The sequence below is a fragment of the Algoriphagus hitonicola genome, assembly GCF_900113375.1.
In the GTDB taxonomy this organism is placed as follows: Bacteria; Bacteroidota; Bacteroidia; order Cytophagales; family Cyclobacteriaceae; genus Algoriphagus; species Algoriphagus hitonicola.
The window spans coordinates 115343-346028 of record NZ_FOPC01000003.1; the positions used below are offsets into that span (position 1 = coordinate 115343).

211 protein-coding genes, 3 tRNA genes and 1 riboswitch (2 of these 215 cut by a window edge) are annotated in these 230686 nt (G+C 42.2%); of the genes, 106 read left to right on the plus strand and 108 right to left on the minus strand.

Annotated features, from left to right (window positions below; all coding sequences use genetic code 11):
• The 4 genes from BM043_RS05335 to BM043_RS05350 all read right to left on the minus strand — a co-directional run.
• Positions 1-644: the 5' portion of a C40 family peptidase gene (locus BM043_RS05335; RefSeq protein WP_092789568.1), read on the minus strand. Its footprint begins 532 nt before the window's first position; only the first 644 of its 1176 coding nucleotides appear in the window; the start codon lies at positions 642-644; its stop codon lies off the left edge, out of view.
• An 86-nt stretch (positions 645-730) separates the two neighbouring features.
• Positions 731-2032 carry an amidohydrolase family protein gene (locus BM043_RS05340; protein WP_092789570.1) on the minus strand — a complete coding sequence of 434 codons (1302 nt, stop codon included), beginning with the start codon at positions 2030-2032 and terminating at the stop codon, positions 731-733.
• Between the two features lie 21 nt (positions 2033-2053).
• Positions 2054-3436, minus strand: coding sequence for an amidohydrolase family protein (locus BM043_RS05345; RefSeq protein ID WP_092789572.1), 1383 nt, complete (start codon positions 3434-3436; stop codon positions 2054-2056).
• 4 nt (positions 3437-3440) lie between these two features.
• Positions 3441-5129 (minus strand): amidohydrolase family protein, encoded by a 1689-nt coding sequence (locus tag BM043_RS05350; protein ID WP_245752952.1) that lies wholly within the window; start codon positions 5127-5129, stop codon positions 3441-3443.
• A gap of 374 nt (positions 5130-5503) precedes the next feature.
• Between BM043_RS05350 and BM043_RS05355 the strand changes: the two genes are divergently transcribed.
• Genes BM043_RS05355 through BM043_RS05375 form a run of 5 tightly spaced genes read left to right on the plus strand, consistent with a single transcriptional unit; the run spans position 5504 to position 11280 of the window.
• Positions 5504-5863, plus strand: coding sequence for a response regulator transcription factor (locus tag BM043_RS05355; protein ID WP_092789574.1), 360 nt, complete (start codon positions 5504-5506; stop codon positions 5861-5863).
• Complete coding sequence (locus BM043_RS05360; RefSeq protein ID WP_092789576.1) at positions 5860-7425, plus strand: HEAT repeat domain-containing protein; 1566 nt, start codon at positions 5860-5862, stop codon at positions 7423-7425. The genes BM043_RS05355 and BM043_RS05360 overlap by 4 nt, the downstream gene beginning before the upstream one ends.
• Complete coding sequence (locus BM043_RS05365; RefSeq protein ID WP_092789578.1) at positions 7418-8878, plus strand: glycosyltransferase family 2 protein; 1461 nt, start codon at positions 7418-7420, stop codon at positions 8876-8878. The genes BM043_RS05360 and BM043_RS05365 overlap by 8 nt, the downstream gene beginning before the upstream one ends.
• Positions 8875-10110, plus strand: coding sequence for a YaiO family outer membrane beta-barrel protein (locus BM043_RS05370; protein ID WP_092789580.1), 1236 nt, complete (start codon positions 8875-8877; stop codon positions 10108-10110). Before BM043_RS05365 ends, BM043_RS05370 begins: the two co-directional genes overlap by 4 nt.
• 3 nt (positions 10111-10113) lie before the next feature.
• On the plus strand, positions 10114-11280 hold the full coding sequence (locus BM043_RS05375) for a hypothetical protein (protein ID WP_092789582.1): 1167 nt from the start codon (positions 10114-10116) through the stop codon (positions 11278-11280).
• Positions 11281-11328: 48 nt separating this feature from the next.
• Here the strand turns inward: BM043_RS05375 and BM043_RS05380 are convergent, their stop codons facing one another.
• Positions 11329-13338, minus strand: a complete 2010-nt coding sequence (locus BM043_RS05380; RefSeq protein WP_092789584.1) for an LTA synthase family protein — start codon at positions 13336-13338, stop codon at positions 11329-11331.
• Between the two features lie 78 nt (positions 13339-13416).
• On the opposite strand from BM043_RS05380, the gene BM043_RS05385 reads away from it, so the two are divergent.
• The 5 genes from BM043_RS05385 (at position 13417) to BM043_RS05405 (ending at position 17001) form a co-directional block, all read left to right on the plus strand.
• The gene (locus tag BM043_RS05385) at positions 13417-13959 is read left to right on the plus strand and encodes a class I SAM-dependent methyltransferase (protein WP_092789586.1); all 543 of its coding nucleotides are present in this window, start codon (positions 13417-13419) and stop codon (positions 13957-13959) included.
• Positions 13960-13970: 11 nt separating this feature from the next.
• Positions 13971-14210, plus strand: a complete 240-nt coding sequence (locus BM043_RS05390; RefSeq protein ID WP_092789587.1) for a DUF3253 domain-containing protein — start codon at positions 13971-13973, stop codon at positions 14208-14210.
• Positions 14211-14243: 33 nt separating this feature from the next.
• Positions 14244-14825, plus strand: a complete 582-nt coding sequence (gene msrA / locus BM043_RS05395; RefSeq protein ID WP_092789589.1) for a peptide-methionine (S)-S-oxide reductase MsrA — start codon at positions 14244-14246, stop codon at positions 14823-14825.
• Between the two features lie 101 nt (positions 14826-14926).
• On the plus strand, positions 14927-16594 hold the full coding sequence (locus BM043_RS05400) for a DUF6909 family protein (RefSeq protein ID WP_092789590.1): 1668 nt from the start codon (positions 14927-14929) through the stop codon (positions 16592-16594).
• A 62-nt stretch (positions 16595-16656) separates the two neighbouring features.
• On the plus strand, positions 16657-17001 hold the full coding sequence (locus BM043_RS05405) for a hypothetical protein (RefSeq protein ID WP_143189479.1): 345 nt from the start codon (positions 16657-16659) through the stop codon (positions 16999-17001).
• Here the strand turns inward: BM043_RS05405 and BM043_RS05410 are convergent, their stop codons facing one another.
• From BM043_RS05410 to BM043_RS05425, 4 genes are all read right to left on the minus strand, one after another.
• Positions 17002-17463 carry a DUF4440 domain-containing protein gene (locus BM043_RS05410; protein WP_092789593.1) on the minus strand — a complete coding sequence of 154 codons (462 nt, stop codon included), beginning with the start codon at positions 17461-17463 and terminating at the stop codon, positions 17002-17004.
• Between the two features lie 63 nt (positions 17464-17526).
• The gene (locus BM043_RS05415) at positions 17527-18978 is read right to left on the minus strand and encodes an amidohydrolase (RefSeq protein ID WP_092789596.1); all 1452 of its coding nucleotides are present in this window, start codon (positions 18976-18978) and stop codon (positions 17527-17529) included.
• A gap of 42 nt (positions 18979-19020) precedes the next feature.
• Positions 19021-20889: a gamma-glutamyltransferase family protein gene (locus tag BM043_RS05420; RefSeq protein WP_092789598.1), complete on the minus strand. Its 1869-nt coding sequence runs from the start codon at positions 20887-20889 to the stop codon at positions 19021-19023.
• 27 nt (positions 20890-20916) lie between these two features.
• Entirely contained in the window at positions 20917-21981 is a 1065-nt protein-coding gene (locus tag BM043_RS05425) for a carboxypeptidase-like regulatory domain-containing protein (protein WP_092789600.1), read from the minus strand.
• Positions 21982-22167: 186 nt separating this feature from the next.
• Here BM043_RS05425 and BM043_RS05430 point away from each other — a divergent pair, with 186 nt between their 5' ends.
• From BM043_RS05430 to BM043_RS05440, 3 genes are all read left to right on the plus strand, one after another.
• Positions 22168-23520, plus strand: coding sequence for a DEAD/DEAH box helicase (locus tag BM043_RS05430; RefSeq protein ID WP_092789928.1), 1353 nt, complete (start codon positions 22168-22170; stop codon positions 23518-23520).
• 76 nt (positions 23521-23596) lie between these two features.
• Positions 23597-24418 (plus strand): N-acetylmuramidase domain-containing protein, encoded by an 822-nt coding sequence (locus BM043_RS05435; protein ID WP_092789601.1) that lies wholly within the window; start codon positions 23597-23599, stop codon positions 24416-24418.
• A 14-nt stretch (positions 24419-24432) separates the two neighbouring features.
• Complete coding sequence (locus BM043_RS05440) at positions 24433-24879, plus strand: DinB family protein (protein ID WP_092789930.1); 447 nt, start codon at positions 24433-24435, stop codon at positions 24877-24879.
• A gap of 58 nt (positions 24880-24937) precedes the next feature.
• On the opposite strand, the gene serA is transcribed toward BM043_RS05440, so the two are convergent.
• Positions 24938-26830: a phosphoglycerate dehydrogenase gene (serA, locus tag BM043_RS05445; protein WP_092789602.1), complete on the minus strand. Its 1893-nt coding sequence runs from the start codon at positions 26828-26830 to the stop codon at positions 24938-24940.
• A gap of 219 nt (positions 26831-27049) precedes the next feature.
• Here serA and BM043_RS05450 point away from each other — a divergent pair, with 219 nt between their 5' ends.
• The 11 genes from BM043_RS05450 to BM043_RS05505 all read left to right on the plus strand — a co-directional run bounded on the left by BM043_RS05450 (position 27050) and on the right by BM043_RS05505 (position 36890).
• The gene (locus BM043_RS05450) at positions 27050-27586 is read left to right on the plus strand and encodes a DUF4920 domain-containing protein (protein ID WP_092789604.1); all 537 of its coding nucleotides are present in this window, start codon (positions 27050-27052) and stop codon (positions 27584-27586) included.
• Between the two features lie 3 nt (positions 27587-27589).
• Positions 27590-27793 (plus strand): hypothetical protein, encoded by a 204-nt coding sequence (locus tag BM043_RS05455; RefSeq protein WP_092789605.1) that lies wholly within the window; start codon positions 27590-27592, stop codon positions 27791-27793.
• Positions 27794-27889: 96 nt separating this feature from the next.
• Complete coding sequence (locus BM043_RS05460; RefSeq protein ID WP_092789607.1) at positions 27890-28261, plus strand: DUF983 domain-containing protein; 372 nt, start codon at positions 27890-27892, stop codon at positions 28259-28261.
• 628 nt (positions 28262-28889) lie between these two features.
• Positions 28890-29549, plus strand: a complete 660-nt coding sequence (locus BM043_RS05470; RefSeq protein ID WP_245752954.1) for a TetR/AcrR family transcriptional regulator — start codon at positions 28890-28892, stop codon at positions 29547-29549.
• Positions 29539-31245 (plus strand): peptidase domain-containing ABC transporter, encoded by a 1707-nt coding sequence (locus BM043_RS05475; RefSeq protein ID WP_092789611.1) that lies wholly within the window; start codon positions 29539-29541, stop codon positions 31243-31245. The genes BM043_RS05470 and BM043_RS05475 overlap by 11 nt, the downstream gene beginning before the upstream one ends.
• Positions 31246-31248: 3 nt before the next feature.
• Positions 31249-32610: an HlyD family secretion protein gene (locus BM043_RS05480; RefSeq protein ID WP_092789612.1), complete on the plus strand. Its 1362-nt coding sequence runs from the start codon at positions 31249-31251 to the stop codon at positions 32608-32610.
• Positions 32607-33995, plus strand: a complete 1389-nt coding sequence (locus BM043_RS05485) for a TolC family protein (protein ID WP_092789614.1) — start codon at positions 32607-32609, stop codon at positions 33993-33995. The genes BM043_RS05480 and BM043_RS05485 overlap by 4 nt, the downstream gene beginning before the upstream one ends.
• Before the next feature lie 40 nt (positions 33996-34035).
• On the plus strand, positions 34036-34320 hold the full coding sequence (locus tag BM043_RS05490) for a DUF1330 domain-containing protein (RefSeq protein ID WP_092789616.1): 285 nt from the start codon (positions 34036-34038) through the stop codon (positions 34318-34320).
• A 126-nt stretch (positions 34321-34446) separates the two neighbouring features.
• Positions 34447-35094 (plus strand): hypothetical protein, encoded by a 648-nt coding sequence (locus tag BM043_RS05495; RefSeq protein ID WP_092789617.1) that lies wholly within the window; start codon positions 34447-34449, stop codon positions 35092-35094.
• A 141-nt stretch (positions 35095-35235) separates the two neighbouring features.
• Entirely contained in the window at positions 35236-36225 is a 990-nt protein-coding gene (locus BM043_RS05500; RefSeq protein WP_092789619.1) for a sugar kinase, read from the plus strand.
• 2 nt (positions 36226-36227) lie between these two features.
• The gene (locus BM043_RS05505; protein WP_092789621.1) at positions 36228-36890 is read left to right on the plus strand and encodes a beta/alpha barrel domain-containing protein; all 663 of its coding nucleotides are present in this window, start codon (positions 36228-36230) and stop codon (positions 36888-36890) included.
• Positions 36891-36916: 26 nt separating this feature from the next.
• On the opposite strand, the gene BM043_RS05510 is transcribed toward BM043_RS05505, so the two are convergent.
• A complete protein-coding gene (locus BM043_RS05510) occupies positions 36917-37552 on the minus strand; it encodes a peroxiredoxin (RefSeq protein WP_092789623.1) in 636 nt (211 codons plus the stop codon).
• A 147-nt stretch (positions 37553-37699) separates the two neighbouring features.
• Here BM043_RS05510 and BM043_RS05515 point away from each other — a divergent pair, with 147 nt between their 5' ends.
• From BM043_RS05515 to BM043_RS05545, 7 genes are read left to right on the plus strand one after another with little or no spacing between them, the layout of a single operon-like run.
• Positions 37700-38032, plus strand: coding sequence for an arsenosugar biosynthesis-associated peroxidase-like protein (locus tag BM043_RS05515; protein ID WP_092789626.1), 333 nt, complete (start codon positions 37700-37702; stop codon positions 38030-38032).
• 5 nt (positions 38033-38037) lie between these two features.
• Complete coding sequence (gene arsS, locus BM043_RS05520) at positions 38038-39081, plus strand: arsenosugar biosynthesis radical SAM (seleno)protein ArsS (protein WP_092789628.1); 1044 nt, start codon at positions 38038-38040, stop codon at positions 39079-39081.
• On the plus strand, positions 39078-39686 hold the full coding sequence (locus BM043_RS05525) for a TIGR04282 family arsenosugar biosynthesis glycosyltransferase (protein WP_245752956.1): 609 nt from the start codon (positions 39078-39080) through the stop codon (positions 39684-39686). Before arsS ends, BM043_RS05525 begins: the two co-directional genes overlap by 4 nt.
• Entirely contained in the window at positions 39679-40650 is a 972-nt protein-coding gene (arsM, locus tag BM043_RS05530) for an arsenosugar biosynthesis arsenite methyltransferase ArsM (protein ID WP_092789630.1), read from the plus strand. The genes BM043_RS05525 and arsM overlap by 8 nt, the downstream gene beginning before the upstream one ends.
• Positions 40631-41260, plus strand: a complete 630-nt coding sequence (locus BM043_RS05535) for a DUF6134 family protein (protein WP_092789632.1) — start codon at positions 40631-40633, stop codon at positions 41258-41260. The genes arsM and BM043_RS05535 overlap by 20 nt, the downstream gene beginning before the upstream one ends.
• Before the next feature lie 7 nt (positions 41261-41267).
• On the plus strand, positions 41268-41960 hold the full coding sequence (locus BM043_RS05540) for a TIGR04283 family arsenosugar biosynthesis glycosyltransferase (protein ID WP_092789634.1): 693 nt from the start codon (positions 41268-41270) through the stop codon (positions 41958-41960).
• Positions 41961-41966: 6 nt separating this feature from the next.
• Positions 41967-43022, plus strand: a complete 1056-nt coding sequence (locus BM043_RS05545) for a VOC family protein (protein ID WP_092789636.1) — start codon at positions 41967-41969, stop codon at positions 43020-43022.
• A gap of 317 nt (positions 43023-43339) precedes the next feature.
• On the opposite strand, the gene gap is transcribed toward BM043_RS05545, so the two are convergent.
• Positions 43340-44362, minus strand: coding sequence for a type I glyceraldehyde-3-phosphate dehydrogenase (gap, locus tag BM043_RS05550; RefSeq protein ID WP_092789638.1), 1023 nt, complete (start codon positions 44360-44362; stop codon positions 43340-43342).
• A gap of 193 nt (positions 44363-44555) precedes the next feature.
• Here gap and BM043_RS05555 point away from each other — a divergent pair.
• Both BM043_RS05555 and BM043_RS05560 read left to right on the plus strand, forming a co-directional pair.
• Positions 44556-44627: transfer RNA gene (locus tag BM043_RS05555), tRNA-Glu, on the plus strand.
• Positions 44628-44831: 204 nt separating this feature from the next.
• Positions 44832-48224 (plus strand): HEAT repeat domain-containing protein, encoded by a 3393-nt coding sequence (locus BM043_RS05560; RefSeq protein WP_092789934.1) that lies wholly within the window; start codon positions 44832-44834, stop codon positions 48222-48224.
• 79 nt (positions 48225-48303) lie between these two features.
• Here the strand turns inward: BM043_RS05560 and BM043_RS05565 are convergent, their stop codons facing one another.
• The 10 genes from BM043_RS05565 to pdeM all read right to left on the minus strand — a co-directional run bounded on the left by BM043_RS05565 (position 48304) and on the right by pdeM (position 58203).
• Complete coding sequence (locus BM043_RS05565; RefSeq protein ID WP_092789640.1) at positions 48304-49770, minus strand: hypothetical protein; 1467 nt, start codon at positions 49768-49770, stop codon at positions 48304-48306.
• 12 nt (positions 49771-49782) lie between these two features.
• The gene (locus BM043_RS05570) at positions 49783-52671 is read right to left on the minus strand and encodes a TonB-dependent receptor (protein WP_092789642.1); all 2889 of its coding nucleotides are present in this window, start codon (positions 52669-52671) and stop codon (positions 49783-49785) included.
• A 317-nt stretch (positions 52672-52988) separates the two neighbouring features.
• Positions 52989-53327, minus strand: a complete 339-nt coding sequence (gldC, locus tag BM043_RS05575) for a gliding motility protein GldC (protein WP_092789644.1) — start codon at positions 53325-53327, stop codon at positions 52989-52991.
• Between the two features lie 58 nt (positions 53328-53385).
• Complete coding sequence (locus BM043_RS05580) at positions 53386-54042, minus strand: 3-oxoacid CoA-transferase subunit B (protein WP_092789646.1); 657 nt, start codon at positions 54040-54042, stop codon at positions 53386-53388.
• Between the two features lie 24 nt (positions 54043-54066).
• Positions 54067-54762 (minus strand): CoA transferase subunit A, encoded by a 696-nt coding sequence (locus BM043_RS05585; protein WP_092789648.1) that lies wholly within the window; start codon positions 54760-54762, stop codon positions 54067-54069.
• 10 nt (positions 54763-54772) lie between these two features.
• Positions 54773-55696, minus strand: coding sequence for a bifunctional riboflavin kinase/FAD synthetase (locus BM043_RS05590; protein WP_092789650.1), 924 nt, complete (start codon positions 55694-55696; stop codon positions 54773-54775).
• Positions 55683-56369 carry a tRNA pseudouridine(55) synthase TruB gene (gene truB / locus BM043_RS05595; protein WP_092789652.1) on the minus strand — a complete coding sequence of 229 codons (687 nt, stop codon included), beginning with the start codon at positions 56367-56369 and terminating at the stop codon, positions 55683-55685. The genes BM043_RS05590 and truB overlap by 14 nt, the downstream gene beginning before the upstream one ends.
• Positions 56370-56386: 17 nt before the next feature.
• Complete coding sequence (locus BM043_RS19465; RefSeq protein WP_177188426.1) at positions 56387-56554, minus strand: hypothetical protein; 168 nt, start codon at positions 56552-56554, stop codon at positions 56387-56389.
• Positions 56555-56601: 47 nt separating this feature from the next.
• A complete protein-coding gene (locus BM043_RS05605) occupies positions 56602-57492 on the minus strand; it encodes a cell division protein FtsX (protein ID WP_092789655.1) in 891 nt (296 codons plus the stop codon).
• Positions 57493-57543: 51 nt separating this feature from the next.
• Positions 57544-58203 (minus strand): ligase-associated DNA damage response endonuclease PdeM, encoded by a 660-nt coding sequence (pdeM, locus tag BM043_RS05610; RefSeq protein WP_092789657.1) that lies wholly within the window; start codon positions 58201-58203, stop codon positions 57544-57546.
• A 70-nt stretch (positions 58204-58273) separates the two neighbouring features.
• On the opposite strand from pdeM, the gene BM043_RS05615 reads away from it, so the two are divergent.
• Complete coding sequence (locus BM043_RS05615) at positions 58274-58717, plus strand: DUF2147 domain-containing protein (protein ID WP_092789659.1); 444 nt, start codon at positions 58274-58276, stop codon at positions 58715-58717.
• On the opposite strand, the gene BM043_RS05620 is transcribed toward BM043_RS05615, so the two are convergent.
• From BM043_RS05620 to BM043_RS19470, 14 genes are all read right to left on the minus strand, one after another.
• Complete coding sequence (locus BM043_RS05620) at positions 58714-59766, minus strand: homoserine O-acetyltransferase family protein (RefSeq protein ID WP_092789661.1); 1053 nt, start codon at positions 59764-59766, stop codon at positions 58714-58716. The genes BM043_RS05615 and BM043_RS05620 overlap by 4 nt on opposite strands.
• 9 nt (positions 59767-59775) lie before the next feature.
• A complete protein-coding gene (locus BM043_RS05625; RefSeq protein WP_092789663.1) occupies positions 59776-61083 on the minus strand; it encodes an O-acetylhomoserine aminocarboxypropyltransferase/cysteine synthase family protein in 1308 nt (435 codons plus the stop codon).
• A gap of 160 nt (positions 61084-61243) precedes the next feature.
• Positions 61244-61352, minus strand: a riboswitch (SAM riboswitch).
• An 84-nt stretch (positions 61353-61436) separates the two neighbouring features.
• Complete coding sequence (can, locus tag BM043_RS05630; RefSeq protein ID WP_092789665.1) at positions 61437-62090, minus strand: carbonate dehydratase; 654 nt, start codon at positions 62088-62090, stop codon at positions 61437-61439.
• Positions 62087-63631: a SulP family inorganic anion transporter gene (locus tag BM043_RS05635; protein WP_092789666.1), complete on the minus strand. Its 1545-nt coding sequence runs from the start codon at positions 63629-63631 to the stop codon at positions 62087-62089. The genes can and BM043_RS05635 overlap by 4 nt, the downstream gene beginning before the upstream one ends.
• 99 nt (positions 63632-63730) lie before the next feature.
• Positions 63731-65065 (minus strand): argininosuccinate lyase, encoded by a 1335-nt coding sequence (gene argH / locus BM043_RS05640; RefSeq protein WP_092789667.1) that lies wholly within the window; start codon positions 65063-65065, stop codon positions 63731-63733.
• Positions 65062-66150, minus strand: coding sequence for a M20/M25/M40 family metallo-hydrolase (locus BM043_RS05645; protein ID WP_092789669.1), 1089 nt, complete (start codon positions 66148-66150; stop codon positions 65062-65064). Before BM043_RS05645 ends, argH begins: the two co-directional genes overlap by 4 nt.
• Complete coding sequence (gene argB, locus BM043_RS05650) at positions 66150-66950, minus strand: acetylglutamate kinase (RefSeq protein WP_092789670.1); 801 nt, start codon at positions 66948-66950, stop codon at positions 66150-66152. The genes BM043_RS05645 and argB overlap by 1 nt, the downstream gene beginning before the upstream one ends.
• 17 nt (positions 66951-66967) lie before the next feature.
• On the minus strand, positions 66968-67915 hold the full coding sequence (locus BM043_RS05655) for a Rossmann-fold NAD(P)-binding domain-containing protein (RefSeq protein WP_092789671.1): 948 nt from the start codon (positions 67913-67915) through the stop codon (positions 66968-66970).
• Between the two features lie 19 nt (positions 67916-67934).
• On the minus strand, positions 67935-69068 hold the full coding sequence (locus tag BM043_RS05660; RefSeq protein ID WP_092789673.1) for an aspartate aminotransferase family protein: 1134 nt from the start codon (positions 69066-69068) through the stop codon (positions 67935-67937).
• 13 nt (positions 69069-69081) lie between these two features.
• Entirely contained in the window at positions 69082-70050 is a 969-nt protein-coding gene (gene argC, locus BM043_RS05665; RefSeq protein ID WP_092789674.1) for an N-acetyl-gamma-glutamyl-phosphate reductase, read from the minus strand.
• A complete protein-coding gene (locus tag BM043_RS05670; protein ID WP_092789676.1) occupies positions 70043-71239 on the minus strand; it encodes an argininosuccinate synthase in 1197 nt (398 codons plus the stop codon). The genes argC and BM043_RS05670 overlap by 8 nt, the downstream gene beginning before the upstream one ends.
• Before the next feature lie 19 nt (positions 71240-71258).
• The gene (locus BM043_RS05675; protein ID WP_092789677.1) at positions 71259-71942 is read right to left on the minus strand and encodes a GNAT family N-acetyltransferase; all 684 of its coding nucleotides are present in this window, start codon (positions 71940-71942) and stop codon (positions 71259-71261) included.
• A gap of 382 nt (positions 71943-72324) precedes the next feature.
• Positions 72325-73578, minus strand: a complete 1254-nt coding sequence (locus BM043_RS05680; RefSeq protein WP_092789678.1) for an aminotransferase class V-fold PLP-dependent enzyme — start codon at positions 73576-73578, stop codon at positions 72325-72327.
• A gap of 12 nt (positions 73579-73590) precedes the next feature.
• Entirely contained in the window at positions 73591-73746 is a 156-nt protein-coding gene (locus BM043_RS19470) for a hypothetical protein (RefSeq protein WP_177188427.1), read from the minus strand.
• A gap of 58 nt (positions 73747-73804) precedes the next feature.
• Here BM043_RS19470 and BM043_RS05690 point away from each other — a divergent pair, with 58 nt between their 5' ends.
• Complete coding sequence (locus tag BM043_RS05690; protein WP_092789683.1) at positions 73805-74512, plus strand: DsbA family oxidoreductase; 708 nt, start codon at positions 73805-73807, stop codon at positions 74510-74512.
• Positions 74513-74579: 67 nt separating this feature from the next.
• Here the strand turns inward: BM043_RS05690 and BM043_RS05695 are convergent, their stop codons facing one another.
• Both BM043_RS05695 and BM043_RS05700 read right to left on the minus strand, forming a co-directional pair.
• Positions 74580-75494 carry an SMP-30/gluconolactonase/LRE family protein gene (locus BM043_RS05695; protein WP_092789685.1) on the minus strand — a complete coding sequence of 305 codons (915 nt, stop codon included), beginning with the start codon at positions 75492-75494 and terminating at the stop codon, positions 74580-74582.
• Positions 75495-75502: 8 nt separating this feature from the next.
• Positions 75503-76399, minus strand: a complete 897-nt coding sequence (locus tag BM043_RS05700; protein ID WP_092789687.1) for a TolB family protein — start codon at positions 76397-76399, stop codon at positions 75503-75505.
• 92 nt (positions 76400-76491) lie between these two features.
• Here BM043_RS05700 and BM043_RS05705 point away from each other — a divergent pair, with 92 nt between their 5' ends.
• From BM043_RS05705 to BM043_RS05715, 3 genes are all read left to right on the plus strand, one after another.
• On the plus strand, positions 76492-77532 hold the full coding sequence (locus tag BM043_RS05705; RefSeq protein ID WP_177188428.1) for an oxygenase MpaB family protein: 1041 nt from the start codon (positions 76492-76494) through the stop codon (positions 77530-77532).
• 109 nt (positions 77533-77641) lie between these two features.
• Positions 77642-77947, plus strand: coding sequence for a DUF2752 domain-containing protein (locus BM043_RS05710; RefSeq protein ID WP_092789689.1), 306 nt, complete (start codon positions 77642-77644; stop codon positions 77945-77947).
• Positions 77940-78323, plus strand: coding sequence for a TM2 domain-containing protein (locus BM043_RS05715; protein WP_092789691.1), 384 nt, complete (start codon positions 77940-77942; stop codon positions 78321-78323). Before BM043_RS05710 ends, BM043_RS05715 begins: the two co-directional genes overlap by 8 nt.
• 48 nt (positions 78324-78371) lie before the next feature.
• Here the strand turns inward: BM043_RS05715 and BM043_RS05720 are convergent, their stop codons facing one another.
• A complete protein-coding gene (locus BM043_RS05720; RefSeq protein WP_092789693.1) occupies positions 78372-79082 on the minus strand; it encodes a hypothetical protein in 711 nt (236 codons plus the stop codon).
• A 49-nt stretch (positions 79083-79131) separates the two neighbouring features.
• Here BM043_RS05720 and BM043_RS05725 point away from each other — a divergent pair, with 49 nt between their 5' ends.
• The gene (locus BM043_RS05725) at positions 79132-79656 is read left to right on the plus strand and encodes a hypothetical protein (protein WP_092789936.1); all 525 of its coding nucleotides are present in this window, start codon (positions 79132-79134) and stop codon (positions 79654-79656) included.
• Positions 79657-79792: 136 nt separating this feature from the next.
• A complete protein-coding gene (locus BM043_RS05730) occupies positions 79793-80317 on the plus strand; it encodes a hypothetical protein (RefSeq protein ID WP_143189481.1) in 525 nt (174 codons plus the stop codon).
• On the opposite strand, the gene hrpB is transcribed toward BM043_RS05730, so the two are convergent.
• From hrpB to BM043_RS05745, 4 genes are all read right to left on the minus strand, one after another.
• Complete coding sequence (gene hrpB / locus BM043_RS05735; protein ID WP_092789696.1) at positions 80311-82800, minus strand: ATP-dependent helicase HrpB; 2490 nt, start codon at positions 82798-82800, stop codon at positions 80311-80313. The genes BM043_RS05730 and hrpB overlap by 7 nt on opposite strands.
• A gap of 115 nt (positions 82801-82915) precedes the next feature.
• Positions 82916-83137: a DUF2911 domain-containing protein gene (locus BM043_RS19815; RefSeq protein WP_317042368.1), complete on the minus strand. Its 222-nt coding sequence runs from the start codon at positions 83135-83137 to the stop codon at positions 82916-82918.
• 7 nt (positions 83138-83144) lie between these two features.
• Complete coding sequence (locus BM043_RS19820; RefSeq protein ID WP_317042369.1) at positions 83145-83420, minus strand: DUF2911 domain-containing protein; 276 nt, start codon at positions 83418-83420, stop codon at positions 83145-83147.
• A gap of 85 nt (positions 83421-83505) precedes the next feature.
• Entirely contained in the window at positions 83506-84651 is a 1146-nt protein-coding gene (locus BM043_RS05745; protein WP_092789698.1) for a Gfo/Idh/MocA family protein, read from the minus strand.
• A 200-nt stretch (positions 84652-84851) separates the two neighbouring features.
• On the opposite strand from BM043_RS05745, the gene BM043_RS05750 reads away from it, so the two are divergent.
• Positions 84852-85310, plus strand: coding sequence for a (2Fe-2S)-binding protein (locus tag BM043_RS05750; RefSeq protein ID WP_092789699.1), 459 nt, complete (start codon positions 84852-84854; stop codon positions 85308-85310).
• 2 nt (positions 85311-85312) lie between these two features.
• Complete coding sequence (locus tag BM043_RS05755; RefSeq protein ID WP_092789700.1) at positions 85313-87475, plus strand: xanthine dehydrogenase family protein molybdopterin-binding subunit; 2163 nt, start codon at positions 85313-85315, stop codon at positions 87473-87475.
• 79 nt (positions 87476-87554) lie between these two features.
• On the opposite strand, the gene BM043_RS05760 is transcribed toward BM043_RS05755, so the two are convergent.
• Positions 87555-89585 carry a glutamine--tRNA ligase/YqeY domain fusion protein gene (locus BM043_RS05760; RefSeq protein ID WP_092789702.1) on the minus strand — a complete coding sequence of 677 codons (2031 nt, stop codon included), beginning with the start codon at positions 89583-89585 and terminating at the stop codon, positions 87555-87557.
• 696 nt (positions 89586-90281) lie between these two features.
• Positions 90282-90629 carry a hypothetical protein gene (locus tag BM043_RS05770; RefSeq protein ID WP_092789705.1) on the minus strand — a complete coding sequence of 116 codons (348 nt, stop codon included), beginning with the start codon at positions 90627-90629 and terminating at the stop codon, positions 90282-90284.
• 86 nt (positions 90630-90715) lie between these two features.
• Here BM043_RS05770 and BM043_RS05775 point away from each other — a divergent pair, with 86 nt between their 5' ends.
• Both BM043_RS05775 and BM043_RS05780 read left to right on the plus strand, forming a co-directional pair.
• Entirely contained in the window at positions 90716-91864 is a 1149-nt protein-coding gene (locus BM043_RS05775; RefSeq protein WP_092789707.1) for a cysteine desulfurase family protein, read from the plus strand.
• A 73-nt stretch (positions 91865-91937) separates the two neighbouring features.
• Complete coding sequence (locus tag BM043_RS05780; RefSeq protein WP_092789708.1) at positions 91938-92546, plus strand: Uma2 family endonuclease; 609 nt, start codon at positions 91938-91940, stop codon at positions 92544-92546.
• Between the two features lie 8 nt (positions 92547-92554).
• Here the strand turns inward: BM043_RS05780 and BM043_RS05785 are convergent, their stop codons facing one another.
• From BM043_RS05785 to BM043_RS05795, 3 genes are read right to left on the minus strand one after another with little or no spacing between them, the layout of a single operon-like run.
• Positions 92555-93145, minus strand: coding sequence for a nucleotidyltransferase family protein (locus BM043_RS05785; protein WP_092789710.1), 591 nt, complete (start codon positions 93143-93145; stop codon positions 92555-92557).
• Positions 93145-94263: an XdhC family protein gene (locus tag BM043_RS05790; protein ID WP_092789711.1), complete on the minus strand. Its 1119-nt coding sequence runs from the start codon at positions 94261-94263 to the stop codon at positions 93145-93147. Before BM043_RS05790 ends, BM043_RS05785 begins: the two co-directional genes overlap by 1 nt.
• A gap of 14 nt (positions 94264-94277) precedes the next feature.
• Complete coding sequence (locus BM043_RS05795; RefSeq protein ID WP_245752957.1) at positions 94278-95555, minus strand: sterol desaturase family protein; 1278 nt, start codon at positions 95553-95555, stop codon at positions 94278-94280.
• Positions 95556-95717: 162 nt separating this feature from the next.
• Here BM043_RS05795 and BM043_RS05800 point away from each other — a divergent pair, with 162 nt between their 5' ends.
• Positions 95718-96191, plus strand: coding sequence for a hypothetical protein (locus BM043_RS05800; RefSeq protein WP_092789713.1), 474 nt, complete (start codon positions 95718-95720; stop codon positions 96189-96191).
• A gap of 78 nt (positions 96192-96269) precedes the next feature.
• On the opposite strand, the gene BM043_RS05805 is transcribed toward BM043_RS05800, so the two are convergent.
• Complete coding sequence (locus BM043_RS05805) at positions 96270-97853, minus strand: CHRD domain-containing protein (RefSeq protein ID WP_092789714.1); 1584 nt, start codon at positions 97851-97853, stop codon at positions 96270-96272.
• Positions 97854-98058: 205 nt separating this feature from the next.
• Between BM043_RS05805 and BM043_RS05810 the strand changes: the two genes are divergently transcribed.
• Positions 98059-98517 carry a hypothetical protein gene (locus BM043_RS05810; protein WP_092789716.1) on the plus strand — a complete coding sequence of 153 codons (459 nt, stop codon included), beginning with the start codon at positions 98059-98061 and terminating at the stop codon, positions 98515-98517.
• The gene (locus BM043_RS05815; protein ID WP_092789717.1) at positions 98514-100349 is read left to right on the plus strand and encodes an adenylate/guanylate cyclase domain-containing protein; all 1836 of its coding nucleotides are present in this window, start codon (positions 98514-98516) and stop codon (positions 100347-100349) included. Before BM043_RS05810 ends, BM043_RS05815 begins: the two co-directional genes overlap by 4 nt.
• Positions 100350-100517: 168 nt before the next feature.
• Here BM043_RS05815 and BM043_RS05820 read toward each other — a convergent pair whose 3' ends face one another.
• From BM043_RS05820 to BM043_RS05860, 9 genes are all read right to left on the minus strand, one after another.
• Positions 100518-101402, minus strand: a complete 885-nt coding sequence (locus BM043_RS05820; protein ID WP_092789718.1) for a glycoside hydrolase family 17 protein — start codon at positions 101400-101402, stop codon at positions 100518-100520.
• A gap of 5 nt (positions 101403-101407) precedes the next feature.
• A complete protein-coding gene (locus tag BM043_RS05825) occupies positions 101408-103753 on the minus strand; it encodes an MFS transporter (RefSeq protein ID WP_245752959.1) in 2346 nt (781 codons plus the stop codon).
• A gap of 62 nt (positions 103754-103815) precedes the next feature.
• Complete coding sequence (locus BM043_RS05830) at positions 103816-105078, minus strand: glycosyl hydrolase family 17 protein (RefSeq protein ID WP_092789720.1); 1263 nt, start codon at positions 105076-105078, stop codon at positions 103816-103818.
• 36 nt (positions 105079-105114) lie between these two features.
• Positions 105115-106860: a glycoside hydrolase family 3 protein gene (locus BM043_RS05835; RefSeq protein WP_092789721.1), complete on the minus strand. Its 1746-nt coding sequence runs from the start codon at positions 106858-106860 to the stop codon at positions 105115-105117.
• A 20-nt stretch (positions 106861-106880) separates the two neighbouring features.
• On the minus strand, positions 106881-110315 hold the full coding sequence (locus tag BM043_RS05840; protein WP_092789723.1) for a hypothetical protein: 3435 nt from the start codon (positions 110313-110315) through the stop codon (positions 106881-106883).
• Between the two features lie 99 nt (positions 110316-110414).
• Positions 110415-112955 carry a carbohydrate binding domain-containing protein gene (locus BM043_RS05845; protein ID WP_092789725.1) on the minus strand — a complete coding sequence of 847 codons (2541 nt, stop codon included), beginning with the start codon at positions 112953-112955 and terminating at the stop codon, positions 110415-110417.
• Between the two features lie 24 nt (positions 112956-112979).
• The gene (locus tag BM043_RS05850; protein WP_092789726.1) at positions 112980-113807 is read right to left on the minus strand and encodes a glycoside hydrolase family 16 protein; all 828 of its coding nucleotides are present in this window, start codon (positions 113805-113807) and stop codon (positions 112980-112982) included.
• A 34-nt stretch (positions 113808-113841) separates the two neighbouring features.
• A complete protein-coding gene (locus tag BM043_RS05855; RefSeq protein ID WP_143189482.1) occupies positions 113842-115248 on the minus strand; it encodes an Ig-like domain-containing protein in 1407 nt (468 codons plus the stop codon).
• Positions 115249-115277: 29 nt separating this feature from the next.
• On the minus strand, positions 115278-118418 hold the full coding sequence (locus BM043_RS05860; protein WP_092789729.1) for a glycoside hydrolase family 2 TIM barrel-domain containing protein: 3141 nt from the start codon (positions 118416-118418) through the stop codon (positions 115278-115280).
• 391 nt (positions 118419-118809) lie between these two features.
• On the opposite strand from BM043_RS05860, the gene BM043_RS05865 reads away from it, so the two are divergent.
• The 3 genes from BM043_RS05865 to BM043_RS05875 all read left to right on the plus strand — a co-directional run bounded on the left by BM043_RS05865 (position 118810) and on the right by BM043_RS05875 (position 122595).
• Positions 118810-120276 carry an SLC13 family permease gene (locus BM043_RS05865; protein ID WP_092789731.1) on the plus strand — a complete coding sequence of 489 codons (1467 nt, stop codon included), beginning with the start codon at positions 118810-118812 and terminating at the stop codon, positions 120274-120276.
• 225 nt (positions 120277-120501) lie between these two features.
• Positions 120502-121923 (plus strand): sensor histidine kinase, encoded by a 1422-nt coding sequence (locus BM043_RS05870; protein WP_092789733.1) that lies wholly within the window; start codon positions 120502-120504, stop codon positions 121921-121923.
• On the plus strand, positions 121924-122595 hold the full coding sequence (locus BM043_RS05875; protein WP_092789734.1) for a LytR/AlgR family response regulator transcription factor: 672 nt from the start codon (positions 121924-121926) through the stop codon (positions 122593-122595).
• On the opposite strand, the gene BM043_RS05880 is transcribed toward BM043_RS05875, so the two are convergent.
• Complete coding sequence (locus tag BM043_RS05880; protein ID WP_092789735.1) at positions 122592-123470, minus strand: AraC family transcriptional regulator; 879 nt, start codon at positions 123468-123470, stop codon at positions 122592-122594. The genes BM043_RS05875 and BM043_RS05880 overlap by 4 nt on opposite strands.
• Positions 123471-123603: 133 nt before the next feature.
• Here BM043_RS05880 and BM043_RS05885 point away from each other — a divergent pair, with 133 nt between their 5' ends.
• The 3 genes from BM043_RS05885 (at position 123604) to BM043_RS05895 (ending at position 129205) form a co-directional block, all read left to right on the plus strand.
• A complete protein-coding gene (locus BM043_RS05885) occupies positions 123604-127107 on the plus strand; it encodes a PVC-type heme-binding CxxCH protein (protein WP_092789737.1) in 3504 nt (1167 codons plus the stop codon).
• Positions 127108-127109: 2 nt separating this feature from the next.
• On the plus strand, positions 127110-127970 hold the full coding sequence (locus BM043_RS05890; protein ID WP_092789739.1) for a sugar phosphate isomerase/epimerase family protein: 861 nt from the start codon (positions 127110-127112) through the stop codon (positions 127968-127970).
• A gap of 116 nt (positions 127971-128086) precedes the next feature.
• On the plus strand, positions 128087-129205 hold the full coding sequence (locus BM043_RS05895) for a Gfo/Idh/MocA family protein (RefSeq protein WP_092789740.1): 1119 nt from the start codon (positions 128087-128089) through the stop codon (positions 129203-129205).
• Between the two features lie 1074 nt (positions 129206-130279).
• Here the strand turns inward: BM043_RS05895 and BM043_RS05900 are convergent.
• From BM043_RS05900 to BM043_RS05910, 3 genes are all read right to left on the minus strand, one after another.
• Positions 130280-130352: transfer RNA gene (locus tag BM043_RS05900), tRNA-Thr, on the minus strand.
• Positions 130353-130461: 109 nt separating this feature from the next.
• Complete coding sequence (locus BM043_RS05905; protein WP_092789742.1) at positions 130462-132456, minus strand: DUF349 domain-containing protein; 1995 nt, start codon at positions 132454-132456, stop codon at positions 130462-130464.
• Between the two features lie 47 nt (positions 132457-132503).
• The gene (locus BM043_RS05910; RefSeq protein WP_092789744.1) at positions 132504-133073 is read right to left on the minus strand and encodes a YqgE/AlgH family protein; all 570 of its coding nucleotides are present in this window, start codon (positions 133071-133073) and stop codon (positions 132504-132506) included.
• 239 nt (positions 133074-133312) lie between these two features.
• On the opposite strand from BM043_RS05910, the gene pdxH reads away from it, so the two are divergent.
• Positions 133313-133948 carry a pyridoxamine 5'-phosphate oxidase gene (pdxH, locus tag BM043_RS05915; RefSeq protein WP_092789746.1) on the plus strand — a complete coding sequence of 212 codons (636 nt, stop codon included), beginning with the start codon at positions 133313-133315 and terminating at the stop codon, positions 133946-133948.
• Positions 133949-133951: 3 nt separating this feature from the next.
• Here the strand turns inward: pdxH and bshB1 are convergent, their stop codons facing one another.
• From bshB1 to BM043_RS05955, 8 genes are all read right to left on the minus strand, one after another.
• Complete coding sequence (gene bshB1, locus BM043_RS05920; RefSeq protein WP_092789748.1) at positions 133952-134671, minus strand: bacillithiol biosynthesis deacetylase BshB1; 720 nt, start codon at positions 134669-134671, stop codon at positions 133952-133954.
• A gap of 4 nt (positions 134672-134675) precedes the next feature.
• Positions 134676-135716, minus strand: a complete 1041-nt coding sequence (locus BM043_RS05925; RefSeq protein WP_092789750.1) for a peptidoglycan DD-metalloendopeptidase family protein — start codon at positions 135714-135716, stop codon at positions 134676-134678.
• Positions 135717-135725: 9 nt separating this feature from the next.
• Entirely contained in the window at positions 135726-136670 is a 945-nt protein-coding gene (trxB, locus tag BM043_RS05930) for a thioredoxin-disulfide reductase (RefSeq protein WP_092789751.1), read from the minus strand.
• 158 nt (positions 136671-136828) lie between these two features.
• Positions 136829-137692 carry a sigma-70 family RNA polymerase sigma factor gene (locus BM043_RS05935; RefSeq protein ID WP_087938112.1) on the minus strand — a complete coding sequence of 288 codons (864 nt, stop codon included), beginning with the start codon at positions 137690-137692 and terminating at the stop codon, positions 136829-136831.
• A 62-nt stretch (positions 137693-137754) separates the two neighbouring features.
• On the minus strand, positions 137755-139896 hold the full coding sequence (gene pnp / locus BM043_RS05940; protein WP_092789753.1) for a polyribonucleotide nucleotidyltransferase: 2142 nt from the start codon (positions 139894-139896) through the stop codon (positions 137755-137757).
• A 99-nt stretch (positions 139897-139995) separates the two neighbouring features.
• The gene (gene rpsO, locus BM043_RS05945) at positions 139996-140271 is read right to left on the minus strand and encodes a 30S ribosomal protein S15 (RefSeq protein WP_092789755.1); all 276 of its coding nucleotides are present in this window, start codon (positions 140269-140271) and stop codon (positions 139996-139998) included.
• 61 nt (positions 140272-140332) lie between these two features.
• A complete protein-coding gene (locus BM043_RS05950) occupies positions 140333-142111 on the minus strand; it encodes an LptF/LptG family permease (RefSeq protein WP_092789757.1) in 1779 nt (592 codons plus the stop codon).
• A gap of 72 nt (positions 142112-142183) precedes the next feature.
• Positions 142184-142579: an START-like domain-containing protein gene (locus BM043_RS05955; protein ID WP_092789759.1), complete on the minus strand. Its 396-nt coding sequence runs from the start codon at positions 142577-142579 to the stop codon at positions 142184-142186.
• Between the two features lie 483 nt (positions 142580-143062).
• Between BM043_RS05955 and BM043_RS05960 the strand changes: the two genes are divergently transcribed.
• Both BM043_RS05960 and BM043_RS05965 read left to right on the plus strand, forming a co-directional pair.
• Positions 143063-143136: transfer RNA gene (locus BM043_RS05960), tRNA-Met, on the plus strand.
• Between the two features lie 43 nt (positions 143137-143179).
• On the plus strand, positions 143180-143440 hold the full coding sequence (locus tag BM043_RS05965; protein ID WP_092789761.1) for a GIY-YIG nuclease family protein: 261 nt from the start codon (positions 143180-143182) through the stop codon (positions 143438-143440).
• A 201-nt stretch (positions 143441-143641) separates the two neighbouring features.
• Here BM043_RS05965 and rplT read toward each other — a convergent pair whose 3' ends face one another.
• The 8 genes from rplT to BM043_RS06010 form a co-directional block, all read right to left on the minus strand.
• Positions 143642-143986, minus strand: a complete 345-nt coding sequence (gene rplT, locus BM043_RS05970) for a 50S ribosomal protein L20 (protein WP_092789763.1) — start codon at positions 143984-143986, stop codon at positions 143642-143644.
• 103 nt (positions 143987-144089) lie between these two features.
• Positions 144090-144284: a 50S ribosomal protein L35 gene (gene rpmI / locus BM043_RS05975; protein WP_087941465.1), complete on the minus strand. Its 195-nt coding sequence runs from the start codon at positions 144282-144284 to the stop codon at positions 144090-144092.
• Positions 144285-144308: 24 nt separating this feature from the next.
• The gene (gene infC, locus BM043_RS05980) at positions 144309-144860 is read right to left on the minus strand and encodes a translation initiation factor IF-3 (RefSeq protein WP_092789765.1); all 552 of its coding nucleotides are present in this window, start codon (positions 144858-144860) and stop codon (positions 144309-144311) included.
• Positions 144861-144944: 84 nt separating this feature from the next.
• The gene (thrS, locus tag BM043_RS05985; protein ID WP_092789767.1) at positions 144945-146894 is read right to left on the minus strand and encodes a threonine--tRNA ligase; all 1950 of its coding nucleotides are present in this window, start codon (positions 146892-146894) and stop codon (positions 144945-144947) included.
• 159 nt (positions 146895-147053) lie between these two features.
• On the minus strand, positions 147054-147377 hold the full coding sequence (locus tag BM043_RS05990) for a type II toxin-antitoxin system RelE/ParE family toxin (protein ID WP_092789769.1): 324 nt from the start codon (positions 147375-147377) through the stop codon (positions 147054-147056).
• A complete protein-coding gene (locus BM043_RS05995; RefSeq protein ID WP_092789771.1) occupies positions 147359-147601 on the minus strand; it encodes a hypothetical protein in 243 nt (80 codons plus the stop codon). Before BM043_RS05995 ends, BM043_RS05990 begins: the two co-directional genes overlap by 19 nt.
• Before the next feature lie 449 nt (positions 147602-148050).
• Complete coding sequence (locus BM043_RS06005) at positions 148051-148287, minus strand: hypothetical protein (protein ID WP_092789775.1); 237 nt, start codon at positions 148285-148287, stop codon at positions 148051-148053.
• A gap of 96 nt (positions 148288-148383) precedes the next feature.
• The gene (locus BM043_RS06010; protein WP_092789777.1) at positions 148384-150861 is read right to left on the minus strand and encodes a DUF5686 and carboxypeptidase-like regulatory domain-containing protein; all 2478 of its coding nucleotides are present in this window, start codon (positions 150859-150861) and stop codon (positions 148384-148386) included.
• 166 nt (positions 150862-151027) lie between these two features.
• Between BM043_RS06010 and lhgO the strand changes: the two genes are divergently transcribed.
• Complete coding sequence (lhgO, locus tag BM043_RS06015) at positions 151028-152230, plus strand: L-2-hydroxyglutarate oxidase (RefSeq protein ID WP_092789779.1); 1203 nt, start codon at positions 151028-151030, stop codon at positions 152228-152230.
• A 31-nt stretch (positions 152231-152261) separates the two neighbouring features.
• Here lhgO and BM043_RS06020 read toward each other — a convergent pair whose 3' ends face one another.
• The 6 genes from BM043_RS06020 to BM043_RS06045 form a co-directional block, all read right to left on the minus strand.
• Positions 152262-153779 carry an FMN-binding glutamate synthase family protein gene (locus BM043_RS06020; RefSeq protein ID WP_092789781.1) on the minus strand — a complete coding sequence of 506 codons (1518 nt, stop codon included), beginning with the start codon at positions 153777-153779 and terminating at the stop codon, positions 152262-152264.
• Positions 153780-153825: 46 nt separating this feature from the next.
• The gene (locus BM043_RS06025; RefSeq protein WP_092789782.1) at positions 153826-154785 is read right to left on the minus strand and encodes a YheT family hydrolase; all 960 of its coding nucleotides are present in this window, start codon (positions 154783-154785) and stop codon (positions 153826-153828) included.
• A 131-nt stretch (positions 154786-154916) separates the two neighbouring features.
• The gene (locus BM043_RS06030) at positions 154917-155261 is read right to left on the minus strand and encodes a hypothetical protein (RefSeq protein ID WP_092789784.1); all 345 of its coding nucleotides are present in this window, start codon (positions 155259-155261) and stop codon (positions 154917-154919) included.
• Positions 155258-156472 (minus strand): BaiN/RdsA family NAD(P)/FAD-dependent oxidoreductase, encoded by a 1215-nt coding sequence (locus BM043_RS06035; protein WP_092789942.1) that lies wholly within the window; start codon positions 156470-156472, stop codon positions 155258-155260. The genes BM043_RS06030 and BM043_RS06035 overlap by 4 nt, the downstream gene beginning before the upstream one ends.
• Before the next feature lie 22 nt (positions 156473-156494).
• A complete protein-coding gene (locus tag BM043_RS06040) occupies positions 156495-158030 on the minus strand; it encodes a helicase HerA-like domain-containing protein (RefSeq protein ID WP_092789786.1) in 1536 nt (511 codons plus the stop codon).
• A gap of 92 nt (positions 158031-158122) precedes the next feature.
• Entirely contained in the window at positions 158123-158530 is a 408-nt protein-coding gene (locus BM043_RS06045; protein ID WP_092789789.1) for a DUF4332 domain-containing protein, read from the minus strand.
• A 197-nt stretch (positions 158531-158727) separates the two neighbouring features.
• On the opposite strand from BM043_RS06045, the gene BM043_RS06050 reads away from it, so the two are divergent.
• Positions 158728-159426, plus strand: coding sequence for an outer membrane protein assembly factor BamD (locus tag BM043_RS06050; RefSeq protein WP_245752961.1), 699 nt, complete (start codon positions 158728-158730; stop codon positions 159424-159426).
• 76 nt (positions 159427-159502) lie between these two features.
• Here BM043_RS06050 and BM043_RS06055 read toward each other — a convergent pair whose 3' ends face one another.
• Together BM043_RS06055 and BM043_RS06060 are read right to left on the minus strand one after the other, a co-directional pair.
• Positions 159503-160105: a tetratricopeptide repeat protein gene (locus tag BM043_RS06055; RefSeq protein ID WP_092789791.1), complete on the minus strand. Its 603-nt coding sequence runs from the start codon at positions 160103-160105 to the stop codon at positions 159503-159505.
• 10 nt (positions 160106-160115) lie between these two features.
• Positions 160116-160931: a 2,3,4,5-tetrahydropyridine-2,6-dicarboxylate N-succinyltransferase gene (locus BM043_RS06060; RefSeq protein ID WP_092789793.1), complete on the minus strand. Its 816-nt coding sequence runs from the start codon at positions 160929-160931 to the stop codon at positions 160116-160118.
• A gap of 20 nt (positions 160932-160951) precedes the next feature.
• Here BM043_RS06060 and BM043_RS06065 point away from each other — a divergent pair, with 20 nt between their 5' ends.
• From BM043_RS06065 to BM043_RS06105, 9 genes are all read left to right on the plus strand, one after another.
• A complete protein-coding gene (locus BM043_RS06065) occupies positions 160952-162076 on the plus strand; it encodes a glycosyltransferase family protein (protein WP_092789795.1) in 1125 nt (374 codons plus the stop codon).
• Positions 162077-162396: 320 nt separating this feature from the next.
• Positions 162397-163062 carry a metal-dependent transcriptional regulator gene (locus tag BM043_RS06070; protein WP_092789797.1) on the plus strand — a complete coding sequence of 222 codons (666 nt, stop codon included), beginning with the start codon at positions 162397-162399 and terminating at the stop codon, positions 163060-163062.
• Positions 163059-163970: a metal ABC transporter solute-binding protein, Zn/Mn family gene (locus BM043_RS06075; RefSeq protein WP_092789798.1), complete on the plus strand. Its 912-nt coding sequence runs from the start codon at positions 163059-163061 to the stop codon at positions 163968-163970. The genes BM043_RS06070 and BM043_RS06075 overlap by 4 nt, the downstream gene beginning before the upstream one ends.
• A complete protein-coding gene (locus tag BM043_RS06080; RefSeq protein WP_092789800.1) occupies positions 163967-164755 on the plus strand; it encodes a metal ABC transporter ATP-binding protein in 789 nt (262 codons plus the stop codon). Before BM043_RS06075 ends, BM043_RS06080 begins: the two co-directional genes overlap by 4 nt.
• A 3-nt stretch (positions 164756-164758) precedes the next feature.
• Positions 164759-166045: a metal ABC transporter permease gene (locus tag BM043_RS06085; protein ID WP_092789802.1), complete on the plus strand. Its 1287-nt coding sequence runs from the start codon at positions 164759-164761 to the stop codon at positions 166043-166045.
• Positions 166038-166937 carry a metal ABC transporter permease gene (locus BM043_RS06090; RefSeq protein ID WP_245752963.1) on the plus strand — a complete coding sequence of 300 codons (900 nt, stop codon included), beginning with the start codon at positions 166038-166040 and terminating at the stop codon, positions 166935-166937. The genes BM043_RS06085 and BM043_RS06090 overlap by 8 nt, the downstream gene beginning before the upstream one ends.
• A gap of 11 nt (positions 166938-166948) precedes the next feature.
• The gene (locus tag BM043_RS06095; protein ID WP_092789947.1) at positions 166949-167404 is read left to right on the plus strand and encodes a thioredoxin family protein; all 456 of its coding nucleotides are present in this window, start codon (positions 166949-166951) and stop codon (positions 167402-167404) included.
• Entirely contained in the window at positions 167401-168783 is a 1383-nt protein-coding gene (gene mnmE, locus BM043_RS06100) for a tRNA uridine-5-carboxymethylaminomethyl(34) synthesis GTPase MnmE (protein ID WP_092789804.1), read from the plus strand. Before BM043_RS06095 ends, mnmE begins: the two co-directional genes overlap by 4 nt.
• A 145-nt stretch (positions 168784-168928) precedes the next feature.
• Entirely contained in the window at positions 168929-169705 is a 777-nt protein-coding gene (locus tag BM043_RS06105; RefSeq protein ID WP_092789805.1) for an SDR family oxidoreductase, read from the plus strand.
• Between the two features lie 23 nt (positions 169706-169728).
• Here the strand turns inward: BM043_RS06105 and BM043_RS06110 are convergent, their stop codons facing one another.
• Entirely contained in the window at positions 169729-170454 is a 726-nt protein-coding gene (locus tag BM043_RS06110) for a hypothetical protein (protein WP_092789807.1), read from the minus strand.
• A 374-nt stretch (positions 170455-170828) separates the two neighbouring features.
• Here BM043_RS06110 and BM043_RS06115 point away from each other — a divergent pair, with 374 nt between their 5' ends.
• A complete protein-coding gene (locus BM043_RS06115) occupies positions 170829-171446 on the plus strand; it encodes an NADPH-dependent F420 reductase (RefSeq protein WP_092789949.1) in 618 nt (205 codons plus the stop codon).
• A gap of 137 nt (positions 171447-171583) precedes the next feature.
• Complete coding sequence (locus BM043_RS06120) at positions 171584-172258, plus strand: ROK family protein (RefSeq protein WP_092789809.1); 675 nt, start codon at positions 171584-171586, stop codon at positions 172256-172258.
• 61 nt (positions 172259-172319) lie between these two features.
• On the opposite strand, the gene rfbA is transcribed toward BM043_RS06120, so the two are convergent.
• Positions 172320-173180 (minus strand): glucose-1-phosphate thymidylyltransferase RfbA, encoded by an 861-nt coding sequence (gene rfbA, locus BM043_RS06125; RefSeq protein WP_092789811.1) that lies wholly within the window; start codon positions 173178-173180, stop codon positions 172320-172322.
• Positions 173181-173420: 240 nt separating this feature from the next.
• Between rfbA and BM043_RS06130 the strand changes: the two genes are divergently transcribed.
• The 13 genes from BM043_RS06130 (at position 173421) to BM043_RS06190 (ending at position 186651) form a co-directional block, all read left to right on the plus strand.
• Positions 173421-174902, plus strand: a complete 1482-nt coding sequence (locus BM043_RS06130) for a glycoside hydrolase family 32 protein (RefSeq protein ID WP_092789813.1) — start codon at positions 173421-173423, stop codon at positions 174900-174902.
• A gap of 59 nt (positions 174903-174961) precedes the next feature.
• Positions 174962-175309 carry a hypothetical protein gene (locus tag BM043_RS06135; RefSeq protein WP_092789814.1) on the plus strand — a complete coding sequence of 116 codons (348 nt, stop codon included), beginning with the start codon at positions 174962-174964 and terminating at the stop codon, positions 175307-175309.
• A gap of 70 nt (positions 175310-175379) precedes the next feature.
• On the plus strand, positions 175380-175871 hold the full coding sequence (locus BM043_RS06140; protein ID WP_092789816.1) for a hypothetical protein: 492 nt from the start codon (positions 175380-175382) through the stop codon (positions 175869-175871).
• Positions 175872-176019: 148 nt separating this feature from the next.
• Positions 176020-176457, plus strand: coding sequence for a (4Fe-4S)-binding protein (locus BM043_RS06145; protein ID WP_218144127.1), 438 nt, complete (start codon positions 176020-176022; stop codon positions 176455-176457).
• Between the two features lie 14 nt (positions 176458-176471).
• Positions 176472-177035, plus strand: coding sequence for an NAD(P)H-dependent oxidoreductase (locus BM043_RS06150; RefSeq protein ID WP_092789818.1), 564 nt, complete (start codon positions 176472-176474; stop codon positions 177033-177035).
• Complete coding sequence (locus BM043_RS06155; protein ID WP_092789820.1) at positions 177032-178906, plus strand: monovalent cation:proton antiporter-2 (CPA2) family protein; 1875 nt, start codon at positions 177032-177034, stop codon at positions 178904-178906. Before BM043_RS06150 ends, BM043_RS06155 begins: the two co-directional genes overlap by 4 nt.
• 119 nt (positions 178907-179025) lie before the next feature.
• On the plus strand, positions 179026-180558 hold the full coding sequence (locus BM043_RS06160; RefSeq protein ID WP_143189483.1) for a tetratricopeptide repeat protein: 1533 nt from the start codon (positions 179026-179028) through the stop codon (positions 180556-180558).
• Positions 180558-182141: a glycosyltransferase family 2 protein gene (locus BM043_RS06165; protein WP_092789824.1), complete on the plus strand. Its 1584-nt coding sequence runs from the start codon at positions 180558-180560 to the stop codon at positions 182139-182141. The genes BM043_RS06160 and BM043_RS06165 overlap by 1 nt, the downstream gene beginning before the upstream one ends.
• 10 nt (positions 182142-182151) lie before the next feature.
• On the plus strand, positions 182152-183297 hold the full coding sequence (locus BM043_RS06170) for a glycoside hydrolase family 26 protein (RefSeq protein ID WP_092789826.1): 1146 nt from the start codon (positions 182152-182154) through the stop codon (positions 183295-183297).
• Positions 183298-183607: 310 nt separating this feature from the next.
• The gene (locus tag BM043_RS06175) at positions 183608-183856 is read left to right on the plus strand and encodes an acyl carrier protein (protein WP_092789827.1); all 249 of its coding nucleotides are present in this window, start codon (positions 183608-183610) and stop codon (positions 183854-183856) included.
• 65 nt (positions 183857-183921) lie between these two features.
• On the plus strand, positions 183922-184602 hold the full coding sequence (locus tag BM043_RS06180; protein ID WP_092789828.1) for a CAP domain-containing protein: 681 nt from the start codon (positions 183922-183924) through the stop codon (positions 184600-184602).
• Between the two features lie 76 nt (positions 184603-184678).
• Positions 184679-185434 (plus strand): hypothetical protein, encoded by a 756-nt coding sequence (locus tag BM043_RS06185; RefSeq protein ID WP_092789830.1) that lies wholly within the window; start codon positions 184679-184681, stop codon positions 185432-185434.
• 113 nt (positions 185435-185547) lie between these two features.
• Positions 185548-186651, plus strand: a complete 1104-nt coding sequence (locus BM043_RS06190; protein ID WP_245752965.1) for an MBL fold metallo-hydrolase — start codon at positions 185548-185550, stop codon at positions 186649-186651.
• A gap of 1 nt (position 186652) precedes the next feature.
• Here the strand turns inward: BM043_RS06190 and BM043_RS06195 are convergent, their stop codons facing one another.
• Positions 186653-188032 (minus strand): MATE family efflux transporter, encoded by a 1380-nt coding sequence (locus BM043_RS06195; RefSeq protein ID WP_092789832.1) that lies wholly within the window; start codon positions 188030-188032, stop codon positions 186653-186655.
• A gap of 195 nt (positions 188033-188227) precedes the next feature.
• Here BM043_RS06195 and mnmA point away from each other — a divergent pair, with 195 nt between their 5' ends.
• The 3 genes from mnmA to BM043_RS06210 are packed head-to-tail and all read left to right on the plus strand — an operon-like array spanning position 188228 to position 191690.
• A complete protein-coding gene (gene mnmA, locus BM043_RS06200) occupies positions 188228-189439 on the plus strand; it encodes a tRNA 2-thiouridine(34) synthase MnmA (RefSeq protein ID WP_092789833.1) in 1212 nt (403 codons plus the stop codon).
• Between the two features lie 14 nt (positions 189440-189453).
• On the plus strand, positions 189454-190161 hold the full coding sequence (locus tag BM043_RS06205; RefSeq protein ID WP_092789835.1) for a pseudouridine synthase: 708 nt from the start codon (positions 189454-189456) through the stop codon (positions 190159-190161).
• A gap of 53 nt (positions 190162-190214) precedes the next feature.
• Positions 190215-191690 carry a M28 family peptidase gene (locus BM043_RS06210; protein ID WP_092789956.1) on the plus strand — a complete coding sequence of 492 codons (1476 nt, stop codon included), beginning with the start codon at positions 190215-190217 and terminating at the stop codon, positions 191688-191690.
• Positions 191691-191766: 76 nt separating this feature from the next.
• On the opposite strand, the gene BM043_RS06215 is transcribed toward BM043_RS06210, so the two are convergent.
• From BM043_RS06215 to BM043_RS06230, 4 genes are all read right to left on the minus strand, one after another.
• Entirely contained in the window at positions 191767-193050 is a 1284-nt protein-coding gene (locus BM043_RS06215) for a NupC/NupG family nucleoside CNT transporter (protein WP_092789836.1), read from the minus strand.
• An 86-nt stretch (positions 193051-193136) separates the two neighbouring features.
• Positions 193137-193733, minus strand: a complete 597-nt coding sequence (locus BM043_RS06220; RefSeq protein ID WP_092789837.1) for a bifunctional nuclease family protein — start codon at positions 193731-193733, stop codon at positions 193137-193139.
• Positions 193734-193739: 6 nt separating this feature from the next.
• Entirely contained in the window at positions 193740-194708 is a 969-nt protein-coding gene (locus BM043_RS06225) for an electron transfer flavoprotein subunit alpha/FixB family protein (RefSeq protein WP_092789839.1), read from the minus strand.
• A 35-nt stretch (positions 194709-194743) separates the two neighbouring features.
• A complete protein-coding gene (locus BM043_RS06230; RefSeq protein WP_092789841.1) occupies positions 194744-195481 on the minus strand; it encodes an electron transfer flavoprotein subunit beta/FixA family protein in 738 nt (245 codons plus the stop codon).
• Between the two features lie 74 nt (positions 195482-195555).
• On the opposite strand from BM043_RS06230, the gene BM043_RS06235 reads away from it, so the two are divergent.
• Both BM043_RS06235 and BM043_RS06240 read left to right on the plus strand, forming a co-directional pair.
• Positions 195556-195894 carry an enzyme of heme biosynthesis gene (locus tag BM043_RS06235; protein WP_092789842.1) on the plus strand — a complete coding sequence of 113 codons (339 nt, stop codon included), beginning with the start codon at positions 195556-195558 and terminating at the stop codon, positions 195892-195894.
• A gap of 129 nt (positions 195895-196023) precedes the next feature.
• Complete coding sequence (locus tag BM043_RS06240) at positions 196024-196512, plus strand: hypothetical protein (RefSeq protein ID WP_092789844.1); 489 nt, start codon at positions 196024-196026, stop codon at positions 196510-196512.
• On the opposite strand, the gene BM043_RS06245 is transcribed toward BM043_RS06240, so the two are convergent.
• From BM043_RS06245 to BM043_RS06255, 3 genes are all read right to left on the minus strand, one after another.
• Positions 196509-197507 (minus strand): quinone oxidoreductase family protein, encoded by a 999-nt coding sequence (locus BM043_RS06245; RefSeq protein ID WP_092789846.1) that lies wholly within the window; start codon positions 197505-197507, stop codon positions 196509-196511. The genes BM043_RS06240 and BM043_RS06245 overlap by 4 nt on opposite strands.
• 2 nt (positions 197508-197509) lie before the next feature.
• Positions 197510-199087, minus strand: a complete 1578-nt coding sequence (gene dnaB / locus BM043_RS06250) for a replicative DNA helicase (RefSeq protein ID WP_092789848.1) — start codon at positions 199085-199087, stop codon at positions 197510-197512.
• A gap of 65 nt (positions 199088-199152) precedes the next feature.
• Entirely contained in the window at positions 199153-199860 is a 708-nt protein-coding gene (locus BM043_RS06255) for a lycopene cyclase domain-containing protein (RefSeq protein WP_092789849.1), read from the minus strand.
• Positions 199861-200074: 214 nt separating this feature from the next.
• Between BM043_RS06255 and BM043_RS06260 the strand changes: the two genes are divergently transcribed.
• Both BM043_RS06260 and BM043_RS06265 read left to right on the plus strand, forming a co-directional pair.
• The gene (locus BM043_RS06260; protein ID WP_092789851.1) at positions 200075-201436 is read left to right on the plus strand and encodes a UDP-N-acetylmuramate--L-alanine ligase; all 1362 of its coding nucleotides are present in this window, start codon (positions 200075-200077) and stop codon (positions 201434-201436) included.
• On the plus strand, positions 201433-202239 hold the full coding sequence (locus BM043_RS06265) for a 3'-5' exonuclease (protein WP_092789852.1): 807 nt from the start codon (positions 201433-201435) through the stop codon (positions 202237-202239). Before BM043_RS06260 ends, BM043_RS06265 begins: the two co-directional genes overlap by 4 nt.
• 44 nt (positions 202240-202283) lie before the next feature.
• Here BM043_RS06265 and BM043_RS06270 read toward each other — a convergent pair whose 3' ends face one another.
• On the minus strand, positions 202284-203078 hold the full coding sequence (locus BM043_RS06270) for a M48 family metallopeptidase (RefSeq protein WP_092789854.1): 795 nt from the start codon (positions 203076-203078) through the stop codon (positions 202284-202286).
• Between the two features lie 145 nt (positions 203079-203223).
• On the opposite strand from BM043_RS06270, the gene BM043_RS06275 reads away from it, so the two are divergent.
• Complete coding sequence (locus BM043_RS06275) at positions 203224-203709, plus strand: DUF4442 domain-containing protein (RefSeq protein ID WP_092789855.1); 486 nt, start codon at positions 203224-203226, stop codon at positions 203707-203709.
• Here the strand turns inward: BM043_RS06275 and BM043_RS06280 are convergent.
• Together BM043_RS06280 and BM043_RS06285 are read right to left on the minus strand one after the other, a co-directional pair.
• On the minus strand, positions 203706-204449 hold the full coding sequence (locus BM043_RS06280) for a carboxypeptidase-like regulatory domain-containing protein (protein WP_092789857.1): 744 nt from the start codon (positions 204447-204449) through the stop codon (positions 203706-203708). The two genes, BM043_RS06275 and BM043_RS06280, sit on opposite strands and share 4 nt — an antisense overlap.
• A gap of 55 nt (positions 204450-204504) precedes the next feature.
• Entirely contained in the window at positions 204505-205179 is a 675-nt protein-coding gene (locus BM043_RS06285; RefSeq protein ID WP_092789859.1) for a DUF6503 family protein, read from the minus strand.
• A 32-nt stretch (positions 205180-205211) separates the two neighbouring features.
• Between BM043_RS06285 and BM043_RS06290 the strand changes: the two genes are divergently transcribed.
• The gene (locus tag BM043_RS06290) at positions 205212-206090 is read left to right on the plus strand and encodes a glutamate--tRNA ligase family protein (RefSeq protein WP_092789861.1); all 879 of its coding nucleotides are present in this window, start codon (positions 205212-205214) and stop codon (positions 206088-206090) included.
• A 39-nt stretch (positions 206091-206129) separates the two neighbouring features.
• Here the strand turns inward: BM043_RS06290 and BM043_RS06295 are convergent, their stop codons facing one another.
• The 4 genes from BM043_RS06295 to BM043_RS06310 all read right to left on the minus strand — a co-directional run bounded on the left by BM043_RS06295 (position 206130) and on the right by BM043_RS06310 (position 209848).
• A complete protein-coding gene (locus tag BM043_RS06295) occupies positions 206130-207611 on the minus strand; it encodes a S10 family peptidase (protein WP_092789862.1) in 1482 nt (493 codons plus the stop codon).
• A 68-nt stretch (positions 207612-207679) separates the two neighbouring features.
• Complete coding sequence (locus BM043_RS06300; protein ID WP_092789864.1) at positions 207680-208378, minus strand: potassium channel family protein; 699 nt, start codon at positions 208376-208378, stop codon at positions 207680-207682.
• A gap of 159 nt (positions 208379-208537) precedes the next feature.
• Positions 208538-209329, minus strand: coding sequence for a PhzF family phenazine biosynthesis protein (locus BM043_RS06305; RefSeq protein WP_092789866.1), 792 nt, complete (start codon positions 209327-209329; stop codon positions 208538-208540).
• Positions 209330-209848: a DinB family protein gene (locus tag BM043_RS06310; protein ID WP_092789868.1), complete on the minus strand. Its 519-nt coding sequence runs from the start codon at positions 209846-209848 to the stop codon at positions 209330-209332. It lies immediately after the preceding gene.
• 263 nt (positions 209849-210111) lie between these two features.
• Between BM043_RS06310 and BM043_RS06315 the strand changes: the two genes are divergently transcribed.
• The 4 genes from BM043_RS06315 (at position 210112) to BM043_RS06330 (ending at position 214273) form a co-directional block, all read left to right on the plus strand.
• Positions 210112-210660 carry a ferritin gene (locus BM043_RS06315; RefSeq protein WP_092789870.1) on the plus strand — a complete coding sequence of 183 codons (549 nt, stop codon included), beginning with the start codon at positions 210112-210114 and terminating at the stop codon, positions 210658-210660.
• A gap of 344 nt (positions 210661-211004) precedes the next feature.
• Complete coding sequence (locus BM043_RS06320; RefSeq protein WP_092789872.1) at positions 211005-211928, plus strand: sterol desaturase family protein; 924 nt, start codon at positions 211005-211007, stop codon at positions 211926-211928.
• A gap of 185 nt (positions 211929-212113) precedes the next feature.
• Positions 212114-213127, plus strand: coding sequence for a hypothetical protein (locus BM043_RS06325; protein WP_092789873.1), 1014 nt, complete (start codon positions 212114-212116; stop codon positions 213125-213127).
• Positions 213128-213169: 42 nt separating this feature from the next.
• The gene (locus tag BM043_RS06330) at positions 213170-214273 is read left to right on the plus strand and encodes a formylglycine-generating enzyme family protein (RefSeq protein WP_092789875.1); all 1104 of its coding nucleotides are present in this window, start codon (positions 213170-213172) and stop codon (positions 214271-214273) included.
• A gap of 50 nt (positions 214274-214323) precedes the next feature.
• Here the strand turns inward: BM043_RS06330 and BM043_RS06335 are convergent, their stop codons facing one another.
• Complete coding sequence (locus BM043_RS06335) at positions 214324-214914, minus strand: riboflavin synthase (RefSeq protein WP_092789877.1); 591 nt, start codon at positions 214912-214914, stop codon at positions 214324-214326.
• Between the two features lie 106 nt (positions 214915-215020).
• Here BM043_RS06335 and BM043_RS06340 point away from each other — a divergent pair, with 106 nt between their 5' ends.
• From BM043_RS06340 to BM043_RS06370, 7 genes are all read left to right on the plus strand, one after another.
• A complete protein-coding gene (locus BM043_RS06340) occupies positions 215021-215683 on the plus strand; it encodes a protein-L-isoaspartate(D-aspartate) O-methyltransferase (RefSeq protein WP_092789879.1) in 663 nt (220 codons plus the stop codon).
• 89 nt (positions 215684-215772) lie between these two features.
• A complete protein-coding gene (locus tag BM043_RS06345; RefSeq protein ID WP_092789881.1) occupies positions 215773-216300 on the plus strand; it encodes an acyl-CoA thioesterase in 528 nt (175 codons plus the stop codon).
• 68 nt (positions 216301-216368) lie between these two features.
• On the plus strand, positions 216369-216941 hold the full coding sequence (locus BM043_RS06350) for a hypothetical protein (RefSeq protein ID WP_092789883.1): 573 nt from the start codon (positions 216369-216371) through the stop codon (positions 216939-216941).
• Positions 216942-216949: 8 nt separating this feature from the next.
• Positions 216950-217267 carry a DUF3817 domain-containing protein gene (locus tag BM043_RS06355; protein ID WP_092789885.1) on the plus strand — a complete coding sequence of 106 codons (318 nt, stop codon included), beginning with the start codon at positions 216950-216952 and terminating at the stop codon, positions 217265-217267.
• Complete coding sequence (locus BM043_RS06360) at positions 217268-218287, plus strand: hypothetical protein (protein ID WP_092789888.1); 1020 nt, start codon at positions 217268-217270, stop codon at positions 218285-218287.
• A 4-nt stretch (positions 218288-218291) separates the two neighbouring features.
• Entirely contained in the window at positions 218292-219086 is a 795-nt protein-coding gene (locus BM043_RS06365) for a cation efflux transmembrane domain-containing protein (protein WP_092789891.1), read from the plus strand.
• A 173-nt stretch (positions 219087-219259) separates the two neighbouring features.
• Complete coding sequence (locus BM043_RS06370; protein ID WP_092789893.1) at positions 219260-219685, plus strand: response regulator; 426 nt, start codon at positions 219260-219262, stop codon at positions 219683-219685.
• 5 nt (positions 219686-219690) lie between these two features.
• Here BM043_RS06370 and BM043_RS06375 read toward each other — a convergent pair whose 3' ends face one another.
• The 3 genes from BM043_RS06375 to accC are packed head-to-tail and all read right to left on the minus strand — an operon-like array spanning position 219691 to position 223059.
• Positions 219691-220296 carry a Maf family nucleotide pyrophosphatase gene (locus BM043_RS06375; protein WP_245752966.1) on the minus strand — a complete coding sequence of 202 codons (606 nt, stop codon included), beginning with the start codon at positions 220294-220296 and terminating at the stop codon, positions 219691-219693.
• On the minus strand, positions 220253-221557 hold the full coding sequence (locus tag BM043_RS06380; RefSeq protein ID WP_092789895.1) for a DUF1015 domain-containing protein: 1305 nt from the start codon (positions 221555-221557) through the stop codon (positions 220253-220255). Before BM043_RS06380 ends, BM043_RS06375 begins: the two co-directional genes overlap by 44 nt.
• Positions 221558-221559: 2 nt before the next feature.
• Positions 221560-223059, minus strand: a complete 1500-nt coding sequence (accC, locus tag BM043_RS06385) for an acetyl-CoA carboxylase biotin carboxylase subunit (protein ID WP_092789897.1) — start codon at positions 223057-223059, stop codon at positions 221560-221562.
• Positions 223060-223237: 178 nt separating this feature from the next.
• Between accC and BM043_RS06390 the strand changes: the two genes are divergently transcribed.
• Positions 223238-224488 (plus strand): aminotransferase class I/II-fold pyridoxal phosphate-dependent enzyme, encoded by a 1251-nt coding sequence (locus BM043_RS06390; RefSeq protein WP_092789899.1) that lies wholly within the window; start codon positions 223238-223240, stop codon positions 224486-224488.
• Positions 224489-224590: 102 nt separating this feature from the next.
• Positions 224591-224767 (plus strand): histone H1, encoded by a 177-nt coding sequence (locus tag BM043_RS06395; protein ID WP_092789901.1) that lies wholly within the window; start codon positions 224591-224593, stop codon positions 224765-224767.
• Positions 224768-224839: 72 nt separating this feature from the next.
• On the opposite strand, the gene BM043_RS06400 is transcribed toward BM043_RS06395, so the two are convergent.
• Positions 224840-226684 (minus strand): M1 family metallopeptidase, encoded by a 1845-nt coding sequence (locus BM043_RS06400; protein ID WP_092789903.1) that lies wholly within the window; start codon positions 226682-226684, stop codon positions 224840-224842.
• A 172-nt stretch (positions 226685-226856) separates the two neighbouring features.
• Here BM043_RS06400 and BM043_RS06405 point away from each other — a divergent pair, with 172 nt between their 5' ends.
• Both BM043_RS06405 and BM043_RS06410 read left to right on the plus strand, forming a co-directional pair.
• Positions 226857-229982, plus strand: coding sequence for a VPS10 domain-containing protein (locus tag BM043_RS06405; protein WP_092789960.1), 3126 nt, complete (start codon positions 226857-226859; stop codon positions 229980-229982).
• 51 nt (positions 229983-230033) lie between these two features.
• Positions 230034-230686 carry the 5' portion of an APC family permease gene (locus BM043_RS06410; RefSeq protein WP_218144128.1) on the plus strand. 646 nt of this gene lie beyond the right edge of the window, so the window shows 653 of its 1299 coding nt (coding positions 1-653); its start codon is at positions 230034-230036; its stop codon lies off the right edge, out of view.

The window sequence follows — 230686 nt, forward strand, 5'->3', positions numbered from 1 at the left end:
GGAAGCTGCACTTGTTTCCAATTTCCTTCCGTTCCCAAGCCCGTCAAAATATCTCCAGCCACCAGATCAGAAACCATTTCCTCTTCTTGGGGATTAGTCCAGACATGACCGGTCAGCGGTGTAAAAACGACCTTGTTCTGCGTATGCCAGTTTTCCAATTCCTCCTCAGTCATCAACTGAATTCCAGCTTGATCCACCCAGGAAATATACTGATCGGGAGTCTGTACCAGATACCAACTGCCATTCCCTTTTAGCACAGTAAGCGGGGTTCCCATCAGGGCTTGAGTAGCCAATTCGGCTGAATGTTTGGGCTGACTTCGAATATTGGCTACGGAGATCGTCACCACTGCTTTGGTCTTGCCCTCCAAAGCCTTATCGGGAAGGCGGGTGACCGCATCGGTGTACTTAATCCCGTTTTGATCAAGTTGACCTGTCAACTCTTCCAAAGCAGCTAAGCGATCAGTTTCCCCTTTGAGGGAATCATTTTCAAACGTCAAATTCCAGACAGCCACGCGCTTATCTGGAGCCACTTCGGCTTGAAATTCCATGATCATTTGATTGACTTTTGAACTGGGATCCGGCGCAGAACAAGAAATGGCTCCAAGAACCAAAAGGCTATAAACTGCAAAAAGGTTTTTCTTCATGGGACTAAATATAAAGCAAAAGAAAACCACAAGAAACCCTTTGATTCAGGGAATTCTTGTGGTTTAAATTTAAAGGAGATTTAAAATCAGTTTGCCTTCAGGTCCGGAGAACGCTCCAAAAACTCCTGATACAATCTGATATGTCTGTTAGATAGCGGAATACGATATCCATTGATAAACACGTGCATGATTTGAGCGCGCGTTTCAAAGGGATCCTCGGTTGCCACGATCAAGTTGGCCATTTTTCCTTCTTCGATTGAGCCGAGTTGATCGGATACGCCTAGAATTTCTGCTGCATTAATGGTGACAGCTTTCCAAGCCTCTTCTTTACCCAATCCGTAGGCAGCTGCATACGCTGCGTGAAAAGGAAGGTTTCTGACATTTTCAGAATCATTCGTTCGGATAGCGACCTTCACACCAGCTTTGGCCATTTTCCCGGCATTGGCATAAGGTGTGTCATAGCGATCAGACTGTCGGGTAGGTAAAGCCTGAATTGGACCGGTGATTACAGAGATTCCTGCTTCAGCAATCTCTTCAGCCACTCTCCAGCCTTCGCTGACACCGCTAAAGAATACCTTCACATCCTTGTCTTCAATCCACTTAATGGCATTTTGGATATCCTTGGCTGCATTAACCTCAATCATCAATGGAAGTTCGCCTGAAATCACTTTGGCTAGCTGCTCCATTTCTGGGTAATACTCCAATTCTGCTCCTTTTTCACTGAGTTCGTGAAAGGTTTTTGCTTTCTGCCAAAGCTCATTGGCATCTTTAAGCGCTTTTTCAGTCTCCTTTTTGATCTCATCATCGGAACGACGATCCCATCGACCCCTTCTTCCTGAGTTTGGAAAATTCATCACCACCGCTTTTGCGCCAGCATACATTTGATCTGGCGTGTAGCCTACAAGATTGATCAAAGCGGCAGTTCCAGGAAATAAGCCGCCCTGAGGCACGGACATTACTGTAGTCACTCCGGAAACACGGGTTACCGGAATAGCTTCAGCGTTTGGATTTACCGTAGTCAGTGCCTGCATATTGGGAGTGATGTTGCCAATTTCGGCGTAGTCCACGGTCTCGGCTACTGAGCCGACTTCTACCATGCCCAACGTAGTTCCACCATCGATCATTCCTGGATAGATTACCATTCCGTTGCAATCGATCACCTCAGCTCCGTCTGCAGAGATTGATGTTCCCACTTGGAGAATTTTCCCGCCTTCGATTAAAACCGAGGCATTTTCTAATACACCATTGGTGATGGTATGTACAGTAGCATTTTGTAGTAAAAACTTCCCGCTACGAGGCTTTACAAATTCCCCGTCGATCTGAGCCATTGCAAAAATCGGCATCATGGCCATCAGGAAGATGAGAAAGGTTTGATTTAATCTTTTCATGTCTTCGTTGTTTCGGGGTGATTATTTTTCAGTATTGAATAGGGCATTGGCCGTCTCAAAGAGATGCTCGGTATCCTGCATGCAGCGATGATCCTCATGGCCCAAATAAATTGGTTCAACCGTTTCAGTGGCACTGATTCGCTGACGCTGATCATCGGGATCTTCTTTGATGTCGAAATACTTCACACCATCGACAAAAGTCATCTGAGGTACAGCATAAGTGGACAAAGGATGTCCTTCGAAAATCGCGATATCCGCATGCTTGCCTTCCTCTAGTGAACCCACTTTGTCATCAATCCCGAGTTGCTTCGCAGGATTGATTGTGATCATTGCCAGAGCTTCATCATCCGTCAAACCACCATAGCGCTGAGTCTTGCCAGCCTCATGGTACAAGTGACGGATCAGTTCCGCCGAATCAGAGTTGATTGAGGTCAAGGCTCCGTTTTTCTGTAGAATGGCCGCATTGAAAGCCGTGGAATAATAGACCTCAAATTTATAAGCCCACCAGTCCGCAAAAACTGAGGCACCCATAGTGTATTCGGCAATCTCCGGTGCTACTTTGAATCCTTCATTGGTATGCTGGAAAACCAGTTTTGTGATCCCAAAATCCCGGGCAACATTGATCAGCATGTAGATTTCATCTGCGCGATAAGAATGGCAGTGGATGATGATCTTTCCATCCAAAATATCCACCAAGGTCTGAAGACGCTCATTGTACTTTGGTGCTACTGCGGTGCTTCCTCTTTCGTCTTTGGAAGATTCGTAGGTTTCCCAAGCTTTTTTATACTGCAAAGCTTCGCTAAATCCATTTCTCAAAATTGCCTCAACACCCATTCTACTACGGGGCTGAATGCCATTGCCACGACCGTGAACCCGAGTAGGATTTTCGCCTAAGGCAAATTTGATCGTCCGTGGAGCATCTTGCATAATGATGTCTGCAGGATCTGTAGATCCCCATCGATGTTTTAGCGTGGCATTTTGTCCGCCGATCACATTGGCAGAGCCATGCATGGCGTGAGAGATCGTCACTCCACCAGCCAAAGCTCTGTAAATTCCAATTTCATAAGGATTGACCACATCTTTCATGCGGACCTCTGCCACAATCGGATTGGTAGCCTCATTGACCACATCCAATGCAACATGAGAGTGTGCGTCGATAATACCTGGCATGACATATTTACCCGTAGCGTCGATCGTTTCTACGCCATTTGGTGCAGAAATATCCTGTGCGATTCTTTTGATCACGCCGTCCTCAACGAGCACGTCCGTATTTTCTAATGTTCCATTTGTTACCGTAAGTACGGTAGCATTTTTGATTAAGACACTGCCCTTCGGAGTTTGAGCAAAGGCAAACTGCATGCTTAGCCCCAAAAGCGCGGTCAGAAAGTAATTTAATTTATTCATAGCTTTACTTTTTTGCGATTAGGGAAGGGGTTCGGTTTGCGGTAATCGAATAGGAACCAAAATCGGTAATGGTCATATTTCCGCTCATTGTATCACCATTGATTTCCCCGGAAACCTTGACATCTAGGGACATTCCGCCGGCATTGACTCCAAAGCTAAAGCTTAAGTTGCTTCCAGAAACTTCGATTTCCTTTAATGGAGAGGAGGTTTCACCGCCACCTTGCGGATCATCGTAGGTGATTTCTCCGGATAAATCGCTGTCGCTTTTTTCGATGGTGAAATTACCACCTGAACTTCCCGCTGGTGTTTCTGAGGTATAGGTCCAATTTCCCGAAGGATCAACAGCTTTTCCGTCATCTTTCCCGTTTTTCTTTTTGGAAATCTCATAGTCGAAAATCTTCCCATCGACCACCACGTGTTTGATTTGTGAATCTTCTTCGAAAATAGGCCCTGTAGTGATGACCATATTGGCCATTTTGCCATTGTCCAAAGTTCCTGCGATTCGTTCGATTCCGAGAATCGATGCAGCATTGCTGGTCAAGGCAGCGATGGCTCCTTCTTTGGAAAGACCAGCTTCCATCATTTTGGTGATGGCCTTTGAAATATCTGATGCCTGGGCTCCGACGGTGGTAAAAGCGAATGGTACGCCTGCCTTTTCTAGTTTGCCCGCCTGCGAGATAGCTAGATCATAGGCTTCTTTTACCTTTTCATATTGTGCTTTGACATCCTCATTGACATCTTCTTTTTGTGCTTTGATCGCTTTGTCGTCTGGAATTTCAAGTTTGATCAGCACTTTGGTCCCTGATGATTTGATCAAATCAATCACAGCGTCGTATTCCTCCAAACCAGTGAGTACAAGATTAAATCCAAGCTCCTCCTGTAAAGAAATTGCTCTTCGAACTTCCAGATCATTGCCTACTGTAAATACTACCGGAACCTGTCCATCGACTACATCAGACATGCCCATGTAAGTAGGCGTCATTTCAGGTCGGCTGATCCCTGTGGAGCTAGTGAATTTTGCGATTCGCTCTTGGGTCAATTCGGTGTTTTTATAGACATCACGAAATTTGGCCATAACACCCACTGCAGTTCCTGGATACATGCCTCTTGAGCCTTGTAAGCTGGCCGCCAAACCACTATTTTCTTTCACCAGATTGGTGGAGCTTTCATCTCCCAAAACCACAATAGCGGATTTTCCGGCAATCATCCCGCCGTCAGGCAAGATTTGCGCAAGGGTAAACCCTGCTTTTCGGAGATCATCTACCTGACTGGATTTGATCGAAAACTGGTCCAGGGCATTACGCCATGGGGTGATTCCTGCGATCTCATCCGGTGGGTTTGAGGATACAAAATTATCCGGGCGCTTAGGGTCTTCGGGGCGGGTGATTCCCGCACGGCTGGCCCCATCGATAAATCCCGGATAGATAAACAAAGAGTCACCTTTGATTTCTTGAGCTTCGGCAGGCAATGAGATATTGCTGCCTATCGCTTTGATGACTCCATCTTTGATCAGTACAGTTGCCTTGCTTCCCGAACTGGAGGCATTCGCAAATACGGTTGCATTGGTAATGGCGTAGGTGGAAGTAACTTGCTTCTTTCCGGTTGGGTCACTTTGGCCGTAGGCCTGATCCCATCCCAAAACTCCAGCTAACATCATCCCCAAGACACTTGCTTTTAAAAGTGTTCTTTTCATGTGTTGATAATTGTTTTAATGGTCCTCTCGAATCAAATCGAGAAAATCTAACCTAATCAATTGCCACCTTGCATCAGGAGGCATTTATAGAGTAGATTTCATTTAATTTGATGGTTTTTCATTTTGAAGCAAGCTAATAAAAGCTGTTACAGAATCCAGTAAGTTTTATTTGGTTCAATTTTATTTTTGATCAATGGCAGATTAGCCAAGTCGAAACCATTTTTTTTCGATTTAAAAGCCTTTTCTTGAAAATGTCCCTACGTTGAATGGTTTTCTACTTTGCAGAAAATTAGTATTGCAATTATATTTAGTATAAAAATACTGCATGGTAATCATTTCAAAAATGTTATTATTGTGTTCAATCACCCCCTAAGATGAAAAAAATCCTAATTATTGAGGATGACTTGTTGATATCTAGTCTAGTCCAATTCCGTCTAAAAAAGGACGGCTATGAGACTTTGATTTTAAAAGATGGAAATGAAGGGATCAAAGCGATCGATGAGGAGAATCCCGATCTGATCATTACGGATGTGATGATGCCTTTCAGAAGTGGAATAGAAATCATTCATCATGCACGAAAGGAAAAACCTGACGTTCCGATCATCGTTTTGAGTTCACTTGGCGAAGAAGAAGAAGTGGTCTTGGAAGCATTTAATCTCGGGGTGTCGGATTTTATACCCAAGCCGTTTAATCCAAATGAATTGGCAATCCGTGTAAAACGTGCCTTACGATGAATGGGATGAAAAAAACCAAAGTGCTTTTCCCTTTGCTTTTTTTATTTTTTACTGCTCAAGGGCAGGAAATAGATAGCTTATTTAGCGATTCTCTTCAGCTTCAACAGGAGCTAATCCGACAAGAAAACATTTCCAATCTTTCCTATCAATTTAGACTTATGGAGGAGCCTTCCTCGGAATTGGACTCCCTTTTTGATTTTGAGGAAACAGATTCCGGCTGGGTAAGTCCTAAGGAAACGGACTGGGCAAAACTGGATAGTCTTCATGGAGTGTTTGTGGGATATAATCCAAGCTTGGAATATGTGATTTATGAAGATATTGCCGATCAAGGCGGGCTTGAGAATTACCTCCAAACCCTCATTCGAACGGGCGATTTTGTACCCGGTTTTGATCCTAATTCCAATAAAATAGATTTGGTCCTGGAGGCTTCCAAGGATGTTTTTCGACCCCTTCACGAATATAAGCTCAGGATATTGGCGGATTATAAATTGTTTTGGGTGACGATAATTGTGCTTTTTTTCTTGATCACCGCAGCCTTGATGATTACCTCCATGTTGATTTTCAAATCTCAACGAAATAAGCGGGAAAATCTTAAAAAAGAATACGATGAACTGATCATCGGACCGTTGACTTCCTTGCTTTTTGAAAAAGATCTGGAGGAAATCAAACAGATCTCGAAGTTGGATTTGGTGGAGATTTTTCCTGAGAAGCTATTTGACAAACCACTTTTCAAACAAGTCATGATCGAGCGGATCATCGGACTTAATAAGAAAATGAAGGGGGAGTTTAAAGACAAACTCAAAGCCTTTTATAAAGCTACAGGTCTGATGGATATCACCCGCAGAAATCTCAAAAGCAAACGGTGGGATATTATTACGACGGGTTTGGTTCAGGTGAATGAAATGGACCTTTCAGAGCTTCTGCAAGAGGTTAAAAAACACACCAACTCATCCAATTTCCACGTTCGCTCCCAATCTGGGGCTACCTTGTTGAATGTATCATCTACGGTAAATTTGGATTTTTTGAGGGACCAGAAATATCCCTTGTCCGAATGGCAGCAGATGAATTATCTGAGAATCATCAAGTTTGTCCACAATACAAAATCTTTGGAACTGGATAAGCTGTTTCGGTCCGAAAATCCAAGCGTGAGACTATTTGGAATCAAACTGGTCAGAATGCTCGGACGTTTGGATCTGTTGACTGGCCTAAAAGAGCTGTCTACAAAAGCCTCCGACGAAGAAAAAATCGAGCTCCTAAAGACCTATGAAACGATCGGTGCGCATATGGAGGTGGATTTTATCAATTCTTGCATTCAGTCTGAAAATCAGGAGTTGCAATTGGAAGCGGTGAAAGTGGCGGGCCAGTTAGGAGACGAAAAATCCCTTCAATTGATTATTGGGCTATTTGCGCATAATCCTGATTTTGAACTCAAAAAATCCCTTATGCGAAGTATGTATTTACTGAATCCAGAAACCTTTGAGCGATATACCAAAGATCAGTTTTCAGAGGAAATTGTTCGGATCCGAGCCCATATCCTAGATCCCCTGCTGACACATGTATAACTTTCTGTTTTATTTTCTAATCGAAGTATTCGGGGTCTTATTTATGATTCTGAGCTTTGGTACGGTGCTGATTTATTTTATCATCATGATCCTAAGTGCCTTGGAGATGAGGGATTTCAGGAGAAAAAATCGATTTGCAGATTATCAGGATATCATTACTTCTCCCATAGCACCAGGAGTGAGCATCATAGCGCCGGCATTTAATGAAGCAGCTAATATTGTCCAAAACGCCCAAAGTTTATTGAGTTTACACTATGGGAAGTTTGAAGTCATTATTGTCAATGACGGTTCCAAAGATGATACGTTACAGAAATTGGTCGATTCCTTCGCTTTGGTTAAGACAGCATTTGCCTATAATCCCGACATTGAAACTCAGGCTGTCCGAGGAGTGTATCGATCTACCAATAAGTCCTTTCGGAGATTGATCGTGGTGGACAAAGAAAATGGCGGTAAAGCCGATGCGCTCAATGCCGGTATCAATGTGGCCTCGATGGAATTGTTGGCTTGTATCGATGTGGATTGTATTCTGGCAAATGATTCGATCACTCGCATGGTCCGTCCATTTATGGAAGAGACCAACCGAAAAGTCATAGCAGTAGGTGGAGTGATTGGGATTGCAAATAATTGCGATGTCCAAGATGGTACCGTGACCAAATACCGAATACCTGAATCTACCTTAGGCCGCTTTCAGGTAATTGAATACTTCCGTGCATTTTTGATGGGAAGAATGGCTTGGTCGCGGGTCAATGGCTTGATGTTGATTTCAGGGGCATTTGGCTTTTTCAAAAAGGACTTAGTCAAAGCAGTTGGCGGATATTTTCCGAAAACAGTAGGAGAGGATATTGAGCTAGTCGTCCGAATGAGACGGTATATGGAAGAAAAAAACCAAAAGTATCGGGTAGCCTTTGTTCCTGATCCGCTGTGCTGGACCGAAGTCCCTGAGGATGAATCCGTTCTCAGTAGACAGCGAAACCGATGGATGAGGGGTACAATAGAAACACTTCAGCTGCATAGGAAAATCGGACTCAATCCCCGGTATGGATTTTTTGGAATGGTCTCTTTTTCCTTCTGGACAATTTATGAAAAATTGGCCCCGATTCTAGAGCTTATGGGTGTCCTTTATACTTTGGTTTTGATTTTAATCGGGGATTTTTCAGCAGTATATTTCTTTGCGCTGTTGACCATGATCTATCTGTTGTCTTTGCTTATTTCGGTATTCAGCATATTGTATGAGCAGATTACCTACAATAATTACAAGGATAAAAAAGATTTGAGACGATTAATTTGGATTATTTTGATTGAACCATTTGTGCTTCATCCAAAAGTAGTCCTATGGGGACTTCGAGGTCATTTTGACTTTATCATGGGTAAAGGAGGCTGGGGCAAAATGATCCGGACCGGTTTTAAAACTGCAGAGGATAAAAAAAATATTCAAACCCAAACTGGCGTATGAAAAAGCTGATTTTCTTTTTTGTCCTTTTAGGATTGGCTACCTCAAATCAGCCTTTGTTGGCACAGGATTCTTTTGATCCGGATGTGCTGTATCAAGAAGCCCGAACGCTTATTTTGGATGGAAAATATCCTGAGGGAAGAAAAATCCTTTTTCGTGCCTTAGAAAAATATCCGACCTATGCTGACCTGTTGATTTTACTGGGAAGGAGCTATGCTTGGGATGGGAAAAATGACTCAGCAGCCATTTATTTGGATCGAGCAATCGAAGCATCACCCACCTATACGGATGCTTATGCTGCTAATTTGGACAACCTCTTTTGGGCTGATCGATTGGATCGTGCGGAGGAAGTTTTGGCGATAGCCAAGGAAAAATTTGATCAAAAACTCCCCAATGAAATAGCTTATCGGCAATCTAGACTGTTTTACTACCGGGAGGACTATAATGAAGCCTATTCCCAAGTCATGGACCTCTTCGAGAAGGGATATAAAAATGAAGGAGTCCTTCGATACATTCAAAATCTCCAGCGACTCCGAAGGAACAATGCCATAGGTGGTACATATGATTATGATACATTCCGAGGCGAATTGACTCCCTGGCATACTTGGTCGGTATATGGTAGGACACGAACGGATTTGACAGGTTCATTGATCGCCCGGGTGACACAGAGTTCCCGTTTTGATGGGTTTGGAACACTTTATGAATTGGATGCTTACCCATCCTTGGGCGAAAACTCCTACGCTTACCTCAATATCGGCGGCTCTAGTGCTTCATTTTTCCCTCAGTTTCGAATCGGTGGATCCATTTATTTCAATCTTAAAAATGCCTGGGAAATTGATGGCGGATATCGCTATTTGAATTTTGGTTCAGATACCCATATTTACACTGGATCGCTGGGAAAATACATCGGCAGTTGGTGGCTTAATTTCCGATTAAATGTCATCCCTACTGGAACAGGTGGAGTAAGTACCTCTGGTAATTTTCAGGCGAGATATTATTTTAAGTCAGCGGAGGATTTCTTTTCCATTCAGCTCAGCACGGGAGTTTCCCCTGATGAGGAAAACCGGGATTTAAGTCAGCTGCTAAATTCCTATCGCTTCCGATTGGGTTATCAGCAACTCGTCACCGACAGATTTATGCTTTTCGGCTATTCGGGATACAGCTGGGATGAGTTATCGGCAGATCGAATCAGAAACAACTTCAATATTTCAGTCGGGGCAGAATATCGGTTTTAATCCATGTCAGAAGAATTAAAAGTATTTCTCAAAAATCTGTGGCCACTTTATGTCATTGTCTTGGTGATACCAGGCCTCAGCTATGGAGCTTGGCACATTTGGCCAGAAAAGCAGCTGGAAATCGTCGTCATCGACAAGACCGTACCCAATACCGAATATCGCGAGCATCAGGGTTTATTTTTTACCCTCAATTATTACAAGTACACCCAAAACGACGGATCACCTTATGAGAAGTCATCTGATTATTTTGGTTTTGTTCCCAATGGTCAGGATGATTTCGGGACAGTTCGGGAAATGCCCGGCGAGGCATCGGAAGAAATACAAAACTGGGTTGCTTCCAAAGATTTGATTTATCTAGCTGACACGTATGGGGTGTATACGCGCAATTTCATGGATTTCAAAAGCGGGGATCTTAGTCAAAAGGTCTATGGGGGACTCGATGCGAAGGATTTGGAGGTTTTAACCGAAGCAAAAAGTCAGGAGAAAACCATCATCGCCGAATATAATAGCATGGCTTCACCCACTCCAAGATTCTATCGATCTTCCTTCGAAAATCTGATGGGCTTGAAATGGACCGGCTGGATTGCACGATATTTTGAGGAATTGGATACTTTGGTCAATGACGAATTGCCGGATTGGTTGATTCAGAATTACACCGAACAGCATGGTCCCTGGAATTTGAAAGGAGATGGGATGATTTTCGTGAATGAAAGCGGAGAAATACAGGTGTTTAATGCGGGCTTGGATTATTTGAATAAAACTCCGCTGATTCGTACTCCACGACTCAACAAAGGAGGATTTAATCTTCCCGATGTGGTACCCTATCCGGACTGGTTTGATATTGTATTGATTGAGCGCGACTATGAGGTGATTTCCTATTTTGACCTGAATCCCACCGATGAAGGGCTGAGTAAATTACGTGAAATGGGTTTGCCGAGGTTTTTTCCTGCTGCGGTATCGAAGAAAAATGGAGCAGGCTATATGTATTATTTCTCAGGAGACTTCTCCGATTTTGATGGGGAAGTCGGTTCACCAAAATTTAAAGGAATATCCTATCTCTGGAGAGGTTTTTACGTTGTGGCAGATTATCGGGACCGACAGGGATTTTTCTGGAATTATTACATGCCTCTCATCTCGCAGGTCTTGGAAAGAGAAGAAAGCAGCAATTGATTTTTCTGAGTTTTAGGTATCTTTTTCCTACCAAAAAATTCCCACCACTTAATTCTCATCGGGTGGAAGAAGTTTTCTGGTCTGTACCATATAAGTGTTTTTGTTTTTGAAGTCCTCAAATTCTCCCGTCAACTTGGTGAGCATATCGGGGGATTGGATAGGTTCGATATCTAGCCCTTCGTTGATGATAAAAAGCTCACCTGCCGAAAGAAAAAACTCCCCATGAATGTATTCAATTAATTGGTTTTTATTCCGCATCAGCGGCATGGCTATTTTAGATTGAAAATTTTGGGCAGTATCTAAGACCTGTCCTTGCCAAGTCACGATTTCCGGCAATTTGACAAAATTCTGATTTTCTAAAAAAGCTAAAATACTCGGTGTGATTTCATAGTGACTTGTCAGGCCTTTGAAATATTCAGTACGCTTCAAAAGAGGAGAATAAATCATCAGTGGTACATGAAATCTATCCAATCGGGTGGACATAGGTACCTCGGGAAGGCGATGATCTCCCGTGATGATAAAGATGGTATTTTCAAATTCTGGACGTTTTTTATATTCTTCTATGAAAAACTTCACTGCATCATCCGCATAGAGGATGGTCATATAAATGTCCTGATAGGCGCGGTAATCCGGCTTCTTGCCTTCGTCAAGATTGAGATAGCTGTCGAGGTGACGCTCAAATTTTTCGCCGTAAAACTCCCGCTCCGGCACTAGGTAGGGATCGTGTGAGGTCTGCGTCTGGAAAGTGATCAATTGTGGAGCAGAATAGCTCTGAGGAAGTTTTTCCAGCCCATTTATAAAAAGCTCCATATCTGCATATCCCCATGAAAATTCACTGGAAGAAGGGCCTTTTTTAAACCGTGGATCAAAACCTCTTTCGTCAATTAATTGGTCGGGGTTCTGATATTCGATGAAGGAACCCACATTGTCAAAATTCTTATCAGCTCCGATAAAATACCGGATTTCGTATCCATTATCTCCCAAAATACTAAGCAAAGTTTCATGATAAGGATACTCATCTGAAAGATCCAAAAATCCTTTGCTCCCAAATGGTAATCCTCCAAAAACTCCGGGCTGCAGTCCAAATGTCCGGCCTGTCGAAGAAATAGCATTTAACCAAACCAAGCTGTGCTGCTCCAAGGAATCCAAAAATGGCGTAAAACTCCCCAAATACGCATCTTTTCCGGAATAAGCTCTTCCGAAGCTTTCCAAAAAAATAAATACAATATCCGGTGCCTGCTCCAAGCTGTCAAAAAATGGGCTCAATACATCCGGATATTTTGCGCTATGGGCAAAGGGATATTCGTCTCCAATATATTCCTTGGTGATCATTAAATCATCGGAAGTGGACCGAAGGTAAAAGTCAAAATAGTATTCCCCACCATAAACCCATTCATCAAAGGCCTGTTCGGTCAGGAAGCGGGATTTATTCAGGGAAATATTGACTTTGTTTTCATTGGCACCAATGATTTGATTTTGTGGAAAAATGGTGAAAACTAGAATAAATCCCAGAAAAGTAATGGTCAATATAACATAGCCTTTCAAGGATAGTCTGATGAGTTTACTGCCAAAATTCAATAGGGCAAAAATGGCCCCCAACGCTAGAAATCCTGACGAAACAGTCCAAAAATTGAGTTGCCCGGAGCTGTTGATCGTCAATATCAGATCATCAATACTGTAGGCAAAAAGATCTTTTCCCAAAGGAACCAAGGTTTTCATAAAATAGAAAATCAGTCCCACTTGAATAATGGTCAAGACGGTGAGAACAATCAAAATTATCCCTTTGCCAAGCTTGGCTGACAATAGGCTGACCGGTAAGTAGATCATCAGCAAAAGACCTGTCAAATAAAATAGCCATCCGGTGTCTTGGAGAAAACTATGAACGAGGATTTCTGAAAGGGAAAAGTCGAGGACGTGATTCTCAAAAACTAAAAATAATTCCAAGCTTCTAAGCAAAATCATCAATGCAATGAAAACCAGGATAACTCCCCAGAAATTTTTGAAAATTATTCGTAGTCTAAAGGGTAATGTAGAACGGATAGCTGCCTTTTGGGCCATAAAATTTTCTGAGTTTTTAAACTTTTGATGGAAAATATAGGCTAAAATCGGGTATCTTCAAGCCCTATTTAGAAATTTATGAGCAAATCTAATCTTCTGATTGAATTATACAGCAATCTAAGCACGACCGGAGCAGTAACTTTTAGTTCGAAGTCCTTAGTAAATAAAATGATTTCCCATTCAGACCTGTCTCATGCCCAATTAATTATAGAAATGGGTGGGGGAGATGGGAGCATTACTCAGGGAATAATCGAACAAATGAATCCCAACGCAAGACTGTTGGTTTTTGAAATCAATGCTCCGTTCTGTGAGGCGATGAAAAAACAGTTTCCACAAAAAAATGTAGAAATTATCAATGATTCGGCTGGAAATCTTGACAAATACCTCAATGGTGAAAAGGTTGACTATATATTTTCATCTTTGCCTTTTTCGTTGATTTCAAAAGAAGCGACCGACGAGATACTACGCAAATCCAATTTGGCCCTTTCCCAGAGTGGGGCTTTTATTCAAATCTGCTATTCGTATTTGTTGAAAAAACTTTTTAAGAAATACTTTAAAGAAGTAGAAGCTAGTTTTACCTTAAAAAATTTACCTCCGGCCTTTGTGATGGTCTGCAAGTAAACGGATTTGGCATGGATGTTTTAAAAACAGCCATATTGGAGATGTGCAGAAAAAGGGGAGAAGCTTCATTTTGCCCTTCGGAAGTAGTCAGGCAACTTTATCCCGAAGACTGGAGGAATTTTATGGATGAGGTCCGAGCCGAAGCTATGACTCTATACCGTTTAGGTGAAATCCTAGTAACACAGGCTGGTATTGCTGTTGATCCCCAAAAGGAACCCAATGGTCCGATTCGGATTTCCAAACCAAAATAGCGCTGAAGCTGTTTCAAAAAGAAAAATCAAGCTATGTCTCAAGAACTTCCCCAAACTTCGCTTTCCATTCCAGAAAATCTTGAACTTTTGACCTTAGGAGGAGGCTGTTTTTGGTGTACAGAAGCGGTTTTCCAGCGAATCAACGGCGTGAAAAAAGTAGTTTCGGGCTATGCTGGAGGTTTTGTAGAAATTCCCACCTACCGTCAAATCTGTTCGGGTACCACCGGACATGCAGAAGTGATTCAGGTTTTTTACGATCCCGATACAATTTCGACAGAAAAGCTATTGGAAATTTTCTGGGCTACACATGACCCCACAACCTTGAATCGTCAGGGTGCCGATGTTGGTCCACAGTATCGCTCTGCCATATTTTATCATAATGATAAAATCAGAGAAATAGCCGAAAACCTAAAATCAAGTATCAATAATGCAGAAGTATTTGATCATCCAGTCGTCACGGAGATCACAGCCTTTACTAATTTTTATCCCGCGGAAGATTATCATCAAGATTACTTCAATCTCAACGGGCATCAGCCTTATTGTCAGTTTGTAGTCAAACCCAAGGTAGATAAGCTGAAAAATTTCTTTGAAGAGTACCTATCGGAAGGGGCTTGAGTTTAATCTAAAAATAACGAGAAGGTAACCCAAAACTGGCTTTTCAGCCCTATTTTTATACTTTTTAGCTATCTTTGCTGAATTTAACCAAACAGTACCGCATGAAAAGGACAAGAGCACACGAATCAAGAGCAGCCATCGAAAGATTATATATTACGATGAGACATCTTTTTACCCGGGGTAGTTACAAACCTATGGGTGTCTCCGGGGAAAGCCTCGTTCAAGCCTTGATGGTGCTCAGTCCGGAGATTTACGGAAGCATCACCGATCGGGAGAAAATCGAATTGGATGGATTGCTGTATGTGATGGAGCGATTGCCAAGAGGCATCGAGGAGTGTCGCTTTGTTCGCTTGATCAGTAGAGAGGGATACGAGACTTCTCATTTATCACCGATTATTCCTCCCAAGCGAAAGCGAAATTGCTATAGACTGGATGAACAAGTGATGTATGTGGAAATGACTCGGGGGCGATCTGATATTTACGACATCCTGACGCACTTGACTTTTTTATATATCGAGTCCAATAAAATTTACCATAACAGCATCGATCCAAAAGGTAGAATCACGACCAATTGGACGATGCTGGAAGAATTTGTTAAAAAAGAGGAGCAAGGAGAGGAGTTTGAAAAAGAAGCCGCCTCAGCTTATTTGAGTCACTTGATCGGTCGAACCTATGAGGAGACGGTTCATGCAGTGGAAAAATTTGCCAAAAGTGCCAATTCCAATAGCCTTTTCTCCATTGTATATCACTTAGGCAGATTGGCGATGGAGGAAATTCAGAAGGATAAGGATCGGGAAATTTCCTTTTCGGCGACATTACGGGAGCGGATAGGACATCACGTGTACGGAGAGCTTTGGGCAAGAAAAATCCAATCTACATTGGATGAAAAAGGACTTTTAAAACGACCGATCCATATTATTTCTGCGAATCTCCATTCGGTTTTAAATACCATTTATTCGCATCAGAAATTTGGGGTCAAAAGCTACGATGAGATCGAAAAAGTAGCCTTGGATATTTCTATCAAAGCAAAAGGAAATCAAGGAAAAGCGATTTATGATTATGCACTAAAGCATGGATTTGTGGATATTCCTGATGATTCGGGGACCAATATCGGGGCTCAGATTATCGACACGGCATTGCTGGAAAAAGACGAGATTATTCCGGGTATCAAATTGCCCAAGGAACCTGAAAAGCGCCCTGTTTTTGTAGTGATGGACTACGCCTTTGGTGAGCAAGCTTATGAATGCTTTGACGAATTGCTAAAGCCTTACAAAAAGGATGATGATGAAATTACCTTAAATGTGGTTTCCACATCGATCATGGGTAAGGCCGGGATTCTTTATGGTGGAAAAGGGGACCTGATGATCCCCGATTCCCATGTTTTTGAAGGAACGGCGGATAATTATCCTTTCAAAAATGAACTGAAAAAGTCGGATTTTGAAGGTTATGGATTAGGGGTTTATACCGGTTCTATGGTCACCGTGTTGGGCACCTCGCTTCAGAATAAAGACATTTTACAGTATTTTATGGAATCGTCCTGGAATGCCATCGGGCTGGAAATGGAAGGTGCCCACTACCAAAAAGCCATTCAATCCGCCTCGAAAATCCGTAAAAGTATCCGCTCCAATGTCAAGGTGCTCTATGCCTACTATGCTTCGGATAATCCGCTGGAAACTGGAAGCACTTTAGCCTCAGGTGCCTTGGGAATGGAAGGTGTCCGTCCTACTTATCTAATTACGTATAAAATTCTGGAGAAACTCTTTAAATAATAGAAGGCCGGTCAGTAGCGATCGGCCTTTTTTATCCGTTTTAGGAGAAATTACCAAGATCTATGAAAACGGTTAAAGTTATTCTCTTTCTATTTTTAATATCAGGGATGTTTAGTGCCTGCCTAAATGAGGAAAACAATAAGCTTTTTGAGTTTTATTGGGACCAAACCTATTGTGCTGATCCTTGGGGTAATTCGACAGAAGGAAATACAGGTCTTGGACTTGCCGTGGAAGAATACCTGATCGATCAAGGTATTTTAGGGGCAAAAGTTTCTTTTTCCACTGAAGAGGAGCGAAGACAAGATTGCTTTGCTTGCCATTGTACCTCTGGAAATCGAATTTATGTACAAGTCCCCTTTCAATTTCGAAATCGGATACTGGAATTGGGATTTAAAGAAGCCGAATGATTATTCTTGCGTTCTTACCCGGGTCGAATGCAACATGTCCAACCGCCATCCTTTTTTCGTTTTTATAGCCGTGGCACTTTCCAACCAATATAGCTGTTGTGTTTCCTCTCCATTTTGGCTGAAGGTAGCATAATTATGATAGGCAATCCAAGCTGTATTTCCCGTGACTTTTGTTTCAATAAAATCAAATCGGTTGGTTCTGATGCTCGGGCTTGGATTCTGCTTTGTCCGATCAAAATAAGCTAGGATCATTTTATTGTCCCACACTTCCCCTTGCTCCAAAAGCAGAAAATCCTCCGTGTAATAATCCAAAATTTTTTCGGACTTAAACCCGGAAAAAAGATCGTCAAAGGAGTCTTGAATCAGGTTTTGGATGAGTTTTTCCTCAGGATGGGTTTGAGAAAAAGTTGGATGCGACATAAATCCAAGAATAGCTAGGGAAAGGAGAATAGAAGCTTTCATGAGTACTAGTTTTTGATTTGAGAAAAAGAAAGCGTGCGAATTGTTCTTTCGCACGCTAGACACTTATTGTAATTTTGAATTGATCGGAGGCGGGCCATCGGGTACAAATCCTTTGTATTCGTAGTCACCTTTTTTGGATTTAAACTCCTCCTTGATTTGCTGGACAAGCTCAGGATTTTGGAATAAATCCACCATGGTCATGGATAAAGCCTTGGCTGCATATGCCATTCCTTTGTGGCCGATGGACATTCCTCCGGCAGCTACGACCGCCCAAGAATGCCAAGGTGTACCATTGGGGGCGGTAGTCGCTGAGAGTCGGATTGTCGGAGCCACCCAACTCACGTCTCCTACATCTGTACTGCCTCCCATACTGTGCTCTGCAGTTTCCTCCATGGGTTCGATTTTAGAAACCAAGCCAATTTGGGGTTTACCCGTTGCCTCTTGGATTTTTTTAGCAAATTCCTGCTCTTCTTCGGTGTAGGAAATGGATCCCAGGTTTTCCAGATTTTTTTGTAGTGCTGCCGAACCAGTCCGGTTAACCAAAACCTCATGAACACCTGAAATCAAGTTGACCTCATGCTCGACATTTGCCAGGATGGCAGCACCCTCCGCCATTTTCTCGACTTGCTTCCAAACCGGAACCAAGCCCTCCCGACTACTATCTCTGACTCGAACCCAAATCCGGCTATAATCCGGAACCACATTAACCACCTGTCCGGCGTCCTGAATGTGATAATGCATGCGAACGGTGGGTTTTACATGTTCTCTGTAATAGTTGATCCCAGTGGTATAAAGTTCAAGTGCATCTGATGCACTTCGCCCGTTCCAAGGGTCGGAGGAAGCATGAGCTGCTTGTCCTTTGAATTCGACCAAAAAATCCACCAAAGCCAAGCCTTTTTGAACAGCCGCTTTGGTCTCCGCACCGGGATGCCAATCCATCACCACATCTACATCATCAAATAATCCCGCCCGGATCATCCATAATTTTCCGAAAAATTTTTCTTCAGCAGGAGTTCCGTAGAATCGAACCGTGCCTTTAATTTCTCCCGATTCAATCAGATCCTTGATCGCTGAAGCAGCACCCAAAGAAGCCACTCCAAACAAATTATGTCCACAACCATGGCCGGGAGCTCCCTCGTTTAGTGGGCTTTTATAGGGAATCTTGTTTTGAGAAAGTCCAGGCAAAGCATCAAACTCTCCCAAAATCCCGATAACGGGTGAGCCTGAGCCATATTCTGCAACAAATGCAGTTGGGATTTCGGCAACCCCTCGGGTAACTTTAAATCCAAGCTCTTCTGCATAATCTGATAGGGCGGCTGAGGACTGAGTCTCCTGAAAAGCGATTTCTTCAAAAGACCAAATCCGGTCACTCAGATCAGTTAACTCGGCAAAGCGATTGTCAATGCTACTTTTTACTTCTTCTTTTAGTGCAGTAGAATTTTGCTGCGCCTGAAGGGGTAGGATTGCCGACAAACCCAACAGGGCTGGAAGGAAGCCTTTAAATTTACTAATCATGTATTTGTAATTTAGGTTGATGGTTTCAAATGAAAATTAATTTTACCAGGCAATTCCATAATCGTCTCCATAATCACTTGAACCGCCCCAGAAGCTCCCATGCTTCCAGTCAAACCAAATGGCATTGATCGGGCCTGAAGTTTTATTCCAGAGTTCGATTGAATAGCCTCTTTTAGATAAATTCTTGGTCACCCAGTCCGGTGTGTCCTTTCTCAGGACGATGGCTCCCGGTCTGATTTCGTGGTCTCCAAAAGAGCTCTGCATTTGATAAGAATTGAAATTAGCGGCTTCACTCGCTTCTTGCACATCCATTCCAAACTCGACTACATTCAAGAAATACTGAAGAAGGTTTTGATCCTGGGAATCACCCCCCTGCACGGCAAAAGAAAGAAAGGGTTTTCCGTCTTTCAGGGCCAAACTTGGCGTGAGTGTGACTCGTGGCCTTTTTCCAGGCTCTGGTAAATTGTAAGGATTGAGTTTTTCATCAATGACAAAGCTTTGCATCCGTTGAGAAAGCCCAACGCCGGTATTTCCTGCCACTACTGCGGGAATCCATCCACCACTAGGCGTCACCGAAACTACCCAACCCTCAGCATCCGCCGCTTCCACGGTGGTTGTCCCACTAAGGAAATCAGTGATAAATTGATCATCGAGGGATTGATTGATATCCTCTGGAGACAAGGCAGCCATCGCTTCCTGATTGCTTTTCAGGATATCTAAATAGGGGTTAGTTCCTTCCTGAAATGGATAAGGATCCCCAGGTCCAATCTTCGGATCGTTTACATCACCGATAAGTTTCGCCCGTTCCTTGGCATATTCTTTTGAAAGTAGACCCTCCATCGGCGAATCCACAAAAGCCGGATCACCATAGTAAAAGTCCCGATCTGCGAAGGCTAAACTCATCGCTTGGTAAACCGTATTGATGTAGTTGGCAGAGTTGTACCCCATGGACTTCAGGTCAAAATTCTCCAAAATGTTTAAGGATTGGAGCAAAGCTGGACCTTGGGTCCATTCCTGAAGTTTGTACACATCGATCCCTTTGTAATTGACGTGTGAAGGTTCTTCGATTTTCACTTTCCAATTTGCTAAATCTTCCTCCGTAAAAAGCCCTCCTTGTTCTCGCGTTCCTCTGACGATTTCTTTGGCAATATCACCTTTATAAAATCGATCATAAGCAGCGTAAATCGCCTCCTCCCGAGTTTTTCCTTCAGCCAATGCCTCTCGTTCGGCTTCGATTAATTTAGAAAGGGTCTGGTACAAATCCTCCTGGACGAATATTTCCCCGGCCACCGGAGCTTCCCGCTCTTCGCCGAGGTGCGGTAAGAATATCTTTTTGGAATAGGGCCACTGCTTGATTCGCTCTTTTTGCGCTTCCATCGCATTGGCAGTTTGGGCTTCTAGAGGATAGCCTTTGGCAAGCTCCATGGAGGGAGCTAATATTTGCTCCAAACTCATCGTACCATACTCGGCCAACATGGTCATGATGCCCCCCGGTGTCCCCGGAGTCGTAGCAGCAAGCGGACCATATTGCGGGGGATAATCCATTCCTTGTGATTTGAAAAAATCAACGGTAGCTCCCGTCGGAGCATAACCTAAGGCATTGATTGCAATGACTTTTTTCTCAATAGGATGATAAATCAGCGCTTGGGTTTCTCCTCCCCAAGACAACACATCCCACATAGTAGAAGTAGCCGCAATCATGGCACAGGCTGCATCTACGGCATTTCCTCCTTGTTGGAAAATAGCTGCTCCTGCGGTGGCGCCCAAGGGCTTTCCTGTAATCGCAACCCAATTTTTTCCATGAAGGATGGGCTTATTGTTGGGAGTGGATCCTGATCCGAGTCCAGGAAGGCCCTGTCCATACAAGTTCCAGGAAATTAAACAGGTGAATAGTAAGAGTACTTTTTTCATTTGGGTGAAGGTTGATTGGTTGACGGTTTAGTCACTTGAATCGATCAGTTGATTCATTATTGGTCTAAAGCCGGGAAATTTGGAATTATAATGGGTAAATAGTTGAAAAACAGCATTCGGGTCCTTGATATTCAAATTGTTGCTTGAGGCAAACTCCTCCATTTCTTCGGCTTTGTCGCCAAAAATCGGGAAGAATTTTTTACGTTTTTTGGGAATTTCAAGGATGTTTTTCTCGACCAAGTAATAGTATTTGTCCCGTTTTAGAATCTTATCGTTTCGCTCACCTACCATCAAGGCCGTGTTGTAGGTGGATTCCTTGAATACGGCGAGGGTTCTTCTCATCAAGGGTAATTCCCCTTCGACCAAAACTTCAAAAAATCCGGAGATTGGGCTGCCCTCATCCAAGAAATCCATACCGTTAACAAAGTAGCGTGGAACGCGGTAGGTAGAGTCAACCCAAACAATATTCTGCACTCTCAAACCGGGCAAAATGGAAACCAGATTGTTTTCCGGCTCCATCAATTCAAACATGTTGGAAGTAATATTGTAACGGACCCGAAATCCTTCGAGCATCTGCTGATCTCGATAAAGGAGAATGGAGGCTGAATTCCATTTTTTATCCAAATAATTGTCACCCTCGACTTTTTTAGGATCAGGAGGAATTCCATAGACCATGTTCCCTCCAATGAAATTTGGTCGCTCATTGATTAAACGAATCACATTATCAGATCGGATGGTTTTCTGCAAAGCGGAAACTGTACCTTCAGCTCCCATTCGGATCATGTAAATGTCACCCAAATCCAAATCGCTCTTGAGATTAACCTGCTGCTCGTATCGGTTATATCCTTCAAGGTTTAGGGAAAGCACATATTTATCCTCAGGGAGATCATTGAATTTAAAATTTCCTCCAGCCACACTGGTTTTGCCAAAGGCAGTACCGCGAAGGGTGACATTAACTCCATCGATATAATTACCACTTTCTGAATCAATTACACGTCCAGTCAAAGAATAATTCTGGGCCTGAATTACCCCTGAGACCAAGAAGCAAAGAAAGAGCAGAAAATAAATTTTTCCAGGTAGATTTTGATTCATAGAGATAGTCAATTCTTGTAATATTGAAATATAAGTCAAATGTCCTAGCTATGCAATTGAAGTCTTTTTCGAAAATAAATTGAATAGATTGCTGATCCCGAGTGGTATTTTGGCTTTCCAAAGGATTTCAAGTTATATTTGAAGGAGGCATTTGCCATTATTTCACCTAACCAATATTCATTCATTTTGGATTTCTCTTCGTTTAATTTCGAATCCTCGCTTCAAGAAGGCTTGGATGCCATGGGGTTTGAGCAGCCCACACCAATTCAGGAAAAAGCCATCCCAGTCATGCTGGAGGGAAAAGATTTGATTGCCTGTGCCCAAACGGGTACCGGTAAAACTGCGGCTTTTATTCTGCCCATATTGAATAAAATCTCTAAATCTGGCAACAATAAACTCAATACGCTGATTTTGGCACCCACCCGGGAACTAGCCATTCAAATAGACCAACAAATTCAGGGTTTTGCTTACTTTCTTGGTATCAGTTCCATTCCCATTTATGGAGGAGGAGATGGTATCGTCTGGGAGCAGCAGAAAAAGGCCCTCGAAACAGGAGCAGAAATCGTCGTCGCTACACCTGGTCGATTGATTGCCTTATTGGCAGGAGGAAAAATGGATTTGAGCTCCTTGGAGCATTTGATTCTGGATGAAGCCGATAGAATGATGGATATGGGTTTTTCGGATGATATTCTGAAAATCGTAAACTATCTCCCAAAAGACCGGCAAACGGTTCTGTTTTCGGCTACTATGCCACCAAAAATCCGACAGTTTAGCATGAAAATTCTTCGTAATCCCGAGGAAATTTCGATTGCTATAGGTAAAACAGCCGCCGGGGTAACACAGGCCATGTATGCGGTGTATGACACCCAAAAAGAAGAACTGGTCAAGTATATTCTTTCACAGAAAAATTACGAAGCGGTCATCATTTTTGCTTCCACCAAAGACAAAGTTAAGGCCTTGTTCAAGACCTTGAAAAAGCATTTTGATGTGGAAGCTTTCCATTCGGACCTCGAGCAGGTAGAGCGGGAAAAAATCATGTCTGCGTTTAAAAATAAAGCCGTTAAGATCCTGGTTGGGACTGATATTATTTCCCGTGGGATTGACGTGGTCGGGATTGAGCTCGTGATCAATTATGATACTCCGGGTGATCCTGAAGATTATGTGCATCGGGTGGGTAGAACCGCCCGCGCCGATATGGAAGGAGAGGCCATCACTTTTGTCAATCCAAAAGATGCCTATAAATTTCAACGGATCGAAGAGTTGATCGGAATGGAAATTTCTAGACTTTCCCTTCCCGAAGGTTTTGAAAGTGGACCAGAATTAAAGTCTTCAAAAACAGGATCTTCCTCTCCTTCCCATAAAAAGTCTTCCAAAGGCAAATTCTCTAAAAACAAGAGTGGAAATAAGCACCCAAAAGAAGAACCTAAGCCTAGACCTAAAATCGATACACCTGAAGTAAAAACTCCTCCAACAAGTCCTCCATCCACTTCTGCCATTCCCTCTAAATATGGGAAGAGAAGAAATGTAATTGACGATTAGCGATAAATAAAATTGGTTTTTTGCATAGCTTGAGGTAAATTTTAATCAAGTACTGTTTCACATAATTTTTAAGAGCATGCAACAAATTAAATACAGAAGCAGGGGCGGAGCTGTTCGGTTTTTACAGGAGCTCCTGTCTCAGCTGGGATATGATATTCCTGCTACGGGTTATTTTGGAAAAATGACCGAAACTGCCGTCTTGGATTTTCAGTCAAAAAATCATCTGGTCATAGATGGAGTGGTAGGAATTAAAACTTGGACCATACTATTGGACCGGACAAAGCCGGCTGATGCCTTTGGGGATAAATTTCTGGACGAAACTGACCTGATTGATTTTGCGAATAAACATCAACTGGAATTGGCAGCGGTAAAGGCTGTGAATGAAATTGAAAGTAGTGGAAAAGGATTTCTGATTGATGGTCGGCCCAAAATCTTATTTGAAGGGCATATTTTTTGGAAAGAATTAAAATCACGAGGGATCAATCCTGAGTCCTTGGCAAATTTTTCAAATGCGGATGTACTCTATCCAAAATGGACCAGACAGCACTATTTGGGCGGAGTAAGGGAATACCTTAGGCTCGAAAAAGCAAAAACACTTCAACCCAATCCTTTAATCAAAGAGGCCGCCTTATCTTCCTGCTCTTGGGGGAGCTATCAAGTCATGGGATTCCATGCTGAAAAATTAGGATATAGTTCCGTTTTTCAGTTTGTAGCTGAAATGGAAAAACACGAGCGTAATCATCTGGAGGCATTTGGAAGATATTTGGAAAAATTTGGCTGTATGCGCCATTTGAGAAGTAAAGACTGGACCAAATTTGCTGTTTGCTATAATGGTCCTGCACAGGCACAGCATCACTATGACGAACGCATGCGCAAGGCATACGAGCGGTTTTCATGAAAAATAATTTTAAAATGACAGCATATTTTAAGGAGCTTTTCGATCGGGATCTGGACCGATTGGAAAATGAAATCAAAACCTTTAATCAAGAATCGAATCTGTGGATCTACCCGCCCGGCATTCTCAATTCTGCCGGTAATTTGGCAGTTCACTTATGCGGGAATCTGCGCCATTTCGTGTGCCATGAAATGGGCGGATTTGAATATGTTAGAGATCGGGAACGTGAATTTTCCGTCAAAGATCTTCCTCGCACCACAATTTTGGATGAGATTCAAGTTTGCCGAAATCAAGTCAAGATGAGCTTCGAGGGAATGGAAGATCGCATATTGGAAGAAAATTATCCGATCCAGCATTTTGGAAAACCCATGACCTACGGATTTTTTCTGACTCATCTCTATGGTCATCTCAATTACCATCTCGGTCAAATTAATTATCTCAGAAGGATGATTGATTCCAAATAAAAATCCCAGCGGAATGAATCGACTGGGATTTTATGACAGGGAGGGTTGTATTTCTAAATCAATATAGAATTCTGAATCGAATGGTACCGGTGATATTTTTTAGTGCATCGATGGCTTCCTTGGTGTAGGCCTTGTCGATATCGGTAATCACATAACCTATTTTCTCATTGGTCTTTAGATATTGACCTACAATATTTATTTCATAACCAGCCAAAACCTGATTGATTTTAGCCAAAACTCCGGGCTCATTTTGGTGAATGTGAATCAGCCGATGGGCATTTTTAAGGAAAGGCAACTGGATATTTGGAAAGTTAACCGAGTTAAAGGTGTTTCCAGTGTTGATGTATTCCATGATTTTTCCGGGAACAAATCGTGCGATATTTTCCTGTGCTTCCAACGTGCTGCCCCCGATATGCGGTGTCAAAATCGTATTGGGAAGTCCAATTAATTCAGACTGGAAAGGTTCGGCGTTGTTTTTTGGCTCCTCGGGAAATACATCCACCGCACATCCTGCCAAGTGCCCGGACTCGATCGCATCTTTGAGGGCAGGGATTTCCACCACATGGCCACGACTCAGATTGACCAATATGGCTCCTTTCTTCATCATGTTGATCTTCGAGGAATCGATCAGGCATTTATTGTCTTTTCGTCCATCGACGTGTAGGGAAATGATATCACAATTTTCCAAAAGCTCCTCCAGCGTGTCCACTTTGGTCGCATTACCCAAGGCGAGTTTTTCGATAACATCGTAGTAAAACACATTCATTCCCATGTTTTCTGCCAAGACAGAAAGCTGCGCGCCGATATTTCCGTAGCCGACGATTCCGAGTTTCTTTCCTCGGATTTCAAAACTTCCACTGGCTGATTTGTCCCAGCGTCCTTGATGCATTCCGACGGATTTGTCAAAGAAGTTTCGCATCAAAAAAATGATTTCGGCGATAGCCATCTCCACTACCGAACGGGTATTGCTGAAAGGCGCATTGAATACCGCAATTCCTTTTTCCTGACAGGTTTCCAAGTCAATCTGATTGGTTCCAATACAGAAGGCCCCGATAGCAATTAGCCGGTTGGCATTTTCCAGAACTTTTTTGGTGACATTGGTTTTGGAACGGATACCCAGGATGGAAACACTTTTGATCTTTTCGCAAAGTTCATCTTCGGTCATAGCCGAACTGACCACTTCCACCTGATATCCTTCTTCTTTGAGTAATTCGATCCCTATCGGATGGACATTTTCCAATAGCAAAACCTTAATCCGGCTTTTTGGGTATGAGAATTTCGTGTTCAATTTATTGATGTATAAGATTTCGTCGAAACTAGGTGCAATATGATCAGCTTTGGAAGTCACCTTGGGACGGTGGACGTTTTCTGTGAATGCGTAGAATTTATTAGCAAGTCCCGATGCCTTGATTTCATAATCGGTGTATCCGTCGCCGATCACATAAATATCTCCTTCAAGCTTCAAATGTTTGATGGTTTCAGCTTTTCCGTTGTTTTTTGACAACGGATTTTCCCGATTGAAATCTACGATTTTTCCTTTTTCATCGTAGACAAATTCATTGGCAAAGACGTTTTTTTCTTTGATTCCATAATCCGCCACGATCGGGATAATAAAATCCTTGAATCCATTTGAGATGATAAAAATATCGTCGGCATTTTCCTGCAGAAATTCCTTGTTTCGCTCAAAGGATTTTGAAACCCGCTTCTTTAAAGCCTCGATCAGATCGGTAATTTGGGATTTACGGGCCTGAAGGATTTCAAGTCGCTTTTCCAGGCTTTCCCGAAAGGTCAGCGAACCCTCCATTCCCTGATCAGTGATGTCTTTGATTGCTTGAAGTTTGGAGCCAGCGGCAGCATCCCCGTCGAGGGATATTTCCCCTAAAATATCAAGTGCTTCCACTTGGGTAAAGGTACTGTCAAAATCAATGATGAATTTTTTGGTTTGAGGCATGCGGAGGGTCTTTTGTATTGAATTTGATGTAAAATTAACGGATTGTTAAAAATTCAGAAGTTTTATTGATAAAATTCTTCAAAATCATTTATTCATTGGAATTTTCGCAATCGATTGTGTTGATTTATTAGTACTCTGTATGCTAAAATAAAATATGACTTTTTGCAGGTTTCTTTGTAGTCAAGCTAATCAGGGTTATTTTTGGAAAAAGGATTTGTTATGAAAAAGATCGAATTAAAGTGGATATACGGATTGACCCTCATGTTTGCCTTCGCTTGCGGGCCGGATAAAAGGGAACCATTTGACGAACTGGATTCGCATGAAATGGGAGAGGTCATCGGCGAGGCTGAAACTGTTCCGGGCAAATATGGAGAAGAATTTGATGGGAAATTAACCCCGATTCCAATATCTGATTTTGTCGATGAAGTCGAAAAAGAGGGCTGGGCTGAGGCTGTTATTCAAGGTGAGATCGAGGATGTCTGTACAAGTAAAGGTTGTTGGTTGACCATGGACCTTCCAACTGGTGAAAGTATGCGGGTTACCTTTAAAAATTATGGATTTTTTGTACCGACCAACAGTCAGGGATACCCTGTTATATTGAAAGGGGTGGGTACTATGGTCGAGACCGATGTGGAAACCTTGAGACATTATGCCGAGGATGAAGGCAAGTCTCAGGAAGAAATCGATGCCATCACAGAACCTAAAAAAGAAATCACTTTTGAGGCCGAAGGAGTCATTATCCCAGAGAAATCCTAATTTATGGCCATAGCTTTGGATAATTTAAGGGTAGGTCGTAGGTATTTATTGATCAATCAAGGAGAATCCCGAAGATTGGAAATAGTTTTGCGACTGCACGGAGATAATTTTAAAGTCAAAGATCTCGATACCTTGGAATACTACACGATTGAGGAGTTGCTTCAGTGGGGTAGAGGCAAAGATTACGACCTGGATGAAATCAGATAAACATTAGGAAAAAAACTTGGTTAAATCAGTCAATTCTATGTGCATTTTGTCACTTTTTTGAATTGAGGATCCCACTACTTTCGCAAAAAAATTGTAATGTCAAAAAGTTTAAGTCAAGCGATCATTTCCGCAAAATGTCCGAGATGCCGAGAGGGTAAATTGTTTCCAGTTTCGGTATTTAGTTTCCGAAAATTGACCGATATCAATCACCATTGTGAGATTTGCGGGGTTAATTTAGAGCCTGAACCCCGATTTTTTGATGGAGCGATGTACATCAGCTATGCATTTTCGGTTGCCTTGGTGATCACCGTTTTTGTCGGGCTCAATATCTTATTGGAAAGACCTGAACTATGGATGTATCTATCCACCATCGCGGTGGTTAATATTGTATTGCTTCCCGTTATGCTTCGGTACTCAAAAGTATTGTATCTTTATGCAATGGGGAAAATTCAGTTCAAAGGAGATTAAGGATAAATCTGCACTTTTATCAGCAGGCTTGGTTTTTTGACTGATTTGCTTAATTTTTTACAGGGACCGGATATTTTAAACATTTCTGGTTTTCAGGACTTTTAACTTAAACTTCAGCAAATGATATTTCGGAAAAAAATATACATCGCAGGGTTTTATCTGCTTTCCTTCTTTTATATAGCTGCCGGCATTAATCATTTTGTTAGTCCCGAATTTTATTTGCCTTTGATTCCCGATTATTTACCTATGCCAAGGACTTTAAATGCCTGGGCCGGTGTTTTCGAAATTTTACTGGGAATCGGATTACTTTATCCCAGTTATCGGGAAAGGGCGATTCGGGGAATCGTCATCCTGTTATTGATTTTTATTCCATCACACATCTATTTCATTCAAATTGGCTCCTGCGTCGACGGGGGTTTATGCCTGTCACCTTGGATGGCTTGGGTAAGATTGGTCGTTATACATCCATTATTGATTGCGTGGGCATTGATTTATCGAAATCAAAAAAGCTTTTCTATACAAACAGTAATTAATACTAACAAAAAATAAAGCTTTACTAAACCTTTTCCTTCCTACCTCCGTTACAGCCTTAAAATTAGGAAAAAATATGGAGGCCATTTTGAACAAAATGAAGGTTGAAGTTAACTCCAACCTGTACCAAAAGGAACCTTTTAGTTCGGATCTGGGAACAGCCATTGTGCAAGAGGGAGCCAAAATGATCCGGGACCTTGGATTAGAAAACTTCACTTTTAAAAAATTAGGGAGCCAAATTGGCAGCACCGAAGCAGCGATCTATCGCTATTTTGAAAACAAGCATAAATTATTACTGTATCTTACAGCTTGGTACTGGGGCTGGATGGAGCATAATTTGGTGTTTGGTACCGCTAATCTAATCGATCCTGCTGAGCGACTGAGACTCTCGATCAAACTCCTGGCTGAAGGGCCTATTTTTATGAAAAATGAAAACCTGGATCCCAAAACTCTCCGCGAGATTGTCGTCAATGAATCCATCAAAGGATATCTGACCAAGGATGTAGATCAGGAGCATGAGGTAGGGATTTTTGCTCAGGTTTATAAATTCGGTGAGCGAATTGCCAATATTGTATCGGAAATCAACCCAAGCTATACGTATCCCAAAACATTGGTGTATACGGTTTTGGAATCGAGTTTGCTCCAATCCTTTAATTCCCAACATCTACCCGGGATGACCGAAAATAGCTTGAATGCCAGCACCCGTTTTCAGTTCTTTTATCAATTGGTGATAAATACCATTCAAAATGATAACTAATAAGGAAATTACTCCGATCAAGCGCTTTTTTGGTTTGCTCAAGGAGGAAAAAAACCAGGTTTATTCGATTTATTTCTATGCGGTTCTGAATGGCTTGATTACCCTTTCCTTGCCCTTGGGGATTCAGGCTATTTTGAATTTTATATTGGGTGGCCGAATTTCTACCTCTTGGATTATCTTGGTAGCGATAGTGGCTGGCGGGGTGATGTTTAGTGGATTTTTACAAATCTCCCAACTCCAGATTATGGAGAAGTTGCAGCAGCGAATTTTTTCCAAATCAGGTCTTTCTATCGCCTATCGATTGCCTCGGGTCAAAGCAGAAATCCTCCATGGGAAATACGCTCCTGAATTGGTCAATCGTTTTTTTGATACGGTTAATCTCCAAAAGGGTCTTTCCAAGATTTTAATTGACTTTTCTACCGCCTTGCTTCAAGTGATTTTCGGATTGTTGCTCTTGTCTGTTTACCACCCGTTCTTCATTTTGTTTGGGCTTTCATTGGTGCTTATTTTATTCCTGATCTTCTACTTCTCTGGTCCCAAGGGAATGGATACTGCGCTCAAGGAATCTACTTACAAATACCAAACCGCTTACTGGTTGGAGGAAGTGGGTCGGACTATGAACAGTTTCAAATTGGCAGGAAACACCCGATTGCCTGTATTGCGGGCAGATAAATTGCTGCAGAAATACGTCGATTTTCGATCCAAACACTTCTCAGTCTTGATTTTCCAGTACAAAATCATGATTGCTTTTAAAGTTTTGATCGTGACGTCTTTATTGGTAGCCGGAAGTTTATTGCTAATTAATGATCAGATCAGTATTGGTCAGTTTGTAGCAGCGGAGGTGATTATCATTTTGGTGGTCAATTCTGTCGAAAAACTCATTTTGTCATTGGAAACTGTGTACGATACCTTGGTCGCTGTAGAAAAACTGGGCAACCTCATGGATCTCAGTCTTGAGGATAGCACCGGTAGCGAAAAAGTCATTACGCCTAAAAAGGAAGGGTTAAAATTTGCCATGCAGAACGTAAGTTTCCAACCCAAAGATGCTGATATTCCACTACTTCGAAATATCAATTTGACCATAGAGGCTGGTGAAAAAGTGGTAATTACCGGAAAAAGCGGAAGTGGAAAAAGTGCATTGATGTCTTTATTTTCAGGTTTATATGAGGATTTTGACGGGGATGTTTTGGTCAATGACCTGTCCATAAAAATGATCCACTTGGAAAAATACCGAACGATGGTTGGGGATTGCCTGGAAGTGGAACAGATTTTTCACGGTACCATCCATGAAAATATTCTTATGGGTAGAGAGTACGACGAGAGTCAACTCAATGAAATTTTGAATCTAACTGGCCTTCAAGATTACATTTATCAGAAGCCGTTAGGGTTGGAAACGGTACTGCTTCCAGAGGGAAAAGGACTTTCCCGAAGGTTGGTACAGAGTATCCTGATCTGTCGATCCTTGGTCGGCAAACCCAAGGCGATGATCATGGAAAATGCCCTCCTGCATCAAACCCAAGAAGTCAAATTGAAGTTGCTCGATTACTTGATGGCAGGAGATTGGACCTTGCTACTGGTGACCCAGGATCAAGAGGTGATTCAGCGGGCCAGTCAAATTATCATGTTGGATCAAGGTACCTTGTTATTTCAGGGGAATTATACTGAATACTTGGAATACTTAAAAACGAATCAATAAGCCATGCTGAATATTTCGAAAATACGAATCACGGAATCTATTCCATTCAGTGGCGCCAAAAGCTTGGTGATGACCCTGCCACTGAGAGAATACAACAAGCGGGTTAAAGTTTTGACTGCTTTGTTGTTGATGTTCTTTCTGATGCTGTTTCTGCCCTGGACCCAAAATGTCCGGTCAAAAGGATACGTGACCGCCCTCAGGCCGGATCAACGTCCTCAAACCATCCATTCGGTAATTGCAGGCAGGATCGAAAAATGGTATGTGGCAGAAGGCTCATACGTCGCCAAAGGAGATACGATTGTTCGGATTTCTGAAATCAAAGATGAATATTTTGATTCCTTGCTTTTGCCCAGAACGCAGTTGCAGCTCGATGCAAAAAATCAATCTGCTGCCTCTTACGGCAATAAAGTAACCGCCCTTCAGGCTCAAATTGCTGCTTTGACCCGAAATAATAAACTTCGATTAGAGCAGGCTGAAAATAAACTCCGAATGGCAGAACTGCAGGTAGAATCTGACAGTATTGAGTTTCAACAAGCCAAAGTGAATTTTAAAATCGGAAAACAGCAGCTGGAGCGATGGGAAAGTCTCTATGAAGAAGGGCTACGATCCTTGACGGATTTAGAAACCAGAAGATTAAAGTTTCAGGATGTTCAAGCAAAGTTGATCGCTGCAGAAAATGATTATCTGAGTAGTCAGAATATGTTAATTACAGCTCAATTGGACCTAGGCGCCATTGACAATGACTTTCAAGATAAATTAGCCAAGGCAGAATCCGAGATGTTTACGGCCATGTCCTCCCAATTTGATACAGAAGCGACTGCCACCAAACTCGAAAATCAATATTCCAATTATGAGGCAAGGACCAATTTCAGATACATTTTGGCTCCTCAAAATGGCTATTTGGCTAAAGCAATCAAAGTTGGTATTGGCGAAACCATCAAGGAAGGGGATCCGATCTTGAATATCGTACCTGCGGAAGCTGAATTGGCCGTGGAGATGTACGTGCAGCCGGTAGATTTCCCATTAATCAAAGTAGGAAATCGGGTTCGCTTTATTTTTGATGGCTGGCCGGCGATCGTATTTTCTGGATGGCCTCAGATATCAAATGGTACTTTTGGAGGAGTGGTAGTCGCTATTGATCAATTTGCCGGAAATAATAATCAGTATCGTGTTTTGGTCATCGAAGATCCTGAAGAAGAAGCTTGGCCAGAAGCACTACGGATTGGATCGGGTGCTGATGGTATAGCCCTTCTCAATGATGTCCCCGTCTGGTATGAAATATGGCGACAGCTCAATGGTTTCCCTGCTGATTACTACACCCAAGAACAGAAAAATGCTATCTCAAATGAGGTCAAGGTAAAATGAGAAAATTAATCATATTTCTTCTTTTTGCCCTGCATGTCATTCCTGCACAGGCATTTCAGGCGGATACTTTAAGCGTGGAGACTTTCCTGGAATGGCTTCAGCGCTATCATCCGGTTGCATCCCAAGCGGATATTACCTTGGAGATGGGTGCTATGGAATTGCGTACAGCCAGAGGTGGGTTTGATCCGATGCTCTTTGGAAATTTGGATAACAAAGAATTCAAAGAAAGTACCTATTATGATAAGCGCGAAGCCGGGCTGAGTATTCCGACCTGGGCAGGTGTTGAATTAAATGGGACTTTTGAGCAAAATTCCGGTCAGTTTTTAAGTGATGAAAGCAGGGTGCCCAGTGGGGGGCTTTTTGCAGCTGGAGCATCAGTTAATTTGGGGCAGGGACTGATCTTGGATGAACGAAGAGCAGCACTGAGACAAGCTCAAATTTATCAGCAGTCCACCGAAGTCGAACGAATCAGATTATTAAATGAACTGTATTTAAATGGCTTTGAATCCTATTGGAATTGGTCCTTGGCTTATCAAAACCTACAAGTTTTGGAAGAAGGAGTAAAGCTCGCGGAAGTTCGGTTTAATGCCATTAAGAGAAGTTTTGAACAGGGTGACTTTGCCGCTATTGATACCGTGGAAGCTTATTCTCAGTTGCTCAATCGTCAATACCGACTTCAAACCGCCCAAAATGACTATTTCTCAGCGACACAGTTGCTCAATACTTTTCTCTGGAATGAGGAGGAAGTTCCAATGGCATTGAATCCGGAGGTCATTCCCCAGGAATTGGACGGGGAAGCCATTGGCTTGATCAATGAAGAAGAACTCAGAACTTTGGTAACCAATCATCCTGAACTTCGATTGACTGATTTCGAATTGGCGGGCTTGGAAGTGGATCGAAAATTAAAGGCCCAATCCATATTGCCTGTGGTCAAAGTCAAGTATAATTTTCTGGTAGAGCAATTGAATCAGTTTGAAACAGCCCCGTTCTTTGAAAATAATTACAAATGGGGAGTTTCGGTCTATACCCCATTACTTTGGCGAAAAGCCAGGGGATCGGTGGGATTGGCAAAAGCCAAAATCGATTTCAAACAAAATACCCGGGAATTGAAAGAAATTCAACTCCGAACCAAACTTGAGACAGAAATCAATAATTTTCGGATTCTGGATCAGCAAGTCGCCACCTTTGGCCAAAACGTAGTCAATTTGGAGCGATTGCTATCCGCTGAGTTAAGACGATTCGAAATGGGTGAGAGCAGTTTGTTTTTGATCAATGCACGAGAAATCACTGTTTTCGACTCCAGGCTTACGTTGAATCAATTGCTCGCCAAGCAGAAAGTAGCTCTGGCCAAAGTGAGATATGCAGCAGGTTTAGGATTTGAGTAGGTTTTTAAGCCGATAAAGTCTTATTTTTCGAAAAAAACGTATGGCTGCATTTGTGATTGTAGAGGCGGATATTTTTGATTCTGCCGTGTATGATGAATACAAAAAACTAACCCCGGCTACAGTGGCTGCTCACGGGGGTAAATTTGTTCTTCGTGGAAATCCCGTCGAAGCTTTGGAGGGCGAATGGAAACACGACCGATTGGTCATGCTCGAATTTCCAGATAAAAAAAGTGCAAGGGATTGGTATTATTCTAAGGAATATCAAACAGCAAAGGAAATTCGGTCGAAAGGTTCCACTGCAAAATTTCTTTTGATAGAGCAATAATTATTTTTGGCATTTTTATTGGTATGAAATACAATATTGTGAATATGCAGAAGTTTATTTGCTTCCTTCACTCTAAAATTTTACTTCAAACAACCTTAAAGTTCAATTACCCTTAAAAATGTTCAAATGAAAAAACATCTATCTATCACCCAAAAAATGCTTGCCCCCGCAGTGGTTCTGTTTGGTGCAGTAGCTTGTATTTCGGAGACCGAGACACCCCTGATCCACCAGTCTCAAGTAGAAATTGCCACCACGGAAGAAGGTGGTGAGAATCTCAAGAAAGGCGGATTTATGCCTTATGAAGAATCCTTTGTGAATCAAATTTTTCCTCAAACGATTAATGAGGGAGAATTTGCAGGCTTTTATTTACCTGGGACAGGAACTGGAAAGGCAAGAGGGGCAGGCAAAGTATTCTCCTTTATCAATCAGCGTCCGATTTCTGATACAGAGTCTATGCCAGCACCCGTTACTTTGTTCTTTGAGGAGCAATTGGAAGGTTTTGGAATCGTGGATATTCCTCAGAACGTAAATTCGGTAACAGTAAGTGAAAGTGGTAATGCTATTTTCTTTGAAAGTGGAATCAATCGAGTCATTGGATTAACTCCAGAGGGTTTGGTTAAATTTGAAGCAGAAATTACCATTGTCGGAGGAACCAAAAAATTTAAAAATGCCACGGGCGAAGGAAAGCTGACTGGGTCTTACGATGCCGATCCAAACAGTCTCAATGCAGGTCAAGGGACTTCTAAAATTGAGGCCTTGATTAAATTGAACTAATCAACAGAAACTACCAAAAAGGATGGTCTCGCGATCATCCTTTTTTTTGTGCATCAGAAAGCGATTCCGTAGATTTTTAAGGCAATAAATCATGTATTTTTAGATGGAATCGGTAATTTGACAGCTGTGATTCACACTACCATGAAAAAAGTAATTACCCTAGGTGAAGTGATGCTTCGACTTTCTCCACCGGCTCACCAGCGATTTTTACAAGCCCAAAGTTTTGAAATTGAGTTTGGAGGATCGGAGGCTAATGTGGGAGCTAATCTCGCCGCGTGGGGAATTTCCGTTCAGCATCTCAGCGCTTTTCCCCCTCATGAATTGGGTCAAGCAGCAATAGCCAAACTCAGACAATTGGGGATTGATACTCGCTTTTGTTATCTCAGAGATGGTCGTTTGGGAACCTATTTTCTCGAAAAAGGAGCGCTTGACCGAGGTTCAAAAATTATATATGATCGGGAGCATTCCAGTTTTTCAAAGCTTGATCCTGATATTGTGGATTGGGAGGAACTTTTTGAAAATGCTGATTGGCTTCATTGGTCCGGAATTTCACCGGCGATTTCCGAATCCACCGCTCGGCTTACCTTGCGGGCTGTAACGGAAGCCCAAAAGAAAGGAGTAAAGGTAAGTGGTGATTTAAACTATCGAAGTAATCTCTGGAGCTATGGCAAAGCAGCTCATGAAATCATGCCTGAATTATTGAAAGCTACTCAAGTTATGATTGCGGGAAAGCGTGATTTTGAGCAATGCCTGAATCTGGGTTTTAAGGATTTTGAGGATGCAGCTAGCTATGCCTTTGAGAAATTTGATCAGCTGGAGTGGATTAGTCAGACTCATCGGGTTACCCATTCAGCTTCGCACAATACCATATCTGCGGAACTCCATTCGCGGGATAATTCCTTTCAATCAAAGTCCTATGATTTGACTCCAATAGTGGATCGGGTAGGGACGGGTGATGCCTTTGCTGCGGGATTGATTTATGGTCTTTTACACACTACACCTCAAGAAAGCATTGAAATGGCAATGGCTGCCGGAGCCTTAAAGCACAGCGTTCCCGGAGATCAGCTACATGCTAGTCTTGAAGAAATCCGTGAAGTCATGGCCGGAGTATCAGGCCGAATCAAACGTTAACTATGAGAAATCCAACGAGTCCTTTTATCCAAAAAATGCATCAGGCTGGAGTGATGCCTATCTTTTATCATTCTGATGAAACCGTATGCCTCAAACTTTTAGAAACCGCCTACGAAGGAGGCATTAGAGTGATCGAATTGGTCAATCGGGGAGAGGCGGCGCCAAAGGTTTTTCCAGCTTTGAAAAAATTGGCGGAAACACTCCCCGGGCTTTCTTTGGGAATAGGAACTATTTATCATCCATGGCAAGCTGAAGAATTCATTTACATGGGTGCTGAATTTATCGTGGCCCCTGTGATGAATGAGAAGTTGGGGGAATATTGTCAAAAAATTGACATGACCTGGGTACCTGGCTGTGCAACATTGACTGAGATTTTTAAGGCCACGGAACTCGGGGCCGAGTTGGTGAAAATTTATCCTGCGAATATTCTTACTCCTGATTTTGTACCTGCAGTTCACGCCGTTTTGCCAAAAGTAGAAGTTATCCCAACGGGAGGAGTGGAGCCCAACCTCGAAAGTATCAAGCCCTGGTTTGATGCAGGCGTACTTTGTGTGGGAATGGGTTCTCAACTCATGCGAAAAGACTGGATTGAGGCAGGAGAATTTTCCAAGATTTCGGATTCTATCAAATCTGTAGTTCAGTGGATTGATCAGATCAAAAAATAAAAGGGAGCCAAATGACTCCCTTTTTATTACAAATTGGGTTGCGGAGTAGTCCGCAAATAAGGTTTGATCACTTTATGACCTTTGGGAAATTTACCAGGAATATCCTCGTCTTTGATCGCTGGAGCGATTACGACATCTTCGCCGTGTTTCCAGTTTGCTGGAGTAGCTACAGAATAATTCGCCGTCAATTGAAGCGAATCAATCACCCGAAGCAATTCTTCAAAATTACGACCGGTAGAAGCCGGGTAAGTAATGATCAGTTTGATTTTTTTGTCATTGCCAATGATAAAAACTGATCTTACGGTAAAATTCTCATTGGAATTTGGGTGAATCATGTCATAGAGCTCAGAAACTTTTTTGTCCTCATCTGCAATAATGGGGAAATTCACCTCGGTGTTTTGAGTTTCATTGATATCAGAAATCCAACCTTTGTGGCTTTCCAATCCATCCACACTTAAAGCCAACACTTTGGTGTTTCGTTTTTCAAATTCATCTTTGAGCTTGGCTACTGTGCCAAGTTCGGTCGTACATACAGGCGTATAATCTGCTGGATGAGAGAAAAGTACACCCCAGCCATCACCCAAATACTCATAAAAGTCAATCTTACCTTGACTTGTCTCAGCTTGAAAATTTGGAGCTAAATCTCCTAATCGTAATGTCATAATGGTTTTGTTTTTAAAGTCTATAGGGATAATAGGATAAAGGTGCAAAATGTTCCCAAAAAGACAAATAATAACATTCCGGCTTTTCTTGTGTTTTTTTTCCTATAACTTCAATCCATTAATAATTGTCAATTCGTATATCTGAACATGAAAACGTACTACAACCCAGAGGATTTAAAAAAATTTGGTAAAATCGGCGATCTGCAAAAGCCCCTTGCTGATAAATTTTTCGATTACTACGGTGAAGTTTTTGCCGAAGGGGCTCTTACTGCAAGAGAAAAATCATTAATAGCGTTAGCGGTAGCCCACGCCATACAATGCCCCTATTGTATCGATGCCTATACCACAGACACGCTCGAAAAAGGCTGTGACGAAGAACAAATGATGGAAGCCGTGCATGTCGCTGCAGCAATCAGAGGTGGAGCATCTTTGGTTCACGCCACCCAAATGATGAATAAAATCAATGAAATCTCGATGTAATCCGAATGAAGTCTCTCAAAGCACTAGAAAATCCAATAGCAGAACCCGCATTTGAACTTGAAATTTTAGAGCAAAGTGGCATTGAGCCTTTTGAAAACAAACTGGATTCAATCGGTCTTTTTCCGCTAAAACCCACCCAAATTGAGATTTTGCAAATCAATATGGGGAAAATGTGTAATCAAGTCTGTAAGCATTGCCATGTAGATGCCGGACCGGATCGTAAGGAAATTATGACTCGTGAGACGATGGGGGATTGTTTGGAGGTGATCAGAAATAACCAGATAAATACTATTGATTTAACGGGAGGAGCTCCTGAAATGAACCCAGATTTCAGATGGTTTATCGAAGAAATCCGAAAAATAAATACTGAGTGCACCATCATTGTCCGATGTAATCTCACCATTATTTTGGCTAATCCCAAGTACCATGATTTGCCTGATTTTTATAAAAAACATCAGATCGAAGTCGTCTCCTCTTTGCCTTATTTTACGGCCATGAAAACGGATTCGCAGCGGGGAAATGGGGTTTTTGACAGAAGCATCAGGGCGCTTCAGATGCTCAATGAAGTCGGATATGGCATGCCTGATTCCGGTTTGATTTTAAATTTGGTCTATAACCCATCCGGGGCCTTTTTACCTCCGGCACAGGAAGCCTTGCAAGCTGAATTTAAGAAAAAACTCAAAGATAAATTTGATATCCATTTCAATTCGCTATTTACCATCACCAATATCCCGATAAGTCGGTTTTTGGAATACTTGATCCGAAGTGAGAACTACGAAGATTATATGGAAAAACTCCTTCAAAGCTTTAATCCCGTCGCTGCCCAAAATGTAATGTGCCGGAACACGATTTCGGTTGGTTGGGACGGATTTCTCTTTGATTGTGACTTTAACCAAATGCTGGATTTAAAGGTAGATACTGTAGATAGTCAGCATATTTCGGACTGGAATACCCGGTCACTCAGCAATCGTTCTATTATTGTAAACAAACACTGTTTTGGGTGTACTGCAGGAGCCGGTTCAAGCTGCGGAGGAGCAACGGCGGAATGAAAAAAAGCGCGATCATCATTTTTCAAAAGAATGCCGAATTGGGTAAAGTAAAAACCCGCCTGGCCAAAGACGTCGGGGATGAAATTGCGTTACAGATTTACCATCAATTGTGTGCCTTTACCCACGAGGTTTGCAGGCAAGTATCGGTAGATAAATATCTTTATTTTTCCAGATTTATATCTGAAATCCATTTCTCGGATTCTTCTTATTTTTTCCGTGTTCAACGAGGAGGAGATTTAGGAGAGCGGATGTCCAATGCCTTTGAGGATTTGTTTAAAAATGACTATGAAAAGATCCTGATCATCGGTACAGATTGTCCGGAAATCAGTTCGCATTTACTTGAAGAAGCTTTCTCGCTTTTGGATAAATCAGAGGTGGTCATTGGTCCTGCCGAAGATGGAGGATATTATCTATTGGGAATGAGGCGATTTTTTCCGCAGTTATTCCAAAATATCAGCTGGAGTACCTCCGAAGTGGTAAAACAAACTAAAAATAGATTAGAATCAGGCAAAATATCCTATCAATTATTGCCTGTTCATACCGATATTGATACGTTGGAAGACTGGAAAAAAATGAAAGACTTAATCGACCTTACTTATGAATAATTACCTCGACACGACCATAGACGTGTATGCCAAAGCGGCTCAAACACCAGACGTCGGGTTATGCTGCACTACTTCACCCATCTGGCAATTTCCGGGATTAAAAATTCCCAAGATTATGCAGGAGATGAATTATGGCTGCGGCAGCACGGTTCATCCCCGAGACTTGGTCAACAACCCTCGAATTCTTTATGTGGGTGTAGGTGGAGGAATGGAAGTCCTTCAGTTCTCTTACTTTTCTAGACAAGTATCCGGAGTGATTGGAGTTGACATTGTCGAGGATATGCTCGTAGCCTGTGACAAGAATCTACATCAAGCCGAAAAGGAAAACGATTGGTTTGAGCGGGATTTTGTTACGCTCCGAAAAGGAACGGCCTTGAATCTTCCGGTTAGTGATAATTCCATCGACGTCGCGGCTCAAAACTGCCTCTTCAATATTTTTACCCATGAAGATCTCAAGCAAGCCTTAGCTGAAATGTACCGCGTGCTTAAACCGCACGGCAGACTTGTGCTCAGCGATCCCATAACAGAGGATCCCATGCCTCAGAAACTGAAAAATGATCCACGGCTAAGAGCGCTTTGCTTAAGTGGTTCACTTCCGCTGAATGAATATATCAAAATGACCACTGAAGCAGGCTTTGGTACAGTGGAGATTCGGGCCAAGCGACCTTACCGCGTATTGGCTCCTGGACAATACGAAACAGAAAAATTGATCGTATTGGAGTCGGTAGAAGTCTGTGCTATCAAGGATCCCATGCCTGAGGATGGTCCCTGCGTATTTACAGGGAAATCAGCGGTATATTTTGGTGACCAGGAATATTTTGATGACCAAAAGGGACATGTACTCATGCATAATCAGCCACTCGCTATTTGTGATAAAACTGCAGCTGCTATTCAATCATTGGGTAGAGAGGATATTTTGATCACTGATTCCACTTACTTTTATGATGGGGGAGGCTGTTGTTAAATTGCGGCTTTTGGGCCCCATTTTAGGTTTATTCCTAGCTCTGGCCTGGGGGATTAATTTTGATGCCCAATCTCAAATTAAAACAGGCAAGTATGAAATTCGGGTAGCTGGATTTAAAATAGGCGACATGGAAGCAAAGCTCACCCAGTCTGGATTACAGCAATCGCTGCTAATTCAAAGTGATGTGAGTTTTTGGTTTTTTGGAAAAATCTACCTCAATCATGAAATAAATTGTCAATATCGTGACGATCAGCTGATTTTGTCTCAGGTTACTTCTGAGTCCAACAAAGGAGATTTTTTCAGTAAAATCGAATGGAATGAAAATCACTATAAGGTTGATGCAAAAACCTATGAGTACGAAAATAACAAGTCCATCGCCCAGATCATTGAGGGTAGTACCGCAAAGTTTTACTTCGAAAAACCCAATGACGGTGATTTTATTGTTTCAGAAACATTTGGATTGCTGAGCAAAGTAGAAGAAATAGAAAATGATGTATTTGAAATCGAAATCAACGGAAACCGAAATCGATTTTATTATACAGGACAAGAACTGACCAAGGTGGTGGTTCAAAACCCAATAAAAAACTATGTGATTCAAAAGGTAAATTAATTTTTTAATGAAAATTTCAGTTATAATTCCCACACTTAATGAAAAGTTAAACCTTCAGGAATTGATTCCTCTACTCAAGAGGGAGTTGCAACATCTTCCCCATGAGATCATCGTCGTAGACGGAGGCAGCAATGACGGCAGTGAGGAATATTGCAAAGAGTCGGCTATCCATTTCGAACGAACCGAAAAATCATGTCGGGCTATTCAGATGAATTATGGGGCTAAGTTGGCAAGTGGGGAGATACTTTATTTTGTTCATGCCGATACCCGGCCCTTACCGGGTTTTTACCAGGATATTCTCAATGCCATGTTAAATGGTCATCAGGCTGGCTGCTATCGATATCGATTTGATCAAGGAAATTTTCTTCTTCGAATTAACGGCTGGTTCACCCGATTCAACGGGCTTTTTTCTGGAGGGGGTGATCAGACTCTCTTTATCCATCATTCTATTTTCAAGGAGATTGGAGGTTTTGATGAGGAATATTGTATCATGGAGGACTTTGAGCTCGTGCGAAGAATCAAAAAATATTTTCGATTCCATATTATTCCGAGATCGATTTTGGTTTCTGCCCGAAAATACGAGCAAAATAGTTGGATTAAAGTTCAATGGGCTAACTTGGTTGCTTTCCTATATTTTATGAAAAATCGAGATCCAAGAGAAATCCGTGATCGATATCATAAAATGCTCACCCACAGATAAATCCTAATGACTTATACTATAAATGGTATTCAGCAGATTGGCATAGGAGTCAAAGACGCGGAAAATTCCTGGTCTTGGTACAAAAAAGCTTTTGGTATGGATGTGCCGATTTTCAAAGACCGGGCAGAAGCCACCTTGATGACAGCCTACACCGGAAACTCGATTCAGCAGCGCTACGCGATTCTAGCTATGAATTTACAGGGAGGAGGAGGTTTTGAAGTGTGGCAATATACTTCAAGGGTACCTCAACCGGCAGCTTTTCAGATTCAAATGAATGATTTGGGAATTTTGGGAATTAAGATCCGATGTAAAAATATCCTTCAAACAAAATCCCATTTGGAGCAATTGGGAGCGACTATTTTATCCGAACCATCAATCAGCCCATCTGGCGCGCTTCATTTTTATGTTCAGGATCCATTTTCCAATTTATTTGAGTTGATTGAAAATGACTCCTGGTTTGCTCTGGATAATGGAATCACAGGTGGGGTATGTGGGGTTTTGATCGGCTGTTCATCCATCGAAAAAAGCCTTCCACTTTATCGGGATTTGCTTTTTCATCATCAAATCAAAGCTGATAAAACTGATCATTTTGAGGATTTGCAGAATTTGCCAGGCGGAAAAGGAAAATTCAGAAGGATAATATTGGCTAAAACATCCGCACCCAGTGGTGCATTTGGCCGATTGCTTTGTCATACCGAAATCGAATTGATCTCCTCACTGGATTCTTCCGGAAGGAAAATTTTTGAAAACCGATATTGGGGAGATTTGGGCTTTATTCATGTTTGCTTTGATGTCAATCAGATGGATAAATTAAAAGAAAAAGCCGAATCCATGGGCTTTGATTTTAAGGTAGACAGCAAGGATAATTTTGACATGGGAAAAGCTGCCGGAAGATTCGCCTATATCGAAGATCCGGATCAGACATTGGTTGAGTTGGTGGAGACGTATAAGGTCCCGATTTTTGCGCCGTTGGGAATTTTCTTGAATCTCAAATCCCGAAAAAAATCTTCCCCATTACCCAATTTGTTTATCAAGGCTTTAGGCCTAAACCGGGAGAAATAAGGAAATATGATTGTCCACTATGATGTCAGTAGCCTAATTTTCTTTACTAAAAAAGACGGATCCGCCTCTGCGGACAGGTGTCAGATGTCCGATGACCGATGCCTGCATAAATCTATCATTTTCGCAGAATTTTAGCTGTTCAGTTTTGCTCCTGGTAAGAAAGCTGATATACATATAAGGTAATTTTTATGCTCTTTCTCCAGATCCATCCCATATCCCTACCTTTCTCTTTGAGGAATTAGGAGCCTGGGTCGTATCCTTTTATAATACCTATAAAACATTGATATTTAATCCAGTAATAATAAAAGTATTATCTTCTACTTCAACTTACTTTTAAAGGAAATGACTCCAATCAAATCCACCAAGCGATTGGCATATCCGGCTTCATTGTCATACCATCCGACGACTTTCACTAGGTTTCCTTTGGAGGAGGTAAGCGCAGCGTCGATAATACATGAATGAGTATTACCCAAAATATCCATGGAAACGATCGGGTCCTCTTCAACTTGAACTATGCCTCGGAGGTAGCCATTGGAAGCTTTAAGAAAGGCATCGTTGATGGCATCTGCGCTTGCCTGATGCTTGAGCTCGATAATCAGATCGGTCAGTGAACCATCCGGAACAGGAACTCGCATGGCAGAAGCTTCTATTTTGCCCTCCAAATTAGGCAGAATCCGGTCTAATGCTTTCCCTGCATTGGTAGTGGTTGGAATAATAGAATAAGCCGCCGCCCGTGCTCTTCGCAAGTCTCGGTGAGGGGCATCGTGTAGGTTTTGATCATTGGTATAGGAATGAACCGTGGAGGCATATCCTTTGATGACACCAAATTGGTCATCGAGGACGTGAACCATGGGAGCGAGGCAATTAGTGGTACAGGATGCATTGGAAACAATTTTTTCATCACCGGTAAGGATGGAGTCATTGACTCCCAAAACCACCATTTTGATACTTTCATCCGGAGAAGGGGCAGAGATGATGACTTTTTTTGCCCCGGCATTCAGGTGTTTCTCGGCACCTTGTCGGGTGGTAAACCTTCCCGTACACTCTATGACCAAATCCACATTCATCGCCTTCCAGGGAAGCTTTTCTGGGTCTGACTGGGACAATAAATTCACGGACTGTCCTCCGACCAAGAGTTTCCCGCCTTCCAAAGATATCGACATACTCATCCGTCCATGGATAGAATCATATTTTAGCAAATGTGCAATGGCATGATTATCTGCTAGATCATTGATGGCGACCAATTCGAGCTCGGGATGCTCTAAAATCAATTTGGTCGTATATCGGCCGATTCTTCCGAATCCGTTGATAGCAATGCGTAATTTTGGATTGGTATGCATGAAATAAGGGTGCTTTTCAAAGTTTAAAAATAGCTAAAAGCAAGGGATTGTTATGAATCAAAATTTTAATTGCTTTAGATCAGGTTTTTAGATGCTATTCAAAATAAATTTCTGTACCCACTTTGCTATTCTAAAAGCAAGCCTCTATATTTGCACAACCTTTTGAAAAAGGACGTTTTTCAAGGTTTTTCATGGTCCGTTCGTCTAGGGGTTAGGACGCATCCCTTTCACGGATGAAACACGGGTTCGATTCCCGTACGGACTACTTAAATATCAGCTTAATAGGCTGATTAGCAGTATTTTTGTTTTATGGTTGTTAGTGGTTAAAGTGAACAAAATCCCGACTTCTGGTCGGGATTTTTGTTTTTAAGGCAGCTGGTTTTTTCGATTTTTATGAATGGGTTTAGTACTTTTTCAAAAATGATTATTTTGCCAATTAATCATTAGCTCAAAATAACCTATGCACCTCATGAAAAAACAGTACAGCATTCTTGCCGCATCGGCATTTTTGCTATTTGCCTGTCAAAAAGAGCCTACGGATTTGCGGATCAAAACCTTTGAAAAGTCCGCTCTTGAAAGTCAGGCCGAAAATGCCCGTTCGGAAATCAATCCTGTTTTAAAACCCGGATTGAAGTTGTCCGCTTGGGGAGTAGATTCCTTGGTTTTTGATCCGATATCTATTCATATTACAGATCAAGGCGATCTTTTTTATTCCCGCACCAATCGGCAAAAGAATTCCGAATTTGATATCCGTGGTCATCAAGATTGGGAAATCCGCTCCATCAGCCTTCAGAATATTGAAGATAAGCGGGAATTTCTACGAACTGAACTTTCTCCTGAAAGGAGTGAGCAAAATACTTGGCTTGAAGATCTAAACGGCGATGGGTCGCATGACTGGCGTGATATGACAGTCGAAAAAGAGCAGATTTTCAAGCTGCGGGATACAGATGGAGATGGACTGGCAGATTTCTCGCAAATGGTCGTTGAGGACTTCAATGATGAAGTCACGGATGTGGCAGGCGCCGTGATGATGGGAGAGGAGGCACTTTACGTAGGAGTCGGTCCGGACATGTGGAGACTGGAAGACGAGAATGGAGATGGCCTAATGGATAAAAAGGAATCCATTTCCCATGGCTATGGCATTCATATCGGTTTCGGTGCACATGGCATGTCAGGACTGGAAATGGGTCCTGATGGCAGAATATACTGGGGAATCGGAGATATCGGTTTCAACGGAAAAGGTCCGGATGGAAAAGAGTGGAAATACCCCAACCGTGGGGTAATAGCCCGTGCAAATCCTGACGGATCGGATTTTGAGATTTATGCGATGGGCGTGCGAAACACCCATGAGTTTGTATTTGATGCTTACAACAACCTGATTTCCGTGGATAATGATGGAGATCATGCCGGCGAAAAGGAGCGATTGGTTTATTTGACTAATGGATCGGATTCGGGTTGGAGAATCAACTGGCAATTTGGGAAATACCGCGACCCTGATAACAATACCTACAAGGTATGGATGGATGAAAAACTCTTCACTCCACGATGGGAGGAACAGGCCGCATTTATCACACCACCGATTGCAAACTACGTTTCTGGTCCTACAGGGATGGTATTTAACCCTGGAGCTGGATTGGGACCAAAGTGGAAAGACCATTTCTTCATCGTTGAATTTGTCGGTAATGCCGCCAACTCGGGGATTCATGCCTTTACCCTTGAGCCTAAAGGCGCAAGTTTTGAACTCAAGTCAACTGAGCGTATCATATCAGGAGTATTGCCTACTGGAATGGATTTTGGCCCAGATGGAAAGTTGTATTTTGCTGACTGGGTCGATGGCTGGGGAACCAAAAACTACGGTCGAATCTGGAAGTTGGAAGATGAAGAAGCTGAAGGTTGGGAATTACAAACCGATTCCGAACAGGAATTAAAAGCTGATTATGCCAGTTTATCCCCAGAAGAGCTGAAAACCAAGCTTTACCATGAGGATCTTCGAGTTCGTAGAAAAGGACAATTCGAGCTTGCCAAAAGAACTGAAGAGGGTCTTGAAATTTTTGAGGAAGTTTTGGCTGACGATCAAAACCAATATGCCCGGATTCATGCCATTGTAGGCATTAGCCAAATCGCAAGAATGGGGGACATCAATCAGGCGGAGGCTTTGGTTCCTTATTTAAAGGATAATGATCCCGAAATCCGTGCACAGGCTGCAAAGTGGCTGGGAGACATTCGATACGACAAAGCGGCAGAACCTTTGATCGAAAACCTGTCGGATGAAAATGCCAGAGTTCAGTTTTTTGCGGCCGAAGCTCTGGGAAGGACAAGTGAAAGTAAGGCTACAGAATCTTTGATAGAATTACTTGCCGCGAATAATGATGAGGATGCTTACCTCCGTCATGCGGCGAGTTTGGCTCTTGCCCGTATCGGAGATGAATCTACGCTAGGAAATCTCGCTAGCCATGAATCCGATGCGGTCCGAATGGGAGCAGTGATTAGTTTGAGAAGATTGGAAAGCCCTGAACTGGCAAAATTCCTCAATGATGAAAATGAGCTAATCGTCACAGAAGCAGCGAGAGCGATTCACGATGACTTTTCGGTTGAGGGCGCCATGCCTCAGTTAGCCGCTTTGCTGAATACCACTCCTTTCGATAATGAACCTTTAATGAGAAGAATTCTGAGTGCCAATCAACGGCTTGGAGGTGAGCAGCAGCTCAATGATGTGTTGACTTTTATCTCAAAAAACCAAGTTCCTGAAGCCATGAAACTGGAGGCTTTGGCCATCATAGGCACATGGACCAAACCATCAGTCGTAGACCGGGTAGATGGACGCTATCGTGGTCCGGTAGAGCGTGATGGAAGTCTCGTTCGGGAGAAAAGTTTAGCAGCTTTAACAGCTACTCTTTCCAGCGGAGAAGCTGAAATCCGAAAAGCATCTGCTCAAGCGCTCGGTAAGCTTAAATCCACTGATGCAGCAGATTTGCTTTTGGCAAAAGTGAAATCCGATCCAAATGAAGAAGTGAAAGTTAAGGCATTGGAAGCTTTGAATGCCATGGAAGCCGAAAATTTACCAGAAGCGATTACTGTTGCGATGAATGATTCAAGGCAGGAAGTCAGAGTTGGCGGATTGGCTTTACTTTCAGAGACTACCTTGCCAAAAGACCAAAAAGTTGCCCTTTTGATGGATATTATTCAAAAACGAACCAATCCAGAAAAACAACGTGCGCTGTTGACCCTTGGTGACCTGGAAGATTCTGATCAATTAACCGAATGGGAAACCATTTTTAGCGCTTTCTCAAGCGGAAATCTACCTTCTGCCACTTGGGTGGAACTAGAAGAAGCTTTGGAAAAAACCGGATCGGAAACTCTGCAGAATAAATTTGAGGAGCTTTTGGCTGAAAAAGCAGGGGATCAAGAATGGAAAAAGTATGAGGGCGCTTTGGCAGAAGGAAGTGTACGAGCTGGTAGAAGTATTTTCTTTCAAAATCAAACTGCACAATGCATCCGATGTCATGCCTATGACGATATGGGAGGAAATGCCGGACCTAGATTAAATGGGGTAGCCAAAAAACTAAGTAAGGAAGAATTATTGATTGCTTTGGTCGATCCCAGTGCCAGACTGGCTCCAGGATATGGTTTTGTAAGTCTTAAGTTGGAAAATGGTGAAGAAGTCAATGGAACGTTGATGGAGGAAACCGAAAATTCTGTGACTGTAAAAGTCGGCTCCGATCCAGAAAAGACATTTAAAACTTCTGAGATCAGTGACAAGAAAATTGCCGCATCCAGTATGCCCACCTTGGCGGGTAGGCTAAGCAAACGGGAAATCCGTGACTTGGTTAGCTTCCTGAGTACACTGGAAGGAGAACATTAATCCAGGCCAATATTTGAAAAAGAAAAAGCCGCTCGATTGAGCGGCTTTTTCGATTTAGGTTGGTGGTTGTTTTTTTTAATTATTGAATAGGAAGATCATTTCCTACCACGGCATTGGGATTGAGAAGGGGAATAGTAGATCCCCATTTAGCATTGATGGAGTTGATAAATTCGTTCGCAACAAATGCATGCGCACGGCCATTGGGGTGAATTCCATCAACTGAGAAACCTCCGTTTGGAGGAATGATGCTCGCTGTCAGAGACTGTCCTCCAGAATTCACCTGGCCTGCAAGAACTCGGTCAAGTAGGTCATTGACATCGACTAAAACCAATCTCTCTGAATTTGCCTGAACCGCACCTTCAATGATTGAATTAAATAAATTAATTGAATTCTGAATTTCCAATTGCTCGGAAGATGTCAACACAAAAGAATCTTCAACTGGAAAACTCACCCCACGGATCAATTGTGGATTGTCATTTACCGATTGCCCCAACGCTTGGGAGAGGGGAAGTGTTGCTTTATCCGAGCTGTTGCTTTGACGAATGGAAGGCAATCCAAATTGCGTGAGATCAGTCAGTGCTTCATCACTCATCAAAAAGCCATTTTGCCCAGCCTGAAACTCAACTGTTCTCAAGGCTCTTTCCTCAGCGGTGATAGCGCCCATAGCCTCCAACTGCTGGAGTCCACCGTTGTATTCCGCAAAATTACTATTGACAAAAGCAGCTGTCTGCGCATCTAATGGCAAAGCATTCCAAGGAACGAGATTGAAATAGGGTAATACATTTAAATTCGGAATATTGGCCACCGCTCCTTTGGCTTCTGGCGATGCTTGAAGCAAAGCTCCGAGCACTGCAGAATACCGTCCTGTAAAATCTCCTTCTGAGGTTAGAATCGAGGGATTGGATGCGCCACCTACGGCATAACCCAACACGTCACTGCTTCCCAGCCAAAGGGTGAAAAAGGTGCCACCATTGGCCAAAGCAGCCGCAGCATCACCAACAGGGGTAGAAGTCCCTAGATTGGAAGCAAATCGTGCATAAAATGGATTATATGCCGGATTTTGTGGAACATCCGGTCCTCCAGTCTGGGGAATCAACGCCAAACCCAAGGTCATATTGGGTACTGAGAAATTGTTCAAAGCAGCCTTATCTCCAGAATAAGGACCGGGTAATTCGCCCTGACCGATTGGAGCAGGGGCAGTCGAGCCATTTGATGTACGCAAGATTAATCTTCCCAAGGGAATATTGTTAGGACCGAAACCAAAGAAGCCATTTCCCGAATTAATATCTGGCACATTGAATTCTCCTCCGTTGATTGCTTTCATTTGCTCTGCTAGTTGCACAGCAAAGGAATTGCGCTGCCCTCTATTGTACAAAGCTCCATCCATAAAGCCGGCCGCGATTCCGTCACCTAACACAACCATTTTACTAAAATCGGCACCTCCCGATGTGGGATCCACCGTGGGCGTTTCGGGAAATTCATAATTACAAGCCGCCAAAGAAATGGACATGGCAACAAGTGGTATATATTTTTTGAGATTTTTCATAGTTGGGAAATTTTATCTAAACAACTCATCAAAAGTGATCGATAAGTAATAAATAGAGCCAATAGTAGGACCTCCAAAATTCAGGAAGTATCGATTATTGAGAATATTTGATCCGCCCAATTTAAAGATGGACTTCATCGAAGAAACTCGATAGCTAATCTGTGCATCTACCGTAGTCACTGCAGGGACATCTCCTCTAGCAAAGGATGATTCCCACCGGAATGCCGATTGAGATCGTAGCGCAACGTTAAAGCCCAAATTATCCGTAACCTTTCGATTGCCAAAGGTGATGTTTCCTTTGTGTTCAGGAGTGTTGAAATCATTCAAGAATCCTTCGGCAGGCGCAGTCAAGAGTTTGTTGAAATTGTAATTTCCTGAAAGGACAAAGTTTCTTGGGAGATTAAACGTCAGTCCTAAGGCTGCTCCGTGAGCTTTCACATCCGATCCCGTGAAATTAGTATAGGTCTGAAAGGTATTTTCACTTCCCGGTGTCGTAATTGGAGTAAGTAGGGAAGGTGCATTGACTGCGTTGATAGCTAATTGATCACCGTTGGCAGGAACTGGAAAAATAGGTCCCGGAGCTTTTCTTACCGCATTTTGAGTGATGAAATCGCTGTAGATATTGTAGTAGTAAGCGAAGTCTATCAGGATATTGTTGTTGTTTAACAAACTCTTGTAACCTACCTCAATGGATCGAACCTGCTCGGGTCTCAATGCCGGAAAATCCTCCTCATTGGCTGGCTGCAGAGCCGAAGTAGCTGCCGGATCTACTGGACTCAACCCTGAACCAACTCTAGCTACATATTCCTCAACAGAGGCCAGGGTGTAGGCATTGGTAAAGATGTCATACTTTTCCCGGTAGAAAGGCAAGCCACCTATCAGACGGGCAGAAACCACATTTAAATCAATGTGCTGACCTTGGGTAGTGGGCATTCTAAATCCAGTTTGATAAGACAGTCTGAAATTGTGATTGTTTTGAGTCAGCACCCCTGAAATTCTTGGGCTAAACTGTCCTTCAAAATTTTCATTTTTATCGTAACGAAGCGAGCCCGTCAATTTTAACTTGTCATTGAGCACTTTTTTTCCAGCTTGGGCAAAAGCTCCATACTCCGAGATTGTGATATCATTTCCCTCTACATCTGCGAAGATGGTTCCGTTGGACCGCAATTCATATACGCGATAAGATCCACCGACTTGAAGGTCCATAAAATCGATTTCATTTTTGAAATCATACTGACCCTCTGTCATGTACATTCTAGATTGATCATTGAAAAGCGATCCCTCAGGAATGAACCCTGCCCGTACTTCTCTAGAAGCCTGTTCAAACTCAGGTGTACCAGGCATAATCCGCCCAGTATCAGCAGCTCCTCTGGCGAAGCCGTGCGCATTGGCTTGCTGCTCTGGAGATCCAAATGCTCCTGGAGCCACCCCTTGTTGGGCAAGTGCCGCCATGTATGCGATGGTATACTCACCAAACCAATTGGTATTGCTTTTCCACATATCATTGATATTCACTCCTGTCAAATCGGCAATGTAGGATTCACCTGAATTTTCGCGGGTAGTATAAGCTCTCAAAAAGTAATTATCTCCACGCAACTCAAGTTTATGCTGGCTAATTTCAAAATTTCTCAAAGAATACCGCTGAGCTCCGGTATAGACAGAGGTTCCCGCACCATAATTAAGCGTATAGGACAATTCTGATCGGTCATTAATTCGGTAGTGAAGTCCAGTATTGAATTTGTAGTTTTTTGCTCCGTAGTCCACCAAATGACGTTCGTCATAGCCAGTTCTTGACACAATCTGATCAGGAATACTACTGATGTATCCTCCCAATCCCAATTGATTGGCGGCTGCTTGAATTGCTCCTACATTTCTCAACAATCCAATATTATTGGCCACTTCGTCACCAAAAACGTGAACACGGTTAGCACCTGGATTGAAAGGGAGATCCCCTTGCAAACTTGGGTTTAGATCGGTCTGATCCGTGCCATACCAGTCTGTCGCTTCCATAAAAGAAGCGTTCAGTTTAAAGGCAAATTTATTATTGAAGGCTTTTGCATATCGGATAGAGCCTTCATACATAGGCTGCGGACTGGTTGGTTCTCCATTTTGTCCTCCAAAGTGATTGAAACCCTGCTTGTAAAAAGCACTGAATCCCTGATACTCAAATGGACTTTTGCTATTGACTAGTAAGATTCCATTAAATGCATTTGGTCCATAAAGAGCCGAAGCAGAACCTGGGATAAACTCCACACTTTCTACATCGAGCTCCGATGGTCCATTTAGGTTACCTATCGGAAAATTCAAAGCAGGCGCTTGGGTATCCATTCCGTCTGTCAATTGAACGAATCGAGTATTTCCTGTAGAATTAAATCCTCTTGCATTGATGATTTGGAAATTAATCGATGAGCTTGTGACGTCAACACCTTTAAGATTGGCGATGGCTTTGTAGTATGTATCAGATGGAGTTTCTCGAATCGCCAACACATCCATCTTCTCGATGGAAACAGGTGACTGTAGAATGTTTTCTTCAACCCGTGAGGCAGAGATCACCACTTCCTGACCCAGCATGGTTTGCTCACTGAGTTCAATATTGAGGCCCGTGGTTTTTGAGTCGGTGATTTCCACTTCGATAGCAGCATATCCTACCATGGAAAAAACCAAGGTGAACGGAGGTGCTTGATTGACTTTTAGTGAAAAATTGCCGTCCAAGTCAGTAATTGTACCGATTACTTTTCCTTTTACGATAATATTTACACCGACCAAAGTTTCCTTGTTGTCGGCGTCGGTTACAGTTCCTGTGATGGAGGTAGTTTGGGCAAAAACTGCTCCCCATCCCAAGGAAACCAGCAGAGTCAGTGTGGCCACTGTACTCTTGATTTTTTGAGTAAATGTGCTCATAGGCTATTTCAGGGTTAGATTAATATCTGATACAGAAACTAGGGTGATCCTGTATATTAGTCGAAATTTATGCGAAAAACTGAATAAACAAGGTTTTTAATCCGCATTTCATTAGTAGAAAATATGGAGACTGAGGGATGGATTAGGGAAACTCCACAGATATTCTGAAAACAATTAAAAAATCAGTATTATTTATTAATAAAAATTGATTGTTAAATTGGATTTATTGATAAATCTTAAAAAAAATAGGTAACGATTGGTCATAAAAAAAGGATATGAAATTTATCATACCCTTATTCTTTTTGTTTTAAATCAACTTATGACTTTGCGTTTTCTTCATTAATATGCTTTACCAATCGATCACAGAGGTCTTTCATTTCTTCAGACATGTATTCATCACCCGTACTTGTAAGTATAGTTTGAGCCATTCCGCCGATCACATCTATATAAAATCGCTTCATTTCAGCTACGGACATTTCATCGGTCCAGAGGTCAATTCGCAGCGTGCTTTGATTGAGGTTATCCCACACGTTTAAACTGATGCTTTTGGTACTTTCAAGACCTTCGCCTTCTTTATCGGTGGCATTCCAAGTAATAGTTTTGGGAAGGTTGCTTTCGTCAACCTGGACTTTAAATTGAATTTCAGATTCTTTCATTTTCGAAAATTTTCAGTGTAACCCGAGGAACTTCAACCCAGTTCCCCAAATCAAATTCTTAGAAGGTCATTTCAGGAATTTCTCCTTCAATAATTAATTTACCGGCTGTTTTGTCCCGGATTTCTTCCACGCTGACTCCCGGAGCTCGCTCCTTAAGTATAAACCCTCCAGATGGGTCAATTTCCAATACTGCCAAATCTGTCACTATTTTTTTCACACAGCGAATACCGGTAATCGGCAGCGTACATTCAGGCAAAAGTTTAGAAGAACCATCACGAGAAACATGCTGCATGGCTACGATGATATTTTCGGCAGATGCCACTAAATCCATCGCACCGCCCATGCCTTTGACCATTTTACCGGGTATTTTCCAATTGGCGATATCTCCGTTTTCGGAAACCTCCATGGCCCCGAGGATCGTCAAGTGTACATGCCCACCACGAATCATGGCAAAAGATTCAGCAGAGCTAAACAAAGCCGAACCCTTGACCATGGTGATGGTTTGTTTTCCGGCATTAATCAGATCAGGATCGATATTTTCTTCCTTCGGAAAAGGACCGATCCCCAAAAGACCGTTTTCGGATTGTAGGACAATCTCCAAATCATCGGGAATATAATTGGCTACCAAAGTCGGAATACCAATCCCTAGATTGATGTATTGACCGTTTTTGACTTCTTTGGCTATTCGTTGGGCTATTTGTTCTTTACTGAGCATTTGAGTTTTGTTTAAGTGAAAAAATCATTTGGAGATAGTTCGTTGCTCGATTCGCTTTTCGTAATCTTTTCCCTGAAAGATCCGCTGCACGTAGATTCCCGGCGTATGAATTTGGTTGGGGTCAAGCTCCCCAGCGGGAACCAGTTCTTCTACTTCAGCGATACAAATCTTGCCAGCCGGAGCCATCATCGGGTTGAAATTGCGCGCAGTACCCTTGAAAATCAAATTTCCCGCAGTATCACCTTTCCAGGCTTTGACCAAAGAAAAATCTGCTCTAAGCCAAGATTCCAACAGGTACTTTTTACCATCAAATTCGCGAACCTCTTTGCCTTCGGCCACTTCAGTTCCTACACCTGCTGGAGTGAAAAATGCTGGGATTCCAGCACCTCCTGCACGAACCCGTTCAGCAAGCGTACCTTGAGGAATCAGATCAACCTCCAACTCACCGCTGAGCAATTGTCGTTCGAACTCCGCATTTTCTCCCACATAGCTGGAGATCATTTTTTTGACCATTTTCTTCCTGAGCAATAGGCCAATCCCAAAGTCATCCACTCCGGCATTGTTTGAGACGATGGTGAGCTCATTAATCGGTTTTTCGAGTAGGGCAGTAATGCAGTTTTCGGGAATACCCGAAAGTCCAAATCCCCCCATCATCAAAAAAGCCCCGCTAGGTATATCCGATACCGCTTCCCGGGCGTCATTTACAGTTTTATTGATCATAATTTTGGGTTTATAGTCGTGATTTTGCTTCTTCTTGATCGATCAGCAACTGTGCTTTCAGTCCAGCTAAGTTCTCAAATTTTCGCTCTTCTCTCAAATAGAATTCTAAGTAAATCGTAATCTGCTGGTCATAGAGGTCTCCTGAGAAATCAAAAAGATGTGCCTCCACTGTCTTTTTGCTGCCATCTACGGTGGGACGATTTCCGATATTGAGCATGGCATTATAAACCTGTCCCGATACCATCGCCCTAACAGCGTACACCCCATCCTTGGGGATCAACTTATAATCGTTGGGAATATGAATATTAGCCGTTGGAAAACCGATGGATCGACCGATTTGCTGGCCTTTGATCACCAAACCATTCAATTCATAGGGACGACCTAAGTATTGGTTGGCCGTATGGACGTCCCCAGTCTCCAAAGCTCGACGGATTTTGGTACTCGACACCCCAATGGCATCCACATCCTGACGACTGATTTCTTCCAGTTCAAAGCCAAACTCTGAGCTATTTTCCTGAAGGTAATCAAAACTCCCTTCCCGATTTTTGCCAAAGCGATGATCATAACCGATAACCAGCTTTTTGGTGCCAATTTTTTTGACAATTACTTCTTTAATAAACTCCCGGGAACTCAATTGCGAAAACTCTTTAGTAAAAGGTATCGAAATCAAATGATTTATTCCAAAATCCCTGAGCAGTTTGGCCTTTTCTTCAAAAGTCGATAATAGTCTCAAGTTGTGCTCGGTAGGATAAAGCACCAATCGGGGATGTGGCCAAAAAGTAAGTAAAACCGTTTCTCCACCGATAGCTTTGGCTATTTCTTTCAGCCGAAGCAAGATTTTTTGATGTCCTAAATGAACTCCGTCGAAAGTCCCACTAGTCACTACTGGATTGGTAACAGTACCAAAATCCTGAAGTCCTTCATATATTTTCATGGGTATTTCTGGCTTTTAGTTCTTCGATTAACTCTGGAAGTTCCTTTGCATCCGAAAGCAAATAAGATCCAATCCTTGTTCTGCAGAGACTACTCATATAGGCACCCACTCCGAGTATTTCTCCCAGATCCCTTGCCAGACTTCGAATGTAGGTTCCTTTAGAGCAGGAAATCCTAAAGCTGATTTCATGGTCCTTGAATTGAACCAGTTCAAACTCACGGACAAAAACCGTTCGAGGTTCCATTTTTACGGATTTAGCGGCTCTTGCGGATTCATAGACGCGTTTGCCGTCCACCTTGATGGCAGAGTGCATCGGAGGGATTTGCTGAATTTCGCCAGTCAGATTTTTTATGGCTTTTTCAACTTGTTCTTGGGTGATATGGCTGGGATCAGCGACGAATTGAACCGGTTTTTCCAAATCAAAAGATTCGGTGGTCTCTCCGATTTTAAAAGTACCCGTATATTCTTTTTCCAGTCCCATGAACTTGTCGATTTGCTTGGTCATCCGACCTGCACAAACAATCAAGAGACCCGTCGCCAAGGGGTCCAGGGTTCCCGCATGGCCCACTTTTTTTATCTTTAAAGCATTACGAATTTTTTTGACAGCGTCAAAAGATGTCCATTCAAGAGGTTTATTGACCAAAAAGAATTCACCGTAAGGTTCTTCCTGCATAATAGTGAAAATGAGCTTTAGGCGTTATCTTCTGTTTTTGCAAAAATCGCATAAAACTCAAAAATAAATCCGGATAGGGTCACCAAAGGACCAATCGTAAGCCCCAAAACTCCACGACCATGTGGCTCAGGATCCAACCAAATCAGCGTAAAACCCAATAAGATTAAGCCTATGCCAATGAACATTAGTTTATAATTTTTTCTTGAAAAGGGAAAAGAAGCTTTGCTCATGATTAGTAAAGTTCGTCAAGTGACATGTTTAAATATTTGTTGACAGCCCGCAAGGTACTCAGTAGCGAAAGAAAACCGCCTACGACTATCAATGAACCGAATAAAAGGATCAGAAGTTCTTGATTTTGCAGCAAGGCAAATCCCTCAATTGCGGATTGGGTATAAGTGATCAGAATAAATAAAATACCAGAAGCAATCAAACCAGCAAGCATTCCAAAAATCCAGGAACGCAGAAGAAAGGGTTTTCGAATAAAACCCCGAGTAGCTCCGACCAGCTGCATGGAGCGAATCAGAAAACGCTGGGAAAACAGGGCCAGCCGGATAGTATTATTGATCAGCATGATGACGGTAATGATCAGAATCAAAATAAAACCGCCCATGACCAAACTAACCTTGAGCAGGTTTTTATTGATAGAATCCACCAAATCTGTCATGTACGAGACTTCAAATACTCCGGGAATTGCCTCCAGTTCGACGGCAATTTCTTCGAGTTGTTCTGCTGTCTGGAATTCTTCTGAAATGGTGATTACAAAACTATCCCGAAGTGGATTGTCCTCTAGAAACTTGGTAAAATCCTCTCCAGTGCTTTCGATGAAAGTCTCCGCAGCCTCGGCATTACTGATAAACCGAAGATTCAAGGTATCAGCTTTGCGAAGAATAAACGACCTACTGGATAGGTTACTCTCGATTTGACTGATTTGATCATCGCTGAGGTTTTTGTCCAGAAAAAGCTGTACTTCGACATTTTCACGAATCATGGAAGTCAGCGTTTTGGCCTGAATCAATATGACTCCAAAAAGCCCCACTATAAAAAGGGATAGGGTGGTACTGAAGAGTACGCTTCCAAATTTAAAATGCCCCAATCGTTTTTTCTTCCGAGGGTAGTTTGCCATAGTTTTTCAAAATTCTTATCAAAGCTAACCATCCCCAAGGATTTTGCCAATCTAAAATTCGGAAAGGATTGGGATGACTTTTTTTTCGGTAACCCCAAATATTTTCGAAGTGGGTGTTTTATTCATTATCGCTAAACCCGTAAAGTTTCCGAAGGCGGGTAAAATCAATTGATTCTGATCCCAATAAAAGCAGGGAATCCGAAGGGACTGCCGGGCCAAGCCTCGTAGTCTGACTCCGGGGTGAATATGCCCACAAATATTCAATTGATTGGGCAAAATCTCCTCAAGTGGCTCATGGGACAAAGTAAAATCCCCAAGATGGATAGGCTGTTGGTGTACTTTTATGGGGGAAGAGGCATATACCGATTTTGGCAAGATGTCATGATTTCCCTGAATCAAATGAAAATGAATGACTGAAAATTGCTGAAAAAAATCCATTAAAATTCCCCATTGATCATTCCAATCACTATGAAACAAATCCCCCAAAAAATAAATATCTGAAGGTTGGTATTTACGGATCAAGAAATCCAGTTTTTCTAAATCTTGGGAATGGATGGGTTCAGGGATAGGAATTCCGGATTTTCTAAAATGAGCTGCTTTTCCAAAATGTAAATCTGCGATAAATAAACTGCTCAGAGCGGAAATCCAAAGCCCTTTTTCTTTTAAAAGTGTTAATTCTGTCTTTTGATGGGTTATTTGAACTTGGTTCAATGAATTGAATGGTTTTAATTGAAAACAATTTCAAATCTAATCAGAATTACACAATCAAAATCAACACCCTATGAAACTACGACAATTTGCTTCAATCCTAAGACTTTTAATTTTTCTGATCATTGGTCATGCAAAGGCCCAATCTGCGGATGATATAACAGGAATCTGGTTTAATACTGAGAAAACTGCCAAAATAAAAATCACCAAAGCAGGGGATACTTATGAGGGTGAAATCGTATGGCTCAAAGATCCCAATCCGGATGGCAAACCTGCACTCGATGTCGAAAACGACGATGAGGATTTGCAAAAGAGGCCATTGATGGGATTGAAAATCATCGAAGGACTCAAGTTTTCTGGGGATCGATGGAAAGACGGCGAAATCTACGACCCGAAATCAGGCAATATGTATTCAAGCGAAGTCCAAATGAAAAATAAAGATACGCTGGAAGTCAAAGGATATGTGGGTTTTTCATTTATCGGGAGAACCGTAGAATGGACCCGAACGACTCGTTAGGATTGCTCTAGATAAAAGGATTGGATGAAATAACTCAGCTGCTCAAATTCTATCAAAAAGGCATCATGACCTGCAGTGGAGACGATTTCTTTGTAGGTTCCCCTAGGAACTTTGGCACTGATTAATTGGGATTCTTCAGGCAAAAATAACAAATCTGTATTTACCCCTACCGCCAAAACTTTTGCCTGAATTTTTCCCAATGCACTATCCAATCCTCCTCTGCCACGTCCTAAGTCATGGCTATCCATTGCTTTGGAAAGCGTCCAATAAGAGAGCGCATTGAATCTTTTCCCGAGCTTTTGCCCTTGATACCGGAGATAGGAGGACGCCTTGAATCCGTCTAATTTTTCTCCTGTTTCCGCTTGTTTTCGTTTCAAATCATGAGGATGACGATAGCTCAGCATGGCAATAGCCCGAGCAGCCTCAAGCCCTTTCAATCCAGCATCTTTAGACTTTTCACCCCAAGTACAATCCGACTCGATAGCCATCCGCTGTGTTTCGTTAAATCCGATAGTCCAGGGAGATGTTTTTGCCGTTGAAGCTAAGATAATGGCATTTTTAAGTTTTTCTCCAAGCGCATAACTCCACTCCAAAGCCACCTGTCCACCGAGAGAACCTCCGATAAGCGTATGGATTTTTTCCAGTTTCAAATGCTTTCGCAAAAGCTCCAAGCTAGCCGCCAAATCCCTGGGTGTCAATTGCGGAAAATCGTAGTAATAGGGTTCTCCCGTTCCAGTATTTTCCGAAAGTGGACAAGTAGATCCGTAACAAGAACCCGGCAGATTAGCACATATGATAAAATAATCCGCCGGGTCATAAAATTTATCCTCTCCAATCAAACCGCCCCACCAGTCTGTGGCATTCGCATCCCCAGTTAAGGCATGAATGACCCAAATCACATTACTTTGATCTGGATTCAAATTTCCAATCGTGGTGTAAGCCAGTTCGAGTTGGGGAAAAGATTCTCCTGATTCCAAAAATAGAGGATCAAGAGACAGGAAAACTTGTTCAGACATGGAAATCGTAGCAAATTGACTTTGGAGATTCATTAATGGTAATTAGGAAATATGTTGGAAAGCTTGTACAAAATCCCCTTTGATATCCTCGATATGCTCTATTCCAAGTGATACACGAAGAAGGGTAGGAGTGACTCCGGCTGCTGCCTGCTCTTTTTCACTGAGTTGCTGATGAGTAGTAGCCGCAGGTTGAATAATTAGGGTTTTGGCATCACCCACATTTGCCAGGTGAGAAACTAATTTTAGGCTATTGATAAACGCAGAAGTTTTTTCTTTGTCTCCTTTCAGTTCAAAACTGAGTACACCACCAAATCCTCTTTTCAGATACTTCTTAGCTAGTTCATTGTAGGGAGAACTAACTAGACCAGGATAATTTACTTTTTGGACTTGAGGATGATTTTCCAGCCATTTGGCCAGTTCTAGGGCATTGTCTACTGTTCGCTGAACTCGAAGGGAAAGCGTTTCGACCCCCTGAAGCAGCAAAAATGAATTAAAAGGACTGATGGCTGGGCCGAAATCCCGTAATCCCTCTACTCGGGCTCGGATCGCAAAAGCTATATTAGGAAGTCCAAGTGGGTTGCCTTCTCCAAATACCTCCCAGAATTTTAATCCATGATATCCTTCGGAAGGTTCGGTGAATTGCGGGTATTTTCCATTGCCCCAGTTGAAGTTGCCACTATCCACGATTATTCCTCCTACGGAAGTTCCGTGTCCCCCAATCCACTTGGTAGCGGAGGAAGTCACAATGGCAGCGCCGTGCTCAATCGGTCTAAATAAATATCCACCTGCGCCAAAGGTATTGTCCACCACCAAAGGAAGATCATGCTTTTTAGCTAAAGCTGCCAAGGCATCAAAATCGGGAATATTGAATTCAGGATTTCCAATCGTCTCCAAATAAATCGCTTTGGTATTTTCATCTATCAATTTCTCGAATTCCTCAGGATTGTTTCCTTTGGCAAAACGAGCTTCAATCCCAATCCGCTTAAACGCCACCTTAAATTGATTGTAGGTCCCACCATAGAGATAGGGAGTACTAACAAAGTTTTCACCTGCCTGAATAATATTATTTAAAGCCAAAAACTGTGCAGATTGACCGGATGCAGTCGCCAAAGCAGCAACTCCGCCTTCTAGAGCCGCTATCCGCTTTTCAAATACATCCGTAGTCGGGTTCATGATCCGGGTATAGATGTTTCCAAATTCTTTTAGCGCAAAAAGATTGGCACCATGCTCTGCAGAATTGAAGGTATAAGAGGTCGTCTGATATATCGGAACTGCTCGGGAATTGGTAGCCGAATCGGGTTCCTGTCCTGCATGGAGTTGCAGAGTTTCGAATCTTAAGTTTGTAGACATGAGATTAGGGGTTAAAGGGTTTGAGAAATTGATTATAAACAAGAGTAATAGCTATCCTGATCCAAAAACTGGACAGCATATGGATATCATTCCTAAAAGGAATCATTGAGGAGAAACAAATTGGAGTAGTAAGGGAAGGGTTAATTCTCATTTCGCGAAGCATTTATAGTTCCAAATAAGAATAGCTCATTTGGCAGGAATTGGCACCTTGGATTTTCCAGGTTGCCAGAGGGTCATCGAGCCTGTCTCTAACCTCTTCTTTATAAACCTCGCACTAAAAAGTGTAAGGATGATGCAAATGACGGAAAGGTGCGTGAATTTTCAAAGACAATTCACACACCTTCTGTTTTAAATTAAGTCAATTTTTTCAGTTGTTCCTCATTATATCTGAATATAGGGTTGATGTTTTCAATATCCGGCTCAATGGTCAGGAGTTCTTTTACCAAACCATTATCCAATCCATACACCCACCCATGGATTTGAGGAGATTTTCTTTCTAACCAGGCTTTTTGGACAATCGAGGTTTTGATCAAATCAGCACATTGCTCTTTGATATTTAATTCTACCAGGCGGTTTACTTTCGTCTTATGATCTTCGATTTGATTCAATTCATCCTCATAAGTCAGATAGACTTCTTTGATATTTCGGAGCCATTTATTGATCAAGCCCAGGTTATTATGAGAAATCGCCGCTTCGACACCGCCGCAGCCGTAATGTCCACAAACAATAATATGCTCTACCTGCAGTACTTCTACTGCATACTGCAATACTGAAAGCATGTTGAGGTCAGTATGTACGACCATATTGGCAATATTCCGATGCACAAAGATCTCTCCGGGGTCAGTGCCTGTGATTTCATTGGCGGGAACCCGACTATCTGAGCAACCGATCCAAAGAAATTTGGGTTTTTGCTGATGCGCTAGTCTGGTGAAAAAATCCTTGTCCAATTCAGACATTTCCTCCGACCAACTTTTATTCTGTAATAAGAGTTTTTCGTACTGGTTCATAGTGTTTCTTTTATGTTATAATTAAAACCTTCCACTTCGACCTTAATGTCTCGATCCGAAGAAGTGGCGATGAAGTCATTGAGTAATTCATTGATATCGTGATCAATAAATTTGGCTTTTGTTCCATTTAAAATGACGGTGCTGCCATTAGGAATTTCGCTCAAATGACGCATCAAGGGAGCCTTATTTAGAAAAGATACGTCTTTTTGCAACTTGACCAAATATTGACCATTCAACTCAGTGACCAAAACCGATTTCTGATAATTGGTCTTGATGACGAAGAAAATACCAACCACAATCCCAATCCCTATTCCCGTCAGCAAATCCGTGAATAAAATCGCGACCACTGTCACAACAAAGGGAACAAATTGGTTTTTTCCTTTTTGAAATTCATTGATAAAAATACTCGGCTTGGCAAGCTTATATCCCACCACAAAAAGGACAGCTGCCAAACAACTCAATGGGATTAGATTCAAAATATTGGCGATACCGACTACCAACACCAATAGCAAAACCCCATGCAAGATCGCTGATAATTTGGTCTTGGCACCAGATCCCACGTTTGCGGTGGTTCTCACTATCACAGCAGTGAGAGGAAGTCCACCGATTAAACCTGATATGGTATTTCCAGTACCTTGAGCTACTAATTCTCTAGATGGGGGAGAAATCCGCTTGTAAGGATCCATTTTATCTCCTGCTTCCAAACTCAATAAGGTTTCAATACTAGCAATGATTGCTATAGTCACAGCTATAACCCAAAAATCTGGTGTGGTCACCAAACCAAAATCAGGAAAGGTAATCAGACTGCCTAATCCAGCTATAGATTCAACTTCGGGAATCATTACTAAATGCTCTGCTTCCAGTTTCCATTCAGGCATGAATATCCCGTATAATTGATTGATCAAAATACCGGAAATTACAGCCCATAATGCGCCTGGAACCAAACCAAGTATGCGGTGATTTTTGATTTTGGGACGTTCAAAAAAGATAATTAATCCCAATGCTATCAATGCTATGGGAATTGCTCCTGGACTGAAATATTGGATTGCATACCAAATCTCCGAAAAGGTATTTTGATTATCCATTTGATTAAAGTCCATGTCACCCATTTGGTCTTTGTCCCAACCCAAAGCGTGTGGAATCTGCTTGAGTATGAGTATCAAACCAATGGCAGTCAACATTCCTTTGATGACAGAATTTGGGAAATAATAGCCTAAAACACCGGCTTTTAAGAAACCTAAAATAAGTTGGATTATACCAGCGGCTACCACAGCTGCAAGAAACAGCTCAAAAGTACCTAAAGTAGAAATTGCATCAAGTACAATTACAGTCAAGCCCGCCGCTGGTCCACTGACACTTACATTCGAACCGGAAAGAGATCCTACGACTATTCCACCGATTATGCCTGCAATCAAGCCTGACATAGGAGGCGCACCACTGGCCACTGCTATGCCCAGACATAGTGGCAAGGCAACTAAAAAAACTACTAAACTGGATTTAAGGTCATATTTTAGATTATCTCCGAGAAGGTTGGTCTTCATAGAATAGCTTTGGGTTTGAGCAAGTATAATAAATCACTTTCTCAAAAATAAGGTATTCTTATGAAAGGAACGCAATTATCCCATGAATGGAAAAAATATCTAGTGAAGAAGACGATTAAACGCTTCATCCATTTTTTCAAAATTAAATTGATGGATTACCACATCAAATTTTATCTGTATTTCTTCGAGACAAAGATTCCCGATACTTCCCTCATGCGTATGATTTATGCTATTTTGATCAGGATTGAAATCCCCCTTTTCAATAGCAAAGCCCACTTTTTTGTACGCATCTCTAAAAGGTAAACCGCTTATTACCAAATTATTAACCTCTTCTACTGAAAATAAATGTTTATAAAATTTATCAGCTAAAATTTCCTTTTTCACTCGTACAGACTTCAGCATAAAAGCACTCATGCTGATACAATTTCCCAAACTTTCTACCGCAGGAAAAATTTCCTCCTTCAGAAGTTGCAAATCCCGATGATAACCCGTGCCGGTATTGGTCAGCAGCATGGTGATGGCATTGGGTACCGCTTGAATCTGATTTGTTTTTGCACGAATCAACTCAAAAACATCGGGGTTTTTCTTATGAGGCATAATACTCGACCCCGTGGTCAGTTCATCCGGAAAACTGATAAACCCAAAATGCTGATTCATAAATTGGATGCAATCATTTGAAAGACGGTTCAAAGTAGCCGCCAATCCTGCTAAGGCAAATGCTATGGTTCGTTCTGTTTTCCCACGGCTGTTTTGAGCATTGATCACATTATGATGCAAATCCCCAAAACCCAAAAGCTCGGTAGTATAGGTCCGATCCAAGGGAAAACTAGATCCATATCCTGCCGCAGAGCCTAATGGGTTTTTATTTGAAAGGTCAAAAGCCACCTTGAGCAAAGCTAAATCCTCAGCTAATCCCTCTGCAATCGATCCAAACCATAAACCAAAACTCGAAGGCATAGCCAGCTGAGTGTGGGTATATCCCGGCATCAGATCAGTTTTGTGCTTTTGGGAAAGTTCAATCATTAAATCAAAAAGTTCCTGTGTTTCAATCACAAGTTCCCGAATAGCCGCCCGATAATAAAGCTTCAAATCGACAAGCACCTGATCATTTCTACTTCGTCCAGAATGTAATTTCTTTCCTACCTCTCCAAAACGCTGAGTCAACAGAAACTCGACTTGCGAATGAACATCCTCTACACCAGGTTGAATCTGGAATTGGCCCTTTTCGATTTCCAAATAGATTTCCTTCAGGCCTTTTTGAAGTAGTTCATTTTCCTCATTGGTCAAAAGCCCGATTTTACACAGCATTTTAGCGTGGGCCATGGATCCCAATACGTCAAACGGCGCCAAAATCTGATCAAACTCAGGATCTCTTCCTATGGTAAATTTTTCTACTTCTTGACTGCTGTCGGTTTCTTTTTGCCAGATTTTCATGAGTTGTCAGATGAGGTAAAATATTTGGAGTAGGCTTCCAAAATTGAGATATAACCGCTGATCCCACCTTTGATTTCTTCTAGGTGAATAAATTCATCCGCAGAATGAGACCTGGCTGAGTCGCCGGGTCCGATTTTCACAGAAGGATATGGGATCAAAGCCTGATCCGAAAGGGTAGGACTCCCAAATGTTTCAAGTTTCAATTCCTTAGCCACAGACAAAATGCGATGATCATGAGGTAAGCTCGAAGATTGCAAGCGCATCGATCGGGGTCTAAGTTCTGCCGAAAGATGAGAAGAAAGTTCTCGATAAGCTTCCTCAAGAGTGTAGGCATCGGTTACTCTCACATCGAGGGTGATTTCACATAAATCCGGAACTACATTATGCTGAGTCCCCGCGTGGATGACCGTAGCGCTCACTTTACTTTCGCCCAGGAAATTCGACTTTTTCTTGAACTTGAAATTTTTAAGGATTGCCAAATCCTGAAGTGACTGGTAGATGGCATTAACCCCCTCATCCCGAGCTGCATGTCCAGCCTTTCCTTTGACTATGGCATCAATGACCATCAGTCCTTTTTCAGCCACCGCCATGCGCATTTGAGTAGGTTCACCGACGATCGCCAAATCGGCCTCAGGAAGTATGTCTATCAAAGAACCTATCCCTTGTTTCCCTGAGATTTCTTCCTCAGCGGACGCGATCATCAGTAAATTGAAGGGTAAGTCTTGATTTTTAAAATGAAGAAAAGCTGCTATTAAACTAACCAAACAGCCTCCGGCATCATTTGAACCCAAGCCAAACAGTTTTCCATATTCGACAATTGGGGAAAAGGGATCTTTGGTATAGCCGGAGTTTGGTTTTACGGTATCGTGATGAGAATTGAGCCAAACTGTGGGTTTATTGGAATCAAAAGGCTGGGCAAAAGCCCAAAAGTTATTTTGTTTCCGCTGGAATTCGATGTCATTTTCTACAAAAAAACGAGCAAGTAAAGTTGCCGTATCATCCTCTTGTTTGGAAAAAGAGGGAATGGCAATCAGATCCTTTAATAGGCCAACTGAGGTTTGGAAAAGTGAATCGATCGTAGTCATCAATATAGGTCGTATCGGTGTCTTTCGATGATGGTGCCGGACAGTTTTCCCTTCGTCGAGAGCAAGAGATTTTCTGCTTTGCCAATCCATACGTGATTGACCCCTTTTTGCAGCGCTTCAAATGCATTGTCTAGCTTTGGAATCATGCCGGAGTGGATAACATTTTCTTGCTTGAGCTCCTCATAAATATCTTCATTGATCAGCGGAATAATTGAATTTTCGTTTTTCTCATCCAATAATACTCCGCTTTTATTAAAGCAATAATACAGATTGACTTCATGCTCCTTCGCTAAATTGGTGGCTAGGGCAGAGGCAATACTGTCGGCATTGGTATTGAGTAGCTGTCCCTGCTGATCATGGGTGATCGCACTCAAAACAGGAATCAGATCAAAACTCAATAAATGCTTGATTAACTTAGTATCAACATCTTCAATATCACCAACATATCCATAATCAATTCCTTTTACTGGACGCTTGATTGAGCGAATAACATTGCCATCTGCTCCTGTCATCCCAATCGCATTAACACGTAGTGCTTGAAGTTTTGCCACGATATTTTTATTGATCAGCCCAGCATAAACCATGGTCACCACATCCAGTGTATCTTTGTCCGTGATCCGTCGGCCATCGATCATTTCAGGCATGACACCGAGTGATTCTCCAAAACGGGAAGCCATGATTCCACCCCCGTGAACCAAGATTTTTTTACCTGGAAATTTTGAAAATTGATCCAAAAACTCCTCCAGTTTATCCGGAAAGTCAATGACGTTTCCTCCGATTTTGATGATACTGATCTTCATAGGTATGAGCGTTAAAATCAAGAATCAAGCAACATGCTTATTACTGATTGAGCGGCATAGATTCGGTTTTCGGCTTGTTTTTGAATGAGTGATCGGTTTCCATCCAGAATTTCATCAGAAAGCTCCAAGTTCCTTCTTACTGGAAGGCAGTGCATCACGTTCGCGTTTGGGGCTTTTGAGAGGCTTTTTTCGGTCAGCATCCAAGAGGGATCTGTCGAGAGGATTTTTCCATAATCATTAAAGGACGACCAATTTTTAACATAGACAAAATCCGCATCCTCCAACGCCTTATTCTGATCGGTTTCGATGGTGGCACCCTTGGTAAATCGCACGTCCAATTCATAACCCTCCGGATGGGTAATCGTCAATGAATGTCCCATTCCCAGCGTCCATTCGGCAAAGCTATTTGCCACAGCATGTGGAATCGCCTTGATATGTGGCGCCCAGGTCAATACCACTTTTGGTTGCCTTTTTTCTTTGATATTCTCGTGAATGGTGATCTGATCCGCCAGACTTTGCAATGGGTGTCGAATGGCTGATTCGAGACTGATCACTGGTTTTCCGGAATATTTGACAAATTGACTGAAAATAAAATCATTGATATCTTCCTCACGGTTGGTCAAGGAAGGAAAAGCCCGAATCGCAAGCATGTCGAAATACGAACCCAAAACGGCTGCAGCATCTTTGATGTGTTCGACCGTCCCTTTGTTCATAATTTCTCCATCTCTCATCTCCAATGCCCAGCCTTCCTTGTCCATATTGAGTACAATAGGTTCTACGCCCAAGTTGGATGCGGCAAGCTGAGTACTGACTCGAGTTCGCAGAGAAGGATTCAAAAAAACACAACCAATCCGTTTTCCCTGACCTTTTTGCTGATCTTTTCTTGGGTCTTTTTTATAGTCCAATGCAAGATCTATCAGCGTTTGCCCGAGTTCTTTATTATCAAATTTAGTGAAGTGATTCATACTAAAATTTAGGATGGTTTTATGCGTTCAAAATCTCTTTCAAAGCCGATATAAACGAATTTAATTGATTCCAGTCAACTGACAAGGGAGGCAATAGACGAATCGTTTGCTTTTTGGCAGCCGATCCAGTAAATATTCTGTATTTTTTCACCAGTTCTGACCGTACCGCTCCAGCATCTCTATCCAAATCGATTCCGATCATCAGGCCTTTCCCACGTATTTCCGTGATATGAGAAATTTTTGACAACTCAGCAATCAGTTGTTCACCCAATTTTTCAGCTCTTTGCTGGAGTTTTTCTTCTTCTAAAACTTCCAACACCGCCAAGCCTGCGGCACATGCTAGGTGGTTTCCCCCAAAAGTCGTTCCGAGTAAGCCGTGGCTCCCTTCAAAATCAGGAGCGATTAAAATTCCTCCAATGGGAAATCCATTGCCCATCCCTTTGGCCATAGAAATAATATCGGGCCGAAGTCCATCGATCCATTGATAGGCAAAAAATCTTCCTGTCCGTCCAAATCCGGATTGCACTTCATCCAGAATCAATTTGGCATGATAGGTTCTGGCCAACTTCTCCAAACCTAAAAGAAACTCTGCATTCGGAACTTGAATTCCCCCAACACCCTGAATCCCTTCGATGATAATTCCTCCGATTTCATTGGATTTTAAAACTGCTTCGACAGCCTCCAAATCCCCAAACGGAAGAATATGGAAATCATCACGCGCATTACAAGGAGCCACGATTTTGGGATTGTCAGTCAAAGCAACCGCAGCCGAGGTCCGTCCATGAAAAGCACCTGAAAAAGCAATCATTCCCGATTTTTCCGTCGCAAAAGAAGCGAGCTTAATGGCGTTTTCGTTAGCCTCAGCGCCGGAATTGCAGAGAAATAATTGATAATCATGAAGACAGGAAAGTTCGCCTAGTTTTGAGGCAAACTGCTGCTGTATGGGGATTCGGACTGAATTGGAGTAAAAAGCGATTTGATCCAATTGTTCCTTAATACGCTTGACATAATGCGGATGCGTATGTCCAATCGAAATCACCGCATGACCTCCATAAAGATCCAAATATTCCTCTCCCTGATCATCCCAAAGTTTACAGCCCTCTGCTCGGGTAATCGTCACAGGAATGAGTGGATATACGTCAAATAATTTCATGGCTTGATTGGAATTAAAATGCAATAGATTTTAGGTTCAAACCTGTCTTTTCATCCAGTCCAAAGGCCAAGTTGAAATTTTGGACAGCTTGTCCCGAAGCTCCTTTCAATAGATTGTCAATCGCGGAATAAATGACCAGTTGACCAACTTCTTTTTGAAGATAAATCACACATTTGTTGGTATTGACCACCTGCTTCAAATCAATATCCTGAGTGGATACAAAAGTGAAGGGAGATTTTTGATAAAATTCTTGGTAAACGTTCACCGCCTCATCCAATTCCCCATCGAATGGGAAATAGCTGGTGATCCAGATTCCCCGAGGGAAATTTCCCCGATAAGGGACGAACAAAATTTGCTGATCAAAGTCCGGATTAAGTTGGACCATGGTCTGTTTGATCTCCTTAAGATGTTGATGGGTAAATAGCTTATAAACAGAAATATTATTGTTTCGGTAGCTAAAATGCGAGGTTTCCGCCAGTTTTTTACCGGCACCCGTACTTCCGGTAATTCCGGTGACGTGAATATTTTCTCTGGCCCATCCTTTGGCAATGGATGGCGCTAATCCCAATTGAATAGCAGTGGCGAAACAACCGGGATTGGCGATACGCTTGGCAGTTTTGATTTTTTCGGAATTGACCTCAGGAAGACCATATACAAATCCATTGGACTCGTCCCGAAAATCAGTAGACAAATCAATGATTACCGTTTTTTCAGGAAAAGGATGCAATTCCAAAAACCGCTGGGTTTCTCCATGCGGCAATCCCAAAAATACTGCGTCAATTCCTTCTGTTTGTACCTCATCTGTAAATTCAAGCTCTGAATCTCCAAGCAAATCAGGATGTACTTCCCAGATTTTTTTTCCTTTTTGGCTATTGGAATGAATAGAGACTAAATCGACATCAGGGTGAAAAACCAACAGTCTTGCCAATTCACCTCCGGTGTAGCCCGCTCCTCCGATGATCGCTGTACGGATTTTACGCATCGTCACTGTGATTTACTTGGTGGAAGATAGCCGTTTGATTTCCAAGGATTCGAGTAAAGCCTTTGACATCCTCTCCAGTGTAGCCTTTGTTCATTTCCCCATAACTCCCGAATTTATTGGACATCAAATCATGCGCAGAGCGAATTCCCAACAGCGTAAATCGATAGGGATGAAGCATCACCCGAACCTCACCGGAAACAAATTCCTGCGTACTTAGCATAAAGGCTTCTAAATTACGCATGACCGGATCCAAATAATGGCCTTCATGCAGGTGATTTCCGTAGAATTCTGCTTGCTGATTTTTCCAGAAGAGCTGCCATTTGGTCAAGGTATGCTTTTCCAAAAGCTGATGCGCTTTGATAATAATCAGGGGAGCTGCTGCCTCAAATCCAACCCGGCCTTTGATCCCGATGATGGTGTCCCCGACGTGAATATCCCGTCCGATTCCATAGGGAGCGGCTAATTTCTGAACCTCCAAAATGGCATCCACCGGATTTGAAAATTCTTGCCCGTTTACCCCTTTCAATTCACCTTGAACAAAAGTCAAAACCAATTCTTTTGGCTGGGATTCAGAAACTTGAGTTGGCCAAGCTTCTTCTGGTAGGTACTCGGATGAGGTAAGCGTTTCTTTTCCTCCCACGGAGGTTCCCCAGATTCCTTTGTTGATGGAATAGGCGGCTTTTTCAAAATTCATGGAAACCCCATGCTTTTTCAAATAGTCGATTTCTTCCTGGCGGGAAAGCTTCAGGTCTCGGATCGGAGTAATAATCTCGATATCAGGAACGATCGTCTGAAAAATCATATCAAAGCGAACCTGATCATTTCCTGCGCCTGTCGAACCATGCGCAACGGCTTTTGCTCCAATGGATTTGGCATACTCCGCAAGTGATTTGGCCTGTAGAATCCGCTCCGCAGAAACGGAAAGGGGATAGGTCTGATTTTTCAGCACATTCCCAAAAACCAGATATTTGATGACTTCCTGATAGTAGGTATCCACCACTTCCAAAATCTTAAAAGAAGCTATTCCCAGACTCATCGCCCGGTTCTCTACATCCTTCAATTCTTGCTGTGAAAATCCACCAGTATTTACCAAAACCGCATGCACCTCATATCCCAAGTCCTTAGAAAGGTGCAGGGCACAAAATGTGGTATCCAATCCACCGCTATAGGCTAAAACAACTTTTTTCATCTTTACTGTTTTTTATCTGTTAAAAGAAAATGCTGGAAATCGAATCCTTTGATTTGTTCAATTTAAGCATTACATATTTTTTGAGTCTGACCCAGCGGTCAAACAGTTTGAGTTCTTTTTTGAAATCCTCTCGCAAGGCTAGGTCCTCGATTTGCTTCTTTTTGGCATGTGGATCATAGAGCATCGCTGTACAGAGACAATTCTGTCGGTTTTTTGACATCAAAATCTCATAATTGACACAGCTCTGGCAGCCTTTCCAGAATTCATTATCATCGGTGAGATCTGAATAGGAAACCGGGATATAACCGAGCTCAGAGTTAATTTTCATTACCGCTGCTCCCGTGGTGAGTCCGAAGATTTTGGAATCAGGATATTTGAGTCGGCTAAGTTTGAATATTTCGCGCTTGATTTTTCTGGCAAGACCGTATTTTCTAAACTGAGGTGCGACAATCAGACCTGAGTTAGCCACATATTTGCCGTGTCCCCAAGCTTCGATGTAGCAAAAACCTGCCCATTCACCAGATTCGGTGAGGGCAATCACTGCTTTGCCTTCTTCCATTTTGGTCTCGACATAGGCGGGTGACCGCTTGGCTATGCCTGTACCTCTGGCTTTGGCAGAATTGGCCATTTCCTCAGTGATAATCTCAGCATAAGACTTATGAGCGGCGTTGGCAACAAGAATTTTAAAGGAAATATCTTCCATCTAAGGTGAAAGTATTTATACCCTTAAAAGGGTAGGATTAGAAACTGATTGAAGAGGAAGGTTAATTCGAAACAGTCTTCCACGTGGGAAAACAAAATAAAATATAGGGTCAAACCCTAAAAGAAAACGTCTGCCTCCTCAATGGAGAAAAAAGTGGCATAGCAATAAATCCCACGAGAAACGCATTCGAGTGGTTGAAGTCTTGAGCTATGTTTGCTTTGGTTTTCATTTTGCAGGCACAAAGTTGAATCCTTTGAAATGGAATTGCAAGAAAATTTTTCAAAAATTTAAAAATTCTTGAATTTCCTTATAGTTAACTCAATAATTCAACCTTAAATTCCCATAAATACATTTAAACCAAAGAAAATTTGGCAAAAATCAATCAACTTTTATTGGCTGAAAGAGTTTTTAGCGCATGGACAAATTGATCGAGTTCCTCAGTATTGGTGTACACATTGGGTGTGATCCGACAGCCTCTGACCCCCGCACCATCGATGGCTACGGTGAATATTTGATGTTCATCCATTAGTTTTTTAGCCAAATCTGCAGGTGCCATATTTTCAATTCCTACATTGGCAATGGCACAAGATCGGAGGGGATCTTGGGGAGTATTTAAGACAATACCAGGAAGGTCTCTAACTTGATCGGACCAGTATTTTTGGATAAACCGCAGTCGATCTTCCTTTCTTTTTCCACCGATTTTATTATAAAAATCAATTGCATGAATCACCGCCAAATCCGTCGAAACGGGATGCGTGCCGGTATGATTAAGATTGTAAATTCCTTTTTTATCCAGTTCATAGGGAGCCAATAACGGTTTGATTTTCTCGGCTTTTCCCTCCTTCACATACAATAATCCAGCACCAAGAGGGACACTCAACCATTTATGCAAACTTGAGCCATAATAATCACAGTTGAGATCAGTCATCGAAAATTGAAAATGTCCCACCGCATGTGCACCGTCAACCATCACTTCCACTCCGTGGCGATGCGCCATGTTGCAGATTTTGCGAACTGGAAGGATATGCCCCGTAATATTTACCATGTGGGGAACCATCATCAGTTTGGTTTTTTCAGTGATGGCGTTTTCATAAACCGCAACGATTTCCTCATCATTTTTAGGATGTAGTGGAATGTCAATCCGATCTTGCCGCACTCCATGGCGCCTACTGATCAGCTCAAACATATTGAGCATGCTTCCATAATCTTGATTGGACATGATGGCCTCGTCACCTTTTTGCCAAGGGTAGCCCGAAATGATCAAATCCAACGACTCTGTGGTGTTTCTCGTGATGGCAATTTCTTCCGGTTTAGCTCCCACTAATTCGGCAAGAGCATGAGCACTTTTTTCCTTGTTTTCCCACTGTACTGTGCGCATGTAGTGGGAACCCTGAAAATTGACCTTTCGGATATCTTCCAAGTATTTTTCTAAGGTTTCCTCTGGAAGAAAACAGTAATAGCCATTTTCCAAATTAATGTAGTCCGACTTGAGCTTATATGCAGCACGAATTTGATCCCAGATATCATCGGAATCAAAATCCAGCTCGAAAATGCTTTTTGCCGCGGATTTCCCGATAATAGAACCCGAAGAAAATCCCAAAAATGTCAGGGCCTTAAGAAATGTGCGCTTATTCATCGTGATAGCGTTTTACAGCGTGTAAGAAATTAGCCAAACGATCAGCAGAAAAATGGCTACATAGGTAATCCACGGTGACCGTTTTGGGAATTCAAACTGACAAATGGGGCAGATTTCCGCCTTTTCGTCGATCTCCATGGCGCAGGAAGGACATTCTTTAGTTTTCAATTTTGGCTGAACTCTTTTGGTGAAAAACCGATTTCTCACATAAGTAAATGAAAAGTATATGAAAATCGAAATTTGGTCGGACGTAGTTTGTCCTTTTTGTTATATCGGGAAGCGAAAATTAGAAAAAGCCCTCGAGAAATTTCCTCAACGGGATCAGGTAGAAATCGAATGGAAGAGCTTTCAGCTTAATCCCGATCAACAAACAAATCCCAATATCAGCACGATTGAGCATTTGGCTCAGTCCAAAGGTTGGTCCCTGCAGCAAACAAGGCAAATCTCGGCGCAGGTTAGTGAAATGGCCAAAGAACAAGGTTTACATTTTGATTATGAAAATGCCGTAGTCGCCAATACCAAAAATGCGCATCGTCTCATTCATCTTGCCAAATCCGTAGGAAAAGGAGGGGAGATGAAAGAGCGACTGCTAAAAGCCTATTTTACAGAAGGTAAAAATGTAGATGATTCTGATACCTTAGTCCAATTGGCGGAAGAGGTAGGTTTAGCTGGGGAAAAAGTGAAAGCTTTGCTTCAAAGCAACCAATATGAAGATGCTGTAGATCAGGATATTTATGAATCCAGATTGATCGGAGTGAAAGGCGTTCCATTTTTTGTGTTGGATCGAAAATTCGGAATTTCGGGAGCGCAACCAGATGAGGTTTTTGAGCAAACTTTAGCAAACGCTTGGACTGAGTTTGAAAAAAATATCCCCGCTTTGGACATTGCATCCAGCGAAAATGGGGAAAGCTGTGAAGTGGACGGGAATTGTTAATCAGTTGGATGACAGGAGACCGAAGACTGAAGTAAGGAAAAACTTCTTGTCTTCGGTCTTTTGCTTTTTACCAAACTCCTCTGGTTTTCATTTTAAGGGTGTAGACGGCATCCATCGCCGTGATAAAGAGTGTTTTGCGATCCAAAGCTCCGAATGTCACATTTGCAGTCCAATCCGCAGGCACCGGAATATGCGCAATTTTATCACCCCGGGAATTGAACACTGTGACTCCATCTCCAGTCAAATAGACATTTCCACGGTTATCAATGGTCATCCCATCTGAGCCCATTTCACAGAAAAGTTCTTTATTGATCAGATAGCCATCTTCACGGATTTCGTATTTGTAGGTTTTTCCAGCACCGATATCTGCTACATAGAGGTATTTGCCGTCTGGTGTACCAATGATTCCATTGGGCTTTTCAAGGTCTTCTGCTACACGAAAAAGCTCCGCGCCATCTTCTGAGAGAAAATAGACGTGTTCGCCATCTTGCTCCAATTCATCACTTCGAATTCCTTCCCAATAGGGTCGGGGATACAAAGGATCGGTGAAATACATACCGCCTTTTGGGCGAACCCATACATCATTTGGACCATTTAGTTTTTTTCTTCTAAAAGCTGACACCAACACTTCCTCTTTGCCATCCTGATCGATCGCCCAAAGCTGATTCTGCTCATCCGCACAGGAAATCAAGGTTCCATCAAGTGTGAAAAACATACCGTTTGAGCGCCCGGCATCTTCCTTGAACACGGTTACCTCATTGTTGATCGCATTCCATTTATGAATCCGGTTATTGGGCTGGTCGGTAAAATAAACATCCCCAACCCGGCTGACTGCGGGGCCTTCGGTAAATTTAAATCCATCCTGGACCAAGGTTAATTCTGCTCCTTTTTCAACTATTTTCTTTTTGTCTTCGATCTGTGCCATAAGTAAATAAGAAGGAGTGGCCGCAAAAAGCAGCACGAGTGACCATTTGAGTTTCATATAGGTTATTATTTTCTTTCCATTGCAAAAACCAGCACCTGCTGGTCCGGACTGTAAGCTATGCGACTAATATTTTGATGTGTATCCGCAGAAATACTCCCCAGTAACTTCCAGTTTTTTTCATTCCACTTCCGAAGATAAAAAGAATTTCCCCGAGCCATCAGCAGTGTATTCTTATCGAGCCAAATGAAATCCTGTGATCCGGGCAAACCCAGCCCGAAAGTGAGCGTCTGGTCTTTGACAAAATCAAAGGATTTCAATTCGTACGCTTCACCATCCGGAAACTCCAGAGCTGTATCCTGATCAAAATAAGTGATTTGTTCCGTCTTTGGGCGTTTGTGGATAGATCTTCCTACATTTTGATCGATTGTCAAGAGGTCATTTCTACCTCTGGCGTAGATTAAAGAATTGGGGTCGCCCAGCACAAACATCGCCGCTTTATTGTCATACCAATCGTAGTAACCAACCGGCTCGATATCATCGTAAAGAAGTTCAGGTTCTTCAAAATTGGTCGGATAAAGCCACAGTCGCTGCTTTCCATCAGGTTCGACCACTACCGCTGAAATATATTGACCACAATCGGTTATCGTCGGGGAAAACTCACTTCTGTCTGCGGTCTTACTTAAGTTGGTAAATTTTCCATTTTCAAAATTGTAAACGATAATATCATGGTTTCCTTTTTTATCCGCAGCAGAAAACACCACCTGACTTTCATTGATGAAGGACGGTTGATTGTCATATTCCTCACGGTCTGTCAGGGCTTTTTCCGTTCCAGGAATCAATTGGATCCGAGCACCTTTCCCCTGAACCTGAACGGTCCACAAATCAAACGAAGTCTGTGCAAGGAGAAAAGAATGGCTGATAAAATAGGTAAGAATTAAGAGGGTGATTTTATTCTTTTGCATACAATTCTTGGGCTTCGGCAACCAAATTACAAAATGCCAGTTAGAATGCTGTGGATAAATTAAAGCTTTATACAAATTCGACATTTGATCGGTTGAGAAATCAAGTTGATCCCTTGGCTGATGATGCCGTATTGGCACTGGTAAGCCGTTCCCAGTGGGCCGCAACCATTAATTTGTGGGAAAGCATTCCAGAAAATTTCCCTGTTGAATTTCCGCCTGCTATCAAAGATTTTTTTCAATTCTACCTTGACCTCTATGATAAGGGGCCTGAAAAAACACTAAAAACTGGGCAGGACTTCTTTTCCCGGGAAGGGGACATTTACCTTGGTTTGTTAGGATTTTATTCACTCCCATATTGCTATGCATTTGGAGATGGGGCAGAGGTTTTGGTTCGATCAGAGCGAATCGTCAATCAAATCGGACAGCGGCTTTCGGAAACCGGTACTTTTGTTCTGGACATTTTCAAGCCTGGTGCTTTTGTGACTGACAAATCCCCTTTTTTGACCTGTGCCAAAGTCCGCCTTATTCATGCATTTAGTCGCTACTTTATCAATCAATTTGCCAAAGATTGGAATCCGGATTTTGGCAAACCCATCAATCAGGAAGATTTGATTGGGACTAATTTGGCTTTCAGTTTTATTGTTCTTCGGGGTTTGATCAAACTTGGAAAACCGATCAATTCGGATCAGATAGAACAACTGCTTGCGTATTGGAAATGGATAGGGAAATTGATGGGAGTGGAAACGGACTATTGGCCAAATACCGCAAAAGAAGCTTTCGAATTGGATAAATTGATTCGGAAAAGACACTTACGAAAGTCAGAAGCTGGAATCCGGCTTATTTCTGCTTTGAGAGGATACTATCGGAGCACCATTCCTGAACCGCTTCTCAGCCGCCAAGTAGATGACATTTTTTACTTCTTTATGGGAAAAGAAGTTTCGGCTGCACTGAATATCCCTCTCAATAGAGAAATCCCTAGGGAGATCTTGAATTTGATTTTTAAATTTTCCGGGTGGAAAACCTATGGAAACTCCAAAAGCCATCAATCCATCCAAAGAATGATGGAAAGTCAGCAACTCGAACAATTTGGATCTTTAATGAAAATCAGTTTGCCTGTAATAAAGCGTTCGTAATCGGACATAATTTTGTACGCTAACTAAACAAGTCTAAAAGTCATATCTGCATTTAAAGCTGAATTAAGCACTATTTGTCTGCTGGCATCCTTTTCGTACTTTTCCTGGCATGAAAGCAATCAAACGCTGGATCAGTAAATTACCCTTGGAACTGCTCTTTTGGATAGGAAGCATCATCGGGATTCTAATGATTGATCCGGCTCAGGGTTCACATTTCAGTCTTTGTCCTTTAGATCAACTGGGTATCGACTGGTGCCCCGGATGTGGTTTGGGAAGGTCAATGAATTTGCTGGCCCGAGGAGAGTTTCAAGCCTCATGGGAAATGCATCCACTGGCTTCCTTTGCCTATCTGGTGATTCTTTCACGAATATGGAATTTAATCAGCAACCTAAAAACAACACACAATTATGGCTAATGTATTGAGACATCTTCCGGAACTGGAAGGAATGGAACTGGGCTACATCCAGGGATTAATGAAAAACATGGATGAGGATCAGGCTTCCTTATTTGCGCAGGTTTATCGAGCTAGAAGAAAAGACGCACAAATGATTCTAATCTTGACCTTGATCGGTTTCTTTGGATTTGCAGGTTTGCATCGATTTATTCTCGGACAGATCGGTTTGGGTATCCTTTATATTTTGACTGTCGGTCTTTGTTTTATCGGTACCATCGTGGATTTGGTCAATTACAAAAGCCTTGCCTACGAATACAATATCAAAATGGCTCATGAAACCTTGGCCATGCTGAGCAATAATATGCCTACGACTAATGGTCAAGGCACTGAAGTCTAATCTTAACAAACCACCAATTAAAGCCTCGGAAATCCGGGGCTTTTTTATTTACCAATTGTCCTCTTGATCATTTTTGGGGATTTCTTTGAATTCTAAATTTTCAACTAATTTCTCGCCTATTTCCGAAACCAATAAATGTGAACTGAAAAGAACCTTGGACAAGTCCTGAAGCTCTTCATAGGAAGCCTGATTGAAGTGTACAGGGAGCGGTAGCAGAGATTTTGACTGCTGTTCAAAAGGAGGAGGAGTGTCTGATTGGAAAAAGTATGGCCAGAGTGTTTTAGAACAGGCAATGCCCCATCGATGAATAGGAAAGGCGGTCTGATAATAATTTAGACGTTCGTTTATTTCTTCAAAAAAACGCTCCGTTTCTTCCAGCCTGATTCGTGAACCTGCCCGTGACTTTCCTTTGGTTTTTAGATGTTTGATCTGGGATTTTCCTTGTTTTTTCCGAACCATATAGGCTCGGATTACTTTATGGTCGAGTAGATTCTCTCCGTGAAAATACCCACAGACCGCATGACCCGACCGAATGGCAACTACCCCCAAATGAAAGTCCTCAATGGGCTCAAGCTTTTGATCAGTTGTCCACTCATAATGCCAGGGTAAAAAAAGCTTAGCGATTTGAATTCCATCCATTTCAGCTACCAATTGATGCTTTTCTGAATTATAGGACCATTCCCATCTGGAGCTTTTGGCAGAGTTAATGAACTGAAAGGTTTGGGATAAATCAAGCGATCGTGTATTGGGTATTTTCATGCAAAGCCGATTTTATTGGCCTATATTTGTGCAAAATAACCAAAAAATCATGGATCAGGATCTTGAGCGTCTTTTCGAAAAAATGTGTGACCCCAATGAATCAGATGCCTATGTGTTTGCGGATAAAATAGGATTAAAAGCAGACGAAGTGGCCAAAAACCGTTTGATTGAATTGGTCAATGGAGAGGATTGGGAAATCGCCTATTTATCCTGTCGGGCACTTTCCAAAACCCATTGGCAGGAAGAAGCTTTGGATGTGATTTTTAAAGTAATTTTTGATCGGAAAAACAAAAAACGTCAAGGTGCTTTTGTACAGATTTTGGAAGAATTTGATCTGAGTCAGCGATTTGTGGATGTTTTCAAAGTGTATTTATTCGGAAATTTCAAAGCGAGTACCTTGGCAAAAGATTACTTGGATCAGGTAGAATTTGACATTACACCCAGAACTATCCGAAAGGCGGAAAAACACTGGAACCATTACCTTCACAATCCGGAAGAGCCAGATAGTTTAGCTATCAAAAAAGCTGAAGTGGAGCCTATGTTATTGGAAATGAAAGAATTATTTTCTGAATAGCATGCAACATTTGACTCCTTTTTGGAGTTTTTAGGGTGTGGAGAAAGAATTGATTATAGCGCGTCACTTTGATTTTTTTCAGGATTTTGGATTTCTGTTTCACAACTCGCATGGTCTTTTTTACAAAAATTTTCCTTTGGGAAAACAAGCCATTTTTATCCACTACACCGAATACGGTGAAGAAGCCTACTTAGAATACAATCTTGGTGTGAGAATTGATCGTGTAGAAGAATTAATTCATCAGTATTTACCTACGCTGAAAGACTATGCAGACCGATCACTGACACTAATTCAGTCGGCTCATTCCATTGATCAAAGCCTCCCCAATCGATTTTTATTAGATCAATCCATGCTGCTCTCAGAAGCACAGCTAGTAGCCGAGGAATTTTTTGTCAAAAATGGATTTGCTTGGTTAGACAGAATGATCGACCCAAAAAATCTTCAGCAAGAATTTTACGCCAAAAAAACAGAAGGATTTAAAAGTCAGAATTATGCCTATCATGTATTTCGTGCAACGGCTTTGGCAAAACTCTATGCTCCAGAGAATTATCAAGAACTTCGAACATTTTTTCTATCACATTTAGAACATCGGGGAATAACCCCATTTACCATCGCATCGTATTTACAGTTTTTGAATCAGTTGGATAAAATGGATCATTGATTTTTCCGTTTTACTCCCCGGACGGCTTCAGCGCTGATGGGGTCATCAGGCCATTCATGCTTGGGATACCTGCGTTTCAGTTCCTTTCTCACCTCAAAATAGCCGTTTGACCAGAAACTCTTTAAATCTTGTGTCAGTTGAACCGGCTTGAATCCGGGGGAAAGCATTTCGATCAAAACGGGTACCTGACCATTATTTACACGAGGGGTTTCCAACAATCCAAACAATTCCTGCAACCGAACCGAGAGCCTAGGGATTTGTCCATCAGATTGATATTCAATTTTTATCTGACTACCAGATGGGACGAGCAGTCGGGTAGGAGCAAGAATTTCGAGTGCACTTTGCAGGTCAAAATCTAAGGAATGCAAGAGAATTTGACTTAGGTTTAATTTTTTGAGGTCTTCATTCTTTGAAACGGAATCAAGATAGGGATCAAGCCAATGTTGTGCATCCTCGCAAAGCCGAACCACCGTCCAATTGGGCCAAGATTGATTAGGGTTCCATTTTCTCAACGATTGAACCTGAAAAATAAGCTGCATCACCTCTTCATTCCAATCCAATAGATACTCGCCTTCTTCTTTGATGGCTTCCAATATGGCTTCTGTAGCGAGTCTTTTGCTAAATGACTGTAGAGGTCGTGTTCCCAAAATAATGGCACCGATCCGAATTTCAGCCTGGGCGATCAATCCTCCTTTTTTCCGATCCCATTCTAAAACTTCACGGCTTTTAAGCATTGGTGCCAGGTCTTTTGGATTTAGGGGAGAAGCGAGCCAGATTTTGCCCATACCATCCCGTGCATCGACATGGGCGACGGCTAGCCAGGATTCATGCGCCAAGTCATCCCGATGTCCGATTTGAGCGATTTTTCCATTGGAAAGCTGAAACTGTGCATTATTTCCAGGTCTCGCTGCGGCAATTCGTTCGGGATAGGCGTAAGCCAAAAGCAACCCAGTAGCCCATGGATCAACGGGGGTATTTTCAGGCTCAATGCCAAAAAGCCGTCGGTACTGCTGAGCAACTTTTTCGATTTTTTTAATACGTGCCATACTCACTCCTCTATCACGATATCTTCGTAAAGCGTCAATTCGAAGATTAATATCGACTCCTGCATCTGCGGAAAGCGGATCCCGCTCTTCTAAAATGGCCGCGACATCAGTGGCTAAGGACAATTGATCCATCCTCTTCGAATAAATCAACATATGTGCGATTCGGGGATGAACTGGGAGCTGGTGGATTTCTTTGCCATGCTCGGTCAGTTTTCCATTTTCAATCGCATCGATTGATTCGAGCACTTTTTCAGAAAGTGCTAAAGTCCCCGATGGAGGTGGAGTGAGCCAGGTCATCGATCGGATATCCTCTTTTCCCCAAGCTTTCATATCCAGTACTAAACCTGTCAAATCTGCCTCTAAAAGTTCAGGAGTCCGATAATCGGCAAGTTGAGCTTGAGTTGCTTTGGACCAAAGTCGGTAAGAGTGACCCGAAGTCAAACGACCTGCCCGTCCACTTCGTTGATCCGCAGAATCTTTACTAATCCGGTGTAAAACCAACCTCGAAAGTCCTGAACGCGGGTCAAAACGATTGGATTTGGCAAATCCTGAATCCACCACGACACGGATGCCTTCGATTGTCAGCGAAGTTTCGGCAATATCAGTAGACAGAACAATCTTCCGTTTTCCCGCCGGATGAGGCATAATGGCTTTTTGCTGCGCCATGGGCGAAAGCTGACCATAAAGAGGAATTATTGCATCATTGGGCAAGGCACGTTTTAAAACTTCCTCTGCCTTTTTGATTTCTCCCTGACCGGGCAAAAAGACCAGAAAATCTCCGGAATGAGTTTGGGCTAGCGGGATAATTTGCCGTGCCGTGTCTTGACCAATGGCAAATTCATCCACCTCATTGAGATAGTGGGTTTCCACCGGATATTGTCGTCCTTGACTTTGGATAATCTGACATCCTAAAAGTGAAGCAAGTTGAGGCGCATCGATTGTAGCCGACATCAATAAAATTCGAAGGTCAGGTCGAAGAACTTGCTGGACTTCCCTGGCTAGGGCTAGGGCGACTTCTGAAAAGAGATTTCGCTCGTGAAACTCATCAAAAATCAAAAGACCAATGTTTTCCAGTGCATTGTCCTGATGCATCATCCGGGTGAGAATTCCCTCTGTGATCACTTCAAGACGGGTTTTATCCGTAATCGCTGTTTCAAATCGGATTCGATATCCGACAGTTTGTCCCACTTTTTCCCCCAGCATATCTGCCATCCGTTGGGCGATGCTTTTGGTTGCCAGTCTCCGGGGCTCCAGCATGACGATTTTCTTTCCTTTGAGCCAGGGCTCCTCGAGCAAAGCCAAGGGTAAAAGTGTGCTTTTTCCGGCACCCGGAGGTGCTTGAATAATCAGGGAATTTTGGGAAGAAAAGTGATTTTGAACTTCTGAAATTATTTCCTGAACAGGAAGATCAAAAGTTTTGGGTCTAAAATTTTGCATGAGAAAGCAAAATTAAACGAAATGCTGAAAAGGTCCGAAAGACTTTTTTCAAAAACAAGAACAGCCACTTCTGATTGATCAAAAGTGGCTGTCCAGTATTTTTAAAGCAAGGTTTTTACTGAGCAGGAGCTATTTTAGCCGATGCTTTCCCATATTCCCATTTGATTTCAAAGCTGTCTGGATTAATTTCATAAACCAGATTTTCCTCCATGGTAGAAGTTTGCTCGGAAGGTACCACGACCCGAAGAGCGTCTTCTTTGGCATCATACGAATATGCTCCCCACTGCTTTGCGACTTTGTTGAAGATGAAAGTAGACTCATATTCACCAGGAATCACAAAGAAGCTATACGTACCCCGCCGGAAGCAGTTGGCCTTGTACTTGGATGTCCTTAGCGGTTGTAAAGGTCGTTGCCTCATCTGCGCCCGCTCTCCAAACTTCTCCCATCTGAACCAAATCACCCCATATCACCCTGCCTTTGACAGCGGGTGAGGAATAGTTGATCGTAATGTCCGAACCAGCAGCCACGCCCGTTGCAGTTCGAGCTGGACTGGCTTTTTCCTGCGCATTAGCTGCGAAAACCGATGCCACTGCAAGGGCCAACGCAAATACACTTTTCATAAAGTTCATAGTTATAGTTTTTGGTAAATAAAGGGTTTAATAAAAGTTTCTATGTCCAAAAACTGACAAACGCCTACAAAAGTTGTCAGATTTTTACCCAAGCTTGTTTTTTATTGCTTTCGATAATTCGTTCACCAATAATCAGTTCGCGTAAACCATCTGCAAATGTCGGGAAACTGGCATTTTTAGGCTGTTTTCCTTCTCTTACAGCCGCATAGACTTCTTTAAACATTTGCTTGGAGGTATCGGGAAATCCTTCATTATGTCCGCCTGGAAATGAAATCAAAGCTGCAGCCTCCGGGTTAAATAGGGCAGGGTCTTTCATCAATTGCCCATTGGCGGTTTCACGCTTTCCAATCCATAATTCATTCGGACGCTCGGAGTTGAATTCAAAATTGGATTTTGATCCGGCTATCTCAATATTCAGTCTGTTCTTACGGCCTGCATTGACCTGAGAAACCGTGATTGAACCTTTTGAGCCATTATCAAAGCGAAGCAAAACGGTGGCATGGTCTTCGGTATTGATGGGAACCTCCTCGTAATCTTCCATCGAAAGCATCTTTCCAGAATAGGTTTCGATTTCTTTTAATGGTTTCAAGCGAGTTTTGTGAACAGTAGAAAAATCTGCCAAAACCTCAGTGATTTTAAGCCCTGTCACGTATTCGGTGATGTCCAATAAGTGTGAACCAATATCTGCTATCGCTCGGGAATCACCTGATTTATCCGGCTCCAATCTCCAATTATAATCAGTCTGTAAAAAGAGCCAATCCTGTAAATAAGATCCCATTACAGCATATACTTCTCCGAGTTCACCACTTTCCCGCATACTTTTCATTTGTCTTACCACGGGATAATAGCGAAGGTTAAAGTGAACGGCATTAACCAACCCTTTTTGTGCTGCTAGTGAAACCAGTTCCTCGGCCTCCTCGATTTTTACTGCCAGTGGTTTTTCGCAGATCACATGCTTACCTGCTTCCAAAACCGCTTTGGCTTGCCGGAAATGCAAAAAGTTTGGAGTACAAATATGAACTACATCTATGCTTTCATCTTTCAGCATATTGTCAAAAGTATAGGCATTTGAAATTCCCAAGAGCGCTGCTTTTTGATCTGCAAGTTCCTGATTAACTTCTACCAAACTCGTGACTTCCACATTTGGGATTCTTCTCAAAGCCTCCAAGTGGGCTGGTCCGATAAAACCGGTTCCCACGATTGCCGCGTTGATTTTTTTCATAATAGGTTTTTAGGATTTTTATTGAATTGAAATAGAAATATAGCTCAATCTTCTTTTTTAAAAAACCCAATCCAAGCCAAGAATCACATTTTATTTAAAACCGCTTTACACTGATCATGTAAATTATCACAAGGTCCAAATATTAAATTTTTGCCAAGACTTGATTTTCTGTAAATTAGAACAGAAACAAAAATGATATCATGGCCACTTATAATCTAAAAGTAAACGGAAAAAGCCATCAAGTCGATGTAGATGATGATACCCCACTTTTGTGGGTACTCAGAGACCACATTGGCTTGGTAGGAACGAAATTTTCCTGCGGAATCGCCCAATGTGGTGCCTGCACGGTACACATCAATGGCAATGCGACGTTTTCGTGCATGACACCTATCTCAAGCGTGGGAAAATCAGAAATTGTTACCATCGAAGGATTATCTCAAGATGGGGATCATCCGGTTCAGAAAGCCTGGGAGGAAGTCGATGTAGCCCAATGTGGCTATTGCCAGGCAGGTCAGATTATGCAAGCAGCGGCTTTTCTCAAAGAAAATCCAAGCCCTAGCATGGAGGAAATTGACAATGCCATGAACCGTAATCTATGTCGATGCGGTACTTACCACAAGATTCGTGAAGCCGTAGCCTTAGCCGCCAAAAACAACTAATTATGAGATCACTTACAAAACCAACTCGAAGGGACTTTCTGAAGATCGCAGGGACCTCAGCCGGTGGATTGTTTATCGGATTCAATATGTTTAGCTGTGACTCGCCCAAGGTAGAAGTGCTCAGTACCGAAGAGGTTTTGGCACAGGCCAAAAACTTTAACAGTTACCTTTCGATCTCTCCTTCTGGAGATGTGGTGATCTATTCACCCAATCCTGAATTAGGCCAAAATATTAAAACTTCTTTCCCCATGGTCGTAGCCGAGGAGCTCGATGCAGATTGGGAGAAAGTTCGCGTACTCCAAGCCAATCTGGATACAGAAAAATACGACAGACAGCTGACTGGAGGATCCGGTGCGATGCCGCATAGCTGGGAGCGATTGAGAAAAGCTGGGGCTACCGCCAAATATGTATTGGTCGCAGCAGCAGCTAAAACTTGGAATGTACCCGCAGAGGAAATCACAGTAGACAAAGGAATCATTTCTCATAAAGGCTCAGGCAAAAGCGGACACTTTGGGGAATTTGTTACTGAAGCAGCTTCCATTTCTGCACCTGAAGAGGTCAAATTAAAAGACAAGAAAGATTTCAAAATCATCGGTACCGCTGTAAAAAATGTGGATGCCAAAGAAATGTACACCGGAAAGCCGCTTTTTGGGTTGGATTTTCAGCGGGAAGGAATGCTTCATGCCATGGTACAGCGAGCGCCTTTTGGGATGAAAATCAAATCCGTGGACGATGGTGCCGCTAGAGGAGTAAACGGCGTCAAAGATGTCGTTACATTCGGAAATAGTGTAGCTGTAGTTGGCGACAAAACTTGGCCATTGCTCAAGGCAAAAAAACTATTGAAAATCAATTATGAACCTGATGGAAAAGTAGAAAGTACCTCAGACCATGATGAGATTTTCAGGGATTTGATCGCGAATGGAAAAGCCGAAGAAAGACGCAAAGACGGAAATGTCGATCAGGCCTTCAGGACTGCTGCTCAAGTAGTCACTGCTGAATACCAGTGTCCATTCTTAGCACATTCTCCCATGGAGCCCGAAAACTTCTTTGCCCATGTCAAAGGCGATAAATGTGAATTGATCGGACCTACGCAAACTCCCGATAGAGCTCGTCAAACAGCCGCGGGAATTTTGGGAATTCCAGCAGAAAATGTCAGCGTAGAAATCACCCGTCTTGGCGGTGGTTTTGGCCGTCGCTTACGAGCGGACTTTGTAGAGGAAGCGGTACACATCTCAAAAGCAGTGAATGCCCCGGTAAAAGTCGTTTGGGACCGGGAGGATGAACTCACCGGTGGAGCTTATCGACCTGCGGTACGCTATCGCTTTGAGGCGGCATTGGATGAATCAGGTACCATGATCGGTTATAAATTACGTGGGGTAGGAATGAATGCCGGAAATAGTACGCGCGAACATAATTTCCCTTCAGGTGCAGTAGATAACCTTCTAATCGAAAGTGTCAATTACGAATCCAGCATCACAACCAATGCCTGGAGAGCTCCAATCACCAATTTTCTTGCTTATGCCGAACAGAGTTTCCTCGATGAAGTAGCTTTAGCCGCAGGCAAAGATCCGGTGTATTTTCGTCTAGAATTACTCAATCGAGCCAAGTCTAATCCTGTCGGTGAGTTGGGATACGATGTAGATCGAATGATCGGCGTAGTGAAAGCAGCTGCAGAGAAATCCAATTGGGGTAAAAATTCAAATGTTAAGCAGGGATTCAGTGTCTATTATTCTCATCGATCCTATGTCGCGCAAGTGGCAGATATAGAGATGGAAGGAGGCTCACCTACCTTGAAAAAAATCACTGCGGTGACTGATTGTGGAATGGTGATCAATCCCACTGGAGCTAATCATCAAGTACGGGGAGGAATCGTGGACGGAATGGGTCATGCCATGTTTACCAATCTTACCTTTGACAATGGGATTCCTAAACAAAAGAATTTTGATTCGTATCGGTTGATCCGAATGAAAGAAGTACCAGAAATAGAAACTCACTTCTTGGATACCGGATTTGATCCGACTGGTCTTGGAGAGCCTGCACTTCCGCCAACCGGTGGTGCGATTGCAAATGCAATCTTTGCCGCTACCGGACGTCGCTTACGAAGTCAACCTTTTATTGAGCAAAGTGAATTTTCGGATATCAAATTGGATATTCGACGAGCATAGTTTTTCCATAGTTTAAAAAGTGAAAAAGCCACTCTGAATGTTCTGAGTGGCTTTTTTATTGGTAAATGGAGTGATTTTTTTAAACCAGTTTTTCGGCTTCTAACTTTAAAATTTCATTGTCATCGTTCAAACCTGCCTGAATGAAGATCTCAATGGCCTCATTTCGCTGTTGACCTTTTTTAAGCAAGACTCCTAATGCGATAAGCACCCCAATCCGTGTGCCCACTTTTTTGGCAGCCGTATTGAAAAGCGGCTCCAATTCATCATAGCTCACTTCCTCGGCTAACTCCAAAATGGAATTTAGCGCTGTTTCCAGTTTTTCGCCTGAAAGATTGGTTAGCTTTTTACTGATTTGTTGAATCTCATTTAAAGCCTTTCGTTTAGGTTGCTGAGTTGGGGCTACTTGAGGTTTTTGCGTTTGTAAGCTTACACTATTTTGCTTTGTCCAAGTATCTTTCAATCCCACGGTTTTATTGAAAACCAATTTTCCAGATTCCGAATCGGGGTCAAGTGTAAAATATCCCAAGCGCTGGAATTGGAATTTTTCATCCATCGTCGCATTGGCTAAATAGGGCTCGAGATAGGCTTCCTTAATGATTTTGAGAGAATCAGGGTTGATAAAATCCAGGAAGTTTTTGTCCTCATGGCTGTCTGGGGATTCATCCAAAAAGAGACGATCGTACTCACGAACTTCGGCTTTGATCGCATGCGAAATAGAAACCCAATGCAAGGTACCTTTCACTTTCCGCTGACTGGCTTCCGTTCCGCTGCCAGATTTTGACTCCGGATCATAAGTACAGTGAATTTCCAGGATTTCACCGGTTTCATCTTTCACCAAAGATTCGGCTTTTATAATATAGGCACTTTTTAGTCGGACCTCATTATCCAGGGAAAGTCGGAAAAACTTTTTCCCACCATCTTCTTTAAAATCCTCCCGTTCGATGTACAATTCCCTTGAAAAAGGCACTTCGTGAGTTCCAGAATTTGGATCCTCCGGATTGTTTTCGAGGTAAAGTGTTTCGGTTTTATCAGTTGGGTAATTGGTAATGATCAATTTTACCGGATTCAAAACCCCCATTACCCGCGTGGCAGTTTTATTCAAATCTTCCCGGATACAATATTCAAGGAGAGAAACCTCCGTCACATTATCCCGCTTAGAAATCCCGGCGATATCACTAAAATTCCGAATGGACTCCGGTGTATAACCTCTTCTGCGAAGGCCTGAAATAGTCGGCATTCGGGGATCATCCCATCCATTGACGATTTTCTTTTGTACCAATTCGAGAAGTTTCCGCTTACTCATCACCGTGAAGCTCAAATTACGGCGAGCGAATTCCCGCTGCTTGGGTCTCAGTAAACTCGGATCATAGATTTGATCCAAATACCAATCGTAAAGTTCCCTGTGGGCTTTGAATTCCAAGGTGCAAAGCGAATGAGAAACTTGCTCCACATAATCGGATTGCCCATGCGCCCAATCATACATTGGGTAAATGCACCAATTTGATCCGGTACGGTGATGAGCTTTATTGATAATCCGGTAGAGAATAGGGTCCCGCATGTGCATGTTGGGGGAAGCCATATCAATCTTTGCGCGCAGCAGATAAGAGCCGGCTGGAAATTCTCCATTTTTCATTCGCTCGAAAAGGTCCAAGCTTTCATTGATAGACCTATCCCGAAATGGACTTGGAGTACCCATAGAAGTTGGTGTGCCTTTTTGTGCAGCGATTTCCTCGGAGGACTGCTGATCTACATAGGCTTTTTCTTCTTTGATTAATTGGACTGCCCAATCATACAGCTGCTGAAAATAATCGGATGAATAGCGTTCCTCAGCCCATTTAAAACCCAACCAAGCAATATCTCGCTTGATGGCATCGACATATTCTTGTTCTTCTTTGGCCGGATTGGTATCGTCAAAGCGCAAGTTGACCGGGGCATTGTATTTTTCGCCCAAGCCAAAATTCAAACAAATCGATGCCGCATGACCGATGTGCAAATAGCCGTTGGGTTCGGGAGGAAAACGAAAGCGAAGCTTGTCTTTGGCAAAGCCATTGGCTAGATCTTCCTCTATGATATGTTCTATGAAATTGAGTGATTCGGTAGATTCTTTCACGTGATTAGTATTGATTTTTTAAAGGCCCAGAGCCCAAAATTCAAAGTCAAAATTACTTCAATTGCTCCGATTTCCAATGATTATTGAGAAGGGAAAACGTAGTTTCAATTTAAGTCAAATAAAAAACGGTTTTACCACGACTTTAATGAAGAGACCTCTATTAAAGTCGGTAACAAATCATTCTACCAACGTAATAGTTTGAATTGGACTGGAATCTTTCGATTATGGGGCCCTTCGGGATTTTCGGTTTTGGAGTGCTTTGCAAACCCGTTAAGAAAATGACTTAGTCCCGGGCTTGCCTTTGCCGGTCAGGCAGGCTTGCCTCGGGAATCCAGTCATTTTTAGGGTGGCAAAGCAGGACAAAATTCCGCAGTGCACTAGATTTCAACCTGTAGAAAACGTTACCAGCGGAAAGAAAAGAACGGGGCCATCCCGATTTTTATCGGGATGGATACTTTTGGTCTTCAAAAATATCAAGGAAAAAAAGATTAAAAAGCGTAAGATCAACCCAAGCATTTCAGTTTAGGCCAAATCATTTTCATACCTCACTTGCCCCGACTGATAAAGCAAAACAAAAAGGTTTAATGTCATTTTCAGAGTGGAAAGACTAACCTATTCATTCATATCTTCATCAAAATAAAATTACGGACAAAACTTTTCTTCTCATTAAATTAAGGGTAGAACCTAAAAAACTATTCAGATTTCATCCATTTCGCGACTTGGCCAATAGGGTCCAGTCAAGATGAGTTTACCAGTTTTACGATCGACTTCAAAAGTGACTTTCATTTTTTCTTTTTCCTGCTCGTGGATATTCAGACAGGCATTAAAATAAATCAGGTCAAAATTCAACATCAACCAACCTGAAGTTTCAGATAAGAATGTAGGCTGCGTTGCTAAACCAACATTTTCCGCCACAGCTCCGTCTTTTTTGAAATAATAAGAAAGGAAAATACCCAGCTCATTCTTCTTTTCTTTCAGCATTTCAGAAAGAAACGCATCGGAGATATCGTTAGTCTGCAGATCAAAAGTCCAAGTTTCTTGCATATACAAATTTGATCTTTTTTATGGGCAAGGCCAAAAAACATTTTCATCGACTCTGAGTAAGGATAGAGAATTCCTATTTTCACCTCATGAATTACCCCATTTATCTGGATTACAATGCTACCACACCTTGTGCGCCGGAAGTGATCGAAACCATGATTCCATATTTCGGGACACATTTTGGCAATGCGGCCAGCAAAAGTCATCCCTATGGGTGGGTGGCTGAAAATGCGGTGGAAGCAGCTCGCGAGCAAATTGCCCAACTGATCGGAGCAAAACCAAAAGAAATTATTTTTACTTCTGGAGCTACCGAATCCATCAATCTGGGAATCAAAGGCATTTTTGAAACTTATTCAGGGGAAAAACAACACTATATCACCTGCAAAGCTGAGCATAAAGCGGTGTTGGACACTTTTGCTGAAATCGAAAAAAAAGGAGCCGAAATCACCTACTTATCGGTCAATTCCAAAGGGGAAATCAATTTAGATGAATTGGAAAAGTCGATTCTTCCCCATACCAAATTGATTTGCTTGATGTGGGCAAATAATGAGACAGGCCTGATTCATCCCATTCCAAAAATTGCCGAAATAGCGCAATCCAAGGAGATTATTTTGTTTACCGATGCAGTGCAGGCAGCTGGCAAAATTCCGATTTCTACTAAAGGAATTCATCTCATGGCCATCTCAGCCCACAAACTTTACGGCCCAAAAGGAGTCGGTGCACTATATGTTCGCCACAATCACGAATTACCGAAACCCCTGTCACAAATTCACGGTGGAGGGCATGAAAAGGGATTCCGAAGTGGAACTTTAAATGTGCCGGGAATAGTTGGTTTTGGAAAAGCAGCCGAGCTCCGAAAAGAGGAAATGAAGACCGAAAGCCATCGATTAGAAAAGCTACGCGATACCCTGGAAAGCTTGATTTTAGAACTGCCAAACACATTTTTGAATGGCGGTCAAAACCATCGACTTCCTCATGTATGTAACATTGCCTTTGGCGGAGTAGAAGGAGAGGAGCTCCTAAAAAAAATCAATCAAAAAGTAGCGGTCAGTTCGGGTTCGGCCTGTACCTCTATTTCACCAAAACCCAGTCACGTCTTGCAAGCCATGGGAGTGGAGTCTGATCTGGGAAGAGGATCAATTCGGTTTAGTTTGGGAAGAAATACTACAGCTGGAGAAATTGAGCAGGTGGTGGATTGGGTAAAATATGTGGTTAGAAAATTGCGAAACCTGGAATAGAAACTCAATCTAAACAGGGATTCTTTGCGGTCCGCAATTGTCCCAAATTACCTATTATCTGTATATTTATTCTATGAATATCAAAAATCAGGATCGCGTAAAAGAACCGGATATTGAATACGGCCGCTATTCCTATGCTGATTATTTGACTTGGCAGTTTAAGGAGGTGGTAGAATTAATCAAGGGGAGAAGATTTAAAAAAGCTGCTGCTGCACCCAAGCGAATTCACCAACAGGTTTCTTTAAAACTATCCACTAAGTTTTATAATTACTTGGAAGGCCAAAAATGCCAAGTTTATGACGCTCCTTTTGATGTACGATTTCCAATTAAATCAAGAGAAGACGACAAAATTCATGATGTGGTACAGCCGGATATTTGTGTGATTTGTGATCCTGAAAAATTGGACGAAAGAGGCTGTATCGGCGCGCCAGACTTGATCGTGGAGATCCTTTCTCCAGGAAATAGTAAAACAGAGCTTAAGCACAAATTTTCACTTTACGAAAGCCAAGGAGTTCGAGAATATTGGGTGATCCATCCTGAAAATCAAGACTTATTAATTTACACACTTGAACATGGGAAATATATACCGTCTCGATTGCTGACCACAGGAGATCTGGTAGAATCCGCAGTGATCAAAGGATTTGCCTTGGATTTGGAAGAATTTTTTAGCGATATCGAGTAACTTGATCTTCAAAGTTTCCAATTTTTCAATCGATCCAAATCCGCTTCGGTATCCAGGTCCACAGCTCCCAAAGGGAAGTCCAAGGCAAAAACATCAGAAATATTTTTAACGATTACCTTTTTTGCTCCTTCCGATCCTTTCAAGGACAGCATATCCTCAAAATATTTTTGATCAAAAATCGCCGGTACGCCCAAAGTATTCGAATACGAACAAGCGACAATTCCTTTTCCAGACTTTTCTTTTTCTGAAATCAGCTGATTTAAAAGTGGAGCATCCACAAAAGGCTGATCACAAAGCATCAAAATCACCTGATCTGGATTTTCATTTTGGATCAAAAATTGGAGTCCAGTCTGCATGCTTGAAGCCATTCCCTGTTCCCAATTTTCATTGATGACAAAAGGGATTTGATCCGGTTCAAAACCAGTTTTGATCAATTCCGGATTCCAACCCAAAACTACAACCAAAGCCTCCACCTGTGATTTTTGAGTTTCAGTAATTGCCTTTTCAATCAAATTAACACCTTGTATTTCAATTAATTGCTTTGGTCTTCCTAAACGAGAAGATGAACCAGCTGCTAAAATGATCAAACCCGTCTTCATCAGCCTTTTTCGTGAATTGGACCGACTTTATCCCGGAGAAAAATAGGTTGCTTTTTGTTGAGTACGGCTTTGATTTCGGCAAAAATGGAAAGAGCGATTTCTTCTGAAGTTTCTGCTCCGATTTCCAATCCGATAGGGGCGTAAAAATTATCAGTGGAAACCTGAATTCCCTTGGATTCCAGTCGCTCAATCAGCTTTTCGGTTTTCTTTTTTGGACCTAAAATCCCGATATAAGGAATCAAACAGGTCAGTAATTTTTCCAAAATAATGACTTCATATTCGAAATTATGGGTCATCAATAAGGCCACGGTATAAATATCAGTTTCGATTTGATCGATCACTTCTTCCGCATGACCTTGAATGATTTTTTTGGCTTGGGGAAATCGGGTAGGGGAAGCCAGATTTTTTCGGCCATCGATGAGAATCAATTCCATACCCAGGATTTCGGAAAGCTTGGCTACCGGTTGAGTATCATTTCCCGCACCAAATAGCAATACTCTGACCGTTGGCTTGACCAGTTCGAAAAATACCGAGAATTGACCCAGGCTATCGGGAAAGGATTTAATCTGGTTTTGGGATGCGTCAAAATACTTTATTTCGGATTGGAGTGTTGGCAAAAACTCTTCATGAACGCGTGTATAGTCTCCAAATTGATTTTGACCTTGACTTAATAGGATCGTCCCAACTTGCTCAGATTTTGAATTGGCAACCGAAAACACGCTTATCAAGAGTGAAACTTCCCTTTTTTCAAGCGCTTTTTTGATCAACTCTATCGGATTTTCGGGATGACTCAAATCGATCGGTTCAATCAGTACATGGATAATCCCATTACAACCCAATCCCACACCGAATTTCTGATCATCTTCATCAGTGGTATCATAGGTGACGAGCATGGATTTCTGTTGGAAAATGACCGTTTGAGCTTTGCGCAGCGCATCACCTTCCAAACATCCACCGCTAATTGCTCCGGTCAAATTTCCTTCCTGAGTGACAAGCATCCGGGCTCCTGGACGACGATATGCGGAGCCATCTACTTGAACAACCGTCGCTAAAGCTACGGATAGATTCTCACTTTTGGCAAATTCATAGGATTGGATAATCTCTTGAAATTCTTTCATTTACTTATATTGGATTAATTAGCCAATTGAAGCTTCTCTCTTCGTAAGGAAAACCAGATTGAAAAGAATGCCGATAAGACCAAGTATCCTACAAAAATAGAAACTGCACCTGGCAAAAACTTACTTAATCCAAACCAATCTCCAGTCGTAAACACAATAAACATCGCATAAGCCACCTTCATCAGTTCCCAAGCCCAGGCATTGGGATTTCGATCCATCAGTTCCGTATAGGCATACACGGTCAAAAAAATGAAAGCCCCGAAATAAAAGATTCCCGGAGAACCGATTTCAGCTAAGTTTCCAAACAAATAGCTAAGGAGAAAAAGCAGTGCCATCAATTGGCTGAAACTCCAAATCAACATGCCTTTGGTTAGTTGGGGATTGTATTTTTCAAAATTATACACATCCTCAATTTTGCCGATGGGGTATTTCTCAGCAACATCGGCTGGACGCCATCCCAAGGGCTTAAACCAAATTGTAAATTTATCCGACCATTTTTTGGCTCGCCATGCATCTTTTAGTAGCTGCCAGAAATGCATAAAATTAATTTTGATCGGGTTCCAGGTTCTCACTGGGCGCGTTACTCCATAAACGGCAGGTATTTCTTCTTTTTCTTCCTGAAAAGTCCCAAACCATTTGTCCCAAAAGATAAATATCTGACCGTAATTCTTATCCAAATATTCCGGATTGATGGCATGATGTACCCGATGATGGGAGGGGGTGACAATGATTTTTTCTAAAAATCCCATTTTTCCAATATGTCGGGTATGATACCAAAACTGAGCGAATAAATGCAAGGGAGCGACCACTGCGATGACCTCGGGAGGAACTCCAAAAATCGCTGCCGGTAATAAAAAAACCGCGAAGATCTTGACAATCGAGGCAATACTCTGACGAAGTGCACAAGCCAAATTAAATTCCTCCGAGCTGTGATGAATGATGTGGTTGTTCCAAAAAATATTGTATTCATGCGCAATCCGATGCGTCCAATAGCCGGCAAAATCCAGTGCAAAAAAGGCGATAACATAAACTAACCAGGTACTTTGGATGTCAAATACACTCGCCCGGTCATAAAACCACTGATAGGACAAAATCACAACACTCAAGCCTAAAACATCCTTGGTGACATTGGTCATGCCGGAGCTCAAACTCGAAATCATGTCGTTGAGCGGTACGGTATCGTTTCCTTTCCAAAGGCCCCAGAATTTTTCAAAGAGGACCAAAAGAAAAAAGGCCGGCATGGCGATCAATAATATTTGCCCGTAAGCTTCCATTTTGGTTTGATTTGCCATTAAACTTAGGAATTTGCCATAGGATCTTCAATAGATTTTGATGAATGGGCGCTATAAATTGACTTATCGCAATTTTCTTTCGGTTGATTTACACTTCACCGGTCCCAAATTTTGATATATCTTAGGCATCGTATTCAAATATCAATTCTAGTTTAAATATTCATGCAGTTTCCCAGTTTAGCTCAACTCAAAAAGGAATTAGAACTTTTGCCCGAAAAAGAAAAGGTTAATCTAATTTCAGATTTGGCCAAATTCAGTCGTGAGAATAAGGCTTATCTATTTTTCAAACTTCAGGAAAAAGAAAATCCAGGTTATTTTCTGGAAATGATCAAAGAAGAATTGGATACTGAATTTCAAAAAAGTAATGCCAGCCATGTGTACTATGCAAAAAAATCGGCACAAGCCATCCGACGAAAATTGAATAAAATGCTCAAATTGAGCAAAAAGAAGGAAGATCAAATCGAGGCCATTATGTATTTCTGTGAGCAACTCAAGGAGTACGGATATCTTCAATTTAACTATCCTGTAATTGATAATTTGTATAAAATCCAGGTCGAAAAAGTCAAAAAGCTGATTTTGGGTTTGCACGAGGATTTGCAGTATGATTTTGAAATGAGGCTTCAGGACTTGGAGTAACGGGATTCAATCTAATATCTAGGAATAAAAAAAGCCCGGTCCAAAGAACCGAGCCTTCCCAAACTAACTAACCATCTACTAATTCACATTACTTCCGATGTTTCCTTGAGCAACCAGGGTAGCCAATTGTTCCATGGATAAGTGGACATTGACATATCCATCAAACTCCAATAATTCACTGTAAGTAATGGCTGATTCATCATCAAGCGTTCGGATATGGGTCATACTCATTCCGGTAGTTCCATCTACAGGATTAAAGCTTACTGCTATATCTCCACCCTCTTCTGCGCTGTTTTCATGAATATGAGCGGGATGGGAAGCTCCATCGACCGTATTTTCCAATTCGATCACAGCCAAAGTACTTCCGTCTTTTCGCTCTCTGAAGGTCGCCGTGCCGCTTACTCCCGGAATATCCACTTCCAATAAATTATAAGTAGTCGATTCTCCGGTCAATTCATTGGAACCGATGTCGCCTTGTGCTACGATCGTGGACAATTCCTCCATGGAAAGATGCACATTGATATAGCCATTAAAATCCAACACATCACTGTAGGTGAAAGGCGTTTCGTCATCCAGCATGGAAACATTGGTTTTACTTATTCCTGTAGCACCATTCACAGAATTGAAAGTGAACGCAATATCGCCGCTTTCGATCGCAGAGTTAAAATGGATATGGGCAGGATGCATTCCATCTTCAGGCGTATTCATAAGCATGATTTCAGCTAAAGCTTCACCATTTACCCGCTCAAAGAATGTGGCAGTTCCCGAGATTCCATCCACATCTCTTTCTCCCAATACGTATTCCTTAGATTCTCCCGTCAATTCGTTTTGACCAATATCACCTTGTGCTACAATCGTGGCTAATTCCTCCATCGAAAGATGCACATTGATATAACCATCAAAATCCAAAAGTTCATCATAGGTAATTGCTGATTCATCATCCAGCATAGAAATATTGGTCAAGCTTCGACCTGTACTTCCATCTACCGGATTGAAAGAAACTGCAATATCCCCGCTTTCCGCAGCGGTATTGAAGTGAATGTGGGCAGGATGCATTCCATCTTCAGGAGTATTCATAAGCATAAGTTCTACCAATGTTTCTCCATTAACACGCTCGCTGAAGGTGGCCGTACCACTAATTCCCGGCACAGCTACTTCACCCAAATCGTAGGTTTTGGTTTCTCCCGTCAAAACATTTACTCCTATGTCACCTTGAGCGAGGAGTGTTCCTAGGTCTTCCATGGAGTTGTGTACATTGATGTATCCGTCATAATCAATGAGCTCGGCATAGGTGACAGGCGAACCGTCATCCCAAGAATCTACGGTAATGGTGCTCATGCCCGTATCACCGTCTACCACACCAAGTGTCAAAACGATATCTCCTCCTTCAGCAGCAGTATTCATGTGAATATGTGCCGGATGCATACCTCCTGAGGAAGTATTAGAAAGCATCAGGTTGATCGTAGTGGTGTTGTCATCATTTTCGATAAACTCCGCCGTTCCGGAAATGGAAGGATCAGAGACCGAACCCAGTTGGAAAGTCGTTTCGTTTCCAGTTGGCATTGGCGCAGGAATCATTGGTTCTTCGTTGTTGTCGCAAGCGAGAAACAACCCAGAGGAAAGCAACAGCAATCCTCCAAAAATCAGTTTGTTGTTAATCATAATAGTTGGCGTTTAATAATGGAACAAGTAGTTAAATGTTGATCGAATTAATCATCATCTATTGGAACTACGAAGTGGGAGAGAGGTTTGGATTTACAGATTTTGAAATATTTTCCTTTTTCGATATAAAAAATTTAATTCACCACTTTTATGTATTTGATATTATAAATTTTGTATTTTAACACATTAAAAAAATAATATTATTATGCGCAAAAATGTAATTATCAACCTATCTGTCCAAATCCAGGATCTATTTGATGGAGGTATTTTGGACGATCTATGCGAATTTAAAGATGACAACGGCGGGACCTATCCGGGAGGAGTTAATAGAGGAAGGCCAGAGGAATTTACTTCCAAGGTTTACGGAGCTCATAAAGTGACTTGGAAAATTGATTTTGAAGGGGTCAATAGTCAGTTTTATAGAGTCATAGAATCTGAAATTACTGCAACTGACGGATATGAGATTTTTACGGATTACCCACTCGAAAGTAACGGAAATAATATTTCAGGCACGCTAAATCAGTCTATTGGTCAGGCGGTGGATGTCAAGTATGACATTTCATTTACGGTGAGAAGAAATCAAACCCGTGAGGAAAAAACATTTAAAATTGATCCAAAATTAAAAATCAATCCGGCGCCATTTGTCGAGGAAGAACATCAATGAAAATCCTGAGCTTAGTAGGGATAGTAGGCGCTTTTCTGCTAATTTTTAATTCTGAGGAAGCAGTAGCTCAGGATCAAAAAAAAGCCGATAGTCTCCTTTTAGAACTTAAAAATTATCCCCAAAAAGCGGGTTCGGATACCCTTCGTCTATACCTGTTGTCCAATATTTCATTTAATTATAATAATCCCGACAGTGCGCTTTTTTACGCAGAAATGCTCACCGAAGAGGCATTGGAACAAAACCTATCGAAATGGATATTTTCAGGATATTTTAATCAAGGTTCAGTTCAGCGCCTTTTGGGCAATTTGGATTTGGCCTCTCAGAATTTTTTCAAAAGTCTCGAGTATACCCAAGATTCAAGTAATTTCAATCAGAAGGGAAAAGCCTATCTCGCCATAGCTGACGTGTACTCGATCTCCGGAGTACATCAAAATTCTGTGGATTACTACAGAAATGCCATCGATATTTTTACGCAAACGGGTGACGAAACTTCTCTGGCTACCGCTTATTTGAATATTGGAGATGAGTTTTTCAGCGAAGATCAATACGATTCAGCCATTTATTACTTTGAGAAATCCGAGGTCATTTTCGAAAAAATAAATTACCTCACCGGAAAGGCCTATAATCTGGGAAATTTGGGGATGGTTTATGCAAAACTCGGACAAAACCCTCGAGCTGAAGCAAATTTCAACGAAGCAGTGGAACTCCTTCAGTCAATGGGAGATTATTATCCCATTTCAGTTTATAATGGATATATGGCTGAAATATACGCAGCCCAACAAAACTATCCTGCTGCGATCACTTATGCTACTACGAGTAATTCTATAGCTGAAAAATTTGGGTTTAAAGAGCAGATTAGAGACGCCAGTCAAAAGCTTGCAGCATACTTTGAGGAAACGGGGAATTTGGCCGAATCCTATCGGTTTTTTAAAAAATATGCTGCCTACAAGGATAGCATCAATAATTTGAAAGCAATTCAGGAATTGGCGGATTTGAGAACAAATCTGGAGGTGTCTCAAAAGCAGGCTGAAGTGGAGCTTTTGGAGAAAGAATCCGAACTTAATTTATTGAAAACCAAGCGACAGGAAGTTTTGCTCTACAGTGCGGGAGGTTTATTTCTTTTTGCAGGGATCATCGCCGTGGGTGTTTTTAAAAAATATAGGTATGAGCGCAAGACCAAACAAATAATTGAATCAGAAAAAGATCGGTCAGAAAAATTGTTGCTGAATATTCTTCCCGCAGATATTGCCAACGAGCTAAAGGAAAACGGAAAAGTAAAGGCTCGGAAATATGAAGCCGCCACGGTTATGTTTACCGATTTTAAAAACTTCACCAAGGCTTCGGAGGATTTGGATCCTGAATTGATCGTGCAAAGCATCGATTATTATTTTAGTAAGTTTGATGAAATTGTAGAAAAACACGGACTGGAAAAAATCAAGACCATTGGCGATGCTTACATGTGTGCAGGAGGGATCCCCATTCCAAACACCACCCACGTCATGGACGCCATAAATGCGGCCAAAGAAATGTGTGCTTTGGTCCGTTCCAATCCACTATCCCAAGTTCATCGGTTTGAAATGCGAATCGGGATTCATACTGGACCGGTGGTGGCCGGAATCGTCGGAACCAAAAAATGGCAATATGATATCTGGGGGGATACAGTAAACATTGCATCCCGACTAGAGTCCAGTTCTGAACCCGGAAGGATCAATATTTCGGAACACACCTATGAATTAATTCGCAGTGGGGTAAATTGTCAATACCGGGGCAAAATAGAAATCAAAAATCACGGGGCGATTGATATGTACTTTTTGAAGGAGAACATCAGCTAATCCCTACTGATCAGCTTAAAACTAGGCTTTCGCATTATTGACTATTGTTCATTTGATCCAAAACTAAGGACCTGAACTAATTAAAAAAAATCCCTTTGATTCCTTTTGCAATAAACCGAATCAAAGGGCCAGAAAAACTACTCGTTTCAAATTAAGCTTTCTCCTTTATCAATATTTCAACTGTTCATCCTTATCCCAAATCCCCCAATAAGCGCCGACATCACCTTCTGCCCCGACTTTCCAAGACTCATCAAAAGAGGAGAAATAAAAGATGTCCACGGAGTCCATTTTGGACCATGTTTGGATATTGATGAAGTATTTCAAGAAGTTTTGGTCTGAAGGGACAGCCCCATAAAGCGGTGAACCTTGGCTTGGCCATCCTGTCTCGGTGATGATGACTTTTTTGCCATTACCAGCCTTGACGGCCCGATTGTACATGTCTTTGATATAGAGCAAGGAATAATCTAAGGCACATCCTTCCCAATACGGATAGCAATTGGCCAAAATTACATCACAAGCCTCCGTGATTCGGGGCTTTCGCTCAAACTCATAGTAAGCATCCACATAGCCAACTACGGTTTTTGGCAATTCTTTTTTCACCCGATGGATAAAATCGAGCAATGCTTCCTCAGAAAGATCTTTTCGGTACATCACCTCATTGCCAACCGCAGCAATATCCACGTATCCCTCATTAGCCAATTTGATCAGGCCTTGAATTTCATCTTGATTGATTTGATCATCTTTTCCCAGCCAGGCCCCAACCAAGGTTTTCATGCCCAATTCCTTGGCAATTATGGGGATCAATTCATTTCCTTCGGTACAAGAAAAGGATCGCACCCAATCGGTGTGGGGTCGGATGATTTCCAGTCTTCGGCGCACTTGCTCTTCGGTCAGGGTATCACCGGGCTGCTGTCCTTCTACATATGGGCTAAAGCAGATCCCATGTATGCCTTCCTGAAGCAATCCATTGAATGATTTTGCCAATTCTTGAATGGATAATCCTTGCAGGTCTTTCCCTGCGAGTGCCAAAACTTTGTCAGCGTTAAATGACATAGGTATTAATATTTTAAGTTTTCGTTTTTGTCCCAGATTCCCCAGCTTTGTCCTACTTCACCTTCGTGATGAACTTTCCAAGGCTCATCGAAAGAAGAGAAGTTAAACATAGCAATTCCTTCTTCTTTTGCCCATTGATGGGTAGCAATGATGTATTTCATGGCATTTTCGGGAGAAGGTTTGGCGGAATTCATTGCTTCACCCGAATCCGGCCAGCCCGTTTCCGTAATGATAACCGTTTTTCCTTTGGCAGCATTTTTTGCCATTTCATACATTTTTTCAAGATAGACAGGAGCTTGATCGATATTGCAGCCTTCCCAGAATGGGTAGCAGTTGGCCAAAACCAAATCGCACGCATCCACCAGTTCAGGCCGCTGAGCTAGTTGGAAATACGTGTCGATATAACTTACCGTCACATTGGGAATTGATTTTTTTACTTGGCTTAAATAGTCCAATACTTCCAGCTCGGTAAGTTCATTTCGAAGGAGCACTTCGTTACCTACCACAGCGATATCCACCAGCCCTTCTTTTGCCAAATGGATCAAAGAGGCGACCTCTGCTTTATTTTTGGAATGGTCAGTACCGAGCCAGGCACCCACCATGGTTTTTAAGCCTTTTTCCCGAGCAATTTTCGGGATTAGTTCATTGCCATCAGTACAGGAAAAGGAGCGCACCCATTGGGTGTGAGGAGCTATGATTTCCATTCTTCGCCTAATTTGCTCTTCGGTTAAGATATCGCCGATATTTTGTCCTTGTAGGTAAGGGCTGAAGCAAAGTCCGTGAAAACCATCGTTTAGCGTTTGGGCAAACATATTCTTGATTTCAGCAAGTGATTTCCCTTCGAATTTCCCTTGGTAATTTGCCACTGCCAATTTATCGACTTCAGCAAGCCGAATAGATTTTCCTTCCTGATAGGCAGTGTAAGCAATTTGAGGTTCTACTTTTTTAGCCTTCCGCTTCTCCAATTCTGCCCGGATTTCATTGGCTCGCGCTTCATCTACGTCGTAATCATGCATCAAGTACATGGCAGCTATTGTGCCCAGCATGGGGAGTCCCGAGAAAAATAACCTCAGGCCATCAACGGCACCCTCAGGCTGCACGGCGGCATTGCCATCAAATCCCACTACGGTTAAAATCACTCCGCTAAGTCCTCCGGCTATGGCAAAACCAAACTTGACCATATACCAATAAATCGCACCAAAGACCCCTTCCCGTCGTACTCCATAGTTCAATTCGTCCAAATCGATCACATCAGCGGTCATGGACATCATCAAGACAAATAGACTCCCAATACCAAAAGAGTGAAAAGGAAGTGAGAAAATGAACATCCACGGTTTTCCCGGAACAAAAAGAAACCATAAAGAGGCATAGCCGACTAAAGCAATGCCCTGAGATACCATAAAAGCATTCTTTTTACCGATTTTTCTGGACATCCGAGCCACAATCGGAATCACAATAAAAGTAGTGACCAATGCCCCGACACTTCCAAATATCGGTGTCCAATAGCCCGCTGCACCAGCATCTCCGCTAAACAAGTGCCAGACCACAATAAAAAACACAAAACCGGCTACGGTATTAAAGGCATTGAATATGAAAAAAGTAGAAATACAGAGTTTTCTAAACGGAGTGGAAGAAAAAGCTTCTTTGAATCCTTTGATAATTTGAGCAACACTGTCACCGATGGCATTGAAGGTCAGTGGAGAGAAGTTTTCATTTTTGGTGGACTTGCTCGAAATGAAAATCGCAGGAATCATTGCGCAAAGGGCAAAAATAATTCCCACCCAAACGGCCAATTCTCGAGTGGCAGCCTCAGGACTTGGAAACCAACTGGGATCATACATAATGACCCAAAACCAAGGGGCTATCACCCAAGCCCACTGACCAATCCATTGTGCAATAGCCATGATTTGTGTTCGCTCATGAAAATCCTCACTCATTTCATAGCCCATCGCCACATAAGGAACACTGAAGATCGTCAGTCCGATATAGAAGGCAAAAGACCCCAATAGAAAATAGACAAAATTATAATTCACACTGTTTTCCCCATAAAGCTGCCACATCACTGAGAAAGTGATTCCCATGACGATTGCACCCAAAAAGACATATTGTCGCCTTCTTCCCCAGACCGATTTCGTATTGTCAGAGATAAAGCCCATGATGGGATCCGTGACAGCATCGAGAATGCGGGGAAGAAAGTAAACGATTCCCCACATCCAACCCGGGAAACCAAGATTTTGTACCAGCACCACCATAAATATCCCAAGCGAAGCCGGGAACATCTGATTGGCTAGCATACCGACTCCGAAGGCTATTTTCTGTCCCATCGGGACTTTTTTTGATAGGGTTGACATGGTTAATTGGGTTTGGTGGTTACACGCTTGAGAAATTTTTGAATTGAGAGTTTTAATTGAATTTATTTTGCCGGAGGTACTAAAACATCCTTAAGCAGACTTTCCATATTTCCGCCGTAAGTTTTTACAATGGGATTTCCATCTCGGGTGAGGTCTTTGAAAATTCCCTGATCGACCAAATCCCAAAGCGCATATTTAGCTTCACCTTTCAGTCCAAAAAGACCAAAATGATTTTCGGAACCGATCGGATTTCCAGCATCCTTCCACTGCTCGTTGAATGCTTCGAAATAGAAGAGAGAAATCCCCGCTTCATTGGTCCATTCCCGCATGTGCTGATAGTATAGTGCCTGCTTGTATTCGTCCGCAGCGCGGGAACCTTCAGGTCCATAAAATCCATCGGAAACACTCGCCCAGCCAGTTTCTCCGATATGGATGGGTTTATCCACTCCGATGCTTTTCATATAATTCGCTACAGAATCGTACTGGGATTTGGCAAAATCCCGCGCACGAAGCATGGCTTTATCTACTTTTTCCAAAGTGGAAAGCTTGGATTCCTCAATGGGAACTCTCCAAAAATCAGGATTGTAATGGCTGTTGTGGTAAGGATAAGTATGAATGGAAACATAATCGACAGCTTGGGCCAGCTTTTTGAGATCCTCGGTATGATAACTTGGATCACCTCCGCCCCAGGATGAAAAATCATCCGAACTCGTAATCCAAAGGTCTTTTGGAAGGTCTCCGGCCGCTTTCAACGCTTGCAGGTGGTTTACCCATTTGAGAATCACAGCCGGCTGGACAAAGTAACTCGTGGCCCACCTGACCATGGCTTCATTGCCGACGGCTAGGATTCTGACGATTTCTGGATATTTGTTGGCCAACGCTACGGCACGATCTATTTCACCGGCATTTTGTTCGCTTTCTACTTCGTGATCGGGTTCTAGGTCCGTCCAGGCATTTTTACAATCAATCCAGGCGCCGAGCATGACATACATTTCAAAATTTTCGTCTTCATTCATCAATTCTTGAATCGCCTTCAACAGCGTAGCCGCATGAGCAAGCTGAACATTGTAAGTTCGGACGATTCTGATCCCCATGGCCGATAAGATTTTTAAATCATCTTTGAGCTGATCGACGGACGGCTGGATATCTCTTGATCGTTCTCGATAGCCTTCAAATGAGATAGCCAAATAGGCGGGGTTTCCTAAGATTTCTTTTGCGGTCACTTGTTTTGATTTTTCTGTTTGAACTTCGGTTGATTTTTCGCTGCACGAAAAGCTAGCCATCAAGGCTACTCCGACTAGGGCTGATTTAAAGATCGATTTCATGCTAAAATAAGTTGGTGCGCAAATGGATGTAGCGTGTTAGGTTGACTTTTGATAGGATAAACCAAATCCGATGGGGAAAAGGGGTTTGATCGATTCATCCCAAAAATTGGGACCGTACTTTCCCTGATAATCCTCCACTGATTTTGGCCAGGAATGTGGAAGTCTTCCCTTGAAATCAGCCAGCCCAAAAAGCACTTCGGCGATTCCGTCACCTTCAGAACCCGGCAGCCATGCCGCTACGAATGCATCGCTTTGCTCAATCTGTTGGGTGGTAACTAGCGGTCGGCCGGAAATCAACACGACGACAGTTTTAATTCCCTTTTCTGTATAAACTTTTATATAATTCTGATGCTCCTCGGTCAAGGTGAGTTGAAATAGGTCCATCTCACCGTCCACATCCCCAAAAAATTCTGCATAAGGATTTTCGCCGACTACGATTATCGCCACGTCTACATTTTCTATCACTGCTTTTCCCTCTGGATCGTAGATTACTTCTTGATGAGCATGTTTTTTGATGCCGTCCAAAATTGTTGTTGCACCCTTATAATTTTCGGAAGTTCCCTGCCAGGCTATGGTCCAGCCCCCAGATTGTAAACCGGAATTATCCGCGAAAGGACCTACTACTACGATTTTGGAAGTTTGACTGAGCGGTAAAGTCTGATTTTCATTTTTCAAAAGAACCAATGATTCCCGCACCGCTTGTCGGGCTATATCTCGGTGCTTTGGGATCCCGATTTTTGAAAGAAGGCGTTTATCCGGCAAAGGATTTTCGAATAAACCGAAGCCAAGTTTCTGTCTCAAAATCCTCCGAACGGCATCATTGATCCGCTCCTCTGAAACGGTCCCATCCAAGACAGCCATTCTGACACCTTCTTGAAACTCATCCAAATCTCCATCTACCGCCATGACCATGTCAATGCCTGCATTGATGATTTCAATTTGCCCAAATCGTGAATAAGCCTTCCAATCCGAAACTACAATCCCTTGAAAATTAAGCTTCCCCTTCAATAAATCCGTAATCATAGCCTTGTGCGCATGCATCGAAATCCCGTCCAGCGTATTAAATGAAGCCATGACGGATCCAACTCCAGACTCAATTGCGGCTTGATAGGGTGGAAGCAGCCGCTCAATGACTTCGGCTCGACTTAGCGAAGTACTGCCACCTTCCATTCCAAAATCAGTTGACCCATCTCCGATAAAATGCTTCGCTGTGGCCATCAGCCCTGAGTTTCCATTCTTGCCTTGATGCCCTTTCACAGAGGCTCGAGTCAATTGTGTGGTGAGTACTGTACTTTCTGAAAAAGCCTCATAGACGCGTCCCCATTTTTCATTCATGGGAATGGCCACACAGGGAGAAAAAACCCAATTGAATCCGGTAGCTTTCGACTCAATAGCTGTGATAGCTGCCGCTTTTTCCACTAAATCCGGATTTGCCGCTGCACCTAAGCCGATATTGTGTGGGAAAATCGTTGCTCCTTCATAGGTATTTTGTCCATGCACAGCATCCACTCCGAAAAGCAAGGGGATTTTTAATCGGGTCGATAAAGCCAGCTTTTGGAGTTCTGTGAATTTAGCTTGCCACTCCGCTGCGTCTTTTCCAGGGAGCGGACCTTCGGTATGAATCACCGAACCGATAAATTTGGTTTTGATGATGTCTGGAGAGCCTTCATCAAAATGTCTTATCTGACTCATCTGTCCGATTTTTTCCGAAAGCGTCATTTGAGCAATAAGTGCATCGACTTTTTGCGCTATCTCCTGATCATATGTTAATCTCTTTCCCATCGGATTTTTAAAAAGTAGGTTTATTTGAGCAGGGCTTTATTGATCTTTACTACCAACTTTTTGACCGCACCACCACGCATAAAAATTTGCTCACTCAGGTTTTGGTTTAGGCTTAAGGTTTCATTTAGAACGGTTTTAATTCCCTTTTCCAAAAATGCCTCAATCGAATTCTCGGTGCTTAATTTATACTCAATGGGAACTTGGCAAAAGGTGAAACAAAGTGAATGCTCTGAAATTGGAGTTTTCACGAAGTTTCCTTCTACATCCACGTATTCAAAGATTTGAACTTCAGTCAAAAACTCTGATTTTTTCAACATAAATGGATGAAAGACAAGTTTTCCCGCCTCGATAGAGACTCCGAGCTCACCAAATCGACAGATGATATCTTCTTTGACCTGACCTGTCATCCCCGGCTGCTGCGCACCTTTACCTGCGGGAGTATGAGAGTAGGGATCGGTGGGGAAAGCGCCGTAAACCTCCGGGGATTTATGGACGCCGATGCCTTCATTTATTTCATAATAATGAGAAATCAATCGATCAAGTGTCGCTTGGGAAGTATTCCCATCAAAGGCCTTTTTACAGCATTCAAAAACAGCAAGTTGGAGCTTGGAAACCATGTGCCAGTAAATCGATCCGAGTCCTTCATATCCGTAGAAAGTACCCGAACGCCCAGTAAAGGCCTTGTGATTAAAGACTTTTTCGAAAACTTGAAGTAATCCTTTTTTATCCGCAGGATTTACCGAGAATTTCTCCTGATCCAAGGAATCCAAGGCATTTGTTAAATCTCGGGCATTTTTGAAATTCCCGTTGAAATGAAAATCTCCGTTGACATCTTGCTCGATGATGCTTTTATTGTTCTTTTCGACCAATTGGTTTAAAAGTGGGGATTTGGTCACCTCCGCTTTTGGAATATTATTTTTCTCCAAAAACCCTGATAATTCCTTGTTGGGATAAAGGAGATAGCTGTTTTGATCTTCTCGATACAACTGACTATTTCTCAAGCTATCGAGGGTAGAAAGCGTCTCTTCATCGCTCAAATATCCTGAGCTGAGTGCTGCCACTTGGCCTTCGAGCATTTCGCTGAGGTAAGAAATGGAAACTTCTTGCTCGTTTTCCAAGGTCATCAGGTTATAGGCATGATAGAGATGATCTTCGCGCTTATTGGCTTGGATCGAATGCTCAAGGTAGCTTTGGCAAAGGGTACAAAAGTCAATCAACTCTTGAATGGAAAGGGATTTTCGCTCGTCGCTAAATGAATTCTGGTAGATTTTTTCACGGTACTGACTTCCGGCTTTCCCTAAAGCATCCAATACCAGTTTTCTGTCTCGGTCACTGAAAGTAGAAGAAAGCAACTGTTTACTTGCTGTCAAGCCCTCAAACGTTTGCTTGAGAAATTCCATTAATTCCGAAGAAATCTGGATTTCAGGCAAGTTGCTTTTTGATAAAATCGAAGTAAAAAAGTTTAAAAATCGCCTCAAATAATACAGCGTCACCATCGACACCCCATTGCCTACCAAAGCATTGTTGGCATCATTCCATTCTGGCCGCTGCGTGTTCATCCAAATGCCAGCCTCGGGAATGAAATTGGACATTTTTGCCAAAATGGTTGCTAAGATTTTCTCAATAAAATTGACATGATGGATCGTGCCGGTTTGATTTTGAACCAAAGCAGCATCTGAACCTAGTTCAGACCAGCGTTTTTCGATTACTCGATCCAGTTGATGGTCAAAATCGATCGTGTCCTTGGAGTTTTCCAAAATAGCCTCATAAGGCTTGATTTTGTAGGGTACATTGGCGTAAACAAAAATATCTTGACCAAAATACTGAGCCAACTGCCCCGGAGCATAATGCTCGGCAAACTCCAAAAACTTCAATAGATAAATAATCTGATGATCTCCCCAATATCCAATATATGACCAAGGATCGTCTGCCTCAATTCGCTCCCAATCAATTCCATTTTTGGTAATTCGGTAAGGATTATAACCATCAAATGTTGAGGCATTTAGGAACTTTAATATCATGCCCTCTATGAACCCAGGATAGGAGAGTGCTATAGCCTCCCAATTCTGGAAAATATCTCGCCAATTTCCGGCATAATCGAGCACTTTTGACCCATCCGATTCATTTCGGGTATTGATCGAAAAATTATTCCAAGGCCTACTTGGGTCGCCGTGCCTTCTGCTAAACTTTAATGGCAAATATTCCAGACAGAGACGATGGAAATCAGGATCTTCTGACTGAGCGACTAATTTTTTTAGTTCAAAAAGGGAAAACTGCTCACCAAGGGATTCGAAACTCTTATTATACTGTTCAAAAACCATCCGATTGGCAGACAAGATGTTGCTTTTTAAATCGGCCTTTTCGATTTGATAATTCTTGTCAAAAATCCCCCCACGCATGATATTAAACATGGTGTTTGCAAAGTGTCGGGTATCTTTTCGCTGATCTGCGGTCAGTTGCAAGGCGTCCGCGGCAGCGTTCAGTTTGACCAATTCGCACGAGCCTTGATTGATATCTTGGTTTACTTTCTCATATAATTCGGGATCATTTTTTATCTCCTGTGCCAAAGACCGAATTTGGGAGACATTTTGGTTGATGTCCGCGAGGATCATCCATTCTTTGCCTTCTTTCGCCGCTAATTCCAAATCAGTGACCACAAAATAGGCTCCTCGTTGTGCTTTGATGTCGGTTTCTGATTGGAGAGATTGGTCGTTTCGGAAAGCATTGAGTTGCGAAGAGGAGAGGAGCCGCTGAGGTTTTTCAAGGCCTATTGACCAGACGATTGTCGCTTTCAGTGCTTCGCTTGGCTCGGCTTTATCCACAATTATTGCACTCAGTGCAAAAATCCCAATTCCGCTTTCGGGTTCGAGTTCGTTGCGTTTGTAGGCGTCCACCAGATTGCTTCTGACACCCTGAAGAGCGCTTCCCACACCATAGGGCATGATATTTTGAATTCCATCCAAGCAAGAAATACTTATTGCCAACTCGGATTGATTGGTGAGTTTACTTGTTTTTACAAATCCAAACCGATCGCTGCTGGTCCATTGATATTGGAAGCTTAGGTTTAGGTCTAAATTTTCTTCTTCAAAGAGAATCTTATTGCCCAGTACATTTTTATACAGATTTCTCCTGAGTTTGTATTGATTAGCAAAGTGAATCAAAAAGGGTTCCCATACCATAGTCTGACCGTCTCTGTGGACTTTTATTATGGTTTTGGAGCCGGTGACCTCAGAGGTTTCGATAATCTTGTCATCTGTGTAATAAGGGAAAAGTGCATTTTCGGGATCTTTTCTCCCAGCACTGATACCACCATTGCTACCTATAAACAGCCAATGATTTGACGGGCTGATGATACTCATAAAAAATGGAGGGATGGAATCGACATTTGAAATTTGATAAAAAATCTCATGGTTGATTTCAACCTGGGTTAATTGGGCAGGCTCGCTTTTCTTCACTGGTAAACGAAATTAATTGGGTGTATTAGATAGTTATTTTAAAATAGGTCAGGCTATTAAACCTGACCTATATAGAATTCAAACGGAAGAGAAGTTAATTTAAGGATTAAGGAAGATTCTTACGTTGTCAATATTTGCCTCAACGCTACATCCTGCATCTCCTCCACAAACTGCCTCAATCAATACTGAGAGGCCATTTGATACATCAGCATCCTCGGGGATGGTAAACGATCCTGTAAATGTGGTCCATCCTTCTTCAGGAGTTGGTGCAGGATTAAACACGTGGGTGAAAGATGCCCCATCGGCACCTTCTCCGAATAACAGTACGTTGAATATTCCCCCTGGTGGTACGATGACTCCTTTGTGGTCAAATCTTATTCTGACCTCATCGCCTGGATTTACCGTCCCGCCACCAATTCTTTCCTGCTTAAATGCAGGATTACTTGGGCCGTTGGTAGCTAATTTTCCGGACCATGATCCACCGTTGTTATCGGTATTGTCCAATTCCGCTAATCCGCCGTTTTGGAACAAAATCCATCCTGTTTCATCGCCTGTTTCAAAATCTCCATTGATAGCGATGTCTGTTCCACTGTCAGTTTCATCATCACCACCGCCGTCGTCACCGCCACCATTATCATCTCCACCATCTCCATTACCACCATCAATCAGTGTTATATCATCAAAATAGTAGGTTTCAGTTGACGAGGTCAATTCGCCGTCAGTTCCATCAGGATTATCCGGCTTGATTACCAATTGGTTTAGACCAGTATTGGTATCTGGGACATCGGTAAATTTAACTTCGATCTCGACCCATGTATTAGCTGGACCTATTGTCTGGAACTGCGGAGGTGGATTACCTGACCCAGTAGGCTGAGGATCACTATTTAATTCAAATCTCATTACCGCATCTGGCTTGCTCGAATATACTTTAAGTCTAAATGTTTTGTTAGGATCAATATTTTCGGCAAAAGCATTTTGCAATCCGGCCCATCTATTGGTTCCTTCTGCTTTGACTACTTTCAAGGAATTTTCAGAGCTATTTACATCCGAAATGGATGGATTAGGAGCCAATTCTGTGGTTAGACTGCCTTCGCCAAAGAAGGTATTGACGAAAGATTCGCAAGTCTCAAAAGTCACAGGGAAAGATGTCGCTGCGATCGGTTCCCCTTCACAGCCTGATTCTCCACCTGATGAATCAGTGGTCTGAATAATATCATCGATATAAAAATCTCCTGCGGCAGTGCCCGGTCCATCCACAAAGAGGGTCAACTGGCTGTAAGACCCTGAAGCAGCATTGAAATCAAAGGTCAAGTCTTGCCATCCTTCATCTGTAGCTTCTACGCCAACTTCCACTGGATCGGAGCTTCCACCTTCGAATTTCATCAACACAGGTGTTCCGGCAGTCGGCGTATTAAACCTCATGGTGATTAATTTATTGTCTCCACCAAAATCAACAGGTGTTGCTAGCGAGAAAGTAACGCCTTCAAACTCTGCACCCGAATTAGTCAATTTACCGACATTATTATCAGAGTTGGTAGGGTCAGTGACCACTTCAAAAGCCGCTCCATTGAAAGGCGAAGCCTGTACCTCTCCATTTTCAAATGTAATCGGAAGAGCTGTGGTGTTTTCCGATATGAGTTCGAGTGAAACATTGTCCAAAACCACTACTCCAACTTCCGCTCCCATGTCAAAAATCACGCGGCTATTATCGCTATCGAAATTTGCCGTAAACTCTGCACTGAAGCGCTGCTCATCAGTAGTCAGTTCAAATTCCTCCGTGACATTAGTAAAGGGATCCTCATTTAGTCCAATACCCGCCAAAATAGTACGTCCATCTTCCACATCAGTGACGGCATTGAATGAGAGTCTATACTCGCTTCCTGCCCGGATAGGTACTACTTGACTGACATTGACGTCAAATGGATTTCCTGCAGTGGTGACATTGGTGAAAGAAAACTGATTGCCTCCTTCTTCTCTTACTTCCAGTCCGTTACCAATCCAGCCAGCATCTCCTTCTTCAAAATCGCCATTGGTCAAAATTCCCTGGTCATAGTTAACGGTGACTGTACGAGTAACCTCTTCCGCTTCATTTCCTGCTTCATCTGCCACATTGTAGGCAAGCACATATTCACCGGGCTGTAAAGGATTTACTTCACCAGTGACTTCAATATTTTCCGTCAGGTCTCCATCCACTTCGTCATTTGCCGTGGCTCCCGGGTCGGTAAATTCATCCCCGATTTCCAGTTCGATATTGGCTTCTCCTTCGAGGGCAATTACTGGAGGATCATTATCTGTAATGACCACAATCAATTCAATGGTTACGGTTTGGCTCGTCTCAGTGGACCCGCCTGCGTTGGTTGCGGTCAAGGAGACCTCATAGCTTCCGTCCTCCATGTAGACTTTTCTTGGATTGCTCAAAGTAGAAAATGTTCCATCACCAAAATCCCATTGAAAGGTCTCCGCATCTTCGGAGATATTGGTAAACGTAACTATTCCGCCTGTTTCCTCATCTATGGAAAAGGTAAATCCAGCCGTAGGAGGTTGAATAATCATCTCATCTTCCGCACATCCGACTAATATGAAAATTGCGCCGAGTAAGATAGTACTCAGTACTAGGGTAATGTTTTTATTCCTAATCATGGTTGTTTAGGTTAAGTGTAAATTTTATTGATATACTCGGACATAGTCGATGAGCATGGTTTGTGGAAAACGGGTATCAGGAGATGGTGAACCCACGAAATTTCCACCTACTGCCACATTCAATAGAAGGAAAAAATGTTTGTCAAAAACCCACTCTGAACCAGCAGGAAGATCTTCCGGAGTTAGCCGATTATAAAGTCTATCATCTACAAAGAAATCAATGAAATCAGCCCCCCATTCTATTGCGAATACATGAAACTCGGTATCAAATCTTGAGTCAAAGAGTTGGAAGGATCCTGAAATCGCCTCGCCTGCAGAATAACCCGGACCATGAATAGACCCAATGCTTGTACTTGGTTGCTGACCCCTGAGCTCCATAATATCCATCTCTCCGGCTTGAGGCCATCCGACTCCGTCAATATTTGCTCCAAGCATCCAAAATGCCGGCCAAAGCCCCTGACCGAATGGTGTTTGGATTCGTGCTTCTATTCTTCCAAACCGAAATTCTTTCAAGCCCTTGGTCGTAATCCTAGCTGAAGTGAAATTTCTACCGGCAAACGGTTCATTAATTGCTTTAATTACCAAATTACCTTTACCGTCAATATGGATATTTTCGGTTCGGTCGGTGTAATATTGAAGTTCATTATTTCCCCATCCATTATCGCCTGTTCCGATATCATAATTCCAAAATTCCGGATTAGGCGGATCACCGGTTGTACCGTCAAATTCATCCGACCAAACTAAAGTGTATCCTCTATCCGGCAGTTCATTGGTATCCATACACCCGATCATCAGCAGGAATCCAAAAGAAAGGATAAGGATGTAACTGAAAATTTTATAAGTACTATTCATGCGTTCTCTTCATTTAACTTTTAGTATAGACTGATTATCTATAGAAATATATATTATCTACAAAAATGTCGGAGATGGTGCCATCTGAGATGAAAAAGATCAAGTCGACATCATTAGTGGCTCCCAGACCTGCAAAATCACTCAGTGGAATATCATAGCTGACCCATTCTTCGGTAACTAAGGGTTGATAAGTAGTCAAATCAACCGTTCCTGAGGTCTCACCTGGACCATTGTTATTGATGATTTGAAGTCGGAGGAAATCTCCCGGATCGATATTTTCTCTTACATTGATATCGACATGGATATGAGTCATTTCGGAAGCATCCACGTCCGGGGAATTAAACATATTCACACTCACAAAATTCAGGTCAGTATAGCTAATGATATTCTCACCAGCGATGTCGATTGCACCTCCTTGGGTGGTTGCAAATTGAAAGAAGCCATTGTAATCGTCCACCTGTACATTTTGATAAGCATCACTGAAAATGGACACCACATCTTCGGGAGCCAAATCGGGTGGAGTAGGGGCGGACAAAAACGGCCCCTCGGAGACAATATTCAAGGATCCCACTGCATCAATTTCATTTTCACCAGAACCTATACTGGCAGATATTCTTGAGTTTCCTGAACTCAAAACCGATACTTCGCCGAGTTCATTTACTGTGGCCACACTTGGGTCAGATGAATTAAAATTGAAAAAGGAGGGAGATGCTTGCACCCGAACATCAAAGCCGTCCACATTGAGCAAAACTCCTGTACCTGTCACGGGAAGGGTAACTCCATTAAAAGAATTGATAGACTGATCTTCCCCATTATTGACCAGCGGTTGCGGTTGGGCAACCGAGGACAGGTTTTCAAACTTCAATTCATCAATCCAAAAGGAAAAGCCCACTTCTTCACCTTCGGGACCAATACCTCCCGCAGCAAATTGAAACACTCCTCTCACTTCCAATAATTTGGATGGATCTGGAATGGGAATTACATATTTCTGCCAATTGGTGGTAAAGTTTACATTGGTCCTAAAAGCCCGATAAGTATCACCCAGAAAATCCTGACCAAAGCCAATTTCGGATATCGTAGCTGCTTGACTTGCCTTCGCATAGAAGGAAAGCACATTGAAATCCTGTAAATCTCTCCCAGCACCATCAATTCTGAAAATTGCACCTGCAAAATTCCCAGCGGGATCATTCGCATCCGGTACATCAATTCTAATGGAGGCGTTTCCTCGATAGCTTTCATTGTCATCTACTGAGAATACATCCGGTTTTGCCGTTTGATAGGGGAAATAGAAGTCACTTCCCATTCCCACAAAATCATCCGTAAAAATATCAGCTGCTGTGCTGAACCTTGCTCTTGGAAGATCTTCAAACTCTTCCCTCAAACATCCTACTAAACTAAAAATCAATAGGATACCAAATATGTTAATTGTTGTCTTTTTCATGGCTATGCTGTTCGGCTTTGCGACTTTCATTATTTCCCGATGTAGATATGAACATAGGTTCTCAATTCCCACTCATTTCCATTGGGAAAACCAACTGCAGTAGGGTCAGGTATAATATTTCCACTGACATCGACCGTTTGTGCTGGATTGTATCGTGGAGAATATTGATCTAATGATCGCCAAGTAAATCGGACACCCATCGTGGTATTGGGAAGCATGTACCACTCTTGCTTACCCACAGAAGTAGAGATGTCTGCCATCACCTGAACGGGGAATGTCAGGTTAAAATCTCGGTGAAAATCAAATGGACCCCAATCATTAAACTTTAAGAAGGAGGAAAACTTTAAATCTTTGTAAAGAATTCTGACATCGCCCCCGATCCGTTCAATGCTTCTAGGATCAGGCCCATTTGCCTGGCCGTTTCCTCCGTATAGATTGGCGATTATCCCAAATCTTGAATTTACTTTGGACACGATCCGGGTGTTGATTTCCCACAAATCCAAAGCTGGTGGTGCTCCATTTGCCGCTACCGGAACACGACCTGTTCCTGGAAAAATAATGGCTGCATCCATGGTAGTGGGTAAGTGTCTGTACACAAAACCCAAACTAGCCGCAAAAGGAGCATCTTCTTGCATGTCATTGTCCCATTCGTACATCCATGTTCCTGGTGTGGGATCAAAGGTTAGGAGCAGTTCACCTGCCACCGTTTCTCTATTTGACCGTACGACGAAGGGATCTTCCAAAATATTTCTTGGTCGGGCAGGACCTCCGATATCACCTGGAATAGGATCCACCAGTGGTTTTTGCCACATAAAATTAGGAGCTATCTGAAAATTGCCCATCGTGTAGGTAAATCCGGTAAGCACATTGTTTTTGTTTCCGCTACCGGCATCTTTTAGAGACCATCCGGTGAAAGTTCTGGTATAGTCTCCGCCGCCATTGGCTACTAGGCCCTGAGAGGCAGCCTGACCATACCAGTTGATTTTACCTTTGGTAAACGAAAATTTGACTTTACCTCCCCATAAATCACTAGGTCTGATTCGATCTGTGAAGGTTTCAAAATTTCCATTTTCATTACGAAGGATCTGAAATTCCCTTCCTACTAGGGGTTGTCCACCCCAAATACCACCAAGCTCGACTTTGAAGTTTTCAGAAAATATGGTTTCTGTCGCCAAAGTCAACCTTCGAGTTCGCGGCTGCGGAATGGCAATCGAACTGATCGCTACTCCCGGATCATCAAGGTCCTCATGAAAAATACCAGATAAAGCAATATTCCCCAGTTGTTTTCTATATTTCACTAATACAGAGGGGTTGGCTCCCCACCATAGTTCTCTACCAAAAGCTACCTTTAGGCCGTCCAACAGTTTTTTTCCAGAAAGCTCCAATCCTGATGGCGCCAAGGCATTGTAAATATCAATATTTGGCCCATAGTTAGCTTCTGGATAAAGTCCGAAAAAATCACCTTCATAGCCCCAATGATAATGGCCGGTTCGGTAAAAACCATTCAGATCAAAAAGCTCATGATTCCAGGTATAATCTGCTTGATAGACCGCCAAACGACCCAATGCATCGGCAACCTGAGTACCTGATTGGGTTTGAATGGTAACGGGTCTGCCTCGAGTTTCATAGAAAATCTCATCAATGGGGTTCAGTGCCACATTTCCAAGGACGTTGAAGGATACATTTGCGCGGACATTACTGGAGGGATTAGCTTTAACTCCCACAAAAAATGACTGCAAATGATCAAATCCTTGCTGATTGGGAAAAGTAATCTGATCCGGGTCGGGACTTTCTGGAGTAGTGGTTAATTTTCCACCGGTATTGAAGGTAGATAATTCAGCTCTAAACTCACTGACTGATAAAAGTTTAGCCTGTTCACCTTGCAAAGCAGCTTTGTCCCCTCGAGCCGTCAAAACGTACTCAATCAAATCTATAGAGGAAAAGTGATTAGTTAAAGACTGAAGATTCATATTACCAGAATATGGATCAAACTGATGTGCTTTTTGCAAGGCATAATAAGCAGCACGCGGATAAAGCGTATAAAGTCCCCGAGGAGTAGTTTGGCCTTTGGCAGCTATTCCAAACCATTCCTCATTCATATTATTTTCGCCTTCTACAAAGTCATGGGAATATCCTCCATTGGACCAGGAAGCTTCGGTATTATGAATGTTTAATTCTATCGTCTGACCGGTTTTCCACCAGCCATCGCTAAACTGAAAAGTATAACCTCCCAAGGAATTACCAGCCTTTCCCAGTCCAGCAGCATTTTCATAGATCTCTTTCCAATTATTGACCATGTAAAAAGCCTGAGATTCCTGATCTTCTGCATTTTCCTTTGCATTAAAGGCGTCAGCTCCAAACTCTGTAAAAAGTATCGGCTTGTTTAATTCGTTCTTAACCCGATCAAATGCATCACCAAATGAAGCCCCTCGATACATATTGGTACCGAAAATATCTATGTCCTTACATTCTTCTTTGATAATCTCCAAAAACAGCAAGTCTCCGTTGCAAATGGCTATGGGCACATTTTGATCAATTTCCTTCATGGCCAAGGTCGCCTCATTAAACAATTTGTACATAGATACCGCCCTGATCGTAGATTCTCTATCTTCTATCGGGATGTCTTCCGTCTCTGCGCCTCCCCAAAACAATCCATAGTTATTTTCATTGCCAAGAAGATAGAGTAGGAGACCGGGTGTACCTTGATATTGCCGGACCATGTCTGTTACTTCTTTCAACAAAAGCGCCTTGACTCTGGGGTCAGAATACTCCGTGTTTTCCATCCAGCCTCCGTCCAGTGTCAGGCCATACCTGCCAAAAGAGTGATTGAGCATAGTATAAATCCCGTATTTCTCATAGATATAAGTAATCCATTTGGCAGGAATACCGGTATAAATTCGTACAGAATTAACTCCCATGTTTCGGAGAAGAGACATTTCCGTGTCAAGCGCAGCCATTATTATGTCATCCGGCTGTCGCCAAAGACTATAATTAAAATTGGTGCCCACGGGAAAATAATCCCAATTCATGCCGTTGACCATAAAGTCCTTTCCATCCACTTGAAGCCTCATTCCGCTTTCATCTTCATGGATGGTTACTTGGGAGCTTTGTGCATCTATTGACTTGATCGCAACTAAGAAAACAAGCGCTGTTAGGTAGAAGTATTTCATAACAGTTTTATTATAAAAGTATTTTTTGTTAAAATTTTTGAAAGACCCTGTCAAACAAAAATCGATGTAACTTACTCTTGATTGTTTCAAAATACCTCATTTTACACTACATCAATTCTTTCTTTTGATTACTACAAAACCTCAAAATCTGCCTGCGTAATCGGTATTTTCATTTCATTTGATCCCTTAACTTCGAAATAAGGCCGAAAACGAATGTTTTTCAGTTGTAGCCTTTGTTGAGTTTGAAATTGGCTTGATTGTCCCCAATTCAGTTGATTTATTTTGTTACATAATTTATATTATGTTAAGTAAATATTTTTAAACCTGATATTTTCCAGATTATATTTATCTTCCAACCTGAAAAATCAATCGCCGAAACCCACCCTCTCGAATGAAGATCAGCTTATCGACTTTGGGACTTTATCTTGGTCCTGTTAGTTTCCTTTTAATTCTCTTTTTGGCAGAAACTCCCGATTTAAGCTCCGAAGGATTAGCCATGCTGGGATTGGCTGTTTGGATGGCGATCTGGTGGATTACTGAAGCACTACCCATTGCAGCTACGGCATTCCTTCCGTTAATTTTTATGCCTACGTTTGGAATTTTACCGATTGCTGACACTTCGGCAAATTACATGCACCCTACAGTCATGCTCTATATGGGTGGTTTTCTGATGGCTACAGGAATCGAAAAATGGAACCTGCACCGTAGAATCGCGTTATCGATCATCAATTTGATCGGAACGGATCTAAGGACGATCGTTCTGGGTTTTATTCTAGCTACGGGATTTCTATCGATGTGGATTTCAAACTCAGCCACTGCCCTAATGATGCTGCCTATCGGTTTGGCAGTGGTCAAACAGTTTCAGGATCAGATTCAAAATAATGAACCCCTTTCACTGAATCTTGGCAAAAACATCATGCTCGGAATTGCATACGGTGCTTCTATTGGTGGAATCGCCACACTAATCGGGACTCCTACCAATACGATTCTTGTCGCTGTTATTGATGAACTGTACGACTACACCATCGGCTTCAACGAGTGGTTCTTCTTTGGACTTCCCCTATCGCTTTTTCTTCTTATGGTAACCTGGTATTATTTAATTCAATATGCCAATCCCCTTCCCAAAAAATTTAAACTCGCCAATGCCAATACCATCGTCAGGGATCAATTGACTTCACTCGGACGGATGACTTTTGAAGAAAAATCCGTTTTAATTGTATTTGGATTAGTCTGTTTTTCTTGGATTTTTAGACAGTATCTACTTGAACCCTTGATCCCAGCCATCAATGATACCATTATTGTATTGACTGGTGTGGTGGTCCTTTTTGTCCTCCCCGATTCAACTAAAACTAAAAGAATTCTGGATTGGAAAACAGCCGAAAATATTCCCTGGGGCATCTTGATTCTATTTGGTGGTGGATTAGCTTTGGCCGAAGGCTTTCAAGCCACAGGATTAGCCGAGTGGATCGGGCAGAAATTTACCCTAATTGAAGGAGTTGGATTTTTTGTTTTGCTTTTGGTCATCGTGGCCTCCGTCAATTTTCTTACCGAAATCACCTCCAATGTCGCCACTGCATCCATGCTTTTGCCGATTTTGGCGTCTGTTGCCTTAAAATTAGACCTTCACCCATTTGGGTTGATGATCGGTGCCACCCTAGCGGCAAGCTGTGCATTTATGTTGCCGGTAGCCACTCCGCCCAATGCCGTGGTATTTGGTTCTGGTTTTCTGAAAATGAAAGACATGGTCAAAGCCGGCTTTTGGCTGAATATCCTGTCGATCCTACTGGTTACCTTGATGGTTTATTTTATCCTTCCTTGGCTATGGAATATTGATTTATTGGGATTTCCCTTTGATTAATCCACTCCATTCAGGATAATTTTGAAATCTATCCCCAATATCCCCCTTTTCGTCACATAGATTTGAATGGCTTTTCGGCAAGGATTAAGCTTGTACCAGAATTATTCAAAAAATAAAAAAGCCATGGAAACGAAACGAGTATTTTATGCATTGATTTTGGTCGCAATGCTATATAATCTCTTTTTAATTCTTTGCTCTTAATCCAAAAACCCCATCCAAGCCCTTATGAAATCCAAAAGTCTTGATTTTCGACAAATCGAATGGTGGATCGTCACCACGGCAACCCTTATCGCTTTCCTGTTTATTCTTTTTGGGTATCGCCCTAAATTTTACAATGACAATGCACAGGTCATTTTTAAGTTTGTCAGTCGACTGGTGATTTTGGGGACACTTTATGCTGGATTTCATCTCATCCACATGGTTCTGATTCCTAAATTCATACGGGAAATGCGAAAGTGGCCCTCCATGATCTGGATATTTTTGACAGGATTGGTTGCCTTTGGCATTAGTGCGCTTTTTGGCTTCAATGGGGAGTTAATCAAAAATCCTTTTCCTACTTTTTTTCTGGGAATTATTGTTCTTTATGCCTGTTACCAAATTGGCGCACACCTACTCAGTCAGGCCTTGACCCCTCCCAAACTTCGCGATTTCCAATTTTATAATTATTCTCGTCTCCTCTTAAGTTACCTCTTCACCTTATTTTTCCTGATTCAATTAGATCCGATTTCCAGCCCCGGGCCTTCCATCATTTTTGGAATTTTCTTACCTGGAATCTTTATTTCTAGCCTTTACAATTACTTTTTGGTTTACGGGAAAAGAAAAAAAGGCAAAATTGCACAGGCCCGTTTGTTCAACTGGGGTTTGGTAGCTTTAATTCTACTAATATTTCTCATCTTCTCTGTGGAGGAAAATCAAGAGGAAATTTTCTTCGTAGGCGGCCTAGGTGTGGTTGCTTTTATTCAGCTGATTTTCTTCCCTTTAACTTCTTTAATTTTTAAAAAACTTGAAGTATATATGGGTCAGATCACAGAACTCACCTATCAAGTTGATCAGGGTCAGGCTAATATGGAATTTCTTCGTTCGCAGATCAATCCTCACTTTTTGTTCAATGCACTGAATACGCTCTATGCCAGTTCACTGATGGAAAAGGCCGAAAAAACCTCTGATGGGATTCAGAAACTGGGCGATATGATGCGCTTTATGCTTCATGAAAATCAACTGCCGAGAATTCCTATATCCCGGGAAATCGACTACCTCCGAAACTACATCGATCTTCAGTTGCTTCGATTCGGCAATCAAGCCAATTTGGACCTGGACTTCCAAATCAATGCTTCGGAATGCAAAGGGGAAATCGCCCCGATGCTCATCATTCCGTTTGTGGAGAATGCCTTTAAACATGGGATATCCACCAAAGAAAAATCATGGATACGCTTGAATTTGAGATGTATTTCGGGTTCGCTACACCTGGACCTAGTCAACAGTGTGCATCCGGTCAAATCCAAGGAAAACTCACGCGAAAGCTCTGGAATCGGACTTGACAATCTAAAAAAACGGCTAAATTTAGTCTATCCCAATCGTCATCAATTGAATATCGTAAGCAATGATTCGGATTTCTTTGTCCATTTTTCGGTTCAAATTCACCACTAAATGATCAAATCAATCGCCATTGACGATGAAACCTATGCGCTGGAGGTGATCAAATCTCTTGCTGAGCGGGTTCCTTTTATAGAAATCGAGTCCACATTTACTAATGCCATTGAGGGGTTGGAGTATGTGAAAAACAATCCCGTCCAACTGGTTTTTTTAGACATCAATATGCCGGATATTTCGGGCATTGATGTGGCAACTTTACTTCCAAAAGATGTCTTGATTGTCTTTACGACAGCCTATTCAGAATTTGCCGTTCAGGGATTTGAATTGGATGCATTGGACTATTTGCTTAAACCTTTTAGTTTAAGCCGCTTTCTCAAAGCTTGCCAAAAAGCCCAGGAATGGATCGATCTCAATCCAGCTTCAGACAGTCGATATACCTTTGTGAAGACGGCCGAAGGGCAAATCAGAATTGATTTTGATGAGTTACATTTTTGCGAGGCGCAGGGGAATTATGTAACCTTCCAATCCAAAAGCCAAAAAGCCGTTAGCCGAATGACGCTGACAGAAGTAGAAACCATCCTGCCCGCATATTTTATCCGATCGCACCGCTCCTATTTGGTCAATAAACATCTTGTCCAAAAAATTGAGCGACATCAGGTTTGGGTTGGGTCACACAAAGTCCCCGTCAGTGGATCCTATTACCAAGATCTGGTAGATAAAGTCTAGCTGCCAAAACTGCTCAAAAATTCCCGTCGATATTCACCTGGAGTTTGATTCATGCGTTCGCGAAAAAGTTTATTAAAATTAGAAAGGGTCAAAAAACCGCTTTTGTAGGCCACTTCGCTGATATTCAAATCCGAATCGTGTAAAAGTTTGCAGGCATGAGAAACCCTCAGATCAGTCAAAAAATCAGAGAACGATTTATTTACCCTGGCTTTGAAAAAACGACTAAAGGCACTCGGAGACAGATTGGCTAGTTCGGCAACTTTTTCCAAGCTGACTTTTGTCTGAAAGTGCTGCATGACATATTCATAGACCTGTCCCATGCGGTCTTTTTCGGACTCCTTGTGGGTATTGATATAGGCCGCGTCAGCAATTTGTTTACATTCTGAGGATGTCGCGATTGCCTCCAATATTTTTATAAAACGAATGATCCGTTCCACCCCTCTTTCTTGGAGGAGCTCAATCATTTGGGATTTGATCCACTGATTGGTTTTGCCAAATATCTCTATTCCACGTTCGGATTTTTGTAGCATCAGCGCAATGGATTCAAATTCCTCGAGTTCGAAGACCGAATTTCTCAAAAAATCCTCTGGAAAATAGATGACAATACCATGAGTTTTTAGGGTTGAACCGGGCTCAAAATACGCCTGATCATTTCTCCATAAATGGGGCAAGTTAGGTCCGGTCAATACCATATCCCCTTCTTTGAAGCCTCTCACATGATCACCGATAAAACGGGTTCCTCTTCCCTCAAGCGCTGTAAACAACTGATATTCAGAGTGAAAATGCCAATTCACATCAAAATAAGGGGCGATTAACTCCCTGATTACAAAAGCTTTGTCTTCTGGAATCCTTGATTTTTTGACTGGTTTCTTCACTTAGTTATGCGATATTTTTTTTGAAATCTAATAAAAATAATCAAAATACAGTCAAATTTCAACAGAATACAGTAAGTCAGAGTCGTGTTTTTTATGGAATATAGTAGATCGAAATTACCGTAAAAATAAACCCATGAATAACCCAAATTTCTTCAAAAGCATTTTACTGCTTTTTGTACTTGGAATTTTGACTTTAGCAGGTTGCTCGGACAAAAAATCTTACTTGTCCATGACCGAGCCCCGGCGAGTCGAAATTCTTGTGCTCGGCCATGAAAGCGAGCACCACAATTCCGAAAAGTTGATGATGTATCTCGGCACTCCTTTATTTCAAAAAGGAATCAACCTCACCTACACCACAGATCCCAACGATCTCAATGCCGAGAAACTCAATAATTACGATGGCTTGATGATCTATGCCAATCATGATGAAATCACTTCTGAGCAGGAAAGCGCGCTGAAAGATTATGTAGAAGGTGGCAAAGCCCTAATCCCTATCCACAGTGCTTCCTTTTGCTTTAGAAACTCAGACTGGTTTGTAGAGACTGTAGGGGGTCAGTTTAGCCGACACGGTACTGGCGATTTTACAGCAGAAATCGTGGATCCCTCCCATCCAATCATGGAGGGAATCGAAGAATTTGAAACTTGGGATGAAACCTACGTACACACCTCGGTCAATCCTGATATGCATATCCTGATGGAGCGGGTAGATGAAGAGGGTCGAGAACCCTACACTTGGACCCGTGAGCAAGGCAAAGGAAGGGTATTCTATACGGCTTACGGACATGATGAGCGAACTTGGAAAAAAGACCAGTTTCAGCAAATTGTTGCCAATGGCATCCTTTGGGCTGTCGGAGACAAAGTTCAAGAGCTCTTAGCTGCATATGAAATTCCGCAGACGGAATTCCGAGACGCAGAAATCCCCAATTACGAGCGAAGAGATCCGGCACCGAGATTTCAGCTACCACTTTCTCCAGAAGAAAGTCAAAAGCTCGTGCAGGTTCCGGTGGGATTTGAACTCGAATTATTTGCATCCGAACCCATGATTATCAATCCGATCGCCATGACCTGGGATGAGCGGGGAAGACTTTTTGTGATCGAAACGACCGATTACCCAAATGAAGTCCGAAAAGAAGGCGGAAATGACAAAATCAAAATCCTCGAAGATACCGATGGTGATGGTAAGGCAGATAAAGTAACCGTATTTGCTGATAATCTAAATATCCCCACTTCAATCACTCCGGTCAATGGCGGCATGCTGATTTCCATGGCTCCGGACTTTGTTTTCCTCAAGGATACCGATGGTGACGATGTAGCGGATGTCAGAGAAGTGGTCATGACTGGCTGGGGCAAAAGTGACACCCATGCAGGACCATCCAATCTCAAATATGGATTTGACAATAAAATCTGGGGAGTACTGGGATATTCGGGATTCAACGGGGAAGTCAGCGGTCAGCAGTTTAATTTTGGACAGGGTGTTTACCGTTTTGACCCCAATGGTGAAAATCTCGAATACCTCGGTAATACCTCCAACAACACCTGGGGATTGGGTTTTACAGAAGATTTTGAAACTTTCATCTCTACCGCCAATGGACAGCACAGTGTGTATTTTTCTATGGCCAACAAATATGTCCGACGCCCGATCTACCAAGGCTCGGCCAATACCGTTCACGGGATCGATTCCCACTATGACATGCCGCACCTGACTCCGTTTTTGCGTCAGGTAGATTGGCATGGGAGCTATACTGCAGCAGCTGGACATAATTTTTACACGGCCAGAGACTTTCCAAAGGAATATTGGAACCGAATTGCCTTTGTAGCTGAACCAACCGGAAGGATCTTACACAATGCCATCATCAATGCCGAGGGATCAGGATTTACCGAGAAAAACGGCTTTAACATCCTGGCCAGTTCGGATGAATGGTTTTCACCGGTTCATGCTGAAGTGGGGCCGGATGGCGCACTTTGGGTTGCGGATTGGTATAATTTTATCATTCAGCACAATCCTACTCCAAGAGGTTTTGAAAATGGAGAAGGAAATGCCTACATCAATCCGCTTCGCGATGCCAAACATGGCCGCATTTATCGATTGGTTTACAAAGGAGCCAAAGAGGCAGAGCGATTTGACCTCCAAGACAAGGATAATGGGGAGCTTATCGCTGCTCTAAACAGTGACAATATGTTTTGGAGAATGACTGCTCAGCGATTGATCGTCGAAAATCAAATGCAGGATCTCCTTCCTGAATTATATCAACTCATCAGCAATCAAGAGGTAGACGAAATCGGCTTGAGTCCTGCCGCAGTTCATGCACTTTGGGCTCTGAAAGGTCTAGGCGCTTTGGACGGAAGCAACCGCGAGGCGGAAATGGTGGTAGAAAAGGCCCTTCGTCATCCCTCTGCATCTGTTCGAAAAAATGCACTGAGAGTTCTTCCTAACTCTCCTGATGCACTGAAGGCGATTTTGGCCTCCGATCTTTTGAAAGATGATGATGCTCATACCCGAAAGCAAGCCTTCTTAACGATTGCTGAAATGCCATTCTCAGAGGATGCAGCCAAAGCGCTCGTTCCGCTAGCTGAGGATCAAACCAATGCTGAAGACAATTATTTGCCGCAGGCGATGTTTGCTGCGGTACTTTCTCATCCTACCGAGTTTTCGAAAAGGGAGATCTCCATGGCTAGCAGCAGTAATGCCGATGAAGAAGTTTCCCTTGCGGACCGAATCAGCCGAAGCTTAATCAGCGAGCAATATCCCCTGGATCAGCGAAATTCCATCCTTTTCCCACCTGATGTGGCTGGCAAGGAAATCGACCTTCGCATGATTATTTCCAAAGGAGATAATCCGCTGGCAGGGGTCTTGGTCGCCCAAGGAAACAACAGCAATGGCTACAGTTTGTACATCTATCAGGACGCCCTGCATTTTGCGATAGTACAAAACGATCGGCAAACCATCATCAGTTCTCAAAAAAATCTCCCTGAAGATCAGTTTGTCATTAATGCCAGCCTCAAAGAAGACGGCTCAATGAGCTTATCCATCAACGGCAATGAAATCGGTACTGCAAAAGTGTCTGGACTTTTCGAAGAAGAACTCAGTCCAAAGAGTGTTCGCGTGGGCAGAAATGACAGTAGAAATGTGGTGGGTAAATATGAAGGTGACTGGTGGTTTGCAGGAAGACTGAACAATAAATCTACGCTTTCGCTGACCAAACCCGGAGTTGAACTCAGTTCAGAGGAATCCTCAGCTGAGGCTACTATCACTGCAAACGGAACTTCAATGATCAAACTGAGCGTCATTCCTCATGAAATGAAATTTGACAAAGCAGAATTTACCGTGAAAGCAGGATCACAAGTCACCATCGATTTCGAAAACCCGGACTTTATGCAGCATAACTTGGTCATCGGGCAAAAAGGCAGCATGGATGCCATCGGTAATGCAGCGGACGAATTGGCGAGAAATCCTAGAGGTGCCGAGCAAAACTATGTTCCTGAGATCCCTGAAGTGATTGTGGCCACTGCCCTCGTAGATCCCGAAGGAAGAGAATCCTTGGTTTTCACCGCCCCTACCGAGCCAGGAGAATATCCTTTTGTCTGTACCGTACCGGGTCACTGGAGAATTATGAACGGAATCATGAAAGTAGAATAAGGATGGCTTTAGACGTAAAATTCGGGGTGAGCACTTGGCTCTGGACCTCCCCTTTCAATAAAGAAACCCTTTCATTATTTCCGAAAATCAAGGAATTCGGCTATGATGCTGTCGAAATCCCCGTAGAAGACCCTTCATTAATATCCATTGGTGAAGTCAAAAAAGCCCTAGCGGATCATGGTCTGGAAGTGGTAATTTGCGGGGCTTTTGGGACAAGCAGAGACTTGACACACGAGGATCCCAGCTATCATCAAACTTGCTTTGATTATTTGGACCAATGCTTTGACATCGCTGCTGAACTTGGTGCCGGATTTGTTGCAGGCCCGATGTACTCAGCCGTGGGAAAAGCCCGATTAGTTTCTCCCGAACAGAAAAAAAGGGAATGGAACCGGGCCGTGATCAATTTGCGAAAAGTCTGTGAACGTGCACGGGTGCACGGGTTGGATATCGCATTGGAAACGCTCAACCGCTTCGAAACGGATCTAATCAATACCGCCGAGGAATTGATGCAGCTCATTACCGATATCAATGAACCAGAGGCCAAAGCGCTTTTGGATGGATTCCACCTAAATATCGAAGAACCCAGTATCGAGCAGGCCATCCGAACGGTGGGGACCAAACTGATTCATGTGCAGGTTTCCGAAAACTACCGCGGTACTCCGGGAACGGGACAGACCAATTGGGATGCTTGGAAAAGAGGATTGGAAGCGGTCAACTACAGCGGAATTATTTCCATTGAGAGTTTTACTCCGGACGTAAAAGAACTCGCCGGTGCGGTATGTATTTGGAAACCGCTGGTACCTTCTCAGGATGGCTTTGCCAAAGAAGGACTGGAATTTCTTAAGAAATGGGCCTCAAAATAAATCTAAAACGCAAAATAGTGTCATCCTTCGGATCCCCCAAAACAAGTTTGGGGCCGGCAGCTCAGGGTGACATCCAACAATTTACATCTTTTTAAAACCCAAAAAACTACATACACATGAGTAAAAAACCTATCAATATCGCCATCATCGGCTTGGGCTTTGGAGCGGAATTTATCCCGATCTACCAAAAGCATCCGCTAGCCAATATGTATGCAATCTGTCAGCGAAACCAAGAAAAAGCCGAAGCCATTGGGAAAGCTTTTGGAATCGAACACGTCTATACCGATTATGACGAGCTACTGAAGGATCCCAATATTGACGCAGTGCATATTAATACTCCGATACAAAATCATGCGGAACAATCGCTAAAGGCTCTTCGTGCCGGAAAGCATGTCGCCTGCACCGTGCCTATGGCCACCACAGTCGAGGAATGCCGCCAAATCGTAGCCGAGACCGAGCGAAGCGGTCTGACCTACATGATGATGGAGACCGTGGTCTATTCTCGCGAATTTCTATTTGTCAAGGAGATGTATGAAAAAGGGAAATTGGGCAAAATCCAGTTTCTCCGAGCCTCCCATCAGCAGGAAATGGCCGGATGGCCCGGCTACTGGGAAGGCCTCCCTCCGATGCACTATGCGACACACTGCGTAGGTCCTGTGTTGGCTTTGCCCAAAGGGGAAGCTGAATACGTTTCTTGCTTAGGCTCGGGTAGAATCGACGAAAATCTGATTCCAAAATATGGGTCACCTTTCGCCATCGAAACCTGCCATATTAAGTTAAAAGATTCCGATTTGGCGGCTGAAGTGACCCGATCCTTATTCAATACGGCGAGACAGTATCGGGAAAGCTTCGATGTCTACGGTTCCAAAAAATCCTTTGAGTGGACCCTGATCGAGCATGAGGATTCGGTAATTCATACCGGCGAAGTTCCCGAGCGGGTGAAGATTCCGGATTATGCACATTTGCTTCCGGATGAAATCGCCTCATTCACCACACAAGGAGTCTATGACCAGGATGAAAATCAGCACTTGTCCTTTATTCAGGGTTCCGGACATGGAGGATCCCATCCCCATTTAGTGCATGAATTTTTGGTCGCCTTGACGGATGAGCGTGCCCCCTATCCCGATGCCCGACAGTCTGCCAATATCACCTGTGTTGGGATTTTGGCTCATGAATCTGCGATGGAAGGCGGAAAAATCAAGCATTTGCCGGAGTTTACCTTGAGTAAAAAGTAAGCGGCTTAGGAAGTAGCCTTAACCTAAATTCATTCGTGAATTCGTGGCTAAAAAAGGGGCCACGAATTCACGAATGGCTTTCGGTGGATTCAGCGAAAAACCAAGTTTCATTTCCATCGGTCTTCTCTCTTATTTCTTATCTCTCGGCTCTTATTTCTTAGCTTTCGCTCCGGTTTGTGTCTGCACGAAGTTTCCCCGCCCCTGTTCGTGTCCACACGAACAGGAATTAATCTTATTCGGGCTTACGTCGACAGAAAGGAAAAGTGGCCGATCAGACCAAAGCAAGGATTTTAATTCGTGCATTCGTGGCTAAAAAGGGACCACGAATTCACGAATGGTTTTCGGTGGATTCAGCGAAAAACCAAGTTTCATTTCCATCGGTCTTCTCTCTTATTTCTTATCTCTCGACTCTTATTTCTTACCTTCCGCTCCGATTCGTGTCTTCACGAAGTTTCCCCGCCCCTGTTCGTGTCCACACGAACAGGAATTTATCTTATTCGGGCTTACGTGGACAGAAAGTAAAAGTGGCCGATGAGATACAGACCAAAGCAAGGATTTTTATTCGTGCATTCGTGGCTTAAAAAAGGGAGCCACGAATTCACGAATTTTTTGTTTCCACGATGATCGCATTAACTTCGAAAGGCTGAACATTTTGAAAGGTGAAAAAATGATCATCGTTTAGTTTGACCCGCTTCGGGGTCGGGAAAACCATGACCTTTTATCCATCAATCCCACGGGTTTGGGTTCGCAAGCTCAGCCTTAACCCGCGGCTACACCTCGGCGCACAAGTATTGAAAAGTTTGATCTCCGCCACGGCGGAGAGGCATTTCAGGATCAAGAATTGAATGATTGATTATAGGAAATAATGAGGTTGTCTCAAAAGTGAAGTTTGTCACATTGAGCGCCTGCCTCGCTGGCAAAGGTAGGAAGTCGAAATGTTTGACAAAACGATAAAAATTTACCTCCCCAGATATTCAGACTGATCCCTGATCCCTGATCCTGGCCTTCGACACTACAGCACATAAAAAGGCATTAAAAAAAGCACCTAGAAAAATCTAAGTGCTTTGTTAAATGAGCCCCTTGCCGGGATCGAACCAGCGACCTACTGATTACAAGTCAGTTGCTCTACCAGCTGAGCTAAAGAGGCCTTTCTTTTATTGTGGTGCAAATATAGGCCTTCATTTCATTGCCACCAAATACTGGGATTTGATTTTTTGAAGAAATGGCCTATCTCGCTTATTCTGAGAAAGATTGATTTAGAATTCTCTCAAAATTGACAATCGCTTCTTTAGCTTGTCAATCTCTTCTTCGGCTTTTTGAATCTTCACATCAAATTGATCCTTGAGTTTATCGGCAGTTTTGGACGCCGCAAAAAACTCCAAATTGGTTTTCCACAGGGTGATGTTGTTTTCCAAATCCGAAATTTGCTTCCGTATTCCATGCTCCTTTTTATTGAAAGTCTTCACCGCATTCGGATCAGATTGAATTCTGTTCAGGTTTAATCGGAACAAGAAATCCTCCCGATCAAAATTCTCCGGATCGAGTTTTTCTAAGTAGGTATCCACCGCGGATTTGAACTGGGCCTGGATATCCTTCATATTTTTGCGAGGCACAAATCCTACCTCATTGAATTTGGCTACAAATTCGGTCAATTCCTCCTCGGTTGGGTTCTCTCCTTCAGAAGCTTTGATGATTTCTTCGCAGACTTCTTTCTTCTTCTTATAGTTTGACTCGTATTCAGAATTTGCCTGCTTATTGGAGTTTCTCCGGTTTTCAAAGAAGGAATCACAGGCGTTTTTGAACCGCTTATACAATCCATCCCGACTTTTCTCGGGTGTTGGCCCAAGTTTTTTCCACTCCTGCTGCAATTTGATCAATTCATTTGCGGTAGCCTGCCATTCGGTGGATTCTTTGAGCTCCTCCGCTTTTTGGATCAGTTCCTCCGCTTTTGCCTGATTGCTCGCGCGGATCTCATCGAGTTCTTTGAAGAAGTGATTTTTATTTTGGAAAAACTGCTTGAAACCAGACCAGAAGGCTTTGTTGATTTCCCTACCGCTTTCCCGTGGAACCTGTCCTATTTTTTCCCAGGCTTTTTGAATTTCTAGAATTTCCTTGGTCTTGGTATTCCATTCTTTGATCCGCTCTGCTTTAAACTCAGTAAATGCCGCGAGCTTTTCGATCAAGGCTTCTTTGGCTTCCTGATTTTTCTTAAAGACCTCTTTCTGACTGTCGTAAAATTCCTTTCTGCGATCGTAAACTGCGTCTGAGGCTTTTTTGAATCGTTGCCAAAGGGCTTCCTGTTCATCTCTGGGTACCGGACCGATATGCTTAAACTCCTCATGGAGATCATTGAGCATTTTGATGGCTTCTTTCAGGTCAGGAACATTCTGCAGGGCTTCGGCCTTTTGGCAAAGCTCCAGTTTACTTTCCAAGTTCTTTTTACGGTCGAGTTCTTTGAGCTCAAAGTAAATACTTCGATTGTCGTAAAAACGATCCATCAGCGCATTGTAGCTCGCCCAGAGGTTTTTATTTTGTGAGGAAGGGACCGGACCGATGGTTTTCCACTCATCCTGAATGGCCTTGATGGCATTCATGCTCAGTGTGGTCTCCTCTCCATCTACTAAGTCTCGAAGTCGATTTAATATATCTGTTTTCGCTTCAAAATTTTTCTCTTTTTGACGCTCAGATTCCTTGCGGATAGTAGATACTTGTTTTCTGAATTCGAAATAAAACTGATTGAATTCTCGCTCCTCATCGGAAGGACGAAAATCAAAATCATCTTCAGCACCACCTTCGGCCTTGAATTTCTCCTTAGCTTCTTCTCGCTCTTTGGAGGTAATGTCATCAAATGCCGCCTTGATCTCATTGATCACCCGGTCGGACTTGAGCGGATTGGTACTTTCTTTTATTTTATCCTTTAGGACTTGGAGCAGTTGAAGCTTGTCCAGTCCGGTCAGGTCGAGTTCTTCTTCGTGGTGTTCTTCTTCCTCCGAACTCTCCTCATCATGATCCTCATCGGTATTTTCTAACGGCTCCTCTTTGCTCTCTTCAGCATTATCTGATACCGGGACAGTCGATTCATTACTTTCTTCAGATTGCGCTAAAGAAGCATCGACTTCCCGTTCGGGAGTTTCGGCCGTTTGATTCTCGGCTTCAGTATTGGGGCCTTCAATTTTACCCTTTACATCCGGTTGCTCAGCTGCTTGGGTCACCTTGTCTTTTTCAGACATATCTTCGTTTTTCTCAGTCATAAAAACACTAAATTTCGAGGCAATATGGGCAAAAGTAGGGATTTTGCCTAATTTAATCTTGGGTCAAGAGGATAATTTGCGAGAAGCTTAAAATCTCCTCCCATGTTGAGTAGGATCTTTCTCCAGAGTTCGTCAGGTGTATATTGCAGCGTAAATTCGTCCAGCGCATCTTTACAAACAATCCAGGTATTTTCATTTAACTCCTCGACCAACTGATCAGGGGCCCAGCCCGAATAGCCCAGAAAAAAGCGGAAATCCGCGGGATCAAGTTCCCCTGATTTCAAACCTGAAACCAGTTCTTCAAAATTGCCACCCCACCACATGTTGAGTCCGATGCTGATACTTTTTTCGAGTTTTTGATCTCCCTGATAAATATAATGAAGGGTGTTTTGCTCGACAGGGCCTCCGACATAGACTTCCTTGTCCAAAAAAGACAAGCTTTCGACCAGTTCAGAAAGCTTTAAGATTGATGGTTTGTTTAATATCAGTCCAAAACTCCCTTCCGCATTGTGCTCACAGAGCAGCACAACGGATCTAGTGAAATTTTCATCTAATAAAAAAGGCTCTGAGATCAATAAATCACCAGCCGAAAGGTCGGGAATCTTGTCAATACTCATACAGAATCGATTATGGTTGGAAATAAAAATATATGCCTAAATTTTATAAATGCAATGCTGATCGTACTTTTATTGTAGAAAAAATTAACGCCCCTTGGGCGTGTAATTCATCAAAAATTGAAGACAAACAAATAGGTTTGCTCCCAGTTAAAGCATTAAATCGATTGCAAGATCATTAGTTGGGCGTTAAAACTCAGCTCAGTTATCCAATACTTATCTGATAAAAACTTTAAATCTCCATGGATATAGCCTCAATACGAAAAGAATACTCATTCAAATCACTGGATAAAAATGACGTACACGATGATCCAATGGTTCAGTTTAAAGACTGGATGAAAGAGGCGATAGATTCCCAAGTCCTCGAAGCCAATGCCATGACTTTATCTACCCTTGGCGCAAATGGCTATCCCAATGCGCGAATAGTTTTGCTTAAAGAAGTCGATCATGGCTTTGTCTTTTTTACCAATTATGAAAGTGAAAAAGGACAGGAACTGATTCGGAATCCACAAGCAGCACTTACCTTTTTCTGGGCCGAACTGGAGCGACAAGTTCGAGTACTTGGAAAAGTAGAAAAAATCAGTCCTGAAGAATCAGATGAATATTATTTCAGCAGACCTCTTGGATCACAAATCGGAGCTTGGACTTCACCCCAAAGTGAAAAAATAGCTTCTCGTGAGATTCTTGATCAAAAGCTAAAAGAAATGGAAGATAAATTTGCCAAGGAAGAAATCAAACGGCCACCTTTCTGGGGAGGTTTTCGATTAATTCCTCATAAAATCGAGTTTTGGCAAGGACGACCCAGCCGCCTTCATGACCGGGTCCTCTACGAAAATATCACTCCAAGTCATTGGGAAATATCGAGACTAGCTCCATGATGTTTATTTCAGATCAAATAGATCATCCGCTCCGATCATTCGCTCGACGGTAAATCCCTCTCCGTAAGTTTTGAAAATACGGTGGCCCATTTCCCGAGCCCGGGCTTCGATAAAGGGCAAAAAGTCCGGGTTGGAAATAAAGCTCTCCGGTTCTTTGCTGCTTGGGTCGTGAAATTGGGACTGATAGGCCAAAATACTTTTGACTTTGGTCTCCCAATGGTCCGTGATATCAAACACAAAATCCGGTTCGATGTAATTATTTTGAATGTAATGATACACGAATTTGGGTCTCCAGGCTTCCTGATTTTTCCCTTCGTATTCGGTTTCGATTTTGCGAAGCCCACTCATAAAGCAAGCATGGGTAGCTAAACTTGCTCCTTTTCCATGATCGGGATGCCGATCACGAATGGCATTAGCCAGTACGATTTCAGGCTGATATTTGCGAATTACCCTGATCACTTCTAATTGATGCGCCTCATCATCCAAAAACAAGACATCCTTAAATCCCATATTTTCTCTCGCCGAAAGACCGAGAATTTTTGCGGCGTCATCGGCTTCTTTCAACCGAATCTCGGGAGTCCCCCGTGTGCCCATTTCACCTTTTGTCAAATCCACAATTCCCACCTTATACCCTTTGGAAACCTGAGCTAAAATGGTACCCGAACAGCCAAGCTCAGCATCATCAGGGTGAGCTGCGATTACTAAAATATCTAATTTATTCATGGAATTATCTGACTCGTAAATTTTGACCTATTCTGAGAATACTTCTCGTGGATATTCGATTCAATCGCGTAATTGTACTAATGGAGACACCATATCTTCTGGCGATTCCACCGAGGGTATCCCCTCTTTTTACCCGATGATAAGCGGCCGTTCGCGCTTTGGCTACTTGATTAAACGTAGTCGGAGTAATTTGATAATCCTGAAATCTGATTTTTCCACTGGGAAAATCATACACTAACTCAGGATCAAAAGGGAGTCCCCGATACCGCAGCTCGTAATGCAAATGTGCCCCGGTACTTCGTCCCGTGCTTCCTCCTTTACCAATAATATCTCCGGCTTTGACTTCATCCCCGACATGGGCGATCAATTTAGACATGTGCCCATAGAGCGTTTCAAGTCCGTTTTTATGACGAATAACTAAAAAATAACCATAACCATATCGGTCATAGGATCGCACCCTGACTATGCCATCAAATGCAGCATAAACCGGATCACCGGTGTTCAGATCCAAATCCGTCCCATAGTGCATTCTTCCCCAGCGAGGACCATAGGATGAATTGATTTTCATGATTTCGGAAGGCATTTTCCATTCATAGCCAAAAAAAGGATCGTAAAGACGGAGATTGACCGTATCCTGAAATTTTCGGACATCAAAATTATAAATATCCACTTTCTTGGAATCCCAGGCAGAATAATATTCAAAAGCGGTCACCCAAATACTGTCAATTTGAATTTGCTCCGATACTTTGATCAAACGATTGGTGGGTGCCCAGATCATCAGATTTTGATCCTCTGCGATAATAGACCGTGATTTTCGCAAATTCACGTTATTTTCAAAAATAAGGGAATCGGTGATAGAACTTAAAGATTGGAGATAGCTATCCTGATCAAAAGTTCTCAATTCGATACTTCCTCGCTCCTGAGGAACGGTAATAGTCTCTGATTTACTCTTTTTAATGATTTTTGGAAAAATTTGAGCATTGGCCGTATGTAGACCAATGCTCAAAAATATTCCTATACATAGTATCAGGTGTGGATACTTCATGAATGCTTTTTAATGATTCTCCAATGCAGCTAAATACCTCTCAGCATCCAAGGCCGCCATACAGCCTGTTCCGGCTGCCGTCACGGCTTGTCGATAGATATGATCTTGTGCATCTCCACAAGCAAAAACGCCTTCTACATTGGTTTTGGTACTTCCAGGAATAGTTTTAATATAGCCGGACTCGTCCATGTGGATGTAGTCTTTGAATACCTCGGTATTTGGTTGATGACCAATAGCAACAAAGAAGCCAGAAATCTTCAAATCTCTTTTTTCTTTGGTGACATTATTGATGACTCTTGCTCCTGTTACTTCATCGTCTCCTAGAATATCCTCTGTTTCAGTGTTCCAAAGGATTTCTATTTTGGGATTGTTCATGACCCTGTTTTGCATAATCTGGGAAGCACGCATTTCATCTCTTCGGACGATCATGTATACTTTGCTGCAGATATTTGCCAAGTAGGAGGCTTCTTCGCAGGCTGTATCTCCTGCCCCTACGATGGCCACATCTTGACCTCTAAAGAAGAACCCATCACAAACTGCGCAGGCAGAAACCCCTTTACCATTGAGACGAGTTTCACTATCCAGTCCTAGCCATTTGGCAGAGGCTCCGGTAGAAATAATGACCGTATCCGCATGCACGGTCACCTGATCATCGACGGTTACCACGTGAGGAGTTTTGCTGAAGTCCACTGCCGTGACCATTCCGTATCTCACTTTGGTACCAAATCGCTCGGCCTGTTTTCTGAAATCTTCCATCATCTCAGGCCCCATGATCCCATCGGGATATCCGGGGTAGTTTTCCACGTCAGTGGTAATGGTCAATTGACCACCGGGCTGCCCACCAGTGTAAAGCACAGGATTTAATCCCGCTCGAGAAGCATAAATAGCTGCAGTATATCCTGCAGGCCCTGATCCTACGATCAGCACCTTTACTCGTTCAATGTCTTGATTCATCTTAAAGAAGTATTAAATCGGGTAAAATTTGACAAATAATGGATGGTAACAAAACTACCAATTGTTAAAATTCCCAAATGTGACTCTTATCCTATAAAATCCGCCACCGGGTCTTAGGTTGGGTAAAAAATAAAAAAGGGAGTCGCCTCCCCTTTTTCTTAACCTAAGTAAGGCTTCAGTGTCTTACTCCTAGAAGTATGCCTTAGCCTTCGTATTGCTTTTTCTTTGATTTGCCTTACCCGCTCTCGGGTGAGGTTAAATTTCTCACCAATTTCCTCCAAAGTCATGGCTTGCTCTCCGTTTAGTCCAAAGTAAAGGGTGATCACATCGGCTTCACGTTGAGTGAGTGTAGATAATGCCCGCTGCACTTCCTTTCGGAGGGAGTCGTTCATCAGTTCATCATCAGGTTTTTCATCCCCGTCATTTTCCAAAACGTCCAAAAGACTGTTTTCCTCACCTTGTACAAAAGGCGCGTCCATGGAGACGTGGCGACCAGAAATTTTCATGGTATCCACGACCTCAGAAGCAGTCACTTCGAGCACTTCAGCCAATTCTTCCGGAGAAGGCTCCCGCTCAAACTTTTGCTCGAGCTCACTGAATGTTTTGGAAATTTTGTTTAATGATCCTACTCGGTTCAAGGGTAGACGTACAATCCTAGATTGCTCAGCAAGCGCCTGCAAAATAGACTGACGGATCCACCAAACCGCATAAGAGATGAATTTAAATCCTCTGGTTTCATCAAATCGCTGTGCAGCTTTGATCAATCCCAAATTTCCCTCGTTGATCAAGTCACCCAGAGAAAGTCCTTGGTTTTGATATTGCTTTGCTACTGAAACCACAAATCGAAGATTGGCTTTGGTTAACTTTTCCAATGCCAATTGGTCTCCTTCTCGGATCCTCTTTGCCAAAACAACTTCTTCGTCTGCAGTTAACAAATCTACCTTTCCAATCTCCTGAAGGTATTTGTCCAAGGATTGGCTTTCTCTGTTGGTAATCTGTTTACTGATTTTTAGCTGCCTCATTCAGAATTATGATATGTGTAATTGATTTTTAGATATTGAATGTAATCAAAGGAAGGTTAATCTTAACCTTTTGGTTCCTGTTTTTCAGGTTTTGGGATCAAAACTTTTCTGGAAAGCTTGAATTTACCGGTCTTTTTGTCTACGTCGATCAACTTAACGACGATTTCTTCTCCGGGTTCGAGGACGCCTTCCATACTTTCTAGACGCTCCCATTTGATCTCAGATATATGCAGTAAACCATCTTTGCCAGGCATAAATTCCACAAAGGCACCGAAAGGCTGAATATTTTTCACTTTTCCGGTATAGGTCTCTCCTATCTCAGGCTGGGCGACGATTGCTTTGATCCGCTGAAGGGCAGCGTCCATATTGTCCTGATTAGCAGAGAATACGTTGATTTTGCCCTGATTGTCGACTTCTTCGATTACAATAGTTGTGCTCGTGTCTTTTTGAATCTCTTGGATTACCTTACCACCAGGTCCGATTACCGCTCCGATCAATTCCTTAGGAATCATCATCACAAAAGAACGAGGAGTATGAGGCTTCAAGTCCGGCTTAGGGGCAGCAAGTGTCTTATTGATTTCATTCAAAATATGCAGTCTTCCCTCTTTTGCCTGATGAAGTGCTTCTTTCAATACGGAGTAATCCAAGCCCTCTACTTTCAAGTCCATCTGACAAGCCGTGATTCCTTTTTGGGTACCAGTGACTTTAAAATCCATATCTCCCAGATGATCCTCATCACCCAAAATATCAGAAAGGATGGCATATTTTCCGGTTTTGGCGTCGGATATCATCCCCATCGCAATTCCGGTAACCGGTGCTTTGATTTTCACTCCGGCATCCATAAGTGCCAATGAACCCGCACAAACGGTAGCCATCGATGAAGAACCATTGGATTCTAAAATATCAGATACAATCCGGATAGTGTACGGATTTTCGATTTCGGAAGGCAATACTTTTTTCAAGGCTCTCATCGCCAAGTTTCCGTGCCCTACTTCTCTTCTACCCGGACCACGGTTTGGCTTTACTTCGCCAGTAGAAAATCCAGGAAAATTGTAATGAAGGAAAAATTTATTGTATCCGGAGATTACCGCGCCGTCAACCATCTGCTCGTCCATTTTGGTACCTAATGTACAAGTAGTAACGGATTGCGTTTCTCCTCTGGTAAATACTGCCGAGCCATGCGCCGAAGGAAGGTAATCTACCACAGACCAAATCGGTCTAACCTCGGTAAGATCCCGACCATCCATTCGTTTTTTGGAGTCTAATGTGAAGTTTCTTGCGGCCTCTTTGTGAATCTTATGGAAATACGGACCGATCAAACTCGCCTCAAATTCATGCTCCTCACCCAATGCTTCCACAAATTGATCTTTGATCTCTTTGATCAGAGCAGATCGCTCGCTCTTGTTGGCAATTTGCTTAGAAACAGACTGGTATAACTTATCATAAAGCTCTGACCGCATCTTATCAAACAGTGCTGGATCAGATTTCTCGTGATTGTACTCTCGTTTTTGTTCTTTTCCTACTTCTTTGGTCAGCTCAAGTTGTACTTGACAATGACGCTTGATCTCCTCATGGGCAAATTCCATGGCCTCAACCATTTCATCCTCTTGGATTTCGTTAGCTTCACCCTCTACCATCAAAATGAAATCCAAAGATCCCGCTACTATAAATTCCAAAGAAGCTTTTTCAAGATCACTTGGTTTAGGGTTGATGATTAATTGACCGTCGATCTTCGCTACACGAACTTCTGAAATAGGACCATTAAACGGAATGTCAGAAACAGCTAAAGCTGCGGATGCTGCCAATCCTGCCAAACAATCCGGCAAAACCTCATCATCTGAGGACATCAACGTTATGGCAATTTGAGTATCGGCATGATAGTCGTCCGGGAAAATAGGACGAATCGCTCGATCAACGATACGGCTGATTAGAATTTCATAATCGGAAAGTCTTCCTTCCCGCTTCAAAAAACCTCCGGGAATTTTTCCGGATGCTGCGAATTTTTCTTGATAATCCACAGACATAGGCAAAAAGTCGACTCCTTCTCCAGCCTCTTTTTTGGATACTACCGTAGCCAAAAGCATGGCTTTCCCCATTCGTACTACAACAGAACCATCAGCTTGCTTTGCCAATGCGCCGGTTTCAATAGTGATTTCTCTACCATCCTTAAGGGTGATGGTCTTAGTGATTAAATTTGGTAACATAAATTATGATTTGTATTATTTTTTCGTTTTAAAAATTAAGGCATCCAGTTTAAAAAGAAAAAAGTAAGGTCCTCCAAAAGAGAACCTTACCTTGATTCGTTATTTTCTGATTCCTAGTTCAGCAATAATCGCTCTGTATCGCTCAATGTCAGTTTTGATTAAGTAATCGAGCAAGCTTCTGCGCTTACCTACGAGCTTAAGCAATCCAAGTCTTGAGGAGTGGTCCATTTTGTTGGACTTCAAATGTTCAGTCAAATGCTGAATCCTGTGAGTAAAGAGGGCAATCTGAGACTCAGGTGATCCTGTGTCAGTTTCAGATTTTAACCGTCCATGATTTTTAAACAACTCTTGTTTTTTCTCTGATGTTAAATACATGTTTAGCTAAATTAATTAAAACAGCTACAAAGGTAAGGTTTATATTCCAAATTAGAAAATATCAAGCGGTTTTTGAAACTCTTCTCTTCAGTCGTTTTTGTGTCGATTTCCACCATTCTATGTAAAAATCCGGCTCGAATAACCGGGCATCTTTTCGAGCCTGTTTCAAAAAGAACAAACCAAATGGCAAAAGCATCACACAAGAAAACCAAGTTCCGATCAGCGGATCTGTGACACCTTCCTTCGCCCATTTTTCACCCGTAATGGTAAGCATATAGTAAACAATGAAAAATATAATAGAAACCAAAACCGGCATGCCCAAGCCACCTTTCTTGATAATCGCTCCTAATGGTGCTCCAATCAAAAACATCACAAAGCAGGCAAAAGCCTGAGTGTACTTTTGATACCAGGAAATCTCAAACCTTCTGAATTCGCGCTCGTAATTATCAATCTGCACCTTTTTCACCTGAAAATTATTTTTCAAGTTTCGGGAATTGTTAAGCGCCATAGTCAGAGCATTGGAGCGATAGCCTCTTTTATTGATTAAAGAGTCAATCAAATCCCGCTCATCATCCGTCAAAGGTTCGGTTCGGGTGATAGTTACTTTCCGATCAGTTGGATCATCGGCCACAGGATTATCCACCATTGCTTCCTCTAATCTGCGCTGAGGGCTGAGGGAACTGGGTCTTTTAGCTCGCAAAAGTGAATCGACTCTAGGGTTGGCCGGTTTAGCGGCAGAAACCGGAAGCGAACCACTAGAATCCAAGGTCACGCCAAGACTTTCTTTGAAATCCAGCAGTACGGTATCTTTACCCCGATCCTCCAAAACGTTTTTTAAAGAATCCATCTCCAAGCGCTCTTTTCTACTCATTTCGGCACGTAACGAATCCGCAATTGCCTTTTTTTCCATAATGGGTTGGAGCGGATCCAGATTTCTAGTCCGTGCAAAAAAAGGGTAAATACTCTCAGCTTGCTTGTAATTTTGAAATTGCTGTTCGTTAACCAGAGTACTAATCGAATCCAACCCCAGCTTGATTTGAGAGATGTTTTTGATGGATCGATTGGTGGACCAGAGATCTTCCGGAGTCCGGCTGAGTTGAAACTCGTCTAGGTCAAAAACAATTATGTTTTCGTCAAAAGTCGTCCGGTTAAAGGGAATTGGTTTTTCTGAAATTCCACGCATTCCCCTTTCTTCATGGTAATTGGTTCCATTATAAAGCGTGAGCTTCATATAATTTTCATTAAAAAATTTCTCCATCCGTCCGGAATCAGCCACGGTCATATCCAAATTTCCAGTTCCCGCGCTGTGATTGTAAATAATGATATCTCTCAGGTCATTGTCATTCAGTTTCTGATTCACTTTGATGCTGTATCCTGGGATACCCGCATAAAATACCCCTTCCCGAATATCCAAAGCCGGAGACTTCATCCGAATGTCGTAGAGCAGACTGAAGGTTTTGAGGTTGACTTTGGGAACCAGATAATTATTGGAAAAAAAAGCCGCTATTACCAAAAATACGGTGAAAACGCCGATCGGTCTAAGTGCCCTCACCAAGGAAATCCCACTGCTTTTGATGGCGGTGATCTCAAAGTGTTCCCCAAGATTTCCGAAAGTCATCAAGCTGGAAAGCAATACCGCCAAAGGCAAGGCCATCGGAGAAATGCTAATCACAAAATAACCGATCAGTTCGGCGTAGATCCAAAAACTCAGTCCTTTACCAAAAATTTCATCAAAATATTTAAGCATGTTGACGATCAACAAAATGAAGTCAACCACCACAAAAGTCAATAAAAATGGCCCTATAAAAGAGCCTAGTATTAATTTATCTAATTTCTTCATAGAAAATCCTCTTCCCCGTCTCCAATACGAAACAAAGATTTTTGAGGTTCAAAATTGGTGATTTAGATTGAATTAACCACCAATTATTTCTTTCAGTTTTCCAACCAAACCCTCCCAAATAGCTGTCAGTTCATCATCATCATACCCGTCTGAGTAGTCGATAACCTTCAGAAAAAGCGTTTGCGTCAATTCATTTTCTTCAAGTTTAAACTCAATGAAAGCATGATCTTTTTCATCCGCATTAGTGGGATCAAAAAACTCAAATTTCACATGCGAGTTAATTCTCTGTGAGGCAAGTCTGGCGGGATGATCCTCGCCATCAAAATTGAAGATATAAACTTTGTCTTCATTAATCCTCACCTCATCAGCAAACCACTCCTCCAAACCGCTAGCAGTACTTAAATACTGAAAAACAATTTTCTTTGAGGCATTAATTTGATAATCAGCTACAAACTTATTTTTAACCATGATTTTTTAAATTCAGCAGTGAAAATTTCACTTTTTTAAAGAACGTCAACTTGCATTTCACAGCACAAGACCTCATATTTGCATTCCCATTTATCAGGGAGGAATTCACGATGAAAATAAACGATTTTCAGTCCTGATTTATTCGATTTCGACTGTGTCATAATATAGGCATTAATTCGAACTTTCGATACCAAAAAATAAATATTGAAGAAAATTATGGCGAGGTATCCCGATAGTTATCGGGAGCAGGATTCATATCCCTGCCTGCGGTAGGCAGGCGCTATGGCGTAAGGGAGCCTGCCTCCAGCAGGTAAATTCAAATCCTAATAAGAAAATTGAATTAGTGAATTAAATAATTCTGGCGAGGTATCCCGAAAGTTATCGGGAGCAGGATTCATATCCGCCGCGGCGGACGGGAGCCTGCCTCCAGCAGGTAAATTCAAATCCTAATAAGAAAATTGAATTAGTGAATTAAATAATTCTGGCGAGGTAGCTCAGTTGGTTAGAGCGCAGGATTCATAACCCTGAGGTCGGGAGTTCAAATCTCCCTCTCGCTACAAAGGTCTCTGAATTTTCAGAGGCCTTTTTTATTTTTAGGATATGGATGAATTCGTTGTTTATATACTTTATTCTCCTTCAACAAGAAAGACATACACCGGTATGACTTCTGACTTAATTACAAGATTCCATTTCCATAATCAAAAATCAACCAAAGGTTATACAATTAGATATCGACCTTGGATTGTTATTTATGTGGAGTTTTTTAAAACGAAGAAAGATGCTCTTGCCAGAGAAAAGGAACTGAAATCTGGTAAAGGCCGTGATTGGATCAAAAAATATATCTTACCTTTTTACAAATAGCGTCAAGATTAATATCTGCTACCACATAGCACCCTGGCGCGGCGAACACGCGTCTGCCTATCGTAGGTAAATTCAAATCTCCTCCCAATTCCCGGGACTACCAAGGCTTTCGGAAACGGAAACCTCTTTTAGAAATGAATTAATGGAGAAAAAAAAAGCCTCCCCGAAGGAAGGCTTTCCGCAAAATAAGGTGTGCCTACCTTATTTTACTCTTTCAACTACAGCTTTGAATGCCTCTGGGTGATTCATCGCCAAATCAGCCAAAACCTTACGGTTTAGCTCGATGTCAGCTTTTTTCAACATCCCCATAAACTGAGAGTAGGAAATCCCATGCTCACGAGCACCGGCATTGATTCGCTGAATCCACAATGCTCTGAATTCACGTTTCTTTGCTTTTCTGTCTCTGTATGCATACTGAAGACCTTTCTCATACTTGTTTTTGGCTACGGTCCATACATTTTTACCTCTTCCGAAGTAACCTTTTGTGGCCTTTAGCACTTTTTTTCTTCTTGCTCTTGACGCTACCGCGTTTACCGATCTAGGCATAGTTTTTTGTTTTTTGACGCTTGGTGCTCCGAATTAATCGAAATCTTTAGAACCAACGCATCTGGTGAATAAATAAACCTTAATTAATTAATGGACAGGTTGATCAGATTCTCAACATGTCACGTACTCGGCCCTCATCAGACTCGTGAACCAAACCAGTTTTGGTTAAGTTACGCTTTCTTTTGGTGGCTTTCTTGGTCAGGATGTGGCTTTTGAAAGCATGTTTCCTTTTGATTTTGCCGGTTCCTGTTAAGGCAAACCGCTTTTTTGCACTTGATTTAGTTTTTACTTTAGGCATCTTACTGTATTTATTTAGTTGAAATTATTTTTTCGACTGCTTGGGTGCGATGAAAATATTCATTCGCTTTCCTTCTAATTTCGGTAGCTGCTCCACTGCACCATAATCTTCGAGAGCCTGGGCAAATTTCAATAAAAGCATCTCTCCTCTTTCTTTGAAGACAATACTTCTACCCACAAAATGCACATAGGCTTTGACTTTGGCTCCTTCTTTCAGGAAACTGATGGCATGCTTCAATTTAAAGTTGAAATCATGATCATCGGTATTCGGACCAAAACGGATTTCCTTCAAAACAACTTTTGCAGCATTGGCCTTGATTTCCTTTTGCTTTTTCTTTTGCTCGTACTTAAACTTGGCATAATCCAAAATCTTACATACGGGAGGATTGACAGTGGGTGAAATCTCGACCAAGTCCAAGTCGTTTTCTTCGGCAAGTTTGATGGCTTTGTCGGTAGGCATCACTGCGTTTCCGCCTTCTACAAAATCCCCTACTACACGTACTTCTCTTGCTCTGATTCGTTGATTTACCTTGTATGGTTCTTCTTGTCGACCTCTGTGTGGTTGTCTGTCTCTCAAGTTAGCTGTTGTTGTTTTTGTGAAATTGACTGCAAATATCGGAATTATTTTTATTCGAAAAAAGCGGAATAATATTTTACCAACTTATTCCTTACTCAATGATTCTGAAATAATCCCCTGAAAATACTGAATAAACTCCTCGATTGAGTAGTTACCTAGGTCTCCTTCTCCGTGCTTCCTCACAGATAGCACGCGATTCTCCTGCTCTTTCTCTCCTACAATAAGCATAAAAGGCACTTTCTTCACCTCCGAATCTCTGATTTTACGACCGATCTTTTCATCCCGATTGTCAATACTTCCGGTGATTCCAGCGTCCTCCAATAAGGATTTAACTTCCTCAGCATAAGTGATAAATTTCTCAGAAATCGGCAGAATATTAATCTGCTCCGGTGAAAGCCAAAGTGGAAAATTACCCGCACAGTGCTCAATCAATACTGCCACAAATCGCTCCAAGGAACCAAAAGGCGCCCGGTGAATCATCACAGGTCTGTGCTTTGCATTGTCCGAACCGATGTATTCCAATTCAAATCGCTCAGGTAGGTTATAATCTACTTGGATGGTCCCCAACTGCCATTTTCTTCCCAACGCATCCTTGACCATAAAATCAAGTTTCGGGCCATAAAAAGCCGCTTCACCCAATTCGGTGACGGTTTCCAAGCCTTTTTCGGCTGCAGCCTCGATAATCGCAGCTTCGGCTTTGGCCCAAGCCTCGTCCGTTCCGATGTATTTCTGCTTGTTTTCGGGATCCCGAAGGGAAATCTGGGCAGTGTAATCTTCAAAACCCAGAGCTTTGAACACATAAAGCACCAAATCAATCACTTTGATAAACTCTTCCTTTACTTGCTCCGGACGGCAGAAAATATGGGCATCATCTTGGGTAAATCCTCTCACCCGGGTCAATCCATGCAACTCTCCACTTTGCTCGTAGCGATAGACCGTTCCAAATTCAGCATAACGAATCGGCAAATCCTTGTACGATCGCGGCTTATGCTTATAGATTTCACAGTGATGAGGGCAGTTCATAGGTTTGAGCAAAAACTCCTCCCCTTCATGTGGAGTATGAATCGGCTGAAAGGAATCCTTTCCGTATTTTTCATAATGACCAGAAGTCTCATACAGCACTTTGTGCCCGATATGAGGCGTGGTCACTTGCTCGTATCCTGATTTGTCTTGGGCTTTTTTCATAAAAGCGACCAATCGCTCGCGCAAAAGTGTCCCTTTTGGTAGCCAAAGTGGAAGCCCCTGTCCTACTTTTTCAGAAAAAGTAAACAATTCCAATTCCCGCCCGATCTTACGGTGATCCCGCTTTTTAGCTTCTTCCAATAAGGTAAGGTATTCCTGAAGCTCTTTTGCCTTGGGGAAAGTGACCCCGTAGATGCGGGTTAGCATTTTTCGCTTTTCGTCCCCTCTCCAATAAGCTCCAGCTATATTGGTCAGCTTGACCGCTTTGATAAAACCGGTATTGGGAATATGTGGGCCCCGACAAAGGTCGGTGAAATTTCCCTGCTCATAAAAAGTGATCGAACCGTCTTCCAATCCTTCCAGAAGATCCAGTTTATACTCGTCGCCTTTTTCTTGATAGTAAGCGATGGCGTCTTTCTTTGAAATGGCTTTTCGGACATACTCATTCTTCTCCCGAGCCAGTTCGATCATTTTTTGCTCGATCTTTTCCAATTCGGATCCGTCCAAGGTATGATCGCCAAAATCTACATCGTAGTAAAAACCCGTTTCGATTGGCGGGCCGATACCGAACTTGATTCCAGGATAAAGCGCTTCCAAAGCTTCAGCCAATAAGTGGGCGGAAGAATGCCAAAAGGTGTTTTTCCCTTCCCCGTCATTCCAGGTCAACAGCTGAACGTTGGAATCCTGCTCGATGGCACGGGTAGCATCCCACACCTGACCGTTGACTTTTGCGGCTAGGACATTCCGGGCTAAACCCTCGCTGATACTGGCAGCAATCTGTAGTCCGGTAGTTCCTTTTTCGTACTCCCTTTCCGATCCATCCGGAAGGGTAATTTTAATGGGTTTTGACATAAAATAAATAAGCCTTTACAAACAGGCGTTTGGTTTAAGATGCAAATATGCGAAGAGTGATCACAAAGGAAAAATTTAGGCGAAAGGAATGTGTAAATCAATTTTGAATATCCACTGGATTTTGTAAAAATCTGACTTCTGAAAAAGCCAAAAACTGTCTTATTTACTTTCTTTTGACTTTTTTAAGGCACTAAAAAGTTCCTTGGGGTCTTGAAGATTGTCCCAAAATGCCACAATGATGATTTGAAGGTCATCAACTTTGTAATAGATACTAAAATTACCCATTGGAGCGACCCTTACTCCATTGAATTCTGTGGACTTGTAAATAAATGGTCTTTTGGATAGTTGCCTTGTTTTTTTTGAAACTAAATCTAAAAGTTTTTTTGAGTAGATAGTGGACTTATTTCGATTAACCCAATATTCTAAAACACCGATAAATTGAAGGTCTGCTGTTTTTGTCCAAACTACATTGCGTTTAGCCATTCCAGATTTCTTTTGTCCATGGCTTCTTGTGAAATTAACTTCCCATTTTTACTATCCTCCTCACTCATTTTCAACATCTTCTTTTGATCTTCTGTCAATTCTGACATTTCTAATGCAGAAGAACCAGAAGAAATCAGCTGATCAATCGCCTCCAAAAATGCCTTATTATTGATGGAAAGTATTTTCTCAATTAATTCATTTCTTAAATTATCCACAGTAGCCATATCAATTCAAAATTTACTTAAAATTTGCCAATTTTAGATACAATACAAATTGGTTTATAATTTTCATCTAAAAATAAATCACTATTATACCAGCTTGCTTGGTGAAAAACGTACACAACTTTCTCAAAAACTCTTCCCAAAACTTAGTCCGGCCCAATAAGGATTGAAAGACCAAATTTTCCCAGCTCTTACCGGAACATTAAAAAATGGCGTATAACCAATTCTGAAAAAGAATCCCCCTTCCGGTTTTTGGTACCTGTATCCAACTCTAAGAGGAATAAAGGCGTCAAAAACTACTTTATTGATTGTTTCAAATGTTTCCGAATCAAAATCAAAGCTTGTGTTTAAATAAGAAGTGAATCCCATACCCAATTCCAGATGATGATTTGATTTGCCATATAGTGCAGATATCTCTAATGGCAAAGCAGGGAGCCAACTAGTCTTCGAGTCTATATTTCTTTAGGCCATATAGAAAAACCTGCACTGGCATTCAGCTTTAGCTTCCCTTTTTGATGGAAAATCTTGCTGTAGTTAATCGCATAAAATCCAGAACTTCCCCCGACTTCAAAATAAACCCCTTTTTTTGCGGTGAAAGCCCCGGGTTCGGTCTGGGCCGTTGCCCCAAAGGAAATAGCTAAGGCCAAGATCAAAACTGAGATAAAAGCTTTTTGGAATAGATTTTTCATGATTGGGACTTTAAAAATGAAATCATCTGATCGATAAAGATCTCTGAGTTAGACTATTCCTCTAAACTAATCGTTTTTTTTTCAAACAAAATTTTTTTACAAAATAATCTGCGCACTGACCTTTACCACAAATGGATTGGCTTCAGGAACATCCAAGTAGGTCATCCGATGAATAAAATCCACCCGGAAAAACTTAAAAATATTTTCGATCCCATAACCCAACTCCACGTAGGGTTTGTTGGGATCTAATCTTCCCAAAGTTTCAATCGGGTTTCCGGCGGGGTCGATACCGGGGACATTTTCGATATTCTGATCGGAAACCGAACCAAACAGCACATTGGCATTGGCCACCGCGCGCCATTTCAGCTTTTTAATCAAGGGAATCCGGTTGAGCAGAAATCCTTCAAAGAAATGCCGGTAGCGTAAACTGACAAATTGATCCGAAGCAAACTCGTTAAAGTTCATCGTATTAAATGCTGCCGTGGTGTAGAAGAGCGTTTCATTTCCCAAATGGTTTTTCAAAATCGGATAAGGCACTTCTCCGAATACCTTTCCGGCATCCACTTCATAGCGTGAAATCCCAAAAAGCCCCATATTCAGCTTTTGATACAGGTAAAAATTCAACTTATGATAGTCCAAGTCTCCACCGAGCCATTGCAGCCCTTTGGCATAATTCACCTCAAATATCGGCCATCGGGACGGACCAAAGGAAGCCCGTTCATTGTCATTGATAATGATGATTTCATCCCGACCATAACGTAAGCCCGTTCTCACTTCCGTCGTTTCAAAGCGTGATTTCAGGTCTCCGCTGTCCTTTTCCCGATAGTAAAAATCAAACAAAGGATCAAATTGGGCAACATTGACTCCGGCAGAAAACAAGAAGCCTTTGAAAAACTCCCGCTGAAAAGTCAACCGCTGATTGGTACTCAGAAATGGTCTTCGGAGCGTTCCAAAACGGCTAGCGGCCAGAAAAATGGAGTTCCCCTCCAAAGATTCCATTTCCAGGCCTACCTGGTCAATTTCCCGGCTGGATTTGAGTTCCAAAGTTGTCCAGCGTTTTCGATCCAAAATATGTTTAGCCGAGACACTGTATTTAAATCGCTCATCGACAAATCCATAAGCTAAGTAGCCCTGAAAAGCCCACTTGTTACTAAACTTATAATTGGTGCGTAAGCCCAATCCCCCTCGGAGGCCTTCCACATTATTAAAGTTGCCGAATTCCGTCCATGGTCCGATATCAATTTTTCCCACCGGCAAAAATCCCGTTGCAAAAAACTTAAGCCCCTCGGAATAAAACCGGATAATTGGGATTTTTTTAAGCGTATCGACCATCTGAAGGATGGAAAGCTCCTCCGAACTCAAGGGATCAACCCGGTTTGCAGCCCAAAACTCCTCACTTGCGTCCCCGAAATCGGGCTTGAGCTCGACTGCATTATTAAAAAAAGCGGTAGGTTGAGGCTCTCCGAGTATGATGCTATCCGAGGCGGTATAAAATTTCGCCAGCAGTCCTGCTGTTTTGGGAGTGACTTGTCCGATTTTGACTTGCACTCGGGTTTTGGAGGGAATAAGCGGTCCTGCGCTTGTAGGTACCAGTTCCTGTTGGATTTTGATCCGCTCGATAAAGTTTAGATTGGCGCTTTTGGGAATCGTTAGATCCACTTGCTTGAGCGCATAGGTATTTTTATTGATCCAAATAAACCCCTCAAAAGCCAAATCCTGTTCTCGTCTTGGAATTACTTTGAGCAAATAGCAAGAATCATTTCCCACCAAAACCGAATCCATCAAATCGTAATCATAAAAAGTCTTCCATCCGTCGGCTATCGGGGATATAAATTCCTTTTCGACGATAGTCAGCCAATTTTTGTAGAAATTATATTCTTGAAATGCTGAGCCTGTAATCTGGGAAGTAGTCGATCCATCGGTGATTCCCACTCCGGTGACTTTTGATTTTTCGACGATTTCCTTTTTTAAGACAGGATTGTTTCGATAATAAAATTTACTCAGGGTTTCCGAAAAAAATACCGGAAGTATCTTCTCCCCTTCATCGTTGGTCAGCTGGCGAATACTATCCAATACCGAAGTAACTTTTCGGACCGTCCGGCGATTGGTAAAGCTTTCCGAAAGATGATCAATATCGATTTCGATTTTGGTATAATTGCTTGTTTGGTAAGCTTCTAACTGACGCTTATCAAAGTCATTTTTACGGGTAACAACTTGTCTGATAATTTCAAAAGCAGGGTTTTCTCCCGCTTCGAATACAAAGGTCTCCAGCTCCAGATCCGCAGGGCGCAATTGAAAATTAACCACCTGTTCATTGGTTTGAGACAAAGCTTTGGATTGGCTGATATAGCCCAGATAACTGACCTGAATACTGTCTACTAAAACCGAGGTTTCGATTTCAAAAAAACCTTCAAAATCGGTATTTTGGCCAGTCGAAGTGCCTTTGAGTAAGACGGCAGCAAATGGAATAGGATCTCCGGTCTCTGCATCAGTGACTTTACCTTTGATGAGAAACTGCCCAAAACTACTGAAAGCCTGAAGGAAAAAGAATAGGATTAAAAGATAGCGACTCATCCTTTGAATTTTGAAAGAAACTAACGTGCTGCAAAATAAATTCATTCCTCGCCCTTTTTCATCAGTTCCCTGATTTTATTTCTAAATTCTTCCCTCATTCAAGCTCGGTTTAGCTACGGGAAATCGCTTTGCTCCTACTATATTTGAGCTTTGTATTAGAGAATTTATGACATACGATATAGCGATCATAGGAGGAGGAATCGTCGGATTGGCCACAGGTTTGAAAATCTTGAACCAAAAACCGGACTTGAAAATCGTCATTCTGGAAAAAGAAAATCAACTCGCCAAACATCAAACGGGAAATAACTCCGGAGTGATTCATTCAGGACTTTATTACAAACCGGGTTCACTCAAAGCCACCAATTGTATCAAGGGTTATCAGGAGTTGATTCAGTTTTGCGAAGCCGAAAAAATCCCTTTTGAGATCACAGGAAAAGTAGTCGTCGCCACTCGCAACGAGCAAAAAGCGCTCCTCGATACCCTGCTCAAAAGAGGCTTGGAAAATGGGCTTGAAGGCACTCGGAAAATCAGTTTGGAGGAACTCAACGAATACGAACCCCATTGCGCCGGAGTGGCTGCTATCCATGTGCCGCAGACCGGAATCGTGGATTATCATCAAGTGGCTTTGGCTTATGGACGCAAAATTCTACAAGGAGGAGGAGCTATTTTATTAAATCATAAAGTCCTAAGCGTAAGCCATAAAAAAGGTATAAATCAAATCGAAACTTCAAATAAAAGCATTGAGGCAAAATTGGTCATTAATTGCGCGGGACTGTATTCAGATAAAGTCGCCAAAATGAATGATGAATCCTCAACTGAGGTCAAAATCATTCCCTTTCGAGGAGAATATTTTAAGCTCAAAAAGGAAAAAGAATACTTGGTCAAAAACCTGATTTATCCCGTACCCGACCCTAATTTTCCCTTTTTGGGTGTACACTTTACCCGCATGATGAAAGGCGGTGTGGAAGCCGGTCCAAATGCGGTACTAGCTTTTCGACGAGAAGGCTATAAAAAATCTCAAATCAATCTTGGTGAATTGGCAGAAACTTTGGCTTGGCCAGGGTTTCAAAAAGTAGCGGCCAAGTATTGGAAAACCGGTTTTGGCGAACTGTACCGATCTTTTTCGAAAGCTGCTTTTACCAAAGCTTTGCAAGAATTGATTCCTGAAATCCAAGCATCCGATTTAGTCGAAGGCGGTGCTGGAGTCCGTGCCCAAGCCTGTGATCGAACAGGAGGATTACTGGATGATTTTGCCATCCGAGAATCTGAGTTTGCCATCAACGTGCTCAATGCCCCTTCTCCGGCAGCCACGAGCTCGCTATCCATTGGAGGCGCCGTTGCCAAAATGGCTTTAACTCGATTTCAATAACTAATTAAATTATAAAGTTTTATAAAAACAATTAAACCTGTGTATTGACGGTATCAGGGAAATAGCGATTGGCTAATTTGATCATTTCATCGCCTTTGACCAAATCATGCACACTCAAGGTATTGGTGTGATAATGCCCTGCCGCTCCGATCAATTCCCTCACCGCTTCAATGGTGTTATGATGAAAATTATAGACTCGTTCAGCTTTATCCGTCACCACCAATCCATTGACAAGTCCGCGCTTTTGAGTAGCTACGCCGGTCGGGCATTCATTGGTATTGCATCGTAAAGACTGAATACATCCTAGACTAAACATAAAACCCCGAGCAGAATTACAGATATCGGCGCCCAGCGCTATATTTTTCACAATCGAAAAAGCACTGACAACTTTTCCCGATGCAATTAATTTGATCTCATCTTTGAGATTAAATTTTTCCAAAGCCGCTTTGACAAAAATCAACGCCGGTTCCAGTGGCAATCCCACACTATCTGAAAACTCCAATGGAGCGGCACCCGTCCCTCCCTCCGCTCCATCGATGGTAATGAAGTCGGGCCAAGTTTCCTGACTGATCATCGCCTTGCAGAGTTCGATAAATTCCTCCGTTCTCCCGATACAAAGTTTAAATCCGACCGGTTTTCCTCCTGCAAGTTCCCTAAGCTGAGCAATGAACTGAATCATTTCTTTTGGATTGGAAAAAGCGCTGTGGGATGGAGGAGACAATACGGTAGTTCCTTGCAAAATCCCTCTGATCTTTGCTATTTCCGCAGTGTTTTTTATCCCTGGCAATACGCCACCATGACCGGGTTTAGCCCCCTGAGAAAGCTTCAACTCAATCATTTTTACCTGTGGTAAACTAGCTTTCTCCTTGAAATCTTTGGCACTAAACCGACCCGATTCATCTCTACATCCAAAATATCCTGTACCAATCTGCCAGCAAATATCTCCTCCTTCCAAATGATACGAGGCGATACCTCCCTCTCCGGTATTGTGTAGAAAATTTCCCTTTTTGGCCCCACGGTTCAATGCGATAATGGCATTGCTGCTCAAAGAACCAAAACTCATGGCAGAAATATTCAAAATAGATGAAGAGTACGGTTGGGTGCAGAATTTGGACCCAATAGTAACCCGAAGGTCTTCATCTTTAGGGTGAACCGCATAAATCGAATGTCTCAAAGCCGTATAATCCTCTCCATCGATATCCCGCTGGGTACCAAATGGATGAGTATCATTGACATTTTTGGCTCGACGGTAAGCCAAAGCGCGAAGGTTTCTACTAAAAGGCCTTCCGTCGGTATTGCTTTCCACAAAATACTGCTGCATTTCCGGACTGATGGATTCCAGCATGTATCGAAAATTTCCGACAACTGGATAGTTTCTACGAATCGCATGCTTTTTTTGAACTGTATCGTAAATCCCCAATAAAGTCAAAGCAGCTAATACCGCCAAAACCAAATAGCCAAAGCGAAAGTCACTAAATTCATAAAACCACATCAAAAGAAGGGTGAGTGAAAAAAGAAAAATAATGGTTCCGAAAAATAACTTGTTCATGTGTAAGTGACTTTTTGCTAATATAAAGAATTGAAGGAAATTAGCCTCAGTTCAATAAAAATTCCAGTAGCCGGTATTCGGCATAGGAAAACTCATTTTTAGGGATTAAAAAACCGGTGTGGCCTCCCCGTTGAGGCATTTCTAGTACTAATTCTGATTTTTCGTTCGCTATTTTAGTGGGATAGCATTCGGAACCGAGAAGGGGATCATTCAGGGCATTGATTATCAGCGTTGGAATAGTGATTTGTGATATCCAATTATCAGGACTCACGGATTGGTAAAAGTCAGCCGCATCTTTAAATCCATGTAACTTCGCCGTAAAATGCGTATCAAATTCATCAAAGGAATCCACTCGATCAAGTAGGTCTAGATCAATCAAATCGGGAAATTGCAGCGCCTTTGCACGGATTTTATTTTTCAATTTTCCCAGAAAGCGATTTTTATAAAACTGATTAGATTTCAATTTTAGCGTGGCAGCACTAGAGGGCAGGTTACAAGGAGTGGAGTAAACCGCCGCCCGCTTGATCTGAGGCGGCAGGCTAAGCGCTTTTTCTCCCAAATATTTGAGGGTTTGGGCTCCTCCCATGCTGATCCCTGCCAGAAAAATATACTCATAATTTCTGTTCCCGATCACATGCTGCACCACTGTTTCCAAATCATAACTGGCCCCATGGTGATATAAAATAGGCTTTAGATTGATCTCTCCACCGCAGCTTCGGTTATTCCAAACTACTACATCGACTCCATGTTGATTAAATAATTTGACCAAACCCATGGCGTAATGACGATACGAATCCCCCTCTAATCCATGGGAAACAATCAGAAGTCGATCTGAGCCCACTTCGGACCAATCCAAATTCAAAAAATCATCATCGGGGGTATCGATTTTTTCTCGTTGATAGCTTACTCCTTTCACCTTGCGTAATAAACTCGGCACGATGGTTTCCAGGTGTCCATTAAAGAGGTAAAAAGGAGGATTGCGGTACTTAGAAGAAATAATAGGCATAGAATAAAAAACTTAACACGCTATTCATCTTAGGATAAATAACGCCAACTAATCAAACGCTACTTTTGTATAGAATTTTCTTCATAGGGTATAAAACATAAAAGCGGAGTCGCAGGTGCAGACTCCTTTTTTTATATCATCCGGGCAACTTCCTCAATGGCGTTTAGCAGACGGAGTTTTAATTTTGCCCAATGCTTTTCAAAGTCTTCACCAAATCCCTGGGATTCTAGAATCTCCTTTCCCTCCTGTAGAATTTCAGTCAAATCATCAAATTCAAACATGCCCAAGGTGGGTTTTACCTTATGTCTGATTTGCTGAATCGTGACCTCATCCCGCATAGTCACACCCTCTTCATACACATCCTTTAGTTCATGGAGACCATTGTGTATTGCCCGGGTGAGTTCATCCTTAAATTCTTCATCCCCCTCTGCCATATCTACGATGAGTTGTCGTAGATCAGGATAACTTGTGCTCATATAGAATGCCTAATTGAAGATACGCCCGCTAAATAACCTGTGGACCAAGCGGCTTGAAAATTAAAACCACCTGTAATCCCATCAATATTCAATACTTCTCCTGAAAAATAAATATTCGGGTGATAAATACTTTCCATAGTTTCTGGGTGAATGCCTGAAAGGTCCACTCCACCTGCAGTTACGAACTCTTCTTTGAAGGTGGTTTTTCCTTTAATGGTCAAAATATAGCAAAAAAGATTCTGTACCAATTTATTAAGTTGTTTTTTGGAAAAATTCCCGAAAGAATCCAATTCGCCGATCTCTGCCCGTTCCAAAAAATGCTCCCAAAGCCGCCCCGGAATACCAAACAGCGGGTAGTTCTTGATCAACCGATTGGGGTGGGCTTTTTGATAGTTTCTCAGCTGTTCCTCATATTCTATCTCTTTGAAATTCCCGTTCCAATTGATCACCGCCCTAGCTTCATATTTACATTCATGTAGCCAATCTGCCCCAAAAGCCGACAACTTCAATACAGCGGGACCACTGATACCCCAATGGGTAATCAGCAAAGGACCAGAATAGGAAAGTTTGGTGGACTCTAATCTCACATGAGCCTGAGGCACTGACAAGCCCATCAATTTCCGAATAGGCTCAGCCGGAGTATTAAATGTAAATAAGGAAGGAATGGGAGATTTAATTTGATGGTTTAGACCATCAAGAAAATGATAACCGGAAATCTTCGGGTTTCCTCCAGTCGCCAAAATGACTGCATCTACCTTTATTTTCTCGTGTTCAAACTGTAATTCAAGTCCATTTGAATTTGTTTGAATGGCATTCAAAGCCATTCCGGTTTCAATTCGAACATTCCTTTCCCTTGCCTCCTTCAGCAAAGCATCAACTATCGAGGATGAATCATCTGAAACCGGAAAAACACGACCATCCTCCTCAACTTTTAGCTTGACACCTCTGGACTCAAACCAGGTAAAGGTATCCTTTTGGTCAAAATGCCGAAAAACCCGCTTCAGAAACTTCTCTCCCCGAGGATAATTTTTCACCAATTTAGAAATCTCCATCGGCCGGTGGGTGACATTGCACCGTCCGCCCCCGGAAATCCGGACTTTGGAAAGAAGCTTAGATGTCTTTTCATAAATCGTCACCTGATTTCCCTGCCGAGCTGCATGAATAGCAGCAAAGAAACCTGCCGCACCCCCTCCGATCACTGCTATTTTCAAAGGAATAAATATTTTTTTATTGTCATCTTCTAGAAAATGAACCCAATATCCCACGAGTCAACTCGCGAAAGATCGTTCTTCCGATTTGTCTTACCAGGGTATTTTTGCTGAGTTCCTCAATCAAGGACTGGTCCTGTGGTGTTCTTGCCGTAGTTCGGGACCTGCTTCCAGGACCGGCTAGATCCGCTTTTTCCTGCTCTTTCTCTATTTGATCCATTTTTTGATTCAAAATTTCAAAAGCACTTTCCCGATCTATTTCTTGATTGTACTTCGGGACCAAAGTGGATTCACTGACCACCTGATCAATTTCCGAAGAGCTCAAAATATCCATTCGGGTGATCGGAGCTCTGATCAACGTGTGCGCTAGAGGGGTAGGAATACCTTTTTCGTTTAGAGCAGTGACTAGCGCCTCTCCGATTCCCATTGAAGTCAAAACTTCAGAAGTATTATAATAAGGCGAAATCGGATAGTTTTCGGCGGTTTTACTAATGGCTTTTCGATCTTTGGCAGTAAATGCCCGCAGGGAATGCTGGACTTTTAGTCCCAACTGTCCCAATACGGATTCTGGCACGTCGGTAGGAGTCTGTGTACAGAAGAATACCCCCACCCCTTTAGATCGGATGAGCTTGATGATGGTTTCGATTTTTTCCAACAGATCTTTTGAAGCACTACTGAAAACCAAGTGTGCTTCGTCAATAAATAAACAAAGCTTCGGTTGATCTGAGTCTCCTTGCTCGGGAAAAGTCTCATAAATCTCCGACAAAACACTCAACATAAATGTCGAAAATAGCTTTGGCTTGCTTTGAATATCGGTCAACCGAATGATGGAAATAATTCCCTTTCCATCCTTTCTTCGGACAAAATCATTCACATCAAAAGACTGCTCTCCAAAAAACCGCTCCGCTCCCTGTTGCTCGAGTTCGATGATTTTCCGCATGATGGTATTGACCGAGGCAGCGGACACTTGCCCAAACTCCTTTTGAATCGCCTCTTTTCCTTCATTAGTGATAAACTGCAATACTCGTTTGAGATCTTTCAAATCCAGAAGTGGCAAATGATGCGTGTCGCAATAGCGAAATACCAAAGCGATCACACCTTGCTGCGTGGAATTCAGATCCAAAATCTGGGAAATCAAAACCGGACCAAATTCTGAAACAGTGGCTTTGAGATTGACTCCCTTCTCTTTCGAAATCGACATCAACTCCACCGGCAAACCCATGGGTTCATAATCTACTCCGATTTGCGCCGATCGCTTCAGTATAAAATCATTGGCCTCTCCCGGTTGTGCCAGGCCGGATAAATCCCCTTTGAGATCCATCAAAACAGAAGAAATCCCTTTGAGCGAAAGCTGCTCTGAGATCACCTGTAGGGTTTTTGTCTTTCCGGTTCCCGTGGCTCCTGCAATCAGACCATGCCTGTTCAGGGTTTTTAGCGGAACTTTGATGGTTGCACCGGTGATGGGTTCTCCCTCTAATATACCTGTACCTAAGACAATAAAATCTTTTTTATAGGTTTGACCTTCGGCGAGGTGCTGGGTGAATTTTTCTTTTTGACTCATGGCTGAAAAAAGATTGAAGGTTGAAACTACAAAAAAACCTTAAAGCCAATAGCATTAAGGTTTTAGTAAAATATTAGTATTAACAAAATATTTTAATGAGTGACTAATGGCTCCAGCGTTTTTGCCTGAGCAATAAAATCCTCGATTTTAGATAGCGCAGGGACAGCTTTGGTCAATCCTTTTTCTTCCTGTGTTTTTACCAAAGCAGCGTGAAGATTTTCTGCATTTCTGGTTCTGAGTTCTTTCACCGTATCTACACCAGCCGCTTTCAACAGCTCCGCAAATTGACTGGCCACGCCATTGATCCGGAATAGATCTGCCATATTGACCCAGTCGAGGATTCTACCTTCGTCGATTCCGGATGATTCAGCGATTGATTTTCGGCCTGATTTTGAGGCTCCTTTTTCTAGCAACCCTTCTACGGTAGTGATTCCAGCTTGAGCCAATTTGCCCTTAAAAACTTCTCCAATTCCTTCGATGGCTGTGATTGATTTTCCCATGATTTTTTGGTTTTATGTTAGTAAATTAAAAGTCTCAAGATCCTACATGAGATTTTTTTCATGACCTAAAATAAAGACAATTTTTGGCTTCCGAAACGCATTTCATAAAATACCTTCAAAATCTTCATTGAGAAACTTTAACTTTACAATTGTTTACCATCTGCCTTTATTGCAGTATTCAAATTTGCATCTGACCCGTGATAAAAAAATTTCTTTGTTTTCTGACGCTTATCTTTCTACTGGCTGAAACTCCACTTCTCGCGCAATCCGTACCTAATCTAGGTCAAGCCGATCGATGGATGAAAGGTGCCTTGGCTGCCATGGAAAGGAATGACTACGAAACCGCCAATTCTATTTTCAGAAACTTAATTGATTCGAGTCTGCCGCTTCCTCCGGAAATGCCCTATTATTTTGCGGAAACGCTTTTTGAATTAAAGCAATATGACAACAGTCAGAAATTTCTGAATAAATACCTGGAGTTGAATGGTTTTAGAGGAGAAAACTATCAAGGTGCCCAAGAGCTGAAGGAAAAATTGGAAAAGCCTCTTACCGAAATTCAACAGTGTCAGCTTTGCAATGCCCAAGGTTATCGTCACCAAACTTGCGAAAACTGTCTAGGTGCGCAACAAATCGAACAATCCTGCAGCTACTGCAAAGCCGCCGGAGTCGTTGGCTGTAGTCGGTGTGCAGCAAGTGGTATGATTACCAAACGGAATATCTTCAACATCGTGGAGTACTTCGAATGTGAGCGCTGTAGCGGAAAAGGGAGATTAACCTGTCCCACTTGCCAAGGAAGTAAAGTAGAAAAAAGTGATTGTAGAGTTTGTGGAGGTTCTGGAAAAACAGCAACTGAAACCGTCTGTAATCATCAGGAACTTGATCATGATCACGATTGAAATCGAGAAAAATTCAAACTAAAAAAGTCCCAACAGATACACCAGTGGGACTTTTTTGATAGAAAATTTTTCTATTCTATTGGCAATATTTTGCAAAAGCCTCAGATGATCCGGGGTATTCCAGACCACTTGCCAGCTGCAAATCCTCACAAGCACTTCCGATATTTCCCATGGCTACTTTCAATAGCCCACGATTGTAATAGGCTTGACCAAAATTCTTGTCTCTTCTGATCGCACTGCCGTAGGCTTTGAGTGCTTCTTCGGTATTTCCTAGTGAATGATAAGCTCTCCCTTTAAGAAAAGAAGCCATCGCAGGAGCACCGGAAATTTCCTCAGCACGATTGGCATAAAGGAGCGCGTTGGTATAATTTTCAGTGGTGTGATACACATTTGACAAACTCAATAAAATCTGGAAGTTGTTCGGATCTATTTTTAAAGCTTGTTCAAAATCAGATTTTGCTTCCTCAAAATTCCCTGCTTCTTCATAAGCTCTTCCTCTGCTGTAAAGTGTCGAGACATCTTTGGGATTATTCTTGAGTTTTTCGGTATAAGCTACGACCGCTTGATCATAATCTCCATCATTATAATAGGTGTCGGCTTGGTTTTGATCAGAATTAGAACAAGCCAGCAACGCCATACTGAAGAGTAAAGTGATCCCCGCTCGGATTGATAATTTCATACTAGTTGGTTTAGACTGCTACATTATTTTCTCTCAATGCATCATTGAGGGAGGTTTTTAAATCCGTAGAAGCTTTGCGTTGTCCGATGATTAGAGCGCATGGCACTTGGTAAGTTCCCGCAGCAAATTCCTTGGCTAAAGAACCGGGAATGACTACGGATCTTGGCGGAACATACCCTTTGTATTCGATGGGTTCTGAAGCTGTCACATCTATAATTTTCGAACTGGCAGTCAATGTGACTCCTGCTCCGATTACGGCTTCTTTCCCGATCCGAACTCCTTCTACTATGATCGCGCGGGATCCAACAAACGCTCCGTCTTCTACAATTACGGGAGCAGCTTGAACGGGTTCTAAAACTCCCCCTATCCCTACTCCTCCACTGAGATGCACATTTTTGCCGATCTGAGCACAGGAACCGACGGTGGCCCAAGTATCAACCATCGTGCCACTGTCCACATAGGCACCGATGTTAACATAACTTGGCATCATCACCACGCCATTGGCCAAATAAGCGCCATATCGAGCTACCGCATGAGGAACTACACGAACTCCCTGCATAGCATAATTGGTCTTTAGGGCCATTTTATCATGAAACTCAAAAGGCCCCACCTCGATAGTCTGCATTTTTTGGATTGGAAAATATAAAATCACTGCTTTTTTGACCCAGTCATTTACGGTCCAAGAACCGTCCACGGCAGGCTCAGCTACGCGTAATTTCCCTGCATCAAGATCCGCAATCACGGTTTTGATGGCGATTTGAGTTTCTTTCTCTTTTAACAATTCCCGGTTGTCCCAGGCGCTTTCGATGATGGTTTTTAGTTCCATTATTTTGGTTAGTTTCGTTTATGCAAGTTGAAGGTGTACAAAAGTCCCCTATTTTAATCGCTTCAGGATTAAAACCCGTCAAAGATAGCCGGGCATTTGAGAAGCTTGGACTTTCGCTGCGTGAAACAAATAAATACAGCCTAAACTTCATAGGCTTTTCAGCAAAATCAACGTTTAAACAAGATGGAATTCGATTTTTTAGTTCAATATCCCATACAAAATCTCCAGGACAGCGCTTGAAAATGCCTTTTCGGTTTCTGCGAATTCTGCTGAAAATCAGGCCAAAAATAGTCATCTGCTGTACTTGGGAATTTTTACCTTTTGCCAAATTTTTCAAACCACTGCTTTCCTACCGCTTGATTTACGATGTACAGGAAAACTATCGCTCAAACCTCAACCTGAATCCCAACCTGAGTTCTTGGAAAAAGAAACTTGGAAAAAAGCTGATTCGCTGGGCAGAAAGTGGAAAATCCATTGATTATTTTCTATTGGCCGAGTCCAGCTACGCTTCCGAAATGCCGGAAAAAACTCCCCACTTGATTCTCGAAAACAAGTATGCTGGCCCCCTTCCTAAGCCGATAAATGAAATCAATTTTGAAGGGAAAAAGGAATTTCATTTCGTTTTGGGTGGGACCATCTCGCCAGTTTTTGGGAGTCTAGATGTAATCAATTGGTTTGATGAAATCCTGAAAGTCCATCCCAAAAGCACACTAACTTTGATCGGACATGTGCCCTTACCTTCCCACCAAATGGAAGTTGAAAAAATGGCGATTTCCAACCCCAAGCTGAACGTGATTTTCTCGTCTGATCCCATTGATCACTCTAAAATTCTGAACGCTTACCAAAAGGCAGATTTCGTCCTAATGCCCTATCAAAACCTTCCTGAAATAAATTCGAAAATGCCCACTAAACTTTTTGAGGCGGCAGCATTGGGTGTGCCGCTTTTATTTTCTCCAAATCCTAAGTGGGAGCACTTTATCCAATCCTATCAAGGTGGATATCCCATCGATTTTAAAAATACCGGTTTAGCCATTACTGCTTTTCAACAAGCCCGCTTAAAATCTTATTTCACCCAAAATCCACCGGTGCAAATCTTTTGGGAAAGTCAGGAAGCTGAATTCCTGAGGCTTATCAGTTCGCTTTAATTTGGACCCTTTTCGAATGGTGGATAAGTCAAAACTTTATCCACCGCCCCGCTGATTTTTACACGAAATTTTCCAAGCGGAAACTCCCTGCATCATTCGTTTTAAAACCAGTTTTAAGAGATTTACCCTCTATTCTCATTTATATCTATTTATTAATCAATGGTATATCAATTTTAAAAGTTGAGCCTAATTATTTTTTTAGCCTTATCTAATTTCGTAAACACATTCTAAAATGACTTATCAACAGGTGATTTAGATTATTTCAAATATTTATTTAGATAGGACTTAATTTATTTTTATATTTGTCTGACAATTGAACGATTATGATTTTGACTACGGCTGAAGAGAATTATCTAAAAGCAATCTATCACCTCTCCGACGAGGGCAAAAAATCCGTTTCGACCAATGACATTGCCGCCGAAATGAAAACCAAGCCGGCTTCAGTTTCAGACATGCTCCGAAAATTGGGAGAAAAATCGGTTATCGAATACCGCAAATATTACGGGGTTCATATCACCGAGGAAGGAAAAAAACTGGCCCTGCAGACCATTCGAAAACATCGGCTTTGGGAAGTCTTCCTGGTCGAAAAATTAAACTTTGCCTGGGATGAAGTTCATGAAGTTGCCGAGGAATTGGAGCATATTCAATCTCCCCTACTGATACAGCGACTCGATGCTTATTTGAATTTTCCCAAGTTTGATCCCCATGGAGATCCGATTCCCGACGAATATGGAGATGTACGCTCCCGACCTCGGATACAGCTCAATGAAATGGAGATCGACCAATCCGGTCAGATTGCAGCTGTCAAGGACAGTTCGGCAGCATTCCTTAGGTACCTGGACAAAGTCGGCGCATATATCGGAGCCCGGATCAAAGTCCTGGACAAAGTGGAGTTTGACGGGTCATTGGAGATTTTGGTCGATCAAAAGAAAACCCTCTTTATGTCAAAAGATGTTGCTTCCAATATTTTGGTTCTTCAATCATGAAAAATCTTCTTCTATTAGTTTGCTTGTTCTGCCTTTTTTCCTGCAAAATCGAGCGGGAAAACGGGCGTGAAAAACCTCTGATCGTAGCGACCACAAGTATCTTGGCGGATGGAGTTTATAATCTTGTCGGCGAAAATGCCGAGGTGGTCTCCCTTATGCCGGCCGGAGTCGATCCTCATTTGTACAAAGCATCCGTCAGAGATTTGGATCTACTTCAAAAGGCCGATTTAGTCATTTATCATGGCCTTTTTCTAGAGGGAAAAATGACTGAGATTTTTGAAAAGCTGGAATACAGTCAATCCATTATCAATATCTCTACTGAAATCCCGGATAGCCTGCTTATCCGATCGGGTCCTGAGGCCCACAGTGTGGATCCGCACATTTGGTTTGATGTCAAACTCTGGTCCCTAGCCATGAAATATACCGCAAAAGAACTGAAGGAATGGAAACCCGAATGGAAGTCAATGGTGGAGGAAAATTCTATTCTGTATCAAATCAAACTGAATGTGCTAAACAAGGAAATCCAAGCGAAAGTCAAGGAACTGAAGGCTACGGGACAAGCTTTGATCACTGCACATGATGCCTTTGCATATTTTGGGAAGGCCTACGATTTTGAGGTGAGGGGACTTCAGGGTTTGTCCACATTAAGCGAACCCGGAATTCGAGATCTGACAGATCTGGCGGATTTCGTCGCGGAGCGAAAAATTAAAGCCGTTTTTGCCGAACAAACCATTTCCCCCAAAGCCATCAATGCCTTGGTTGCCGCTGGCAAAAATCAAGGGCATGACATCCAATTGGCTGGACCTCTTTATACAGACAGTTTGGATCAGCCCTCTACTCCTGCCGGAACCTATATCGGTATGGTACAAACCAACCTACAAATCATATTTGAAAGTCTCAAGCCATGATTAAACAAGTCGAAAATCCTATTCTCGAAATTCACGATCTCACGGTCAGCTACGAACAAAGTCCCGTGCTTTGGAATGTGGACCTTTCCTTACCCGCCGCTAAACTTATTGGGATTTTAGGACCAAATGGTGCTGGAAAATCTACCCTGATCAAGGCGATTATGGGTTTGGTGGATCACAGCAGCGGTTATGTCAAAATCTTTGACAAAAACCTGAATGAGGTCCGAAGTCGGATCAGTTATGTTCCCCAGCGAGAATCAGTCGATTGGAATTTTCCAACTTCAGTTTTGGATGTGGTCACAATGGGCACTTATGGCAAGTTGGGAATTTTCAAGCGTCCCGGAAAAAAAGAAAAAACCATTGCGCTGGAGTCTCTTGAAAAAGTAGGAATGAGTGCTTTTGCCAAGCGCCAAATTTCCGAACTATCCGGAGGACAGCAGCAGCGGGTGTTTATTGCACGAGCTCTAGCTCAGGAGGCCGATCTGTATTTGATGGATGAGCCATTTGCCGGGGTGGATATGGCTACCGAAAACGCCATTTTTGAACTACTCCAGAACATGGCAAAAGCTGGCAAATCCGTAATCGTGGTACATCATGATATTCACTCTGCGATGAAGTATTTTGACTGGATGATCATGCTCAATCTGCATTTGGTAGCATCCGGACCAAAAGATGAAGTTGTCACAGAAGACCTACTTCGGAAAACTTACGGTGGTAAACTCAACTTGCTCACTCAAGTCAATGAAATCATCCGTCAAAAGGACTTTAACCCTTTGAAGAATTAAAAAATGGACCATTTTCTCTATTTCTTCACCTTTCAGGATTCCTCGATTGCCTTTATCGTGATCGGAATTACACTTTTGGGCATAGGTTCGGCTTACGTGGGGACCTTCAGTTTTTTGGACAAAAAGGCATTATTGGGAGATGCCATTTCCCATGCCGTCTTGCCCGGTATTTGCCTTGGCTTTCTCCTGGCAGGAGAAAAGAACCCCATTTATATCGTCGGAGGAGCATTTGTCTCGGGTGCGATTGCCACCTTTTTGAGTTCCTGGCTGAAAGAAAACACCAAACTCAGTGAGGACACGATCATAGCCAGTATTTTATCCATCTTCTTTGGATTCGGAATTGTGCTGTTGACCGTGATTCAGAAAACGGGAAACCCGGAAATGGCCGGTTTGAATCAGTTTATTTTCGGAAATGCCATCGGGATTTTGGAAGAAGATCTTTGGATCTATGGGGGTTTGGCGGTTTTGATCATTCTGACCTTGACGATTTTCATGAAGGAATTCAGCCTATTGGTATTCAATGCTGAATTTGGAAAAGCGATCGGATACCCGATGAAAAGCATTCGGCTTCTTTTTAATGTCCTGATGATCCTTTCGGTGATCATCGGGATTCAAGCGATCGGAGTTGTCTTGATGGCCGCATTATTGATCACGCCAGGTGCGGCGGCTCGCTTTTGGACGGATAAGCTTTCTGTACTCTTGGTGCTAGCGGGGATTTTTGCGGTCATCTCTGGAATAGCCGGAACCTACATTTCCTATGTCATTCCCCAAATGCCCACCGGTCCTTGGGTAGTCGTAAGCTTGTCTCTTTTGGCTCTGATCTCTTTCCTTTTTGCACCAAAGCGCGGAATGGTTTACCGATATTTTGCCCGAAAAAATTACCTGCGAAAAACCCAAAATGAACACATTCTCAAAAGTATTTTCAAAGCTACAGAAGAAGGAAAATCCGGGCTAACCATAGAGGAAATCTATCAACTCTATCCCGAACAAAAGAAGCAATCCCTTAAGTCAATAAAAAATTTAAATAAAGATCATTATTTAATAGTAAATCAGAACTTTATATCCTTAACCAATAGCGGATTGACTGAAGCCAAACGCGTGGTAAGACTTCATCGTCTATGGGAATCTTACCTCAATGAATACATGAATATTGCCCCTGATCATGTGCATGAATCGGCCGAAAAACTGGAGCATTTGCTCACTCCCGAACTGGAGGCTTTGCTTGAAAGCAGACTAAATTATCCCAAACTAGATCCACACCAAGAAAACATCCCAAGAGATCATGATTAGTTTCGACCAAAATGCTTTTTTAATTATTGTCACAGCATCCCTAATCGCCATTTCCTGCGGTCTGTTGGGTGTCTTTATGATGCTGCGCAAAATGGCTATGACAGGAGATGCGATTTCCCATGCCGTGCTGCCCGGAATCGTAATCGGTTTTTTTGTATCCGGAAGTCAGCGGGGCCTTGAGGTCATTATCGGAGCAGGATTGCTCGGGATTTTAGCAACCTTGATGATTGACTGGCTCCGCAAAAAAGCCAAGGTGCAGCTAGACGCCTCGATCGGAATCACCTTTACCCTGCTCTTTGCGATTGGGATCATCCTAATCAATATTTTTGCTTACAAAGTTGATTTGGATCAGGAATGCGTACTCTATGGAGAGATCGCCTACCTTCCCATTGACCTGTGGATTACGGGTTCAGGCATGAGTATGGGGCCTAGGATTACCTGGCTTGCTGTCCTGAATTTACTTCTGGTCTTAGGCTTTATCCGATTGTTATTTAAGGAGTTAACTCTGACCAGTTTTGATGAAAACTTTGGTTTGGCACTTGGGATACCTGCAGGTGCAATCAATCTTTCGCTGATGAGTATGGTGTCTTATACTACGGTCAGTTCCTTTGAGGCGGTAGGTGCGATTTTGGTTGTTGCGCTGCTGGTCGTGCCTCCTGCGATTGCATTCCTCTGGACCAAAGAACTTATTCCTCTGATGAAACTTACCGTCTTGTTAGCCCTACTGATTTCCGTTTTAGGCTACTATTTGGCATTTTGGCTTGATTCTTCGATAGCCGGAATGATGGTCACAGTAGCAGGGGTCATTTTCTTGGTTTCTGCTGTTTTGAAAAGTAAAAAGTCTAAATTTAGTTTTGGAACTCAAGAAAAGGAGAAGTCGTTTACTCACTGATGATTATTACTATGAAGAAATACCTGATTCTGTTTTCATTTCTACTCCTAGCTCAATTGAGCTTTGGCCAGGATAAAATCGAATGGATGAAATTCGAAGATGCCATCGCAGCAAATCAGACCAATCCCAAAATGCTTTTGATTGACGTGTACACGGATTGGTGCGGTTGGTGCAAAAAAATGGACAAGGAGACCTTTACCGATCCAAAAGTAGTCGCCTATATCAACGAGAAATTTCACGCCGTGAAATTAAATGCCGAAGACAACGAGCGTACCTTTGATTTTCAGGGGAAAACATTCAGTGAGGCTCAAATGGCTGCAGCGATGCGAGTTCGCTCCTATCCCAATTTTGTAGTCATCGAGCCCACTCTTAAAAATATTGCTCAACTACCAGGATACCGAACGCCGGATCAGTTTATGGCTGGGTTGAATGAATTAATCGAAAAAGCCTTTAGATCAAAACCATGAGTTTTAGCCTCGCAGAACGCGAAGATACCATCATAGCCCTGGCTACCCCACAAGGTGTCGGGGCTATTGCCGTTATACGTTTGTCTGGAAAAGACGCCATAAAAATTTGTAATGAGGTTTTTTTTGGGAAAAACCTCGAAAAACAAGACAGCCACACCATTCATTTTGGGACGATTCGTGACGGGGAGCGGGTGATCGATGAGGTATTGGTTTCTCTTTTTGTGGCTCCTAAATCATTTACCAAGGAAAATGTGGTGGAAATCTCCACCCACGGCTCCTCCTACATTATCAATCAAGTCATTCGACTCTTTGTCAAAAAAGGAGTTCGCCTAGCCAAACCCGGGGAATTTACCCAACGGGCTTTTCTCAACGGACAGTTTGATTTGGCCCAAGCAGAGGCAGTGGCTGATTTGATTCATGCCGATTCAGAAGCTTCACACAGTGCCGCTTTAAATCAAATGCGTGGAGGATTTTCATCGGAAATTCAGGAATTGAGAGCACAGTTGATTCACTTTGCTTCTATGATCGAGCTAGAACTGGATTTTACCGAGGAGGATGTGGAATTTGCCAGCAGGGATGATTTGAGAGTGTTGGTAGAAAAACTTCTTAGTGTGGTTGAGGAATTGATTTTAAGTTTTGACTTGGGCAATGTGATCAAAAACGGGGTTCCCACGGTCATTGCCGGAAAACCCAATGCCGGCAAGTCCACCCTACTCAATGCCTTGCTTAATGAGGAAAAAGCCATCGTTTCGGAAATCGCTGGGACGACTCGGGATTTTATCGAAGATGAAATCAATATCGGAGGAGTTATTTTTCGGTTTATCGATACGGCCGGGCTTCGGGAAACTACTGATACCATTGAAGCTATCGGAGTGACTCGAACCCAAGAAAAAATGAAGACTGCATCGCTGATTCTTTACTTGTTTGATTTGAGCGATACCGACTTGGTTGAGATCAATCGAGACATCAATAAACTGGAAAACCTCGGCGTTCCATTTCTTAAAGTAGCGAACAAAACAGATAAGGCTAAAGAAAATATTATCAATGAGTTAAAAATAAAACATCCTGACACCATTTTTATCTCTGCCGGACAAAAGGAAAACCTGGAAGGCCTCAAAGCCAGAATACTTGAACTGGTCAATCTGGATAAATTCAAGACCGGAAATACCGTCGTCACCAACGTTCGTCATTACGACAGTTTGGCCAGAACAAGAGAATCCCTGCTGGACGTATTGAATGGTTTGGACCAGGAAGTGACCAATGATTTCTTGGCCATGGATATCCGGAGATCCTTACATTATTTGGGAGAGATTACCGGTGAAATCACAACGGATGATTTGCTAGCGAATATTTTTTCGAAGTTTTGTATCGGGAAGTGACATCCCGGATTCAGAATTCTTCTTCTCCTTGGACCTGAAGTCAAGCCTCTAACCTTATGTTAGATCATGGGATGATCCTTCATTTTCTGATAATTTATATAATTTCAATCAGTAACAGATAAATGAAATATCAACCTAGATTCCTATGAACCTAAAATTAACCAATCAGCGATTTATAGTATGTGGCGCTAGCAGCGGTTTTGGGGAGGCAGTGGCGCGGCTACTTTTGGCAGAAGGTGCCCACGTAGTCTTAGTCGCAAGGAGAAAAGAGCTTCTTCAAGAAAAATTCGCTGATTTTGAACAACAGTCAGAAATTATCGCCGGTAGTTTTACTTCCCAGGAAACCCTAGACCGAATTTTTAATTCTGTCCAAAATCAGGATTTTCACGGCATATTCTTGAATTCGGGTGGTCCTCCCACCGGAACTCCCCTACAAACCACCATGAACGATTGGGATGAGGCTTGGCAACAAGTGATGCGTTGGAAAATCGACCTTTCACTAAGACTAGCTCCACTCCTAGTGAATAATGGCTATGGCAGGATTCTCTTTCTGGAAAGTCAATCGGTAAAACAACCCCTTCCCGCTCTGACCTTAAGTAATGCCTTTCGTGCAGCTGTTGTCGGCTTTGCCAAAACTCTCGCGTTGGAAATTGCTGCCAAAGGTGTCACCGTGAATGTTTTGGCACCTGGATCTCATGCTACTCCGGCGATCGAGCGGGTAATTAAAAATAAAAGTAGTCAGGAGAACATTTCCTATGAAGAAGCGAAAATGGCTATGGAAAAGAACATCCCTGTTGGACGAATGGGAAAAGGTGAAGAATTGGCTTCCTTGGCCGTTTACCTACTTTCGGAACATAGCAGCTTCATCACCGGACAGACCATCAGTCACGATGGAGGAAGTATCTCCGGGATTTTTGGGTAAAATTAGCTTTTGGAATAACCTCATCAATTTTCCAGAAATTGCCTAAGGGGATTTCCTCCTTCCCATGAACCCACCGTTTTGTAGGGGACAAAGTTGGCAAACAGCTCTTCACTGTACCAACCTAAGGTTCGGGTTTTTTGGATCACTTCACTGTGAAGCTTAGAGCGATAGGCATAATTGCGCATGGATTCTAAATCCTCCCAAAGACTAAAAGTAGCCTGCATCAGCCAGGGATATTCTCCGATTCCGATGGAGAAAATGGAACCATCCCTTTCGTCCAAATTCTTACTGACCGAGGGCACATAGCTCCAAAATTTTCTCAAAAATCGGAATTTAATCCGTGCCCGGGTAATCACCGCAACAGGCCCAGACTCATAAGGGTGGTTAGGATGAAAAGGGTTAATTCCTGACCATTTTCCATGAGCTTTACTGGTATTCATATAAATGGTCCAAATTTCCTTTGCCCGAGATTTAAATTCGAGAAAATGATCTGATTGCTCGAAGTAAGTGGCAGCCGCTTCCTCAGATTCCCAAACTCCCAATAAGGCATAAACATTGACATTGAGCATCTTGGAAAAACCATTTTTCCCTCCACTTCCCATCAATTTAAAAAATTCAAGTCCCTCTACTTTTTTGAATTGCTTAATGGATTTTCCCATTTGCCTAAATATCCAAAAGGCATGTCTTCCCTCAAATCTAAAAAGCGTGAAGGTGATGATTTGTCTTTTATTTTTTTTTACTACTTCCATTAAAAAGCAATTTATAAATCCACGAGCTTACCTGATTACTATGGATAACTGATGAATTTTATTAAAGTTCTAAGTACTCAAATTACATCAATCATGTCATAATGAATTGGCGATTTTGTCGATGGCTTAGGAGTGAGCTTTTGTCCCAAAATAGTATTTACGGATACTTACACTAGTTCACATGCATCTTTTTAAATTCAAAAAAAAGATCTTTAAATAATTAAAAAAGCTGAATATTTTGATTTTTAAATTTTTACCAAATATTATTTTTATTTTGAATATAAGCACTTATTTTTCAATTAATTACATTCTACTTCATAAAGTGAATGTTTGATTATCATCCCAAATCAATAGCACCCATTAATCCCGTTTTTATGAAATTAGGAATTCTAGGAGGGACTTCTTTAGCAAAAGCACTTGGAAAAAAATTTATCAATGCCGGTATTTCCGTAGCATTTGGAGTTCATCCCGATTTTGACGTAGAAGAAGTAGAATGGAAAATGCTCAATCGTCTCCATCATCGCATCTGTCCTTTTGAATCTGCGATCATCCAAGCCGATATAATTTTAATATGCAGTGAAAACGAACATTTGCAGGCTATCTGGCGTGCCTTTAAAAATACGGATACTGCAGACAAACTGATTATAGACTGCACCAATACCACCTACACCACTAAAATCAACCACTCTCCTACCAAAATACTCAAGCGAATAGCTCCTGAAGCTCATTTATTTAAGGCATTTAATAACCTTGGAATGGATTATCCGCTTTACGATCCGCTGGGTATTATCAAGGAAACCTACTTTTGTGGGGATGAGGTCCCCGAAAAAATCAGGGTGAAAAGATTAATTGAATTGATTGGTTTCAAAGCTATAGATGCCGGAAAATTTAATAATGCCACCCTTTTGGAGGCTTTTTATCACTTGGGAAAAGAGATCGCCGTTAACAAAAACGAAAACAATCAATTTCATTTTAAACTGATTTCCATTTAACTAAAGGGGTTAATCTGGAAATTATTTTTATCTGCTCGAAAATGCTGTACCGAGTAGCCTGTTTTTCCTTTAAATTTTATAGTTTCACAGTGAAATAAATAAATCTGTTTTGAAGGCAATTGCCCTGCTTTGACCGAATGAAAAAATCCAAAAATAACATCTTAGTAATCGATATTGGTGGTTCGAATGTGAAAATTCTAGCCACAGGGCAGGATGAACGAATCAAAATCCCATCCGGTAGTGAATTTACGCCCGAGCAAATGGTCCCATTGGTCAAAGAAAGTGCAGCAGACTGGTCTTTTGATGTGATCAGCATGGGATTTCCCGGAGTAGTCAAGCACAATAAAATCAAAAGCGAACCCGTGAATATGGGATCGGGATGGTTGGACTTTGATTTCGAAAAAGCCTTTGGCTGTCCGGTAAAAATCCTCAACGATGCCGCCATGCAGGCATTGGGAAGCTACGAAGGAAAAAAGCTACTTTTTTTAGGATTGGGCACTGGTCTAGGGACTGCCATGGTAATGAATCAGACTATTTTTCCAATCGAAGGAGGACATCTTCCCTACAAGAAGTCTACTTTTGAATCCTACATCGGCAAATCGTATTTGTTTAACAGCGGTCAAAAAAGATGGGAAAAGCATGTCAGTAAGGCGGTAGAAATCTTTCGAGACACGTTTCAGCCTGAGGACATTGTGTTGGGAGGAGGCAATTCCAAACTACTGACTGAAGTTCCCGAAGGCTGTCGCTTAGGAACCAATCAAAATGCCTTCAAAGGAGGATTTAGACTATGGGAAGAAGATTTTTGGGTTTAACTGACCTCAGAAAAAAGAGGTGCAGTTGATTTCAATTACACCTCTTTTTTTTGTTCAAGAATCAGGAAATCAAGCGCCTGAGATAGACACCATAGCCGCTTTTCCCCAATTTATCAGCCGCTTTAAGCAGCTCCTCTTTCCCTATAAAGTTGCTTCGATAGGCAATCTCTTCGATACAGCCGATCTTCAAGCCCTGTCGCTCCTCGATTACCTCGACAAATTGCGCCGCCTGTAGCAGAGATTGGTGAGTTCCGGTATCCAACCAAGCTGTTCCTCGATTCAATATCGCCACTTGTAACTCGTCCATTTTCAGATATTCATTGTTGATATCCGTGATTTCTAACTCTCCCCGAGGACTGGGTTTAATCTTTTTGGCGATTTCCACAACCCGATTATCATAGAAATACAGCCCCGGAACTGCATAGTTGGACTTGGGGTTTTCCGGTTTCTCTTCGATGCTGATGGCTTTTTGGTTTTCGTCAAACTCCACCACTCCATATCGCTCAGGATCATTGACATGATAGGCAAAAACCACTCCTCCCTGAGGATCGGTGTTTTCCAAAAGCGTTTTATGAAGCCCGGATCCATAGAAAATATTATCCCCGAGAATCAAGGCAACTTTATCCTTGCCGATAAACTCCTCCCCGATGATAAATGCCTGAGCTAATCCATCAGGGGATGGCTGAACGGCATATTCAAATCGACAGCCGAGTTGTGAACCATCGCCCAACAACTTCTGGAAAGCAGCCGAATCTTCCGGAGTCGTGATGATCAAAATCTCCCGGATCCCCGCCATCATCAAGACCGATAGTGGATAGTAAATCATCGGCTTGTCATAAACGGGCATCAATTGCTTGCTTACCGTGATGGTCAATGGATATAAACGGGTTCCGGAGCCTCCGGCCAAAATAATTCCTTTCATAGGACTTGGGTTAATTCAGATTTCAGGTTAAATAATCGGCTAAAACTACAAATACCCTTTTGATTTTTGAAATTTACCTATCGTTTACGGCCAACCTTTTTCCCAACTGGAAAAAAAACAAATTTCTATTTTAATACTTGTCAATCTTTTCCCAAGCTTTTGCGCGCTGACATTCTAAGAGAATGAAATCAAAATCCTATTTTTACCAGTAGTATTGCATTCCGCTTTATCTCAATTATTATGAAAAATCCAGCGCTGATTATCCTTCTTGTCCTGATAAATTTTGCCTGTCAACAGGCCCCGGAAATAACCTTCGAGTCAGCTCAATCAGAGAAATATCGCCCGATCTACCATTTCACACCTCCCACAGGCTGGATGAACGATCCCAACGGAATGGTTTTCTATGAAAATACCTATCATTTATTTTATCAGCATTATCCGGATTCGACAGTCTGGGGACCGATGCATTGGGGACATGCGACTTCAGAAAATTTAATCGATTGGGAGCATCAGCCCATAGCCATTAGCCCAGATTCATTGGGGTATATTTTTTCGGGAAGTGCAGTTTTTGATGTGGAAAATAGCTCCGGATTGGGAACGAGCGAAAATCCCCCATTGGTCGCCATCTACACCTACCACGATATGGAAGGAGAGCAATCCGGCAAATCAGATTATCAATCCCAAGCCATCGCCTATTCCTTGGACAAAGGAGCTACCTGGGAAAAATACGATCAAAACCCCGTGCTCCCCAATCAAGGAATCCGGGATTTCCGTGATCCCAAAGTAATGCCTTGGACATTTTCTGATGGGAAAAAAGGCTGGCTGATGACCTTAGCAGTATCGGATAGAATTCAATTTTACAGTTCAGAAAATCTCCTTGAATGGAAATTGGAAAGTGAGTTTGGGCAAAATCAAGGAGCTCATGGAGGGGTCTGGGAATGTCCTGATTTGATCCCGATGACTGCGCCGGACGGTTCGGAGAAATGGGTGCTTTTGGTCAGTATCAATCCCGGTGGACCCCAAAAAGGCTCTGCAACCCAATATTTCATCGGTGACTTTACCGATGGGAAATTCACTCCTGATGATCAATTGATCCGCTGGCTGGATTACGGGCCGGATAATTATGCTGGTGTGACTTGGGCAAATACACCCAATCGAAACTTGTTTATTGGCTGGATGAGCAATTGGCTTTATGCCCAAGTGGTACCGACAGAAACTTGGCGGTCGGCGATGACGATTCCCCGAGAGCTCAGTTTATTTGAAGTTGACGGAACTCTGTTGGTCAAATCAGCACCCGCCGAAGAGACGCTACAACTTCGGGGATCCTCATTTGAATTGGATAAATTACAGTCAAACTTACCCTCCGAAGCGGTGGAAATCACCGCAGAAATCGAAGATGAAGAGGCCTTTTCCATTTTGATCGAAAATGAGATTGGAGAAAAAGTCCTAATTACCCGAGACAATGGTCTAGTGAGTGTGGATCGAAGCCTTGCGGGCAATTCAGATTTTCATCCTGATTTTGCAGCTGTGCATTCGGCACCGATGAGTTGGGAAGCTAATTCACTTCGCCTCTTTTTGGATGCCAGTTCCTTGGAGCTTTTTATCAATGATGGAGAGATGGTCATCACTTCCACGCTCTTTCCAACCGAACCCTGGAAGAAGATCAGATTTTCTGAAAACCTCTCAACGATTAAACTTCATAACCTCGCAGAAATAAATTAAACCCTTTTGAATTTTACTCCGTACAAAGCATTAATTTTGATGAGTATTCCATCCAAAAGTTGAAAAAGCAACTCCTATTTTTAACCCTTTTCCTTTCCTTTGGGATGGGTTGGATTGCTTTTTTCTCACCAGCTCAATCAGAGTTTAATAAAGAAAAAAGCCAAGAAAGTTTCTTAACCGAATCTTCGGGATTTTATTTGGGCTATGGGCTTGTTTCTGAGCGAAACTCCGTCTCTGAGATCCCCACGTTTAAAGTAGACTGGACCCAAGATGGCAAAATAAATTCCACTTGGTCCACTGAGTTTGTCCGATATCATCGGTTGATCGGATCAGAATTTTGGACTGCTGGTTCGGCACCACTTTTTGATGTAAAAATCCTTTTTCAGCAGTATTTCTATCCCTGGTAAATAAGGCGAGATTTTCTTTTGCCCTTTGGGCCTATCAACGCTTTCTAACATTTACTAATTAACAAAAAACATGATTGACATTGATTTGGCGACCCTTTTGGTGTCAGCCTTCTTCCTTATGGCATTTATTGCCCCATTTGCGATTCAGAGAAATAAACAAAATCAACTGGTAAAAAAGCAAGATCTGAGCTTTTTGGAACTTGCCGAAAAAATGAACCTTAAATTAACCAAAACAGAAAAATGGAGAAATCACTATCAAATCGGGATTGACCAAACTGAAAAAAAATTGATCTACAACCGATATGGTGATTTTCCAAGTCAGGAAGTAATCGACCTAAAAACGGTCAAAACCTGCTCTATAGATCAAAAGGTCAGAAAAGTGAAAGTAGGTAAGGAAAATATCGTCGTAACGGACTTTCTTGCCCTGACCTTGCACTTCACCAATCCTGATCAACCCAGCAAAAACCTGGAGTTTTACGATTCAGATCAATTTCCGGATATGGTAGGTGAAAAGGTTTTGATTCAAAACTGGAATCAAATCATTCTCCAGCAAATTCAATAAGTATAAAAAGCTGTACTGGGATTTCGCCTTTGAGGGAAACCAGTGCAGCTTTTTTTTAATTCATGGGAAGAAAGTAGCGTTTAGATAGAGGATAATTCGTCTTACTTTTGAAATATTTTTGGTAATATACATCAGTAAAAATTTTTGAATGATGGAAAAAGGTAAAATCAAAAAAGAATACTCCAATGGAGAAGTTGTGGTCACTTGGGAGCCTCATAAGTGTATCCATTCGGAAAATTGTTTCAAGGGTCTTCCTGCGGTTTTCAATCCAAATCAAAAGCCTTGGATCAAGGTGGAAGCTTCAAATACAGATGAAATCGTAGAACAGATCAAAAAATGCCCATCCGGAGCCTTGGGATATTACTTCGAAAATGAAATTGAGAACGAGGATAAGGACGAAAAATCAGAATTACTAGTAGAAGTCATTTCAAGTGGGCCACTGATGGTGTATGGAAAAATACAAGTCAAAATGGCCGACGGAAGCACTAAGCCCCAATATAAGGTTACTGCCTTTTGTCGCTGTGGAAGTAGTGAAAACAAACCGTTCTGTGACGGCACCCACAAAAAAATTGCATTCAAAGGATAAATAAGATTAAGCGCATGCGGAAGGTATTGATCCTATTTGCCCATCCAAAATTTGAGCATTCGGATGTTCATTCCAAATTATTAGCGGCCGTTTCCGGACTTGAAAATGTCGTCGTGAGAGATCTCTATGAGCTTTATCCGGATTTTCAGGTTCAGGTACAGCCTGAGCAGGAAGCCCTTTTTGATTCGGATGTGATCATTTGGCAGCATCCGATTTATTGGTATTCCTGTCCCCCTTTGATGAAGCAGTGGATAGATTTGGTGCTGGAGTATGGTTGGGCCTATGGAAAAAACGGCATTTACCTCAAAAACAAATACATTTTCAATGCAGTAAGCTCAGGAGGATCAGCCGATGTGTATTCGTCCGAAGGTCGAAACCGCTTTAGTTTGGAGACCTTTATGCGGTCATTTGAGCAAACTGCCTACCTCTGCAACATGCGATATTTGCCAGTATTTCACGTGGCAGGGACCCACAAGATCGACGCTATTCAACTCGGCCGAAAAGCAAAAGAATATCGGGATTTGATTCTGAAACTCCGGGACGAAGAAATTACGCTACCCTATATACAGAAGCCATGAACAGTTTTTTATTAATCGCAATCATTTTTATTTCTGCCGCCATTCTTTTTGTGCCAATCGCAAAAAAACTGGGAATGGGCTCCGTACTGGGCTATTTGATTGCAGGGATCGTAATTGGCCCGTACTTATTGGGATTTATCGAAAGTGGTGATCAGGGTCAGGACATCATGCACACGACAGAATTCGGCGTGGTGATTATGCTCTTTTTGATCGGGCTGGAACTCGATCCGGAGAATCTCTGGAAGATGCGGGATCTTATCCTTCGTGTCGGATTATTTCAAGTTTTGGTGACTTCTGCCTTGATTTTTGGATTCGCAATTTACCTTGACATTGATTGGAGAATCAGTCTTGCTGTATCGCTCTCAATGGCCCTCTCCTCAACGGCGATCGTTTTATCCTCTCTCAAAGAAAAAGGTCAATTGGGGAGCCCTGTGGGCAAAATGTCATTTGGTGTTTTGCTGATGCAGGATATCGCAGTCATTCCGATTTTGGCTATCATTCCCCTTTTGGCCACAGTAAGTGGGGATTTGGCTGCCAATTCTGAAGTGGAGGCTGGATTGATCGATAGTCTTCCGACCTGGGCGCAAACGCTTTCAATATTTGGAGCGATTGGAATCATCATTCTGCTTGGGAAATACGGTTTTGGACCATTGCTTAAATGGGTTTCAAAATCCCGCCTTCGCGAGCTTTTCACAGCTTCGGCGCTGTTGATTGTATTTGGAATCAGCTGGCTAATGCAAGTCGTAGGTCTGAGTCCCGCACTGGGAGCTTTCATCGCAGGAGTCATTTTGGCAAACTCTCCATATCGACATGCTTTAGAATCTGATTTAGAACCATTTAAAGGGTTGCTTTTGGGCGTATTTTTCATGGCTGTAGGTGCGACGATCAATTTCAATCTGATTATAGCAGATCCAGTGACCATTATTTCCATCACTTTGGGAATCATGCTGGTCAAATCTCTGGTTCTAATTCTGATCGGAAAACTCCGAAAACTTTCCACAGGTCAAAATTTAAGCTTCGCCATCGGACTTTCTCAGGTTTCTGAATTTTCTTTTGTGACCTATGCTTTTGCTTTGCAATTCGAGGTCATTGATATGAGTCTCTCCGATCAATTGATGGCTATTACGGCGCTGACGATGACCTTTACGCCATTGGCTTCATTGGCCTTGGACAAGTTTATCATTCCAAAATTGGAAAAAGAAGATCCAATCACTGGAAAAGAGGATGAAGTTATCCACGAAAAGAATCAAGTCATCCTCTTGGGATTTGGAAATTTCGGAAGTACGGTAGGTCGATTTTTAAGGGCCAACGGCGTAGAATGTACCATCTTGGATTATGATCCGGATCGAATTGATTTTTTGAGAAAAATGGGTTTTAAGGTCTATTTCGGTGATGGCTCTCAGGTCAATGTACTTAAAACGGCCGGAGCCGATGAGGCTAAAATTTTGATTTCAGCCATCGACACCCCTTCTCAAACCTTACAGGTCATCGAAATCTGCAAGGAGCATTTTCCCCAATTGGAAGTAATGGTACGTGCCAAAAACCGCTACGATGCTTACGAATTGATGGAAAACGGAGTACGAAATATCTATCGGGAGCATTTGGATACTTCTGTTCGAATGGGTGAAGATGTCCTTCGAAAGATGGGATTTCGGGCTCATACGATTCACCGTTTGGCCGCACAATTCAAAAAATACGATGAGGATTCCCTTCAGATTTTAGTCAATTTCAAAAATGACGAGGGCGAATACATCCAAAATGCAAAAAAACATATCGAGCAGCAGGAAAACCTACTTTCTGGAGAATTGATGAAAAAATTCTCATTGAATGATCACGCTTGGGATTCCGATTCTTTGAAGGAAGATTCTTAATTTTAATATTCTTAAAATAATTTAAGTATTTTTGACGGTATTCACCCAAAGAAAATATCCTCCCTCCTTTCCCTGAGTTGATATTTTACCAAAAGGACCCGCACTTATTTATGAAAATTATGCAAAGGATTAAGCCTCCTAGAGCACTGATAATCGTTGTTTTAAGTTTTTATTTCCTTCATTTTGCTCAGGGACAAAATTCAGAATTTTATCAAAAACTAACTCAAGCGGATAAACTATTAAATGAGGGTCAAATACAGGAAGCAATCCTAGTATTATCCAATCTTAAAAATCAGGGTATTCAAAATGAGGACCTCAGTAGACTCCTTGGTAAGGCTTATTATTGGTCCAAGGATTTTCCCAAAACAAAAGAGTTTTTTAAGCAAGAAATTAGCTCCAATCCGGAATTTCTGGAGCTTCAACTCGATTATGCACGAATTCGCTACGAATTCCAGGAATGGGAGGCGGCTGAGCAACTTTTGGAAGCGCTTTATCCAAAACTACCCAAGCACCCGGAAATCAACCAAAAACTTGCCGAGATCAATTACTGGACCGGAGGGAGTAAAGAAAAATCTCTGGAATTTCTGGAAAGGATTTTATCCGAATACCCCAATAATCCATCAGCAGGGCAATTAAAGGAAGAAATTATTTCACAAACTGCCCCCCTATTGTCTATTCAATCGGGATATTATTCGGATTCGCAGCCACTTCGCTATGGTATAATCGGAGGGAAATTCAGCGGCTATCAATCTTCTAAACTCCAGCCCTTCATTCGAATCGAAAATAGGTTTTATGCTGAAAACCAACGAATCAGCTTATTGGAGTTGGGAAATAAATTAGCCTTTCCCAGTTCTAAAACGACCTTGATATTAACAGGTGGATTGGTCCAAAATAGCAGGTTCAATGAATTGGATTTCACGTATGAAGCCTCTTTAGAACAAGGATTGGGAAAGGGATTTTTTGCCGGAGCTGCTCTCGGCAAAGAAGCATACTTGTACACCTTGGCTAGTTTGGAAGAGGTCATCAGTCCCAAATTAGCTCAAATAAGTCTTGAGCGAAAATCTGAGAATTCCTGGATGGGAAAATTTCAGGCAAATCAACGAACATTTGAATCGGATAATAAACTTCAAATGCTCAGCTTGTGGGTTTTAATTCCAATCATAAAATCACAGAGCGTTAAGTTTTATCTTGGCTACTCGGGTACTTTGGCAGATACCGATAGCGTGCGATTTGAAACGGTTTCCATGCCTAGTCCTCCTATTAGACCTAGTTTTGGCGAACTCATCCCCGGGGCTTATAGTCCTTATTTTACTCCGATCAATCAATCCATTCTTGGAGCGTTAGCTAAAATTTCATTGGATTTGGGAGAAAGTCAAAACATCAGCATCACGGGCAATTATGGAGTGTTTGCAGAAATATCCAATCCCAATATTTATTACTTCGGGCCTGAAACCCCAGGAAATGCTCCAATTAACACGGAAAACATGGTTTTACTTTTCAATACAGAAACTTATAACCCAGTCGAATTGAAATTTGAATATTCCAATACCTTTTCAGAGCGTACCAGCATCAATCTCTCCTATCAATACCAAAAAACCATATTTTTTGACAGCCATTTTGTAGCCTTTAATCTTAATCTAAAGCTTTACTAATGGACCCGATTTTTTCAAAACAATTCTGGAGTCAAAGCGAAGCTAAAGACGTTGGTTACTTTCAAAAGTTGATCCTTCTTAGTTTGGTGATCTCCGGGATAATTTCCATTCTGCGGTTTGCCGATTGGTGGTTTCGAGAGGAGCATTTGGGCAATCTTGCGCTTTTTGTGATTTTATCGGTCACGCTATGGTACGGGATGCTGCGTCTGATCATTATCTGGATCAATTACCTGGGGATAAAAAAACCTGAATTTAAGGAAGCGCCAAAAGGACTTTCAGTTGCGATTTTTACTACAAGTTCACCGGGCGAACCCCTTTCCATGTTTGAAAAAACACTGGAGGCATGCTCCAAAATCACCTATCCCCACACCACCTACTTACTGGATGATACGCAGGATTATCGTTTCCGTGAAGTTGCAGAAAAATACGGCGCCGTTTGGCTAGAACTCGTAGGCCTCCCAGGAGCCAAGGCAGGAAAAATTAATGCTGCCCTTCAACAAACCAAAGAGGAATTTATCCTGGTTTTAGATCCGGATCATGTTCCTTTTCCAAATTTTCTGGATCAAACCTTAGGTTTTTTCTCCGACTCAGAGGTGGGTTTTGTGCAGGTTTCCCAAGGATATTACAATCAATACCGATCCTTTACCGCTCAAGCCGCTGCTGAACAAACTTATACCTTTTATGGCCCCACACAGATGGGCATGCATGGATACAACTGTACGGTGGCCATCGGTGCCAATTGCACTTTTCGGAGAAAAGCCCTGGAATCCATCGGAGGACATGGGATAGGCTTGGCAGAGGATTTGGTGACTTCCATTAGAATTCATGCCGAAGGATGGAAATCAATTTATCATCCGGTCATAGTGGCTCGGGGATTGGTTCCAGAAGATTTTGGATCCTTTTGCAAACAGCAACTCAAATGGGCACGAGGAGTACATGAAGTGCTTTTTGATGAAGTCCCGAGACTGTTTGGTAAATTAAGTTTTTGGCAAAAACTATCCTATTTTACTATTGGGACCTATTATCTAGAGGGATTGGTTTCCCTAATTTATCTTTTGATTCCTTTTCTCTTCTTTTGGATGGACTTGCTGCCTGCCAAAATGTATTTCGTTGAATTTTTGGAGTTTGGATTTCCGGTTTTATTTTTTTCTACCGTCATCTACTTCTATGTGCAGCAATGGCTTTGTTTTCCAAAGGATGAATCAGGACTGCACTGGAGAGGGATGGTCATGAAATTTGCCTGCTGGCCCGTGTATCTGATGGGTTTTTTGCTTTCGTTAGTCAATAAAAAAATTCCGTACATTCCTACTGCCAAACAATCGGTAAGGGGGAAGATTTCACCTTTTGCAAAACCCTTATTGATTCAGGTAGTCATTTATCTGATTACAGTAGTTTATTTGATTTATACCCGCAAGTACAATTTGAATGAATTGGAACTGATCGAAACGGCTGAAATCACCTATGGAATGATGGCTTTTGCCACGATTCCGTTTCTGATGGCCTTGATGGGACTTTATGCGGTGTGGGAATCCAGCCGATTGAATCCCGAAAGTCCGTGGCAAAAAATCCCCAAATCCTCTTGATCTAATACCCATGAAATCACCCATAAAACGAATAGCATCAACTCTTTTTGTAATAGCGATTGCCTCCATTTTGCTCATAGGAATTGCTTTTGTAGGAAAAGAATCCACCGGACCTGTTGAGGATTTCTTTCGGGGAATCAGCGGTTCTGTTTCCAAATTGGAAGAGGATTACATTCTTAAAAAACGAAGTGAAACTAGAGCGGATAAATTGGATTGGTTGGCTGAATACAAGCAAAATTCAGACTTGCTGAAAAATCCTGATCCGGTTTTTTTAGGAGCATATGACAATCAAGCCATTCCTTCATTCCAACCAATTATCGATTTAGAAGACAGTTTAGGTGTGACTTTCCCCTTTATTCATTTTTATACCGCTTGGGGAAGCAAACGAGAACAGCGATTTCCAATTGAACAAATTCGGGCTATTTCCACCCTTGGATCCATTCCTTTCCTGACTTGGGAACCTTGGTTAAATGATTTCTCGGAAGAAGAAATTCCATCTTTGGGTTCATCCGAGGACAGGGATAAAAGCGGTCTAAAAGATATTGCATCTGGACTTTATGATCCCTATTTAATCCGATGGGCGAAAGAAGCGAAAAATACCCAAACGACCATTTTACTGCGGATGGGGCATGAAATGAATGACCCCTATCGCTACCCTTGGGGTCCGCAAAATAATCAACCTGAGGATTTCGTGGCAGCTTGGCGCCACGTGGTGAATTTATTCCGAGAGCAGGGAGCTGATAATGTACTCTGGGTCTGGGCACCGCATTTGGCTTATGGCTATTTTGAGGAATATTATCCCGGGGATGAATATGTGGACTGGGTCGGAACAGGAACGCTCAATTACGGAACGGTGGCTCCCTGGAGCGAATGGTGGAGTTTTGATGAAATATTTGCAAAATATTACGAAGAGTTTGCCGCGTTCAAAAAACCGATACTATTGTCTGAATTTGGATCTTTGGCAGTTGGTGGAAATCGTGCAGAGTGGTATGGTAAGGCTTTTGAGAATTTCCCCCAGCGTTTTCCACAAGTGAAAGCTCTTGTCTTTTTTCACAATAAAAATGATGCAACTACGACCTTTCAATCCTTAAATTGGTACATCATCAATGATTCGGAAACCTTATCGGAGATCAAGAAACAATTTCAAACCTGGTAATTGAATTTATTCCAAGTACATCACCTATTCGATGTTCTAATTGGTAAATGAGCCAAGCTATTTTCTACTTTTTAATCCAAACCCATGCGAATGATCGTAGTTTCTAAGGTTGGAATAGCGAAGCTTAAACTGAAAAGAAAAATCAGCTTATACTCAGATACTATTCATTTCATTAAAAAATGTAAAAATCAAATTATTTTGAATGGGTATGCAACCATTTTAAATTAATTGAAGTTTAACCCACAATGAATTATTTGTTAATTCGTTTAAAAACCAACTAATTATATTTGATATCTACAAATTCTCTGACATGAATCAGCATTTTTCAAGAATAAAAAAAGCCGTAGAAGTTTTTCATTCTTATGGAATATATGTCCATGGCCAGCGTAAAAATGATCATTTCATTCAAAAATTAAATATGGATCCCATTTTTGTCAATGGGTTGATTTTTGAATTGGAGTATCAGCTTCAGGTAAATCTGCAGGAAGAAAAAATCCAAAATGCCGGCACACCTAAAGCTCTAATCGACCTCCTACTCGACCTGCCTCGGGATAATTAAATTTTTGACCGAATACACTAAAAGCCGCATTTTGTCGTCTCTTTTTTGGAACGAATTGAGAATAAATGAAGCAGCTTATCCTGATATTTCTGATGCCCTTTTTCATTTTCCAAAAGGCATTGGGTCAGAATTGGAAGTCCCAAAACTATCAAAATCTTACTTGGGAGGATTTTTTCAATCAGCCGCAAGCCAATCAACCCATCGATTACCGGGATATAGATTATGGTCTTTTACATGCTGCAATTTATTATGCCACCAATGAGCAGCGAAGTCAACATGGCCTAGGTCCGTTAAAATATTCTTTTCGGATCGAGCAGCTATCCGCCTCGCATGCCTCGGATATGGTGAATTATAATTTTTATGGTCACTTCAGTACCATCCGAAATAAACGACTGCTCCGGGATCGATTTCAAATCGTCGGATTGAATCCAGGTCAAATTGCAGAAAACATCAGCAGTACGGCCGGTTTAGATTATGAATATGGACGACCTGTCGGGGCTCCGCAGTCACCGGGAGACTTTTACTATCGAAGCTCCAGTCAAGGCGAACCAGTACAGCGACATACTTATGCCAGCTATGCAAAAGAAGTCGTTAAGCTTTGGATGGATTCACCCGGACACCGAGCCAACATCCTAAGCCCATCTTTTCGTTATTTGGGTGTAGGATGCGCAGTTTATCCTGAGAAAAAGCTTTTTAATATGCCATATTTCATCAATGTGCAGTGCTTCAGCAATTCGATAAACTGACACAAATACGCTATTTGCCTTATTGCTAAAGCAGCCCCTTAAGTTGAGTTTTGGTGACACATCAAAATTCAACTCTATGAAATTCAACTCGTATTCTTTTCTTGTTCTTTTTGCGGTAGTAGCCTTTTCCATTAGCTCTTGCAGTGATTCGGACGAAAATCCACAAGATCAGCAAAGTAGCAACCCACTTCCTGATTTTGGGGACGCGGATGGAGTGATGGCTGCGATCAAAGCCAAATCCAATCTACCGGATGGAACCCCCTCTCTCCCGGGTATGGCAGACATTCTGATTGATGTCGCTAACGCTAATTTTTATTCTTCTCCCAGCGGAGGAACTTTGGTCAATGTCGGAGCCGTAAGCCTGAATGAGTTTGACCTTCAAAATGTAGGTGGAAATGCTTACATCAACAATTTCACAGATATTACCTTGGAAATTAATTCCGGTCAGACTAACAAGTGGTCGGTTACCGGAGATAATGGGTTTGCAGGGTTTACGCATACCACGACCAAACCCATGCCTGGCGTGGTCCGATTTCAAACCAGCGTACCGGAGGAATTTACACTAAGTGCAGGTGTGGAATTGAGCGTTCAGCAACTTCCTTCGGGAGTAGATAATTTATTGTGGGTGGTTTCTGATGGAAGCAAGGTGATTACCAAAGAAGCCCGTGCAACATCCGTCACTTTTTCAGCGAGTGAATTAAATGAATTATCCGCTTCTGGTACTGCCCTGGTGCAAGTAGCTGCCTACAACAGCGAAAGTCAGACCTTCGGAGGAAAGAAAATCTACTTTATCAATGAGACCGTGGATAGCAAATTTGTGACCTTGAACTAAAAGACAAGAATTTTTCATTTAGTCGATCCTTTTACTGTAGGGATCGACTTTTTTATGGGCAGTGAAACCTCTTGGAGAGTGATGGGGTTTAGACAAATAAAGAAACTCATCCCTTGAAAATTCCACGTCCTTTAAAAACCAAAATCGTCCTGATTCCTCTTCTGGCAATGGGGCTTTTATTTTCATTTTTTCTTATGCCAAGCAAAGACAACACGCTCAACTATACCGAAAATCCTTCACTCTCATACGCAGCCATTCCTGCTGTTTGGAAAGGTACTCCTCAATTATCTGATGGGACTTATCAAAATCTTTTTTATCCCTTTGAGTCCAGTCTTTGGGAGGTTTTGAAATGGAAGCTTTCCAAAAACCCCTATGCTGATCAAAAGGAAAAGGATGATAGAAGGCTGGAGTTACAGCAGATTTCCAATTTCAATCCAAACGGTCTCGACCAGCTGATTTGGTTAGGGCATGCATCTTTTTTGATTCATCTCAACGGAAAAACGATCATCACCGACCCAGTTTGGTTGGACAATTGGGTTTTGAAGCGAAACAGCGAACTTCCAATCGATCCCAAACAACTTCAACACATCGACTATATTTTGATTTCCCATGATCACAGAGATCACTGTGATGAGGAAACTATAAAACTGATTACTTCTCTCAATCCCAAGGTGAAGATTCTGGCGGGCCTAAATATGAAACCCCTGATTCAAGATTGGACTGGAAAATCTGTCCAAATCGAAGAAGCGGGTTGGTTTCAGCAATTCTCAGGAGATGCAGATCTTCGGATTACCTATGTCCCTGCCAGACATTGGTCCAGACGAGGACTATCAGATACCAATCAGCGACTCTGGGGAGGTTTTTATATTCAGACTTCTGAGAAGAGTATATACTTTATGGGGGATTCGGGCTATGGGCCACATTTCAAAATGATTAGTGAAACCATGGGCGCTCCAGATTATGCTTTAATGGGAGTTGGAGCATTTCGGCCAGAGTGGTTTATGAATGCCTCCCATACCAGTCCACAGGATGCGGGCAAGGCTTTTATCGAAATGGACGGCAAACATTTTATTCCCATGCATTTTGGTACTTTTGATTTATCTGACGAACCCCTTCTCGAGCCACTCGATATTTTAACCAACTCACCGGAACTTACCAATAACCGATTGGTGAATCCGATTTTGGGTAAAAATCTGCTTCAAAATCTTCCAGAGTAATCTATACTGCCACTTTTTTCCATTTTCCCCTTCGGAAAAAGAACAGGGCTACCAAGGCATGAAAGGAATGTGAAAAGGCAATGGCAATAAAAATTCCCAAGTATTCCATTTCCATGGGAAATGCTAAAAACCAAGCCAACGGAATTTCCAAAAACCATAGAACTCCAATATTGATATAAGCAGGAGTTTTTGTATCTCCGGCACCATTGAATGCCTGTGTCAAAACCATTCCCACAGCAAAAAACACATACCCCAAAACGATTACCCAGAGACCCTGTGCAGCAATATCCCTGACCTCGGGAATCTCGGTAAAAAAGCCGGCTAATTCGGAAGAAAACAGCAAGTAAATTCCAGTCACCGAAGCCATAAAAATCACACAATATCGAGTCGTCATCCAAACCGCCTTTTCGGCCCGCTCGACTTCATTGGCACCTAAATTCTGTCCGACTAATGTCGCTGCAGCACCCGAAATTCCCCAAGCCGGAAGTATCGTGAAAATCAATACCCGCATCGCTATGGTATATCCGGCCAAAGCTGCAGACCCAAATTCGGCATTCATCCGGGTCAGCGCAATCCATGAAACCGAGTCAATGAGAAACTGTCCCATTCCGCCTGCGGCAATGTCCATGATTTTTTTAATCGTTTGCCACTTGATTTTCATATGTCTGGCAGCAATCTGAAGTCTGTGCTTTCCATTAAACAAGTGGTATAATTGATAAACCACGCCCAAACTTCTCCCCAGTGTAGTCGCTATAGCCGCTCCTTCCAAACCATACCCTGCCCAGCTTCCTATCCCAAAAATCAAAATCGGATCCAATACTATGTTAAATCCATTGGCGATCCACAACGAGCGCATCGCATGATGAGCTTGACCCGCACCACGAAATGCTCCATTGATCAAAAAAAGTAGCATAATTGCCGAGTTACCCGCGAAAATAATCCTCGTATAAGATACGCCTGTATGGACTACTTGCTCCTCTGCCCCCATCAATCTCAGGACGTCTTCGGCAAAAACCCATCCTAACACGCCCAAAATAATGGAAATCACACCCCCTACGATCAAAAGCTGAAAGGCAACCGCACCGGCTTGATCGTATTCTTTCTCACCAAATCTCCGCGAAACCAAAGCCGTCGCAGCCATACTGATCCCAAATCCTACGGCATATACCAATACAATCACAGACTCGGTCAACCCCACTGTAGCAATGGCATGTTCACCCAACTTGGCCACAAAAAATATATCCACCACTGCAAAGGCCGACTCCATCATCATTTCCAGAATCATAGGAATGGCCAAAACCCAAATGGCTGTTTTCAACCCCAAGGTGGTGAAGTCCTGCTCTTTTCCAAGAATAGCGTCTTTGATGAGTTGAAAATTCATTTTGGGGAAAAATTTATCGACAGCAAAAATAAGCCAATGATTTCAGTTAAAATCATTTTCTACTATCATTAAAGCTCCTGAAAGTGACAAAAATTGTCAAGAATAATTTCCTTGAGACTTTGAACTGAATTGTAATCCCATCAGTTTTACATCCATCTAATCGAATGGACCTTGAATCCATTAATTGATTTGACTATGAAAAATAAAACACGAGTTGTAGTAGGATTATCCGGAGGAGTGGATAGTTCGGTAGCTGCCCATCTCTTGATTGAGCAAGGCTACGAGGTCATCGGCATGTTTATGAAAAACTGGCATGATGAATCCGTCACCATTTCCAATGAATGTCCTTGGATGGAAGATTCTACAGATGCTATGCTCGTAGCCGAAAAACTAGGAATCCCCTTTCAAGCCATAGATCTTAGCGAAGAATATCGGGAACGAATCGTAGATTATATGTTTTCGGAATACGAGGCCGGGCGCACTCCCAATCCCGATATTTTATGCAATCGGGAAATCAAGTTTGACATATTTTTAAAAGCTGCAAAGAAATTAAAAGCTGATTTCGTCGCCACCGGACACTATTGCCAAAAAAGTGAAAGCCAAGTAGATGGAAAATCGATTTATCACTTGATCGCTGGAGCTGATCCCCATAAGGATCAAAGCTATTTTCTTTGCCAGCTTTCTCAGGATCAATTGGCTAAAGCCCTTTTTCCCATTGGTCATCTACAAAAGTCTGAAGTAAGAAAAATCGCCAAAGAACTTGATCTAATCACCGCAGAAAAGAAGGATTCCCAAGGTTTATGCTTTATCGGAAAAGTGCGCTTGCCTGAGTTTTTGCAGCAGCAACTCAAACCCAAAAAAGGTCGAATCATCCAAATTCCAGATGATTTAAAAGAATTTGACCGTCTAAAGATCCCGGCAGGAGTCGATCTTTCCGAATTGGAGGATGAAGCGCTCGCTGATCTTGCTTTGCCCATCCATTATCAGGTGAATCAAGGAAAAACCGTCGGAGAGCACAATGGTGCCCATTATTTTACCGTCGGGCAGCGGAAAGGATTAAATGTGGGGGGAACCGGTAAACCACTATTTGTAATCGCAACCGATACGCAGGAAAATGTGATTTATACAGGTTTGGGTGAGGATCATCCGGGACTGCTACGAAATGCTCTTTTTGTCAAAAAAGATGAAATTCACTGGATAAGAGAGGATTTAAAATTGAATCCCGGTCAATCCTCTACCTATCAGGCTCGCATTCGATACCGTCAACCCTTATCAAATGTCACGCTAGTTCAGCGGGAAAATGGACTTTATGTGCTTTTCGAAGAAGACCAAAAAGGTATAGCTTCAGGGCAGTTTGTAGCATGGTACGATTCAGAGGAGTGTATTGGTTCAGGCACCATATTTTAAAAAGGCTATTTCATATGCTGGAGATAATCCATGAAGATGAACATCTCATCGCAATTAATAAGCCTGCCGGTCTTTTGGTCCACCGAACCTCAATAGCTGCAGAGGAACAATCCGAGTTTGCAGTTCAAAAACTACGAGATCAAATCGGCTCAAAAGTTTATCCAGCCCACCGAATCGATCGTCCGACTAGTGGAGTTTTGTTATTTGCAAAAAATCCCGAAAGCTTGCCACTACTGAAAGTTCAGTTTGCAGAGCGGTTGGTTTCAAAAAAATACCTTGCCTTGGTTCGTGGGTATTTATCAGAAAAAGAAGGGAGGATTAATTATCCCCTGGAAAATGAACGATCCAAAAAGCTTCAAGAAGCAATCACTGATTATAAAGTATTGGAGAAAATTGAGATTCCCTTTGACACCACGGGGAGATATCCAACGTCGCGCTATTCCCTAGTAGAAATGAGTCCCTTAACCGGACGCACCCACCAAATCAGACGGCATCTGGCACATCTTCGACATTACATTATCGGAGACAAAAAGCATGGAAACAACAAACAAAACCATTTTTTCTTCACACAATTTGGGCTTGAGAATCTACTATTACACGCCTATCAACTAGAACTTCAACATCCTTGGACCAAACAGGAAATGAGTCTCAAAGCATCAATTCCTGATCACTTTCGGACAATTTTAACCAAAATTGAAATGAATTCGGATCTTATTCAATGAGCGGTCTTTTCCTTTCTGCAAATTCCCTTAATTTGCTTTCAAACAATTACCCTATGAATAAAACATGCATCACGCTTACCTTATTGGGACTTTTGGCCGCTCCGGCCTTGGCTCAAAAAAAGGCTGTAGAAAAAAACTTCAAAGAAAAAGAAGCCATTGGTCATTTTACCTATTTGGCTTCAGATGAATTAATGGGAAGAGATCCTGTAAGGCCCGAAATTGAATTAGCCGAAAAGTACATTGCCGAGCAATTGAAAAAATATGGTGCTTCTGAAATTCCCGGTGCTGATGGCTACTATCAAAATATCCCATTTCGCATTTCCTCTCCTCCCAGTACCGGAAAAGTGACGCTGGCAGATAAGAATTTTACTCAAGGGGAAGACCTTTTGGTCTTGGATGGTTTGGCTATTGAGGGAGATTACCCATTGGTTGATATTGGATTCGGTTTGGAAGAAGATTTCGAGGGAAAAGATCTTTCCGGAAAAATTCTCATTTCCAATGTGGGGGCCCCGAATCGAATCAGCCCTGCTGATTTGTTTGCCCTTGGTCGCGAAAAAGTAGTTCGAGCCAAAGAAGCTGGAGCCCTTGGACTGATTGAGCGATTTAATATTCCCTCAGTTCCCTGGCAGTTGGTTTCTAATTTTCTGAATAGAACTACGCTAGGAATCGATCAGGGAGAAAGCTCAAATCTACCCTACATTTGGATCAAAGATCTGGACAATTCCCTACGAGATCAGCTTTCTGAAGGAAAATTAACCAGCACCAATCTGCAAATCGAAGGGAAAAATAATAGATCGATTACAGGGAAAAATATCGTCGCTTGGGTCGAGGGGACTGATCCTCAACTCAAAGATGAATGCGTTCTCCTATCTGCACATTTTGATCATGTAGGGGTGGGCACTCCAGATGAAAGCGGTGATTCGATATATAATGGTGCGAGAGATAATGCCGTCGGAACAGTAGCAGTAATCAATGCCGCAAAATATTTCGCGAAAAATCCCCCAAAGCGATCCATCCTTTTGGCTCTTTGGACTGCTGAAGAAAAAGGACTCTTAGGCTCTGCATATTTTGCCGAAAATCCTTTGGTGCCCCTTGATAAGATCATTTACAATCTGAATATTGACAATGGTGGCTACAACGACACTTCTGTAATTACTGTCATTGGACTTGGACGGACATCGGTTGATGATGAGATTATCTCAGCGGTTTCTGAATTTGGTTTAGAGGCGATTCCTGACCCATCTCCGGAGCAGGGTCTATATGACCGATCGGATAATGTCAATTTTGCCAAAAAAGGAATCCCCGCTCCTACTTTCAGTTTGGGATTTCAGGCTTTTGATGATGAGATTCAAAAATACTATCACAAGCCTGGGGATCATGTTGATAATTTCGATCTGGATTATGCAGTTAAATATTGGAAATCCTACATTCTTTCGGCGGAACGAGTGGCCAACTGGGATCAAAAACCTGTCTGGAAAGCCGGAGATAAATACGAAGAAGTGAGCAAAAAATTGTACGGAGATCAATAAAAACCACTCTCTAAAAAAGGAAAAGCCTGATTTCACGAGAAAGAAATCAGGCTTTTTTTTGACTTGAATCTCCAGATCAGAATAACATTCCTGCGATGGTTGCAGTCATCAAACAAGCCAAGGATGCAGCGGCCAGGGATTTTAATCCCAACCTACTGATGTTTGCCTGCTGATTAGGGGCAATGATCGAGATCCCACCCAATTGGATTGCAATCGAACTGAAATTTGAAAATCCACATAATGCGTAAGTGGCAATCACGATGGATTTTGGGGCCAAGCTCCCGGCTTCTTTCATTTCTGCCAGACTAAGGTAAGCCACAAATTCATTAATCACAGTCTTTTGACCCAGCAAACTGCCGATTTGGAGGGTATCACCCCATTCCACCCCGATCACCCAAGCAAATAATCTAAAAACCTGTCCAAAGATATACTCCAGTGAAAATCCCGAAAACTGTCCATTGGTCGAGCTCATCACGAAACTATTTAAACCTGTGACTTCTCCAAAAAGCCCCATCAAAATGTAGTTGACCGCCGCTATCACAGCGATAAAAGCCAAAAGCATCGCCCCTACGTTTAAGGCCAATTTCAAGCCTTCGGAAGCACCGATTGACATGGCATCGATCAAGTTCACACCGAGATTTTCCTCATTGACTTCGAGTTTTTCCTCCAATCGTTCTTTTTCTACCTCAGGGATAAAAATCTTGGATAAAACAATGGCCGCCGGAGCATTCATAATACTCGCCCCCAAGAGATATGCCGCAAAGCGACTTTGCTCTTCCAGACTATCACCTCCCAAAAAAGCCACATACCCCGCCAAAACTCCTCCTGCTATCGTAGCCATACCTCCTGTCATGAGACACATGAGTTCGGATTTGGTCATTTGAGGAATAAAAGGCCGAACTAGCAGCGGGGCTTCCGTCTGTCCAAGAAAAATATTTCCAGCAGCAGAAAGACTTTCCGGTCCAGAAAGGCGCATGGTTCTAGCCATAACCCAGGCGATTCCAAACACGATTTTTTGTAAAACACCCAAATAGTATAAACCGGCAGAGACAGTAGAGAAGAAGATAATAGTAGGCAAAACTTTGAAGGCAAAAATAAACCCGAAACTATCTCCAGCCAGATCCCCAAATATAAACCGAGCACCGTCCTCACTGAAACTCAAAAACTTGACAAAACCCTCACTCAACAGGGCGAATCCGCTAGCAATGAAAGGAACTTTTGTAATTAGAAATCCAAAAACCAGTTGAAGAATAATTCCTATTCCAACCAATCTCCAGTCAATTTTACGCTTGTTATTTGAAAAAATATAAGCCACCAAAACGATGACCACTAGTCCGAAGACTCCTCTGATATAATCCATGTGATTGTTTTTTCAAATCAAGCGCTAAAAATAGGCAAGTCCTATTCAAGAAAAAAGTCCTGATTTCTCAGGACTTTAATATTTGCTTAGTTTCTTTTGTTTATTTCATCCCGTATTCGGGCCGCTTTTTCATAATCCTCATTTGAAATCGCTTTGTCAAGCATCTGATTGAGCTTATCCAGACTAAAATCTTTCAAAGAAGGCTCTTTTTTAGCTGAGAACTTTTGACTAGGACCAGACTGTGGAGGTTTGGTTTCCTCTCCTTCTACTTCGAAATGCTCGACAGCACCCTCTGCCATGGCTTTGGCACTACAAAATATCGGACAGCCAAATCTTATCGCAATCGCTATGGCATCTGATGGACGAGCATCGATTTCTGCTTCGACCGCCTCACTTTTGCATTGGATTTTGGCATAAAAAACCCCTTCCTTCATATCAGTGATCACGATTCGATCTAGATTAAAATTAAATCCATTGGCAAAGGATTTAAACAAATCATGCGTCATGGGCCTATTGGGAACGATTTTTTCGATTTCCAACGCAATCGCTTGCGCCTCAAACATGCCAATAACGATCGGTAATCTTCTGATACCTCCTATTTCCCCCAGAACCAAGGTAAAAGACCCAGATTGAGAGTGATTGGAAGAAAGACCTAAAATCTCAAGTTCTATGAGTTTTTCCACAAAATTTTATAGTTCAGCTTTTAGTGCTTCATTCAACTTAGGAACCACTTCAAACGCATCTCCAACTATTCCATAATCTGCCGCCTTGAAAAATGGCGCCTCAGGATCTTTGTTGATCACGACAATGCACTTGGAGGAGTTTACACCTGCAAGATGTTGAATAGCTCCTGAAATTCCTATTGCTATGTACAAAGATGGGGCGACTTTTATACCGGTCTGTCCGACGTGCTCATGGTGTGGTCTCCATCCAATATCAGAAACCGGCTTGGAACAGCCCGTTGCTGCACCCAGCGTTTTGGCCAAATCCTCGATCATTCCCCAGTTTTCAGGACCCTTCATTCCTCTACCACCAGATACCACAATATCAGCTTCCGGCAAAAGCACATCTCCTGTTGCCCGCTCGGTATTCGTAATTTTTGAAGCAAAATCAGCATCAGAAATCGTCACCTCCAGCGGTTCGACGGAGGCATCTCCCCCATCGGTTTTCAAATCAACGGCATTTTTCTTAATTGCTAAAATTTTCTTTTCCGTGGTCAGAGCAGTAAATGCAAAAGCCTTCCCGGTGTAAATACTTCGCTTGACAGTATATCCAGAGCTAGTATCCGGCAATTCAACGACATTGGATACCAAACCAGCCTCAAGCTTGATTGCTAGTCGAGCTGCGACCGCATCGCCTAGGGAAGATTTGGCTAAAATCAGGGTTTTCCCACCCACTTTTTCGAATGCCTGAGCCACAGCCGAAGCATGGGCTTGAATCACTCCTGCGGTCAGACGATCATCTCCGGCATGCAATACTTTGGTAGCACCAGCACTTCCTACTTTTACCAATTCTGCAGAATCAATACTACCTAGCGCTACGGCTACTACTTCTCCTTCTCCGGTTTTCTGGGCTAAGGCATGCGCAAAGGACACCGCTTCCAAACTGGTCTTTTTTACTTTCCCTTCGGCATGTTCTATATAAACTAATACTGACATATCTAATTGATTATTAATAAAATAAATGATTAAAATTAAAGCACTTTCGCTTCATTTTTGAGCAGTTTCACCAATTCGGAAACTTGGTCTTTATCCACTAGTTTCACTGCTCCTTTTGCCGGAGGCAGTTCGTATTTTTTGGTCTCCGCCTGAGTTTGTTCAGAGACCGCTTCCACTACATTCAATGGCTTGGTCCGAGCTGACATAATTCCTCGCATATTGGGGATTTTCCATTCGGCGATGGGCTCTTGACATCCTGCTATCAAAGGAAGCTGGGCTTCCAGCATTTCTTTTCCGCCTTCGATTTCACGAGCCATTTTTACAGTAGTTCCATCCAAATCCAGTTTCATAACCGGCGAAAAAGACGGCATATTCAAAAGCTCACCGACCATCCCGTGAACCATTCCCCCATTGAAATCAATGGACTCTCTTCCCATCAAAATCAAATCATACGACCCTTCTTTGGCAAAATGTGCGATTTGCTGAGCGACAAAAAATGAATCTTTTGGGAAAGAATTGACCCGAATGGCTTCATCTGCTCCGATGGCTAAAGCTTTGCGAAGCGTAGGCTCGGTTTCAGCCTCTCCTACATTCAGTACGGTCAACTTCCCTCCAGTTTGATCTCTAAGTTCGACTGCGCGGGCTAAAGCATAATCGTCATATGGCCCGATGATAAATTGAACTCCAGTGGTATCAAATTTTGTATTATCGGCAGTAAATTGAATCTTGGAAGTCGTATCTGGTACGTGAGTGATACAAACAAGAATCTTCATTGGTTTAGGATTAGATTATTTAAGATTTATTTCGCGTGAAATTAACAGTCAGAAGGTAATTAAAAAAACTATTTATGCCCAATTTACCCCGAATAAAACTCTTAAAACAATTTATAAACGAGGAACCTGAAAATCCATTTAATTGGTATGGATTGGCTTTGGAATACCAAAAAACCAATATTACTGAGGCCAGGAATCTTTTTCTGGAGATCCGTCAAAAATTCCCGAATTATCTTCCGCTCTACTATACTGCAGCAGAGTTTTTTGAAAATATAGAAGAAATCGAAAATGCACAGATTTTTTTCAAAGAGGGAATTAAATTGGCAAAAAGCCAGTCCGATCAAAAGGCACTGCGTGAATTAAAAAACAGATATCAGAATTTTCTTTTTGAATACGACTTGGAAGATGAGTGAAATTATAAAATCGATCAGTGTGAGTAAAATCACTTGAATTGATCGCTGATTTTAGGATTTTTAAAATAGATCGGAAGGAAAAATACATCCTATTTTGTATTTTACCTCAACCACAGAACTAAGCATAAGATGAAAATTAGCCAAGAAAAAATGTTGGAATATTTCCTCCCAAAGGTAGAAAAGGAAGGAAAGCGCTATAAAAAAAACACCTTGATCAAAGCCAAACTTGCGCCCAAGGGGATGGAAGTTGTCACCGAAACTTCGGATGGGATCAAAACCAAAAATATTGCGGAAGAGGGAGATTATTTTGTTGAAAATCAAACCAGCACCAGTGAAATGTATTTGGTTCGAAAAAATGTGTTTGAACGCAAATACCAAATCACGCAATCCTTATCAGAAGGTTGGGCAACTTATCAGCTTCGTGAATTTATCTGGGCCATCCAAATCACCGCAGAAGATATTCAAAAATTTGGTGCTGAAGATGTGTTGGACTTTACGGCACCTTGGGGGGAATTAAGTATCGCCAAACCCGAAGATTTTTTGGTCTTGCCACCTGAGAAAGACGAAATCTACCGGATCGCCCACAAAGAATTTAAAGAAACCTATAAAGAAATCTAAGGCCTTAAAACAATTTTCCCCATTTGGTCACCTGCTTTCATTTTGTCAAAAGCTTGGACTGCCTGATCAAAAGAAAAAACCTGGTCTACAATAGGTTTGATTTTATCTCGATTGACCAAGTCCAACATTTCTTCAAAGTCTTGATCAGAACCCATGGTACTTCCCATGATTTTCAACTGGTTCCAAAATATCTTTCTGGCTTCCAATTTTCCCGGATTTCCTCTAGTAGCACCGTAAAAAACAATCCTAGCTCCAGGAGAAGCCACTTTGATCAAATCATTTAACGGGTCTCCAGCCGCTCCATCGATCATCAAATCAAAGCCGCCAACCTTTGAATTGGCCTCTTCGGTCCAATCGGCATTCTGATAGTTAAACCCGGCTTTTACTCCTAGGCTGATGGCTTTCTCGATCTTGTAAGCACTGCTGCTGCTGACATAAACTTCCGCTCCCAAAGCTAACGCAAACTGAGTGGCAAACTGAGCTACCCCACCACCAAAACCCGTGATTAACACTTTTTCCCCGGATTTTACCTGACCTTGATAACACAACGCGCGATAAGCTGTCAAACCCGCCAAAGGCAAGGCCGCCGCTTCTTCCCAAGTCAAATGGTCTGGCCTGGGATATATTCGATCCGAGTCAACGACTAACTCCTCTGCCAAGGTCCCATGATTTGGCATCCCGATAATCTGAAAATCCTTAGCCTGTGCCTTCTGATTATCCCCCCAGTTCAAGGCAGGATTTACAATCACTTTCTGCCCTAAGGCAAGATGTTTTACATTTGACCCGAGTTCAGAAACTATCCCCGAACCATCTGACCCGAGAATTACACCATCTTTAAGATTGGGATACAATCCTTGACGACACCACTCATCCCGATGATTTAGCGCAGCAGCTTTAATTTGGATTTTTACTTGATTCTCTTTGATCGAAAAAGAATCAAAATTCCATTCCTCCAATTGTCCAGGAAGAGATCTATTGAGAACGATACCTTTCATGATTAAAAATCTGACGGTTTCGTATTTGGATTCATAAAGTCATCCATATCGTCATTTGCACGGCTTGACATTTTGATGGTGTTTGGACGATCAAAATCTGAAGCCCCACTCGATGCAGGAGTGAATTTACCTCCATACGGTAAATCGGCGCCCGGTTTTTCAGGGAAATTTCCAAAATTATCCAAATCTGTAAACTTGGTGTATTTGCCGATAAACCGAAGTTTCACATTTTCCAATGATCCATTCCGGTGTTTGGCGATAATTACCTCACCTACCCCCAAGGTAGAGTTGTGATCCTCGTCTTCGGTAATTCCGTAGTACTCCGGACGATAGAGGAACATGACCATATCGGCATCTTGCTCGATCGAACCTGATTCTCGGAGATCAGAAAGCTGAGGTCGTTTATCTCCCCCTCGCGTTTCCACCGCTCGGGAAAGCTGCGAAAGCGCAATCACAGGAATACTGAGTTCCTTGGCAATCTTCTTCAATGCCCGCGAAATACTCGCAATTTCTTGCTCCCGATTACCTGATCCGCCTTTTCCGGTATCACCCGACATCAGCTGAAGGTAATCGACCACCACCATTTGAATATCGTGTTGGGCTTTGAGTTTTCTACATTTTGCCCGCAGCTCCAAAATAGACAATGCCGGCGTATCATCCACAAAAAGTGGAGCTTTGGAAAGTTTGGCCGTTTTGTGGACCAACTGCGCCCATTCGTGCTCTGCGAGAGAACCTTTTTTGATTTTTTCGGAATCCAATTCCGCTTCAGAAGCAATCAGACGATTGACCAATTGGACTGAGGACATCTCCAAGGAGAATATCGCCACAGGTTTATTGTGATCCACGGCGGCATTTCGCAAAACCGATAATACAAAAGCCGTCTTCCCCATCGCCGGACGTGCAGCGATAATTACCAAATCGGATTTTTGCCAACCCGATGTCACTCGATCCAAGGCTGTAAATCCGGAAGGAACTCCGGTAAGCCCGTCTTTTTGATCTTTTTTGGCCTCCATCTCCGCAATGGCTTCCCGCATAATGGATTTCATATCCGAATAATTCTTCCGGATATTTTTTTCGGAAATCTCAAAAAGAGACTGCTCCATTTTATCCAAAAGCTCAAAAACATCCGTCGTTTCCTCAAAAGCATCCCGTTGAATATCAGAAGCTATTTTGATCATTTCACGCTTGATGGACTGCTCAGTGATGATTCGGGCGTGATATTCAATATTGGCAGCGGAAGAAACTTTGGAGGTGAGTTCGGTAATGTAAAATGCACCACCAGCTACTTCCAGCGTGCCATTACGACGAAGCTGGGCGGTCACGGTCAACAAATCAATCGGCTGAGAATCCGTAAAAAGATCCAAAATCGCCTGAAAAATGACTTGATGGGCGTCTTTGTAAAAAGATTCTACTTTCAGAATATCAATGACATTGGTCAGCGCATCTTTCTCAAGCATCAAAGCTCCAAGGACTGCCTCCTCAAGATCAATGGCCTGAGGGGGGATTTTTCCCAGCGAGGAGGGATTTTCAAAAGTGGGCTTCTTTCGGGGAATACGTTGGTTGGTTGGCTTATCGGACATCTAACAAATGTATCGGCTTTCGGTCAAGAGTTTTAAACAATTTTTCCCAAACTTATCAACAAAAATCAATCCACCTGAGGATCATAGGATTTGTAATACACCCCATTTCTATATCCTCGAAACATACTGCATAGCATCGCCCAGGTAAAATGCCACAGCATCTCCGAAAGTGGAATATTCAGTATTCTCACCCCAAGAATTGGTTTTTCCAGCATTCCATACTTGGTCCAGAAATCCGGAAAAAGCAGATTGAAATTGATAAAGTAAATAATAAAGGAAATCCCCAAGGTAAGAAAGGCCGACTGAATAGAAATACCAATCAAGTCCGGCCGCTGAATCCATATGTAAACTGACAGCAGAAAAAAGGTAATAAAGGTGACGTAGCCCGAATGAAAACCCAATCCAATACTGAATAAGGTCAAGCTCCCACTACCCAAAAGAAATAAAATAAAGAAATGAAAATTCTTTGCAGGCTCTTCGCGTTCAAAATCGATTTCTTTTCTAGTGTAAGCGGTATGGATATATCCTCCTACCCCGAAAAGCGCAAATCCAATGATGAAATCTTCGATCCCGATCATGCCTCCATCGGAAAATAAAGTGGGCGGCCTCCAGTAATCCCTAAAATACCAAACCTCAGCAATTACCCCCATGATTCCGCCGATAAAGCCCACTTTGATCATTCCACTTTTCCACGGAGTTTTCCAAAATACACCCAGCCAAGCCAGCATATACAAAAGCGCCAGGGACAGGTAGGCAAATTTATAATCAAGCATAAGGAAAAATTTATGACGCGAAATTAGGGCATTTTAAAAGATCTTCAAGAGTAAAAAAGCAAAAGCTGCTTTTGAAAATGAATTCATTGGATTCATTCAAAAATAAACGACCGCTCACTGACAAAAATAATCCCGAAACATCCCGCTCAATTTTCAAAATCAATTCCGATCACCCAAAAAATATAACTAAGTTTGAAGCAAGAGAAAACCAAAAATGAAGAACTACCACTTTATTGCAATCGGAGGGGCTGTCATGCACAATTTGGCACTTGCCTTGGTCCAAAAGGGATATCAGGTAACTGGTTCCGACGATGAAATCTACGAACCTTCCCGCTCCAGACTGGATCGGGCTGGAATCCTCCCTCATTCCTACGGTTGGTTTCCTGAGAAAATCACCACTCAACTCGATGGAATTATCCTGGGTATGCATGCCCGAATTGATAATCCTGAACTCGTCCGAGCGCGTGAACTCGGAATCCCTGTCTATTCCTTCCCTGAATTCATTTATAATCAGAGTAAAAACAAAAAGCGCGTAGTCATAGCAGGTTCACATGGCAAAACATCCATCACCTCGATAATTCTCCATGTGCTCAAAGACCAAGGAGTAAACTTCGATTATTTGGTGGGGGCTCAGATTGAGGGATTTGACTTGATGGTCCGGCTTTCTGATGCTCCGATCATCATTATCGAAGGAGACGAATACCTCACTTCTCCCCTCGATCGTAGACCAAAGTTTTTTCATTACCAGCATGACATTGCTTTGCTATCAGGAATTGCCTGGGACCATTTCAATGTATTCCCGGATTTTGAGGAATACAAAGATCAATTCCGCCAATTCATCAATCTGACTCCCGAAAAGGGAGAAATTATTTACTGCGAGGCAGATCCATTGGTCAAAGACGCTATCGAAAAAAGTACGGTCAAGGGAAAGAAAAATCCCTACCATGCGCATCCCGCGACGATTAAGAATGGAAAGACTTTTTTGACCGTGCAAGAAAATAAAATCCCTATCCATCTTTTTGGGGAGCATAATCTGCAAAATCTCCAAGGTGCTAAAAAAATCTGTGAGGCTTTGGGGTTGACCGAAAGTCAATTTTATGATTCCATACAAACCTTTAAAGGTGCTGCAAAACGTCTGGAACTCATTAAATCACAAGAGGATCGGGCCCTGTACAGAGATTTTGCCCATGCTCCATCCAAACTCAAAGCGACAGCTTCTGCGGTTAAAAATCAATTCCCAGACCGGCAATTAATTGCTGTCCAGGAATTGCATACCTACTCTTCGCTCAATAAGGATTTTCTGCCAAATTATGCCGGCAGCATGGATTCGGCGGATCAAGCAATCATTTATTTAAATCCTCACGCAGTCGCCTTAAAAAAACTGGAATTGATGGATGAGGAGACGTTGAGAAAAGGTTTTGAACGGAACGATTTAAAATTATTCACTGATAGTCAAGCTTTAAAATCGTACCTTGAAGGCCTGAATTACGCCAATAGCAATTTACTGTTGATGAGTTCGGGAAATTACGACAATATGGATCTCCAGGGGATCTTGATAAAATTTGAAGAAAAATGAAATTGAATTTAAGAAACGAGGTAGTATTTTTTGATTTGGAAGCCACAGGTACCAATGTGGGCACGGATCGTATCGTGGAGATTTCTATGGTAAAAGTAAAGCCTGACGGAGGTCAAACCATTTATACCAAGCAGGTCAATCCGGGCATTCCTATTCCGATGGAGGCTTCTCTGATTCACGGGATTTATGACAAGGATGTCAAAAACGCCCCAACTTTCAAAGACCTGGCAAAAGACATTCATCAATTTATCGGTTCGGCTGATTTGGCTGGATTCAATGTTTTGAAATATGATATCCCACTTTTAGTCGAAGAGTTTCTTAGAGCAGGAATTGATTTTGACTTGGATAAGCGAAATCTCCTGGATGCTCAGAAGATCTTTTTTATGATGGAAAAGCGGAATCTGACCGCGGCTTATAAGTTTTATTGTAACAAAACGCTGGAAAATGCCCACAGTGCCGAAGCAGATACGCTGGCAACTCTAGACGTGTTCAGAGCTCAGGTCGAGCGCTATGTAGGCGAAGAAGTAGAAGATCTTCAGGGGAACAAGATTGGGATTTTTGAAAATGACATGAAAAAACTTCATGAACTTCTCAATGAAAAAATGATTGATCTTGCCGGTCGATTTATCTACAATTCAGAAGGAGTCGAAATCTTTAACTTTGGCAAGCATAAGGGAAAAACCATCGAGCAAGTCCTCAAAGAAGAACCGGGCTATTATGACTGGATGATGCGGGGAGATTTCCCGCTGGATACCAAGCGAAAACTCACTCAAGTCAGACTGAGATCCCTTACTCATCGATAAAAAAAAGCCCTGAAAGTTTTAAATTTTCAGGGCTTTTTTTGGTGTTATTTGGCTTGCTCGTAATATTCCATCGCCTTTTTCATATTTGCATTCAGGCGCTCAATCCGTCGATCCGGACCGGGGTGAGTGGAGAGAAACTCCGGCGGCGCTTCTCCTCCGGCAGCTGACATTCGCTCCCAAAATACTGGGGCCTCTCGGGGATCATATCCTGCCATTGCCATAAATAAAAGACCCAATTCATCGGCCTCCAATTCGTGCTTTCTGGAGAATTTTAGCATTCCCAACTGACTACCGATACCTACTGACTGAAGAAGTAATTGTTGCATCATCGTTGGATTTTGACCCATAGCCGCTGAGAATATGCTCAACCCTAGGTTGGCTGCCATTCCATTTGACATCCGCTCCTGTGAATGGGATGCCACTGCATGAGCAATCTCATGGCCCATTACGACTGCAATGCCGGTTTCATTTTTGGTAATGGGTAAAATTCCCGTATAAAACGCAACTTTTCCTCCCGGCATACACCAAGCATTGATTTGCTCTGATTCCAATAGGTTGAATTCCCAGTCAAATTCATCGACTATGTCACCATATCCTTCTTGAACCAGAAAATTTTCAACTGCCTTGGAAATACGACTTCCTACTTCGACCACTTTTCTGCCGTCAGCAGTATTTGTTAGGACTTTTCCTTCATTAATGACACTGTCGTATTGCTCATTGACCAAAGGCATGATTTCTTCATGAGAAACCGCCGAAAGTCTACTTCTTCCTGTAATCGGCACTTTCGAACAAGCATCCAATAACAGGACTAAAATGAAAATGGCTATAACTCTCTTCATAATTTCTAAAACATTTATTTCAAATAGATATAACAATTACAATGCAAGATAATACGAATGCGATCAAGTATTTTTCAAATATTTCTCAAGAGCCCGTCTATTCGTTATATTCAATACTTTGACCCGAAAATATTATCGAAATCCCATGAATCTAAATTCTGCCGCTCGCGAATACCAAAGAAAAATGACCCATCCTGTCATTTTTTGGTTTGCCATGCTTGTCAAACTTCCATCAGCAGTTTTTTGGCGATTAAAAATCAAAAATCTCGATTCAGAGGTCTGCCAGGTGAGTATTCCTTATTTTTGGAGATCACAAAACCCCTTCCGGTCCATCTATTTTGCTGCACTAGCAGGAGCAGCCGAACTCAGCACAGGAGCACTTTGTCAGCTTGCTTTGGCAGGAAAAGGTTCGTTTAGCATGTTGGTTGTTGATTTTAGAGCAGAGTATTTCAAAAAAGCCAATCAAAAAATCACTTTTACCTGTGATCAAGGAGCGGAATTATTCAAATTAATAGAGGCTTTAGAAGTGAATCAATCCAATCAATTAACGATGATTTCTGAGGGAAAAAATCCCGTAGGAGAGCTCGTTGCCCGTTTTCATGTCACATGGTCATTTAAGCGAAAAGCTTAATCCATATAAGTCGTCTCGATTTCAATAAACTGCCGCAACTGATTATAGACCCGGCTTTCGCTCCAATCCAAAAATTCGTGGGATGCATGAAATTGGTTAAACCGGATAATTAATTCATTCCAATCCTCTGAACTTATCTGAAAATCTTCCTTTAGCTTGGCTTTTATTGAATCAGATTCAATGATTGAATAATATCCTACTCTTCGTTTATGCCATTCCTGTTTTCTGGCATATTCCCGTGCATATCGGGCTTTTTTGGTGAAATAAGAAATCACTCCGCTAAATGCGATCCCGCCCGATCCATCTCCTCGATTGATGGGGCCGGCGATTACCTCCCCTTTTCGAGATGGCGACTCAACTTCATTTTCATCTCTGAGTACCAATCTCCCATCTTTAAATCGGTATGAATACGCAGGGGATCTAACCTCAAAAGTCGGTAGGAATCTAGCCTTGTCCTGAATTTCGATCATTAAAAAGCGCTCCTTTCCCAAGGGAATCTTCTGGGAAACGAATCCTTCGAATTCTACCAATAAAGTATCTCCTACGACGCCTTGGACAGAAAAATAACCGCGCTGATTGGTCGTGCTAGTAGACTCGCGATCCAAAACTCTAACCGTGACGCCTTCCATCACTTGCCGATCATTGGCATCCAGGACATTTCCCGAATAGGTCGTCTGCCCAAGGGCGAAAGAAGCCCATCCAAATCCAATGATCAGAAATAAAAGGCGCAGGATTTTCATTGCCTAAAATTAAGGCCAATCATTCAAAATCGCGTTTTCTGAGCGTTAAAGTTGCTTAATTGGAATTTTGTGACTGGATCGAAATAAGCTGATCTGTACCCAAAAACTCCTCTTTTTCGGTGCGGTACCAAGACCTGTTTTTTGGAATTCTCAGCCCTTCAAACTCCACTAATCCTTCCAAAAATATAATTTCCCCTTTTTGTTTCACCTCGTCCTGATAAAATTTATAAGCCTCCAGTTGTGCCGACTCTGGATCAAAATAAAAATACCAGGTATCCTTTTCATAAGGAATACGCACTACTTGATAGGATTTCCCATCCAGGTCTTCCACAAGAATTTCCTCTTCGACTTTTGTCTCGGGATCCATCAACTTCATCGGTAATCCCCACAAATAGCTGTAATAATTCCGAAGCATCAGGGCTCGATCTTTTTTGATTTCTCCCTTAAAAACCTGTACGGAATCCTCCCAAACAATAAATTCCAAATCATCATTTCGATAGTGAACTTTGTTTAATTGATTCTGAAAAGATACCTCATATCTCCTCGAGGCTCTTCCGTTGGGAAGACTGTCTTTTATCGAAAAAGTACCTGAAAAAGATCCCCACATCTGATTTGGATCATGAAACTGAATGGATTTCTCGACCAACTCTGTGGCGGATTCTACACTTCTCTCCTCAAATTGACAGGAAGAAAAGCTTAAAATGACCAAAATCAGAAATAACTTGCGCATCGTTTTTTCTCCAATATATTTATTTTGACGAAATGAAGTTTAACTTGACCAGAATTGCTCCCACTCCCAGCGGGTTTTTACACCTTGGAAATGCCTATTCGTTTTTGCTAACCAAAGCTTTGGCAGAAAAAACAGGAGCAAAAATTCTCCTTCGGATCGATGATTTGGATCGGGAGCGCTATCGGTCGGAATACGTTCAGGACATCTTCGATAGTTTGGATTTTTTGGAAATTACTATCGATAAGGGACCAAAAAATCTGACTGAATTTGAAAAGGAATGGTCACAAATTCATCGACGACCGCTTTATGAACAAGCATTAGAAAAACTACAGGAAACAAGCCACATATTTGCCTGCACCTGTTCGCGAAAGAAAATCCAATCGATGGATTCCTCCGGATATTATTTAGGGCACTGTTTAGAAAGAAGAATACCGCTGGATCGGAAAGAAGCAGCTTGGAGAATCAATACCTTAATCGCCGATCTGATAGAATTTACCGAGTATCCCGATAGCAAAATCATTCAGCCCATTCCGTTGGATACCAGTTTTTTTATGGTTCGGAAAAAAGACCAAATGCCATCCTATCACATGACGTCTTTAGTAGATGACCACTATTTTGAGGTTGATTTAATCGTTCGTGGTCAGGATCTGTTTAGTTCAAGTATTGCTCAGACTTATCTGTCAGAAATAGTTGGTTTTAAGAAATTTAAAAATATCGTATTCTACCATCACCTCATCTTAAAAGATGCCCAAAAGAAAAAATTATCCAAATCAGATGGCGCCACTTCTATTCACCATTTGCGCAAAAGCGGAAAAAAGCTATCCGATGTTTTTAGACTGATTGGTGAAATGATGGGCTCAACAGTTCCCATTTCTAATATGGAGGATTTCAAAGGCATTTTATCTCTGTAAAAAAATGGCCCGAGTTAAGAAAAACCCGGGCCATTTTCATTAGTCGTATTTGGCGGGAATTCCTTCCTCGACCATGGAATTTTGGATGAACTGTCGGATATCTTCATTGGAAGTAGCCAAATCTTCGGCTCTCAAGTACATCATATGACCAGACCGATAGCCTTTGAAGCTCATTCGATCAGCCATTTTTCCATTGGGATCAATATGCCACATGCTGTATTTGGCATTGAAGAAATCGGTCCCTCCATCAAAATAGCCGGATTGAACCATCAAGTGAAGATAAGGATTTTGGCGCATAGCCTGTCCTAAGTCATATCCTGTGGTTTCATTAGATCGATCCCAAGGATGAACCGGACCAAAAAGATTGTAGGTGAGATCTGACTCAAATCCCAAGACATTTTTCGCATAATGATTGAAAGCAGGCGCAAAAGCATGATTCCAGCTGGTCAGCGCAGGATCAAAATCATAAGACTCTCCTCCTTCCATCCGATCAAAACCTTTATATCGGCTGTCCAGTCTACCTACCGTCATTCCTTCCTCACGGAGCAATTCTTTCCAAAAGAGACTTGTCCCGACCATCAGATTATTTGAAAGGAAAACTTCCTTGTCCAAACCTGAATAGCGGGCCATTTTCGTTGCCATAGCTTCTTTCTCGGAAGCAGTGAGACTTCCTCCTTTAACCATGGCAGGAAGGGCTTCATCCACTGCGAATTTTTCTACTTCAGGAATAATATCATCCAAATCCCTGCTTTGTAGATCAGACGGTAATTGACCGTGATACCAAGCCGTGGCTGCATAATAAGGGAAATAATTAGCCATTTTCACCGGTCCACCCCGCTCGATTCCCATATCGGTCGGAGAAACCAAAATTACTCCATTGAAATACATCCAGTGTGAATTTTGGAGTTGGGAGACTAGACCAGCCACACGGGTTGTTCCGTAGCTTTCGCCAATTAAGTACTTTGGGGAGGCCCAACGATTCTGCCGGGTGACAAAGGTATTCACCCAATCAGCCAGATATTTGATGTCAGAATTAATTCCAAAAAAAGTTTCACGGGGCGTTTCTTCATTCAGAATTCTAGAATATCCCGTATTGACCGGATCGACATAAACAATGTCCGCAACATCCAAAATCGAATGAGGGTTGTCTCGAGTCCCGTAAGGCTGTACGGGATAGCCTTCATCGTCAATATTGAGTAAAACAGGGCCTGTATAGGCCAAATGCATCCAAATGGATGCCGATCCTGGGCCTCCGTTAAATGAAATGACCAAAGGCCTCGTGTCCTTATCATCTACATCTGTTCGCTCATAATACGTGTAGAAAAGCGAAGCAATAGGTTCTCCCTTTTCATCCCAGACCGGCTGTGTACCTGTGATAGATTTAAAAGGAACTCGATTTCCTTTGATCGTGATTTCGTGATTTTTTTCGATTTGAGTTTCTACAGGAAGCTTTCGGTTTTCCTGAGCCTGAAGACCGGAAAAGCAAAAAAGCAAAAGGATAGGTAAGGTAAATTTTCTCATAGTTTAGTGATTTTAAGGTAAGCTACATGCTCAGATGAAGAAATGCACTAGGTTTTACATCAATGGAATTATTTTCTGGTCTCACTGACCAATTTTGCGATAACTACCGCAGGATACAGCATCCCCACGGTTGATAAAAACACGGAGAGCATTTTTGACATGACATTCACCGGAAATAATTCGCCAAATCCAACGGTAGTTAAGGAAACGAGACTGAAATAAATATAATTGGAATAATCATTATCCAAACCCTCCAATTTGATATCGCCACCGATACTTTCCCCGATTGTCAGGTGGATGATTTCAAAGACAAAAGCACCCAACAGCGCGACCGATAAATATACATTTACTGCTCCAACAACCCGATACACATTTACCTCCCGATCTCTGAAAAGTAAGCGGAGATTGAGGAAAATAAAAACGGACATATTGGCGATACCTACGATTCGCTCCAGCAGGTAAAACTCCACCGGTAAATCACTAAACCGCAAAAGTTTCATCGCCAATTGAGTAAAAAACAAGCCCGAAGTAAGAAAAATCAAAAATCGCTCTCTTGAGGACCAAATCCCGGTAAAATACAAAAACAGAAAAACGACATTGGAAAAAATCATATCCACATGACCGTAATCAATCAATATCGGAAGTACAAAGACAATAAACAGCAATACCACCAAGAGCAAGCTAAAACTGATATCTGTCAACCAATAGTTTCTGAAATGCCGGATATAGCGAATGGCCTTGTGAGGGTTTTTACCTTCTTCATTCATCTGTTAATAATTTGTTTTTCAGAGGTTATAACTTGTCCCGCACCGAAGGTCAGGATATTCTATCCCCTCCCGATTTATCGAACTAGGGGAGAATCTCGTATGGTTGCCCCATGTTTCGGATCATACCAGTGTGTGACTTCTTCGTCAGGCTCGATTTCATCATATTTTAATTACACCTTCCAAAATTCCTATCGCCTTTCCTTTGAGTAAAACTCGGTTGCCTAGCTTTTCCACTTCCAAGTTTCCTCCTCTTTTGCTGGCTTGGTGAGCTTTCAAGTTTGATTTTCCGGTTCGCTTATTCCAATAATCCATCAAAGCACAATGCGCAAAACCCGTTACCGGATCCTCGGGAACTCCCACATTAGGACCAAAAAACCTAGAAACACAGTCAACGTCATTTCCTTTGGAGGTAATGATGATTCCTTCCTCGCTATGTTTTGAGATTTCCCCAAAATCAGGAATGAGGCTTCTGACGGCCTCCTCGTCCTCCAACTCAAAAATCCAATTTCTTTTCAATTCTGCCGCTCGGACGATTTTTTTGCCAAATAGCTGATCTTGAAAATAAGGATGCGTAGCGACAGTGGTTTCCAAAAGTGGAAAATCCATTTCGATGATCTCCTGCCCCACTTTCACAATCAGTTCTCCACTTAGGGTGTGAAAATGTAGTTTTTCTCCCTCTACCGCCCAGCCCTTTTGCAACATCCAAAAAGAGCTGGCCAAGGTGGCATGTCCGCAGAGGTCAATCTCCAAGGTCGGCGTAAACCAGCGAAGGTTAAAATGTCCTTTTTGTTCGGTTCGGAGGACAAAAGCCGTTTCACTCAAATTCATCTCAGAAGCGATTGACTGCATCAAAGCAGCGTTAATTTCCTGCTCTAGCAGACAGACCGCGGCGGGATTTCCACCAAAAGCTTTTTCCGTAAAAGCATCTACAATTGCAATTGAAAGTTCCATTTATTGATAGCGTTCTTTTAATATAGTAAGATGATGAATAAAATGCCCCGGGATAATCCAAAACAATGCGCGCGGGGTGATTTTGGTCCCATTGGCCTTACCGTGAAAATCCAGGGAATCTTCAGGAAGAGTTTGAATCAAAGTCAATAAAGCTTTTCGCTGATTTTCAAAATCTTCCAAAAGAAGCGCAGACGGAACTGAGCCAAACCGTGCATTCAACACATAGGGATCCTGATCAAATCCCGGAAGTGCATTTCGCTCACCACGAGCAAAACACAGGGCTCTGAAAGTCATGATTCGCTCGGTGTCTATTACATGACCCAAGACCTCCTTTGGTGACCATTTTCCGGCTTGATAGGGTTTTTCAGCCCAATTTGAGGTTTTGGATTTAAATAACTCCTTGATCGTTTGAATTTGTTCTTCGATCAGCAAAGGATAATCCTGCTGAGGATTGAGCTGAAGGTAGCGATCAAAATAAGCAGGATATTCGTCTTTGGTTGGTGGGTGGAATGAACGCATAGAAAACTAAAGGATCAAATTAAGGATTTGGCATAAATTTAAGATTTAGCGGTAAACCTAAATACCCTTTGTAAAATTTAATTTTCCCAGAAATTTAATCTGCCGTTCGATATCTTAACCGAAACTTAAAACTATTGGTTGATTTTGTTCTGTTCTCGAAAGCTTGCTAACTTAAACCAATTCTAAATTTTAGCTCTGACCCTTTCAAAAGGAACTAGAAATCGCAATTCTAGTTAACTTGTATACCAATAAATCCCTCAGAAATGAAACAAAAAGAAATAGTCACTTTGCAGCGATCCTTGCTGCACGACACCGAAGCACTACTCAACAAGCAAATTGAGATGGAAGGAAAGTCTTCTGCATATTACCTATCGATGGCCTCATGGTGCCACATGATGGGCTATGAAAATGCCGCCCGATACCTCTATACCCATGCAGATGAGGAGCGAATGCACATGATGAAGATATTTCAATATGTCAATGAAGCTGGAGGACATGCTATTCAGCCGGAAATTACCGGGATCAGAAATCATTTCAATTCGCTAAGAGAAATATTTGAATTGATTCTCGAGCATGAGATCAAAGTGACCAAATCCATCAATAGTATTGTGGATCATGCTTTTTCAGCAAAGGACTTTGCCACCTTCAGCTTTATGCAATGGTACGTGACCGAGCAACGTGAGGAAGAAACGATGTCCCGAAGAGCTTTGGAGCTGTTTGATATTATTGGTGAAGAGGGAATCGGTCTTTGGACTATTGATCAAGAACTTGGAAAACTCCATGCCGCTGCCCATGCCGGTGAAAAGGCTTAAAATCCAAGAAGAACTAGGTTAAAAAGCTGTCTACTTCTGCAAGTAGGCAGCTTTTTTATTCCAAAGTATCGGCGAAAAACAAAATACAGCTCTTAAATTAGAAAATTCTGTATTTGAACAATCAAAACCGCTCCAGTAGGGCATTGCGATTTTCACAGTGAAGAAAATTCAATTAGTATTTTTTACAAAAATCAGTTTCAGCGCGACAACTTTTGCAAACTACAACCTAGAAAAAATACAATTTTTTATTTTTTGGCATAGATAAATTAAAGCAAGTTTCAAGCTTAGTTTTTTCAGTTTTCAGGCCTTTGGAAAGGAATCTAATTTCCTTAAAAAAAACAGCCATGAAAACTTCCATTCAAAAATCCCTCTGGACAGTGAGCCTTTGTATTACTTGTGCTTTTGTCCTTATCCTTTCTATAGGATTGATCGCTTCGTATTTGGTTCCAAATTATTCGCTTAAGCTATTGCTTTTGTTTTTTCAAGGTTGGTTGATTTGGACTTTCCTTGAGTATTTCATTCATCGATTTTTAATGCATGAGTTAATAGTACCAGGAAGTAAAGACACGCTATTTAATCACCATAATCACCACAAAGATCCCGGTTCGATGAAAGTAAACCATTGGGATCGTTTGATTTCCTTGCTCCTAGTTCTTTTGACATTTGCGTTAGCACTCATCAAGAATGAACTTTGGATGACTATTTCTGGATTTATTTTTGGATTCGCTTTTTACAGCTACTTACATCTGTTACTTCATCTTCCGATTGGGAAAATCCTCCTGCCCCGAATCCAACGAGCCCACATTTTACATCACAGCATCCGACCCAATAAAGGATATAGCTTCAGTACCATCTTATGGGATTGGATGTTTGGAACTCTCCCATCAAAGAATGACCGATTAACCGAATCGATGATGAAAAAATACTTTTCTGACTTTGATCATAGAGGGCATCTCAGTTCTTGGACTCTTCCCATCCCTCCTATTGCAATTGGATTGATTCTGTTGACTGCCAGTTGTGCTCCGGTATTTTCGGATCTCCAAAGTGCACGGACTTTGGGTAAGGGAGAACTCGAAGCCACACCCTACTATACTACCACCGGAAATGACTCGGAATTTGACGGAGATACCCATCTTAGACTTTTGATCCGGCAAAACCTTTCCAACAACGCCTTTAGAATCGAATACGGAAGGATCTTCGATGCTGATGGTGGGATAGGCCAGCTGAGTCTAGGTTATTCGATCAATCTAAAACCAATCAATAGGTAAGCACAAAAATCAAACTTGGGTTAACTGACTCAATGTGCTAAAAAATAACAACTCGATCATTAAATATTTAATTTTGAATAATTCTAATTATCAAAATAATATTTTACGAATCAAACTATTTTAAAATTATATGTTTAAATTAATCCAAGATTTATTGAATTAAATCAAGACTAAAACCAGAACCTATGGAGACCATCAACCAACATCAGGCCGCCTTCTTCCAAAGTCTCAAATCCGCAATCCCCTCCTACTCTTCTTTGGTAGATAAAGTTGCTGAAACTTTGAATATCAGTATGGACAGCGCTTACCGGAGAATTCGTGGAGAAAAATTAATTGATTTTGAAGAGATCAATTTGCTCTGCAAAAAATTTAATGTCTCAGTAGATAAGCTCTTTAGCTTGAATTCCAATACCATCGTTTTTCAGGGGAAGCAAAATACCTTTCAAGAGGACAATTTCAAAAACTGGCTGGAAGATGTCCTCGCCCAGCTGGAAATGGTCAATACTTTTCAAAACAAGAAAATATACTATCTACTCAAAGATATGGCACCCTGGTATCACTTTTACCATCCGGAATTGGCGTCCTTTAAATTTTTCTTTTGGAAAAAATCAATTCTTTTTCAGGATAGTCTCAAAGGAGCAAAATTCAGTATTTCTGACCAATCTCACCATGGATTTGAGCCTTTGACCCAGAAGATTCTCAAAACTTACAATAAAATCGAAACCACTGAAATCTGGAATGTAGAAGGGATGAATACGACACTGAGACAGATTGATCTGTATCAAGAAATGGGAATCATCCCAAATCCTCAGGACACCAAAAGACTCTATCAATGCATGCTGGAGGTGGTGGATCATTTGGAGCGAATGACCGAGTCGGGTAAGAAATTTCTTCCCCACCAAGATCCAGGCATGGACAGTGCCGATTATCATTTCTTTGTCAATGAATTTGTGCTGGGGGACAATACGTTTTTCGTCGAAATCGACGGGACTAGGATCACTTATCTGAATTATGGGGTGATCTATTTTTTGGGCACAGCAGACAAGTCTTTTAACGATGGGATGTTTGTCAATCTTGAAAATTTGATCAAAAAATCAACCCAAATCAGTAAAGTCGGGGAAAAAGAACGGAACCAGTTTTTCAATAAGCTTCGGAGAAAAGTCCAACTTCGAATCGACGCGATGGAATTAAAAGTGTAAAGGCTGAAATCCAGTTTCGGAGATTTTACTTAAATTCGATCTATGTTTACCTCAATCCGATTCCGAATTTTCCCTGCTCTACTTCTCTCTTCTACGATTGGTTTTATTGCCTGTCAAACAAAAACTGAAACAAAGGAAACCGCATCTACTGAAAAAAATATATCCAATCCTCTCCCCCCCAGTGATGCGCCAAAAGGAATGGTCTGGATTCCCGGAGGAGAATTTACCATGGGCACCATTGAAGCCGATGCTTATCCTGCTGAAAAACCAGCGGTGAATGTTTCAGTTTCCGGTTTTTGGATGGACACTCATGAAGTGACCAATGCAGAATTTCAAAAATTTGTAGATGAAACCGGCTATGTGACTGTAGCTGAGCAAAAACCAGATTGGGAAGATCTCAAAAAACAAGTTCCCCCCGGCACTACCAAACCCGATGACTCAGTGCTCGTCCCTGGTTCGATGGTTTTTACTCCGCCACCTTACCAGGTTCCCACCCAAGACGTCTCGCTTTGGTGGTCATGGGTCGAAGGAGCCTCATGGAAAAATCCAGAAGGACCTGAAAGTAATCTCGATGGAAGAGAAAATCATCCTGTTGTTCATATCGCATATGAAGATGCCTTGGCTTATGCCGAATGGGCAGGAAAAAGACTCCCGACAGAATTGGAATGGGAATTTGCAGCAAGAGGTGGTGCCGATGGGAAACGTTTCGCTTGGGGGGATGAATTGACTCCAAATGGGACTTATCTCGCCAATACATTTCAGGGAACTTTTCCTCATGAAAATTTAGAATCCGATGGATTCTCCGGTACATCGCCAGTAAAATCCTATGCACCAAATACCTATGGCCTCTACGACATGATCGGAAATGTCTGGGAACTCACCAGCGACTGGTATGATGCCCTCAAACTCGCTAGACTGGCAGGGGAAGCACCCAAACTTGATGCCGGCATGAATCCCTGCTACAATCCTGAAAATCCATACGCCCAAGAGCGAGTAATCAAAGGCGGATCGTATCTCTGTGCCGAAAACTATTGTGTAAACTACCGACCAAGTGCCCGACAGGGACAGGCATTCGATTCAGGCACCTCTAATGTCGGATTTCGATTAGTGAAAGACCCGGAGAAAAAAAGTCTCAGTTTGAATTAATTCTTACTGATTAAGTTTTACCAAGTATCCTAGGAGTAAAGTCTTAGATTTTATTGATACCCTTTGGTGATTCGCTGGATGTATTTTCCGACAATATCAAATTCAAGATTGACCAAGTCCCCTACCGCAAGTTGATGAAAATTGGTGTGCTCATAGGTGTAGGGAATGATCGCAACTGAAAACCCTCCCGGCTTGGAATTGAAGCAAGTAAGGCTGGTGCCATTGATGGTAATGGAACCTTTTTCTACGGTAATATTTCCAAGAGCTGCATCATATTCCACCTCAAAAATCCAAGAACCGTCCTGATCTTTGATTTGGGTGATTTTACCAGTTTGATCCACATGTCCCTGCACAATATGCCCATCAAATCTACCATTTGCAGACATGCAGCGCTCCAGATTTACTTTTTTTCCTACTTTCCACTGAGCTAAATTTGTCTTTTTGATGGTCTCATCGATGGCCGTGACCCGATAGGAATCAGACGAAGTTTGGACCACAGTAAGACAGACCCCATCATGTGCGAGCGACTGGTCTATGCTTAATTCGGCTGCTAAATTTGATTCCAACTCAAAGTGAACATTAGTCCCTTCTCGGACAATATCCCTGACGCTGGCAAATGATTCGATAATTCCTGTAAACATCTTGTAATACTTCTGTTCTGGCTTTCAATGAGTAAGCAAAAATTGCCCGTTTCGGTTTCAAATTAAGTCAAATAATCGATTAACTTCGAGAGAAAATAAAATTGAAATGCCACTCCTTAAGCTCGAAGATACTTATTTACACAAGGGAAAAAGAAAAGCATTAGTTGCTGCATTACGAAAAAAAGGCATCAAAAGTGAGCGGGTTCTACACGCCATTAATACACTTCCTAGACATTTTTTCTTTGACTCTGCACTGATATCGCACGCTTACGAAGACAAGGCCTTCCCGATCGGCGAAGGTCAGACAATATCTCAACCCTACACGGTGGCTTTCCAAACAGAACTCCTCGACATCAAAGAAGGTGATAAGGTACTCGAAATCGGTACAGGTTCGGGATATCAGGCCAGCATTCTCCATTTATTGGGTGCGGAGGTCTATACGATAGAATATCAAAAGAAGCTTTTTGAGACCACTCAAAAATTTTTAAAACGGCTTGGGATCGACATGCACCTTTTCTACGGGGACGGAAGTGCAGGACTTTCTCAGCATGCACCTTATGACAAAATCCTAGTTACAGCCGGAGCGCCCGTGATTCCGGATGCACTGATTCAGCAACTCAAAGTCGGTGGAATCCTCGTCATCCCGGTCGGTGATCGCAGCCTTCAGACCATGGTGAGAATTACCAAAACCGGCCCAAGCAAAGTGGAAAGAGAGGAATTTGACGGATTTGCATTTGTCCCCCTTTTGGGAAAAGATGGATGGAGATAAAAACAGAATTTTCAAAATAATATTCTGATTTTAATCTTTCATTTTCTGTTCAGAAAAATTTTATTCTTATTTTTGAAAAAAACATCGGTATGTCAAAGAAAAAATTTGCCAAGGAATCTGCTACTATCATGACAGAGATGGTGCTACCAAACGATACCAATACACTCAATAATCTAATGGGTGGAAGATTGATGCATTGGATGGATGTGGTAGCTGCGATTGCCGCTCAAAAACACTCCAATCGAATCGTGGTCACCGCATCTGCTGACAGTATTTCATTCAAACAACCGATCGCACTTGGCAACGTGGTTACCTTGCAATCAAAAGTAACACGGGCATTTAATTCTTCTATGGAAGTATTTATCGAAGTGAGTGCAGAGGATATTCCAGCCAGCAAAAAAACCATCACTCACCGGGCTTTTTTCACTTTTGTGGCGGTGGACCAAAACGGCAAACCCATCGAAATCCCGGAGGTGGTTCCCGAAACAGCAGAGGAAATCGAATTATTTGACGGAGCTTTGAGAAGAAGACAACTACGGCTCGTTCTTGCCAAGCGAATGAAACCTGAAGATGCGATGGAGCTGAAGTCCATTTTCAACCTTGATATCACAAAATAAACCGAAAGGGAAGACAATAAATCTTCCCTTTTTTTGGCTTGAGTTTAATTTTTGACCAATTTTCAGCTATGGAAAAAAGCACGCTCGGTCAACTCCAGTATATCCTTACAGAAGATCTATTTCTCGTCAAGGAAGACATTCCCAATCTAATACGGCAAACCAAACAAAACAGACCTCATCCAACTGAAAGTAAAGAATATCCTTCGGAAAAAGTAGAATCAGAGGACACCACCTCTATCGTGGAAGAGCCAATCAATCCGGAACCCATTCCTGTCAAAGGGCAATTTGAAAAAGGAATTCTGATTCTTTACGAAGAGGATCAGTTGAGCGATGAAATCATGGAACTCCTGTCTAAAATCCTTCAGGCAGTCGGACTTTCGATGAACTCAGTAGGGTTGCTTTCGAGTGAGGGACTGTCGGGCAGAAGCTTAGAAGAGTTTAATGCGCTCAATGCCCATACGGTGATTAAATTTGGGAGAATCCAGCATCCAATCAATTCCCTTCCAATCAATAATTACCACATTTACACCGAAGAAGAAACCGAATATCTATTTGCGGATTCGCTCAGTCAAATCGCAGAAAACAAAGAACTCAAAGGAAAACTCTGGAACAATCTCAAAATTCTTTTCAACCTCGCTTAATCTTATCCATGACACTCAATTCTGAACAAACCACCTGGGCAAAACGATTCAAATGGATCAGTTTGATCGAAGGACTTTCCTTTTTGATTCTCTTATTTATCGCTATGCCGCTCAAATACATCTATGATTCTCCCCTTGCGGTCACCTATGTGGGTTGGGCTCATGGTCTTCTTTTCATGATCTACATTTATGTGGTTTTCCCGACGGCATCTAAATTGAAATGGAATTTTAGCCGAACGCTATTTGCTCTAATCGCTTCGGTTCTCCCATTTGGTCCTTTTATATTTCACCGAAATCTCAAAAAAAGTCAGAAAGTTGATTTTTAAATGGCACTGATCAGTAAAAAAAAGAAAGTTTATGCCATAAGTTCTGCACTCAGAGGTTACTTGATCGATTATGCCCGGGAAGTGGATATTCCCATACATTATCACGAACTCCTGAGGTATTCCAATTCGATAGCGCTGTACGATTCCAAAGAACAGGACACACTATGGGAAACGGTTTTTTATGATCAATCGGATCGGGAGGAAATCCACCTCAACGTCAAGAAAATCTATGCTTTGCTCAAGGCCGGCGGAGACATGTCAGTCATGGAGCACCTCTATGTGGACCGGATAGATTTATGCATTTATGGCAATACTCAGCCTTTTCGGGTCCGAATAGTCAACCGGATCAATGATAATTTTGATTATTTCTATATCAAAAATGCCGACGCTTCGAGAGTGTACGGCTTGGAGTTGGAGCATTTGCTTTCCCCTAATAGAATCAGCTATTTGGTACATCAAAATACCCTGATCGAAGAGCATATCGCAGGAATTCCCGGAGATAAATTTATGCGGGTTCATATGGATGATCCTCATATAAACCCCATCCGTCTTGCCAAGGAATTTGTGAAGTTCAATGAGCGCTGTTTTGTGCGACTTTTGGGAGATATGCACTCTTCGAATTTTGTCATAGACGTGACACCTGATTTTGAGGAGACACACTATCGGATTCGAGCCATTGATTTTGATCAGCAATCCTATGAAGGAAAAAAATCAATTTACCTTCCCCAATATTTCAAGGAAAACAATGTGCTAATCAACCTCGGGATGAAGTACATCACATCGGAATCCATGCGCCAATATCAGCGAGAGGAGCGCTCACTTATAGCTAGCCGGGTGAAATCCTCCCATTTTGAAATCGAGGATATCCTCATGGCTATGGAGCAGGACGACATAGCTCCGATAGACAATATTGTGAGCCTTCGGGAAGAACTAGCCAGACATTATCAAAATGATAAATTTTTATCCTGTAAAAACATGGGGAATATTCTAAGAATTAGCTTGGAGCAAGTCCTGTTTTAAAAGCATGCAAAAGACGACTTTTCATATTTCAGAGATGGACTGCCCATCAGAAGAAAACCTGATCAGAGTAAAACTTCAGGGTTTGAAAAGTGTAAAAGGACTCCAATTTGATCTAGAAAAGCGGAAACTCCATGTCTATGAAGATATTCCCAGCCCAGAACTCAACAAAATCCTAGATTCTTTAAACCTAGGAAGCAAAGTAATCCAAACCGAAGCGATAAATCCCGCAGATCTACCAGAGTCCCATAAACCTGAAAAAAAATTACTCTGGACAGTTTTGGGAATAAATTTTGGTTTTTTTGTGATTGAAATGCTTTTTGGGTGGATTTCAGGTTCGGTCGGTTTGATCGCTGATAGCTTGGATATGCTCGCCGATAGTTTTGTTTATGGGATTAGTATTTTGGCCGTGGGAGCGGGGATCAACAGGCAGAAAAAAATAGCGGGTATTGCAGGCATCTTTCAATTGGTCTTGGCCATTCTGGGTTTTTTGGAAGTCATCAGACGATATCTAAAGGTGGATGAAAATCCTGACTACAAAATGATGATTATCATTTCAGCTTTTGCTTTGATTGCAAACGCAATCTGCCTCTATCTCCTTCAAAAATCAAGGAGTGAAGCTGCCCACATGAAAGCCAGCATGATTTTCACCTCCAATGACATTTTGATCAATTTAGGAGTAATTACCGCTGGTTTTATGGTTTTATGGCTTGACTCTCCTCTTCCGGATTTACTAATCGGAACGCTAGTTTTTGGATTGGTAACCCAAGGAGCCATCAGAATTTTCAAATTGTCCTATTAACAATTTCGCAGATGCATTTTTATTGGTGGATTTTTGCAGTTGACGTATATAAAAATTCAATTAAAAACTAGGAGTCTTTTATTCAATTCCAGTAAATTAAAATTGGTAAATTCCAATTGATAATACGTTAAAACATATACTTTTGCATTCGAAATCAAAAGTACAAACAGGAAGTGTATAAGCTCAGTGAGATTATTTTTGTAGATGATGATGCCATTGTCAAAATGGTGGGAATAAAAATTTTAAAAAATATCGGCTATGATGGCCCAATTAGTCAGTTTGGAAATGGGCAAGAGGCGATTGAAGAACTTAAATCTAGGATCGAAGCAAATTCCATTAAAAAGTTAGAATTTCCGATACTTTTACTGTTGGACATCAATATGCCCGTGATGGACGCATGGGGATTTTTGGATGAGTTTCGACAGCTACCGGATTCTATTCGTCAGCATTTTTTTATAGCCATTATCACGAGTTCGATCAGTCCTCAGGACAAGGAACAAGCGATGACCTACTCCGATGTAAAAGATTACATCCAAAAACCCATTTCCCCTAAATACATGTCGGATTTTCTAAAAGAACACGGACTTTTAGAAGAATAAAAGTTTTACCATTTTTTCAACTCTTCATAAATCAGATGAACCGGAAATCCCATCACGGTATAGTAGGAGCCCTCTATTCTTGATACTCCGACAAAACCAATCCACTCCTGAATCCCATATCCGCCAGCCTTGTCAAAAGGCCCGTAATTTTTTACATAATGCCATATTTCCTCTTCTGACAAAAAACGAAAAGTCACTAGGGTTTCATCCTCTAAGGTCGTTCGTTTTCCCTTATCCACAATTGTCACTGCAGTCATCACTTTGTGAGTCGTGCCCGACAAACTTTTGATCATATCAAACGCTTCCTGATCCGAATGCGGCTTTCCCAAAATATGGCCTTCCTGAATTACCACCGTGTCGGAAGTGATTAATATTTCATCTTCCGCCAATTGCTCTGCATAAGATTCAGCCTTGAGTTTAGAAAGATAAGCAGCCACATAATCCGCCGGAATATCCGCCGGAACGGTTTCATCAATCGGATGAGCTTTGACTTCAAAATCAATTTCCAACCCTCTCAAAAGCTCTCTTCTACGTGGAGAATTGGAAGCTAGGATGATTTTCTTGTTTTTAATTTTTTCCAAAAAAGGCGTCATATTCGTATTCAAATTCATCTTGGTCGATACTCGCAAAAATTAAACCGCTCAAAGCCTTGGGATAGAAATAAGTCGACTTTTGAGGCATCAAATAACCGGATTTGCACACATCCAAAACCTGAGACATTTCCAGTTCGCGAGTGATGATGGCAAAACTCGCTTTTTGGGACTGTACTTCTCGAAGACATTTGGAGAAATTCCGTTCATAGACCAGATTTTCCTTATTTCGTTGTTCTTCATGTGGAATCCCCAAAACCCTACGGAAAAGTACTTCGTGTAAAATCACCAAGTCCAATTTCCTTAAAACTTCCGGCATTTCCTGATTGATTTGATCAAAAAGCTCCGGTTTGAGTTCGATGATGTAGGCTTCATCTTCGATCAAAAGACCAAACTTCCGAACCCGTCGGAAAGTATATGTACCTAATTCTTCAGGGTCAGAAAACGGTTTAATTAAAAACCATTCCTTGAGTTTTTCGAAAAATTGAGGTTTAATCAAATCCAGATCATAGTATAATCTGTGGGTCGGGAGAATTTTCAGATCATCCGAGGCAGCATTGGTTAGATACATCAAATGATAATCATGAGCTTTCCATTTTTTATCTTGAAAGGCCTTACTCCTACTTTTTCGATAGGCAATCGCTCCTTCCAGTCGATGATGTCCATCCGCCAGGATGATTTGCTTTTTCTTAATAAGCCTCAAAAATCTACGAATTACATCTGCATCATGAATCACCGCGAGTACTTCCCGGACACCCTGATAATCTTCTACCTCATAAATCGGAGAACTCATCGCCGCATCCATGTATTGCTCCAGCTGAAAATCCGAATCTACATACAATCCATGTGTGGGACTGGCTTGCATTTGAGTAGCCGCCAGGAGATCCACCCGATCATTGACTGCGGAAACAATGGTATTCTCATGACGTAAAATCACGCCCTCATCCCAATCGTAGGCTTTTATCTGAATGATGAAGCCTTTGCGGCAGCGCTCATTTTCCTCTCCCGGAAGTCGAAAATACTGATAGTAAACGTAGACTCCGGGGAGTTGATCCTGAGTAATCACTCCTTTAGCTTTCCAATCCAAGATCGTCTTTTTCGCATTTTCTATCGGATGAGGCTGATGCGGGACAGAAAGATGAATGGCATTGTAGGGATTTTTGTAGAGTTGCTCACGCTGCTGCGAAGAAACCACATCAAACAGCGGTGCGCTAAGTTCTTCTATTCGCTCAGAAAAACTATCCGAATATCTCCAAGCTCTGAAGGGTAAAATTTCTGCCATACTTATTTCAAACGATTTTTCCAGGCAGAACTTTTTACCGGTGACTGCGCCATGGTATTTTGGACTGCTTCTTTTTTGGATTTTTGAAAAAACTCCACTGCCAAAGCGGCGAACAATTCTTCTTCTCCAGCAGACAGTTTCTCTTCCAAAACAGCTGGCTCGAAATAGCGTTCGACAAATTTGGTATCAAACTGACCAGAAGTAAAGGCTTCGTGCTGAAGCGCAAATTTGCAAAATCCTAACGTCGTCTGTATTCCCGTGATCTGATATTCGTCGATTGCCCGTACCGTCCGGTCAATCGCCTCTTGGCGAGTCTCTGCGTAGGTAATCAACTTCGCGATCATGGGATCATAATAGATCGGAATATCCATACCTTCCTCAAATCCATCATCTACCCGAATTCCCGGGCCTTGAGGACGGACATAAGTGCTTAATTTTCCGATATCGGGAAGGAAATTATTCTTGGGATCTTCTGCATATACCCTGACCTCGACGGAGTGTCCCTGAATCCGAAGATCCTCCTGAGCAAAAGTCAGGGATTGTCCTTCGGCTATTTTGATTTGTTCCTTTACCAGATCTTTTCCGGTGATCATCTCCGTGACAGGATGCTCCACCTGAAGCCTCGTGTTCATTTCGAGAAAGTAAAAATTCAGCTTTTCATCTACAATAAATTCTACTGTCCCAGCTCCATGGTAATCACAGGCTTTTGCCACACCGACTGCGGCTTCTCCCATGGCTTTGCGAAGCTCAGGCGTGACCACCGCTGAAGGAGCTTCTTCGATTACTTTTTGATGTCGGCGCTGAATCGAACATTCGCGCTCAAATAAATACACAATATTGCCCTGCTGATCCCCAAGCACTTGGATTTCTATATGCCGGGGCGATGTGATAAATTTTTCGATAAAAACTGCGCCATCACCAAAGGCGGATTCGGCCTCACTGACTGCGCGCTGCATTTGTTCTTCAAACTCCCCTTCTGATTCTACAATTCGCATTCCTTTACCTCCCCCTCCGGCACTGGCCTTTATCAAAATCGGATAGCCGATTTCAGCCGCTTTACTTTTTGCAAAAGCAATGTCTGTAATGGCTTTTTCCATCCCTGGCACCATCGGAATATCGTATTTAGAAACGGCTTGTTTAGCAGCAAGCTTGCTTCCCATGACCTCAATGGCTTCAGGAGAAGGACCTATGAATATGATCCCCGCCTCTTTTACTTTTCTGGCAAAAGATGCATTCTCTGATAAAAAGCCATATCCGGGGTGAATCGCATCTACTCCGAGATCTTTACAAAATTTAATTATTTTTTCTCCTAATAAATAGGACTGATTGGAGGGCGGCGGTCCCAGACAAATCGCCTCATCGGCATACTTCACATGAGGTGACAAACGATCTGCTTCAGAATACACTGCTACCGTTTTTATTCCCATTTCCTGAGCGGAACGCATGATTCTTAGTGCTATTTCCCCTCGGTTGGCAACTAAAAGTTTTTTGATTTTAGGCATAATCTCCAGTTAGAATTTGGGCTTTTTTAAAGTCAGAAGCGAATTAAGGAAAATAATTTGAGGAATGTTAAGAAAACCGCTTATCAGAATTCCTTTTTTGCTTGGTAGGCATATTAGTTTTATTTTTGGCGAATTTTAATGGTTAATTCATTAGAAATTAAACTTAAATCGATACGCTTTGGATCTATTTGCAAAATTAAAAACTAACATGGGTCCGCTTGGAAAACATTCCCAGTTTTCTGACGGCTACTACATGTTCCCCAAACTTGAAGGAGAAATCGCACCTCGCATGAAGTTTCAGGGAAGAGAGGTACTCACCTGGTCTCTCAACAATTACCTCGGACTGGCCAATCACCCGGAAGTCCGAAAAACTGACGCTGAAGCTGCCGCCAAATGGGGAGCTGCCTATCCTATGGGCGCTCGGATGATGTCAGGACAAACTAGTTTGCACGAAAAACTCGAAGAAGAACTTGCTGAATTTGTAGGCAAGGAAAAATCATACTTGCTCAATTACGGTTATCAAGGCATTATGTCTGTCATCGATGCCTTATTGGATCGAAAGGACGTCGTGGTTTATGATTCGGAATGTCATGCCTGCATCATTGATGCACTTCGTATGCACATGGGCAAGCGCTATGTTTTTCCGCATAATGATATCGAAAACTGTGAAAAACAACTCGAACGGGCGACCAAACTTGCTGCAGAAACCGGTGGAGGAATCTTGGTCATTACTGAAGGTGTATTTGGGATGACAGGAGATCAGGGCAAGCTCAAAGAAATATGTGAACTGAAAAAGAAATTTGAGTTCAGACTACTAGTGGACGATGCGCATGGTTTTGGAACACTCGGTAAAACCGGAGCAGGGACCCACGAAGAGCAAGGGGTTATCGAAGAGGTTGACTTGTATTTTTCTACTTTTGCAAAATCCATGGCCTCCATCGGAGCATTTATCGCAGGAGAGGAAAAAGTCATCCATTACCTCCGCTTTAATATGCGTTCCCAGATTTTTGCCAAGTCCCTTCCGATGCTTTTGGTAGAAGGTGCGCGAAAGCGTTTGGAACTCCTTAAAACCCAACCGGAATTGAAGGCGAATCTCTGGAAAATAGTGAATGCGTTACGGGATGGACTCCATTCTCATGGATTCAGTACAGGAAAATCAAATTCTCCAGTGACTCCGGTAGTTTTGAACGGAACTGTTGGGGAAGCTGCTGCACTATCCTATGACTTGAGAGAGAATTACAATATTTTCTGCTCAGTGGTAATCTATCCAGTAGTACCTAAAGGCATGATTATCTTACGGTTAATCCCGACAGCGGTACATACACTTGAAGACGTAGAAGAAACTATCAATGCATTTGCAGCGGTAAAAGAAAAGCTGACAAGTGGGGTATATCGCAACTCTGAGATAGCCGTTTCTTTCGGAGAATAAAAAAATTTCCAAAAAAAAGGCCCTCAGGATTGAATTAGCAAGTATTTAGGCTATATTGGAATCAAATAAACTTATCATCAACCTTAAAAAAACACTTTTACTATGAGCAGATTTAGTGAAGTCAAAGATCTTGTAATGGGCTTAGAAGCCGATTTCGAAAAATTCTACGAAAAAGGTAATCAAGCCGCAGGAACCCGAGTAAGAAAAGGGATGCAGGATTTGAAAAACATCGCACAGGATATCCGCAAAGAAGTGCAGGATAAGAAAAACGCTGGTTGATTTAACCAAAAAAAGTAAAAGGTGGCCAAAAGCCACCTTTTTTTGTGTGAATCCGGTAAATAAAGTGGAGCCTTAAAACTCCACTTTATTGTTTTCACGCTCTAAATCCGCCAATCTTCCACTTGGGTCGATTTCGACAGATTGAATACTTTCTAATTCTTTGGACAAAATCACAGTTTTGGTCAAATTGGTCCATGGCCAATCTTCACTGTGAATACGCTCAGGCATTCCTGATTCTGTTGATTTTTCACCTCTCATAATTACCATTGGAAGATAAATTTGCTCTTGACTTCCGTCTTTGTAAGTCACGACCACATCTAGCGGCATTGGCATCAATCCGATTCGCTCCAAGGTAATCGAAGTTTTATCTCCATCGGCAACCACTTCTTTAATTCCATAATCAATCGTCTTGGTCGAATAAACAAAGTATTCCTTATACCAATCCAGCTCAAGCCCACTTTCCTTTTCCATGATTCGGATCAAATCATTGACATTAGGGTGCTTAAATTTCCACTCATTGAAATAGCGAAGCAAACCTCGATCTCGGACATCTGCTCCGATAACATATCCCAGCTGCTCCATAAATACCGCTCCTTTGGAATAAGCGGCGGAACCATAAGCTCGATTGGTGTGATAGTGGTCCGAATGAGTGGACATGGGTTCTTCTACTCCTGACTTAGCCAAGCCAATGTATCCACGGTAAGAACCTGCATGAATGGATGATGAGTTTCTATTCATGATTTCATTCATGGTCAAATTGGATGCGTAGCTGGTAAAGCCCTCATCCATCCAAGGATAAAGAGACTCGTTGGATGCCAATACGCCATGATACCAGCTATGGGCCAATTCATGAACCATTACGCCAACTAGACTTGGTAGACTTCTTTCACCAGTAATCAACGTGGACATCGCATATTCCATTCCTCCGTCACCTCCCTGAACTACTGAAAACTGCTTGTATGGATACTGCCCAAAGTGCTCCGACATGTATTCAATTGCCTTAGGGGTAAACTCCTTCAATTTTTCCCAATTCCCTGAAGTTTTTTCTCCGGGAATAAAGAAATGGTGAACGGTGATCCCATTATCCATTTCTACTTTATCATGCTGATATTTATCATCAGCTCCCCACATAAAATCATGAACCATAGGCGCTTTGAAATGCCAAGTCAATGTTTCGCCCGAAGCATCAGGAACCGTCACGCCGGCATCTTCATACCCATGGCCGATTTCATTTGGATTTTGTAAGTATCCGGTTCCTCCGATGGTGTAGTTTTTATCGATGGTGATTTTCACATCAAAATCACCCCAAATTCCATAAAATTCCCTTCCGATGTATGGGTTTGCATGCCAGCCTTGCTCATCGTAATTGGCCAATTTGGGATACCACTGAGACATGGAATAGCGAACGCCTTCCTCCGAATCTCTTCCAGATCGACGGATTTGTACAGGTACCTGTCCTTCAAATTCCAAGGTAAAAGTGACCTCGGAATTGGGAAGAATCGGCTCGGGTAATTCGACTTCCAATATTGTCCCTACTTCAGATACCTGAGCATCTTTTCCATTCATTTTTAGGTTTTTTACGTGGAGATAGCCGATTTCGTCAGGCTGAAGGTTTGCAATCCGGTCTCCCACTCTACGATCTGGATCAGCAATCGTCCTAGAGCGCACATCCATCATACTTCCCGGCTGGAAAGCATTATAATATAAATGATAAAAAACGCGGGTGAGTGTATCTGGAGAATTGTTAGTATAAACCAACTCTTGGGTTCCACTATATTGATTGCTTTCCACGTCCATGGAAACATCCATTTTATAATCCACCGCCTGCTGAAAGCGACCCGTCTGCCCCACTACCTGCAAACTCCCCAATAAACAAAGAAAAAGCCCCGCAAAAGGCTTCGAAAACTTAGATTTCATACAGTTAATAATTTTTTTCTAAAGAAAATGAAAAAGGATTCATAGCCCAAACCACCAATCAAATTTTAAGCATCTTTATTACTTTCACGTTCATAAACTTCCACTGACGTAAAAGATGCTGAAGTATCCCATGCTTTTTATTTATTTAAGAAAAAATTACCAACACCTTCTTATGAAAAAATTCTACTTATTGATTTTGCTGATCCTGCTGGGATTTGGAGTCCAAGCGCAGCAAACAGACATGGATTGGTTCAAATCCATGAAAACAAGAAACGTAGGACCGGCTGGAATGAGTGGTCGAATCACCGCTATCGATGCGATAGACACTGACCCCTCGATCATATATGCAGGTTCAGCCTCAGGTGGACTTTGGAAATCCACCTCAGGAGGGATCCATTGGGAACCTATTTTTGATGAACAAAAGGTTCATTCTATCGGAGCCATTTCCATTTATCAGAAAAACCCATCAGTGATTTGGGTCGGCACTGGCGAAGGAAACCCACGAAACTCACTCAATCTTGGCGGAGGCGTTTATCGTTCTTTGGATTCCGGAAAAACCTGGGAACTCATGGGCCTCGAAGAAACCCGTGCCATTCACCGTATTATCGTTCACCCAGATGATCCCAATACCGTATTTGTTGGAGCGATCGGATCTCCTTGGGGAGAGCAGGAAGAGCGAGGGGTGTACAAAACTACCGATGGCGGAAAAACCTGGGAGAAAATTCTCTATATCGACGAAAAAACCGGCGTTGGAGAAATGATCATGGACCCAAACAATCCCAATAAAATCTTTGTCAATATGTGGCAACACAGAAGATATCCCTGGTTTTTTGAATCAGGAGGAGAATCTTCTGGCTTATATGTCACCCTCGATGGAGGCGAAAACTGGAAAAGACTGGATGATAAAAATGGGCTTCCAAAAAGCGAATATGGAAGGATGGGTCTTGCGATTTCTGCTGCAAACAGCAACAAAGTCTATGCGCTCGTAGAATCAAAGAATAATGCACTTTATGTTTCTGAGGACGGCGGAGAAAATTTCAACATGGTCAATGATAAGGGGGAGATCGGTGATCGTCCTTTTTATTACTTTGAAATCCATGCCGATCCTAAAAATGAGAATCGCATTTATACGCTTTACTCAAGAGTAGGAATGAGTGAGGATGGAGGAAAATCCTTTACGCAGATTTTACAATATGCCGGTGTCCACCCGGATCATCATGCCTGGTACATCAATCCCGAAAATCCAAAATTACTTATCGATGGAAATGACGGAGGTTTGAATATCTCGAGAGACGGGGGGAAAACTTGGTATTTTGCTGAAAAACTTCCTGTTGGACAATTTTATCACGTCAATGTAGATGACGAATTGCCCTACAATATTTATGGCGGAATGCAGGATAACGGCTCTTGGACTGGTCCGGCTTATATCTGGAGAAGAGATGGTATCCGAAATACCTATTGGCAAGAAATTTCCTTCGGAGATGGATTTGATGTAGTGTCGCATCCTGCGGATTCGCGATTTGGATATACCATGTCTCAAGGCGGAAATGTCAGCCGATTTGACAAACTCACCGGACACAACCGAGTCATTAGACCTACCCATCCCGATAAGGATGTTTTCCTCCGATTCAATTGGAATGCGGCGATCGCTGTCGATCCACATGATGAAAATGGAGTGTATTATGGTTCTCAGTTTTTGCACAAGTCCACTGACAGCGGCGAATCTTGGGATATCATTTCTCCGGATTTGACGACTAATGATTCAACGAAACAAAGACAGCAGCAAACTGGTGGTTTAACTTTTGACATTACAGGAGCTGAAAACCACACGACAATTATCGCTATTGCGCCGAGCCCTGTGGATGAAAATGTCATTTGGGTAGGTACTGATGACGGAAACCTGCAAGTGACTCAAGACGGAGGTGAAACCTGGACTAATGTAGCCGAAAAATTGGATGATTTACCTGAGGCTTCTTGGATTCCTCAAGTACAGGCTTCTACTTATAATCCGGGCGAAGTTTGGGTCGTAGCAAATAATTACCGAAACAATGATTTCACAGCATACGCCTATCATAGTGATGATTATGGAAAGACATTTACCCGAATTGCCGATGATTCAAAAGTTTGGGGATATACCCTTTCCATCAAACAGGATACAGAAGAGCCAAACTTGGTATTCTTGGGAACAGAATATGGATTGTATGTTTCTTTTGACAAAGCTAAAAGCTGGAACAAATGGGAGCATGGATATCCTAAAGCTGTATCAACGTATGACATGACTATCCAGGAGCGAGAAGCTGATTTGGTGATCGGGACATTTGGACGATCCATGTGGGTTTTGGATGATATCCGTCCTTTGAGAGTTTTTGCAGCCAATAATGGAGAAGCGCCAGAAGCCAAAATCACGGCAGTTCCTGCCCCAGACGCTTACCAAGTTGAGATTCAACAGCCTCATGGTGAGCGATTTGCTGCTGATGGAAAATATGCTGCAGAAAATCGGGAAACTGGCGGTCGATTGAGCTTTATCCTCAATGATGACAAAGAAAAGCTCGATACCGTAACCGTTAATATTTACGATGCAGCTGGAGAACAAATCAGAACGCTTAAGACTGTTCCTGAAAAAGGAGTCAATCGAATCAACTGGAATCTTGACCGCAAGTCAACCGCAGAGTATTCCGGTGGAAATCGAAGAAGAAATGGATTCTTTGAACCTAGTGGCGGAGATGCCTTACCAGGCACCTATCGGGTAGAATTTGTCTATGGTGAAGAAAAATCAGAAACCACCATTAACATATTCTCCGATCCTCGAATCGATGCGCAACTCGCTGACTTGAAGGCTAAGGATGATTTCTTCAAGAAATTGGAAGCTCTTCAAACTGAAATGAGTGAAGCAACCAACAAGCTGTCTGAAGCTCAAAAAACCATTGATAAGGTAAATGAGCTCACCAAAGATTTAGAATCTGAAGAAGCCAAAGCTTTGAAGGAAGCGGCTAAAGAGATCAAGAAGAAGCTGGATAAAACTCGGGAAGCCTTCTACGGACCAGAACGAGAAGGACAAGGAATCGTCCGAAACCTTTACCCCACTACGATGACGCTTCAAGGAAGTCCAAGACGCTATGCAGGCTCAAGCTACACAGCTCCAGGAGAAACCGAAGAGCGGGTTTATCAGCATGCCAAAGAAGCAGCTGAAGAGGCATTCGCAGTCTTGGATGAGTTCTTAAACGGTGACTTCAAAGCGTTCGAGGAAAAGGTAAAAAGTACCGAATTGGATCTTTTTGAAGGATTGAAAAAGGATTAATATAAAAAATATATCTTTAAAGCATCCGCGAATACCACGGATGCTTTTTTTATGCCCTTATCTTCAAATTCGTCGATTCCCCATACTCAAAAAATCGGCTGGAAAACAGCCGCAGGACTGGTCATTGCCAATATTATCGGTACAGGTGTATTTACGAGTTTGGGTTTTCAGTTGATCGAAATCCAGAATACCTGGTCAATACTTTTGCTTTGGGCTATCGGAGGAGGAATGGCCCTGATGGGAGCGCTGATTTATGCCGAACTGGGAACGCACTTCCAAAAAACAGGGGGGGATTATATTTTTCTCTCCGAAACCATCCATCCCATAGTGGGCTATTTGTATGCCTGGGTATCGCTGACCGTTGGATTTTCTGCTCCAATAGCAATTGCTGCTATGGCAATGAATAATTACCTCAGTCCATTATTTGGAGAAACCATCTTGCCAGGGCTTTTGGTGTTGCTGATTTTACCAATAGCTCATAGCATAAGCCTTGCTAAATCAGCTATTTTCCAAAATTTCCTGACCCTTTTTAAAATTCTATTTCTTCTCTTTTTAATTGGCATTGGATTTTGGTTTTCGACTAATTCAAATACAACGGCACTGAATTTTGATTCGACTTGGTCATTGGAAATCCTCCAACCTGGATTTGCAGTATCCTTGATTTATGTGTTTTTTGCATACACAGGCTGGAATTCAGCCGCCTA

Bases quoted from the DNA above. Each gene is read 5' to 3' on its own strand.
- BM043_RS05340 (WP_092789570.1), bottom strand. From the start codon at position 2,032: ATGAAAAGATTAAATCAAACCTTTCTCATCTTCCTGATGGCCATGATG.
- BM043_RS05345 (WP_092789572.1), bottom strand. From the start codon at position 3,436: ATGAATAAATTAAATTACTTTCTGACCGCGCTTTTGGGGCTAAGCATG.
- BM043_RS05350 (WP_245752952.1), bottom strand. From the start codon at position 5,129: ATGAAAAGAACACTTTTAAAAGCAAGTGTCTTGGGGATGATGTTAGCT.
- BM043_RS05355 (WP_092789574.1), top strand. From the start codon at position 5,504: ATGAAAAAAATCCTAATTATTGAGGATGACTTGTTGATATCTAGTCTA.
- BM043_RS05360 (WP_092789576.1), top strand. From the start codon at position 5,860: ATGAATGGGATGAAAAAAACCAAAGTGCTTTTCCCTTTGCTTTTTTTA.
- BM043_RS05365 (WP_092789578.1), top strand. From the start codon at position 7,418: ATGTATAACTTTCTGTTTTATTTTCTAATCGAAGTATTCGGGGTCTTA.
- BM043_RS05370 (WP_092789580.1), top strand. From the start codon at position 8,875: ATGAAAAAGCTGATTTTCTTTTTTGTCCTTTTAGGATTGGCTACCTCA.
- BM043_RS05375 (WP_092789582.1), top strand. From the start codon at position 10,114: ATGTCAGAAGAATTAAAAGTATTTCTCAAAAATCTGTGGCCACTTTAT.
- BM043_RS05380 (WP_092789584.1), bottom strand. From the start codon at position 13,338: ATGGCCCAAAAGGCAGCTATCCGTTCTACATTACCCTTTAGACTACGA.
- BM043_RS05385 (WP_092789586.1), top strand. From the start codon at position 13,417: ATGAGCAAATCTAATCTTCTGATTGAATTATACAGCAATCTAAGCACG.
- BM043_RS05390 (WP_092789587.1), top strand. From the start codon at position 13,971: ATGGATGTTTTAAAAACAGCCATATTGGAGATGTGCAGAAAAAGGGGA.
- msrA (WP_092789589.1), top strand. From the start codon at position 14,244: ATGTCTCAAGAACTTCCCCAAACTTCGCTTTCCATTCCAGAAAATCTT.
- BM043_RS05400 (WP_092789590.1), top strand. From the start codon at position 14,927: ATGAAAAGGACAAGAGCACACGAATCAAGAGCAGCCATCGAAAGATTA.
- BM043_RS05405 (WP_143189479.1), top strand. From the start codon at position 16,657: ATGAAAACGGTTAAAGTTATTCTCTTTCTATTTTTAATATCAGGGATG.
- BM043_RS05410 (WP_092789593.1), bottom strand. From the start codon at position 17,463: ATGAAAGCTTCTATTCTCCTTTCCCTAGCTATTCTTGGATTTATGTCG.
- BM043_RS05415 (WP_092789596.1), bottom strand. From the start codon at position 18,978: ATGATTAGTAAATTTAAAGGCTTCCTTCCAGCCCTGTTGGGTTTGTCG.
- BM043_RS05420 (WP_092789598.1), bottom strand. From the start codon at position 20,889: ATGAAAAAAGTACTCTTACTATTCACCTGTTTAATTTCCTGGAACTTG.
- BM043_RS05425 (WP_092789600.1), bottom strand. From the start codon at position 21,981: ATGAATCAAAATCTACCTGGAAAAATTTATTTTCTGCTCTTTCTTTGC.
- BM043_RS05435 (WP_092789601.1), top strand. From the start codon at position 23,597: ATGCAACAAATTAAATACAGAAGCAGGGGCGGAGCTGTTCGGTTTTTA.
- BM043_RS05440 (WP_092789930.1), top strand. From the start codon at position 24,433: ATGACAGCATATTTTAAGGAGCTTTTCGATCGGGATCTGGACCGATTG.
- serA (WP_092789602.1), bottom strand. From the start codon at position 26,830: ATGCCTCAAACCAAAAAATTCATCATTGATTTTGACAGTACCTTTACC.
- BM043_RS05450 (WP_092789604.1), top strand. From the start codon at position 27,050: ATGAAAAAGATCGAATTAAAGTGGATATACGGATTGACCCTCATGTTT.
- BM043_RS05455 (WP_092789605.1), top strand. From the start codon at position 27,590: ATGGCCATAGCTTTGGATAATTTAAGGGTAGGTCGTAGGTATTTATTG.
- BM043_RS05460 (WP_092789607.1), top strand. From the start codon at position 27,890: ATGTCAAAAAGTTTAAGTCAAGCGATCATTTCCGCAAAATGTCCGAGA.
- BM043_RS05470 (WP_245752954.1), top strand. From the start codon at position 28,890: ATGAAGGTTGAAGTTAACTCCAACCTGTACCAAAAGGAACCTTTTAGT.
- BM043_RS05475 (WP_092789611.1), top strand. From the start codon at position 29,539: ATGATAACTAATAAGGAAATTACTCCGATCAAGCGCTTTTTTGGTTTG.
- BM043_RS05480 (WP_092789612.1), top strand. From the start codon at position 31,249: ATGCTGAATATTTCGAAAATACGAATCACGGAATCTATTCCATTCAGT.
- BM043_RS05485 (WP_092789614.1), top strand. From the start codon at position 32,607: ATGAGAAAATTAATCATATTTCTTCTTTTTGCCCTGCATGTCATTCCT.
- BM043_RS05490 (WP_092789616.1), top strand. From the start codon at position 34,036: ATGGCTGCATTTGTGATTGTAGAGGCGGATATTTTTGATTCTGCCGTG.
- BM043_RS05495 (WP_092789617.1), top strand. From the start codon at position 34,447: ATGAAAAAACATCTATCTATCACCCAAAAAATGCTTGCCCCCGCAGTG.
- BM043_RS05500 (WP_092789619.1), top strand. From the start codon at position 35,236: ATGAAAAAAGTAATTACCCTAGGTGAAGTGATGCTTCGACTTTCTCCA.
- BM043_RS05505 (WP_092789621.1), top strand. From the start codon at position 36,228: ATGAGAAATCCAACGAGTCCTTTTATCCAAAAAATGCATCAGGCTGGA.
- BM043_RS05510 (WP_092789623.1), bottom strand. From the start codon at position 37,552: ATGACATTACGATTAGGAGATTTAGCTCCAAATTTTCAAGCTGAGACA.
- BM043_RS05515 (WP_092789626.1), top strand. From the start codon at position 37,700: ATGAAAACGTACTACAACCCAGAGGATTTAAAAAAATTTGGTAAAATC.
- arsS (WP_092789628.1), top strand. From the start codon at position 38,038: ATGAAGTCTCTCAAAGCACTAGAAAATCCAATAGCAGAACCCGCATTT.
- BM043_RS05525 (WP_245752956.1), top strand. From the start codon at position 39,078: ATGAAAAAAAGCGCGATCATCATTTTTCAAAAGAATGCCGAATTGGGT.
- arsM (WP_092789630.1), top strand. From the start codon at position 39,679: ATGAATAATTACCTCGACACGACCATAGACGTGTATGCCAAAGCGGCT.
- BM043_RS05535 (WP_092789632.1), top strand. From the start codon at position 40,631: ATGGGGGAGGCTGTTGTTAAATTGCGGCTTTTGGGCCCCATTTTAGGT.
- BM043_RS05540 (WP_092789634.1), top strand. From the start codon at position 41,268: ATGAAAATTTCAGTTATAATTCCCACACTTAATGAAAAGTTAAACCTT.
- BM043_RS05545 (WP_092789636.1), top strand. From the start codon at position 41,967: ATGACTTATACTATAAATGGTATTCAGCAGATTGGCATAGGAGTCAAA.
- gap (WP_092789638.1), bottom strand. From the start codon at position 44,362: ATGCATACCAATCCAAAATTACGCATTGCTATCAACGGATTCGGAAGA.
- BM043_RS05560 (WP_092789934.1), top strand. From the start codon at position 44,832: ATGAAAAAACAGTACAGCATTCTTGCCGCATCGGCATTTTTGCTATTT.
- BM043_RS05565 (WP_092789640.1), bottom strand. From the start codon at position 49,770: ATGAAAAATCTCAAAAAATATATACCACTTGTTGCCATGTCCATTTCT.
- BM043_RS05570 (WP_092789642.1), bottom strand. From the start codon at position 52,671: ATGAGCACATTTACTCAAAAAATCAAGAGTACAGTGGCCACACTGACT.
- gldC (WP_092789644.1), bottom strand. From the start codon at position 53,327: ATGAAAGAATCTGAAATTCAATTTAAAGTCCAGGTTGACGAAAGCAAC.
- BM043_RS05580 (WP_092789646.1), bottom strand. From the start codon at position 54,042: ATGCTCAGTAAAGAACAAATAGCCCAACGAATAGCCAAAGAAGTCAAA.
- BM043_RS05585 (WP_092789648.1), bottom strand. From the start codon at position 54,762: ATGATCAATAAAACTGTAAATGACGCCCGGGAAGCGGTATCGGATATA.
- BM043_RS05590 (WP_092789650.1), bottom strand. From the start codon at position 55,696: ATGAAAATATATGAAGGACTTCAGGATTTTGGTACTGTTACCAATCCA.
- truB (WP_092789652.1), bottom strand. From the start codon at position 56,369: ATGCAGGAAGAACCTTACGGTGAATTCTTTTTGGTCAATAAACCTCTT.
- BM043_RS19465 (WP_177188426.1), bottom strand. From the start codon at position 56,554: ATGTTCATTGGCATAGGCTTAATCTTATTGGGTTTTACGCTGATTTGG.
- BM043_RS05605 (WP_092789655.1), bottom strand. From the start codon at position 57,492: ATGGCAAACTACCCTCGGAAGAAAAAACGATTGGGGCATTTTAAATTT.
- BM043_RS05615 (WP_092789659.1), top strand. From the start codon at position 58,274: ATGAAACTACGACAATTTGCTTCAATCCTAAGACTTTTAATTTTTCTG.
- BM043_RS05620 (WP_092789661.1), bottom strand. From the start codon at position 59,766: ATGAATCTCCAAAGTCAATTTGCTACGATTTCCATGTCTGAACAAGTT.
- BM043_RS05625 (WP_092789663.1), bottom strand. From the start codon at position 61,083: ATGTCTACAAACTTAAGATTCGAAACTCTGCAACTCCATGCAGGACAG.
- can (WP_092789665.1), bottom strand. From the start codon at position 62,090: ATGAACCAGTACGAAAAACTCTTATTACAGAATAAAAGTTGGTCGGAG.
- BM043_RS05635 (WP_092789666.1), bottom strand. From the start codon at position 63,631: ATGAAGACCAACCTTCTCGGAGATAATCTAAAATATGACCTTAAATCC.
- argH (WP_092789667.1), bottom strand. From the start codon at position 65,065: ATGAAAATCTGGCAAAAAGAAACCGACAGCAGTCAAGAAGTAGAAAAA.
- BM043_RS05645 (WP_092789669.1), bottom strand. From the start codon at position 66,150: ATGACTACGATCGATTCACTTTTCCAAACCTCAGTTGGCCTATTAAAG.
- argB (WP_092789670.1), bottom strand. From the start codon at position 66,950: ATGAAGATCAGTATCATCAAAATCGGAGGAAACGTCATTGACTTTCCG.
- BM043_RS05655 (WP_092789671.1), bottom strand. From the start codon at position 67,915: ATGAATCACTTCACTAAATTTGATAATAAAGAACTCGGGCAAACGCTG.
- BM043_RS05660 (WP_092789673.1), bottom strand. From the start codon at position 69,068: ATGAAATTATTTGACGTATATCCACTCATTCCTGTGACGATTACCCGA.
- argC (WP_092789674.1), bottom strand. From the start codon at position 70,050: ATGCGTAAAATCCGTACAGCGATCATCGGAGGAGCGGGCTACACCGGA.
- BM043_RS05670 (WP_092789676.1), bottom strand. From the start codon at position 71,239: ATGAAAAAAGTTGTTTTAGCCTATAGCGGTGGATTGGATACCACATTT.
- BM043_RS05675 (WP_092789677.1), bottom strand. From the start codon at position 71,942: ATGGAAGATATTTCCTTTAAAATTCTTGTTGCCAACGCCGCTCATAAG.
- BM043_RS05680 (WP_092789678.1), bottom strand. From the start codon at position 73,578: ATGAATAAGCGCACATTTCTTAAGGCCCTGACATTTTTGGGATTTTCT.
- BM043_RS05690 (WP_092789683.1), top strand. From the start codon at position 73,805: ATGAAAATCGAAATTTGGTCGGACGTAGTTTGTCCTTTTTGTTATATC.
- BM043_RS05695 (WP_092789685.1), bottom strand. From the start codon at position 75,494: ATGAAACTCAAATGGTCACTCGTGCTGCTTTTTGCGGCCACTCCTTCT.
- BM043_RS05700 (WP_092789687.1), bottom strand. From the start codon at position 76,399: ATGCAAAAGAATAAAATCACCCTCTTAATTCTTACCTATTTTATCAGC.
- BM043_RS05710 (WP_092789689.1), top strand. From the start codon at position 77,642: ATGAAAGCAATCAAACGCTGGATCAGTAAATTACCCTTGGAACTGCTC.
- BM043_RS05715 (WP_092789691.1), top strand. From the start codon at position 77,940: ATGGCTAATGTATTGAGACATCTTCCGGAACTGGAAGGAATGGAACTG.
- BM043_RS05720 (WP_092789693.1), bottom strand. From the start codon at position 79,082: ATGAAAATACCCAATACACGATCGCTTGATTTATCCCAAACCTTTCAG.
- BM043_RS05725 (WP_092789936.1), top strand. From the start codon at position 79,132: ATGGATCAGGATCTTGAGCGTCTTTTCGAAAAAATGTGTGACCCCAAT.
- hrpB (WP_092789696.1), bottom strand. From the start codon at position 82,800: ATGCAAAATTTTAGACCCAAAACTTTTGATCTTCCTGTTCAGGAAATA.
- BM043_RS19820 (WP_317042369.1), bottom strand. From the start codon at position 83,420: ATGAAAAGTGTATTTGCGTTGGCCCTTGCAGTGGCATCGGTTTTCGCA.
- BM043_RS05745 (WP_092789698.1), bottom strand. From the start codon at position 84,651: ATGAAAAAAATCAACGCGGCAATCGTGGGAACCGGTTTTATCGGACCA.
- BM043_RS05750 (WP_092789699.1), top strand. From the start codon at position 84,852: ATGGCCACTTATAATCTAAAAGTAAACGGAAAAAGCCATCAAGTCGAT.
- BM043_RS05755 (WP_092789700.1), top strand. From the start codon at position 85,313: ATGAGATCACTTACAAAACCAACTCGAAGGGACTTTCTGAAGATCGCA.
- BM043_RS05770 (WP_092789705.1), bottom strand. From the start codon at position 90,629: ATGCAAGAAACTTGGACTTTTGATCTGCAGACTAACGATATCTCCGAT.
- BM043_RS05775 (WP_092789707.1), top strand. From the start codon at position 90,716: ATGAATTACCCCATTTATCTGGATTACAATGCTACCACACCTTGTGCG.
- BM043_RS05780 (WP_092789708.1), top strand. From the start codon at position 91,938: ATGAATATCAAAAATCAGGATCGCGTAAAAGAACCGGATATTGAATAC.
- BM043_RS05785 (WP_092789710.1), bottom strand. From the start codon at position 93,145: ATGAAGACGGGTTTGATCATTTTAGCAGCTGGTTCATCTTCTCGTTTA.
- BM043_RS05790 (WP_092789711.1), bottom strand. From the start codon at position 94,263: ATGAAAGAATTTCAAGAGATTATCCAATCCTATGAATTTGCCAAAAGT.
- BM043_RS05795 (WP_245752957.1), bottom strand. From the start codon at position 95,555: ATGGCAAATCAAACCAAAATGGAAGCTTACGGGCAAATATTATTGATC.
- BM043_RS05800 (WP_092789713.1), top strand. From the start codon at position 95,718: ATGCAGTTTCCCAGTTTAGCTCAACTCAAAAAGGAATTAGAACTTTTG.
- BM043_RS05805 (WP_092789714.1), bottom strand. From the start codon at position 97,853: ATGATTAACAACAAACTGATTTTTGGAGGATTGCTGTTGCTTTCCTCT.
- BM043_RS05810 (WP_092789716.1), top strand. From the start codon at position 98,059: ATGCGCAAAAATGTAATTATCAACCTATCTGTCCAAATCCAGGATCTA.
- BM043_RS05815 (WP_092789717.1), top strand. From the start codon at position 98,514: ATGAAAATCCTGAGCTTAGTAGGGATAGTAGGCGCTTTTCTGCTAATT.
- BM043_RS05820 (WP_092789718.1), bottom strand. From the start codon at position 101,402: ATGTCATTTAACGCTGACAAAGTTTTGGCACTCGCAGGGAAAGACCTG.
- BM043_RS05825 (WP_245752959.1), bottom strand. From the start codon at position 103,753: ATGTCAACCCTATCAAAAAAAGTCCCGATGGGACAGAAAATAGCCTTC.
- BM043_RS05830 (WP_092789720.1), bottom strand. From the start codon at position 105,078: ATGAAATCGATCTTTAAATCAGCCCTAGTCGGAGTAGCCTTGATGGCT.
- BM043_RS05835 (WP_092789721.1), bottom strand. From the start codon at position 106,860: ATGGGAAAGAGATTAACATATGATCAGGAGATAGCGCAAAAAGTCGAT.
- BM043_RS05845 (WP_092789725.1), bottom strand. From the start codon at position 112,955: ATGATTAGGAATAAAAACATTACCCTAGTACTGAGTACTATCTTACTC.
- BM043_RS05850 (WP_092789726.1), bottom strand. From the start codon at position 113,807: ATGAATAGTACTTATAAAATTTTCAGTTACATCCTTATCCTTTCTTTT.
- BM043_RS05855 (WP_143189482.1), bottom strand. From the start codon at position 115,248: ATGAAAAAGACAACAATTAACATATTTGGTATCCTATTGATTTTTAGT.
- BM043_RS05860 (WP_092789729.1), bottom strand. From the start codon at position 118,418: ATGAAATACTTCTACCTAACAGCGCTTGTTTTCTTAGTTGCGATCAAG.
- BM043_RS05865 (WP_092789731.1), top strand. From the start codon at position 118,810: ATGAAGATCAGCTTATCGACTTTGGGACTTTATCTTGGTCCTGTTAGT.
- BM043_RS05870 (WP_092789733.1), top strand. From the start codon at position 120,502: ATGAAATCCAAAAGTCTTGATTTTCGACAAATCGAATGGTGGATCGTC.
- BM043_RS05875 (WP_092789734.1), top strand. From the start codon at position 121,924: ATGATCAAATCAATCGCCATTGACGATGAAACCTATGCGCTGGAGGTG.
- BM043_RS05885 (WP_092789737.1), top strand. From the start codon at position 123,604: ATGAATAACCCAAATTTCTTCAAAAGCATTTTACTGCTTTTTGTACTT.
- BM043_RS05890 (WP_092789739.1), top strand. From the start codon at position 127,110: ATGGCTTTAGACGTAAAATTCGGGGTGAGCACTTGGCTCTGGACCTCC.
- BM043_RS05895 (WP_092789740.1), top strand. From the start codon at position 128,087: ATGAGTAAAAAACCTATCAATATCGCCATCATCGGCTTGGGCTTTGGA.
- BM043_RS05905 (WP_092789742.1), bottom strand. From the start codon at position 132,456: ATGACTGAGAAAAACGAAGATATGTCTGAAAAAGACAAGGTGACCCAA.
- BM043_RS05910 (WP_092789744.1), bottom strand. From the start codon at position 133,073: ATGAGTATTGACAAGATTCCCGACCTTTCGGCTGGTGATTTATTGATC.
- pdxH (WP_092789746.1), top strand. From the start codon at position 133,313: ATGGATATAGCCTCAATACGAAAAGAATACTCATTCAAATCACTGGAT.
- bshB1 (WP_092789748.1), bottom strand. From the start codon at position 134,671: ATGAATAAATTAGATATTTTAGTAATCGCAGCTCACCCTGATGATGCT.
- BM043_RS05925 (WP_092789750.1), bottom strand. From the start codon at position 135,716: ATGAAGTATCCACACCTGATACTATGTATAGGAATATTTTTGAGCATT.
- trxB (WP_092789751.1), bottom strand. From the start codon at position 136,670: ATGAATCAAGACATTGAACGAGTAAAGGTGCTGATCGTAGGATCAGGG.
- BM043_RS05935 (WP_087938112.1), bottom strand. From the start codon at position 137,692: ATGAGGCAGCTAAAAATCAGTAAACAGATTACCAACAGAGAAAGCCAA.
- pnp (WP_092789753.1), bottom strand. From the start codon at position 139,896: ATGTTACCAAATTTAATCACTAAGACCATCACCCTTAAGGATGGTAGA.
- rpsO (WP_092789755.1), bottom strand. From the start codon at position 140,271: ATGTATTTAACATCAGAGAAAAAACAAGAGTTGTTTAAAAATCATGGA.
- BM043_RS05950 (WP_092789757.1), bottom strand. From the start codon at position 142,111: ATGAAGAAATTAGATAAATTAATACTAGGCTCTTTTATAGGGCCATTT.
- BM043_RS05955 (WP_092789759.1), bottom strand. From the start codon at position 142,579: ATGGTTAAAAATAAGTTTGTAGCTGATTATCAAATTAATGCCTCAAAG.
- BM043_RS05965 (WP_092789761.1), top strand. From the start codon at position 143,180: ATGGATGAATTCGTTGTTTATATACTTTATTCTCCTTCAACAAGAAAG.
- rplT (WP_092789763.1), bottom strand. From the start codon at position 143,986: ATGCCTAGATCGGTAAACGCGGTAGCGTCAAGAGCAAGAAGAAAAAAA.
- rpmI (WP_087941465.1), bottom strand. From the start codon at position 144,284: ATGCCTAAAGTAAAAACTAAATCAAGTGCAAAAAAGCGGTTTGCCTTA.
- thrS (WP_092789767.1), bottom strand. From the start codon at position 146,894: ATGTCAAAACCCATTAAAATTACCCTTCCGGATGGATCGGAAAGGGAG.
- BM043_RS05990 (WP_092789769.1), bottom strand. From the start codon at position 147,377: ATGGCTAAACGCAATGTAGTTTGGACAAAAACAGCAGACCTTCAATTT.
- BM043_RS05995 (WP_092789771.1), bottom strand. From the start codon at position 147,601: ATGGCTACTGTGGATAATTTAAGAAATGAATTAATTGAGAAAATACTT.
- BM043_RS06005 (WP_092789775.1), bottom strand. From the start codon at position 148,287: ATGAAAAATCTATTCCAAAAAGCTTTTATCTCAGTTTTGATCTTGGCC.
- BM043_RS06010 (WP_092789777.1), bottom strand. From the start codon at position 150,861: ATGAGTCGCTATCTTTTAATCCTATTCTTTTTCCTTCAGGCTTTCAGT.
- lhgO (WP_092789779.1), top strand. From the start codon at position 151,028: ATGACATACGATATAGCGATCATAGGAGGAGGAATCGTCGGATTGGCC.
- BM043_RS06020 (WP_092789781.1), bottom strand. From the start codon at position 153,779: ATGAACAAGTTATTTTTCGGAACCATTATTTTTCTTTTTTCACTCACC.
- BM043_RS06025 (WP_092789782.1), bottom strand. From the start codon at position 154,785: ATGCCTATTATTTCTTCTAAGTACCGCAATCCTCCTTTTTACCTCTTT.
- BM043_RS06030 (WP_092789784.1), bottom strand. From the start codon at position 155,261: ATGAGCACAAGTTATCCTGATCTACGACAACTCATCGTAGATATGGCA.
- BM043_RS06040 (WP_092789786.1), bottom strand. From the start codon at position 158,030: ATGAGTCAAAAAGAAAAATTCACCCAGCACCTCGCCGAAGGTCAAACC.
- BM043_RS06045 (WP_092789789.1), bottom strand. From the start codon at position 158,530: ATGGGAAAATCAATCACAGCCATCGAAGGAATTGGAGAAGTTTTTAAG.
- BM043_RS06055 (WP_092789791.1), bottom strand. From the start codon at position 160,105: ATGAAATTATCAATCCGAGCGGGGATCACTTTACTCTTCAGTATGGCG.
- BM043_RS06060 (WP_092789793.1), bottom strand. From the start codon at position 160,931: ATGGAACTAAAAACCATCATCGAAAGCGCCTGGGACAACCGGGAATTG.
- BM043_RS06065 (WP_092789795.1), top strand. From the start codon at position 160,952: ATGCAAGTTGAAGGTGTACAAAAGTCCCCTATTTTAATCGCTTCAGGA.
- BM043_RS06075 (WP_092789798.1), top strand. From the start codon at position 163,059: ATGAAAAATCTTCTTCTATTAGTTTGCTTGTTCTGCCTTTTTTCCTGC.
- BM043_RS06080 (WP_092789800.1), top strand. From the start codon at position 163,967: ATGATTAAACAAGTCGAAAATCCTATTCTCGAAATTCACGATCTCACG.
- BM043_RS06085 (WP_092789802.1), top strand. From the start codon at position 164,759: ATGGACCATTTTCTCTATTTCTTCACCTTTCAGGATTCCTCGATTGCC.
- BM043_RS06090 (WP_245752963.1), top strand. From the start codon at position 166,038: ATGATTAGTTTCGACCAAAATGCTTTTTTAATTATTGTCACAGCATCC.
- BM043_RS06095 (WP_092789947.1), top strand. From the start codon at position 166,949: ATGAAGAAATACCTGATTCTGTTTTCATTTCTACTCCTAGCTCAATTG.
- mnmE (WP_092789804.1), top strand. From the start codon at position 167,401: ATGAGTTTTAGCCTCGCAGAACGCGAAGATACCATCATAGCCCTGGCT.
- BM043_RS06105 (WP_092789805.1), top strand. From the start codon at position 168,929: ATGAACCTAAAATTAACCAATCAGCGATTTATAGTATGTGGCGCTAGC.
- BM043_RS06110 (WP_092789807.1), bottom strand. From the start codon at position 170,454: ATGGAAGTAGTAAAAAAAAATAAAAGACAAATCATCACCTTCACGCTT.
- BM043_RS06115 (WP_092789949.1), top strand. From the start codon at position 170,829: ATGAAATTAGGAATTCTAGGAGGGACTTCTTTAGCAAAAGCACTTGGA.
- BM043_RS06120 (WP_092789809.1), top strand. From the start codon at position 171,584: ATGAAAAAATCCAAAAATAACATCTTAGTAATCGATATTGGTGGTTCG.
- rfbA (WP_092789811.1), bottom strand. From the start codon at position 173,180: ATGAAAGGAATTATTTTGGCCGGAGGCTCCGGAACCCGTTTATATCCA.
- BM043_RS06130 (WP_092789813.1), top strand. From the start codon at position 173,421: ATGAAAAATCCAGCGCTGATTATCCTTCTTGTCCTGATAAATTTTGCC.
- BM043_RS06140 (WP_092789816.1), top strand. From the start codon at position 175,380: ATGATTGACATTGATTTGGCGACCCTTTTGGTGTCAGCCTTCTTCCTT.
- BM043_RS06145 (WP_218144127.1), top strand. From the start codon at position 176,020: ATGATGGAAAAAGGTAAAATCAAAAAAGAATACTCCAATGGAGAAGTT.
- BM043_RS06150 (WP_092789818.1), top strand. From the start codon at position 176,472: ATGCGGAAGGTATTGATCCTATTTGCCCATCCAAAATTTGAGCATTCG.
- BM043_RS06155 (WP_092789820.1), top strand. From the start codon at position 177,032: ATGAACAGTTTTTTATTAATCGCAATCATTTTTATTTCTGCCGCCATT.
- BM043_RS06160 (WP_143189483.1), top strand. From the start codon at position 179,026: ATGCAAAGGATTAAGCCTCCTAGAGCACTGATAATCGTTGTTTTAAGT.
- BM043_RS06165 (WP_092789824.1), top strand. From the start codon at position 180,558: ATGGACCCGATTTTTTCAAAACAATTCTGGAGTCAAAGCGAAGCTAAA.
- BM043_RS06170 (WP_092789826.1), top strand. From the start codon at position 182,152: ATGAAATCACCCATAAAACGAATAGCATCAACTCTTTTTGTAATAGCG.
- BM043_RS06175 (WP_092789827.1), top strand. From the start codon at position 183,608: ATGAATCAGCATTTTTCAAGAATAAAAAAAGCCGTAGAAGTTTTTCAT.
- BM043_RS06180 (WP_092789828.1), top strand. From the start codon at position 183,922: ATGAAGCAGCTTATCCTGATATTTCTGATGCCCTTTTTCATTTTCCAA.
- BM043_RS06185 (WP_092789830.1), top strand. From the start codon at position 184,679: ATGAAATTCAACTCGTATTCTTTTCTTGTTCTTTTTGCGGTAGTAGCC.
- BM043_RS06195 (WP_092789832.1), bottom strand. From the start codon at position 188,032: ATGAATTTTCAACTCATCAAAGACGCTATTCTTGGAAAAGAGCAGGAC.
- mnmA (WP_092789833.1), top strand. From the start codon at position 188,228: ATGAAAAATAAAACACGAGTTGTAGTAGGATTATCCGGAGGAGTGGAT.
- BM043_RS06205 (WP_092789835.1), top strand. From the start codon at position 189,454: ATGCTGGAGATAATCCATGAAGATGAACATCTCATCGCAATTAATAAG.
- BM043_RS06210 (WP_092789956.1), top strand. From the start codon at position 190,215: ATGAATAAAACATGCATCACGCTTACCTTATTGGGACTTTTGGCCGCT.
- BM043_RS06215 (WP_092789836.1), bottom strand. From the start codon at position 193,050: ATGGATTATATCAGAGGAGTCTTCGGACTAGTGGTCATCGTTTTGGTG.
- BM043_RS06225 (WP_092789839.1), bottom strand. From the start codon at position 194,708: ATGTCAGTATTAGTTTATATAGAACATGCCGAAGGGAAAGTAAAAAAG.
- BM043_RS06230 (WP_092789841.1), bottom strand. From the start codon at position 195,481: ATGAAGATTCTTGTTTGTATCACTCACGTACCAGATACGACTTCCAAG.
- BM043_RS06235 (WP_092789842.1), top strand. From the start codon at position 195,556: ATGCCCAATTTACCCCGAATAAAACTCTTAAAACAATTTATAAACGAG.
- BM043_RS06240 (WP_092789844.1), top strand. From the start codon at position 196,024: ATGAAAATTAGCCAAGAAAAAATGTTGGAATATTTCCTCCCAAAGGTA.
- BM043_RS06245 (WP_092789846.1), bottom strand. From the start codon at position 197,507: ATGAAAGGTATCGTTCTCAATAGATCTCTTCCTGGACAATTGGAGGAA.
- dnaB (WP_092789848.1), bottom strand. From the start codon at position 199,087: ATGTCCGATAAGCCAACCAACCAACGTATTCCCCGAAAGAAGCCCACT.
- BM043_RS06255 (WP_092789849.1), bottom strand. From the start codon at position 199,860: ATGCTTGATTATAAATTTGCCTACCTGTCCCTGGCGCTTTTGTATATG.
- BM043_RS06260 (WP_092789851.1), top strand. From the start codon at position 200,075: ATGAAGAACTACCACTTTATTGCAATCGGAGGGGCTGTCATGCACAAT.
- BM043_RS06265 (WP_092789852.1), top strand. From the start codon at position 201,433: ATGAAATTGAATTTAAGAAACGAGGTAGTATTTTTTGATTTGGAAGCC.
- BM043_RS06270 (WP_092789854.1), bottom strand. From the start codon at position 203,078: ATGAAGAGAGTTATAGCCATTTTCATTTTAGTCCTGTTATTGGATGCT.
- BM043_RS06275 (WP_092789855.1), top strand. From the start codon at position 203,224: ATGAATCTAAATTCTGCCGCTCGCGAATACCAAAGAAAAATGACCCAT.
- BM043_RS06280 (WP_092789857.1), bottom strand. From the start codon at position 204,449: ATGAAAATCCTGCGCCTTTTATTTCTGATCATTGGATTTGGATGGGCT.
- BM043_RS06285 (WP_092789859.1), bottom strand. From the start codon at position 205,179: ATGCGCAAGTTATTTCTGATTTTGGTCATTTTAAGCTTTTCTTCCTGT.
- BM043_RS06290 (WP_092789861.1), top strand. From the start codon at position 205,212: ATGAAGTTTAACTTGACCAGAATTGCTCCCACTCCCAGCGGGTTTTTA.
- BM043_RS06295 (WP_092789862.1), bottom strand. From the start codon at position 207,611: ATGAGAAAATTTACCTTACCTATCCTTTTGCTTTTTTGCTTTTCCGGT.
- BM043_RS06300 (WP_092789864.1), bottom strand. From the start codon at position 208,378: ATGAATGAAGAAGGTAAAAACCCTCACAAGGCCATTCGCTATATCCGG.
- BM043_RS06305 (WP_092789866.1), bottom strand. From the start codon at position 209,329: ATGGAACTTTCAATTGCAATTGTAGATGCTTTTACGGAAAAAGCTTTT.
- BM043_RS06310 (WP_092789868.1), bottom strand. From the start codon at position 209,848: ATGCGTTCATTCCACCCACCAACCAAAGACGAATATCCTGCTTATTTT.
- BM043_RS06315 (WP_092789870.1), top strand. From the start codon at position 210,112: ATGAAACAAAAAGAAATAGTCACTTTGCAGCGATCCTTGCTGCACGAC.
- BM043_RS06320 (WP_092789872.1), top strand. From the start codon at position 211,005: ATGAAAACTTCCATTCAAAAATCCCTCTGGACAGTGAGCCTTTGTATT.
- BM043_RS06325 (WP_092789873.1), top strand. From the start codon at position 212,114: ATGGAGACCATCAACCAACATCAGGCCGCCTTCTTCCAAAGTCTCAAA.
- BM043_RS06330 (WP_092789875.1), top strand. From the start codon at position 213,170: ATGTTTACCTCAATCCGATTCCGAATTTTCCCTGCTCTACTTCTCTCT.
- BM043_RS06335 (WP_092789877.1), bottom strand. From the start codon at position 214,914: ATGTTTACAGGAATTATCGAATCATTTGCCAGCGTCAGGGATATTGTC.
- BM043_RS06340 (WP_092789879.1), top strand. From the start codon at position 215,021: ATGCCACTCCTTAAGCTCGAAGATACTTATTTACACAAGGGAAAAAGA.
- BM043_RS06345 (WP_092789881.1), top strand. From the start codon at position 215,773: ATGTCAAAGAAAAAATTTGCCAAGGAATCTGCTACTATCATGACAGAG.
- BM043_RS06350 (WP_092789883.1), top strand. From the start codon at position 216,369: ATGGAAAAAAGCACGCTCGGTCAACTCCAGTATATCCTTACAGAAGAT.
- BM043_RS06355 (WP_092789885.1), top strand. From the start codon at position 216,950: ATGACACTCAATTCTGAACAAACCACCTGGGCAAAACGATTCAAATGG.
- BM043_RS06360 (WP_092789888.1), top strand. From the start codon at position 217,268: ATGGCACTGATCAGTAAAAAAAAGAAAGTTTATGCCATAAGTTCTGCA.
- BM043_RS06365 (WP_092789891.1), top strand. From the start codon at position 218,292: ATGCAAAAGACGACTTTTCATATTTCAGAGATGGACTGCCCATCAGAA.
- BM043_RS06375 (WP_245752966.1), bottom strand. From the start codon at position 220,296: ATGAATTTGAATACGAATATGACGCCTTTTTTGGAAAAAATTAAAAAC.
- BM043_RS06380 (WP_092789895.1), bottom strand. From the start codon at position 221,557: ATGGCAGAAATTTTACCCTTCAGAGCTTGGAGATATTCGGATAGTTTT.
- accC (WP_092789897.1), bottom strand. From the start codon at position 223,059: ATGCCTAAAATCAAAAAACTTTTAGTTGCCAACCGAGGGGAAATAGCA.
- BM043_RS06395 (WP_092789901.1), top strand. From the start codon at position 224,591: ATGAGCAGATTTAGTGAAGTCAAAGATCTTGTAATGGGCTTAGAAGCC.
- BM043_RS06400 (WP_092789903.1), bottom strand. From the start codon at position 226,684: ATGAAATCTAAGTTTTCGAAGCCTTTTGCGGGGCTTTTTCTTTGTTTA.
- BM043_RS06405 (WP_092789960.1), top strand. From the start codon at position 226,857: ATGAAAAAATTCTACTTATTGATTTTGCTGATCCTGCTGGGATTTGGA.